Source organism: Microbacterium sp. GW823-FHT02G05 (assembly GCF_058797175.1).
In genome coordinates this window covers 339,194-564,709 of record NZ_JBXAJK010000002.1, presented here as the reverse complement: position 1 = coordinate 564,709, position 225,516 = coordinate 339,194, and the positions used below count along the sequence as shown (strand labels likewise).

At 66.9% G+C, this 225,516-nt stretch carries 215 protein-coding genes, 8 tRNA genes, 1 other RNA gene, 2 pseudogenes and 1 riboswitch (2 of these 227 only partly in view); of the genes and pseudogenes, 157 read left to right on the top strand and 69 right to left on the bottom strand.

The window, feature by feature from the left end; translation table 11 throughout:
* The 3 genes in view from smc to AC1REM_RS12680 are tightly spaced (at most 47 nt apart) and all read left to right on the top strand, a layout consistent with a single transcriptional unit that may run on beyond the window.
* On the top strand, positions 1-254 hold the final stretch of the coding sequence (gene smc, locus AC1REM_RS12690; RefSeq protein ID WP_492514937.1) for a chromosome segregation protein SMC. Its footprint begins 3,277 nt before the window's first position; only the last 254 of its 3,531 coding nucleotides appear in the window; its start codon lies off the left edge, out of view; its stop codon occupies positions 252-254.
* 30 nt (positions 255-284) lie between these two features.
* Positions 285-1,157 (top strand): signal recognition particle-docking protein FtsY, encoded by an 873-nt coding sequence (ftsY, locus tag AC1REM_RS12685; RefSeq protein WP_492514936.1) that lies wholly within the window; start codon positions 285-287, stop codon positions 1,155-1,157.
* A gap of 47 nt (positions 1,158-1,204) precedes the next feature.
* A complete protein-coding gene (locus tag AC1REM_RS12680; RefSeq protein WP_204937482.1) occupies positions 1,205-1,705 on the top strand; it encodes a DUF2004 domain-containing protein in 501 nt (166 codons plus the stop codon).
* Here the strand turns inward: AC1REM_RS12680 and AC1REM_RS12675 are convergent.
* Both AC1REM_RS12675 and AC1REM_RS12670 read right to left on the bottom strand, forming a co-directional pair.
* A complete protein-coding gene (locus tag AC1REM_RS12675) occupies positions 1,702-2,094 on the bottom strand; it encodes a hypothetical protein (protein ID WP_492514935.1) in 393 nt (130 codons plus the stop codon). The genes AC1REM_RS12680 and AC1REM_RS12675 overlap by 4 nt on opposite strands.
* A gap of 66 nt (positions 2,095-2,160) precedes the next feature.
* Complete coding sequence (locus AC1REM_RS12670) at positions 2,161-3,303, bottom strand: calcium:cation antiporter (protein WP_492514934.1); 1,143 nt, start codon at positions 3,301-3,303, stop codon at positions 2,161-2,163.
* A 218-nt stretch (positions 3,304-3,521) separates the two neighbouring features.
* On the opposite strand from AC1REM_RS12670, the gene AC1REM_RS12665 reads away from it, so the two are divergent.
* Entirely contained in the window at positions 3,522-3,986 is a 465-nt protein-coding gene (locus AC1REM_RS12665) for an SRPBCC family protein (RefSeq protein ID WP_492514933.1), read from the top strand.
* A 2-nt stretch (positions 3,987-3,988) separates the two neighbouring features.
* Positions 3,989-4,618 carry a flavodoxin family protein gene (locus AC1REM_RS12660; protein ID WP_492514932.1) on the top strand — a complete coding sequence of 210 codons (630 nt, stop codon included), beginning with the start codon at positions 3,989-3,991 and terminating at the stop codon, positions 4,616-4,618.
* Here the strand turns inward: AC1REM_RS12660 and lipA are convergent.
* Together lipA and lipB are read right to left on the bottom strand one after the other, a co-directional pair.
* The gene (gene lipA, locus AC1REM_RS12655; RefSeq protein WP_492514931.1) at positions 4,606-5,634 is read right to left on the bottom strand and encodes a lipoyl synthase; all 1,029 of its coding nucleotides are present in this window, start codon (positions 5,632-5,634) and stop codon (positions 4,606-4,608) included. The two genes, AC1REM_RS12660 and lipA, sit on opposite strands and share 13 nt — an antisense overlap.
* The gene (gene lipB, locus AC1REM_RS12650) at positions 5,631-6,272 is read right to left on the bottom strand and encodes a lipoyl(octanoyl) transferase LipB (protein ID WP_492514930.1); all 642 of its coding nucleotides are present in this window, start codon (positions 6,270-6,272) and stop codon (positions 5,631-5,633) included. The genes lipA and lipB overlap by 4 nt, the downstream gene beginning before the upstream one ends.
* Before the next feature lie 89 nt (positions 6,273-6,361).
* Between lipB and AC1REM_RS12645 the strand changes: the two genes are divergently transcribed.
* Entirely contained in the window at positions 6,362-6,943 is a 582-nt protein-coding gene (locus tag AC1REM_RS12645; protein ID WP_492514929.1) for a TetR/AcrR family transcriptional regulator, read from the top strand.
* A 43-nt stretch (positions 6,944-6,986) separates the two neighbouring features.
* On the opposite strand, the gene thiC is transcribed toward AC1REM_RS12645, so the two are convergent.
* A complete protein-coding gene (gene thiC, locus AC1REM_RS12640) occupies positions 6,987-8,717 on the bottom strand; it encodes a phosphomethylpyrimidine synthase ThiC (RefSeq protein WP_492514928.1) in 1,731 nt (576 codons plus the stop codon).
* Positions 8,718-8,825: riboswitch (TPP riboswitch) on the bottom strand.
* A 73-nt stretch (positions 8,826-8,898) separates the two neighbouring features.
* On the opposite strand from thiC, the gene ffh reads away from it, so the two are divergent.
* On the top strand, positions 8,899-10,455 hold the full coding sequence (ffh, locus tag AC1REM_RS12635) for a signal recognition particle protein (protein ID WP_492514927.1): 1,557 nt from the start codon (positions 8,899-8,901) through the stop codon (positions 10,453-10,455).
* A 1-nt stretch (position 10,456) separates the two neighbouring features.
* Here the strand turns inward: ffh and AC1REM_RS12630 are convergent, their stop codons facing one another.
* Positions 10,457-11,347: an EamA family transporter gene (locus AC1REM_RS12630; RefSeq protein ID WP_492514926.1), complete on the bottom strand. Its 891-nt coding sequence runs from the start codon at positions 11,345-11,347 to the stop codon at positions 10,457-10,459.
* A 78-nt stretch (positions 11,348-11,425) separates the two neighbouring features.
* On the opposite strand from AC1REM_RS12630, the gene AC1REM_RS12625 reads away from it, so the two are divergent.
* Entirely contained in the window at positions 11,426-12,295 is an 870-nt protein-coding gene (locus tag AC1REM_RS12625; protein ID WP_492514925.1) for a LysR family transcriptional regulator, read from the top strand.
* 3 nt (positions 12,296-12,298) lie between these two features.
* On the opposite strand, the gene glpK is transcribed toward AC1REM_RS12625, so the two are convergent.
* Positions 12,299-13,813 (bottom strand): glycerol kinase GlpK, encoded by a 1,515-nt coding sequence (glpK, locus tag AC1REM_RS12620; protein ID WP_492514924.1) that lies wholly within the window; start codon positions 13,811-13,813, stop codon positions 12,299-12,301.
* A 47-nt stretch (positions 13,814-13,860) separates the two neighbouring features.
* Entirely contained in the window at positions 13,861-15,570 is a 1,710-nt protein-coding gene (locus AC1REM_RS12615; protein ID WP_492514923.1) for a glycerol-3-phosphate dehydrogenase/oxidase, read from the bottom strand.
* Between the two features lie 100 nt (positions 15,571-15,670).
* Here AC1REM_RS12615 and AC1REM_RS12610 point away from each other — a divergent pair, with 100 nt between their 5' ends.
* Positions 15,671-16,645, top strand: coding sequence for a sugar-binding transcriptional regulator (locus AC1REM_RS12610; protein WP_492514922.1), 975 nt, complete (start codon positions 15,671-15,673; stop codon positions 16,643-16,645).
* 1 nt (position 16,646) lies between these two features.
* Here AC1REM_RS12610 and AC1REM_RS12605 read toward each other — a convergent pair whose 3' ends face one another.
* A complete protein-coding gene (locus tag AC1REM_RS12605) occupies positions 16,647-17,786 on the bottom strand; it encodes a glutamate--cysteine ligase (RefSeq protein WP_492514921.1) in 1,140 nt (379 codons plus the stop codon).
* Between the two features lie 221 nt (positions 17,787-18,007).
* Between AC1REM_RS12605 and rpsP the strand changes: the two genes are divergently transcribed.
* From rpsP to trmD, 4 genes are read left to right on the top strand one after another with little or no spacing between them, the layout of a single operon-like run.
* Complete coding sequence (rpsP, locus tag AC1REM_RS12600; protein WP_492514920.1) at positions 18,008-18,436, top strand: 30S ribosomal protein S16; 429 nt, start codon at positions 18,008-18,010, stop codon at positions 18,434-18,436.
* 5 nt (positions 18,437-18,441) lie between these two features.
* Positions 18,442-18,672 (top strand): RNA-binding protein, encoded by a 231-nt coding sequence (locus AC1REM_RS12595; RefSeq protein WP_492514919.1) that lies wholly within the window; start codon positions 18,442-18,444, stop codon positions 18,670-18,672.
* Complete coding sequence (gene rimM / locus AC1REM_RS12590; RefSeq protein WP_492514918.1) at positions 18,672-19,283, top strand: ribosome maturation factor RimM; 612 nt, start codon at positions 18,672-18,674, stop codon at positions 19,281-19,283. The genes AC1REM_RS12595 and rimM overlap by 1 nt, the downstream gene beginning before the upstream one ends.
* 14 nt (positions 19,284-19,297) lie before the next feature.
* Positions 19,298-20,002, top strand: a complete 705-nt coding sequence (gene trmD, locus AC1REM_RS12585) for a tRNA (guanosine(37)-N1)-methyltransferase TrmD (RefSeq protein ID WP_492514917.1) — start codon at positions 19,298-19,300, stop codon at positions 20,000-20,002.
* A 28-nt stretch (positions 20,003-20,030) separates the two neighbouring features.
* Here trmD and map read toward each other — a convergent pair whose 3' ends face one another.
* Complete coding sequence (gene map / locus AC1REM_RS12580; protein ID WP_492514916.1) at positions 20,031-20,813, bottom strand: type I methionyl aminopeptidase; 783 nt, start codon at positions 20,811-20,813, stop codon at positions 20,031-20,033.
* Between the two features lie 103 nt (positions 20,814-20,916).
* Here map and AC1REM_RS12575 point away from each other — a divergent pair, with 103 nt between their 5' ends.
* The 9 genes from AC1REM_RS12575 (at position 20,917) to AC1REM_RS12535 (ending at position 27,978) form a co-directional block, all read left to right on the top strand.
* Entirely contained in the window at positions 20,917-21,468 is a 552-nt protein-coding gene (locus AC1REM_RS12575; protein WP_492514915.1) for an MFS transporter permease, read from the top strand.
* A 176-nt stretch (positions 21,469-21,644) separates the two neighbouring features.
* A complete protein-coding gene (gene rplS / locus AC1REM_RS12570) occupies positions 21,645-21,992 on the top strand; it encodes a 50S ribosomal protein L19 (RefSeq protein WP_204937461.1) in 348 nt (115 codons plus the stop codon).
* Between the two features lie 119 nt (positions 21,993-22,111).
* Positions 22,112-22,852, top strand: a complete 741-nt coding sequence (gene lepB, locus AC1REM_RS12565) for a signal peptidase I (RefSeq protein ID WP_204937460.1) — start codon at positions 22,112-22,114, stop codon at positions 22,850-22,852.
* Entirely contained in the window at positions 22,852-23,511 is a 660-nt protein-coding gene (gene rnhB / locus AC1REM_RS12560) for a ribonuclease HII (RefSeq protein ID WP_492515489.1), read from the top strand. Before lepB ends, rnhB begins: the two co-directional genes overlap by 1 nt.
* A gap of 54 nt (positions 23,512-23,565) precedes the next feature.
* On the top strand, positions 23,566-23,892 hold the full coding sequence (locus AC1REM_RS12555; protein ID WP_204937459.1) for a DUF2469 family protein: 327 nt from the start codon (positions 23,566-23,568) through the stop codon (positions 23,890-23,892).
* A gap of 101 nt (positions 23,893-23,993) precedes the next feature.
* Positions 23,994-24,353: a YraN family protein gene (locus AC1REM_RS12550; protein ID WP_492514914.1), complete on the top strand. Its 360-nt coding sequence runs from the start codon at positions 23,994-23,996 to the stop codon at positions 24,351-24,353.
* Complete coding sequence (locus AC1REM_RS12545) at positions 24,350-25,879, top strand: YifB family Mg chelatase-like AAA ATPase (protein ID WP_492514913.1); 1,530 nt, start codon at positions 24,350-24,352, stop codon at positions 25,877-25,879. The genes AC1REM_RS12550 and AC1REM_RS12545 overlap by 4 nt, the downstream gene beginning before the upstream one ends.
* Positions 25,876-27,054: a DNA-processing protein DprA gene (dprA, locus tag AC1REM_RS12540; protein WP_492514912.1), complete on the top strand. Its 1,179-nt coding sequence runs from the start codon at positions 25,876-25,878 to the stop codon at positions 27,052-27,054. The genes AC1REM_RS12545 and dprA overlap by 4 nt, the downstream gene beginning before the upstream one ends.
* A 21-nt stretch (positions 27,055-27,075) precedes the next feature.
* The gene (locus AC1REM_RS12535; RefSeq protein WP_492514911.1) at positions 27,076-27,978 is read left to right on the top strand and encodes a tyrosine recombinase XerC; all 903 of its coding nucleotides are present in this window, start codon (positions 27,076-27,078) and stop codon (positions 27,976-27,978) included.
* 18 nt (positions 27,979-27,996) lie between these two features.
* Here AC1REM_RS12535 and AC1REM_RS12530 read toward each other — a convergent pair whose 3' ends face one another.
* Positions 27,997-28,545, bottom strand: a complete 549-nt coding sequence (locus AC1REM_RS12530; protein WP_492514910.1) for a murein hydrolase activator EnvC family protein — start codon at positions 28,543-28,545, stop codon at positions 27,997-27,999.
* A gap of 299 nt (positions 28,546-28,844) precedes the next feature.
* Between AC1REM_RS12530 and rpsB the strand changes: the two genes are divergently transcribed.
* From rpsB to AC1REM_RS12485, 9 genes are all read left to right on the top strand, one after another.
* The gene (rpsB, locus tag AC1REM_RS12525) at positions 28,845-29,726 is read left to right on the top strand and encodes a 30S ribosomal protein S2 (protein ID WP_492514909.1); all 882 of its coding nucleotides are present in this window, start codon (positions 28,845-28,847) and stop codon (positions 29,724-29,726) included.
* A gap of 44 nt (positions 29,727-29,770) precedes the next feature.
* A complete protein-coding gene (tsf, locus tag AC1REM_RS12520) occupies positions 29,771-30,598 on the top strand; it encodes a translation elongation factor Ts (protein WP_492514908.1) in 828 nt (275 codons plus the stop codon).
* A 90-nt stretch (positions 30,599-30,688) separates the two neighbouring features.
* The gene (gene pyrH / locus AC1REM_RS12515) at positions 30,689-31,405 is read left to right on the top strand and encodes a UMP kinase (RefSeq protein ID WP_492514907.1); all 717 of its coding nucleotides are present in this window, start codon (positions 30,689-30,691) and stop codon (positions 31,403-31,405) included.
* 75 nt (positions 31,406-31,480) lie between these two features.
* Positions 31,481-32,035, top strand: coding sequence for a ribosome recycling factor (gene frr / locus AC1REM_RS12510; protein WP_492514906.1), 555 nt, complete (start codon positions 31,481-31,483; stop codon positions 32,033-32,035).
* Positions 32,036-32,041: 6 nt separating this feature from the next.
* Positions 32,042-33,016 (top strand): phosphatidate cytidylyltransferase, encoded by a 975-nt coding sequence (locus AC1REM_RS12505; RefSeq protein ID WP_492514905.1) that lies wholly within the window; start codon positions 32,042-32,044, stop codon positions 33,014-33,016.
* A gap of 2 nt (positions 33,017-33,018) precedes the next feature.
* Positions 33,019-33,585, top strand: coding sequence for a DivIVA domain-containing protein (locus tag AC1REM_RS12500; RefSeq protein WP_492514904.1), 567 nt, complete (start codon positions 33,019-33,021; stop codon positions 33,583-33,585).
* 47 nt (positions 33,586-33,632) lie between these two features.
* A complete protein-coding gene (locus AC1REM_RS12495; protein ID WP_492514903.1) occupies positions 33,633-34,313 on the top strand; it encodes an aggregation-promoting factor C-terminal-like domain-containing protein in 681 nt (226 codons plus the stop codon).
* A 12-nt stretch (positions 34,314-34,325) separates the two neighbouring features.
* Positions 34,326-34,613: an Rv1322 family protein gene (locus tag AC1REM_RS12490; RefSeq protein ID WP_492514902.1), complete on the top strand. Its 288-nt coding sequence runs from the start codon at positions 34,326-34,328 to the stop codon at positions 34,611-34,613.
* Positions 34,610-35,329 (top strand): alpha/beta hydrolase, encoded by a 720-nt coding sequence (locus AC1REM_RS12485; RefSeq protein ID WP_492514901.1) that lies wholly within the window; start codon positions 34,610-34,612, stop codon positions 35,327-35,329. The genes AC1REM_RS12490 and AC1REM_RS12485 overlap by 4 nt, the downstream gene beginning before the upstream one ends.
* Here the strand turns inward: AC1REM_RS12485 and AC1REM_RS12480 are convergent.
* Positions 35,326-36,387: an AI-2E family transporter gene (locus AC1REM_RS12480; protein ID WP_492514900.1), complete on the bottom strand. Its 1,062-nt coding sequence runs from the start codon at positions 36,385-36,387 to the stop codon at positions 35,326-35,328. The two genes, AC1REM_RS12485 and AC1REM_RS12480, sit on opposite strands and share 4 nt — an antisense overlap.
* Before the next feature lie 171 nt (positions 36,388-36,558).
* On the opposite strand from AC1REM_RS12480, the gene AC1REM_RS12475 reads away from it, so the two are divergent.
* A complete protein-coding gene (locus AC1REM_RS12475) occupies positions 36,559-38,442 on the top strand; it encodes a DUF8094 domain-containing protein (RefSeq protein ID WP_492514899.1) in 1,884 nt (627 codons plus the stop codon).
* Positions 38,439-39,374 (top strand): tetratricopeptide repeat protein, encoded by a 936-nt coding sequence (locus AC1REM_RS12470; RefSeq protein ID WP_492514898.1) that lies wholly within the window; start codon positions 38,439-38,441, stop codon positions 39,372-39,374. Before AC1REM_RS12475 ends, AC1REM_RS12470 begins: the two co-directional genes overlap by 4 nt.
* A gap of 6 nt (positions 39,375-39,380) precedes the next feature.
* On the opposite strand, the gene glgB is transcribed toward AC1REM_RS12470, so the two are convergent.
* Genes glgB through glgX form a run of 3 tightly spaced genes read right to left on the bottom strand, consistent with a single transcriptional unit; the run spans position 39,381 to position 45,805 of the window.
* Positions 39,381-41,573, bottom strand: a complete 2,193-nt coding sequence (glgB, locus tag AC1REM_RS12465; RefSeq protein WP_492514897.1) for a 1,4-alpha-glucan branching protein GlgB — start codon at positions 41,571-41,573, stop codon at positions 39,381-39,383.
* Entirely contained in the window at positions 41,570-43,651 is a 2,082-nt protein-coding gene (locus tag AC1REM_RS12460; RefSeq protein WP_492514896.1) for an alpha-1,4-glucan--maltose-1-phosphate maltosyltransferase, read from the bottom strand. Before AC1REM_RS12460 ends, glgB begins: the two co-directional genes overlap by 4 nt.
* 51 nt (positions 43,652-43,702) lie before the next feature.
* Positions 43,703-45,805, bottom strand: coding sequence for a glycogen debranching protein GlgX (gene glgX / locus AC1REM_RS12455; RefSeq protein ID WP_492514895.1), 2,103 nt, complete (start codon positions 45,803-45,805; stop codon positions 43,703-43,705).
* A 45-nt stretch (positions 45,806-45,850) separates the two neighbouring features.
* Here glgX and AC1REM_RS12450 point away from each other — a divergent pair, with 45 nt between their 5' ends.
* Both AC1REM_RS12450 and mnmA read left to right on the top strand, forming a co-directional pair.
* On the top strand, positions 45,851-47,026 hold the full coding sequence (locus tag AC1REM_RS12450; RefSeq protein ID WP_492514894.1) for a cysteine desulfurase family protein: 1,176 nt from the start codon (positions 45,851-45,853) through the stop codon (positions 47,024-47,026).
* 10 nt (positions 47,027-47,036) lie between these two features.
* Entirely contained in the window at positions 47,037-48,134 is a 1,098-nt protein-coding gene (gene mnmA, locus AC1REM_RS12445) for a tRNA 2-thiouridine(34) synthase MnmA (RefSeq protein ID WP_492514893.1), read from the top strand.
* Here mnmA and AC1REM_RS12440 read toward each other — a convergent pair.
* Positions 48,101-48,949 (bottom strand): phosphotransferase family protein, encoded by an 849-nt coding sequence (locus tag AC1REM_RS12440; RefSeq protein ID WP_492514892.1) that lies wholly within the window; start codon positions 48,947-48,949, stop codon positions 48,101-48,103. The two genes, mnmA and AC1REM_RS12440, sit on opposite strands and share 34 nt — an antisense overlap.
* Positions 48,950-49,021: 72 nt before the next feature.
* Here AC1REM_RS12440 and ligA point away from each other — a divergent pair, with 72 nt between their 5' ends.
* Positions 49,022-51,340 carry an NAD-dependent DNA ligase LigA gene (gene ligA / locus AC1REM_RS12435; protein ID WP_492514891.1) on the top strand — a complete coding sequence of 773 codons (2,319 nt, stop codon included), beginning with the start codon at positions 49,022-49,024 and terminating at the stop codon, positions 51,338-51,340.
* A gap of 178 nt (positions 51,341-51,518) precedes the next feature.
* Here ligA and AC1REM_RS12430 read toward each other — a convergent pair whose 3' ends face one another.
* Both AC1REM_RS12430 and AC1REM_RS12425 read right to left on the bottom strand, forming a co-directional pair.
* Positions 51,519-53,399, bottom strand: a complete 1,881-nt coding sequence (locus AC1REM_RS12430; RefSeq protein ID WP_492514890.1) for a DEAD/DEAH box helicase — start codon at positions 53,397-53,399, stop codon at positions 51,519-51,521.
* Positions 53,400-53,444: 45 nt separating this feature from the next.
* The gene (locus AC1REM_RS12425; protein ID WP_492514889.1) at positions 53,445-55,148 is read right to left on the bottom strand and encodes a long-chain-fatty-acid--CoA ligase; all 1,704 of its coding nucleotides are present in this window, start codon (positions 55,146-55,148) and stop codon (positions 53,445-53,447) included.
* An 84-nt stretch (positions 55,149-55,232) separates the two neighbouring features.
* Between AC1REM_RS12425 and AC1REM_RS12420 the strand changes: the two genes are divergently transcribed.
* The 9 genes from AC1REM_RS12420 (at position 55,233) to AC1REM_RS12380 (ending at position 62,296) form a co-directional block, all read left to right on the top strand.
* Positions 55,233-55,577 (top strand): ArsR/SmtB family transcription factor, encoded by a 345-nt coding sequence (locus tag AC1REM_RS12420; RefSeq protein ID WP_492514888.1) that lies wholly within the window; start codon positions 55,233-55,235, stop codon positions 55,575-55,577.
* Entirely contained in the window at positions 55,574-56,032 is a 459-nt protein-coding gene (locus tag AC1REM_RS12415; protein WP_492514887.1) for an SRPBCC family protein, read from the top strand. The genes AC1REM_RS12420 and AC1REM_RS12415 overlap by 4 nt, the downstream gene beginning before the upstream one ends.
* The gene (locus AC1REM_RS12410) at positions 56,025-56,609 is read left to right on the top strand and encodes a dihydrofolate reductase family protein (RefSeq protein WP_492514886.1); all 585 of its coding nucleotides are present in this window, start codon (positions 56,025-56,027) and stop codon (positions 56,607-56,609) included. The genes AC1REM_RS12415 and AC1REM_RS12410 overlap by 8 nt, the downstream gene beginning before the upstream one ends.
* 13 nt (positions 56,610-56,622) lie before the next feature.
* Entirely contained in the window at positions 56,623-56,922 is a 300-nt protein-coding gene (gene gatC / locus AC1REM_RS12405; protein WP_492514885.1) for an Asp-tRNA(Asn)/Glu-tRNA(Gln) amidotransferase subunit GatC, read from the top strand.
* On the top strand, positions 56,919-58,436 hold the full coding sequence (gene gatA, locus AC1REM_RS12400; protein ID WP_492514884.1) for an Asp-tRNA(Asn)/Glu-tRNA(Gln) amidotransferase subunit GatA: 1,518 nt from the start codon (positions 56,919-56,921) through the stop codon (positions 58,434-58,436). Before gatC ends, gatA begins: the two co-directional genes overlap by 4 nt.
* On the top strand, positions 58,436-59,950 hold the full coding sequence (gene gatB, locus AC1REM_RS12395) for an Asp-tRNA(Asn)/Glu-tRNA(Gln) amidotransferase subunit GatB (protein ID WP_492514883.1): 1,515 nt from the start codon (positions 58,436-58,438) through the stop codon (positions 59,948-59,950). The genes gatA and gatB overlap by 1 nt, the downstream gene beginning before the upstream one ends.
* Before the next feature lie 137 nt (positions 59,951-60,087).
* A complete protein-coding gene (gene dinB / locus AC1REM_RS12390) occupies positions 60,088-61,341 on the top strand; it encodes a DNA polymerase IV (RefSeq protein WP_492514882.1) in 1,254 nt (417 codons plus the stop codon).
* Between the two features lie 51 nt (positions 61,342-61,392).
* Complete coding sequence (locus AC1REM_RS12385; protein WP_239526503.1) at positions 61,393-61,728, top strand: hypothetical protein; 336 nt, start codon at positions 61,393-61,395, stop codon at positions 61,726-61,728.
* Positions 61,712-62,296 carry a nucleoside/nucleotide kinase family protein gene (locus tag AC1REM_RS12380; protein WP_492514881.1) on the top strand — a complete coding sequence of 195 codons (585 nt, stop codon included), beginning with the start codon at positions 61,712-61,714 and terminating at the stop codon, positions 62,294-62,296. The genes AC1REM_RS12385 and AC1REM_RS12380 overlap by 17 nt, the downstream gene beginning before the upstream one ends.
* Before the next feature lie 3 nt (positions 62,297-62,299).
* On the opposite strand, the gene AC1REM_RS12375 is transcribed toward AC1REM_RS12380, so the two are convergent.
* The 6 genes and pseudogenes from AC1REM_RS12375 to AC1REM_RS12350 form a co-directional block, all read right to left on the bottom strand.
* A complete protein-coding gene (locus AC1REM_RS12375; protein WP_492514880.1) occupies positions 62,300-62,785 on the bottom strand; it encodes a DUF2017 family protein in 486 nt (161 codons plus the stop codon).
* Positions 62,782-63,090 carry an ATP-dependent Clp protease adapter ClpS gene (clpS, locus tag AC1REM_RS12370; protein ID WP_492514879.1) on the bottom strand — a complete coding sequence of 103 codons (309 nt, stop codon included), beginning with the start codon at positions 63,088-63,090 and terminating at the stop codon, positions 62,782-62,784. Before clpS ends, AC1REM_RS12375 begins: the two co-directional genes overlap by 4 nt.
* Complete coding sequence (locus tag AC1REM_RS12365) at positions 63,087-63,461, bottom strand: metallopeptidase family protein (protein WP_492515488.1); 375 nt, start codon at positions 63,459-63,461, stop codon at positions 63,087-63,089. Before AC1REM_RS12365 ends, clpS begins: the two co-directional genes overlap by 4 nt.
* Before the next feature lie 87 nt (positions 63,462-63,548).
* A pseudogene (locus AC1REM_RS12360) lies at positions 63,549-63,947 on the bottom strand (GNAT family N-acetyltransferase); the annotation flags it as partial.
* A 64-nt stretch (positions 63,948-64,011) separates the two neighbouring features.
* Entirely contained in the window at positions 64,012-64,209 is a 198-nt protein-coding gene (locus AC1REM_RS12355) for a DUF6458 family protein (protein WP_492514878.1), read from the bottom strand.
* 166 nt (positions 64,210-64,375) lie between these two features.
* Positions 64,376-64,448: transfer RNA gene (locus tag AC1REM_RS12350), tRNA-Arg, on the bottom strand.
* Positions 64,449-64,505: 57 nt separating this feature from the next.
* Between AC1REM_RS12350 and orn the strand changes: the two genes are divergently transcribed.
* The 3 genes from orn to AC1REM_RS12335 all read left to right on the top strand — a co-directional run bounded on the left by orn (position 64,506) and on the right by AC1REM_RS12335 (position 65,975).
* A complete protein-coding gene (gene orn, locus AC1REM_RS12345) occupies positions 64,506-65,132 on the top strand; it encodes an oligoribonuclease (RefSeq protein ID WP_204937424.1) in 627 nt (208 codons plus the stop codon).
* Positions 65,133-65,168: 36 nt separating this feature from the next.
* Positions 65,169-65,244, top strand: a tRNA-His gene (locus tag AC1REM_RS12340).
* 101 nt (positions 65,245-65,345) lie between these two features.
* Positions 65,346-65,975 carry a LysE family transporter gene (locus tag AC1REM_RS12335; protein ID WP_492514877.1) on the top strand — a complete coding sequence of 210 codons (630 nt, stop codon included), beginning with the start codon at positions 65,346-65,348 and terminating at the stop codon, positions 65,973-65,975.
* 38 nt (positions 65,976-66,013) lie between these two features.
* Here AC1REM_RS12335 and AC1REM_RS12330 read toward each other — a convergent pair whose 3' ends face one another.
* Entirely contained in the window at positions 66,014-66,286 is a 273-nt protein-coding gene (locus tag AC1REM_RS12330) for a hypothetical protein (RefSeq protein ID WP_492514876.1), read from the bottom strand.
* 99 nt (positions 66,287-66,385) lie between these two features.
* Here AC1REM_RS12330 and msrA point away from each other — a divergent pair, with 99 nt between their 5' ends.
* From msrA to AC1REM_RS12305, 5 genes are all read left to right on the top strand, one after another.
* A complete protein-coding gene (msrA, locus tag AC1REM_RS12325) occupies positions 66,386-66,910 on the top strand; it encodes a peptide-methionine (S)-S-oxide reductase MsrA (RefSeq protein WP_492514875.1) in 525 nt (174 codons plus the stop codon).
* Between the two features lie 131 nt (positions 66,911-67,041).
* The gene (locus AC1REM_RS12320) at positions 67,042-67,569 is read left to right on the top strand and encodes a single-stranded DNA-binding protein (RefSeq protein ID WP_492514874.1); all 528 of its coding nucleotides are present in this window, start codon (positions 67,042-67,044) and stop codon (positions 67,567-67,569) included.
* Between the two features lie 32 nt (positions 67,570-67,601).
* Complete coding sequence (locus AC1REM_RS12315; protein ID WP_492514873.1) at positions 67,602-68,123, top strand: DUF6993 domain-containing protein; 522 nt, start codon at positions 67,602-67,604, stop codon at positions 68,121-68,123.
* Between the two features lie 50 nt (positions 68,124-68,173).
* Entirely contained in the window at positions 68,174-69,853 is a 1,680-nt protein-coding gene (ettA, locus tag AC1REM_RS12310) for an energy-dependent translational throttle protein EttA (protein ID WP_492514872.1), read from the top strand.
* Between the two features lie 10 nt (positions 69,854-69,863).
* The gene (locus AC1REM_RS12305) at positions 69,864-70,376 is read left to right on the top strand and encodes an acyl-CoA thioesterase (protein WP_492515487.1); all 513 of its coding nucleotides are present in this window, start codon (positions 69,864-69,866) and stop codon (positions 70,374-70,376) included.
* Between the two features lie 32 nt (positions 70,377-70,408).
* Here AC1REM_RS12305 and AC1REM_RS12300 read toward each other — a convergent pair whose 3' ends face one another.
* On the bottom strand, positions 70,409-71,296 hold the full coding sequence (locus AC1REM_RS12300) for an acyl-CoA thioesterase (protein ID WP_492514871.1): 888 nt from the start codon (positions 71,294-71,296) through the stop codon (positions 70,409-70,411).
* A 49-nt stretch (positions 71,297-71,345) separates the two neighbouring features.
* Between AC1REM_RS12300 and AC1REM_RS12295 the strand changes: the two genes are divergently transcribed.
* Positions 71,346-72,005, top strand: coding sequence for a DUF8185 domain-containing protein (locus tag AC1REM_RS12295; protein WP_492514870.1), 660 nt, complete (start codon positions 71,346-71,348; stop codon positions 72,003-72,005).
* 5 nt (positions 72,006-72,010) lie between these two features.
* Here the strand turns inward: AC1REM_RS12295 and AC1REM_RS12290 are convergent, their stop codons facing one another.
* From AC1REM_RS12290 to pepN, 4 genes are all read right to left on the bottom strand, one after another.
* A complete protein-coding gene (locus AC1REM_RS12290) occupies positions 72,011-73,675 on the bottom strand; it encodes an FAD-binding dehydrogenase (RefSeq protein ID WP_492514869.1) in 1,665 nt (554 codons plus the stop codon).
* Positions 73,672-74,121, bottom strand: a complete 450-nt coding sequence (locus AC1REM_RS12285) for a globin (RefSeq protein WP_492514868.1) — start codon at positions 74,119-74,121, stop codon at positions 73,672-73,674. The genes AC1REM_RS12290 and AC1REM_RS12285 overlap by 4 nt, the downstream gene beginning before the upstream one ends.
* The gene (locus AC1REM_RS12280; RefSeq protein ID WP_492514867.1) at positions 74,118-75,335 is read right to left on the bottom strand and encodes a mechanosensitive ion channel family protein; all 1,218 of its coding nucleotides are present in this window, start codon (positions 75,333-75,335) and stop codon (positions 74,118-74,120) included. Before AC1REM_RS12280 ends, AC1REM_RS12285 begins: the two co-directional genes overlap by 4 nt.
* A gap of 109 nt (positions 75,336-75,444) precedes the next feature.
* Entirely contained in the window at positions 75,445-77,988 is a 2,544-nt protein-coding gene (pepN, locus tag AC1REM_RS12275) for an aminopeptidase N (protein WP_492514866.1), read from the bottom strand.
* Between the two features lie 184 nt (positions 77,989-78,172).
* On the opposite strand from pepN, the gene AC1REM_RS12270 reads away from it, so the two are divergent.
* From AC1REM_RS12270 to AC1REM_RS12240, 7 genes are all read left to right on the top strand, one after another.
* Complete coding sequence (locus AC1REM_RS12270) at positions 78,173-79,369, top strand: ferrochelatase (protein WP_492514865.1); 1,197 nt, start codon at positions 78,173-78,175, stop codon at positions 79,367-79,369.
* Between the two features lie 36 nt (positions 79,370-79,405).
* Entirely contained in the window at positions 79,406-79,894 is a 489-nt protein-coding gene (locus AC1REM_RS12265) for a ribose-5-phosphate isomerase (RefSeq protein WP_204937411.1), read from the top strand.
* Positions 79,894-80,889 (top strand): Fpg/Nei family DNA glycosylase, encoded by a 996-nt coding sequence (locus AC1REM_RS12260; protein WP_204937410.1) that lies wholly within the window; start codon positions 79,894-79,896, stop codon positions 80,887-80,889. The genes AC1REM_RS12265 and AC1REM_RS12260 overlap by 1 nt, the downstream gene beginning before the upstream one ends.
* A 71-nt stretch (positions 80,890-80,960) precedes the next feature.
* A complete protein-coding gene (locus AC1REM_RS12255; RefSeq protein WP_492514864.1) occupies positions 80,961-81,602 on the top strand; it encodes an FMN-binding negative transcriptional regulator in 642 nt (213 codons plus the stop codon).
* A complete protein-coding gene (locus AC1REM_RS12250; RefSeq protein ID WP_492514863.1) occupies positions 81,599-83,143 on the top strand; it encodes an amidohydrolase in 1,545 nt (514 codons plus the stop codon). Before AC1REM_RS12255 ends, AC1REM_RS12250 begins: the two co-directional genes overlap by 4 nt.
* 104 nt (positions 83,144-83,247) lie before the next feature.
* Complete coding sequence (locus AC1REM_RS12245) at positions 83,248-84,639, top strand: sensor histidine kinase (protein ID WP_492514862.1); 1,392 nt, start codon at positions 83,248-83,250, stop codon at positions 84,637-84,639.
* Positions 84,636-85,301, top strand: coding sequence for a response regulator transcription factor (locus tag AC1REM_RS12240; RefSeq protein WP_492514861.1), 666 nt, complete (start codon positions 84,636-84,638; stop codon positions 85,299-85,301). Before AC1REM_RS12245 ends, AC1REM_RS12240 begins: the two co-directional genes overlap by 4 nt.
* Positions 85,302-85,359: 58 nt before the next feature.
* Here AC1REM_RS12240 and AC1REM_RS12235 read toward each other — a convergent pair whose 3' ends face one another.
* A complete protein-coding gene (locus tag AC1REM_RS12235) occupies positions 85,360-85,845 on the bottom strand; it encodes a Dps family protein (protein WP_204937405.1) in 486 nt (161 codons plus the stop codon).
* A 158-nt stretch (positions 85,846-86,003) separates the two neighbouring features.
* Between AC1REM_RS12235 and AC1REM_RS12230 the strand changes: the two genes are divergently transcribed.
* The 3 genes from AC1REM_RS12230 to AC1REM_RS12220 all read left to right on the top strand — a co-directional run bounded on the left by AC1REM_RS12230 (position 86,004) and on the right by AC1REM_RS12220 (position 88,763).
* Positions 86,004-88,118, top strand: coding sequence for an acyltransferase family protein (locus AC1REM_RS12230; protein WP_492514860.1), 2,115 nt, complete (start codon positions 86,004-86,006; stop codon positions 88,116-88,118).
* Positions 88,119-88,139: 21 nt separating this feature from the next.
* Positions 88,140-88,676 carry a gamma carbonic anhydrase family protein gene (locus AC1REM_RS12225; protein ID WP_492514859.1) on the top strand — a complete coding sequence of 179 codons (537 nt, stop codon included), beginning with the start codon at positions 88,140-88,142 and terminating at the stop codon, positions 88,674-88,676.
* A 13-nt stretch (positions 88,677-88,689) separates the two neighbouring features.
* Positions 88,690-88,763, top strand: a tRNA-Ile gene (locus tag AC1REM_RS12220).
* On the opposite strand, the gene AC1REM_RS12215 is transcribed toward AC1REM_RS12220, so the two are convergent.
* The 3 genes from AC1REM_RS12215 to AC1REM_RS12205 form a co-directional block, all read right to left on the bottom strand.
* The gene (locus AC1REM_RS12215; protein ID WP_492514858.1) at positions 88,761-89,231 is read right to left on the bottom strand and encodes a hypothetical protein; all 471 of its coding nucleotides are present in this window, start codon (positions 89,229-89,231) and stop codon (positions 88,761-88,763) included. The genes AC1REM_RS12220 and AC1REM_RS12215 overlap by 3 nt on opposite strands.
* A 188-nt stretch (positions 89,232-89,419) precedes the next feature.
* Positions 89,420-90,667 (bottom strand): alpha/beta fold hydrolase, encoded by a 1,248-nt coding sequence (locus tag AC1REM_RS12210; RefSeq protein ID WP_492514857.1) that lies wholly within the window; start codon positions 90,665-90,667, stop codon positions 89,420-89,422.
* Between the two features lie 29 nt (positions 90,668-90,696).
* Positions 90,697-92,700, bottom strand: coding sequence for a DUF262 domain-containing protein (locus tag AC1REM_RS12205; protein ID WP_492514856.1), 2,004 nt, complete (start codon positions 92,698-92,700; stop codon positions 90,697-90,699).
* A 182-nt stretch (positions 92,701-92,882) separates the two neighbouring features.
* Here AC1REM_RS12205 and AC1REM_RS12200 point away from each other — a divergent pair, with 182 nt between their 5' ends.
* Positions 92,883-93,656: a hypothetical protein gene (locus AC1REM_RS12200; RefSeq protein WP_492515486.1), complete on the top strand. Its 774-nt coding sequence runs from the start codon at positions 92,883-92,885 to the stop codon at positions 93,654-93,656.
* A gap of 226 nt (positions 93,657-93,882) precedes the next feature.
* Positions 93,883-94,401, top strand: a complete 519-nt coding sequence (locus AC1REM_RS12195; protein WP_492514855.1) for a DUF3145 domain-containing protein — start codon at positions 93,883-93,885, stop codon at positions 94,399-94,401.
* A 144-nt stretch (positions 94,402-94,545) separates the two neighbouring features.
* Here the strand turns inward: AC1REM_RS12195 and AC1REM_RS12190 are convergent, their stop codons facing one another.
* The 6 genes from AC1REM_RS12190 to aceE form a co-directional block, all read right to left on the bottom strand.
* Positions 94,546-95,781: a beta-ketoacyl-[acyl-carrier-protein] synthase family protein gene (locus AC1REM_RS12190; protein ID WP_492514854.1), complete on the bottom strand. Its 1,236-nt coding sequence runs from the start codon at positions 95,779-95,781 to the stop codon at positions 94,546-94,548.
* Positions 95,782-95,871: 90 nt separating this feature from the next.
* Positions 95,872-96,120, bottom strand: a complete 249-nt coding sequence (locus AC1REM_RS12185) for an acyl carrier protein (protein ID WP_204937394.1) — start codon at positions 96,118-96,120, stop codon at positions 95,872-95,874.
* A gap of 70 nt (positions 96,121-96,190) precedes the next feature.
* Entirely contained in the window at positions 96,191-97,195 is a 1,005-nt protein-coding gene (locus AC1REM_RS12180; RefSeq protein WP_492514853.1) for a beta-ketoacyl-ACP synthase III, read from the bottom strand.
* Positions 97,195-98,124 carry an ACP S-malonyltransferase gene (locus AC1REM_RS12175; protein WP_492514852.1) on the bottom strand — a complete coding sequence of 310 codons (930 nt, stop codon included), beginning with the start codon at positions 98,122-98,124 and terminating at the stop codon, positions 97,195-97,197. Before AC1REM_RS12175 ends, AC1REM_RS12180 begins: the two co-directional genes overlap by 1 nt.
* A 91-nt stretch (positions 98,125-98,215) precedes the next feature.
* On the bottom strand, positions 98,216-99,439 hold the full coding sequence (locus AC1REM_RS12170) for a PucR family transcriptional regulator (RefSeq protein ID WP_492514851.1): 1,224 nt from the start codon (positions 99,437-99,439) through the stop codon (positions 98,216-98,218).
* Between the two features lie 6 nt (positions 99,440-99,445).
* A complete protein-coding gene (aceE, locus tag AC1REM_RS12165) occupies positions 99,446-102,169 on the bottom strand; it encodes a pyruvate dehydrogenase (acetyl-transferring), homodimeric type (RefSeq protein ID WP_492514850.1) in 2,724 nt (907 codons plus the stop codon).
* 170 nt (positions 102,170-102,339) lie between these two features.
* Between aceE and AC1REM_RS12160 the strand changes: the two genes are divergently transcribed.
* The 4 genes from AC1REM_RS12160 to AC1REM_RS12145 all read left to right on the top strand — a co-directional run bounded on the left by AC1REM_RS12160 (position 102,340) and on the right by AC1REM_RS12145 (position 104,236).
* Positions 102,340-102,412 (top strand) — tRNA-Val (locus AC1REM_RS12160).
* A gap of 35 nt (positions 102,413-102,447) precedes the next feature.
* Positions 102,448-102,948, top strand: a complete 501-nt coding sequence (locus tag AC1REM_RS12155; protein WP_492514849.1) for a hypothetical protein — start codon at positions 102,448-102,450, stop codon at positions 102,946-102,948.
* Between the two features lie 53 nt (positions 102,949-103,001).
* Positions 103,002-103,442, top strand: coding sequence for a GNAT family N-acetyltransferase (locus tag AC1REM_RS12150; RefSeq protein WP_492514848.1), 441 nt, complete (start codon positions 103,002-103,004; stop codon positions 103,440-103,442).
* Between the two features lie 47 nt (positions 103,443-103,489).
* The gene (locus AC1REM_RS12145) at positions 103,490-104,236 is read left to right on the top strand and encodes a thermonuclease family protein (RefSeq protein ID WP_492514847.1); all 747 of its coding nucleotides are present in this window, start codon (positions 103,490-103,492) and stop codon (positions 104,234-104,236) included.
* Here the strand turns inward: AC1REM_RS12145 and AC1REM_RS12140 are convergent, their stop codons facing one another.
* Positions 104,237-106,483 (bottom strand): heavy metal translocating P-type ATPase, encoded by a 2,247-nt coding sequence (locus AC1REM_RS12140; RefSeq protein ID WP_492514846.1) that lies wholly within the window; start codon positions 106,481-106,483, stop codon positions 104,237-104,239.
* A 46-nt stretch (positions 106,484-106,529) separates the two neighbouring features.
* Here AC1REM_RS12140 and AC1REM_RS12135 point away from each other — a divergent pair, with 46 nt between their 5' ends.
* The 4 genes from AC1REM_RS12135 to AC1REM_RS12120 all read left to right on the top strand — a co-directional run bounded on the left by AC1REM_RS12135 (position 106,530) and on the right by AC1REM_RS12120 (position 108,894).
* On the top strand, positions 106,530-106,931 hold the full coding sequence (locus AC1REM_RS12135) for a YchJ family protein (protein WP_492514845.1): 402 nt from the start codon (positions 106,530-106,532) through the stop codon (positions 106,929-106,931).
* Between the two features lie 56 nt (positions 106,932-106,987).
* A complete protein-coding gene (locus tag AC1REM_RS12130) occupies positions 106,988-107,407 on the top strand; it encodes a DUF6153 family protein (protein ID WP_492514844.1) in 420 nt (139 codons plus the stop codon).
* A gap of 84 nt (positions 107,408-107,491) precedes the next feature.
* Positions 107,492-108,094, top strand: a complete 603-nt coding sequence (locus tag AC1REM_RS12125; RefSeq protein WP_492514843.1) for a DUF305 domain-containing protein — start codon at positions 107,492-107,494, stop codon at positions 108,092-108,094.
* Positions 108,095-108,162: 68 nt separating this feature from the next.
* Positions 108,163-108,894: a zinc ribbon domain-containing protein gene (locus AC1REM_RS12120; protein WP_492514842.1), complete on the top strand. Its 732-nt coding sequence runs from the start codon at positions 108,163-108,165 to the stop codon at positions 108,892-108,894.
* 7 nt (positions 108,895-108,901) lie between these two features.
* Here AC1REM_RS12120 and AC1REM_RS12115 read toward each other — a convergent pair whose 3' ends face one another.
* Positions 108,902-109,741: an aldo/keto reductase gene (locus AC1REM_RS12115; RefSeq protein ID WP_492514841.1), complete on the bottom strand. Its 840-nt coding sequence runs from the start codon at positions 109,739-109,741 to the stop codon at positions 108,902-108,904.
* Positions 109,742-109,961: 220 nt separating this feature from the next.
* Here AC1REM_RS12115 and AC1REM_RS12110 point away from each other — a divergent pair, with 220 nt between their 5' ends.
* Together AC1REM_RS12110 and rnpB are read left to right on the top strand one after the other, a co-directional pair.
* On the top strand, positions 109,962-111,677 hold the full coding sequence (locus AC1REM_RS12110; protein WP_492514840.1) for a bifunctional 3'-5' exonuclease/DNA polymerase: 1,716 nt from the start codon (positions 109,962-109,964) through the stop codon (positions 111,675-111,677).
* Positions 111,678-111,691: 14 nt separating this feature from the next.
* Positions 111,692-112,050, top strand: an RNA gene (gene rnpB / locus AC1REM_RS12105) — RNase P RNA component class A.
* Between the two features lie 58 nt (positions 112,051-112,108).
* Here the strand turns inward: rnpB and ppgK are convergent.
* A complete protein-coding gene (ppgK, locus tag AC1REM_RS12100; RefSeq protein ID WP_492514839.1) occupies positions 112,109-112,852 on the bottom strand; it encodes a polyphosphate--glucose phosphotransferase in 744 nt (247 codons plus the stop codon).
* Positions 112,853-112,920: 68 nt separating this feature from the next.
* Here ppgK and AC1REM_RS12095 point away from each other — a divergent pair, with 68 nt between their 5' ends.
* From AC1REM_RS12095 to AC1REM_RS12075, 5 genes are all read left to right on the top strand, one after another.
* Complete coding sequence (locus AC1REM_RS12095) at positions 112,921-113,130, top strand: SPOR domain-containing protein (RefSeq protein ID WP_492514838.1); 210 nt, start codon at positions 112,921-112,923, stop codon at positions 113,128-113,130.
* A gap of 3 nt (positions 113,131-113,133) precedes the next feature.
* Complete coding sequence (locus AC1REM_RS12090; RefSeq protein ID WP_204937377.1) at positions 113,134-114,471, top strand: glutamine synthetase family protein; 1,338 nt, start codon at positions 113,134-113,136, stop codon at positions 114,469-114,471.
* A 10-nt stretch (positions 114,472-114,481) separates the two neighbouring features.
* Positions 114,482-117,457 carry a bifunctional [glutamine synthetase] adenylyltransferase/[glutamine synthetase]-adenylyl-L-tyrosine phosphorylase gene (locus AC1REM_RS12085; RefSeq protein ID WP_492514837.1) on the top strand — a complete coding sequence of 992 codons (2,976 nt, stop codon included), beginning with the start codon at positions 114,482-114,484 and terminating at the stop codon, positions 117,455-117,457.
* Positions 117,458-117,506: 49 nt separating this feature from the next.
* Positions 117,507-118,430 (top strand): diacylglycerol/lipid kinase family protein, encoded by a 924-nt coding sequence (locus tag AC1REM_RS12080; protein WP_492514836.1) that lies wholly within the window; start codon positions 117,507-117,509, stop codon positions 118,428-118,430.
* An 89-nt stretch (positions 118,431-118,519) separates the two neighbouring features.
* Positions 118,520-118,696 carry a hypothetical protein gene (locus tag AC1REM_RS12075; protein WP_271171572.1) on the top strand — a complete coding sequence of 59 codons (177 nt, stop codon included), beginning with the start codon at positions 118,520-118,522 and terminating at the stop codon, positions 118,694-118,696.
* A 71-nt stretch (positions 118,697-118,767) separates the two neighbouring features.
* On the opposite strand, the gene AC1REM_RS12070 is transcribed toward AC1REM_RS12075, so the two are convergent.
* Positions 118,768-119,163, bottom strand: coding sequence for a hypothetical protein (locus AC1REM_RS12070; protein ID WP_492514835.1), 396 nt, complete (start codon positions 119,161-119,163; stop codon positions 118,768-118,770).
* 139 nt (positions 119,164-119,302) lie between these two features.
* On the bottom strand, positions 119,303-120,727 hold the full coding sequence (gene glnA, locus AC1REM_RS12065; protein WP_492514834.1) for a type I glutamate--ammonia ligase: 1,425 nt from the start codon (positions 120,725-120,727) through the stop codon (positions 119,303-119,305).
* A gap of 122 nt (positions 120,728-120,849) precedes the next feature.
* Here glnA and AC1REM_RS12060 point away from each other — a divergent pair, with 122 nt between their 5' ends.
* Positions 120,850-121,278: an RDD family protein gene (locus AC1REM_RS12060; RefSeq protein WP_492514833.1), complete on the top strand. Its 429-nt coding sequence runs from the start codon at positions 120,850-120,852 to the stop codon at positions 121,276-121,278.
* Positions 121,279-121,302: 24 nt separating this feature from the next.
* Here the strand turns inward: AC1REM_RS12060 and AC1REM_RS12055 are convergent, their stop codons facing one another.
* Entirely contained in the window at positions 121,303-121,779 is a 477-nt protein-coding gene (locus AC1REM_RS12055; RefSeq protein WP_492514832.1) for an ATP-dependent zinc protease family protein, read from the bottom strand.
* A 26-nt stretch (positions 121,780-121,805) separates the two neighbouring features.
* On the opposite strand from AC1REM_RS12055, the gene AC1REM_RS12050 reads away from it, so the two are divergent.
* The gene (locus AC1REM_RS12050; protein ID WP_204937370.1) at positions 121,806-122,990 is read left to right on the top strand and encodes a RimK family alpha-L-glutamate ligase; all 1,185 of its coding nucleotides are present in this window, start codon (positions 121,806-121,808) and stop codon (positions 122,988-122,990) included.
* Positions 122,991-123,057: 67 nt separating this feature from the next.
* Here the strand turns inward: AC1REM_RS12050 and AC1REM_RS12045 are convergent, their stop codons facing one another.
* Complete coding sequence (locus AC1REM_RS12045; protein WP_492514831.1) at positions 123,058-123,765, bottom strand: DUF4191 domain-containing protein; 708 nt, start codon at positions 123,763-123,765, stop codon at positions 123,058-123,060.
* Between the two features lie 181 nt (positions 123,766-123,946).
* On the opposite strand from AC1REM_RS12045, the gene AC1REM_RS12040 reads away from it, so the two are divergent.
* Complete coding sequence (locus AC1REM_RS12040; RefSeq protein ID WP_492514830.1) at positions 123,947-125,401, top strand: hypothetical protein; 1,455 nt, start codon at positions 123,947-123,949, stop codon at positions 125,399-125,401.
* A 12-nt stretch (positions 125,402-125,413) separates the two neighbouring features.
* On the opposite strand, the gene sucB is transcribed toward AC1REM_RS12040, so the two are convergent.
* From sucB to AC1REM_RS12025, 3 genes are all read right to left on the bottom strand, one after another.
* Positions 125,414-127,114 (bottom strand): 2-oxoglutarate dehydrogenase, E2 component, dihydrolipoamide succinyltransferase, encoded by a 1,701-nt coding sequence (sucB, locus tag AC1REM_RS12035; RefSeq protein ID WP_492514829.1) that lies wholly within the window; start codon positions 127,112-127,114, stop codon positions 125,414-125,416.
* Positions 127,115-127,188: 74 nt separating this feature from the next.
* Entirely contained in the window at positions 127,189-128,562 is a 1,374-nt protein-coding gene (gene lpdA / locus AC1REM_RS12030) for a dihydrolipoyl dehydrogenase (protein WP_492514828.1), read from the bottom strand.
* A complete protein-coding gene (locus tag AC1REM_RS12025) occupies positions 128,559-130,040 on the bottom strand; it encodes a leucyl aminopeptidase (protein ID WP_492514827.1) in 1,482 nt (493 codons plus the stop codon). The genes lpdA and AC1REM_RS12025 overlap by 4 nt, the downstream gene beginning before the upstream one ends.
* A gap of 118 nt (positions 130,041-130,158) precedes the next feature.
* Between AC1REM_RS12025 and AC1REM_RS12020 the strand changes: the two genes are divergently transcribed.
* The 6 genes from AC1REM_RS12020 to AC1REM_RS11995 all read left to right on the top strand — a co-directional run bounded on the left by AC1REM_RS12020 (position 130,159) and on the right by AC1REM_RS11995 (position 136,435).
* Positions 130,159-131,091, top strand: coding sequence for a proteasome assembly chaperone family protein (locus AC1REM_RS12020; RefSeq protein ID WP_492514826.1), 933 nt, complete (start codon positions 130,159-130,161; stop codon positions 131,089-131,091).
* A gap of 169 nt (positions 131,092-131,260) precedes the next feature.
* The gene (locus AC1REM_RS12015; protein WP_492514825.1) at positions 131,261-132,523 is read left to right on the top strand and encodes an RNA polymerase sigma factor; all 1,263 of its coding nucleotides are present in this window, start codon (positions 131,261-131,263) and stop codon (positions 132,521-132,523) included.
* Positions 132,516-133,841 (top strand): MurT ligase domain-containing protein, encoded by a 1,326-nt coding sequence (locus AC1REM_RS12010; RefSeq protein WP_492514824.1) that lies wholly within the window; start codon positions 132,516-132,518, stop codon positions 133,839-133,841. The genes AC1REM_RS12015 and AC1REM_RS12010 overlap by 8 nt, the downstream gene beginning before the upstream one ends.
* Complete coding sequence (locus tag AC1REM_RS12005) at positions 133,838-134,614, top strand: type 1 glutamine amidotransferase (protein ID WP_492514823.1); 777 nt, start codon at positions 133,838-133,840, stop codon at positions 134,612-134,614. The genes AC1REM_RS12010 and AC1REM_RS12005 overlap by 4 nt, the downstream gene beginning before the upstream one ends.
* A 52-nt stretch (positions 134,615-134,666) precedes the next feature.
* Positions 134,667-135,377, top strand: coding sequence for an alanine racemase C-terminal domain-containing protein (locus tag AC1REM_RS12000; RefSeq protein ID WP_492514822.1), 711 nt, complete (start codon positions 134,667-134,669; stop codon positions 135,375-135,377).
* Positions 135,377-136,435: an alanine racemase gene (locus AC1REM_RS11995; protein WP_492514821.1), complete on the top strand. Its 1,059-nt coding sequence runs from the start codon at positions 135,377-135,379 to the stop codon at positions 136,433-136,435. The genes AC1REM_RS12000 and AC1REM_RS11995 overlap by 1 nt, the downstream gene beginning before the upstream one ends.
* 23 nt (positions 136,436-136,458) lie before the next feature.
* Here the strand turns inward: AC1REM_RS11995 and AC1REM_RS11990 are convergent, their stop codons facing one another.
* On the bottom strand, positions 136,459-136,677 hold the full coding sequence (locus tag AC1REM_RS11990; protein ID WP_204937359.1) for a DUF7455 domain-containing protein: 219 nt from the start codon (positions 136,675-136,677) through the stop codon (positions 136,459-136,461).
* Between the two features lie 178 nt (positions 136,678-136,855).
* Here AC1REM_RS11990 and AC1REM_RS11985 point away from each other — a divergent pair, with 178 nt between their 5' ends.
* Positions 136,856-138,985, top strand: coding sequence for a DNA gyrase/topoisomerase IV subunit B (locus AC1REM_RS11985; RefSeq protein WP_492515485.1), 2,130 nt, complete (start codon positions 136,856-136,858; stop codon positions 138,983-138,985).
* Entirely contained in the window at positions 138,985-139,422 is a 438-nt protein-coding gene (locus AC1REM_RS11980) for a GNAT family N-acetyltransferase (protein ID WP_492514820.1), read from the top strand. Before AC1REM_RS11985 ends, AC1REM_RS11980 begins: the two co-directional genes overlap by 1 nt.
* Positions 139,423-139,445: 23 nt before the next feature.
* Here the strand turns inward: AC1REM_RS11980 and AC1REM_RS11975 are convergent, their stop codons facing one another.
* Positions 139,446-141,890, bottom strand: a complete 2,445-nt coding sequence (locus tag AC1REM_RS11975; RefSeq protein WP_492514819.1) for a DNA gyrase/topoisomerase IV subunit A — start codon at positions 141,888-141,890, stop codon at positions 139,446-139,448.
* 98 nt (positions 141,891-141,988) lie between these two features.
* Here AC1REM_RS11975 and AC1REM_RS11970 point away from each other — a divergent pair, with 98 nt between their 5' ends.
* Positions 141,989-143,116: an alkaline phosphatase family protein gene (locus AC1REM_RS11970; protein ID WP_492514818.1), complete on the top strand. Its 1,128-nt coding sequence runs from the start codon at positions 141,989-141,991 to the stop codon at positions 143,114-143,116.
* A gap of 7 nt (positions 143,117-143,123) precedes the next feature.
* Here the strand turns inward: AC1REM_RS11970 and sepH are convergent, their stop codons facing one another.
* A complete protein-coding gene (gene sepH, locus AC1REM_RS11965) occupies positions 143,124-144,248 on the bottom strand; it encodes a septation protein SepH (RefSeq protein WP_492514817.1) in 1,125 nt (374 codons plus the stop codon).
* Between the two features lie 198 nt (positions 144,249-144,446).
* On the opposite strand from sepH, the gene AC1REM_RS11960 reads away from it, so the two are divergent.
* Entirely contained in the window at positions 144,447-144,740 is a 294-nt protein-coding gene (locus AC1REM_RS11960) for a DUF4193 domain-containing protein (protein WP_204937353.1), read from the top strand.
* A 94-nt stretch (positions 144,741-144,834) separates the two neighbouring features.
* Here the strand turns inward: AC1REM_RS11960 and AC1REM_RS11955 are convergent, their stop codons facing one another.
* Positions 144,835-145,320, bottom strand: coding sequence for a DUF3093 domain-containing protein (locus tag AC1REM_RS11955; protein ID WP_492514816.1), 486 nt, complete (start codon positions 145,318-145,320; stop codon positions 144,835-144,837).
* 13 nt (positions 145,321-145,333) lie between these two features.
* Here AC1REM_RS11955 and dut point away from each other — a divergent pair, with 13 nt between their 5' ends.
* From dut to dxs, 5 genes are all read left to right on the top strand, one after another.
* Positions 145,334-145,807 (top strand): dUTP diphosphatase, encoded by a 474-nt coding sequence (gene dut, locus AC1REM_RS11950; RefSeq protein ID WP_492514815.1) that lies wholly within the window; start codon positions 145,334-145,336, stop codon positions 145,805-145,807.
* 2 nt (positions 145,808-145,809) lie between these two features.
* Entirely contained in the window at positions 145,810-146,391 is a 582-nt protein-coding gene (locus AC1REM_RS11945; protein WP_489969514.1) for a DUF3710 domain-containing protein, read from the top strand.
* Positions 146,388-147,143 carry a DUF3159 domain-containing protein gene (locus AC1REM_RS11940; protein WP_492514814.1) on the top strand — a complete coding sequence of 252 codons (756 nt, stop codon included), beginning with the start codon at positions 146,388-146,390 and terminating at the stop codon, positions 147,141-147,143. Before AC1REM_RS11945 ends, AC1REM_RS11940 begins: the two co-directional genes overlap by 4 nt.
* A 159-nt stretch (positions 147,144-147,302) precedes the next feature.
* The gene (acnA, locus tag AC1REM_RS11935) at positions 147,303-150,140 is read left to right on the top strand and encodes an aconitate hydratase AcnA (RefSeq protein WP_492515484.1); all 2,838 of its coding nucleotides are present in this window, start codon (positions 147,303-147,305) and stop codon (positions 150,138-150,140) included.
* Positions 150,141-150,316: 176 nt separating this feature from the next.
* Positions 150,317-152,257 carry a 1-deoxy-D-xylulose-5-phosphate synthase gene (dxs, locus tag AC1REM_RS11930; protein ID WP_492514813.1) on the top strand — a complete coding sequence of 647 codons (1,941 nt, stop codon included), beginning with the start codon at positions 150,317-150,319 and terminating at the stop codon, positions 152,255-152,257.
* Positions 152,258-152,270: 13 nt separating this feature from the next.
* On the opposite strand, the gene AC1REM_RS11925 is transcribed toward dxs, so the two are convergent.
* Positions 152,271-152,789: a hypothetical protein gene (locus AC1REM_RS11925; protein WP_492514812.1), complete on the bottom strand. Its 519-nt coding sequence runs from the start codon at positions 152,787-152,789 to the stop codon at positions 152,271-152,273.
* A gap of 43 nt (positions 152,790-152,832) precedes the next feature.
* On the opposite strand from AC1REM_RS11925, the gene AC1REM_RS11920 reads away from it, so the two are divergent.
* A complete protein-coding gene (locus AC1REM_RS11920; RefSeq protein ID WP_492514811.1) occupies positions 152,833-153,405 on the top strand; it encodes a 2-phosphosulfolactate phosphatase in 573 nt (190 codons plus the stop codon).
* 15 nt (positions 153,406-153,420) lie between these two features.
* Here the strand turns inward: AC1REM_RS11920 and AC1REM_RS11915 are convergent, their stop codons facing one another.
* Both AC1REM_RS11915 and AC1REM_RS11910 read right to left on the bottom strand, forming a co-directional pair.
* On the bottom strand, positions 153,421-155,028 hold the full coding sequence (locus tag AC1REM_RS11915; protein WP_492514810.1) for a glycerol-3-phosphate dehydrogenase/oxidase: 1,608 nt from the start codon (positions 155,026-155,028) through the stop codon (positions 153,421-153,423).
* The gene (locus AC1REM_RS11910) at positions 154,995-155,594 is read right to left on the bottom strand and encodes a TetR/AcrR family transcriptional regulator (RefSeq protein WP_492514809.1); all 600 of its coding nucleotides are present in this window, start codon (positions 155,592-155,594) and stop codon (positions 154,995-154,997) included. The genes AC1REM_RS11915 and AC1REM_RS11910 overlap by 34 nt, the downstream gene beginning before the upstream one ends.
* Before the next feature lie 20 nt (positions 155,595-155,614).
* Between AC1REM_RS11910 and AC1REM_RS11905 the strand changes: the two genes are divergently transcribed.
* Genes AC1REM_RS11905 through AC1REM_RS11895 form a run of 3 tightly spaced genes read left to right on the top strand, consistent with a single transcriptional unit; the run spans position 155,615 to position 159,786 of the window.
* Positions 155,615-157,255 carry an FAD-binding oxidoreductase gene (locus AC1REM_RS11905; protein ID WP_492514808.1) on the top strand — a complete coding sequence of 547 codons (1,641 nt, stop codon included), beginning with the start codon at positions 155,615-155,617 and terminating at the stop codon, positions 157,253-157,255.
* Between the two features lies 1 nt (position 157,256).
* The gene (locus AC1REM_RS11900) at positions 157,257-158,171 is read left to right on the top strand and encodes a diacylglycerol/lipid kinase family protein (protein ID WP_492514807.1); all 915 of its coding nucleotides are present in this window, start codon (positions 157,257-157,259) and stop codon (positions 158,169-158,171) included.
* Complete coding sequence (locus AC1REM_RS11895; protein ID WP_492514806.1) at positions 158,164-159,786, top strand: GMC oxidoreductase; 1,623 nt, start codon at positions 158,164-158,166, stop codon at positions 159,784-159,786. Before AC1REM_RS11900 ends, AC1REM_RS11895 begins: the two co-directional genes overlap by 8 nt.
* Positions 159,787-159,837: 51 nt before the next feature.
* On the opposite strand, the gene AC1REM_RS11890 is transcribed toward AC1REM_RS11895, so the two are convergent.
* The 4 genes from AC1REM_RS11890 to AC1REM_RS11875 form a co-directional block, all read right to left on the bottom strand.
* Positions 159,838-161,976 carry a 3-hydroxyacyl-CoA dehydrogenase NAD-binding domain-containing protein gene (locus AC1REM_RS11890; RefSeq protein WP_492514805.1) on the bottom strand — a complete coding sequence of 713 codons (2,139 nt, stop codon included), beginning with the start codon at positions 161,974-161,976 and terminating at the stop codon, positions 159,838-159,840.
* A gap of 9 nt (positions 161,977-161,985) precedes the next feature.
* Positions 161,986-163,191, bottom strand: coding sequence for a thiolase family protein (locus tag AC1REM_RS11885; RefSeq protein WP_378788209.1), 1,206 nt, complete (start codon positions 163,189-163,191; stop codon positions 161,986-161,988).
* Between the two features lie 72 nt (positions 163,192-163,263).
* Positions 163,264-164,457, bottom strand: a complete 1,194-nt coding sequence (locus tag AC1REM_RS11880; RefSeq protein WP_492514804.1) for a ribonuclease D — start codon at positions 164,455-164,457, stop codon at positions 163,264-163,266.
* On the bottom strand, positions 164,450-165,031 hold the full coding sequence (locus AC1REM_RS11875; protein WP_492514803.1) for a DUF3000 domain-containing protein: 582 nt from the start codon (positions 165,029-165,031) through the stop codon (positions 164,450-164,452). The genes AC1REM_RS11880 and AC1REM_RS11875 overlap by 8 nt, the downstream gene beginning before the upstream one ends.
* Before the next feature lie 25 nt (positions 165,032-165,056).
* Between AC1REM_RS11875 and AC1REM_RS11870 the strand changes: the two genes are divergently transcribed.
* Positions 165,057-166,244 carry an alpha/beta hydrolase family protein gene (locus AC1REM_RS11870; protein WP_492514802.1) on the top strand — a complete coding sequence of 396 codons (1,188 nt, stop codon included), beginning with the start codon at positions 165,057-165,059 and terminating at the stop codon, positions 166,242-166,244.
* Between the two features lie 19 nt (positions 166,245-166,263).
* Here the strand turns inward: AC1REM_RS11870 and AC1REM_RS11865 are convergent, their stop codons facing one another.
* Positions 166,264-166,716: a SufE family protein gene (locus tag AC1REM_RS11865; RefSeq protein WP_492514801.1), complete on the bottom strand. Its 453-nt coding sequence runs from the start codon at positions 166,714-166,716 to the stop codon at positions 166,264-166,266.
* Positions 166,717-166,735: 19 nt separating this feature from the next.
* Entirely contained in the window at positions 166,736-167,632 is an 897-nt protein-coding gene (locus AC1REM_RS11860) for a sulfurtransferase (protein ID WP_492514800.1), read from the bottom strand.
* Between the two features lie 129 nt (positions 167,633-167,761).
* On the opposite strand from AC1REM_RS11860, the gene zapE reads away from it, so the two are divergent.
* The 5 genes from zapE to AC1REM_RS11835 all read left to right on the top strand — a co-directional run bounded on the left by zapE (position 167,762) and on the right by AC1REM_RS11835 (position 171,595).
* Positions 167,762-168,796, top strand: coding sequence for a cell division protein ZapE (zapE, locus tag AC1REM_RS11855; RefSeq protein WP_492514799.1), 1,035 nt, complete (start codon positions 167,762-167,764; stop codon positions 168,794-168,796).
* A gap of 131 nt (positions 168,797-168,927) precedes the next feature.
* Positions 168,928-170,163, top strand: a complete 1,236-nt coding sequence (locus tag AC1REM_RS11850; protein WP_492514798.1) for an ammonium transporter — start codon at positions 168,928-168,930, stop codon at positions 170,161-170,163.
* Positions 170,164-170,182: 19 nt separating this feature from the next.
* The gene (locus AC1REM_RS11845) at positions 170,183-170,782 is read left to right on the top strand and encodes a type II toxin-antitoxin system PemK/MazF family toxin (RefSeq protein WP_492514797.1); all 600 of its coding nucleotides are present in this window, start codon (positions 170,183-170,185) and stop codon (positions 170,780-170,782) included.
* Positions 170,779-171,252: an ASCH domain-containing protein gene (locus tag AC1REM_RS11840; RefSeq protein WP_492514796.1), complete on the top strand. Its 474-nt coding sequence runs from the start codon at positions 170,779-170,781 to the stop codon at positions 171,250-171,252. The genes AC1REM_RS11845 and AC1REM_RS11840 overlap by 4 nt, the downstream gene beginning before the upstream one ends.
* Positions 171,253-171,364: 112 nt before the next feature.
* Positions 171,365-171,595 (top strand): hypothetical protein, encoded by a 231-nt coding sequence (locus AC1REM_RS11835; protein ID WP_492514795.1) that lies wholly within the window; start codon positions 171,365-171,367, stop codon positions 171,593-171,595.
* Positions 171,596-171,681: 86 nt separating this feature from the next.
* Here AC1REM_RS11835 and AC1REM_RS11830 read toward each other — a convergent pair.
* Positions 171,682-171,754: transfer RNA gene (locus tag AC1REM_RS11830), tRNA-Val, on the bottom strand.
* Positions 171,755-171,905: 151 nt separating this feature from the next.
* Between AC1REM_RS11830 and AC1REM_RS11825 the strand changes: the two genes are divergently transcribed.
* The 3 genes from AC1REM_RS11825 to AC1REM_RS11815 all read left to right on the top strand — a co-directional run bounded on the left by AC1REM_RS11825 (position 171,906) and on the right by AC1REM_RS11815 (position 172,202).
* Positions 171,906-171,978 (top strand) — tRNA-Gly (locus tag AC1REM_RS11825).
* Between the two features lie 54 nt (positions 171,979-172,032).
* A tRNA-Cys gene (locus AC1REM_RS11820) sits at positions 172,033-172,103 on the top strand.
* Positions 172,104-172,130: 27 nt separating this feature from the next.
* Positions 172,131-172,202, top strand: a tRNA-Val gene (locus tag AC1REM_RS11815).
* 148 nt (positions 172,203-172,350) lie between these two features.
* On the opposite strand, the gene AC1REM_RS11810 is transcribed toward AC1REM_RS11815, so the two are convergent.
* A complete protein-coding gene (locus tag AC1REM_RS11810) occupies positions 172,351-172,569 on the bottom strand; it encodes a CGNR zinc finger domain-containing protein (protein WP_492515483.1) in 219 nt (72 codons plus the stop codon).
* A 431-nt stretch (positions 172,570-173,000) separates the two neighbouring features.
* Here AC1REM_RS11810 and AC1REM_RS11805 point away from each other — a divergent pair, with 431 nt between their 5' ends.
* The 4 genes from AC1REM_RS11805 to AC1REM_RS11790 all read left to right on the top strand — a co-directional run bounded on the left by AC1REM_RS11805 (position 173,001) and on the right by AC1REM_RS11790 (position 177,699).
* On the top strand, positions 173,001-174,557 hold the full coding sequence (locus tag AC1REM_RS11805; protein ID WP_492514794.1) for an FAD-dependent monooxygenase: 1,557 nt from the start codon (positions 173,001-173,003) through the stop codon (positions 174,555-174,557).
* Positions 174,558-174,648: 91 nt separating this feature from the next.
* Positions 174,649-175,065 carry an SMI1/KNR4 family protein gene (locus tag AC1REM_RS11800; protein WP_492514793.1) on the top strand — a complete coding sequence of 139 codons (417 nt, stop codon included), beginning with the start codon at positions 174,649-174,651 and terminating at the stop codon, positions 175,063-175,065.
* A gap of 166 nt (positions 175,066-175,231) precedes the next feature.
* Complete coding sequence (gene thrS / locus AC1REM_RS11795; RefSeq protein ID WP_492515482.1) at positions 175,232-177,157, top strand: threonine--tRNA ligase; 1,926 nt, start codon at positions 175,232-175,234, stop codon at positions 177,155-177,157.
* Positions 177,154-177,699 (top strand): HIT family protein, encoded by a 546-nt coding sequence (locus AC1REM_RS11790; protein WP_492514792.1) that lies wholly within the window; start codon positions 177,154-177,156, stop codon positions 177,697-177,699. The genes thrS and AC1REM_RS11790 overlap by 4 nt, the downstream gene beginning before the upstream one ends.
* A gap of 44 nt (positions 177,700-177,743) precedes the next feature.
* Here AC1REM_RS11790 and pdxY read toward each other — a convergent pair whose 3' ends face one another.
* Positions 177,744-178,595, bottom strand: coding sequence for a pyridoxal kinase PdxY (gene pdxY / locus AC1REM_RS11785; protein ID WP_492514791.1), 852 nt, complete (start codon positions 178,593-178,595; stop codon positions 177,744-177,746).
* A gap of 97 nt (positions 178,596-178,692) precedes the next feature.
* Between pdxY and pdxS the strand changes: the two genes are divergently transcribed.
* From pdxS to AC1REM_RS11730, 11 genes are all read left to right on the top strand, one after another.
* On the top strand, positions 178,693-179,583 hold the full coding sequence (gene pdxS / locus AC1REM_RS11780) for a pyridoxal 5'-phosphate synthase lyase subunit PdxS (RefSeq protein ID WP_492514790.1): 891 nt from the start codon (positions 178,693-178,695) through the stop codon (positions 179,581-179,583).
* A complete protein-coding gene (pdxT, locus tag AC1REM_RS11775) occupies positions 179,573-180,166 on the top strand; it encodes a pyridoxal 5'-phosphate synthase glutaminase subunit PdxT (protein ID WP_492514789.1) in 594 nt (197 codons plus the stop codon). Before pdxS ends, pdxT begins: the two co-directional genes overlap by 11 nt.
* A gap of 26 nt (positions 180,167-180,192) precedes the next feature.
* Positions 180,193-181,062 carry a ribonuclease FAU-1 family protein gene (locus AC1REM_RS11770; protein WP_492514788.1) on the top strand — a complete coding sequence of 290 codons (870 nt, stop codon included), beginning with the start codon at positions 180,193-180,195 and terminating at the stop codon, positions 181,060-181,062.
* A 77-nt stretch (positions 181,063-181,139) separates the two neighbouring features.
* Positions 181,140-181,898 carry a YebC/PmpR family DNA-binding transcriptional regulator gene (locus tag AC1REM_RS11765; RefSeq protein ID WP_492514787.1) on the top strand — a complete coding sequence of 253 codons (759 nt, stop codon included), beginning with the start codon at positions 181,140-181,142 and terminating at the stop codon, positions 181,896-181,898.
* A 93-nt stretch (positions 181,899-181,991) separates the two neighbouring features.
* Positions 181,992-182,564 (top strand): crossover junction endodeoxyribonuclease RuvC, encoded by a 573-nt coding sequence (gene ruvC / locus AC1REM_RS11760; RefSeq protein WP_492514786.1) that lies wholly within the window; start codon positions 181,992-181,994, stop codon positions 182,562-182,564.
* Between the two features lie 19 nt (positions 182,565-182,583).
* Entirely contained in the window at positions 182,584-183,198 is a 615-nt protein-coding gene (ruvA, locus tag AC1REM_RS11755; protein WP_492514785.1) for a Holliday junction branch migration protein RuvA, read from the top strand.
* On the top strand, positions 183,191-184,219 hold the full coding sequence (gene ruvB, locus AC1REM_RS11750; RefSeq protein WP_492514784.1) for a Holliday junction branch migration DNA helicase RuvB: 1,029 nt from the start codon (positions 183,191-183,193) through the stop codon (positions 184,217-184,219). Before ruvA ends, ruvB begins: the two co-directional genes overlap by 8 nt.
* A gap of 76 nt (positions 184,220-184,295) precedes the next feature.
* Entirely contained in the window at positions 184,296-184,700 is a 405-nt protein-coding gene (locus AC1REM_RS11745) for a preprotein translocase subunit YajC (protein ID WP_492514783.1), read from the top strand.
* A 37-nt stretch (positions 184,701-184,737) separates the two neighbouring features.
* Complete coding sequence (secD, locus tag AC1REM_RS11740; RefSeq protein WP_492514782.1) at positions 184,738-186,453, top strand: protein translocase subunit SecD; 1,716 nt, start codon at positions 184,738-184,740, stop codon at positions 186,451-186,453.
* On the top strand, positions 186,453-187,442 hold the full coding sequence (gene secF / locus AC1REM_RS11735; protein ID WP_492514781.1) for a protein translocase subunit SecF: 990 nt from the start codon (positions 186,453-186,455) through the stop codon (positions 187,440-187,442). Before secD ends, secF begins: the two co-directional genes overlap by 1 nt.
* 94 nt (positions 187,443-187,536) lie before the next feature.
* Positions 187,537-189,783: a RelA/SpoT family protein gene (locus AC1REM_RS11730; RefSeq protein WP_204937318.1), complete on the top strand. Its 2,247-nt coding sequence runs from the start codon at positions 187,537-187,539 to the stop codon at positions 189,781-189,783.
* Here the strand turns inward: AC1REM_RS11730 and AC1REM_RS11725 are convergent.
* The 3 genes from AC1REM_RS11725 to AC1REM_RS11715 all read right to left on the bottom strand — a co-directional run bounded on the left by AC1REM_RS11725 (position 189,770) and on the right by AC1REM_RS11715 (position 192,183).
* Entirely contained in the window at positions 189,770-190,357 is a 588-nt protein-coding gene (locus AC1REM_RS11725) for a hypothetical protein (RefSeq protein ID WP_492514780.1), read from the bottom strand. The genes AC1REM_RS11730 and AC1REM_RS11725 overlap by 14 nt on opposite strands.
* A gap of 82 nt (positions 190,358-190,439) precedes the next feature.
* Complete coding sequence (locus tag AC1REM_RS11720) at positions 190,440-191,789, bottom strand: DUF349 domain-containing protein (protein WP_492514779.1); 1,350 nt, start codon at positions 191,787-191,789, stop codon at positions 190,440-190,442.
* 94 nt (positions 191,790-191,883) lie between these two features.
* A complete protein-coding gene (locus AC1REM_RS11715; RefSeq protein WP_492514778.1) occupies positions 191,884-192,183 on the bottom strand; it encodes a hypothetical protein in 300 nt (99 codons plus the stop codon).
* Between the two features lie 73 nt (positions 192,184-192,256).
* Between AC1REM_RS11715 and AC1REM_RS11710 the strand changes: the two genes are divergently transcribed.
* From AC1REM_RS11710 to rpe, 30 genes and pseudogenes are all read left to right on the top strand, one after another.
* Complete coding sequence (locus AC1REM_RS11710; RefSeq protein WP_492514777.1) at positions 192,257-193,591, top strand: replication-associated recombination protein A; 1,335 nt, start codon at positions 192,257-192,259, stop codon at positions 193,589-193,591.
* A 198-nt stretch (positions 193,592-193,789) separates the two neighbouring features.
* Positions 193,790-194,419: a 30S ribosomal protein S4 gene (gene rpsD, locus AC1REM_RS11705; protein ID WP_204937314.1), complete on the top strand. Its 630-nt coding sequence runs from the start codon at positions 193,790-193,792 to the stop codon at positions 194,417-194,419.
* 107 nt (positions 194,420-194,526) lie between these two features.
* A complete protein-coding gene (locus AC1REM_RS11700; RefSeq protein ID WP_204937313.1) occupies positions 194,527-194,724 on the top strand; it encodes a hypothetical protein in 198 nt (65 codons plus the stop codon).
* A 64-nt stretch (positions 194,725-194,788) separates the two neighbouring features.
* Complete coding sequence (alaS, locus tag AC1REM_RS11695; protein ID WP_492514776.1) at positions 194,789-197,449, top strand: alanine--tRNA ligase; 2,661 nt, start codon at positions 194,789-194,791, stop codon at positions 197,447-197,449.
* Positions 197,446-197,919: a Holliday junction resolvase RuvX gene (ruvX, locus tag AC1REM_RS11690; protein ID WP_492514775.1), complete on the top strand. Its 474-nt coding sequence runs from the start codon at positions 197,446-197,448 to the stop codon at positions 197,917-197,919. Before alaS ends, ruvX begins: the two co-directional genes overlap by 4 nt.
* 2 nt (positions 197,920-197,921) lie before the next feature.
* Positions 197,922-199,448 carry an endolytic transglycosylase MltG gene (mltG, locus tag AC1REM_RS11685; protein WP_492514774.1) on the top strand — a complete coding sequence of 509 codons (1,527 nt, stop codon included), beginning with the start codon at positions 197,922-197,924 and terminating at the stop codon, positions 199,446-199,448.
* 4 nt (positions 199,449-199,452) lie between these two features.
* On the top strand, positions 199,453-200,298 hold the full coding sequence (locus tag AC1REM_RS11680; RefSeq protein ID WP_492514773.1) for a shikimate dehydrogenase: 846 nt from the start codon (positions 199,453-199,455) through the stop codon (positions 200,296-200,298).
* 4 nt (positions 200,299-200,302) lie between these two features.
* Positions 200,303-201,532, top strand: a complete 1,230-nt coding sequence (aroC, locus tag AC1REM_RS11675; protein ID WP_492514772.1) for a chorismate synthase — start codon at positions 200,303-200,305, stop codon at positions 201,530-201,532.
* A gap of 13 nt (positions 201,533-201,545) precedes the next feature.
* Positions 201,546-202,061 carry a shikimate kinase gene (locus AC1REM_RS11670; protein WP_492514771.1) on the top strand — a complete coding sequence of 172 codons (516 nt, stop codon included), beginning with the start codon at positions 201,546-201,548 and terminating at the stop codon, positions 202,059-202,061.
* Positions 202,058-203,158 (top strand): 3-dehydroquinate synthase, encoded by a 1,101-nt coding sequence (gene aroB, locus AC1REM_RS11665; protein WP_492514770.1) that lies wholly within the window; start codon positions 202,058-202,060, stop codon positions 203,156-203,158. Before AC1REM_RS11670 ends, aroB begins: the two co-directional genes overlap by 4 nt.
* Positions 203,155-203,604, top strand: a pseudogene (locus AC1REM_RS11660) (GNAT family N-acetyltransferase); the annotation flags it as partial. The gene aroB and the pseudogene AC1REM_RS11660, both read left to right, overlap by 4 nt.
* Before the next feature lie 60 nt (positions 203,605-203,664).
* Positions 203,665-204,126, top strand: a complete 462-nt coding sequence (locus AC1REM_RS11655) for a type II 3-dehydroquinate dehydratase (protein WP_492515481.1) — start codon at positions 203,665-203,667, stop codon at positions 204,124-204,126.
* 105 nt (positions 204,127-204,231) lie between these two features.
* Entirely contained in the window at positions 204,232-204,792 is a 561-nt protein-coding gene (efp, locus tag AC1REM_RS11650; protein WP_492514769.1) for an elongation factor P, read from the top strand.
* 3 nt (positions 204,793-204,795) lie between these two features.
* Positions 204,796-205,206: a transcription antitermination factor NusB gene (gene nusB / locus AC1REM_RS11645; protein WP_204939979.1), complete on the top strand. Its 411-nt coding sequence runs from the start codon at positions 204,796-204,798 to the stop codon at positions 205,204-205,206.
* 55 nt (positions 205,207-205,261) lie between these two features.
* Positions 205,262-208,207 (top strand): DEAD/DEAH box helicase, encoded by a 2,946-nt coding sequence (locus tag AC1REM_RS11640; RefSeq protein WP_492514768.1) that lies wholly within the window; start codon positions 205,262-205,264, stop codon positions 208,205-208,207.
* 85 nt (positions 208,208-208,292) lie between these two features.
* On the top strand, positions 208,293-209,870 hold the full coding sequence (locus AC1REM_RS11635) for a Rieske 2Fe-2S domain-containing protein (protein WP_492514767.1): 1,578 nt from the start codon (positions 208,293-208,295) through the stop codon (positions 209,868-209,870).
* Positions 209,871-209,931: 61 nt separating this feature from the next.
* Positions 209,932-210,462: a bifunctional pyr operon transcriptional regulator/uracil phosphoribosyltransferase PyrR gene (gene pyrR / locus AC1REM_RS11630; protein ID WP_492514766.1), complete on the top strand. Its 531-nt coding sequence runs from the start codon at positions 209,932-209,934 to the stop codon at positions 210,460-210,462.
* The gene (locus tag AC1REM_RS11625) at positions 210,459-211,430 is read left to right on the top strand and encodes an aspartate carbamoyltransferase catalytic subunit (protein WP_492514765.1); all 972 of its coding nucleotides are present in this window, start codon (positions 210,459-210,461) and stop codon (positions 211,428-211,430) included. The genes pyrR and AC1REM_RS11625 overlap by 4 nt, the downstream gene beginning before the upstream one ends.
* On the top strand, positions 211,427-212,731 hold the full coding sequence (locus AC1REM_RS11620; RefSeq protein WP_492514764.1) for a dihydroorotase: 1,305 nt from the start codon (positions 211,427-211,429) through the stop codon (positions 212,729-212,731). The genes AC1REM_RS11625 and AC1REM_RS11620 overlap by 4 nt, the downstream gene beginning before the upstream one ends.
* Positions 212,728-213,234, top strand: coding sequence for a PH-like domain-containing protein (locus AC1REM_RS11615; protein ID WP_492514763.1), 507 nt, complete (start codon positions 212,728-212,730; stop codon positions 213,232-213,234). The genes AC1REM_RS11620 and AC1REM_RS11615 overlap by 4 nt, the downstream gene beginning before the upstream one ends.
* The gene (gene carA, locus AC1REM_RS11610; protein ID WP_492514762.1) at positions 213,231-214,403 is read left to right on the top strand and encodes a glutamine-hydrolyzing carbamoyl-phosphate synthase small subunit; all 1,173 of its coding nucleotides are present in this window, start codon (positions 213,231-213,233) and stop codon (positions 214,401-214,403) included. The genes AC1REM_RS11615 and carA overlap by 4 nt, the downstream gene beginning before the upstream one ends.
* On the top strand, positions 214,403-217,690 hold the full coding sequence (carB, locus tag AC1REM_RS11605; RefSeq protein WP_492514761.1) for a carbamoyl-phosphate synthase large subunit: 3,288 nt from the start codon (positions 214,403-214,405) through the stop codon (positions 217,688-217,690). The genes carA and carB overlap by 1 nt, the downstream gene beginning before the upstream one ends.
* A complete protein-coding gene (gene pyrF, locus AC1REM_RS11600; RefSeq protein ID WP_492514760.1) occupies positions 217,687-218,535 on the top strand; it encodes an orotidine-5'-phosphate decarboxylase in 849 nt (282 codons plus the stop codon). Before carB ends, pyrF begins: the two co-directional genes overlap by 4 nt.
* Complete coding sequence (gene gmk, locus AC1REM_RS11595; protein ID WP_492514759.1) at positions 218,528-219,436, top strand: guanylate kinase; 909 nt, start codon at positions 218,528-218,530, stop codon at positions 219,434-219,436. Before pyrF ends, gmk begins: the two co-directional genes overlap by 8 nt.
* 75 nt (positions 219,437-219,511) lie before the next feature.
* A complete protein-coding gene (gene rpoZ, locus AC1REM_RS11590) occupies positions 219,512-219,766 on the top strand; it encodes a DNA-directed RNA polymerase subunit omega (protein ID WP_204939968.1) in 255 nt (84 codons plus the stop codon).
* Positions 219,767-219,859: 93 nt separating this feature from the next.
* Complete coding sequence (gene metK, locus AC1REM_RS11585) at positions 219,860-221,053, top strand: methionine adenosyltransferase (protein WP_492514758.1); 1,194 nt, start codon at positions 219,860-219,862, stop codon at positions 221,051-221,053.
* Between the two features lie 7 nt (positions 221,054-221,060).
* Positions 221,061-223,028 (top strand): primosomal protein N' family DNA-binding protein, encoded by a 1,968-nt coding sequence (locus AC1REM_RS11580; protein ID WP_492515480.1) that lies wholly within the window; start codon positions 221,061-221,063, stop codon positions 223,026-223,028.
* A 53-nt stretch (positions 223,029-223,081) separates the two neighbouring features.
* Entirely contained in the window at positions 223,082-223,999 is a 918-nt protein-coding gene (fmt, locus tag AC1REM_RS11575) for a methionyl-tRNA formyltransferase (RefSeq protein WP_492514757.1), read from the top strand.
* Positions 223,996-225,501 carry an RsmB/NOP family class I SAM-dependent RNA methyltransferase gene (locus tag AC1REM_RS11570; protein ID WP_492514756.1) on the top strand — a complete coding sequence of 502 codons (1,506 nt, stop codon included), beginning with the start codon at positions 223,996-223,998 and terminating at the stop codon, positions 225,499-225,501. The genes fmt and AC1REM_RS11570 overlap by 4 nt, the downstream gene beginning before the upstream one ends.
* An 8-nt stretch (positions 225,502-225,509) precedes the next feature.
* Positions 225,510-225,516, top strand: partial view of a ribulose-phosphate 3-epimerase gene (gene rpe / locus AC1REM_RS11565; protein ID WP_204939964.1) — the 5' end (the start) only. It continues 686 nt past the right edge of the window; the window shows 7 of its 693 coding nt (coding positions 1-7); its start codon is at positions 225,510-225,512; its stop codon lies off the right edge, out of view.

The following is a 225,516-nucleotide window of genomic DNA, read 5'->3' as shown; positions in this document are numbered from 1 at the left end:
TCGTGGCGATCTTCAAGGCCCGACCGAGCCCGTTCTACATCCTCGATGAGGTCGAGGCGGCGCTTGACGACGCGAACCTCGGCCGCCTTCTCACTGTGTTCGAGCAGCTCCGGGAGAGTTCGCAGCTGCTCGTCATCACCCATCAGAAGCGGACGATGGAGATCGCCGACGCGCTCTACGGTGTCTCCATGCGACAGGATGGCGTCTCGGCCGTGGTGGGTCAGCGGGTCGGAGACCGCGCCGCGGTGGGCTGAACGATCGGGCTGACCGCCTAGGCTGGAGCCATGGCGGAGAAGTCTTGGTCCCTCGGTCGCGCGCTGCGCGGCATGTTCGTCAAACCCACGATCGACGAGACGACGTGGGAGGACCTCGAAACCGCGCTGCTGACGGCCGACTTCGGGCCTGACATCACCGAGCGCATCCTCGACGAGCTGCACGAGAAGGTGGAGCGGTACCGCACGACCGATCCCAAGGATCTCCAGCGGATGCTGCGCGAGACCCTCGAAGAGCACTTCGCCAAGTTCGACACGACCCTGAAGCTCACTGAGCGACCCGCCGTCGTGCTCGTCGTCGGCGTCAACGGCGTGGGCAAGACGACGACGATCGGCAAGTTCACCAAGTTCCTGCGCGGATACGGACGGACCGTCGTCGTGGGCGCGGCCGACACATTCCGCGCCGCTGCCGTCGACCAGCTCGCCACCTGGGCAGAGCGCGGCGGCGCCGACATCGTACGACCGCAGCAGCAGGGTCAGGATCCGGCGTCTGTGGCCTTTCAGACGATCGAGTTCGCGCAGCGCAACGGCACGGAGATCGCGATCGTCGACACTGCCGGTCGACTGCACACCAAGGGTGGGCTCATGGATGAGCTCACGAAGATCCGCCGCGTGATCGAGAAGCAGGCGCCGATCAGCGAAGTGCTGCTCGTGTTGGATGCCACGACCGGTCAGAACGGCGTCATGCAGGCGGAGGCCTTTCTCCAGCACGCAGGCGTCACGGGTCTCGTGCTGACGAAGCTCGACGGATCCGCGAAGGGCGGATTCGTCCTCGCTGTGCAGGAACGCACGGGGATCCCGGTCAAGCTCCTCGGCCAGGGGGAGGGCATCGACGATCTCACCGGCTTCACGCCGCACGTTTTCGTGTCGGCGCTCGTTGACTGATTCACGCTGGGCTACCCAGATGCGAGAGAGACTGGTTTCATAGCGGTATGGCAATCGAGCATGACTTCTTCGGACTGCTGTCATCAGGTCCAGACGGATCGATCTTCTGGTCTGAGACGGTGGAGTTCGGCGACCAGGCGGTCACCGTCGACCTGACGGCGCCGGACCAGGACGATGTGTCTCAGGATGCCCTCGACATCGCAGCCGGCCTGATCGCCGGGTTGGAGAACATCGACGCCGTCGCGCGCCGTGCGATGCTCGCCGAGGTCGATGACCGTACGAGCGAGGTCACTGAGTACGTGCTGCAGCAGCAGGAGACGCACGGTGACGAACTCGTCGACCTGTTGGTCGACGTCAGCGGTGACGCGGCCGTCGACATCATCCGCTCGCTCCGCCTCATGAGCATGACGATCCTCGCCGATGAGCATGGCGGATCGGAGCCGTTCGCGGTGCTGGAGTACGCACTGGACGGCGACGAGACCGAAGACGTGCTGCTCGTGAACTTCGGTTCCGACGCGACGGTGCTCTCGGTGATGAGCGCCGACTAGCCGTCCACGCGGCTGTCTTCGAGGGCTTCGATCTTCGCGATCTCGACCTCGGCATCGACAGAGGGGTCCTTCGCCGCGATGCGCGTGATCATCTCGCGCACCGCGCTGTGGATGACGTCCTGCAGGAACTCGCGCGGGTCGTCTGCGGTCGCGAGATCATCCCTGCCGACGTGGATCTGCGCGGTCATGGTGCGTCGGGCCACCGAGACGCGCGGTGCGTGCAGACCCGTCTGCTTGTCGGACGTCGAGATGTCTCCGCCCACGTAGAGCAGGATGTCGAGGTCATAGGGGAGCAGGAGCTCGCCGAGCGGGCGGGTGACCTGCTTCGTAGGAAGGATCACCTCCGCGCGGGGGCCGCCGAAGACCGTACGGAAACTGATCGAACTCACACGTGCCTCGTTTCTGGTCAACTAGCCGGGATCCTAGCGTCACGCTCGGACCCCGGCCAGGTTGCCTCAGGCGAAGACCGTGAGCGCGTAGACGAAGAAGACGGTGAGGTGCGCCGCACCGTGCAGGGCTGTCACGCGCTTGCCGCTGAACGTCGCGAGCGTCAGCAGCAGCGTGACGCCGAGAAGCACGAGGTTCGTGGGGTTCTCGGCGAGCACGACCTGCTGACCGGTGAGGATGCCGATCGTGAGCACCGCAGGGATCGTCAGTCCGACGGTCGAGACGAGAGCGCCGTGGCAGAGGTTGCTCACCCGCTGGGCTTCGCCGGCAAGGGCAGCACGGATCGCCGTCAGCGTCTCGGGGAGGAAGACGATCATGGCGATGAGGATCCCTGAGAGGGCGACGGGCGCCGAGATGCGGTCGAGTCCGTCGTCGAGCAGCACAGCCATGTCATGTGAGAGCAGCACGATCGGGACGACGGTCAGCACGAGGACGATGACGCGTGCCAGCAGCTCGACACGGTGCACAGCGATCACGCGGATCACGGATGGCGGCTCTGCACTTTCGTGCGCGGCAACACGATCCGACCGAGACGAGATCTCCTGGAAGTCGGATTTCTGCGCTCCCATCTGACGAACGAGGAAGAACGCGTAGAGCAGGACGGTCGCGGCGATGATGGGAACCGCCTGACCGATCGTGTAGGCCCCGTTCTCGCCGATGAGTCCGGGAAGGGCGAAGGCGAGCATCGCGAGCACGACGAGCATCGCGAGATAGGTCGAGACGCCCGTGCTGTTGGCTCGCAGGTCGCGGTGGCGCAGCCCGCCGATGAGCAGTGCGACGCCGATCACGAGGTTCAGGATGATCATCGAGACGGCCATGACGGAATCCCGGGCGATCGTGTCGTGCTCGCCCGGGCCGAGCATGACAGCGGAGATGAGGATGACCTCGATGAGCACGATCGACAGCGTCAGGACGAGGGTTCCGTAGGGGTCGCCGAGACGGTGTGCGAGGTGCTCCGCCTCCGTGACGACGCCGAAGGCGCACACCACGATGACGGCGACGATCGCAATGAGCGCGACGACGAGCGCGGGGCCGGGGAGAGGGCCGGCGAGCAGTGGCCCGGCGAGCAGCAGTGCGGCGAAGGCGCCCCAGCCGAGAGCGAGGCGGATGATCACGCCGGGTGTCAGGATGCTCCGAAGAGAGGTGTTCACGAGCGAGTGCCTGTTCTGCGGGGTCGTCCCTGCACGTGGTCCTGACGGCGGGTCGTCCCGCCGAGATCCTTCGGTCGAGTCTACCGCCGGGAGTCTCGGCAGACGCTGTGCACCGCTGGGCGGTCAGGGTAGGTCGGTGCGCATCGATGCGCAACCCCGGTGTGCGCCGTAAGGACCGCGCGTAGCGTCGGTCGCTCGATGAGGAACAGGAGAAGACGATGATCTCGAAGGTGACGGCGACGACGGTGGTCCATGCTCCGCTGCGTGAGGTGTACGACCAGTGGACGCAGTTCGAGGAGTTCCCGACGTTCATGTCGTCGGTTGCGCACATCGAGCAGACGAGTGATGCGAGCACGCACTGGCGTGTGGAGATCGGAGGCGTGGAACACGAGTTCGATGCGGAGATCACGGAGCAGATCCCCGACTCCCGGATTCGCTGGCAGAGCCTGGGAGAAACGAAACACACCGGCGAGGTGGAGTTCGAGGCTGTGCCAGACGGCACGCGCGTCACGTTGACGATGGGTTGGGTCCCGGAGGGGTTCGTCGAGAAGGTCGGTGCGGCCTTGAACGTCGACGAGCGGGCTGCGGAGCGCGACCTGGCGAACTTCAAGGAGCTCATGGAGCGTCGCGGCACCGCGAGCGGCGAATGGCGCGGATCGATCAACGACGCGAAGGAGAAGTGACGATGGAGAATCTGCGCGCGCTGATCCTGAACTGCACGCTCAAACCCTCACCGGCGCCGTCCAGCACTGAGGCGCTCGCTGACGTGGTCGCGACAGAACTCCGCGATCGCGGGTGCGCGGTGGATTCCGTACGCGTGGTGGATCATTCCATCCATCCCGGGGTCGAGCGCGACATGGGCGACGGCGATGCGTGGCCGGAGATCCTGGAGCGCGTGCTGGATTCCCAGATCCTCATCCTTGCGACACCCACCTGGGTAGGTCAGCATTCGAGCGTCGCGCAGCGCGTGATCGAACGGCTGGATGCCGAGCTTTCCGAGACGGATGCCGAGGGTCGACCGTCTCTGTACGACCGGATTGTGATTCCGGTGGTGGTTGGCAACGAGGACGGCGCGCACCACATCGTGGGCATCATCGCCCAGGCGCTCTCCGACGTCGGTTTCGCCGTTCCCGCGCAGGGCGGCGTGTACTGGAACGGCGAGGCGATGTCAGGCACAGACTTCATCGACCTCGACGCGACCCCGGACAAGGTACGCATCGCGTGCGCGGCTGCGGCAGCGAACGCCGCGCATCTTGCCAGGCTCCTTCGTGCGGATCCGTTCCCCGCGACGACGGAGCCAGCTCAGACAGCCTGAGCGAACCCCTGTTCGGCGCCCTCGGCGATGTGGGCGAGGTGGGCCGGGATCTCCCTGCCCTTCGACGCCATCGACTGGGCCCAGAGGCGGCCAGCACGGTAGGAGGAACGCACGAGCGGACCGGCGAGCACGCCGAGGAAGCCGATCCGCTCAGCCTCCTCCTTGAACTCGACGAACTCCGCAGGCTTGACCCATCGCTGGACCGGCAGGTGCCGCGGCGAGGGCCGCAGGTACTGCGTGATCGTGATGATGTCGCATCCGGCATCATGCAGATCGTTCAGTGCCTGCACCACCTCCTCCGGCTCTTCGCCCATGCCGAGGATCAGGTTCGACTTCGTGATGAGCCCCGCGTTGCGCGCCTGAGTGATGACGTCGAGTGAACGCTCGTATCGGAAGGCGGGCCGGATGCGCTTGAACACGCGGGGAACGGTCTCGACGTTGTGCGCGAACACCTCAGGTCGGGCCTCGAAGACGATGTCAAGCAGAGCAGGATCTCCGTTGAAGTCGGTGGCGAGCAGTTCGACACCCGTGTTCGGGTTCTGTGCGTGGATCTGGCGCACGGTCTCGGCATTCAGCCAGGCACCGCCGTCGGGGAGATCGTCGCGCGCGACGCAGGTCACCGTGGCGTACCTCAGGCCCATGCGGGTCACACTCTCGGCCACGCGGCGGGGTTCATCCGTGTCATAGTCTGCGGGCTTGCCGGTGTCGATCTGGCAGAAGTCGCAGCGGCGGGTGCACTGGGAGCCGCCGATGAGGAACGTGGCCTCGCGATCTTCCCAGCACTCGTAGATGTTGGGGCAGCCGGCTTCCTGGCAGACCGTGTGGAGCCCCTCATCCTTGACGAGCGAGTGGAGTGCCGTGTACTCGGGCCCCATTTTCGCCTTCGTGCGAATCCATTCGGGCTTGCGCTCGATCGGCGTCTCCGCGTTGCGGATCTCCAGTCGAAGGAGCTTGCGTCCGTTGGGTGCAGTGGCGGGGGAGGACCCGGATGCCACGGGGGTGCCGCATCCGCTCATGCTGCCACCTCGGTCGCGTAGGCGGTCGCGAAGGCCGACGACACCGCATCTGCGACATCTGCCGGCGAGAGATCTGCGCCGATGATCTCGCTGACCGTCGTGACCCCGGCATCTGTGATGCCGCACGGGATGATCCCGCGGAACCCGGCGAGGGTGTTGTTGCAGTTCAGGGCGAAGCCGTGCATCGTGACACCGCGCTGCACACGCACGCCGATCGCCGCGACCTTGTCTTCAGAGAGCGGTCGACGCACCCACACGCCGCTGCGCCCGTCGACCTGGTAGCCATCGACGCCGAGAGGAGCCAGGACGTCGATGAGGATCCGCTCCAGACGTCGCACGTGCGCGACCACATCGACGGGTTCGGGCAACCGCACGATCGGGTAGCCCACGAGCTGACCTGGGCCATGCCAGGTGATCTTTCCGCCGCGGTCGACGTCGACGACCGGTGTGCCGTCCTGTGGACGCTCGTGCGACTCGGTGCGCTTGCCTGCCGTGTAGACGGCTTCGTGCTCGAGGAGGAGAAGGGTGTCGGGCCGAGTCCCGGCGACAACCTGCGCGTGCACATCTCGCTGCAGGGCCCACCCATCGAGGTACGGCACGAAGTGCGGGGCCAGGCCAGCGGTGACGATGTCGAGCATGCGCGCTCCTTAGGGATGGAATTGTTGAACCGCGTCTAAGAATACATCTACGAGCGCGGGGGTCGACGTAGGCGCAGTACGTTAGCGGTATGACGAACGCACGAACGGGGCGACCCCGCGCCTCCTCACGCGAGACGCTGGCTGAGGCGGCCTGTGAGCTTTTCCTGGAGCAGGGCTACGACGCGACCTCCGTCGCCGACATCACCCAGCGTGCCGGCGTCAGCCGCTCCAGTTTCTTCAACTACTTCGCCAGCAAGAGCGATGTGCTGTGGTCGGGTCTCGATGCCCGCATCGACATCGCGTTGGCCGCTCTGCATGCGTTGGGGGCGGATGCTGACGGTCCGAGTGTCCGCGCCGCACTCGAACCGGTGCTCAAGGACCTCGCCCCTGATCCGCTGACCCTCGCGCTCGGTAACGCGGCCGCCATGGGATTGGACGACGAGCTGCTGCGTGACACCGGCCTGCGCCACGCGCGCATCGCCTCGGCCGTTTCGGCCGCCGCACGCACCTCGGGCATCGGAGAGATTCGCGCCGACATCCTCGGAGCCGCGATCGCCGCGGCCGTCCTCTCCTCCCTGCGGGTCTGGGCAGAGCGCGGGGCCGGGCACGCGTCGCTGGAAGCCCAGTTCGATGAAGCCCTGAGAAGCATTCACGATCTTCCCTGGGGCTGACCCGCGCCGCCGTCCTCTCGGCGCGGATCAGCCATGCAGCGGGCTAGCGCACGACCGGGGTCGGGAGATACACCTGGGCGCCGGTGGCGCGGAACTCACGGCTCTTCTCCTGCATGCCCTCGCGGGCGGCGATCGTCGCCTGATCGGCGGCCGAGCCGAACTCCTTGCGGATGTCCTGGCTGATGCGCATCGAGCAGAACTTCGGCCCGCACATCGAGCAGAAGTGCGCGGTCTTCGCAGGCTCTGCAGGCAGGGTCTCGTCGTGGAACGCCTCCGCGGTGTCCGGGTCGAGAGAGAGCGCGAACTGGTCGCGCCAGCGGAACTCGAAGCGCGCCTTGGAGAGCGCGTCGTCGCGCTCCTGCGCTCCCGGATGTCCCTTCGCGAGGTCTGCGGCATGGGCGGCGATCTTGTACGTGATCACGCCCGTCTTCACATCGTCCTTGTTCGGCAGCCCGAGATGTTCCTTCGGGGTGACATAGCAGAGCATCGCGGTGCCGTAGCGGGCGATCTCCGTCGCGCCGATCGCGGAGGTGATGTGGTCGTAGCCCGGGGCGACATCGGTGACGAGCGGTCCGAGCGTGTAGAAGGGAGCGCCTTTGCAGAGCTCCTGCTGACGCTCGACGTTCTCCCGCACGAGGTGAAACGGCACGTGCCCCGGGCCCTCGACCATGACCTGCACGTCGTACTCCCACGCGCGGGCCGTCAGTTCGGCGAGCGTGTCCAGCTCTGCGAACTGGGCGGCATCGTTCGCGTCCGCGACGGATCCGGGGCGCAGCCCGTCCCCGAGCGAGAAGGCGACGTCGTAGCGCGCGAAGATCTCGCACAGCTCGTCGAAATGCGTGTAGAGGAAGTTCTCCTGGTGATGTGCGAGGCACCATCCGGCCATGATCGAGCCGCCGCGCGAGACGATTCCGGTGACACGATCTGCCGTCAGAGGCACGTAACGCAGCAGGACACCGGCGTGGATCGTCATGTAGTCGACGCCCTGCTCGCACTGCTCGATCACGGTGTCGCGGAAGATCTCCCACGTGAGCTTGTGCGCCTGGCCGTCCACCTTCTCGAGCGCCTGGTAGATCGGCACCGTGCCGATCGGTACGGGGGAGTTGCGGATGATCCACTCGCGTGTCGTGTGGATGTCATCGCCCGTCGAGAGATCCATGACGGTGTCCGCGCCCCACTGGGTCGCCCACTGCAGCTTGTCGACCTCTTCTGCGATCGAACTCGTGACGGCGGAGTTGCCGATGTTCGCATTGATCTTCACGAGGAATGCCTTGCCGATGATCATCGGTTCGGACTCGGGGTGGTTGATGTTGTTCGGCAGGATGGCGCGGCCCGCCGCGATCTCGCCGCGCACGAGTTCGACATCGCAGCCCTCCCGCAGAGCGACGAAGCGCATCTCTGGAGTGATCAGCCCCCGGCGGGCGTAGTGCATCTGGGTGACACGTCTGCCCTCCCGGCCACGCCGCGGTACGGGGCGCTCTCCCTGCCATTCCTCCGACGCACTGCCGCGCCGGACCGCCGCGCGACCGTCGTCGAGCAGCGTGCGCTCGCGACCCGTGTAGGTCTCGGTGTCGCCGCGCTCTTCGATCCACTCGGCCCGGAGCCGCGGCAGACCGACCAGTGGGTCACTTCCGGCGCCCGCGGTGCGGTACACCTGCACGGGAGCGTTGGGGTCACCGCCGGGCGAATCCTCCAGGGCGATCTCCGTCACCGGAACGCGGATGCCGTACTCCACATCCGCGACATAAGACAGAGAACGGGACGCAACAGACATGCTCATATGAGGCTCACTTCCTTCGCCGGCATTACCCGGACAGGTTCGACGGTCGCAGGCCGCGTCAGCCCGATCTCAGCCCATGCGTGGGCCCCCGTGTGGTCACAGGCACGCTAGCACGGCGTCGGGTCGTGGCCGGACTCCGTGACCGGCCGAATGCTCCTCTAGAATCAGAAGCACCATGGCTACCTTTGGCACGCTTTCCGATCGGCTTACCGAGACCTTCCGCAACCTGCGCACGAAGGGCAAGCTCACCCCGGCTGACGTCGACGGCACCGTCCGCGAGATCCGTCGTGCGCTGCTCGACGCTGACGTCGCGCTCGCCGTCGTCAAGGACTTCACCGCGAAGGTGCGCGAGCGCGCGCTCGGCGATGAGGTCAACAAGGCTCTGAACCCGGCCCAGCAGGTCGTGCAGATCGTCAACGAAGAACTCATCTCGATCCTCGGCGGCGAGCAGCGCCGTCTGGAGTTCTCGAAGACTCCGCCGACGGTCATCATGCTCGCCGGTCTCCAGGGATCCGGTAAGACGACGTTCGCTGGAAAGCTCGCGAAGCAGCTCGAGGGCGAGGGGCACACCCCGCTCCTCATCGCCGCTGACCTCCAGCGTCCGAACGCCGTGAACCAGCTGCAGGTCGTTGCGGAGCAGGCGGGCGCTACGATCTATGCGCCCGAGCCCGGCAACGGCATCGGCGATCCCGTCAAGGTCTCCCGTGACGGCGTCGAGCACGCCCGTCGCCACCAGCACGACGTCGTCATCATCGACACCGCCGGTCGCCTCGGTGTCGACGCCGAGCTCATGAAGCAGGCCGCTGACATCCGGGCCGCCGTGCAGCCAGACGAGGTCCTCTTCGTCATCGACGCGATGATCGGTCAGGATGCCGTCAACACGGCGAAGGCCTTCCAGGAGGGCGTCGACTTCACGGGTGTCGTCCTGTCGAAGCTCGACGGCGACGCGCGCGGTGGTGCCGCGCTCTCGGTCGCATCCGTTACCGGCCGCCCGATCATCTTCGCCTCCACCGGTGAAGGCCTCGGCGACCTCGAGCCCTTCCACCCCGACCGCATGGCGAGCCGCATCCTCGACCTCGGTGACATCCTCACCCTCATCGAGCAGGCGCAGAGTGCCTTCGACGAGGCCGAGGCGGAGAAGCTCGCCGAGAAGCTCGCGACCGAGACGTTCACGCTGGAAGACTTCCTTGAGCAGATGCAGCAGCTCAAGAAGATGGGCTCCATGAAGAAGATGCTCGGGATGCTCCCGGGCATGGGGCAGATGAAGCAGCAGCTCGACGACTTCGACGAGCGGGAGATCGACCGCACCGAGGCGATCATCCGCTCGATGACGCCGGGGGAGCGCCGCAACCCCAAGGTTCTCAACGGTTCGCGTCGCCTGCGCATCGCCCGCGGATCGGGCATGACCGTCACCGACGTCAATCAGCTCGTCGCCCGCTTCGAGCAGGCCGCGAAGATGATGAAGACGGTCGCCCGCGGCGGCACCCCCAACATCCCCGGTATGGGCCCGATGCCCGGAATGGGGCGCCCCGGTGCCTCGGCGAAGCGCGGAAAGAAGGGGGCGAAGAGCAAGGGTGCGTCCCGCTCGGGCAATCCCGCGAAGCGCGCTGCGGAGAACTCCGGTATCGCAGCGGCCTCCACGCCAACCGGGTCGGGATTCGGTCTCGGTGGAGCCAAGGTTCCGAGTGAAGCGGATCTCGCCGAGATCCAGAAGCTCTTCGGGAAGAACTGACTCAGGAGTGTGCGGCGACCAGCGCCGCTTGTGCGGATGATCGCCGCACCACGACCGGTCCGGCGACGAGTGCTGCGGCGACGAGTGCCAGCCCCACGCCCTGAATGACGGTGAAGGACTCACCCGCGACGAAGACACCCAGCAGGGTGGCGACGATGGGCGAGAGAAGCACGAGCAGCCCGGGTATGACGACCGGGAGCAGCTGGATGCCGCGGAACCAGAGCGTGTACGAGGCGAATCCGCCGACGGCGGCGAGCCATACGTAGCCGACGACGGCAGGGGTGTCGATCGTCTGCGGCACACCCTCCAAACCCAGCGTCAGCGGGAGCAGAAGCAACCCTCCCGCCGTGAGCTGCCACCCCGCGTAGGCGACAGCACCGACGCGCGGCGGTCGTCCCCACTTCTTCGTGAGGATGATGCCTGCGGCCGTCGCGCCGACGCCCGCGATCGCGGCGACGACGCCGAGCGCGTCAAGGCGCGAGGCCGGACCGAGCACGATGAGGGCGACGCCGGTCGTTCCTGCGGCTGCGGCGATCACCGCGGTGATGCGGGGGCGATCCTGCAGCACGAGCGCTCCCAGTGCCAGAAGAATCAGGGGCTGCACGCCGGCCACGGCCGCCGCGGCGCCGCCCGGGAGCCTCTCCGCTGCGAGAAAGAGCAGGGGGAAGAAGGCTCCGATGTTCAGGATGCCGAGGACTGCGGCCCGAAACCACCACGTGCCCTGTGGCAGTGCGCGGCCGATCGCGAGCGCGATGAGGCCCGCAGGCAGTGCACGGATAAGCGCGGCGAAGAGCGGATGTCCCGCCGGAAGCATCTCCGTGGTCACAAGGTACGTGGTGCCCCAGGTGATCGGGGCGAGCGCGGTGAGAGCGATCGTGGAGGCGCGATTCATATGTTCAGCCTCGCCGTCGATTGGTGATGAGTCCAAAGCATTGTTGTCATCTTTTTCATGAAGAGAGATCATGTATCTGTGGAACTGCAGCAAATGAGATACGTCGTTGAGGTCGCAGAGACGGGGAGCTTCACCCGGGCCGCCGAACGCTGTCACGTCACGCAGTCGGCGCTCAGCCACCAGATCGCGGCACTCGAGCGGACGATCGGCCAACGGCTCTTCGCGCGGACGAGCAGGAGCGTGCGCCTCACGGAGTCAGGGGAGGCATTCGTCTCGTCGGCACGTGTGGCGCTGGCTGCCGTGGAGAAGGCGGTGGAGGATGCGACGGCCGTCGCCGGACGCGTGACGGGAACACTTCGCCTCGGTGTCATCCCGACGGTCGTGGCTGTGGATGTGCCACGGGTGCTCGTGCGTTTCCGTGATGCGCATCCGCACGCCCGCGTGCAGCTCCAGGTGGGCAACAGTGACGAGATCAGCCGCGCTGTGCGGCAGGGTGACCTGGACGTCGGGCTCTTGGGCCTTCGGGAGCACGTGGAGCCCGCAGGTGTCGCCTCGCGGCTATTGCGGCGGGAGCGTCTGGTCGCGGCGCTGCCCTCCGGTCACCCGCTCGCGACTCGCGCACAGCTTGCGCTCTCGGACCTGAGCGATGCGGTGTTCGCCGACTTCCCCGCGGGAACGTCGGGAAGAGCGCAGAGCGATGCCGCCTTCGCCGCCGCCGACCTGCGCCGCGACGTGGCCTTTGAGATGGACAGCGCGCAGCATCTGCTCGGACTGGTCGCTGCGGGTCTCGCCGTCTCCCTCGTCGCAGATGCTGTGGCGGCTAAGGTGCCTGGTGTCGTGACGGTTCCGGTCAGTGACGGCCCTGTGCGGATCGAGTACGTGGTCTGGCCAGAACTCGCAGCGCGCACGGTGACGCGAGCCTTTCTGGCCGTGCTCGACGAGGAATGAGACCTAGCGAACGTCCTCGTCGACCCAGTCCATCGACTTCGTGACGGCCTTGCGCCACAGGCGCAGCTGACGGTCGCGCTCGACAGCATCCATCTGGGGCTCCCAGCGTCGGTCTTCCTGCCAATTGGCGGACAGTTCTTCAAGGTCGCGCCAGAAGCCGACCGCGAGGCCTGCCGCGTACGCCGCGCCGAGCGCCGTCGTCTCCGCGACGACCGGCCGCACGACCGGAACGCCGAGCATGTCGGCCTGGAACTGCATGAGCTCATCGTTCGCGACCATCCCGCCGTCGACCTTCAGCTCGCTCAGATCGACGCCGGCATCCGCGTTGACCGCGTCGAGCACATCGCGGGTCTGGAACGCGACGGCTTCGAGGGAGGCACGCGCGATATGGCTCTTGTTCGCGAAGCGGGTGAGTCCGACGATCGCCCCGCGTGCGTCCGACCGCCAGTACGGCGCGAACAGACCGGAGAAGGCAGGAACGATGTACACGCCGCCGTTGTCTTCCACCTGCCGAGCCAGTTCCTCGACCTCGGGCGCGGTCTGGATGATGCCCAGCTGGTCGCGCAACCACTGGATGAGCGACCCGGTGACGGCGATGGAGCCTTCCAGGGCGTAGTGCGCAGGAGCGTCACCGAGCTTGTAGCCAACCGTCGTCAGCAGCCCGTTCTCGGAGTGAACGATCTCCTCGCCGGTGTTGAAAATCAGGAAGCAGCCGGTGCCGTAGGTGTTCTTGCTCTCGCCCGCCGCGAAGGCGGCCTGACCGAACGTCGCGGCCTGCTGATCGCCGAGGATGCCCGCGATCGGGGTCTCCCGCAGAAGCGAACTGCTCTCGGCGGTGCCGTACACCTCAGAAGACGAGCGGATCTCCGGCATCATGCTGCGCGGGACACCGAAGACGTCGAGGATGTCGTCGCGCCACTCCAGCGTCTTGAGGTCCATGAACATCGTGCGGGACGCGTTGGTGACGTCCGTGACGTGCACGCCGCCGTCGGCGCCGCCGGTGAGGTTCCAGAGCACCCAGCAGTCCGTGGTTCCGAAGAGCAGATCGCCGGCGTCGGCCTTCTCACGTGCGCCGTCGACGTTCTCGAGGATCCAGGTGACCTTCGTCCCAGAGAAGTACGTGGCGAGCGGAAGTCCGACGATCGGGGTGAAGCGCTCGGTTCCGCCGTCCGCGGCCAGCCGATCGACGATCGCCTGGGTTCGGGTGTCCTGCCAGACGATCGCGTTGTACACGGGGACGCCGGTGTGACGGTCCCAGACGACGGTGGTCTCGCGCTGGTTCGTGATGCCGATTCCGGCGATGTCGTGTCTCGTGAGGTGCGCACGTGAGAGCGCCAGGCCGATCACCTCCTGGGTGTTCGCCCAGATCTCCGTCGCGTCATGCTCGACCCAACCGGCCTGCGGCAGGATCTGCTCGTGTTCCTTCTGACCGGTCGCGACGCGCGCGCCCGATCTGTCGAAGATGATCGCGCGGGTCGATGTCGTTCCCTGGTCGATCGCGAGGATGTAGTCGGCCATGAGCGCTCCTTGGTTCACCGTTGAAGAGGCAGAGACGGGGCTGCGTGCTACGCGTGTGCGCGCCCGGCGGCCCGGTACCCGTGCTGGGTCGCAAGCAGGCGCAGCGTGTCCTCGATCTCGTGATCGCGACGCACGGAGTCCCAGCCGAGCACTGGTGCGAGTGCGTCGGCCAGTTCCGTCAGCGACGAAGCGTCCGCATGCCCGGTGAACGCGAGGTTCGTGCGACGGAAGACGACATCGGCGAGCCGCGTCACCATCTCATTGTCGACCATCCAGGCGAGTTCCCGCGTGGACACCACGCCGCCGGCGAGCGGCTCATCGATGTCCTCGGAGACGATGCGCCAGACCTCAGCGGCCCGGGTGCCGTAACGGGCGAGCAGCTGTTCGGCCCGACCACCTGCTCCGGGAAGGTTCGCTGCGATCCAGGTGGCGCGCGCGGATGCGGTGCGCGGGTAGTCCCGTCCGCCGCCGATCGCTCGACCGGCGGTCGATACCGTGCGGGTGCGGCCGATGAGGTCCAGGACGACATCCGAGAGAGACTCGCCGAGTGCGCGGAAGGTCGTCCACTTGCCGCCGACGAGGCTCACGAGCGGTGCTTCGCCGGTCTCGTCGACCTCGATCCGATAGTCACGGGATACGAATCCGGGTGCGGTGTCCTCGTGCCGGGGAAGCGGGCGGATGCCGGAGAAGCGGTAGACGATCTGCTCCCGCGAGACGGGAATCGCGGGGAAGACATGCCGGATGAGTGCGAAGAAGTAGTCGACCTCTTCCTCCGTGCAGATGGCGGGCTCGCGGGGATCCGCATCGATGTCTGTGGTGCCCACCAGCACACGGTTCTTGAGCGGGTAGATCAGCACGATCCGACCGTCGTTGTGCTCGAAGAAGATCTCGCGTCCGCGCGTCGCAGCAAGCAGTTCAGGGTGGTCGAGCACGATGTGCGAGCCCTTCGTGCCGCCCATGAACCGCGTCTGGGCGCCGAGGGCGGCATTGGTGAGGTCTGTCCACGGGCCGGAGGTGTTCACCACGACATCGGCGGTGATCGAGAACGTCTCGCCCGACTCGCGGTCGTGCAGAGTCACCGTGCGTCCGTCGCGGCCCACGGCCTCGACGTAGTTCACCGCGAGGGCGCCGGGGTGCGCAGCGCGTCCGTCCTGGAGAACGTCGAGTGCAAGTCGCTCGGGGTCGTGCATCGACGCGTCATAGTAGGTCGCGGTGTACTTGATCGCCGGGTCGAGCGCCGGCAGCTCGGCGAGCGACTTGCGGCGGCCGAGGAAGCGGTGGCGCGGGACGCTCCCGCCGTCGCGCGAGAAGGTGTCGTAGATCGTCAGGCCGACCTTGATCAGGAATGCGCCGCGCTCCTTGGGTTTGCCGCCGCCGTGTCGGAGGAACCGCAGCGGAGCCGAGAGGATGCCGGAGAACGTGGAGTAGATCGGGATCGTGGTCTGCAGCGGCTTGACGTAGTGCGGTGCGATCTTGAGCAGGCCGTTGCGTTCCTGCACGGACTCCTTCACGAGACGGAACTCACCGTTCTCGAGGTAGCGGATACCGCCGTGGATCATGTGGCTGGATGCTGCGGAGGCCCCCGATGCGAAGTCGTCGCGCTCGACGAGCACCACGTCGACGCCCTGCAGGGCGAGTTCTCGGAACGTGGAGATGCCGTTGATTCCCGCGCCGATCACGAGCACACTCGTGCGACCGGCGTCGCGGATCGCGCGTACCTCGTCGCGCAGGGCAGTGGGTGGGGTAGGGGCAGGCATAGCTCTCTCCTCGGTTGCGTGCGTCTCCAGCCTTCCGACCTCCGGAGATATGCGCAACTCCACTGCACGAATGTGCAAGGATCGCCGAGAGGAGGATGAGATGAATGCGACCGAAGGCCCGCCGAGGGACCAGAAACTGATCGCCGCGCTCACCGCGGCGCAGCTCTACTACCTGCAGGATCGGACGATGGAATCGATCGCCCGTGAGCTCGGCACGTCTCGATCCTCGGTGTCGCGACTGCTCAGCTTCGCGCGCGAGAGCGGCCTGGTCGACATCCGCATCAACTCTCCGGTCGAGCGGGTCGACATGCTGGAGCAGCGTCTGCGCGACCGCTACCGGATCGCCGCGCACGTCGTTCCCATGCCGGAGATCGTGAGCGAGGTGGAGCGGCTGGAGCGCGTGGCGCTGACCGCGGGGCGGCTGGTGTCGCAGTTCATCGACTCGAACATGGTCGTGGGAGTCGCCTGGGGCTCCACTCTGAGCGCCGTCAGTCGCGGGCTCACGCACAAGGAGACACACAACACCACGGTCGTGCAGCTCAACGGCGCGGCTAACCCGCAGACGAGCGGCGTCGAGTATGCCAGTGACATCCTCCAGCGGTTCGGAAGCGCCTTCGGCGCACAGGTCCAGCAGTTTCCTGTGCCTGCCTTCTTCGACGACCCCGCGACGCGAGAGGCGATGTGGCGAGAGCGCAGCACACGGCGTGTGCTGCAGCTGCATTCCCAGATGGACGTGGCGATCTTCGGCCTCGGGTCTCCGGAAGCGGAGGTGCCCAGCCACGTCTACATGGGGGGATATCTAGGCAAGGACGACTACCGCAGTCTTCGGGAGGACCGCGCGATCGGCGATCTTGCCACCGTGTTCTTCCGCGCGGACGGCAGCTGGCGCGGCATCCGCCTGAATGCGCGCGCGACCGGACCGGATCTCGGCCGGCTGCGTCGCGTGCCCCGACGAGTGTGCGTCGTCGCAGGGCTTCCGAAGCTCACGAGCCTGCGGGCGGCGATCGCCGCGGATCTGGTGACTGATGTCGTGCTGGACGAGGGGCTGGCGCGCCGACTGTCGGAGGAAGGCTGAGTCAACCGCCGATCAGTCGGTCCGAGCGGAACTCGTCGATGAGATGCTGCACGACAGCGCGCAGATCGCCCGAGGCGTCCGCCACAGCCAGCTGGCGCGCGTAGCTCGCGCCGTCCTGGAGAATGGTCCGGATCGATGCGAATTCGGCGCCGCACCCCAGATCGTCTGCGATCGGCGCGAGTTCGCCGACGAGAGCGCCGAGGTGCTCGCGGACCGGGCGCTGTGTGCCGTCCGCGGCGATGATGACGGTCGCGTCGAGCCCGTATCGGGCCGCCCGCCACTTGTTCTCACGGTGGAACCAGGGGGGCAGCACCTCGAGCGTGTGACCGTCGTCCAGCTGACGGGACAGGTGCTCGACGAGGACCTGCACGAGGGCGGCGACCGCAGCGAGCTCGTGGAGCGTCGACATCCCGTCGCACGCGCGCACCTCGATCGTGCCCCAGCGGGGTGCCGGACGGATGTCCCAGCGGACTTCCGTGGCGTCGGCCATGACACCCGTCCGCTGCATGTCGTCGAGGTAAGACTCGAAGTCCTCCCAGGTGCGCAGCGGCCAGGGGAGACCAGCCGTCGGCAGCTGCTGGAAGACGAGTGCACGATTCGACGCGTATCCGGTGCGCTCGCCCGCCCAGAACGGGCTCGACGCCGAGAGCGCCTGCAGATGGGGCAGGTAGGTGCTGAGCGCGTTGATCAGCGGGATCACCTTGCGCTTGTCCTCCACGCCGACGTGGACATGGATGCCCCAGATCATCATGTTTCGCCCCCACCACTGGGTGCGCTCGATCAGCGTGTGATAACGCGTCTTGTCGGTCACCCGCTGGTCGTACCACTGCGCGAAGGGGTGGCTCCCCGCAGAGAGCAGGGCGATGCCGGCGGGTTCGGTGGCCGCGCGAACCTCCGCGATCGCCGCGGCGATATCGCCCACCGCCTGGGCGACGGTCTCACCGACCCCGCTGGTCACCTCGATCGTGTTCGTGAGGAGCTCGCCGGTCACGGTATGGCGTGCGTCCGCACTCTGCTCCTCGAGCGCTGTCAGAAGCTGGGGGGCTCGATCGACGAGGTCTCCGGTCATCGGATCGGCGAGCATGATCTCCCACTCGATGCCGACAGTCGAGCGCGCGGATTCTGCGAACGGGATCGTCACGTGCACAGTCTGGCACGCATGGTTGTGCGCGCAGAATGTCTGCGCGGATGCCGGCGCGCGCCGCGTTTCGCGTGACGCCGCCGAACGTGGCAGAATAGAGGGTCGGACGGCATGCTCGACCCTCTATCCAGCATGTCCATCCTCCTCAGAGCTTCCGCCGGGTGTGCACCCCACTCTCCAGGCGATCGGTTCAATACTTCGTTCACACATTCAGGAGAATCGTGGCTGTCAAGATTCGTCTCAAGCGCATGGGCAAGATCCGCGCGCCTTACTACCGCATCGTTGTCGCCGACTCGCGCACCAAGCGCGACGGTCGCGTGATCGAGGAGATCGGCAAGTACCACCCCACCGAGCAGCCCTCGTTCATCGAGGTCGACTCGGAGCGTGCACAGTACTGGCTGTCGGTGGGCGCTCAGCCGACCGAGCAGGTCACCGTTCTGCTCAAGATCACGGGCGACTGGGGCAAGTTCAAGGGTGACAAGGACGCAAAGTCCACCCTGCAGGTCGCAGAGGCCAAGGCAGAGTTCTCGGTTGATGCAGCCAAGAAGTCGGTCATCAAGCCCAAGACTGAGAAGAAGGAAGCCCCGGCTGAGGCCGAGGCTCCGGCCGACGCGGAGGCCGCTGAGGCCCCCGCCGCAGACGCCGAATAATCGTCGTGCTGGCTGCCGCGCTCGAACACGTCGTCAAGGGGATCGTCGATCACCCGGATGACGTTCATGTCACGTCTTCCACGTCGCCTCGCGGCGACCTCCTCGAGGTGCGTGTGCACCCCGATGACCGTGGACGCGTGATCGGGCGCGGCGGCCGCACCGCGAAGGCATTGCGCACGTTGCTGACGGCACTCGCCGACGGCCGTCGCGTGCGCATCGATGTAGCGGACGACTGATGGCCGCGCAGGAACGCGCAGGTGGTAAGAACCAGCTGCGGGTGGGTCGTCTTGTCAAGGCGCATGGGCTCAAGGGCGCCCTCAAGCTCGAGCTGTACACCGATGATCCCGCCGGTCGCTTCGTCCCCGGTGCGGAGTTCACGTTGCAGGTGCCCGAGGCATCTCCGTGGCACGGCAAGACAGTCACGGTCCGCGAGTACCGTGTCATGAACGGCAACCCCGTCGTGTTCCTTGAAGGTATCGACGACCGCAGCGCCTCGGAAGAGCTCGTCAAGGCGATCCTCTGGATCGACCAGGACGACGCCACCGAGCAGGCAGAGGATGACGCCTGGTATGACCACCAGCTCGTCGGTCTCGACGTCGTTCGCGATGATGTCGTCATCGGGCGCGTGGCACGCGTCGATCATTTCCCCGCACAGGATCTGCTGATCGTGCGTGTCGGCGAGAACGAGATCATGGTGCCGTTCGTCACCGCGATCGTTCCGACCGTCGACCTGACGGCCGGCCGCGTGATCGTGACGCCCCCGCCCGGACTCTTCGAAGAGCTGCCCGAGGCGGACGACACCCCCGACGCGAGCGCCGCAGCTGAGGCATCCGGCGACTCCGACTGATCCCAGGAGCCCCGATGCGCATCGACGTCGTCTCAATCTTCCCGTCGTACTTCGACGGACTCGCGCTCTCGCTGCTCGGCAAAGCCCGGGAGTCGGGCATCCTCGACATGCACGTCCACGATCTTCGCGACTGGACGTTCGACCGGCATCGCACGGTCGATGACACCCCCTATGGCGGCGGTGCCGGCATGGTCATGAAGCCCGAGCCGTGGGGGCTAGCGCTCGACCAGCTGGTCTCGACAGAGGCGGCGGATGCTGCCGCGCCGCGACCCACGATCATCTTCCCGTCGCCGGCCGGCGAGGTCTTCACCCAGGCGACGGCGCGCGATCTCTCCACGCGCTCGCATCTCATCTTCGGCTGCGGCCGCTATGAAGGCATCGACGAGCGCGTCTTCGAGTACGCCGGCACGATCGGCGAAGTGCGCCTGATCAGCCTTGGCGACTATGTGCTCAACGGCGGAGAGGTCGCGTCGATGGCGATGATCGAGGCGATCGGACGCCTGGTGCCTGGGGTGGTCGGAAACCCGGAGAGCCTTGTCGAGGAGTCGCATGAAGACGGACTCCTGGAGTACCCGTCGTACACGAAGCCGTCGAGCTGGCGTGAACGCGAGGTGCCGCCGATCCTCCTGAGCGGCAACCATGCCGCGATCGCGAAATGGCGCGCGGAGCAGCAGCTCGAGCGCACGCGGCGACGTCGCCCCGACCTGCTCGCAGACTGACGCGTGCAGGCCGAGGCCGCAGCGCCTTCTACTTGACCCCGAGGAACGAGCGATCCGTCAGGATGATCGGTCCGTCATCGGTGATCGCGATGGTGTGCTCGGAGTGTGAGCCGCGTGATCCGTCGACGCTGCGCAGGGTCCAGCCATCCGGGTCGGTGAACAGCTCGTTGGTCGTCGCAAGCAGCCAGGGCTCGAGCGCGAGGACGAGGCCGGCGCGCAGCGGGAAACCGCGTCCGGCGCGGCCGTCGTTGGCGACGTGCGGGTCGCCGTGCATGGTGCGGCCCACGCCATGTCCGCCGAAGTCGGTGTTGATCGAGTAGCCCTCGCCGTGGGAGACCTCCGCGATGGCCGCCGAGATGTCGCCGATGCGATTTCCGACGGTGGCTGCGGTGATCGCCGCATCCAGAGCGCGCTCGGTCGTGTCGATCAGGCGCAGATCCTCGTCTCGTGGCGTGCCGACGATGAACGACACGGCGGAGTCGGAGACCCAGCCATCGACGGAGACCGCGAAGTCCAGGGTGACGAGGTCACCGTCGCGCAGGGTGTAGTCGTGGGGGAGTCCGTGCAGTACGGCGTCGTTCACGGAGGTGCAGATGACCTTGCCGAAGGGGCTTGCGCCGAAAGAAGGGTGATAGTCGATGTAGCAGGACTCTGCGCCCGCCTTGCGGATCATCTCGTGCGCGCGCCGGTCGATGGAGAGGAGGTTCGTGCCCACCTTGGTCTCGTCGCGCAGGGTGGCCAAGGTCTCGGCCACGAAGCGTCCGGCCGCACGCATCTCTTCGATCTCGGCAGGGGTGCGCAGTTCGATCATCAGGGAAATCCTCTCGTCTGCTCTATTCTCCCTGATGCGCGCTCGAAGGATGCTCACAGCGAACTCCTGCCCGGCGGGAACCTCAGCGTCGTAACATCGCGGTATGTGGTTGCGAAAGGCGTTCTTCCGCTGGCTCTTCCCGGCGGCTGCGGTGCTGCCGCTGTGGCTGTTCATCGGCTGGGGGATCTTCCAGGCCGGTGGCTGGGCATTCGTCTGGGTGCTGCTGATGGCGGTGCCATCGGTGCTCATCGGACAGATCGTGCTGACGCTTCTCGTGCGTGCACGCCCGTCAGTGCGCGCAGAGCGCGCGGTGTCCTGGCTTGACGTGCTCGGGTTCGCAGTGTGGCATGCACTCATCATCGCGGTCGGGTGCTTTCCGCAGGGCTGGTTCGGGTGGGCTTTGGCGGGCGCGATCGTCGTGTTCCTCACCCTGTTCTGGTCTTCGCTCGCGCAGCTGTGGAATGACGCCCGCGGACGAGGAAGCGTCGTCATCACGGAGACCGCCTGGGTGCCTCCGTCCGGATCGCAGTCGCCCTTCGGGCCCGCCGCAGGCGAGCGCCCGGCGCCGACGGGCAACCGCGCGCAGAGTCACGATGTGTACGTGATCACGGAGGTGCGGGAGGACCCGCAGAACCCGTCCCGGCCATCGCCGTAGCCGGAGCAAAGCACCGTTTTGGTGCGGTCTGAGGATTCGTGGCAGAATAGCTGTTTGTGCCGTGATCCGGCTCTGCCTCAGGGGAGCCCGCGGACGCACTTGCGCCGTACAGCACACTCCACGTACCAATCCTTACCCATGCATCCGACCTGTGGCGAGTGCAGAGAGAGACGATCATGCAGATCCTCGACGTCGTTGACGCGGCTTCGCTCCGTTCCGACATTCCCGAGTTCTTCCCCGGCGACACCGTCAAGGTGCACGTGAACATCACCGAAGGTTCGCGTTCGCGTATCCAGGTGTTCCAGGGTGTTGTCATCGGCCGCCAGGGCGATGGCGTTCGCGAGACCTTCACGGTCCGCAAGATCAGCTTCCAGGTGGGCGTGGAGCGTATGTTCCCCGTGCACAGCCCGGTGATCGACCACATCGAGGTCGTCACCCGTGGTGACGTTCGTCGCGCGAAGCTCTACTACCTGCGCAACCTCCGTGGCAAGAAGGCCAAGATCAAGGAGAAGCGCGACCGCTAAGTCGCAGACTCTTCCAGCACCCCGGGACACGATGTCTCGGGGTGCTGTGTTTTCGGGAAGATATGCGAACCTGGGAGGTGTCGTCGTGCGGACGGCAGTTTTCCCCCTGAAGGACGTCGATGACACACGAGAATGCCGCCACCAGGAGCAGACTCCGCCGGAAGGCCTCGCATCGAGGGTGGCTCGTCTTCCTCCGGGACATCCTGGTGATCGTCGTGATCGCCGTGCTGGTGTCGTTCCTGGTCAAGACGTTCGTCGTGCGCAGCTTCTTCATTCCGTCGAGCTCGATGGAGGACACCCTCCTCGTGAAGGATCGCATCCTCGTCGATGAGCTCACCCCTCGATGGACCGGATACGAGCGCGGCGACGTCGTCGTGTTCAAGGATCCGGGCGGATGGCTGCCGCCGGCGCCGCAGGTTCCGCCGCGCCCGCCGCTCGTGGAGGCAGGGGAGTGGCTGCTCGCTCTCGTGGGAATCGCCGCACCGGATTCTCATGACCATCTCGTCAAGCGGGTCATCGGGCTCCCCGGTGATCACGTGGTCTGCTGCAACGCGCTGGGGCAGATCACGGTGAACGGCTCGCCGATCGACGAGTCCGCCTACCTGAAGCTGCCACCCGGCGACACCGCGGCCTCCAACGTCGACTTCGACGTCACCGTGCCGGATGATGCGGTGTGGGTGCTCGGCGACAATCGTGACCGCTCGCAGGACTCCCGGTTCCACCAGGAGCAGCCCACGGAGGGCTTCGTCCCCCTGCCGAACGTCGTCGGACGCGCCTTCATCATCACGTGGCCATTCGAGCGCATCGGCGGCATCGACGGACATCACTCCGTCTTCAACGGCGTGCAGGATCCGGAATGATGGCCGTGGTCAGCCCCACGCTGACGTTGGAACGTCGGCTGCTCCGCGAGTACACGACGATCATCGCACTCGATGAGGTGGGGCGCGGTGCGCTGGCAGGGCCGGTTGCCGTGGGCGCTGCGCTGATGGATGCTGCCGGCGCACGCCGCCGCGTTCCGGAGGGTCTGCGCGACTCGAAGCTCGTCACGGAGAAGCGTCGCCCTGACGTCGCCGCACGTGCTCAGGCGTGGGTGCAGGGCAGCGGCATCGGCTGGTCCTCGGCCGCTGAGATCGATCAGGTCGGCATCATGCGCGCGCTCGGGCTCGCTGCATCGCGTGCGATTCTCGCGGTGAGCGCGTCAGGGGTCGACCTGAGCACGACGCTGATCATCCTCGACGGAAACCACGACTATGTCTCCGCCGTGCACCCCGAACGGCTCACCGTGCGCTCCATTGTCAAGGGCGACCGCGACTGCGCGTCGGTGTCTTCTGCCTCGGTGATCGCGAAGGTCGCCAGGGACACTCTCATGCAGGAACTGCATGCGCAGCATCCGGCGTATCAGTGGGACCGGAACAAGGGTTACGCGAGTCAGGAGCACCGGGATGCGATCCGCGCCGGTGGATTGAGCCCGTACCACCGGGCCTCCTGGGCGATTGCTGACGCCCCGACGCTTTTCTGACCTGCCTGGCGGCGGCCTCCGTTGCCTGCAAAGGTCTTCTAGGATGGAAGAACCATGGATGACGAAGCTTTCGACGACTACGACCGCGAGCTGGAGCTCGCGCTGTACCGCGAGTACCGCGACGTCGTTTCCCAGTTCCAGTACGTGATCGAGACCGAGCGCCGCTTCTACCTCGCGAACGAGGTCAACGTCGTGCGCCGCGACACCGAGCACGACTTCTACTTCGAAGTCGCGATGACGGATGTCTGGGTGTGGGACATCTACCGCGCTGATCGATTCGTGAAGTCGGTGCGTGTGCTGACGTTCAAGGACGTCAACGTCGAGGAGCTCTCGCGCCGCGAGTTCGAGCTCCCGCAGGAGCTGTCGCTCGACGGCGAGTGAACCGCTGACGCGAGTTCTGCACATCCGGGCGTGAACCTGGATTCTCCAGCATTCTCGCCTTCGCCGATTTCTACCGTGCGCCGCCCCGCGAGCGTGGTGGCATGGCACGGAAAGACGACTTGGGTCGCGCAGGAGAAGACCGCGCGGCCTCCTATCTGACGGCGCGGGGCTACCGCATCGTCGAGCGCAACTGGCGGTGCGCGCAGGGCGAGATCGACATCATCGCGACGCGCGATGGTGTCGTGACCTTCATCGAGGTCAAGACACGGACGAGCACCGCCTTCGGTCACCCCTTCGACGCGATCGACGCACGCAAACGGGAACGGATGTGGCGTCTCGCCTACGCCTGGGCAGGGACGAACCCGGGCGGTGGCGCCCGACCATTGCGATTGGGCGTGATCGGGATCATCGGCGCGGACCCTGCACGCGGAACGATCGAGCACCTTGAGGATCTTCGATGACCACGGCCCGCACCTGGGCGGTCGCCTTCTCCGGGATCGCAGGGCACCTCGTCGAAGTCGAAGCCGATCTCTCTAATCAAACGCCGGGATTCTCCCTGGTGGGTCTCGCTGATCGCGCACTGAGCGAGGCGGTGAGTCGCGTCCACAACGCGTGTAAGAACAGCGGGATCGAGCTTCCGCATCGGCGACTCACGGTCAACCTGTCACCTGCGAGTCTGCCCAAGCACGGTTCTGCGTTCGATCTCGCGATCGCGGTCGCCGCGCTGTCGACCGAGGGAGCGATGGATGCGGCCTCCGTCGCTCGCACGGTGCACATCGGCGAGCTGGGCTTGGATGGGCGCCTGCGTCCGGTGTCCGGTGTTCTACCTGCCGTGCGCGCGGCACGGGACGCCGGATTCGGGCGCGTGATCGTGCCGCACGCGAACATGCGCGAAGCCGAGCTGGTCAGTGGGATCGACGTGCGCGGGTACGGATGCCTTGGCGAGGTCGCGGCCTTTCACGGCGCCGAGGTCGACGTCCCGGATGTCGAGCCGATCCGCCTTGCCGAGATGCGCGCTCCTGCGGCGGCGCCACCCGATCTGAGTGAGGTCGTCGGCCAACCTGAGGCGGTGTCGGCGCTGCTGGTCGCGGCAGCCGGCGGTCACAACATGCTGCTGAGCGGCCCGCCGGGGGCCGGTAAGACGATGCTGGCGCGCCGTCTGCCCGGAATCCTGCCGGAGCTCGATGAGGAGGAGGCGCTCGAGGTGGCGGCCGTGCGTTCGCTCGCGGGTGAGCCGATTCAGACGCTGGGACGAGAGGCACCGTTCGTCGCGCCGCACCACGGCGCATCTCTCGCCGCACTCGTCGGCGGCGGCACGCGCCAGGCCCGGCCCGGCGCGATCGTGCGGGCGCACAGGGGGATTCTGTTCCTCGATGAGGCGGCGGAGTTCTCCGGTGTGGCATTGGACGCGCTGCGTCAGCCCCTCGAATCGGGGACGATCGAGATCCACCGAGCGGGTTTCATCGCGGCGTTTCCTGCCCGCTTCCAGTTGATTCTCGCAACCAACCCCTGTCCCTGCGGTCTCTACGGCGTCGCGGGGGAAGAGTGCATCTGTCCGCCGTCCGCGATCCGGCGGTACGCCGCTCGGCTCTCCGGTCCGCTCCGCGACCGCCTCGACATCGAGGTGCACGTGACGCGGGTGACCTCGATCCATGCGCCGGAGCTCGGCCAGGGAGTGGTGAGCACGGCCGAGGCGCAGGATCGTGTCCGGCTCGCCCGCTCCCGAGCGCGTGAACGGTGGGCAGGGACACCCTGGCGCCTGAATGCGGAGATCCCCGGATCCTGGCTCCGTCAGGGGGAGTACCGACTCGACCGTCACACCCGGGCGGCACTGGACCTTGCGCTGCAGCGTGGGTCGCTCACACTGCGTGGATACGACCGCGTTCTGCGACTGGCGTGGACGCTCGCCGACCTTGACGGCGAAACGATGCCGGCGATTGAGCATGTCGGTCGTGCGCTCTTCCTCAAGAAGGGACTCGTTCTGTGACCCCCGCGCCGCAGGCGGTCCTGCACGACGACGATGTTCGTCGTGCAGCAGCCGCGCTGCGCTCCGATCGTCCGCTCGACGACCTCATCGCACGGGTGATCTGGGGCGTCCTCACCGAGCCCGGTGACGGCACCGCGGGAGCACTGGTCGCGCAGTTCGGTCCGCTGGAGGCGTTGCAACTGGCATTCGGCGCGGACGCGGATGTGGAGCACCATCGCGCTTTGCGAGATGGCCGGAAGCGCTGGCTCCCGCGATGGGACACGGCGCTGATCCGCGCGTCCATGGAGGCGGCGTTGCGATGCCGAGCCCAGCTGCTGCTGCCGGGAGACGCCGCATGGCCGGCGGGGCTCGATGACCTTGATGGCCACGCGCCGCACGTGCTGTGGGCGCGGGGGGACGCGGGCGCGCTTGGGCGTGCGCACGGTGCCGTCGCGATCGTCGGCGCGCGTGCGGCGACCGCGTACGGCGAGCATGTCGCTGCCGACTTCGCTGGCGGGCTGACCGATCGCGGCTTCCTCGTCATCTCGGGCGGGGCCTATGGCATCGACGGTGCTGCGCACCGGGCGGTGCTGCGCGCCGGGGGAGAGACCATCGCTTTCCTGGCGGGAGGAGTGGATCGCGCGTATCCCGCCGGGCACGCGCAACTGCTGCAGAGCATCGCAGGTTCGGGTGCTGTCCTCAGCGAGGTTCCCTGTGGCACCGCGCCCACCAAGTGGCGCTTTCTCGCGCGCAACAGGCTGATCGCGGCGGCGGCGCGTGCGACTGTGGTCGTCGAGGCGGGAGCGCGCAGCGGCTCGTTGAATACCGCAGGGCACGCCGCCTCGTTGGGGCGACCGCTAGGCGCGGTGCCAGGATCCATCACGAGTGCGGCCTCGATGGGCTGTCACCGCCTGCTCCGCGAGTACGACGCGCGATGTGTGACCTCGGTCAACGATGTCGTGGAGCTGATGGGACTGTCGCACGGGCTCGGAGAGGCAGCGTCGGTGCCACCGCGCGGACCGCACGACGCGGAGCTTGTGCGTCTCGGCGACGCGCTCAGCGCGCGCGCTCCGCGCGAGCCGCTGGATCTTGCTCGAAGATCGGGGCTCTCGATCGAGCGCGTGGAGGCACTGCTCGGGCTTCTGGCGCTGGAGGGCACGGTGCAGCGTGGCGCGGGCGGGTGGCGGCGGGTGTAGCCGGCACGGCATCCTGGAAGGGTGCGACTCTCGGAAGCATCCGTCCGCTTCACGACCCATCTCGCGCAGGTGCGTCGTCTTTCACCGGCGACCGTGCGCGCGTACCGCTCAGATCTCGCCGACCTGGGCGCGACGATGGGGGATCTTCCGGTCGCGGAGATCGGACTGGAAGAGTTGCGCGACTGGCTCTGGCAGGCCACACAACGAGGAGATGCCCGGGCGACGCTCGCTCGTCGTTCGGCGACCGCGCGTTCCTTCTTCGCCTGGGCGCACGACGAGAAACTGATCGAGGTGGATCCGAGTATCCGACTCGTGTCACCGAAACGTCCGCGCACCCTACCCCGGGTGGCCACCGCCGACGCTCTCGGCGACCTCCTCGCTGAGATGAGGGAAAACGCAGCCCAGGGTGATGCGATCGCACTGCGCGACCACGCGATTCTGGAATTGCTCTACGCCTCGGGTATCCGCGTCTCCGAACTCTGCGGTCTCGACGTCGACGACCTCGATCTCGATCGTTCAACCGCCCGTGTGCTGGGCAAAGGCGGGAAAGAGCGCGTCGTTCCCTTCGGGCGCCCCGCACGGGAGGCCCTCGACGCCTACCTTCGCCGCGGCCGGCCCGCACTGATGGCGCGCACTGCGCGTCCGAGCGCGGCGATCTTCCGCGGTGTGCGCGGAGGCGAACTGGGACCGCGGGCGGTGTATGAGCTGGTCGCGCGCACGCTCGGCCCGCGGATCGGCGCCGAAGCAGTGGGACCGCATGCGCTCCGTCACTCTGCGGCCACGCACCTGCTCGACGGAGGCGCCGACCTGCGAGCCGTGCAGGAGATGCTCGGCCATGCGAGCCTCGGAACGACCCAGATCTACACGCACGTCTCCGCGGAGCGCATCGCCGCCGCCTACAAGCTCGCCCACCCTCGGGCCTGAGGACTTCCCCGCCGAAGCTCAGCACCCTTCCGATCCGCAGGGAAGCAGGATCGCGCGCGGGACGCCACCGAACAACAGCATCGGATTCACATAGACGCCGTCACTGCGCACACCCACGTGCAGCGCACCGGCAGGGGCATGACCGCCGACATCGATCGTCCCCAGTTGCTCGCCTTCGCTGACGACCGTCCCCACGCTCACGGTGCTCAGGATCGGCTCGAACGAGGACACGAGCCCGTTGCCGTGGTCGATCGTGAGCACGGCCCGGTCTACGACGACGCCGCGAAACGCCACGACCCCGTCGGCAGGTGCATGCACCGCGGCATCGGTGCCCGGTGCGATGTCGATGCCGCGGTGTCCGGGCCCGTACGCGTGCGCGGGTGCGCGAAACGGCTCGACGACGACGCGCGCTCCGAGGAGGGGCCAGGACCAGTCGCGGTCGAACTCCTCCGGTATGCGCGGTATTTCGGCAGGGGTGGCGGTCGCGTGCGGGGAGAACGCGAGGGCGATCGCGGTCACCAGAAGCGTGACGGACAGCAGGCGATGGCGCCGGACGAGTGAGGGCATGCAGAGGATGCTCTCGTCCCCGCAGGTGCCCACGGTTCGCATCCGCGCGACTCGTGCGCAACCCCCGTGAATCCCGCGGCTGTGCAGGAAGCGCGTGCGCGGAGAGCGGGCCTCGCACTGATACACTTGTCACCGCATCTCGACTTCGAGGTGACTACGCGTGCCCACAGCGTTTACGTGGCGATCATCTCCCAGCGGTCCCTTTCCAGGGCGGGAGTGCGTCGGGCACCAGGACGAACGATCAACCGATCGACGTGACAACCCTACGGCGCACCGCGCCACAGACAAGGAGAACGACCATGGCCGTCGTTACCATCCGCCAGCTGCTCGACAGCGGCGTTCACTTCGGACACCAGACCCGTCGCTGGAACCCGAAGGGCAAGCGCTTCATCCTCACCGAGCGCAGCGGAATCCACATCATCGACCTGCAGCAGTCGCTCGGCTACATCGACAAGGCGTACGACTTCGTCAAGGAGACCGTCGCCCACGGTGGCACGATCCTCTTCGTCGGCACCAAGAAGCAGGCGCAGGAAGTTCTCGCAGAGCAGGCGACGCGCGTCGGACAGCCCTACGTCAACCAGCGCTGGCTCGGCGGCCTCCTCACCAACTTCTCGACGGTCTCCAAGCGTCTCGCACGCATGAAGGAGCTCGAAGAGCTGAACTTCGACGACCCCGCGTCGTCGCCGTTCACCAAGAAGGAGCTGCTGCTCAAGAAGCGCGAGCTCGACAAGCTGCACAAGTCGCTCGGCGGTATCCGCAACCTCACGAAGACCCCTTCGGCTCTGTGGGTCGTCGACGCCAAGCGTGAGCACCTTGCAATCGACGAGGCCAAGAAGCTCGGCATCCCCGTCATCGGCATCCTCGACACGAACGCCGACCCGGACGACTTCCAGTACCCGATCCCCGGCAACGACGACGCGATCCGCTCGGTCTCGCTGCTGACGCGCATCATCGCTGACGCTGCCGCTGAGGGTCTTCAGGAGAAGCACAACCCGGCTGGCGACGCTGAGCCGCTCGCGGAGTGGGAAGCAGAACTGCTTCAGGCATCGACCGAGGCTCCGGCCGAGGCCGCTGAGGCTCCGGCCGAGGCCGCTGAGGCTCCGGCCGAGGCCGCTGAGGCTCCCGCCGAGGCTGCGGAGGCACCGGCCGCTGAGGCCGAGGTCGCAGCGGACGCCAAGTAATCCCACCCACACGCACAACGAAACGAAGCAAGGAGCCACCACACATGGCCAACTTCAACATCGCCGACATCAAGGCTCTGCGTGAGCAGCTCGGCACGGGAATGGTTGACACCAAGAACGCTCTCGAAGAGGCGGAAGGCGACCTCCAGAAGGCTGTCGAGATCCTGCGCCTCAAGGGTGCGAAGGGCAACGCCAAGCGCGCTGACCGTTCCACCAGCGAGGGCCTGATTGCTGCTCGTGAGCAGGATGGCGCTGTGACGATCATCGAGCTCGCCTGCGAGACCGACTTCGTCGCGAAGAACGAGCGCTTCGGTGCGCTCGCAGACAAGGTCGCCGACGCTGTCGCCGCTGCCAAGGCCGATTCGGCCGAGGCCGCTCTGGCCGCTCCCGCGGGCGAGCAGACCGTCGCGCAGCTCATCTCCGAAGAGGCCGCCATCATCGGCGAGAAGGTGGAGCTGCGTCGCGTGCGCACCGTCACCGGTGACAACCTCTCGGTGTACCTGCACCGCACCAGCAAGGACCTGCCGCCGCAGATCGGTGTCGTCGTCGCTTACTCGGGTGATGACGCCGAGACCGCTCGCAGCATCGCGCAGCACATCTCGTTCGCGAACCCCACCTACCTCAGCCGCGAGGATGTCCCCGCAGCAGAGATCGAGAAGGAGCGCGAGATCGTCACCGAGATCTCTCGCAACGAGGGCAAGCCGGAAGCGGCTCTCCCGAAGATCGTCGAGGGTCGTGTCGCAGCGTTCGTCAAGCAGGTCTCGCTCCTCGAGCAGGACTACGCCAAGGACAACAAGCTCTCTGTCGCCCAGGTCGCGAAGGACGCCGGTATCACCGTGACAGACTTCGCGCGCTTCAAGGTCGGCGCGTAGCTCACACGAAGGGGTTCGGATCTTTCTGATCCGAACCCCTTCTTCGTGCGCACAGCACGGTATTTTTATTGCGACGAGAGGAACACAACCATGACGAAGACCACAGAGCGGCGCCGCGTCGTCCTCAAGCTCTCCGGTGAGGCTTTCGGCGGTGGACAGCTGGGTGTGAACCCCGACATCGTCAGCCAGATCGCCCGCGAGATCGCGGCAGCCACCGACCAGGTCGAGATTGCCGTCGTCGTGGGTGGTGGCAACTTCTTCCGCGGTGCTGAGCTCAGCCAGCGTGGCATGGACCGCGGTCGTGCGGACTACATGGGCATGCTGGGCACCGTCATGAACGCTCTCGCACTGCAGGACTTCCTCGAGCAGGCGGGTGCAGAGCCTCGCGTGCAGTCGGCGATCGCCATGACGCAGGTCGCAGAGCCCTACATCCCGCTGCGCGCGGAGCGCCACATGGAGAAGGGCCGTGTCGTGATCTTCGGTGCGGGAGCGGGGCTGCCGTACTTCTCGACCGACACGGTCGCCGCACAGCGTGCGCTGGAGATCAGCGCGCACGAGGTGCTCGTCGCCAAGAACGGCGTCGACGCCATCTACACGGCAGATCCGAACAAGGATGCCTCTGCCACGCGCATCGACACCGTGACCTACCGTGAAGCGCTGCAGAGTGGTCTCAAGGTCGTCGACTCGACGGCGTTCAGCCTCTGCATGGACAACGGCATGAACATGCGTGTGTTCGGCATGGAGCCCGCCGGCAACATCACGCGCGCGCTGCTGGGGGAGCCGATCGGCACCCTCGTCACCGCCTGAGCGACGCGCTCGCACACCGGGGCGACAGGGTCGCCCGACTAGACTATTCAGAACATCCTGACGATAGGAGTCACCGTGATCGCGGACGTCCTTGCAGACACCACCGCTCGTATGAACCGCGCAGTCGAGGCGGCGAAGGAAGACTTCGCCACCGTGCGCACAGGGCGCGCGAACCCCCAGCTTTTCCAGAAGGTCCTCGTCGACTACTACGGCACCCCGACGCCGATTGGTCAGCTGGCTTCGCTGGCCAACCAGGAGGCGCGCACGCTCATCATCACGCCGTACGACAAGTCGGCGCTGAAGGCCGTCGAGCAGGCGATCCGCGACATGCCGAACCTGGGCGCGAACCCGACCAACGACGGCAATCTCATCCGCGTCACGATGCCCGAGCTGACGGCCGACCGTCGCAAGGAGTACGTCAAGCTCGTGAAGTCGAAGGGCGAGGACGCGAAGGTTCACGTCCGTGGCATCCGCCGCAAGGTAAAGGACGAGCTGGACGCCCTCAAGAGCGAGCTCGGTGAAGACGAGATCGCGCGTGGCGAGAAGGAGCTCGACGCTCTGACCCGTCAGCACGTCGATCTCATCGACGAGGCGCTGAAGCGCAAAGAGGCAGAACTCCTCGAGGTGTGACGGTACATGTCCACGCACCCCGATGACGAGGCGCCCCGCGAAGACGCACTGCATGCGCAGTGGCGCGCTGCGCGGGACGAGATCGGCACGCACGTGTCTCATGCGCGCGATCAGCTGGATCAGGCCAATGAGCGGATCAAGGCCCGAACGGGTCGCGATCTGATCCTCGCGACCCTGATCGGTCTGCTCATCGGCGGACTTCTGCTGGTGTCGTTGATCTTCGTGAAGTGGGCGTTCCTGTTCTTCGCGGTGGCCGGATCGCAGCTCGCGATCTTCGAGCTGTCGCGAGCACTGCGCGCGGGCGGGCGTCGCATCGATGTCGTCCCGCAGCAGATCGCCGGCGCGCTCCTCGTCTTCGCGGCGTATTTCGCGGAGCTGTGGCTGACCTGGGTCACGCTGTTCTTCGCAATCGCCCTCGTGATCATCTGGCGTCTGCTGGCGCAGATGATCGCGCGTGACGGCCGTACCTATGGCGATGTGCTCACCGATGCGCTCGTCAGCGGGTTCGTGCAGGTCTATGTTCCTTTCCTCGCCGGCATCACGCTCATCCTGCTGCGGCAGGATGGCGGCGAATGGTGGGTGCTCTCGTTCATCGTCGTGGTCGTCGTGGCTGACACAGGGGCCTATGCGTCCGGCCTGCTCTTCGGCAAGCATCCGATGGCTCCGAAGATCAGCCCGAAGAAGACCTGGGAAGGCTTCGCCGGTGCGGTGCTCTTCTCGCTTCTGGCCGGTGTGCTGCTGGCGATGTTCCTGCTGGGCTTGCCGTGGTGGGCGGGGCTCGTCTTCGGGGCGGTGCTCGTCGGCACCGCGACGCTCGGTGATCTCGGCGAGTCGATGCTCAAGCGCGACCTCGGAATCAAGGACATGAGTTCCTGGCTTCCTGGCCACGGCGGATTCCTGGACCGACTCGACAGCATTCTGCCCTCCGCCGTTGCGGCGCTCACTCTGTACGCTGTCCTTTCTCCTCTGGCGGTATCGTGACCATGACTGACTCGAACAGCCGTGCGGCTTCCGTGCCCTTTCCTGTGACGGAGGGGCGGGAGAAGGGCTACCAGCGCGCAGCGGTGGACGTTTTCCTTCGTCGCGCGAAGTCCAGCTTCGACGGCGAGGGTGCCCCGCTCAATTCCGCCGGGGTGCGACAGGCGTCTTTCCCCCTGGTGAGGGGCGGCTATCGCATCTCCGACGTGGACGCGGCCCTCGCGCGCGTCGAGGACGCCTTCGCGCAGCGGGAGCGGGCTGCGGCCGTTGCCCGGGCCGGTGCCGGGATTTGGGTGGATCGCGCCCGCGGTGAGGCGCAGCTGATCCTGGATCACCTCGCCCGACCGAAGAAGAAGCGCTTCGCCCGCTCGGGCCCGCTGACCTTCGGGTACCGGATCGACGAAGTCGATCATGTGGCGGAGAAGATCGTTCGCTTCTTGCGTGATGGGCAGACACTCACGGTGGAGCAAGTGCGTTCGACGGCATTCCGCATGCAGCGCGGCGGCTATCGTGAAGAGCAGGTCGATGCCCTGCTTGATGCCACGATCGACGTGCTTCTGGCCGTTCGATGACGATTCCCATGGAGGATTCAGATTCGCGTGGGTAAGCTGGGCACACTGTGACTCCCGATAACGATCAGATCACGCGCGCGTCGACGGCGCTCACTCGATCCACCTCGAGTGCGTCGGCGAACTCTTCGTCGACGACAGGCTGGACGCGCCGCCGCGGCGTCGCGAGCGTTCTCGCCGGACTCGCCGTTGTCGGTTTCGCTGTAGCAGTGATCGCGCCGACCGGTCTCGCATTGTCGTCGCCGCCTTCAGCAGAGGCTGCGCAGTCGCTGTACGCGCTGGCTGCTGACGAGGTGGAAGACATCTCGATCACCATCGAGGGCTCGGACGCTGTCGCAGTACAGCGCGATCTCTTCGAGGTCTACGTGACGCCGACACCGACGCCTGAGCCCGTTCCGGCGTCTCAGCCTGACTCAGGTGGTGGCGGAGGCGGACCGGTCTACTACACCGGCGGTGGAGCGCCTGCCGAGTGGATGGCCGCCGCTGGCATCGACTCGGGCAACTGGGGCTACGTCGACTACATCGTCAGCAAAGAAAGCGGCTGGGACCCCAACGCCACCAACAGCAGCTCTGGGGCGTGTGGTCTTGTCCAAGCGTTGCCGTGCAGCAAGGTCCCGGGCAATGGTTACGATCCGATCGACAATCTGCGCTGGGCCAACGGCTACGCGACGGGTCGGTACGGTAGCTGGGCTGCAGCGTACGACTTCTGGATCAGCAACCACTGGTGGTAATGGTTTCCTGCAATGCCTCGCTCTCATCGTCGACGCCCGGAGCGTTCTTCCTCTGACGATTCGCTCGACCGCCTGATTGCGGGGTGGAAGCGCACGGAGGTGCGTCAGGGGCGTGAGTGGTTCGTGCAGCCGGTGTCTGCCGCGCAGGCACAGAAATCCTACGTCTGCCCCGGTTGCGCGATCAGCGTGGCGGTCGGCGTCGCACATCTTGTCGCCTGGCGCGCCGACGGTGTCCTCGGCGATGCAGCAGATCTCTCGGCCCGACGCCACTGGCACACCCACTGCTGGCGAACGTCATGACAATCGCGATCCGCGGTCCGCTCGAACTGCCCGCGCAGCGCGAGGACATCACGCTGCGGACTGCCGATGGGTTGACGCTCGTCGGAGAGCTCGCCCTGCCTCAGGACGCCGTGCCGACAGCGACATTGGTGACGTTGCACCCGCTCCCGACCGCGGGCGGGTTCATGGACTCGCACATCATCCGCAAGGCGGCCGCTCGGCTGCCCGCGCTGGCCGACCTCGCCGTGCTGCGCTTCAACACCCGGGGGACGTCATCTCCTCGCGGAACGAGTGGTGGGACCTTCGACGGCGGTGCCGCGGAGCGCCATGACGTGGCTGCGGCGATGGCATTCGTCGCGGAGCGTGAGCTGCCGCGCCCCTGGCTCGTCGGATGGTCGTTCGGCACCGAGCTCGCGCTCAAGTACGGACGCGAGCATGCGATCGAGGGGATCATCCTGCTCTCCCCGCCATTGCACCGCGCCAGCGCCGAGGAAGTCGGAGCGTGGCGTGACGATCCACGGCATGTCGTGATCCTCGTACCGGAACTGGACGACTATCTGCGTCCCGAGGAGGCGGCCGAGCGTTTCGCGTCGATTCCGCATGCGACGCTGATCGCCGTCGAGGGCGGGCGGCACCTGTGGGTGGGGGAGTCGCAGACGCGTCGCGTGATGACGGAGATCGTGGCCGCGGTGAACGCCGCCGCTCTGCCGCTTCCGACGGAGTGGCCTCCGGCCTAGCGGTCGTTCATCCGGGGAATCAGCACCTGTCGGTAGATGATCAGGATGCTGGCGGCCACAGGGATGGCAATGAGCGCCCCGAGCAGGCCGAGCAGCGAACCACCCGCGAGTGCGGCGATCACGACCACGGCTCCCGGAACAGACACGGCACGGTTCATCACGCGCGGCGAGATGACGTACGCCTCGATCTGCATGTAGATCAGGTAGTAGATTCCCGCGGCGAGGGCGGTGGCGGGGGAGCCGAGCCCGGGAAGCAGGCAGAGCAGAACGATGATCGTCGAACCGGTCAGTGTGCCGACCAGCGGGATGAGGGAGAAGAAGAACGCGACGACAGCGAGCACCGCGGGGAACGGAGCCTGAATGATCGACAGGAAGATCGCGCTCAGCACGCCGTTGATCACGCCCATCGTCACCTGGCCCATGACGTAATAGCCGACGGAGGCCGTGATCTGCTCGGAGAGGTCGATGAATCGCGCCCGCTTGGACGCCGGGACCAGCTGGTAGACGGCCGCCTTGAGGGAAGGCGTGGACGCGGTGAAGTAGATCGTGAGAATCAGGATGATGAACGCGCCCATCAGGCCGGCGATCACCGCGCCACCTGCGCTCAGCACGCCCTGACCGACGGTCTCGCTGATGTCGGCGAGATTCGTCGCGAGCCAGTCCTGCACGAACGCCATCACTTCGTCGACGCGAAGGTTCGGGAAGACGTCCTTCAGCCAGGCGGCGAGGTCTTCTTCGAACGTGCCCTTCTCGATGATCTTGGTGATCTGGTCCACGAGCTGGGAGATCTGGTCCACGAGGATGGGGACGATCATGAACATGATCCCCGCGAACCCCGCGAGCACGGCGAGGATCGTGACGAGCACCGCAGCCCAGCGGGGGAGCTTGCGCCGTTCAAGGAAAGAGACGAGCGGGTCGAGGCCAAGGCTCAGAAACAGCGCCGTGCCGACATAGAGAAGCACGGTCGAGAGCGTCTGCACGCTGCCGATGAGCATGATCCCGAGGCCCACGCCGAGAGTCGCCACCAGCGCGGTGCGGAACGGGTTGTGGAACTTCATGGTTCTCCTCGACGAGTGATGTCCAGCCAGCGTAGAGCCGTCGGCGACCGTGTGACGCCACGGATCGCCGGAACAGTGCAACCGTATGGGTATTACACAGGTCGTTTCGATAGTCTGAAATGTCGAGTGATATCCGATTTTGACGTCTGGGAATCACGGAGGAGTTGATTCGTGCGTTTTGTGTGGGCCGTTGTGGCCTTCGTGCTGGCCACGCTGCTGATTGGAGCGGGCATCGCGCAGCGAACCGTTTTCCTCGGCCCGAAGGCAGAGCAGACAGAGTTGAGCGTCACTGAACCCCAGCGCTACACGCTGATCGACGGTGATGTGCTGCGCTCCCATCCCGGTGAGCAGACCGTGATCGCCCGGGGGTCAGGAACCGTGTTCCTCGCCCAGGCGCGCACTGCCGATCTCGAAGCCTGGCTCGCGGATGCCGAGTACAACCGCGTCTCCATCGACGAGGGCGGAACGATCTCCAGCACGGTGATCCCCGCGTCGATCCTTCCGGTGGAAGAGGACCCTGCCGCAGAGGAACCCGCCGACGCGGCGGCGACCGATGACGCTGCGGAAGAGCAGGGTCGCAACCCCGCAGGATCAGACCTCTGGTTGACGGAGTTCAGCGACGAGGGCTCGCTCATCGAGCGGATGCAGATTCCCGAGGGCGTCTCAGTGCTGCTCGCGAGTGATGGCACGGAGGACGCTCCGAGCGACGTGATCCTGTCGTGGCCGCTGGAGAACCGGACGCCCTTCGCCGGCCCGCTCATGGTCGCGGGTGGCATCATCATGGCCGCGGGCCTCGTTCTCTACGTCCTCGCGATCCGCCATTCCCGCCGTGGGCGTGGACCACGCCGCAAGGGGCCGCCGCCCCTGCCCCCGACGGAGCCGATCGACGTCGCGCGCGACAATGCTGAGCTGGAAGAGGGCACGTCGACGACGACTGGCGAGGGCCGGACCGACACCGGCGCCAAGACCCAGCAGAACCGGGCGCGACTCCCGCGTCGCCGGGCTCTGCTCGCCGTGCCGGTGTTCGCCGTCACCACCGCGATGTTGGCCGGATGCACCCCGGATGCGTGGCCTCAGCAGGCGTCTTCGCCGTCGCCATCGCCGACCGCGACGGTCGTCACGCCGGAGGACCAGCAGGCTCCGGTGATGACAGAAGCGCAGGCGGCACGCGTGCTCGAGAACCTCTCCGCCACAGTCGCAGAGGCAGACGAGACTCTCAATGCCGAGTTGGCCGCGACGCGATTGACAGGCTCCGCGCTGGCCGAACGTCAGACCGACTACCTCGTGCGCGCTTCTGTGCCCGAGTACGTCGCCCCCTCGGCCATCCCCTCGGACAAGATCCGGATCCTGGTGCCGCAGGCCTTCGACGGCTGGCCCCGCACGACACTCATGCTCGCCGAGGCAGGCAGCGACGAGACGGTGCCGCCGGTCATTCTCACGATGACACAGGACGACCCGTGGTCGAACTACAAGATCACCTATCTCGCAGAGATGCAGGCCTCCGCGGAGCTGCCCGATCTTCCGCCGGCGTGGCTCGGTGCCAAGCTGACACCGCCGGACTCGCCATTCCTCGTCGTCGCGCCTGATGCGCTTGCGGAGGCATTCGCGAGCGTCGTGGACGAGAACGAGGCCAGCCCCGCTTACGAACTCTTCGACAAGGGCGTCCACGACTTCGCGACGACGATTCGCGACAGCCGAGCCGCCATCGTGCAGGCACTCGCCGATGCGAACGCCGCCACGACATCTGCGATGTCGTTCGACCTCTCGCCGACCGGTGATGTGCCGATGGCGCTGGCGAGTATCGACAGTGGTGCGATCGTCGCGGTCTCTCTGAAGGACTCGCAGTCGATCGTCCCCACGCAGGAGGGCGTGGACATCCGCGTGGGCAACAACGAGCCGGCGAAGGCGCTCACGGGTGTCGAATCGTCGTCCAAGGGCTTTGTGACCACCTATGGCATGCAGCTCTTCTTCTCGGTGCCTGCGCAGGGTTCCAGCGCGCAGGTGCAGCTTCTTGCGGTGTCGCAGGAGCTTCTGTCTGTGGAGGTAATCCCGTGAGTGAGATCTCGCCCGCCGCTCTGCGAGGCGCCGTCGACCTTTCATCGCTGCGTAACCGTCCTGCGCCGTCTTCGGCGCCGATCTCTGCGCCCGATGGCGAAGCGACACTCCCGCTTGTCTTCGATGTCACGGATACCACGTTCGGACAGGTTCTCGAGCTGTCCCGTCGTGTGCCTGTCGTCGTCGATCTGTGGGCCGAGTGGTGTGGTCCGTGCAAGCAGCTCAGCCCGATCATCGAGAAGGTGGTCAACGAGCTCGCCGGCCGCGTGCTGCTGGCGAAGGTCGACGTCGACGCGAACCCGCAGCTGGCGCAGAGCTTCCGGGCGCAGTCGATCCCCATGGTTGTCGGACTGGTCGCCGGTCAGCCCGTTCCGCTGTTCACCGGAGCGGTACCTGAAGAGCAGGTTCGCCAGGTCTTCGGACAGCTTCTCGAGCTCGCCGCGCAGCACGGCGTGTCTGGCACCGTTCCGGTTGCGGCGGGAGAGCAGGAGGCGTCTGCGGAGCCTGAAGAGGCTCCGATGCCGCCGCTGCATGCGGCCGCGTTCGCGGCGATCGAGGCCGGCGACTATGCCGCTGCGATCACCGCGTACGAGCAGGCCCTCGCGGAGAACCCCCGCGACGAAGACGCACGGGCGGGTCTCGGCCAGGTTCGTCTGCTGCACCGCACGCAGGGGCTCGATCTCGGTGCCGTGCGCGCCGCAGCCGCCGCCGCACCTCAGGATGTCGATGCGCAGTTCGCTGTGGCCGACATGGACATCGCAGGCGGCCACGTCGGTGACGCCTTCGGCCGTCTTCTCGACCTCTTCGCCGCGGCATCCGCTGACGACCGCACGCGCGTCCGCGAGCGCCTCGTCGAACTGTTCGGATTGATCGGCGAGGCAGACCCGCGTGTGGGCCAGGCCCGTCAGCGCCTCACGTCGCTTCTGTTCTGACCCTTCTCACGACCGCGTCGGCGAAGGCACGTGCGGATCGCGCTGGTAGCGCAGCCACAGCGTGGACAGCGGCGGCAGGGTGAGCGTGGCTCGCGCTGCGCCGTTGTCTTCTTCGTGCGCATACACGTAGCCGAGATTTCCTTTCCCCGAGCCGCCGTACTCGACGGCATCGGTGTTGAGGACTTCGCGCCATGTGCCCGACAGGGGCAGATCGAGGGCGAAGCCCGTGTGTGCGACGCCGGCGAAATTGCTGACGACGACGACTTTGCCGCCGTGCGCGTCGCGCCGGCTGAATGCGATCACGCTGGCATCCCAGGTGGGGCCGCCGAGTCGTGAGAAGCAGTTGCCGTCGTTGTCGCGCTCCCAGAGCGGCGCGTGTGCGCGGTAGGAGCGGTTGAGTTCGCCCACGAAGCTCTGCAGCTGCGCGTGTGCGGGCTGGTCGAGCAGCCACCAGTCGAGGCTCCGGCTTTCGGCCCACTCGGAGAGCTGTCCGAACTCCTGCCCCATGAACAGCAGCTTCTTTCCTGGATGCCCCCACATGTACGCGAGGAAGGCACGGAGGTTCGCTCGTTTCGCCGCCGCATCCCCGGGCATCTTGCTGAGCAGGCTGCCCTTGCCGTGCACGACCTCGTCATGGCTGATCGGGAGAACGTAGTTCTCACCGAAGGCGTACACGAAGGAGAAGGTCATCTCGCCTTGGTGATGGCCGCGGTAAAGCGGGTCTCGCGCGATGTACTCCAGCGAGTCGTTCATCCAGCCCATGTTCCATTTGAAGCCGAATCCGAGACCTGCTCGGTCCGTGGGTGAGGTGACACCGGGAAAGCTCGTCGACTCCTCGGCGATCATCAGGATCCCCGGGTGCTTGCGGTAGGCGGTCGCGTTGACCTCCTGCAGGAAGTGGATCGCCTCCAGGTTCTCGCGTCCGCCGTGCACATTCGGGGTCCACTCGCCGTCTCTCCTCGAGTAGTCGAGGTACAGCATCGATGCGACAGCGTCGACCCTGAGCCCGTCGACGTGGAACTGCTCCAGCCAGTAGAGCGCGTTGGCGACGAGGAAGTTGCGCACTTCTGCGCGCCCGTAGTCGAAGATCAGCGTGCCCCAGTCCTGGTGCTCACCGCGCTTCGGATCAGGGTGCTCGTAGAGCGGTTCGCCGTCGAAACGGGCGAGGGCGAACGCATCGCGGGGGAAGTGCCCGGGCACCCAGTCGAGGATGACGCCGATGCCGGCCTGGTGCATCCGGTCGATGAGATAGCGCAGGTCGTCGGGGTCACCGAAGCGTCGGGTCGGCGCGTAGTAGCCCGACACCTGGTAGCCCCATGAGCCGCCGAAGGGATGTTCCGCGACGGGCATGAACTCGACATGTGTGAAGCCGGTCGTGGTGACGTGCTCGATCAGTGCATCGGCGAGGTCGCGATAGCCGAGCCCCGGACGCCAGGACCCCAGGTGCACCTCGTAGATCGACAGCGGCTGTCCTACGGCATGCGTGGCCGCTCGGCGGGTCATCCAGGCGCCATCCCGCCACAGATGCTCGGACCGCGTCACGACGGATGCGGTGGCCGGAGGCGTCTCCGCGAGCTGTGCCAGCGGATCCGCCTTGAGAATCCACTCACCCGCGCGGGTGCGGATCTCGTACTTGTAGCGCGCTCCCACCTCGACGCCCGGAACGAAGAGCTCCCAGACGCCACTGGCCCCCATCGACCGCATCGGGTGCAGTTCGCCGTTCCAATCGTTGTGATCGCCGACGACGCGCACCACCTGGGCGTTCGGCGCCCACACCGCGAAGGCGGTGCCGGCGTCGCCGTCGATGACGCGCGGGTGCGCACCCAGCACCTCCCAGAGTCGTTCGTGACGGCCTTCGACGATGAGGTGCAGATCGAGTTCCCCGATCGTCGGCGCATGCCGGTACGGGTCGCCCGCGCGCCACTCCGCACCGTCCGCGTAGTGGGTGAGGACTTCGTAGCGCCCGGCGGCGCCGGTCAGGAGACCCTCCCAGACGCCGCCTTCGATGTGATCGAGATGCACCGTGACGCCGGAGTCGAGGAGGGCGGTCACGGATTCCGCGAGCGGACGTCGCACGCGGATGACGGTGCCGGGTCGACCAACGGCGTCGAGGTGAGGGTGCGCGCCGAGCAGCGCGTGCGGATCGTGATGAGTGCCCGCGGCGACGGATTCGAAGACGGAGGACTCCATGCTGATCATGATCTCTGCTCCCTTACTCGCAGAATGTGTGCCGGTTCGGCAAAGGCGTCGAGCCGGACGTAGTTGTGGTCGCTCCACTGCCAGACAGCGCCGGTGAGCAGGTCTTCGACCTCAAAGGGGTCACCGGGTTCCACACCCCACAGGCGGGTGTCGAGGTGCACGGTCGTCTGCCGCACGGAATGAGGATCGACATTCACGACGACGATGATGGTGTCATCCTGGCCTGTGCCGGTGAACGCGGCGTCGAGGTGCTTCGAGTACACCAGCACCGCGTCGTCGTCGCTCCAATGGAACGCGAGGTCGCGCAGCTGCCGCAGCGCAGGGTGCGCGCGGCGGATCTCGTTGAGTCTCTGCAGGAGCGGGGCCAGCGAGCCACCGCTTCGCTCTGCGGCGGCCCAGTCGCGGAGCTTGTACTCGTACTTCTCGTTGTCGATGTTCTCTTCCGACCCGGAGCGCGCGATGTTCTCGACCAGCTCGTATCCGGCATACACACCGTAGAGCGGCGCAGCTGTCGCGGCGATCACCGCACGGATCCGGTACGCGGCGCGTCCGCCGAACTGCAGATACTCGGTGAGGATGTCGGGGGTGTTCACGAAGAGATTCGGACGCAGGTAATCGGCGGTGTCGGAGACCAGGGAGGTGAGGAACTCTTCCAGTTCGGTCTTCGTGTTGCGCCAGGTGAAGTAGGTGTAACTCTGCTGGAAGCCCACGGCGGCGAGAGCACGCAGGGGAGCGGGGCGGGTGAACGCCTCCGCCAGGAAGACGATGTCCGGGTGCTGGGCCGTCACCGTGGCGATGAGCCATTCCCAGAACTGCAGCGGCTTGGTGTGCGGGTTGTCGACGCGGAAGATCCGCACGCCCTGTGCGATCCAGTGCTCGACGATGCGCAGCACCTCAGCGGCAAGGCCTTCGGGGTCGTTGTCGAAGTTCAGCGGGTAGATGTCCTGGTACTTCTTCGGCGGATTCTCCGCATAGGCGATAGTGCCGTCGGGGAGCGTCGTGAACCACTCCGGGTGCGCGGCGACCCAGGGATGATCGGGCGAGGCCTGAAGTGCGAGGTCGAGCGCGATCTCGAGTCCGAGGTCGTTCGCTGTGCGCAGGAAAGCACGGAAGTCGTCGAGCGTGCCGAGGTCGGGGTGCACGGCGTCGTGGCCGCCTTCGGCCGCACCGATCGCCCAGGGCGAGCCGGGATCTCCGGGAACAGTGGTGAGCGTGTTGTTCGGACCCTTGCGATGCGTGCGTCCGATCGGGTGGATCGGCGGCAGGTAGAGCACATCGAAGCCCATCTTCGCGACAGCGGGGAGGCGAGCGGCTGCGGTCTGGAAGGTGCCGCTGGCGATCGTGCCGTCTGCGCGAAGCCGTGCGCCTTCGGAGCGAGGGAAGAACTCGTACCAGGCGCCGACACCTGCGCGCTCCCGTTCGACCCGCAACTGATGCCAGGCGCCCGCCGATTCGAGAGATGAGAGCGGACGCTGCGAGAACACGGACGCGAGAGCCGGATCGTTGGCGACCGCGAGGATGGTGTCTGCGCTGGCATCCGCGTTCGCAAGCACCGCCGCGTACTTCTTGATCCGCGAGCGCTCAGCGGCGGGACGCGTGCGCTCCGTGACCGCGCGGGTGAGGAGCTCGCCGCCCTGCATCCGCGTGAGATCGACATCCACGCCGGCAGCGAGCTTGACCTGCGTCGTATGGGCCCAGGTCGCGAACTCGTCGGCAAAGCTCTCGAAGCGGAACGACCAGGTGCCGGTGGCGTCGAGCGCGATGAGCGCCTCCCAGCGATCCGTCCCATCGGCGAGCGGCCGCAGACGGTGCAGGCTCTCGTGACCTCCGGCATCGCGCAGCCGCACGTGCACGCCGATGAGGTCATGCCCTTCGCGGAATGCGACGACCCGGAACGGCACCACTTCGCCGGCGAAGGCCTTCGGCGCGAAGCCGCCGGGGGCCGAAGGGCGTGCGTCACTCAGGGGGATGCGAGGCGTTCGCAGGGGAGAATCAGCGGAGCCAGCGGCCCGCAGGGGGATCTCTGCAGGGCTCCGAAGAGTCGCTGCAGCGGGACGAGAAGCGGTGCGTACGGCCACACCCTGAACCTACCGCTCCGGGGCGCTCCGCGGGGAGTGAAAACGGAGTGTTCACTCCACCCGGAACAGGCGCATGGACGTTCCCGGCACAGCGATCACGTCGCCGGGTGCATGCACGCTCTCGACAGCACCGGGACGCTCGTCCGCGCTGGACCACAGCGAGACATAACGGGTCGCATCAGAGGTCGTCGGCAGCGTCACATCGATCGCGCTCTCGACGCCGTGCACGATCAGAAGCACGCGGTTCGGATTCTCGCCGGTGTCTTCGACCGCCAGGTACTGGAGCGTGCGGTGCGAGGCATCCGTCCACTGTTCGATCGACATGGTCGTGCCGGACTGATCGAACCAGGACATCTCGCTCGCACCGGGCGTCTCCTCACCCAGCCGTGCGTACCGCGCAGGACGCAGAGCGGGATTCTCTCGCCGCAGTCGCGTGAGGGTCGCGACGTGCGCGCGCAGGCACTCCTGCCACTCCTCGTGTTCCCAGGAGAGCCAGGTCAGCGGCGAATCGTGGCAGTAGGCGTTGTTGTTGCCCTGCTGCGTGCGTCCCGTCTCGTCGCCCGCGGTGATCATGGGCACACCTGCGGATAGCAGGAGCGTCCCCATCAGGTTGCGCATCGCCTTGCGTCGCGTCGCCTCGATCACGGGGTCCTGCGTCGGGCCTTCAGCGCCGTGATTGAAGGCGCGGTTCATCTCGGCACCGTCGCGATTCTCCTCACCGTTGGCCTCGTTGTGCTTGACGTTGTATGAGACGAGATCCCGGAGCGTGAAGCCGTCGTGTGCGGTGACGAAGTTCACGCTCGCGAGCGGGCCGCGCTCAGTCGAGAAGGTGTTCGACGACCCGGCAAGGCGGGTCGCGAAGCCTCCGATGCCGACGGGGGCGGTGGACGCGCGACGCGCGTAGTCGATGTCGCTCAGCCAGAAATTGCGCACGCGGTCTCGATAGCGATCGTTCCACTCGTGCCAGCCCTGGCCGAAGTTGCCGGTCTGCCAGCCACCGGTTCCGACGTCCCAGGGCTCCGCGATCAGCTTGGACTCCGCGAGCACTGGGTCAGTGCGGATGGCCTGGAGCAGCGGATGCGACGCCGTGAATGTGTGGGTTGCATCCCGGCCGAGTGCCGAGGCGAGATCGAACCGGAAGCCGTCGACCTGTAGATCCTCTGCCCAGTAACGCAGCGAATCCAGGATGAGGCGCGCCGCGGCATCCGTCGAGGTGTTCATGGTGTTGCCGCACGCTGTTGTGTCCACGTACTCGCCGTCCGGGTGCTGGCGGTAATAGCGAGCGTTGTCTATGCCGCGCAGGCTCGTGCGCGGACCGTTCGGACCGCCCTCGGAGGTGTGGTTGTAGACGACGTCGAGGATGACTTCGATACCGGCTTCGTGGAGGAGCTTCACCATCCCCTTGAACTCGCGCAGCACCGCATCCGGACCCGACCGCCGTGCTTCGGTTGTCGCATAGGCGGCATGCGGGGTGAAGAAGTTCAGGGTGTTGTAACCCCAGTAGTTCTGGAAGCCCCGTTGCTGCAACCACGGTTCGGAGACGAACGCGTGCACAGGCAGCAATTCCACGGCGGTGATGCCGAGAGACGAGAAGTGCTCGATCATTGCCGGATGCGCGAGACCCGCGTAGGTGCCATGCAGGGCCGGCGGAACCCCGGGATGCCGCTTCGTCATGCCTTTGACATGCCCCTCGTAGATCACCGTGTCGGCGAAGGACGTGCGCGGCTTCTGCGCGCCATCCCAGTCGAAGGCGCCATCGACGACAACCGAACGCCAGTCGTCCTGCCCGCTTGCACGGACGAGCCCGCGCGCGTACGGGTCGATGAGGTTCGTGTGCGGTCGGAACGAGTTGCCGCCGCCCTGCGCACCCGTCACCCGGATCGCATACCTGCTTCCGGTCTGGAGCTGCGGAGAGCGCACCTCCCAGACCCCCTCGCCCACCTGCTCGAATCGCAGCTCCGCGATCGCCCAGTCCACGTCCGCTCCGTCGAAGAGCACGAGGTCGAGACCTGTGGCGTTGCTGGACCACACCCGCAGCGTGCCGACACCGTCGACGACGCGCACCCCCAGGTCATCGAACGCCGAGCTGCACAGCGAGCACAGAGCCTCTCGGCGTGCGTCGTCGGGAACCGTCGCGGGGGCATGGGGGCACATGGACGACAGCATAAACGTCGGGGGAGTCGCCGTAACATCGAAAGGGTGACCATCTACCTCGACCACGCGGCGACGACACCGCTCCGACCCCGGGCTGCAACGGCCTGGCTGGAGGCGCAGACTATCGTCGGGAACGCCTCGTCGACGCACGGTGCGGGGCAGGCCGTGCGCCGTCTGCTGGAAGAGTCTCGCGAGCGCATCGCCGCCGTGCTCGACTGCGAGCCGATCGAAGTCGTCTTCACCTCGGGGGGAACCGAGGCGATCAACCTTGCTCTCACGGGGCTTTGGCGACAGCGCGCAGAGGGTCAGGACGCGATCGTGCTGCCGGAGGGTGAGCATCACGCCACACTCGACACCGTGGCAGCGCTCGCCGCGACGGGAGCTCAGGTGCGCTCCGTTCCGCTGGATGCCGAGGGGCGCATCCGTGGCGATCTGTTCGCCGATGCCCTGCCCGGTGCGGCCTTCGCAACGGCGCTGCTCGCGAACAACGAGGTCGGCACCGTCAACGATGGGCGCGGGCTCAGTCGATCGGCCGCCGAGAACGATGTGCCTTTTCACCTGGACGCCGTCGCCGCTTTCGGACACCTGCCGGTGTCGTTCCGGGAGCTGCGCGCTGCAGCGCCAGCGGGCGCGGGCCTCGTGGCGCTGAGCGTCGCCGGACACAAGGTCGGCGCCCCGGTCGGGACGGGCGCGCTCGTCGTCGCGCGCAGCGCACGGCTCGCGCCGCTCCTGCACGGCGGGGGACAACAGCGCGGGCTGCGCCCAGGAACTCAGGATGTCGCGGGTGCCGCAGCCTTCGCCGTAGCCGCAGAAGAGGCCGAGGCCGAGCGTGAACGTGAGGCCGCCCGACTCACTGCCCTGCGAATCGCGTTGGCCGATGGCATCCGAGCGCGCATTCCTCAGGTCGAACTGCTGGGAGATCCGGAGCACCGGATCCCGGGCAACCTGCACCTCCTCTTTCCCGGCGCCGTGAGCGAGAGCCTGCTCTTTCTGCTCGATCAGTCGGGGATCTCGGCATCCGCCGGCTCCGCCTGTCAGGCGGGTGTGGCAGAGCCATCGCACGTCGTGCAGGCACTGGGGCGGTCGGAAGCGGATGCCCGCAGCGTCGTGCGCTTCACACTGGGGTACACGTCGACCGCGGACGATATCGACCGTGTGCTCGCCGTGATCGCGGATGCCTATGCCCGCGCATCCGGGTCCCGCACGGGTTCACGCTCGTAGACTGGTATCCATGCGAATTCTGGCGGCGATGAGTGGAGGCGTGGACTCCGCCGTGGCGACGGCACGTGCGGTCGAGGCGGGGCACGAGGTCGTCGGCGTGCACCTCGCGCTCTCGCGAGCGGGCGGCACGCTGCGCACCGGCAGCCGTGGCTGCTGCACGATCGAAGATGCGATGGATGCTCGTCGCGCGGCCGATCTGCTCGGCATTCCGTTCTACGTCTGGGACTTCTCGGAGCGTTTCCGCGACGACGTCATCGAGGACTTCATCTCCGAGTACAAGGCCGGTCGCACGCCGAACCCCTGCCTGCGCTGCAACGAGAAGATCAAGTTCGCCGCACTCCTGGAGCGGGCGATCGAGCTCGGTTTCGATGCCGTCTGCACCGGCCACTACGCCACCCTCGTGAACGGCGAGGGCGGCCTCGAGCTGCACCGCGCCTCCGACGCAGCGAAGGACCAGTCCTACGTGCTGGGCGTCCTCAACGCAGAGCAGCTCGCGCACACCTACTTCCCGCTCGGTGACACGCCCTCCAAGGCGCTTGTGCGCGCGGAGGCGGAGGCGCGCGGTCTGAGCGTCGCGCAGAAACCCGACAGCCACGACATCTGCTTCATCCCCGACGGCGACACCCGCGGGTGGCTGGCGGAGAAAGTCGGCGCGGAGCAGGGCGAGATCGTGGATCGCACGGGCGCGGTCGTGGGCACACACGAGGGCGCGCACGCGTTCACAGTGGGGCAGCGCCGCGGACTCAAGCTCGGCATCCCGGCGGATGACGGCAAGCCCCGCTTCGTGCTCGAGGTGCGTCCCGTGTCGAACACCGTCGTCGTCGGGCCCAAGGAGGCTCTGGCGATCGCGGAGATCTCGGGGGAGAGGTTCTCCTGGGCGGGGCCTGCGCCGACCGAGGGCGAGTTCCGCTGTCATGTACAGATCCGCGCGCATGCCGAGCCTGTTCCCGCGGTCGCCTATGTGACGGCTGCAGGAGTCCGGGTTGTTCCGGATGCGCCGCTGGACGGGGTGGCTCCCGGACAGTCGGCGGTGATCTACGTCGGCACGCGTGTGCTGGGGCAGTTCACGATCGATCACACGGTCTCGGCGGTACCCGCCGGCGTCTGAGCCGGTTCGTCGGCGAGCATCCGCAGCACGCGTTCGGCCTGCGCTTCGGTTGCACCTGGGGGATTTCGCAGGAAGCCGCCGTTGCCAGGCAGCAGCATGAGGAGCCAGAAGATCGCCCAATGGCACCGCCAATGAGGGAGGCGCTCTCTGTCGTCCTCGGTGAGACCGACAGCGTCGACCAGGGCATCCGCGTCGTAGACATCGCGACCTGCGAGGTGCTCGACATGGTCGGCGAGCTCGAAGGCGGGTTCGGACAGGCCGCCGTCTTCGAAGTCCACGAGACGACAGGCGCTGCCGTCCCAAAGCACATTCGCGGGGTTGAGGTCTGCGATGCCGAGCACGGTCAGCTGGGCGGGGACGCGGGGCGTGTCTGCCAGCCACTGTCGGGAGGCGCGCAGCGCACGCTCGACCAGTTGCGGGTCCTGGCATCCCTTGAGGTCGCCGGCGCGGCTGGCCCACTCGCGCAGCTCAGCCCCGAGTGAGGAGGGGCCGAGGCGGCGTTCTCCGAGGCCGAGCGCCTGCGCGGCAGACAGGGGCGCGCTGTACAGTCGTCGCAGTGCGCGCCCCAGGCTTGTCGTCTGCGCGCCGTTCAGGGGTGTGGCCCCCAGGGGTTCGCCGGCGAGTCGCTCCATGACGATCACGGGTGCGTCATCGGCCGTCTCGCGACGCAGAGGGCGGGGCGCGAGGCCCGGCGCGTGCTCCGCGAGAACCGCCAGACAGGCCCACTCACGGTCGGGTTCCCGATCCGACCACGTGCGGTATCTCTTGCGCGCCTCGGTCGCAGTGAACGTCAGCTCGTGGGTGTGGGTCGTCACGATGCCACTGTAAGCGCCGGACCGCACCCGCGGCGCCCTGGCGATGTCGGAGCCCGCTCGTAGACTTGCAGAGTGCCGGACTACATCTCACTGGAAGACGCCCGTGTCGAGGCCGACGAGCTGACGACTCGCATCCTCGAGGCAAAGGACGCGTACTACGGGCGCGATACGTCCGTCGTCGATGACGCCACCTATGACGGGTGGATGCACCGGCTCGAAGAGCTCGAGCGCCTCCACCCTGAGTTGCAGGGTCAGGACTCGCCCACGCAGATGGTGGGCGCGGCACAGGCTACGGGACTCGACACGATCGAGCACGCAGAGCGGATGCTGAGCCTCGACAACGTCTTCTCGCTCGACGAGCTGCGTGACTGGGCCGTCAAGACGCGGGCAGCGGCGGGGCGCGACGTCGCCTGGCTGACCGAGTTGAAGATCGACGGCCTCGCGATCAACCTCCGCTACGAGAACGGTGTGCTGACCTCCGCGGCGACCCGCGGCGATGGGCGTGTGGGCGAGATCGTCACCGAGAACGCGCTGCGCCTGCCCGAGATCCCGCAGCGACTCGCTGGCACAGGACACCCCGAGATCGTCGAGGTGCGCGGTGAGGTGTTCATCCCGGTCGCCGCCTTCGAGCGGCTCAACGCAGCGCAGGCCGAGTTCCGTGAGCGCGCCTACGCCGACGCCCTGCACCGCTGGGAGGCGCGCACTGGCAGCAAGCAGCCCTTCGACGAAGAGAAGGCACGAGCAGCAGCCGCGAGGCGTTTCCCTTCGTTCGCGAACCCGCGCAACGCGGCCAGCGGCGGGCTGCGCCAGCAGCTCGACAAGAAAGACGGCCTCGAGCTCGAAGCGGGACTGCTGCGTGTCGCCTCTCTCGCGCTCTACGTGCACGGCATCGGCGCGTGGCCGAATCCTCCGGTCGCCGCGCAGAGTGAGGTCTATGACCTTCTGGTCGACTGGGGGCTTCCAGCCAGCCCGCACACCAAGGTCTGCCACACGATCGACGAGGTGGCCGACTTCGTCGCCTACTTCGGCGAGCACCGCCATGACATCGAGCACGAGTTGGACGGCATCGTCGTCAAGGTCGATGAGCTCGCGCTGCACGACGAGCTCGGAATGACGAGTCGCGCACCGCGCTGGGCGATCGCATACAAGTATCCGCCCGAAGAGGTGCAGACCACGCTGCTCGACATCGTCGTCTCCGTGGGGCGCACCGGACGCGCGACACCGTTCGCCGTGATGGCACCCGCGCACGTCGCAGGGAGCGTCGTCCGTCAGGCCACGCTCCACAACAAAGACGTGGTGAAAGCCAAGGGGGTGTTGATCGGTGACACGGTGGTGCTGCGGAAGGCCGGGGATGTCATTCCCGAGGTCCTCGGCCCTGTCGTCGAGAAGCGCGACGGCACCGAGCGCGAGTTCGTGATGCCGACCGAGTGCCCGGAGTGCGGCGCGACGCTGCGTCCCATGAAGGAAGGCGACATCGATCTGCGCTGCCCGAACGCGCGCTCGTGCCCGGCACAGGTGCGCGGGCGCGTCGAGCACATCGGATCACGCGGAGCGCTCGATGTCGAGGCGCTCGGAGAGGTCACAGCCGCGGCGTTGACGCAGCCGACGTCACCCGCTGTGCCGCCGCTTGAGACGGAAGCAGGGCTCTTCGGACTGACCCTGGAGCAGCTTGTGCCGATCGAGCTCTTCGTGCGGGACGCGGAGACGGGGCTTCCGAAGCAGGACGATGACGGGATCGTCAAGACCCGTGCGCCCTTCCGGCGCAACCCGACCTCCGCCGAGAAGAAGTCGGGGCTCGAAGGCCCGCAGCCGTCGTCTCAGGCGATCACACTGCTGGCTGAGCTCGAGAAGGCGAAGACCAAGGAGCTCTGGCGTCTGCTGGTCTCGTTGAACATCCGGCACGTGGGCCCGGTCGCCGCCCGTGCACTCGCCCAGTGGTTCGGCTCCCTGGACGCGATCAGGGCCGCATCACGGGATGAGCTTGCCGCCGTCGAGGGCGTGGGCGGGATCATCGCCGATTCGCTCCTCGACTGGTTTGAGGTCGACTGGCACCAGGAGATCATCCAGAAGTGGGCGGATGCCGGCGTGCAGTGGGCCACGCCCGGTCATCCGGGGCCTGGTGCTGCGACCGCCGAAGGCGGTGTGCTCGACGGCCTCACCGTCGTCGCGACAGGCTCGCTCGACGGCTACACCCGCGAGGGTGCGCAGGAAGCGATCATCAAGGCCGGCGGCAAGGCGGCATCCAGTGTCTCGAAGAAGACCGATTTCGTCGCGGCTGGTCCCGGAGCGGGATCGAAGCTCGCAAAGGCTGAAGAGCTGGGGGTCCGGATCCTCGACGCCGCCCAGTTCCACGTACTCGTCACCGAGGGGCCCGACGCGCTGGATGCCTGAGCGACTGACCGTCATCCTCACCACGCTTCAGATCGATACGTCGCGGCCGGTCGACATCGGGCGACTCGCTACGCAGGTGAGACAGACGGTGGATTCCGACGCTCGAACGTGAACGAATGAGGGCCGCACCGGATCGGCGCAGCCCTCATTCCTTGTCCGCGTGGGGACGGGGGAGTCGTCAGTACTTGTGGCGCGGCTTGCGTGCCGGGCGGTCGTCGCCGCCTTCCCGGGCGGGACGGTCGTAGCGCGGGCGTTCACGACGGTCGCCGTATCGGTCGCCGCCGCGATCTCCGCTGCGTTCGCCGTACCGGTCACCGCCGCCCTCGCGGCCGCCGCTGCGGCGTGCGCCGGGTCCGCGATCGGGCTTGATCTCGATGAGTCGACCCGAGATGCGCGTGTCGCGCAGCTTGTCGAGTACGGCAGGATCCATGTTGGTCGGAAGCTCCACCACGGAGAAGTCCGGGCGGATGTTGATCGCTCCGAAGTCGTCACGACCCAGGCCGCCCTCGTTCGCGAGTGCCCCGACGATCTGGCGCGGCTCGACGCGGTGACGACGACCAACCTCGATGCGGTACGCGGTGTAGTCGCCGCGGCCGCGACGCTCGGTGCGCGGTTCACGCGTTCCGCGGTCACCGCGGTCGTTGCGTTCACGAGGCGGTCGGTTGTCGAACTCGACTGCGCGCGCAAGCGGGTCGTCCGACGGGTCGAGGAGCAGCGGCTTGTCACCCTGCGAGACGACTGCGAGTGCCGCGGCCACGTCGGCCTCGGGCACGTCGTGGTTGCGCACGTAGTGGGCGATGACGTCGCGGAACTTCTCGATGCGTGCCGTCTCACTGAGCGCCGTGGTGATCGCGTCGTCGAAGCGCGCGAGGCGGGTCGTGTTGACGTCTTCGGTGCTCGGCAGCTGCATCTGTGTCGGCTGCTGGCGTGTGGCCTTCTCGATGTGCTTCAGAAGGTAGCGCTCGCGCGGGGTGATGAAGCTGATCGCGTCACCCGTGCGCCCGGCGCGACCCGTGCGGCCGATGCGGTGCACGTACGACTCAGTGTCGGTGGGGATGTCGAAGTTCACGACGTGGCTGATGCGCTCGACGTCGAGGCCGCGAGCGGCGACGTCGGTTGCGACGAGGATGTCGAGCTTGCCGTCTTTGAGCTGGTTGACGCTGCGTTCGCGCTGGACCTGCGGGACGTCGCCGTTGATGGCGGCGGCGGAGTAGCCGCGGGCGCGCAGCTTTTCGGCGAGCGTCTCGGTCTCGTTCTTGGTGCGAACGAAGACGATCATGCCGTCGAAGTTCTCGACCTCAAGGATGCGGGTGAGCGCATCGACCTTCTGCGCGTACGACACCACGAGGTAGCGCTGGGTGATGTTGGTGTTGGTCGCGGTCTTCGACTTGATCGTGATCTCTTCCGGGTCGCGCAGGTACTGCTGCGCGAGACGGCGGATCTGCGGCGGCATCGTCGCGGAGAACAGAGCGACCTGCTTCTCGACGGGCGTCTGGGCGAGGATCTGCTCGACGTCTTCCGCGAAGCCCATCTTGAGCATCTCGTCGGCCTCGTCGAGCACGAGGTACTTGAGCTCGGACAGGTCGAGGGTGCCCTTGGCGAGGTGGTCCATGATGCGTCCGGGCGTACCGACGATCACGTGCACGCCGCGGCGGAGAGCCGACAGTTGGACACCGTATCCCTGGCCGCCGTAGACGGGCAGCAGATGCACACCGCGCATGTGGGTCGCGTAGGCCTCGAAGGCCTCCGACACCTGGAGGGCGAGCTCACGTGTGGGGGCGAGAACGAGGGCCTGCGGGGTCTTCTGCGAGACGTCGAGACGCTCGAGAACGGGCAGCGCGAAGGCTGCGGTCTTGCCGGTTCCGGTCTGCGCCATGCCCACGACATCGCGGCCGGACAGAAGCGTCGGGATGGTCGCCGCCTGGATGGGCGATGGCGTCTCGTAGCCGAGATCGCGAATGGCCTTGAGGACAGACCCGGTGATGCCGAGCTCCTCGAATCCGGGGGTCACGGGGGTCACCGAGGGGTCTTCGGTCTGTACTGCATCTTCAGGGGTCACTTCCCAAGGGTAGCGCCCCGAAGGCCCTCTCTGCTGTCCGTGCGGTCAGGAACCGGTCGTGAGGGCGAGTAGGCGCTCGCGAACCTGCCGACGCAGCACCTTCCCGATGAGGGATTTGGGCAGTTCATCGACGACGAAGAGACGGCGCGGAACCTTGTAGGGCGTCAGGATGCCACGGGCGAACTCGCGGATCGCCTCGACGTCCACGTCTGTGCCGGATTCGACGACGATCGCGGCGACGACCTCCTCGCCGGAATGCTCGCTCGGCAGGCCGACGACTGCGGCATCGATCACCTGAGGGTGCTGGCGCAGTGCGTTCTCGACCTCGGTCGGAGCGACGTTGAAGCCGCCCGTGATGATGAGCTCCTTGATGCGATCCACGATCCGCACGAATCCGGCGTCGTCGATCGTGACGATGTCGCCGGTGCGATACCAGCCGTCCACGAAGACCGCTTCGGTCTCCTCCGGCTTGCCGTAGTAGCCGGAGAACACCTGCGGGCCACGCACGATGAGTTCGCCCGCAGATCCCGGTTCGACATCGACCGTCGGGCTCTCCGGATCGACGACCCGGCATTCCGTGCCGGGCAGCGGGAGACCGACGGTTCCCGGCACGCGGTTGTCGGCGACCGGGTTGGCCATGAGCACGGGGGAGCACTCGCTGAGTCCGTAGCCCTCGACGAGGAAACCTCCGGAGGCCTTCTCGAACGGGACGACGAGTTCGTGCGGCAGCGCCATCGCGCCTGAGATGGCGACCTCGGTGCCCGCGAGCGACACTCCCTTCTCCTTCGCTGCGGCGAGCAGGCGATCGGCGATCGGCGGCACGAGCGGCAGGAAGGTGGCGGGATGCTTCTTCATGACGGCAAGCACCAGATCAGGGTCGAACTTCGGGAACAGCACCAGACGGGCGCCCATCGACATTGCGAAGGTGAGGCACAGGGTCAGCCCGTAGGCGTGGAACATCGGGAGCACGGCGTAGACGACGCATCCGTTTCCCCGCGTGATCGAGGGAACCCAGGCCTGCGACTGCGCCGCGTTCGCCAGCAGGTTGCGGTGCGTGAGTGACGCGCCCTTGGGCGTTCCTGTGGTGCCGGAGGTGTACTGGATGATCGCGAGGTCGTCTGTCTGCGGACGCGGATGCGACGCGGGCAGCGGTTCAGCGGACAGCAGCGTCTCCCACGCTGTCGCGCCACGTACGGCGGTCGTCAGCGCCGCGCGGGACTCGCGGGCCTTCGCGATCGGCAGTCGCAGCGCCAGGCGTGTGGCGAACGGCATGGCTCGGGTGACGTCGACAGAGATGAGGTTGCGCACCGCGAGATCCTCGGGGAACTCCTGCACGGTCTCGACGACCTTGCTCCACACGATCGCGTGCGTCGCCCCGTGGTCTTCGAACTGCTTGCGCAGCTCGCGCGGGGTGTAGAGCGGGTTGTGCTCGACGACGACGGCGCCCAGGCGGAGGACGGCGTAGAACGCGATGATGTGCTGCGGACAGTTGGGCAGCACGATCGCGACGGGGTCGCCGGCGCGCACACCGCGATCGCGAAGACCGGCCGCCGCGCGGTCGATAGCCTCCTGCATCTCCCGGTAGCTCGTCGTCCGACCGAAGAACTCCAATGCCGGCGCATCCGGATAGTCGCGAACCGAGGCATCGACGATGTCGATCAGTGAGCCGGTCACCTCGGCGAGATCCGAGGGCACACCCGCCGCGTAGCTGGCGATCCAGGGGCGAGGCGGGTCGTACGTCGTCGTCATGCTCCCAGCCTATTCCGGGAGGGCTCTTGACTTGTGCATCGTCGCATCGTTTAGTTAAGCAAATGCTTAAGTAAGGAGTTGAGGATGCCGGTCGCCACAGATGCGCTGTCGCTCGTGTTCCAGGCCTTGGCCGACCCGACGAGACGGGGCATGCTCGAACACCTGAGTCGTGGGGATGCCACCGTCGGAGAGCTCGGCGCCCCCTTCGCGATGAGCGCCTCCGCTGTCTCGCAGCACCTGCGGGTGCTGGAGCGCGCGAATCTGGTGCGTCGCCGTCCTCGCGCTCAGTGGCGTGTGTGCACCCTGCGCCCGGAGGCACTGGATGCAGTCGCGGCCTGGGTCGCGGAGAACCGACGCCTCTGGGAAGAGAGCTTCGAGCACCTCGACGCCATGCTTGCGGAGTTCGACGCACAGGACGGTGTGCGATGAGCGCTCTCGACCCGCGCAGGGAGCTCACGATCACCCGGACGTTCCTGGTCGGTCGCGCGCTTGTGTGGCGTGCCTGGACCGACCCGGAGATGCTTGCACGCTGGATCCACCCCCACGAGGTGATTGTGAAGGCGGGAAGCGTGAGTGTCGATCCTCGGGTGGGCGGCTTCTTCCGCTTCACGATGGTCGATGCGGAGGGCACCGAGTACCCCACGGAAGGCACATACCTCGAGCTTCGTGAACCCGAGTTGCTACGCAGCACATGGGGTGGCCCGTCGAGGCCTGTCGCCGAGCTGGAGGTGTCCCTGCAGGAACGGAGCGCGCGAGAGACCGAGATGACGTTTCGGTTGCGAGGACACCCCGACGACACCCACAGAGTCGACAGCGTCTGGACGGGATGGCGCGAAGCGGTGGAAGAGCTGACCGCAGAACTGGAGGACGCTGAGCATGGGTGAGATCACTGTCGAGCAGATCGTCTCGGCCGATGGCTACGTCTCTGACCGTGACGGCGGAATCGAATTCTTCGAGGACGTCGACTTCGGAGACCAGAGCCGAACGGACACAGAGCAGATGCATTGGCTCGAAGACGTCGATGCGATTCTCTTCGGACGTCGCACCTACGAGATGTTCGCGGGCTACTGGCCGCACGCCGACCCCGGCGTGGACGCGGTGGCCACCCCGATCGCTCGTATCCCTAAATTCGTGCTCACGAACACGCTGCAACACGCACCGTGGGGTGACGGGGAGATCGACATCCTTCGCGGCACGGCTCGTGACGCGGCGCGTACGGTCATGTCACAGTATCGATCCATCGCGGTGTGGGGGAGTCTCGCACTGACCGATGCACTGTTCGATGACGGACTCGTGAGCACGCTGCGTCTGCGTGTCGTCCCCGTGCTGCTGGGGTCCGGTCGAGCGCTCGCACCCGCATCCATGCGGCGTCGGCGTCTGCGGCTTCAGACGAGTGCGGCACACGAGGCAGGAGTACTCACGCAGGAGTACGAGGTGCTCAAGGAGGAGCACGCGCGCTGAGTAGACTGGGGCGGTGTCTGAAATCACCCCTGAACTCGTGCGTCATCTCGGCGTGCTCGCGCGTATCCAGCTCGACGACGCGGAGGTGACCCAGCTCACCGGGCAGCTCGACGCGATCGTCGACAACATCGCCAAGGTGTCTGAGGTCGCGACCGCTGACGTCGTTGCGACGAGCCACCCGATCCCCATGCAGAACGTCTTCCGCCCCGATGTGGTCGGCCAGCCGCTGACCCCGCAGCAGGCGCTGCAGAATGCGCCGGACTCGGCTGACGGACGCTTCCGCGTGACCGCGATTCTGGGAGAAGAGCAGTGAGCGACATCATCCGCTGGTCAGCCGCAGAGCTGGCCGAGAAGCTTTCCGCCGGCGAGGTCTCGAGTGTCGAGGCCACACAGGCGCACCTCGACCGCATCGCCGCCGTCGAGCCCCAGGTCAACGCCTTCCTGCACGTGCACGAGGGTGCGCTCGCGGCTGCTGCCGATGTCGATCGTCGTCGGGCCTCGGGCGAAGAGCTCGGCCCGGTCGCCGGCGTCCCGATCGCGATCAAGGACGTGCTCGTCACGACCGATCAGCCCTCGACCAGCGGCTCGAAGATCCTTGAGGGATACATGTCGCCGTTCGATGCGACCGTCGTCGCCCGTGCGCGTGCTGCCGGCCTCGTGCCGCTCGGCAAGACGAACATGGATGAGTTCGCGATGGGATCGTCCACCGAGTTCTCGGCCTACGGCCCCACGCACAACCCCTGGGACCTCGACCGCATCCCGGGCGGCTCGGGTGGAGGATCGGCCGCGGCCGTCGCCGCGTTCGAGGCGCCCCTCGCGCTCGGCTCCGACACGGGCGGATCGATCCGCCAGCCCGCGCACGTGACCGGCACCGTGGGCGTCAAGCCCACCTACGGCGGTGTCAGCCGCTACGGCTCGATCGCGCTCGCCTCCAGCCTCGACCAGGTCGGTCCCGTCACCCGCACGGTGCTCGACGCCGGTCTGCTGCACGACATCATCGGTGGCCACGACCCCAAGGACTCCACGTCGATCCCGGACGCGTGGCCGTCGTTCGCCGCCGCCGCCCGCGAGGGCGCGCGGGGCGACGTGCTCAAGGGACTCAAGGTCGGCGTCATCCGCGAACTGCCCGACTCGGGTTTCCAGCCCGGTGTGGCCGCATCGTTCCGTGATGCGCTCGCGAAGATGGAGGCGCAGGGCGCAGAGATCGTCGAGATCTCAGCTCCGAACTTCGAGTACGGGGTCGCCGCCTACTACCTGATCCTTCCGGCTGAGGCATCCAGCAACCTGGCGAAGTTCGACTCGGTGCGCTTCGGCCTCCGCGTCACGCCCGACGGCAACCCGACCGTGGAAGACGTCATGTCGGCGACGCGCGACGCGGGCTTCGGTCCCGAGGTCAAGCGCCGCATCATCCTCGGCACCTACGCACTGTCGGCAGGCTACTACGACGCCTACTACGGCAGCGCCCAGAAGGTGCGCACGCTCATCCAGCAGGACTTCGCGAACGCCTTCGCGCAGGTGGACGTCATCGCGACACCGACGGCGCCGACCACGGCCTTCCGGCTGGGTGAGCGTCTCGACGACCCGCTGCAGATGTACCTCAACGATGTCACGACGATCCCCGCGAACCTCGCGGGCGTCCCCGGCATCTCGATCCCGTCGGGTCTCGCATCCGATGACGGTCTGCCCGTCGGCATCCAGTTCCTGGCACCCGCCCGGGAAGATGCACGCCTCTACCGCGTCGGCGCTGCTCTGGAAACGGTGCTCGAAGACGCCTGGGGCGGACCACTGCTGAACCGTGCCCCCGAACTCCTGGGAGGAAAGCGCTGATGGCCGCCGTCAAGCTGATGGACTACGACAAGGCCCTTGAGCTGTTCGAGCCCGTGCTCGGCTTCGAGGTGCATGTCGAGCTCAACACCGAGACCAAGATGTTCTCGGATGCTCCCAACCCGGCCAACGAGAAATACCACGCGGCCGAGCCGAACACGCTGATCGCGCCGGTCGACATGGGCCTGCCCGGTTCGCTGCCCGTCGTCAATGAGACGGCCGTGCGTTCGTCGATCAGCCTCGGCCTCGCACTGGGCTGCGAGATCGCCGAGTCGAGCCGTTTCGCGCGCAAGAACTACTTCTACCCGGATCTCGGCAAGAACTATCAGATCTCTCAGTACGACGAGCCGATCGCCTTCGAGGGGTCCGTCGAGGTGGAGCTCGAGGACGGCACGCTCGTGACCATCCCCGTCGAGCGTGCGCACATGGAAGAAGACGCGGGCAAGCTCACACACATGGGTGGGGCCACCGGTCGCATCCAGGGGGCGGAGTACTCGCTCGTCGACTACAACCGTGCCGGTGTGCCGCTCGTCGAGATCGTGACGAAGGTCATCTTCGGCGCCGAGAAACGCGCGCCCGAGTACGCAAAGGCTTACGTTGCCGCGATCCGTGACATCGTGCGCGGCCTCGGCATCTCGGAGGCTCGTCTGGAGCGCGGCAACCTGCGCTGCGACGCGAACGTGTCCCTGCGCCGCCGCGGCGAAGAGAAGCTCGGCACCCGCACTGAGACGAAGAACGTCAACTCGATGCGCTCGGTCGAGCGCGCCGTGCGCTACGAGATCCAGCGTCAGGCGCAGATCCTCGCCGACGGCGGAACGATCACGCAGGAGACCCGTCACTGGCACGAAGACACGGGCACGACCTCGCCGGGTCGCCCGAAGTCGGATGCCGATGACTACCGCTACTTCCCGGAGCCCGACCTGCTGCCCGTGCAGCCGTCGCGTGAGCTGGTCGAAGAGCTGCGAGCGGCTCTGCCTGAGCAGCCGATCGCGCGTCGCCGCCGGCTGAAGGCGGACTGGGGATTCACCGATCTCGAGTTCCAGGATGTCCGCAACGGCGGTCTGCTCGACGAAGTAGAGGCGACCATCGCCGCGGGCACCACTCCGGCCGCCGCACGCAAGTGGTGGACGGGTGAGATCACCCGTCTCGCCAATGCACAGGAGAAGGCTGCAGCTGACCTGATCAGCCCAGCGAACGTCGCCGCTCTGCAGGGCCTCGTTGACGCGGGAATGCTGACCGACAAGCTCGCTCGCCAGGTGCTCGAAGGCGTCATCGCCGGTGAAGGCACTCCGCAGGAGGTCGTCGACGCCCGCGGTCTCGCGGTCGTCTCTGACGATGGTGCGCTGATCGCGGCGATCGATGAGGCGCTCGCAAGCCAGCCTGACGTGCTCGCCAAGATCAAGGACGGAAAGGTGCAGGCCGCAGGTGCCGTCATCGGCGCCGTCATGAAGGCGATGAAGGGCCAGGCGGACGCCGCGCGCGTCCGTGAGCTGGTTCTGGAGCGTGCCGCGCAGTAAGAGCTGTTCCATTCGAGACCCCGTTCTCCTGCTCGTATCCGGAGCCGCTGATGTCGGCAGCTCCGCGTTTGGCGGTGGAACGGGGTCTCTGCGCATGAGGGCGGCACAATGTCGGTGGGGCCGACGAGAATGGATGCATGGGACGCGGTGACGGCAGTGGGCGCATCGTCTCGCCTCCGGGAGCGGACGATACCGACACAGGAATTCTCCACGTCGACATGGATGCGTTCTATGCGGCAGTGGAGGTGCTTGACGATCCTTCTTTGCGCGGACTGCCTCTGATCATCGGCGCTCCAGACGGGCGATCGGTCGTGTCGAGCGCGTCGTATGAGGCGCGCCGGTTCGGGGTTCGGGCGGCGATGCCGGTCGGGCAGGCCCTGCGTCTGTGTCCGAACGCGAAGATCGTGCCGCCGAACTTTCCGCGCTACCAAGAGATCTCTGCGCGCGTCATGGAGATTTTCGAGTCCATCACCCCGCTCGTCGAGCCACTCTCGATCGACGAGGCGTTCCTCGATGTACGGGGCGTGCGCCGGCTCTGGGGCTCGCCGGGCGAGGTTGCTCAGCTGATCCGCCGACGGGTGCAGGGCGAGGTCGGGATCACGTGCAGCGTCGGAGTCGCCAGCACGAAGCACGTCGCGAAGATGGCCTCGACGCTCTCCAAGCCCGACGGGCTGCTCATCATCCCGGGGGCCGCGACACAGCGCTTCCTCGATACGCGCCCGGTGCGTGCGATGTGGGGCGTCGGGCCCAAGGCCGCCGAAACGCTCGAGTCCCGGGGCATTCGCACGATCGCTGATGTCCGCATGACCGCTCCGGATGTGCTCGAGCGTGCGGTGGGCGCTGCATCTGCGGTGCGACTGCAGGCTCTTGCCCGAGGAGAAGACGCGCGTGCGGTGGAGACGACCCGTGTCGAGAAGAGCATCGGGCACGAAGAGACCTTCGAGCACGACGTGGACGACAGAGAGTTCCTGCGTTCGGAACTGCTGCGGCTCGCCGACCGCGTCGCGACGCGCCTGCGGCGGGCGGGCTGGGAGGCGGGCGCTGTCGCGGTCAAGGTGCGCTTCGCGGATTTCACCACGGTGACGCGCTCACAGACGCTCAGTGAGCCCACCTCTGTGGGGCAGCGCATGGGAGAGATCGCCCAGGGACTTCTTGAGCATGTGGATCGCCGTGACCCGGTGCGGCTCATCGGCGTGCGAGCGGAACGACTCCGCGAGTCCGGTGGAGTCAGCGCGCTCTGGGACGACGACGCCGAATGGCGGCGTATCGAGGGCGCACTCGACGATGCGCGCGCTCGCTTCGGTGCACGCATGATCACCCGCGCACGGCACGTCGGAACGGGGGAGGGGCGTGGCGCCCCGCAGCATCCGAAAGCGCACGGCCTCGACTGATCCCGGCGTCTCGTCGTAGCGGCGAGGCGCACCGTGGGTTAGCGTGGGGTCATGCCTCATATTGCACTCGAGCTTGGCAAGAATGCCGCAGCCTTCGGCGTGAAGAGCGCCTACGCCGAGACCCAGGAGGTGGATGGTGCGGCATTCGCGCCCGTCGCCTTGACGGTCTCCGGCTTCGGTGGCGGCAGCGGTGAAGGCCCGGACGGCACCGGCAGCGGTGAAGGCGCGGGTGGATACGGCGTCGCGATTCCGCTGGGCGTCTACGTCCGTCGCGAAGAGGGTCTGCGCTTCGAGCCGAACTTCGTCTCGCTGCTGGCGGTCGCTGTGCCGTTTGTGTGGGTCACTGGGCGTGCGCTCGCGCGCATCATCCGTGCACTCAAGAAGTAGTCCAGACCCGGTTCGGGAGGCGATCGAGCTCGGTGTCGCGCGTCTTCGGGCGGCCGTCGAGGAGGTCTCAGCCTCCAACGCCGTCGTCGTGATCGATGGGCGCAGTGGCGCCGGCAAGACGACGATCGCGCGGCTTCTGTCCGAATCGTGGCCGCTGCTCGCCCCCGCGCAGACGATCGCCCTGGATTCGATCTATCCGGGCTGGGACGGTCTCGAAGAGGGGGCGGAGCGTGCGCGCGAGCTCATCCTGCATCCACACGGACGTGGTCTGCACAGCACGTGGCAGCGGTTCGACTGGGTGGCCGGTGAGTACGCGGAGAGCCACGCGGTCGATCCGAATCGCGGACTGATCGTCGAGGGCAGCGGCATCCTCACGCCTCGTTCGGCGCGGCTCGCGGATGTGCGGGTGTGGGTGGATTCTCCGGATGCTGCGCGTCGCACGCGCGCGCTCACTCGTGACGGCGACACGTATCGTCCGCACTGGGAGCGCTGGGCGCGTCAGGAAGAGCGCCACATCCGCCGCGACGACCCGCGCGGCCTCGCGACGATCGTCATCGACGTGCCGTAGGGCTCAGATTCCCGCTTCCTCCGCGGCATCAAGCAGCGTCTCCAGGCGGTATCCCAGCCAGTCGTAAACTCCGAAGCGCGGATCGTCGGGGTCGTGATCGGTGTCGTTCTCGATCCCGAGGCGTTCGGCGATCACCAGCCTCAACGCGGTGAGCGTGCGCATCCACGAATCCAGCCCTGCAGCGTCGATCTCCAAATCCACCGGGACCAGCTCATGGCCCTCTTCAAGGGGATCGGTGACGGCCGCGGACAGCGAGGCACGCACCGCGTGCGCATCCGTCTTTCGACGCCCGCGCAGATCGTCGCTCGTGAGTGCTGCGAACGCATCGGATGCGGCGATGTCGTCCGGGTAGAGGGCTGGCGTCAGCCTCTGCACGCCGGGGTCAGCAAGGGCATCTGGATCGTCGAGTAGATCAGTGAACTGATCGAGGAGGTCGATCAGGTTGCGCGCCTCGATGTGTGCGATCGGGAGCATCAGCGTGCCGCTCATTGCCCGGCCTTTCGGACGGTGGCCCAGAGCCCGAAATCGTGCATGGCCTGTGCGTGCGCCTCCATGGGCTCGCGTGGACCGGTCGCGACGACAGCGTGTCCGTCGTTGTGCACCGAGAGCATGAGGCGTGTCGCATGTTCTCGCGAGTAGCCGAAGTACGTGCGGAACACGCGTACGACGTAGCTCATGAGGTTGACGGGGTCGTCCCAGACGACGAGCTCCCACGGATGGTCAGGGGCGGCCCGCAGATCGAGATCCTCCTCGACATCCGGGACGACCGTGGGCATGGAGGCCAGGGGCGTCATGCCCACCCCATCTCGTGCAGCTGTTCGTCGTCGATGCCGAAGTAGTGCGCGATCTCGTGCACGAGCGTCGTGTGGATCTCGTCGCGCAGCTCCTCTTCCGTCGCACACTGGGCGAGGTGCGGCTCGCGGTACAGCACGATGCGATCGGGCAGCTCGCCCATGCCGTAGCCGCCGCGCTCGGTGAGGGCGAGACCATCGTAGAGGCCGAGAAGATCGAGAGAGCCGTCTTCGGGGCGATCTTCGACGACGAAGACCACATTCTCCAGATCCGCGACCATCTCGTCGGGGAGTCTGTCCAGTTCCTCGACGACCATCGCTTCGAAGGCATCGGCGTCGATATCGAGCGCGGGGGGAGCGAGGTCGATACGCATCGTGATGCGCGGCCCGAGATCACTGAGTCCGTGACGGCGTTCCTCGTCGATGAGCGCCTGGAAGAATTCGCCCGGTGGCGTGGCGCAGCCGACGAAGCCGTGACGCTCGTAGAACGGCGCATTCCATGGCACATCCTGATATGTGCGCAGGGTCATGTGCGCGAAGCCTCGTCGTGCTGCTTCGTCGACGGCGGCGTGGAGGAGCGCTGCGCCGTGTCCGCGTCGCTCGTTGTGTGGATGGACGGAGAGCTGCTCCAGGTGCGCGATCTCTTCCGCCGTGATGACGTGCACGAAGCCGACGGCGGGCCCATTCGGCTCTTCTGAGCTGACGAGAAGAAAACCGGGATGGGCGGCACGCTCAGCTCCGGAAGCCGCGCCCCATCCGACGTCGCCGAAGAGCGCGTGGAAGCGCTGGTCCGCAGCACGCTCGATTTCAGCGAGATGAGCAAGATCCCGCGCGGACGCCGGCCGAAGGTGGGTAGCCATATCTTCGATGCTACCCAGCGCAGAGGTGCACTCGACCGCCGTCCGCGCAGAGCGTCGCGGGTGTTTACTCGATGATGTCTGGCGGCGTGTTCGTGGTGCGGCGACGCGTGTACAGCACCAGCGAGATGAGGAAGATGATGAATCCGGCGCCCATCAGCAGGTAGCCGACGAGGTCGAGGTTGATCCAGTCCACTTCGACGTTGAGCGCGAAGGCGAGGATGGCTCCGAGGACGAAGAGGACGATTCCCGATCCGATTCCCATGTGCTGCTCCTTTTCCCAGGCGGCCATGCGGATCGTCGATCCGCACATGTTGAACGGCCTGTCATCTGAGCATGGCTTTGATTGGACCCCGAAAACAGGGGGTTCCGTTGCGCGTCATATCGCGGTATGTGAGAGGGATGGTGCTCGAGCGAGCATTTGAGTGAAGCGCCCCCGGCAGGATTCGAACCTGCGACCAAGAGATTAGAAGGCTCCTGCTCTATCCCCTGAGCTACGGAGGCGGGCGCTTCTACGGTAGCGGATCCGGGCGATGTCGGCGTGCTGAGTAGGATTGCGGAATGATCTCCTCGGCAGAAAACGACCGCCTCGTCTGGATCGACTGCGAGATGACGGGACTCGATCTCAGCGTCGATGAACTCGTCGAGATCGCCGTCGTCGTCACAGATTTCGAACTGCGGCCCCTCGACCCGGGCTTCCAGATCGTGATCAAGGCGAGCGAAACAGCCCTTGGGCAGATGAATGACTTCGTCACCGAGATGCACCGCACCTCTGGCCTGCTCGACGAGATTCCTGGCGGGGTGAGCCTGGCCGAGGCGCAGGAGCAGGTGCTCGCGTACATCCGCCGATTCGTGCCGCAGGAGCGCAAGGCCCCGCTCGCCGGCAACACGATCGGCACAGACCGGATGTTCCTGGCGAAGTACATGCCCGACATCGATCAGTGGCTGCACTACCGCAACGTCGACGTGTCGAGCATCAAAGAGCTCTCGCGTCGCTGGTACCCGCGCGTCTTCTTCCAGGCACCCGCAAAGGATGGCGGACACCGGGCGCTGGCCGACATTCTCGAGTCGATCCGTGAGCTACAGTACTACCGTCGCGCGGTCTTCGTGCCTGAGCCGGGGCCCACGTCCGATGACGCGAAGCAGCTGTCGCAGACCGTTGTGTCAGAGTTCGCCTCAAACGTGTAATAGACTCTTGTTGTTGCCCGCTGAGGTGGGCACATGGTGGGTATAGCTCAGCTGGTAGAGCGCTGGCTTGTGGTGCCGGATGTCGCGGGTTCGAGTCCCGTTACTCACCCCACCTACGAAGGGCTCGAGCGTCATGCTCGGGCCCTTCGGCGTTCCTGTGCCCGGTCCGCCTGGTCGTGCGTCGCGGCGTATTCGCGCGAATACACTGAACGGATGACCTGGACGACATGGCTGTCGCTGCTTGCAGCATGCCTGGTGATCAGCTTCACGCCGGGGGCGGGCGCGATCAACACGATGTCGAACTCTCTGAATGAGGGATGGCGTCGATCGATCTGGGGCGTGATCGGCCAGCAGCTCGCCCTGATCGTGCACGTCATCATCGTCGCCGCCGGCGTTGGACTGCTCGTTGCGAAGTCACCAGTGCTCTTCGAGACGATTCGCTATCTCGGTGCCGCCTACCTCGTGTACCTGGGGGTGCGGATGCTGCTGAGCAAACCGTCGGCCGTCGTGTTGGACGGTGATCAGCTCGTCCGGGATCCGGAGGGGGCCTGGTCGATGCTGCGTCGTGGCCTCTGGGTCAACCTGCTCAACCCCAAGGCCATCGTCTTCTTCCTGGCCTTCGTGCCTCAGTTCGTGCGACTCGACCAGCCACAGCTCCCGCAGTACGTCATCCTCATCGTGACCGTGATGATCGTGGACATCATCGTGATGTGGGGGTTCTTCGCGGCCGCGGCGCGCCCATTCCGGCGCCTGACAGCGACGGTGCGTGGGCAGCGAGTGTTGAACAGCGTCTTCGGTGTTCTCTTCATCGGCGTCGCCGTCCTGCTGCTGTTCGTGCACTGACACGTTCGTGCACTGACACAGCGAGGCGTGCCGCCGGACTAGCCGCGCAGCGCACTCACAGCGTCATCGGGTGACCAGAACTCGCCGATCGAGCGGAAGGTTCCGGTGGCGAGATGCAGGCGCTCGGCGCGGTAGCGCACCCCGAGCGGGTGCCAGAGTGTGCGGAGATGCCCGATGATGCGATCGTGGGCGTCGTGCACGCGCCAAAGGTTCTCGGCAGCGCGAACGAGATGCTCTCTCGGAGAGCGCAGTGCGGGAGTGAGCGTCAGCGCGTCGCTGGGACTGTGAAGGGTGGCGTCTGTGCGGATCATCGGATTCTCCTTTCACGCCGAGGCTAAGCGGGGCCTCGGACATTCGCCCTCGGGGGCGGAAACCGGCGTAGCGTGGAGATACCGAGAGAAGGGGAACTGATGGAGACCTACGTACTGGCGGGCGGATGCTTCTGGTGTCTGGATGCTGCCTATCGGCCGCTGCGCGGGGTGGAGTCCGTGGTCTCGGGCTACATCGGCGGGTCCACCGAGAACCCCAGCTATGAGGCGGTGTGCACCGGAACCACCGGTCATGCAGAGGCCGTCGCGGTGACGTTCGATCCTGACGTCATCCCCGGGGACGTCATTCTGGACGCCTTCTTCACGATGCACGATCCCCGCCAGCTGAACCGCCAGGGCAACGACATCGGCACGCAGTACCGCAGCGCGATGTTCCCCAAGGATGCCGAACAGGAGGCTGTCTTCGCCGCGGCCCGTGCGCGGGCCGCGGATGTCTGGGACGGTGAACCTGTCACGACGATGGAGCCGCTCACCGCCTTCTACCCGGCCGAGGAGTACCACCAGGATTTCTTCGCGAAGAACCCCACGCAGGGGTACTGCCTCGCCGTTGCGGTCCCGAAGGTCAACAAGGTGCGCGCGCGTTTCGCTGAGTACCTCGAGGTCTGAACCTCCGTCGTCTTCTCCACGGACGCCGCGCCCGCCGTGTCGTCCACGGATGCTGCGGACGGGGGAGAAGCGTGTGGTGCGGGGCATCACGCTGAGTGTCATCGGAATACCGACAGACACAGGAGCACAGCATGAACGACCTTTTGACGATCGTGGGGAACATCGCCTCCGATCCGCAGCACACGATCACTCCCAGCGGCGTGAGCATCCTCAACTTCCGGCTGGCCAGCAATCATCGACGTTTCGACAACAAGACGGGGCAGTGGGTCGAGACCGACCCCAACTGGTACAGCGTCTCGGCGTTCCGACGCCTCGCCGACAACGGCAAGTTGTCGCTGGCACGGGGCGACAGCGTGATCGTCAGCGGCAAGCTGCGCGTTCGCGATTGGGAGAACAACGGCAAGCGCGGCATGAGCGTCGACCTTGAGGCCGACACGATCGGCCCCGACCTGCGTTTCGGCACGGTGCGCTATGCGCGCTCGCGGAGCGAGCGCCCTGCCGACGGCCAGAACGAGAATGACGAGACGTCTGACAGTGCCGCCCATACTGACGAGGACGGATGGGCGGTGCCGGCATCGGACGACAATGTGCCGCTTGCTCTCGGCGCGACGCAGGACGCAGCGGGAGGCGAGCGCGAGCCGGCCGAGGTGCCCTTCTGAGACGGACGGGCGTCGACGCCTAGACTCGTGGCGTGATCCGAAACTCCACGATGCGTCGTCGACGCCCACTGTCCTCGGTCGCTGTCGCTGCGGCGCTGATGGGAACGCTGGTCCTGGCGGGATGCACATCGACAGAGGCGCCTTCGACCGCGCCTCCGTCCGCCAGCGTCGCTCCGGAAGCATCACCGTCACCGAGCGCGTCCGAGGTTCCCGCGGCACCTGCCCTGCAGCCGGAGGGCACGGCCGCTGAGAATCTGCCGTTCTTCACGGCCGTCGTGCAACAGGTGTGGACGGGACCAGAGCCGGTGTCCAGCCGCGCGTACGTCGATGCGCTCACTGCGGCAGGATTCGCCCGAGATGCGATGCAGGTCACGCCCGACACATCGACGGTCGGCAACCCTGCGGAGAGCCTGCAGTTCTCCGTGCGCTGGGGAGAGAAGGAGTGTCTCGTGGGTCAGGTCGGCCCTTCCACAGGAGAGCCGGTCACGACCGTGATGAGTCAGCTTGCAGAAGGTCGATGCCTTGTGGGAGAGACCCTGCCTATCGACTGGTAGCAGGACAGGTAGGCTGGAGAGTCGGTTCGCCAACAGAAGGAGCGTTTTCGGTGGCAGAGTACATCTACTCGATGGTGCGTGCGCGTAAGGCGGTGGGCGAGAAGCTCATCCTCGATGACGTGACGATGGCATTCCTGCCCGGAGCGAAGATCGGTATGGTCGGCCCCAACGGTGCCGGTAAATCCACGATCCTCAAGATCATGGCGGGTCTTGACACGCCGTCCAACGGTGAGGCCAAGCTCACCCCCGGTTTCAGTGTCGGCATCCTGATGCAGGAGCCCGAGCTCGACGAGAGGAAAACAGTCCTGGAGAACATCCAGGACGGCATCGCCATCAAGGCGAAGCTCGACCGTTTCAATGAGATCTCGGCGCAGATGGCTGACCCGGATGCTGACTTCGACGCTCTGCTCGCCGAGATGGGCACGCTGCAGGAAGAGATCGACGCTGCAGACGGATGGGACCTCGACTCCCAGCTCGAGCAGGCGATGGACGCGCTGCGCACGCCGCCCGGAGACGCCGCGATCGCGCCGCTCTCGGGTGGTGAGAAGCGCCGTGTCGCGCTGGCGAAGCTCCTGCTGCAGAAGCCCGATCTGCTGCTCCTCGACGAGCCCACGAACCACCTCGACGCCGAGAGCGTGCTCTGGCTCGAACAGCACCTCAAGTCGTACAAGGGCGCCGTCATCGCGATCACCCACGACCGGTACTTCCTCGACAACGTCGCGGAGTGGATCGCCGAGGTCGACCGCGGTCGCCTCATCGGCTACGAGGGCAACTACTCGACCTACCTGGAGAAGAAGGCCGAGCGCCTCGACATCCAGGGCAAGAAGGACGCCAAGCTCGCCAAGCGCCTCAAGGACGAACTCGAATGGGTGCGCTCCAGTGCCAAGGGTCGCCAGACCAAGTCGAAAGCACGTCTTGCTCGCTACGAGGAGATGGCGGCCGAGGCGGATCGCACCCGGAAGCTCGACTTCGAAGAGATTCAGATTCCGCCGGGGCCGCGCCTCGGAAGCGTCGTCATCGAGGCCAAGAACCTCAAGAAGGGCTTCGACGGACGCTCGCTCATCGACGGCCTGAGCTTCAGCCTTCCGCCGAACGGCATCGTCGGCGTCATCGGCCCGAACGGTGTGGGAAAGACCACGCTCTTCAAGTCGATCGTCGGCCTTGAGCCCCTCGACGGCGGCGACCTCAAGATCGGTGAAACGGTCAAGATCAGCTACGTCGACCAGTCGCGTGCGAACATCGACCCGAACAAGACGCTGTGGGAGGTCGTGTCCGACGGACTCGACATCATGATGGTCGGCAAGGTCGAGGTGCCCTCGCGCGCCTACGTCTCGAAGTTCGGCTTCAAGGGTCCTGACCAGCAGAAGAAGGCCGGCGTCTTGTCCGGTGGTGAGCGCAACCGTCTCAACCTGGCGTTGACGCTGAAGGAGGGCGGCAACCTGCTGCTCCTCGACGAGCCGACCAACGACCTCGACGTCGAGACCCTCAGCTCGCTCGAGAACGCGCTGCTCGAGTTCCCCGGCTGCGCAGTGGTCATCACCCACGACCGCTGGTTCCTCGACCGCATCGCGACGCACATCCTCGCCTACGAAGGCACCGACGAGAAGCCCGACCAGTGGTACTGGTTCGAGGGCAACTTCGAGGCCTACGAGGAGAACAAGATCGCACGTCTCGGTCCCGAGGCAGCTCGCCCGCACCGCACCGCACACCGCAAGCTGACTCGTGACTGACCAGATCGACATCACGGCGGCCCCGGCATCTCACGATGCCGGGGCCGCCGTTCCCGTCCGCCTGCACATCCCGATCCAGTTGCGCTGGGGCGACCTGGACGCGTTCAACCACGTCAACAACACCTCGATGCTGAAGCTGCTCGAAGAGGCACGCGTCCGTGCCTTCTGGAGCCCCGCAGAGGGCGAGGAAGCACCGACCACGGCCGTGCTCGCATCAGGGCTCGACGAAGGCGTGCTCACGCTGATCGCTCGGCAGGAGATCGAGTACCTCGCTCCGGTGCCGTATCAGCGGCATCCACTCGAAGTGCAGATGTGGTTCGGAAAACTCGGCGGATCCAGCGTCGAGGTCTGCTACGAAGTCTGGAATGCGCCGGCACTGGCCGAACGCATCCTCTACGCGCGTTCCACCGCCATCATCGTGCTCGTCGACGCCAGGACCGGCCGCCCCACGCGTCTCACACCGGAGATGCGTGACGTCTGGACGCCCTACCTCGGCGACCCCATCGTCTACGCGCACCGCTGACCCGGAGGGCCCACGGTCGCGTTCGGGTGTGATCAGGACGATTCGGGAACGCGGATCATGATCTCCTGTGCCACAGAAGCGACGAGCGCGCCGTCACGGGAGTAGATCCGGCCCTTGGCGAGACCGCGGCCGCCCCGCGCGCTGGGCGACTCCTGCACGTACAGCAGCCACTCATCCACGCGCGCAGGGCGGTGCCACCACATCGCATGGTCCAGGCTTGCGACCTTCAAGCCGGGAAGGTTCCAGAAGACCCCGTGTGCGCGCAGGATCGATTCCTGGATCGTCATGTCGCTGAGATACGCCAGAGCGGCCCTGTGCACCCGTGGATCGTCGGGCAGCGGGGCGCGCATCCGCATCCAGACGCTCTGGCGGGGAGCGCGATCCTCCGCGGCTTCGAGGAACATCGGAGGGTCAACGTGACGCACATCCGCCGGTCGGTCGCGCAGCAGGCGGATCGCTGAGGGGTGCGCGCCTTCGACGAGCTGCTCGTCCGGCAGCAGAGAATCAGGATCCGGGATGCCCTCCGGCATCGGCTCGGCGTGCTCGACACCCGGATCCTCGTCCTGGAACGACGCGATCATCGAGAAGATCGGCACACCGTTCTGATACGCCTGCGAACGGCGAGTGGAGAACGAGCGTCCGTCGTGGATGCGGTCGACGGCGATCGTAAGACCCTGTGAGGCATCGCCCGGGCGCAGGAAGTAGCCGTGCATCGAGTGCACGGCGCGCTCCTCGGGGAGGGTCCGCTCCGCGGCGATGAGCGTCTGTGCGAGCACCTGTCCGCCGTAAACGCGTCCGGTCGGCATCGGGTGCGAGACGCCGGTGAAGATGTCTTCCGTCGTGCGGGCCTGGCCGGCGTCGAGGTCGAGGACAGCCAGCAGTTGATCGACGGATGCCTGCGCCGCGGTCGCTTCGCTCATTTCGCTCCTTCTGCGACCGTGCTGCCGCCTCCTTGGTAGTTTAGAACGCGTGCCCTTGCCTCTCGTGCTCGCCGATTCTGACACTGCCCGCGACGTTCTGACCTTCGTCGGACGCGCCACGCATGCCACCGACGAGGGCGTGCGGCTGCAGGGCGCGCAGGGCGTGCTGGCGCTCACCGCCGCGGCCCTGGCACCGAACGGACTCTTCGACGCGACGCCCACGATTCTGGCGATGCGCATAGTGCACGCCGATCCCGAACTCGAGTGCGACATCGTCGTCGACAGTCTGACGGCTGCCGACGACGACAGAATGCTGACGCTCCCCGAGATGGGGCTGTCGCCCGCGTGGGCCGGCGTCTCGCCGCCGCGCGGTGGCTGGTCGTACCAGGGAGGAATCGCCGCGGCCACGCTGGCCGAACGTGCCCAATGGGGGATCTCCGCTGTGGCGCGCGGCGCCGGAACAGGGTCGGGGGAAGAAGCGGTGCGGGCGCTCCGTGCCGCGATCTGGGGCGAGCCCGACGAGGATCTCCGGGGCCTTCCGCGCGGTGTGGCCTTCGCCGCGCATGTGTTCGGCTTCATCTCCGGCGAAGAGGAGGCGCGTGTGTCGACATCCGGGCGATGGACGCGAGTGAGCCTCTCCCGCGGCCACGTGCTGTCTCGCGGGCCGGCCGCAATGGGCCTGACGGCCGTCCGCGACACTGGCACCTGACGGACTCAGCGCGCGGCGGCGCGGCCTGCCTGTCGGCCGGAGAAGAGACATCCGCCGAGGAACGTGCCCTCGAGCGCTCGGTAGCCGTGCACGCCGCCACCGCCGAAGCCGCTGGCCTCGCCGGCAGCGAAGAGCCCGGGGATCACCGCACCCGATGAGTCCAGTGCCCGGCCGTCGAGGTCTGTCTCGATGCCGCCGAGCGACTTGCGGGTGAGCACGTGCAGTTTCACCGCGATCAGCGGACCCGCCGAGGGATCTTGCAGACGGTGGGGAGAGGCCGTGCGGATGAGCTTGTCTCCGCGATAGTTGCGCATCGAGCGGAGCATCCCGATCTGGGCGTCCTTCGTGAAGTCGTTCTCGATCTCGCGGTCGCGGGCGAGGACCTCGCGTCGCACGCGTTCGATGTCGAGCAGCTCGCCGCCGGGTGCCTGCTGCATGCGGGTGAGGAGGGCTTCGAGGTCGTCTTCGACGAGAAAGTCCTCTCCCTCGTCGAGGAATGCCTGCACGGGGCCGGTCGGGCCCTTGGCAAGCCGCGACTTGACGAGAAGCCCGAGATCCTTGCCGGTGAGGTCGGGGTTCTGTTCGCTGCCGGAGAGCGCGAACTCCTTCTCGACGATCTGCCGCGAAGTGACGAACCAGGAATGGTCATGGCCGGTCTGTCGGAGATGCGCGAGCGTGCCGAGCGTGTCGAAACCGGGGAAGAGCGGCACGGGAAGTCGGCTGCCCGTCGCGTCGAACCAGAGTGACGAGGGCCCAGGAAGAATGCGGATGCCGTGTGACGGCCACACGGGGTTCCAGTTGGTGATGCCTTCGACGTAGTGCCACATGCGGTCACCGTTGATGAGGTGTGCACCCGCCGCCGCGCTCACGGCCTGCATCGAGCCATCCACATAGGCGGGCACTCCCGTCAGCATGTGTGCGGGCGCGGTGCCCAGCCGGGCGGGCCATGCCGCACGGACGAGCTCATGGTTGCCTCCGATGCCGCCCGAGGAGATGACCGTCGCGCCGGCGTCGACAGTGAATGCGCCGACGACCTGTCTGGAGGAGGGCTCGCCGCGGCCCGTCGCGCTGCTTTCGAGGATGTCTCCGGATGCTCCGGTGACGGCCCCGTCGGTCGTGGTCAGCGCGGTCACGCGGTGTCGAGCGAGGATCGTGAGTCGGCCGTCGCGTTCGCCCTGTTCGGCGGCGCCGATGAACGGCGCCAGGATGCCGGGCCCGGTACCCCAGGTGATGTGGAAGCGCGGTACCGAGTTGCCCGGGCCGATCGCGCCGTATCCGCCGCGTTCCGCCCAGCCGACAACCGGGAAGAATCCGACGCCGCGCTCGCGCAGCCAGGCGCGCTTCTCGCCGGAGGCGAACTGCAGGTACGCCTCCGCCCAGCGCTTCGGCCAGGCATCTTCGGCACGGTCGAATCCGGCGTTGCCGAACCAGTCCTCACGGGCGAGCTCGAGAGAGTCGCGGATGCCCATGCGACGCTGTTCGGGGGAATCGATGAAGAACAGTCCGCCGAACGACCACCATGCCTGGCCGCCGAAATCGGTGCGCGTCTCCTGATCGACGATGACGACCCGTCGGCCGGCAGCGAGAGCTTCGCCGGCGGCGACCAACCCCGCCAACCCCCAGCCGATCACGAGAACGTCGGTCGTGTGGGTGGTGGGGGTGAGCGTCATGGGGTCTCCGTTGATTCCTGACGTGCGCGGGCTTCCAGGGTGGTGCGGCCGTCGGAGGCCGGTCCGATTCCCGTGGGTTCGAGTGTATTCACCATGGCATGAGCAGCGCGCTCGAGGTAGTCCCAGAACGTCGCGTCATGCATGGGCGAGAGCTTCGCCTCGTCCAGGGCGGTGCGCATGTGACGAAGCCAGCGATCACGCGCGTCGGGGTTGACGTGGAAGGGCATGTGCCGCATCCGCAGACGCGGGTGTCCACGTCGCTCGCTGTAGGTGCCGGGTCCGCCCCAGTACTGCACGAGGAACAGGGTGAAGCGCTCGGCCGCGGGCCCGAGGTCTTCCTCCGGGTACATCGGGCGAAGAACCTCATCAAGGGCGACCTCGCGGTAGAACACGTCGACGATCTTCTCGAAGGTGTCGTAGCCGCCGACCTCGTCGTAGAACGTCAACTCTGCTCCTCGGGTTTCGTGCGTGGGGTGCGCGGTTTCGCGCTCTTCGGAGACTTCTCGGGCGATGTCTCGATGGGTTTGGTCAGCGCCGGGGTGATGTCGCCGCCGCGGGGCTTCGGCTGGGAGGCGGGCGTGGGGTTGGACTCGGCGGGGGCCGCAGCAGGTGTCGACTTGCGGCGCCAGATGCCGCGCTCGGGGGTGGGGGAGACGCCCGTGACTGCGGTCGGACGGGTGTGCGGCGGATTCGCACCTCGGACGCGCCGTGCGCCTTCCTGACCGGTGAGCTCGACGGAGTTCAAGCTCGGGACCGCGATGCCCATGTCTGTGACGGCGGCGCGCAGGCGCATCCGCAGCTCGCGGGCGACGTCATCCTTCGCGTTTGCGCGCGTCTTCATCACGACGCGAATCACGAGTGCATCGCCGGTGACGGACTCCAGGCCCCAGATCTCCGGCTTCTCGATGATGCGGGTGCGCCACTTGGAGTCCTTCGCGAGTCCCTGTGCCGCAGCGAGAAGTGCTGCTTCGACCTCGGCGACGTCCGATTCCGGCGGGACACCGAGGTCGACGATCGCCCGCGCCCACCCCTGGGACATGTTGCCGATGCGGGTGACCTCGCCGTTGCGTACGTACCAGAGCGTGCCGTTCACGTCACGGACCTGCGTGATGCGGACGCTCACGTACTCGACGACGCCGGAGGCAAGGCCGAGATCGACGACGTCGCCGATGCCGATCTGATCCTCGGCGACGATGAACATACCGTTCAGCACGTCTTTCACGATGTTCTGCGCACCGAAGCCGAGGCCGGCGCCGACGGCGGCTGTCAGAAGAGTGAGCGAGCCCAACAGCGTGTTGTCGATGATGTTGACGACGAGCACGAGCGCGACGACCACGAGCGTGACGTTGACGATGTTCTGCAGGATCGTACCGAGCGTGCGGGTGCGTTGGACGAGACGCATGTCGGCGAGCGGCGAGCGCTCGAAGGCGACGGTGTCAGTGACCTGCGCCTTGTTCTTCGCGCTGTCGACGATGCGGTGCACGACTCGTCGGATCACGACGCGGAGCACATACGACAGGATGATGCACGAGACGATGACGACGGCGACCCAGAGCGCACGCCACCCGATATCTGCGAGTGCCACGAAGAACGGCGCCCACTCGTCGACAGGCGCCGTCGGATCGACGGGGACAGGCTCTTCGGTCGCGGTGATGTTCATCGCTTCCGATCCTATCGAGGCGCTTCTGGGGAACGGCGGGGGAGAAACATGAGAAAACGCTGGGCCGCACGGGTTGATCCGTACGGCCCAGCGTGTTCGTCAGAGGGCGTCAGTCGGCGTCGCGCGCCTGTACGGCGAGCGAGCGCTCGACGTCGGCGAGGTTCTCGTTGACGAGGCGGCGCAGCGCGGGAGCCGCGTCCTGGTTCGCTGCCAGCCACGCACGGGTCGCGTCGCGAAGCTCGATGTTCGCGAGCGACTTCGGGTAGAGGCCCACGATCAGGTACTGCGCGATCTGGTACGTGCGGGTGTTCCAGATCGGAAGCAGCATGTCGAAGTAGGCGGGCACGAACTCGTCGAGCACGCCGACGCTGGAGGGGTGCACGAAGCCGAGCGCCGCCGCGCGGACGATCGTGTTCGGTGCGTCGTCCTTCTCGATGAGCGACGCCCAGGCGAGGCGCTTCGCCTCTGCCGTCGGCAGCGACGCACGCGCCTGCGCGGCGAACTCGCCGCCCTTCGCGGTGTTGTCGGCGGCGAGGGCCACGTCGATCGTCGCCGCATCCGTGGCGCCGATCGTGGCGAGACCGGCCAGCAGCTGCCAGGACAGATCCGTGTCGATTTCGAGACCGGGCAGGGTCGTCTCACCGGAGCGCAGTGCCCCCACGGTGGCCGCGTGCTCCGGAGTCACAAGGGCGTTCGCGAACGCAGTGACGAACTGCAGCTGGCTGTCGCTTCCGGCCTCTGCGCCTTCTGCGAGCGCCCACAGGCCATCTGCGATCTTCTCGCGGGCTACCGTGCGGGACTCGGGCGTCACGTACTGATTGGCCGCGAGCTGCAGCTGCAGCAGGGTGGTGCGCACGGTCGTCGACTCGGTCTCGCGGCCGATGTTGCCGAGAACGAGATCGATGTAGTCCGAAGCTGCGCTCTCGGCATCGCGCGTCTGATCCCAGGCGGCGCCCCAGACGAGCGAACGAGCGAGCGGGTCGCTGATGTCGGCGAGGTGCGCGATCGCGGTGGCGAGCGAACGGTCGTCGAGGCGGATCTTCGCGTAGGCGAGGTCGTTGTCGTTGAGCAGGACGAGATCGGGACGTGCGAGGCCGTGCAGCTCGGAGACCTCGGTGAGGTCGCCGTCGACGTCGATCTCGACGTAGTGCGTGCGGGTGAGCTCGCCCTCGATGAGGTTGTAGAAGCCGATGCCCAGGCGGTGCGGCCGGATCGTCGGGTAGTCCGCCGGAGCGGTCTGCGTGATCGCGAAACGCGAGATCGAGCCATCCGCAGCCTCGGTGATGAAGGGAGAGAGCGTGTTCACGCCCGCCGTCTCGAGCCACTTCTTCGACCAGGTCGACAGGTCTCGGCCGCTGGTCTTCTCGAGTTCCGCCATCAGGTCGGAGACCTCGGTGTTGCCCCAGGCGTGCTTCTTGAAGTACTCGGAGACACCCGAGAAGAACTCCTCGATGCCGACCCAGGCAGCGAGCTGCTTGAGGACGGAGCCGCCCTTGGCGTAGGTGATGCCGTCGAAGTTCACCTGCACGTCTTCGAGATCGTTGATCTCGGCGACGATCGGGTGCGTCGAGGGGAGCTGGTCCTGGCGGTACGCCCAGGTCTTCTCCATGGCGTTGAAGGTCGTCCACGCTTCGGTCCACTCGGTGGCCTCGGCGGTTGCGATGGTGGACGCCCACTCGGCGAAGGACTCGTTGAGCCAGAGGTCGTTCCACCACTTCATGGTGACGAGGTCGCCGAACCACATATGGGCGAGCTCGTGCAGGATCGTGACGACGCGGCGTTCCTTGACAGCGTCGGTGACCTTGCTGCGGAAGACATAGGTCTCGGTGAAGGTGACCGCGCCGGCGTTCTCCATCGCGCCCGCGTTGAACTCAGGCACGAACATCTGGTCGTACTTCGCGAACGGGTACGGCACACCGAACTTCGATTCGAAGTACGCGAAGCCCTCGCGGGTCTTGTCGAAGATGTAGTCGGCGTCGATGTGCTGCCACAGGCTCTTGCGGCCGTAGACCCCGAGGGGCACGATCTGGCCGGAGGCGCTGGTGAGCTCGGAGAAGGTGGCCTCGTACGGACCGGCGACGATCGCCGTGATGTAGGAGGAGATACGCGGCGTCGCGGCGAAGCCCCAGGTCGATGCGCCGTCGTGGACGATCGGCTCGGGGGTGGGGGAGTTGGAGATGACCTTCCACGCCGACGGCGCGGTGACGGTGAACTGGAACGTCGCCTTGAGGTCGGGCTGCTCGAAGACGGCGAAGACACGACGCGAGTCGGGCACCTCGAACTGCGAGTAGAGGTAGACCTCGCCGTCGACGGGGTCGACGAATCGATGCAGACCTTCACCGGTGTTGGTGTAGAGGCAGTCGGCGTCGACGATGAGGGTGTTCTCTTCGGCAAGGCCGGTGAGGGCGATGCGCGAGTCGGCGAAGGCCGTCGACGGATCGATGGACTCGCCGTTCAGGGTGATCTCGCGGACTTCGCCGGCGATCAGGTCGATGAAGGTCGACGCGCCGGGTGTCGCCGTGAAGCGGACGACGCTGCGGGATCCGAAGACCTCCGCTCCCTTTGTGACGTCGAGGGCGATCTCGTACGACTGCGTGTCGATGATCGCGCGGCGCTCCTGCGCTTCGATGCGGGTGAGGTTCTCTCCAGGCACTGCTCAGACTCCCAGGGGTGAGGGGTGTTGCGGTGAAGTTTCGCGCTGCTGGCGGCGGTTCGCAACCAGGTAAGCCTACGCCAGAGCCTCGCAGGTGCCGTCGGCGAGCGATTTGAGAGCTCACCGCGGCGCGCGTGCGGCGCGCGTTCGGCTGAGTGAAAGGAACGGATGCGACGATCAAGGCGTGACTGATCGTGATGCTGCGCACTCTGCCGCTGATGTTCTCTATGGTTCCGAGGCCGCCCGCTCTGCTGAGGGGTACGTCCAGATCCCCGTCGCCTACGACGGGATCATCCTGGCCGGCTTCGGTGGGCCGGAAGGACAGGACGATGTGATCCCCTTCCTGCGCAACGTGACGCGCGGACGTGGGATTCCGGACGAGCGGCTGGAAGAGGTCGCCCATCACTACCGTCACTTCGGCGGGGTGAGTCCGATCAACGCACAGAACCGTGAGCTGAAGCTTGCTCTGGAAACGGCGCTGCAGGCGCGGGGCATCGACCTTCCCGTGTACTGGGGCAACCGCAACTGGGCACCGTACCTTGCCGAAGTCGTGAGGGAGGCTGCGGATGCCGGCGACACGACGCTCCTCGCATTCGCGACGAGCGCATACAGCTCCTTCTCCAGCTGCCGTCAGTACCGGGAGGATCTCGCGGGCGTGCTTGAGGAGACGGGGCTCGCGGGTACCGTGACGATCGACAAGATCCGTCCGTTCTACGACCACCCGGGCTTTGTCGACGCATTCGTGCAGGGTGTGCGCGCATCGATCGAGGGATTCCTCGAGGCAGGCATCGCGCCGGCCGACATCGAGATCCTGTTCTCGACGCACAGCATTCCGACGACCGATGCCGAGCGTTCTGGTCCCCGCGACATCGACTGGGGCGAGGGAGGCGCCTACGCGGCGCAGCACGAGGCGGTCGCGGCGTGGACGATGGCGCAGGTGCGCGATCTGATCCCCGCGGCAGCGGATGCGTCGTGGGAGCTTGTCTACCAGTCTCGCTCCGGCCCCCCGTCGCAGCCGTGGTTGGAGCCGGACGTCTGCGACGTCATCGCGGAGCTCCCTGCCCGTGGCCGCCGCGCGGTGGCTGTCGTGCCTGTCGGATTCATGAGCGACCACATGGAGGTGCTCTGGGATCTCGACACAGAGGCGGCGGAGGCGGCATCCGGGGCGGGGCTTCTTTTTGCGCGTACGCCGACGCCCGGGGTCTCGTCCGCGTTTGTCGCCGGGATCGTGGACCTCATCGAGGAGCGTCTCGAAGGTCGCCCGGTCGCCGAGCGCGAGCGCGTGACGACGCTGACGCCGAGCTTCGACATCTGCCGGCCCGGATGCTGCGAGAACGTTCGCGCCGGATTCAAGCCGGCGGTCGCAGGCATCGCGCCCTGAGTGGTCTGGCGCGTGCGCGATCGTAGGATGAGAGGCATGCGCATCCACATCGCCACCGATCATGCGGGCCTCGAGTTCTCGACCCAGCTGCAGCACCACCTGGCCTCTGCGGGCCACGAGGTCATCGACCACGGGCCCATCGAGTACGACGCTCTCGACGATTACCCGGCGTTCTGCATCCGCGCCGCACAGGCCGTTGTCGCCGACCAGGCGGCGGGTGTCGAGGCGCTCGGGGTCGTCTTCGGAGGCTCCGGGAACGGTGAGCAGATCGCCGCGAACAAGGTCGAGGGCATTCGCGCGGCCCTCGTGTGGAGCCTCGCGACCGCCGAACTCGCCCGTGAGCACAACGATGCGAACGTGATCGCGATCGGTGCGCGCCAGCACTCCTTCGACGAGGTGGCCTCCTTCATCGACACCTTCGTCGCGACGCCCTTCCCAGGGGATGAGCGCCACGTACGACGAATCGGCCAGATCGCCGCGTTCGAGCGCGACGGCTCGCTGGTTCCCGACCCGCGAGCGTCGTAGTGCCCGAGGGCCATTCCGTCCACCGCATCGCCCGACAGTTCGCGCGCAACTTCGTCGGAAAGCCCGTGCAGGCATCGAGCCCGCAGGGCCGATTCGCCGAGGGCGCCGCTGTGCTCAACGAGCGGACGGTCGAGCAGGTGCAGGCCGTGGGCAAGCAGATGTTTCTCGAGGTGGAGGGCGATGTCTGGTTGCGCGTGCACCTCGGCCTCTACGGCGCCTGGGACTTCTCGGGAGAGATCCTCGTGGATCCCACGATCGCTGCCGCGAACGGCCGCATGGGACAGACCAACCAGCGTGGCACCATCGTCGACGACGAGATCCTGGATGACGCCGGCGAGAACTCGCTCGCGTCGATCGGAGCGCCCCGGAAGACACGCGTGCACGTGCGCATGTCTGAGCAGACCACAGGCTTGCAGGATGACGACACCTGGCCGCCGCCTGTGGTCGGCCAGGTGCGACTGCGGCTGTTGACCGACATCACCTGCGCAGACCTGCGCGGACCTACCGCATGCGTGCTGCAGACGCCGGAGGAGATGCTCGCCAGCGTCGCGAAGCTCGGACCGGATCCGCTCGTGGGTGACCCCGCCGAGGGGGAGGAGCGTTTCGTTCGCGCTGTCGCCAAGAAGGGCACCCCGATCGCGCTGCTGCTGATGGATCAGGCGGTCGTGAGCGGAATCGGCAACGTCTACCGCGCGGAGATGCTGTTCCGCGCGCGACTCAACCCGCATATGCCGGGCAAGGCAGTACCGCAGTCTGTCGTGCGCGAGATGTGGCGTGACTGGGTTCGTCTGCTCTCGATCGGCGTGGAGACCGGTCAGATGATGACCATGGACGATCTGAACCCGGACGAGTATCGGGCGGCCATGGCCCACCGTGACGACCGGCACTGGGTCTACCACCGTGCTGGGCTGCCCTGCCGCGTGTGCGGCACAGAGATCGCGCTGGAGGAGATCGGCGCACGCAAGCTCTACTGGTGCCCCTCCTGCCAGGCGTGACCCGATCTCTGCCGCACAGATCGTTGTCGTTCGTCGGCTCCGTCGTCGCAGCGCCGCTCTAATCTGGACGTATGCGCCAGAACCCGAGCTTCGCGATGACCGACCTCACCGAGCTGCGCCGAATCATCGCGCAGCATCCGTGGGCGACCCTCGTCGGCACGACGGCGGATGGTCTCCAGGCCTCGCACTACGCTGTCCTCCTCGACCCGGAGCGTGAAGACCTGACCGTCGTCGGGCATGTGGGGAGGCCGGACGACCTGATCCTCGGGTTGGGCGAAGGGGAGCTGCTGGTCATGTTCCAGGGTCCGCACGGGTACATCTCGCCCGGGTGGTACGGAGACGTCGCGGCGGTGCCCACGTGGAACTATGTCTCGGTGCATCTCAGCGGACGGCCGGAGATCCTGAGCCCCGAGGAGAACCTTCGGGTGCTGGAGGACCTGGTCTCCCACTTCGAAGCAGGGCAGGAGAACCCCCGGGGCATGTGGCAGGCACCGAACGACGAGGCCTTCATCACGAGGCTGGCTGCGGGCACGGTCGGGTTCCGCCTGACCCCGGAGCGCGTGGTCGCGAAGCGCAAGCTCAGTCAGAACAAGTCCGACGAGATCATCGAGACCGTGATCTTCGAACTCAGCAAGGACGGGTCCCAGGCGAAAGCAGAGCTCGCGGCGGAGATGCGGCGGGCACACGACCAGCGTCGGGCGGCGCAGGCGTGAGCGCAGCGTCTCTGCTCCGGGGTGTGCGCGTCGCCGGTGCAGATCGGCACCTGCTGCCGTTCGGTGACGAGCCCGTCGATGTGCTGCTCTCCGGAGGACGCTCCGTCGATATCGCCCCGCACGGGACATTCGATGGATGGCGCGCGCGGCACGCGACGCTCGACGCCGGCGAGGTGATCGATGGCCGCGGCGCCTGGGTGCTTCCTGGACTATGGGACCACCATGTGCACATGGTGCAGTGGGCGCTGGCTGCGGAGCGCATGCCGCTGAGGGATGTCTCATCCGCCGTCGACGCAGCGCAGAGGATGTCCCAGACGCCCGTGCAGGCGGATGGGCGTCGTGTCGGCAGTGGGTATCGAGATGTGCTGTGGGCGGATGCTCCGGCGCTCACGCTGCTGGATGCCGCGACGAACGATGTGCCGACCTACCTGATCAACGCGGATGTGCACAGCGTGTGGCTCAACAGTGCGGCTCTGCGACGCGAGGGATTCTCCGAAGCGGATGCGCCGGACGGTGTGCTGCGTGAGGCAGACGCCTTTGAGATCTCCCGGCGGTTGAATGCAGCCGACCCGGCTGTGGCAGACCAGGCGGTCTCGCAGGCCGCCCAGCGCGCGGCGGCGCGCGGCGTCGTGGGCCTCGTGGACTTCGACATGGCGTGGAACGCGGATGCCTGGGCACGTCGCACCGCTGCGGGGTTCGACACGCAACACGTGGAGTTCGCGGTGTATCCGGCGGACCTGGAGCGGGCCGTGCAGCTCGGCTTCCGGTCGGATGATCTGCTCGAGGGTGACAGCACCGGACTCGTCCGCGTGGGCGCGCTCAAGGTCATCAGCGACGGCTCACTGGGTACGCGCACGGCAGCCTGCTTCCACGGGTACAGCGACGATCCACACAACCACGGCGTCGTCACGGTACCTCCGGAGGAACTGCACACCCTGCTGCTGCGCGCCACGGCAGCGGGCATCCGCGTCGCCGTCCACGCGATCGGCGACCGCGCACTCTCGAACGCACTCGACGCCTTCAGCGCCACGGGCGCTCAGGGCACCATCGAGCATGCCCAACTCGTTCGCCATGCCGATCTGCGGCGTATGGGAAGCCTTGGCATCACCGCGAGCGTGCAGCCGCAGCATGCGATCGATGATCGCGACGCCGCGGATCGTCTGTGGGCGACGCAGGAGGCGATCGGCTATCCGCTCGGGAGCCTGCGCGCAGCCGGGATCGACGTGCAGTTCGGGTCGGATGCTCCGGTGTCGCCGCTCGATCCGTGGCACGCGATCGCCGCCGCCGTTCATCGCACCGGTGATGACCGCGCGCCGTGGCATCCGGAGGAGCGCCTCGACATCGAGACCGCACTGCGAGCGAGCGGGCATCGAGGAACGGCCGGAAACGGCGGAGTGCGTCTGGGCGGCGCGGCCGACCTTGTGCTCGTCGACATCGACCCGGCGCGCGCCACTCGAGACGAGCTGCGGACGATGCCGGTGCGCACGACGCTTCTGGCGGGGCGCATCACGCATCACGCCGCGCGCACATACGGGGGATAACCCCCGAACGTATTCGGAAGCCTCCGCCCTGGCTCGTGCGAGGCCGCTCGGCGATTCTGGAGAGAGAATCGCCGAGGTTCGGCGTTCTGCGAGAGGATTCATCAGTGAGTGCAGTTCAGACCCGCCCCGACACCACGACGCCTCCGAGGCGCGCCAGGTACGGATACGCTCGTGCCTGGCAGGATGTTCCGGGCACCACGCTCTACCTGATGATCGTCGCTCTCCCTGTAGCGCTGACAGGGCTGGTCGCGACCATCACCCTCTTTCTGGTGGGCGTCGGATCGATCGTGCTCATCATCGGGCTGCCCCTCATCGCGGTCGCGCTGTACGTGGCACGCGGTTTCGCGATCAGCGACCGCGCGCTCCTTCGGATGACAGGTCTTCCGACGTTCGCGGAGCCCGAATGGCGACGAGAGCCCCGAGCCTCCACCTTCTTCGCTCGTGTCCTGCAGCCGATGCGCAACGGACACTACTGGTCGGCGCTGGTGCACGCGGTACTCGTCCGTCCCGTCACGGCGCTCATCGGGTTCGCGATTGCTGCTCCCTGGGTGGTGCTCAGCATCGGCGGGCCCACCTATTGGTTCTGGGGCCGCTTCCTTCCGGAGAGCGATGACGAATCGCGCCTGATCTGGGTGCCGTGGGTGTATGCGCGACTCGGCATGGACGTCGATGTGACCCGTGACCTGCATCTGTGGACGTCGCTCATCTATCTCGTGGTCGGCGTGATCTTCGCGCTCACGCTGCCGCTGGTCCTGCGTGGTCTTGCACACCTCCAGCGGGCAACCGCCGTCGCCATGCTGGGGCGGTGGGCATCCGATGATCTCGGAGCTCAGGTCGCGGAGCTCGACGCCTCGCGCGGTGCGGCGCTGCAGGCAGAGGACACGGCCCTTCGCCGCCTGGAGCGCGACATCCATGATGGGCCGCAGCAGCGCCTTGTCAGGCTGCAGATGGACCTCGCCGCGATCGAACGACGAGCCGCCGCAGGTGATGCGGAGGCTGTGACCCGGCTGGCCGCGGAGTCGCGGGTGCACGCGCGCTCTGCGCTCGACGAGTTGCGCGCCCTCGCCGGGGGCATGGCCCCGCCCCTCCTGCAGGACCGCGGCCTGGTGCCTGCCCTGGAAGCGCTCGCACAGACATCGCCCGTACCTGTCACCACCCAGATCGATCCGACGCTGACCGATCGCGCGACGCCGGAGGTCGCTCGAAACCTGTACTTCGTCGTGGCCGAGCTCCTGACGAACGTCGCGAAGCACGCGGGGGCGACGACCGTCGCGCTGAGCGCCGTCGAGGAGAAGGGCGAGGTGCACGTGACGGTGCAGGATGACGGCCGCGGTGGAGCACGCATCGAGAACGGCCACGGGCTGCAGGGCATCGCCCAGCGTGTGCAGGGAATGCGCGGCGTGATGAGCATCGCGAGTCCGGAAGGCGGCACGACATCGGTGGAGCTGCGCATCCCGCTCACCGAGGCGTCGGTCCGCTCTAGTGTGGAGACGTGACCTCCCCGCCTCGTCCGCTGCGCGTCGCCCTCTTCGAAGATTCGCTGCTGCTCCGCGAGGGGCTCATCCGGCTTCTCGACGAGGCGGGACTCACGAGTGCGGGAGCATACGGTGACGCGGTCGATATCGTCGCGCGCGTGCGTGAGAACGCGGCGGATGTCGTCATCGTGGATGTGCGGATGCCGCCGACCTTCCGCGACGAGGGCGTTCGCGCGGCGCTGGAGGTGCGCGCTGCGCTTCCGCATGTCGGAGTCCTCGTCCTCAGCCAGTATGTGGAGGGCGTCTATGCACGCGAGCTCCTCGGCGCAGGGGAGGGAGGGGTGGGGTACCTGCTCAAAGATCGTGTCGCGTCGCTCGACGAGCTGACTGACGCGGTGCAGCGCATCTCTGCAGGCGGCACAGTGCTGGATCCGCTCGTCGTGCAGCAGCTCGTGCTCGCCGGGCCCGACCCGGTGGCGATGCTCACTCCCCGTGAGCGCGATGTGCTCGCCGCGATGGCAGAGGGTCGCAGCAACGGATCGATCGCACAGGCGCTCTTCATCGGCGTCGGCGCAGTGGAGAAGAACATCAGCTCCATCTTCACGAAGCTCGGCCTGGAGGATTCCGGCAACGACCATCGCCGGGTTCGCGCCGTGCTCGCATACCTGCAGCGCACTGCGTAGTGCAGACAGCGAAGCGGCCCTCCCCGCAGGGGGAGGGCCGCTTCGCTGTCTGCGCGGATCAGGCGGCGATGTGCGACACGAGGAACCAGCGGTCCTTCTCGAGTCCGCGCATGATCTCGATCGCGACGTCCTGGCTCGTAAGGTCGATCTCGTCAAGACCCTCGATGGCGGCCTTGACGTCGACGAGGATTGCGTCGATGTCGGCGATCACGTTGCTCACGAGCTCATCCGACTTCGTGAAACCCGCGGGCACGCTCGTTGCGGCGGTCTTCTCTGCGACGGTTGCGAGGCGGGCGTCGATCGGAAGGCCGAGGGCGACGATACGCTCCGCAGCGGAGTCAGCGAATGCCCCGGCGTTGGCGACGATCTGGTCGAACAGCTCGTGCACACCGACGAAGTTCGCGCCGCGGACGTGCCAGTGCGCCTGCTTGCCGTTGACGGTAAGCGCCTGGAGGCCGAGGACGACAGGAGACAGGAACTGTGCGGCCGCGGCTGCCACCGTCGGGTCGCTGGCCGTGGTGGGGGTGGTCTGTGCCTTGCTCATGAGTTCTCCTTTGCTGCAGCCCATTGTGGTCAGGTACAACGCTACTCAGCTGGATTTATTGCGCAAGCAAGCTGAGGCAACGCTAAACGGGCACACTGCGCGGGCGGAAACGGGTGTGGTGCATCAACGCACACAGCTGCAGGCAGTAGCGTCGAAGGGTGCATTCTTCCCCCCAGACTGGCGTGAGCGCCGCGGATACTCGGCGCTCTCGCTCCTCGACGGCCCCCGATGCCTCGCGCTTCATCCCGCACGTGCAGGGACTGCGCGCGATCGCCGTGCTCTTCGTGGTGATCTACCACTTCTGGCCTGGTCGCCTCAGCGGAGGATACGTCGGTGTCGACATCTTCTTTGTGATCTCCGGATTCCTGATCACGGCGCACCTGATGCGCGAACTGACGACAACCGGCCGTGTGAACCTCGGACAGTTCTGGGCACGACGTGCGCGTCGTCTGCTGCCGGCTTCGCTGCTCGTGCTGATGGTGTGTGCGATTGCGGTGTCCACGCCGTACCTGATGCCCACATCCTTCCTGCCTGGCGAGCTGAAGGAGATCATCGCCTCGACGTTCTACGTCGAGAACTGGTTCCTTGCGTTCAACTCCGCGGACTACCTCGCCAACGCGGGCAACCCCACGACCGTCCAGCACTACTGGTCCCTTTCGCTGGAAGAGCAGTTCTACGTGATCTGGCCGCTCATGATGCTGTTGGCCGCCTGGATCGCGGTGAAGTGGTTCCGTGGTGCGCGCCTCAAGGCGGTCATCATCGCGATCGCGATCGTGACGGTCGCGTCCTTCGTGTTCAACGTGATCTACACGATCACCAACCCCGCACCGGCGTACTTCGTGACGTTCGGCCGCATGTGGCAGTTCGGAGTCGGAGCGATCCTTGCGCTCGTGCCGGCGCTCCGCGTGCGCAATGCCTGGATGAGTTTCCTGCTCGGCTGGGGCGGTATCCTCGCCCTGCTTTACACAGCGTTCGCCTTCGACGCGCGCACGCCGTTCCCCGGCTACATGGCCGCGATACCCACGCTCGGCGCCGCGGCGATCATCGCCGCCTCGAACACCGAACGCTGGTGGTACCCGACCCGTCTCCTCGCCGTCGCACCGATGCGCTTCACGGGAGACATCTCGTACAGCCTGTACCTGTGGCACTGGCCGCTGATCGTGATCGCACCGACGGTGCCCTTCTGGGGTCTCACGATCTACCACCGCGTCGCCCTGCTGGCCATCTGCTTCCTTCTTGCCTGGCTCACCAAGCGCTTCGTGGAAGACCCGGCGCGCTCGTGGAAGGTGCTCACGAGCCGCCGCCCCCGTGTCACCCTCTTCGCCTCTCTCGCCGCCATGGTTCTCGTCGCGGGTGTCGCTGGCGCCGGATGGGCCGCGAATGCACCGACCTACCAGCAGGGCATCGCGGCGATCCAGAAGGTGCAGGAGAACCCGCCTGCCTGCTTCGGCGCAGCATCCGTTCTGGACCCCTCGTGTGCGGGGACGACCAGCGACGAGATTCTCCCGTCGCCGAACTTCGCGAACGTCGACAGCCCGGCGCGTACGGATTGCTTCGTCCAGCTCAACGATGCGACGCCAGTGGGATGTGAGTTCGGTTCGAAGGACGCGGATGCTCCTCATATCGCCCTCGTCGGCGACAGCCACGCGTTCCAGCTGATCGACAGTTTCGCCGCCATCGCGGAGCGCGAGGGATGGCGCCTCACGACCTACTTCAAGGGCGCCTGCCCATGGAACACGACCTCGCTGTCGACCGGCGGCGCATTCGGCGTAGCCTGTGACGACTGGCGTGAGGCGGTCGGCGAGAAGCTTGCCGCCGACGACTTCGATGCCGTGTTCACCGCAGCGATCTCGAACACGCCCTTCGATTCCGCCGGGTACGCCTCTGAGCACGATGCCGCTGTCGCGGGCTACCGCGAAGCGTGGAGCACGATGACGAGCCGCGGTGTTCCCGTGATCACCGTCGTCGACAACCCCGTCTGGGAGACCGACCCGAACAAGTGTCTGCGCACCCGCGATGCCGCAAGCTGCGCCGGCGACCGCTCCGAAGTCCTCGTCGAGAAGGATCCGCTGCGTGCCGCCGCGGCAGCGACCGAGGGTGTGACGCTGCTTGACTTCACGGACGTGTTCTGCGACGGCTCCTCCTGCTCGCCCGTGGTCGGAGGCGCGAACGTGTACCGCGATCAGGATCACCTGACGGTGACCTTCGTGCGCACGCTCGAACCGCAGTACACCGAAGCGCTGCGCCGAGCCATCGACGACGGCGTGCCGTAACACCGACGGAAGGACAGCACGATGACCGTGGACCCGCAGGCCAGCGTTCTCGCGCTGCCGACCAGAACGCCGGCGCTGCACGAAAGCGTCTTCCTCGCCGCTGGCGCGCGCGTGATCGGCGCGGTCACGATGGGGGAAGGCAGCAGCGTCTGGTACAACGCGGTCGTGCGAGGAGACTCGGACACGATCACGATCGGTGCCGGGTCGAACGTGCAAGACAACGTGTCCATCCACGTCGACCGCGGTCACCCCGTCGTGATCGGAGATGACGTGTCGATCGGTCACAACGCCGTCGTGCACGGTTGCACGGTCGGCGACGGCTCGCTGATCGGCATGGGTGCCGTTGTTCTTTCCGGCGCCGTGGTGGGCGCGGGGTGTCTGATCGCAGGCGGAGCACTCGTCATGGCGGGAGCTGTCATCCCCGATGGCTCACTCGTTGCCGGAATTCCGGGCAAGGTGCGCCGAGAGCTGACGGCCGAGGAACGACGGGGACTTCTCGAAAACGCCCAGATCTATCGTGGGCACGTCGCCGCGCACGAGCAGGCGCTGCCACTGTAGGCTCGGTGCGTACGGGGCGGTGGCCAAGCTGGTGAAGGCAGTGGGCTCATAACCCAACGATCGCGGGTTCAAGTCCCGCCCGCCCTACTTGCTCGGACGAGGAGCTTCCGACCTCTTTGACGTCGAGAGCGCGACCGGTACCCACAGCAGGGTGATTGTGCCGATCGCGGAACCTACGAGTAGGGGGCCGAGCGCCGCGAGAAGGTAGTCACCTGAGCCTGCGGTGGAGTTCTCCAGCTTGCCGGTGAGGCTCGAGAACAGCAGCAGCGTTGCGCACACCGCGGGAACCAGTGCGAGGGCAGCGAACAACGTCGCTGTGCCGCGATGAGATCCCTTGAGGAGCTTTGGGATCACCATCGCGCACCCCACGGCGCTGGCAAGCGCCAGGAGCCCGATGAAGAGGGCGACGGGAACGACCAGGAGACCCATCCCGTCCGCTGTCAGCGACACGTAGATCGCTGCGGCGGTGATGCCCAACGCGCCGAAGCTCACGATGCCCAGCAGAACGGATGCGGTGGTCACGTAGCCGGGCGTGCGGTGGGCATGATTCGCCATTTCGTCCCCTCCCAGAGTCAGGAGTCCCAGTATTGCCTGAGCTGGATACCTGTCGCCACAGTGCTTTCACCACGGCGCGCACACCCCTTCACGAACCCTGCCGGGAGTCGGAGGATCCCGCCACGGTTCGGTGGTGGAGAGTGGCGCGAGGTCACGCGACGCCACCGGGCAGAAAGAAGGCTGTCAGATCAGCGCACTCGTCGCCCGTGGGCGAGATCGATCAGGTGCTCGAGCACGGGGCCCGACCGCAGGCCGTTGTGCTCGTGCTCGCTGGTGATGTAGAGCTTCACATCGGGCAGGAGCGCAGCGGTCTCCATCGAGAACTCGTAGGGCACGTAGACATCGTTCACGTAGACGGCGGCGGCTCCGCGCGCGCCGGACGCCTCGATCGCGTCGCGGTCGTACATGCGCGGCCAGACGAACTCTGCGAGCTCGAGAGCGACGTCACGCCACGGCTGGAACGCCGGCACCGTCTCAGTCCACTCCTGTCGGATGTGCTCACCCGTGAACAGCGTGGGGTCGGCGGCGAAGTCGGCCGGCTCGGTGCGCTCCGCAGCCCAGCGCGTGGCGTGGCCGTCCGCATAGCTGGACTCGTGGAAGGCGAAGTACAGCGGGTTGCGACCGTCGTACGGCATCGCTGTCTGCAGGTCGTACCGGAACGCAATCGAGCGGGGATCGAGCTCAAGCAGCGACCAGAGCGTCTGCCACCCATCGTTCGTGCCGAGCGCAGAACCTGCGGATCGGAGGCGAGACACCGACACGACTTCGCCGTCCGGCAGCACGATCTTGCCGGCGGCCGCGAGATCGACGAGTCGGCGCATGGCGTCGCGGTGCTCCGGGAACCGGCGGTAGTACTTCTCGGACGCGGTGCGCATCTTGGCGTAGCAGAGCGCGTAGACGTCGTCGGGCTGACGTCCGATCCCGCTCAAGCCACCCGTGATGAACACATTGTCGAGCGACACCGCATCCGTGGACAGGTACGACAGTGTCGTGAAGCCGCCGAAGGACTGCCCCAGCACGTTCCAGGTATCGGCGCCGAGGTGGGCGCGGAACGCCTCGCAGTCCCGCACGATCGCGTCGGCGCGCAGATGCGTCAGGTACTCGGCGGCCGCGGCGCTGCCCTGCTGCAGCAGATCGTCACCGACCGGCGTGGATCGGCCGGTTCCGCGCTGGTCGAGCAGCACGACACGGTAGTGTGCGAGCGCTGCATCCAGCCACATCGGACTCGAGGGGGAGTGGAACGGCCTCGGGGCCTCGTGCCCGGGACCGCCCTGCAGGAACACCAGATAGGGGAGGTTCTCGCCGCCCTCACGCGTCACGACCGCAGCGAACACGTCGATCGTGCGGGTATCGGATGCACCTGCCCAGACGAGCGGAAGTGTGAGCGTGTGCTCCTCGACGGTCAGATCCTGCATTCGGCGCACCACGGTCGTCATACTCCGAGCCTACGCCGACGGATCGGAGGTCACATCACGTCGCCGATGTAGGAGTACTTCACGAAGACCTCCGCGGCGATCCCTGATGCCTCCAGCACGCCCTGCACGGCGGCCATCATGTACTGCGAATCCCAACCCATGTAGAGGAAATGCGACTCGTCGAGCTGGTCCCAATGACCGTTCCAGGCCTTGGCCTCGTAGATAGGCCCGCCGCGCTGTTCGCTGTAGGCAAGCACGGCTGCACGATTGTCCGCCCAGCCGCGCTTGAAGACCCGATTGAACAGGTACTTCACGTCGGGGACTTCCCAGTGCTCGCCGCGGTACTCGATGTAGTCGAACTCTCGCTCCCACCCGGCAGGCCAGCCGCGGTGGCGACGCGCGTCGAGGATGGGTGTCAGGCCGTCGTCATCGATCACGGTGACCGCCGGACGCTTCCAGATCTCGATGAACCGATCGGTGAGCCGTGCGGTGCGTGCTGCGATCGCTGCGGTGTCCCAGGATGCCTCGTGCTGGAGCATCCGCGTGTCCTCGACGCGGCTGCGCGCATAGGCCTGTGCTTTCGCGGGGAACGATTCACCGAACACGCGTTCCGTGAGGCTCTGCTCCAGCAGAGTGAGATTGCCGAGCGTGACCGCGAGCGCGCGGTGACTGTTCTGCTCGTCCTCACTGAGCTCGCCCCATGGCCGTACGCCGTCTCCCGACCAGGAGTCCGACGGTGCCGTCGGCACGATGTGCTCGACGTCGAAGGCGCTCGGCTCCGACACGCCTTCCAGACGACCGAGGACGTAGGCCGCGTGCGGCACCTCGGTGTACTTCAGAGCGACACGAATGCGCTCGTCGGACGGCGTGATCCGGGCGATCGCCTGCACGAGCTCTTCTTCGCCTACTGCCCGTGCACGGCAGAGTCGAGCGATCAGGCGGTCTGTCGGAACGCCCACGATCGTCCGGCGCAGCAGGAGCGATTGCAGGTGCTCCAGAGTGCGGTTCAGCTGCCCTTTGCTGAGCATCCCGGTCTCGTAGTCACGATAGGCACTCATCACGAGGGGGGAGGAGGCTCGGCCGAATGTGCTCACGAACGCGAGCTGTTGGGCGACCTCGGGATCCGGAGCGGTGGACGGGTCGAGCAGGATCGAGTACACCCGGGCGTAGTCGCGCCACAGGCTCGCGTGCACGCGAAGCGTCTCGACATCGCTGCCGGGGAAACTCTGTCGGAACGCGCTGTACACGCCGTGCTCGCCGACCGAGGTCACCTCGCGGCCCGTCGTCATGATGAGGAAGTGGCGCCAGAATGCGCCGATCGACTCACCCGTGCTGCGTTCGATCGGGAGCCAGTAGTCGTGCTCGATCTCGCGCTGTTCGGCGTGCGACAGGCCCATCAGTACGTAGTTGTGGATGAGTTCGTGGTCACGCAGCGGCTCACCTGTCGAGTTCAGGCTCTCGAAGATCTGCTGTGCGTTCGCCGCCGCGCCCAGCGTGATCGAGACATGCTCGAGCTTCTGCAGTCCGGCCCAGATGCGGGGCGCCTCGTCGGCGTGGACCTGGCTGCGGAAGAAGGCGTAGTTGTCATCGAATCGGGATTCGCGATCGACGGTGCTGTCGACCCGGTCGAGCACGACCGACTCGAACATGTCAGCCCAGGCCTCGTGAGGGCGCAGCTTCGTGCGGTCCGGGTCATCCTGACGGACCAGCACACGTTCCAGCTCTGCGGCCATCGTCGGGTCTGTCTCCCGCACGGAGTGATGCAGAGCCGCGACGAGCAGCATGAGCGTGGTGATGCGCTGCTGTCCATCGATCAGGATCAGATCCTCCGGAGCATCCGCGTCATCATGCGCGGAGAGAATCGAGCCGATGAAGTGGCGGTGATCCTCGGGGGACGCGGCGACGGTGCGGATGTCGGAGAGAAGCTGCTCGCACCCGCCGATGTCCCAGCGATACTGACGCTGGTAGACCGGGACGACGATCGTCGTCTGCGGTGCGGACAACCACTCGATCGTGTTGACGGCGACGGCCTCGACGTTAGTGGCTGTGCTCATGCTCCTGCTTCGCCCTCCCGACGGCTGTGGAGTCCGCGCCGAAATCGTGCGCGACGCCTCTCAAAGTCTATTCGGTTATTCACGGCGAACCTCTGGGGTCGCCTCAGCGGCGGCTGTTAGCCTTACCTAAGAAGGGCCTGTTAAAACGTGCTGGCCCCTTATGAAAGGACATGACCTCAATCATGGGATACATCAAGTCCGCAGCCCTCGAGGACAAGGGATTCGTCGTTCTCGACAGCTACAACCAGGAGCTCGACCCCAAGGAATGGCTCGACATCGAGTATGTCGACTGGAAGTCCTCGGGTGACACGCGTTTCTCGCCGCTGGCCTCCGCCAAGGGTGAGATCGAGTGCAACGGCTTCTGGAACCACGTGCCTCCGCGCACCGACAAGGACGGCGTCTGGATCGACTCGCAGGTCGAGAAGGCTCCCATCCTCACGCGTCGCGCACAGGAGCCGGGTGCGAACGTCGGCCGCTGCCGCGTCATCGAGCTGCAGCCCACTCCGTACGGTGAGTGCCTGTACAACCTTCACCAGGACGACAACAACCGCCTGAACCCGGATGGCACGGGATGGGTCGTTCGCGGCTTCTTCAACCTCACCGATGACAAGGACAGCTACTTCGTCCTGCGTGAGAACCGCACCGACCCGAGCGTTGAATACCGCATCGCACTTCCGGCGGGGGCTCAGCTCATCGTCGACACGCAGCGTCTGTGGCACGCCGCGACCCACAACGGCACCGAGCCGCGCTACTGCCTGATCACCTCGTGGGAGTCGGGCCCCGAGCTCGATGCCTACATCGAGAAGTACAACGGCACGCAGGATGTCCCGAACTACGAGGTCGCCCAGGAGATCCTGGACGCCGGCTACGAGGAGCAGGCGCGTCGCGACGCTGCCCGCGCCGCGTACTACGCCGCAAAGGGCCAGCAGGCGAAGCTCGCCATGAGCGAGGCCTGAGACTCGGCTTCTCTTCAAACGGCCCCGGCGCGTGTCGCGTCGGGGCCGTTTGCTCTCTGAGCGAATGCTGCGCCTCGTCGCTCCGCGGAAGGAGCTGCCCGCGTCCGCAAAAGTTACACCCTTGTGATTTCGTCGATCCTGGGTGACAATAGGCGCATAACCGGATAGCTCGCCACTTCGTGGTTCAGGTCGTAGGGGAAGACGCACCTGAAGAAACGGAGAGATTATGGCGACGGAAACAACGCGCCACGCACAGGCGCGAGGAGTGGTGTACATCCACTCCGCACCTCGTGTGCTCTGCCCGCATCTGGAGTGGGCGGTTGGGCGCGCCATTGGACGCGCGGTCAACTTCGACTGGTCACCCCAGCCGGTTCTCGACGGTGCCCAGCGCGCGGAGTTCTACTGGGACGGTCCGGTTGGCACCGGAGCGGTTCTCGCCACGGCGATTCGGGGCTGGGAGCATCTGCGCTTCGAGGTCACCGAAGACCCGACGCCCCGCAGCGACGGTGGCCGCTGGCTGCACACACCGGACCTCGGAATCCACTACGCGCAGACGGATGCGGCGGGCAACATCGTCATCGGCGAGGATCGAATTCGCTACGCGATGGAGATCGCCGCGGGCGACGCCATCGAACTGCAGCGCGAACTCGGTGTCGCGCTGGGATCCGCCTGGGACGACGAGCTGGAGCCGTTCCGCCATGCCAGCGATGATGCGCGCGTCGTCTGGCTGCACAAGGTCGGGTGATCCACAGACTTGGGTCGGTGAGGCGTGACTACCGATGGCCGGTGAAGACCCCCGGCCGACGGGAAAGCGAATCACTGCCCCACAGCACGAAGGCCCCGTGCCGAGAGATTCTCGGGACGGGGCCTTCGCTGTGGTTCTGAGTTGTCAGGCGCTCGCGAAAGCGACGACGGCGTTGTGTCCGCCGAAGCCGAAGGAGTTGCTGATCGCGAGCTGGTCGCCGCTGCCGAGCTGCTGACCGGTACCCGACAGGCGGAACGGGACAGCCGGGTCGGGTGTGGTCATGTTGATCGTCGGCGGAGCGACGCGGTCGCGGAGCGCCAGCAGCGTGAAGATGCCCTCGAGTGCTCCGGTACCACCGAGCAGGTGACCCGTGGAAGCCTTGGTCGCCGAGACGGGAATCTCATCGAGGCGGTCACCGAACACGCGCTTGAGGGCGACGTACTCGTTGGGGTCTCCCACCGGAGTCGAGGTCGCGTGCGCGTTGATATGCGTGACCTCGTCGGCCGAGCGTCCGGCCATCTGCAGCGCCATCTCCACGGCACGGGCCGCGCCCGCACCCTCGGGGTCGTTGCCCGTGATGTGGTACGAGTCAGCCGTGACGCCACCACCGACCACGTAGCCGTAGATCTTGGCGCCGCGAGCCTTTGCGTGCTCTTCGGTCTCGAGGATCATGACGGCCGCGCCCTCGCCCATGACGAAGCCGTCACGGTCGATCGCACCGGGACGCGAGGCGGTCGCCGGGTCGTCGTTGCGACGCGAGAGCGCCTGCGCGGAGGCGAAGGAGGCCATGGTGATCGGGTGGATCGCAGACTCGGCGCCACCGGCGATCACGACGTCTGCGAGTCCTTCCTGCAGGTGCTTGTAGGCGCTGAGAACCGATTCGGTGCTCGAAGCGCAGGCGCTGACGACGGTCTGCGCGTATGCGCGGGCGCCGAAGATCAGCGAGAGGTTGCCGGCTGCCGCGTTGGGCATCAGCATCGGCACGGTCAGCGGCATGACGCGACGCGGGCCGCGCTCACGCAGGGTGTCCCAGGCATCCAGGAGCGTCCAGAGGCCGCCGATCCCGGTGGCGAAGTCGATGCCGAGGCGTTCGGGGGCGACCTCGGGAGAGCCCGCGTCTTCCCAGGCCTCACGGGCGGCGATGACGGCGAACTGCGCGGAGGGGTCGAGACGCTTGGCCTCGTGACGGGGCAGCACCTCTTCGGGGCGCACCATCGCCTCGGCGGCGAAGGTGACGGGAAGGTCGTACTTCTCCACCCAGTCGTGCTCGAGGGTGCGTCCGCCGGACATACCTGCGAGCAGGTTGCTCCAGTTGTCGGGAGCGGTGCCGCCGATGGCGGACGATGCGCCGATACCGGTGACGACGATGCGCTTGGTCATTGCAGATGATCCTTGTCGAGATCGGGAGAGGGTGGCTGAGGGCGAGGATGCCACGTCCCGCGGGTGCGGGCGTGGCATCCTTCGGAAGGATTACTCCTGGCCGGCGACGATGAAGTTGACGGCGTCCGCGACGGTCTTCAGGTTCTTGACCTCGTCGTCGGGGATGGTGACGCCGAACTTCTCCTCGGCGTTGACGACGATCGTCATCATCGAGATCGAGTCGATGTCGAGGTCATCGGTGAACGACTTCTCGAGGGCGACCTCGGATGCGTCGATGCCGGTCTCATCGGTGACGAGCTCTGCGAGGCCAGCAAGGACCTCATCGTTGGTGAAAGCCATGGCTTTTCCTCTTTCTTACGGGGGTGTGTTGTCGGAACAGTGAAACAGTCTAGGGAACGATCGCGCGCACTCAGGGGAGCACGACGACTTGTGCAGCGAACACGAGTCCTGCGCCGAAGCCGATCTGCAGGGCGAGACCGCCGCTGAGTTCCGGGTGCTCCTGCATCAGGCGGTGGCTGGCCAGGGGAATCGATGCGGCCGAGGTGTTACCGGTCGTCTCGATGTCGCGAGCGACGACCGTCGTCTCCGGGAGGCCGAGCTGCTTGGCGAACTCGTCGATGATGCGCATGTTCGCCTGGTGGGGGATGAAGGCGGCGAGGTCGGATGCCTCGATGCCGGCCTTGTCGAGCGCTTCGCGCGCGACCTTCGCCATTTCCCACACGGCCCAGCGGAAGACGGTGGGTCCTTCCTGGCGCAGGGTCGGCCATTCGGACTTGCCGTCGCGAAAATCGGTGAGGGTGGCGTTCATGCCGACAGCATCGGACTTGGAGCCGTCCGACCCCCAGACAGCGGGCGCGATGCCGGGAGTCTCGCTCGGCCCGATGAGGGCGGCGCCTGCACCGTCGCCGAGGAGGAACGAGATGCTGCGATCCGTTGGATCCACGATGTCGGAGAGCTTCTCCGCGCCGATGACGAGCGCGTAGCGGGCCGCGCCCGCGCGGATCAGAGCGTCAGCCTGTGCGACCGCGTAGGCGTAGCCCGCGCAGGCCGCGTTCATGTCGTAGGCCGCCGCAGGGTTCGCGCCGACGCGGTCGGCGACGATCGCCGAGACCGACGGCGTCTGCTTGGGGTTGCTGATCGTCGCGACGATCACCAGGTCGACCTCGGACGGGTCGACGCCCGCGGTGGCGATCGCCTCGGCACCGGCCGCGCTGGCCAGATCGATCGCGTCGGTCTCCGCGACCGCGCGGGTGCGGGTGATGATTCCGGTGCGCTGGCGGATCCACTCGTCGCTCGAGTCGATCGGGCCGACGAGGTCGTCGTTGGGGACGGCGATCTCACCGCGCGCGGCGCCGTACGCGTAGATGCGCGTGTAAGCGGGCCCCTGGAGCTGGGTGAGCGTGGGCTGAGACATCAGGATTCCGTTCCGGCGTTGAGCAGTTCGAGAGCGGCGGGAAGATCTTCGGGGGTCTTCACCGCGACCGAGGGAACGCCACGCAGTGCGCGCTTGGCGAGTCCGACGAGAGCGCCCGCGGGCGCGAGTTCGACGATACCCGTGACGCCGGCCTCCGCGAAGGACGCCATGCAACGATCCCAGCGCACAGGGGAGGCGATCTGACGAACGATGAGCTGCAGAGCCTCCGTGCCGGCGGTGACGGTGGAACCATCGCTGTTGGTCCAGAGCGGGAGCGCGGGGTATGTGATCTCCGCCGCGGGGATCTCGTCGACGACGGCCTGGAGTACGGGCTGCGCAGACGCCATGTAGCGCGTGTGGAACGCGCCGGCGACCTGGAGGGGGACGACGCGCACTCCGCGTGGCGGCTCGGCAGCAAGCGCGGCGAGCTTGTCGAGCGCACCAGCGGCCACGATCTGTCCGCCGCCGTTGTAGTTCGCGGGTGTCAGATCGAGCGACTCCAGCAACGAGACCACGTCTGCTTCGACACCGCCGAGAACGGCGCTCATTCCGGTCTGCTCGCGCGAGGCGGCATCGGCCATGGCGCGGCCGCGAACGCCGACGATGCGCAGCGCGCTCTCGTCGGACACGACGCCGGTGGCGGCAAGAGCGGCGAGCTCGCCGACAGAGTGCCCTGCGACGCCGCCCGCGTGTGCGGTGGCGGCGCCGAGAGCGTGCCAAGTCAGAAGGCTGGCGGCGACGATCAGCGGTTGCGCGATCTGAGTGTCACGGATCGTGTCTGCATCCGACACTGTGCCGTGCTGCACGAGGTCGACCTGCGCGGCGTCCGAGTATGCGGTGAGTCGCTCGGCCGCTCCTTCGAGCTCGAGCCAGGGTGCGAGAAAACCGGGAGTCTGTGAGCCCTGTCCAGGGCATACGACGACAATCACCCGTCTAGTCTGCCAACGAATCGGCACGGAGGGTGGCATAACCCTCACAAGAATCTCGAAATCCGTTGTGGGTGTCGAACAGTGTGCCCGCTCAGCGGGGGCGTCGGTTCATCGGACGGCGACGCACGGGCTCTGCCGCTCCGATGGAACCGAGCACGAGCGCGGTCTGCAGGATGAACGCCTCGCGCGGTCCGGTGGCGTCCCAGCCGATGACCTCGCTCACGCGCTTGAGCCGGTACCGCACGGTGTTCGGATGGACGAACAGCTCGCGGGCCGTCGCCTCAAGAGAGCGGCCGTTGTCGAGGTAGCTCCACAGCGTCGAGATCAAGTCTGTCGAATGCGCCTGCAGCGGGCGGTAGATGCGTTCGATGAGCGTCTGCTTTGCGAGCGGGTCGCCGGCGATCGCGCGCTCGGGGAGCAGATCGTCCGCCTCGACCGGACGCGGTGCGCTGCGCCAGGAACGCGCCACGGCGAAGCCGGCCAGCGCGGCGCGAGCGCTCTGGCTCGCGTCGACGAGTGCGGCGACAGCCGGACCCAGCACGACGTAGCCAGGACCGAACGAGGGCTCGAGGGCCTGTGCGATCTCGGTGAAGGAGAGCTCGTCGTCGATGTCTTCCTCGGGGCGGCCGGCCAGGCGTGCGCGTCCGACGACGAGGACGAGACGGGAGCCCTGCACACCGACGAGGACGTCGACGGCGAGCTTTCGCGCGGTGCGACGGACGAGATCGATGTCGAACTGCGGGGGAGTCGTGCCGACGATGACGCAGACCTCACCGTGGCCGTGCCAGCCGAGCGCTGCGATGCGACTGGGAAGCTCCTCGTCGGCTTCGCCCGTGAGGATCGAGTCCACCACGAGCGCTTCGAGACGGGCGTCCCAGAGACCGCGGGCCTCGGCGGCGCGCGCATAGACGTCTGCGGCGGCGAAGGCGACATCCCGCGAATAGAGCAGGATGGCCTCGCGCACGTGCTCGCCACGGCCGGCAACGCGCTCTTCCGTGACCTCGACGGTCACGCGGATGAGCTGGAGAGTCTGCTGCAGGCTGACGCTGCGCAGCAGTTCACGGGGTGCCGCGGCGAAGATGTCCGCGGCGATCCACGGCGTGGAGGTGGGGTCGTCGAACCATTGGATGAACGACGTGATGCCCGCCTGCGCGACGAGGCCGACGGCCGATCGTCGCGCAGGCGGCATCTCCGCGTACCACGGCAGCGAATCCTCCAGGCGCTGGAGCGTTGCTGTGGCGAGATCACCGGAGATGCGGCGCAACCAGGTGAGGGTCGCCGCCTTGTCCGGAGACGCGGATGTGGTGTCAGTCACGAATGCTTAGCTCTCGCCGCCCGCGTTGCCGCTGGTGCCGGAGTTCACATCGTGGAGGCGGTACTTCTCGATCGCCTGCGCGGCCAGGGCGCGGTCGACCTTGCCCTCCTTCGCAAGGGCCTGCAGCGTGCGCACCACGATCGACGGACCGTCGATCTTGAAGTAGCGACGGGCAGCGGCACGCGTGTCGGAGAATCCGAAGCCGTCGGCACCGAGGGTGACGAACTGCTGGGGAACCCACGGGCGGATCTGGTCCTGCACGGCGTGCATGAAATCGCTCACGGCGACGACCGGACCCTCTGCGCCCTGCAGCTTGTCGGTGAGGTACGCGGTGCGCGGCTCGGCCTCGGGGTGCAGGAAGTTGTGCTCGTCGGCGGCGAGGCCGTCGCGGCGCAGTTCGGTCCACGAGGTGACCGACCAGACATCCGCCGTGACACCCCAGTCCTTCTGCAGGAGCTCCTGTGCCTCGAACGCCCAGGGGAGTCCGACGCCGGAAGCGAAGAGCTGGGCGCGCGGCCCGGTGCCTTCGCCGGTCGAGACCTTGTGGATACCGCGGATGATGCCGTCGACGTCGACATTCTCCGGCTCAGCAGGCATCACCATCGGCTCGTTGTAGACCGTGATGTAGTACATGACGTTCGGGTCTTCGTGCTTCCCGCCGTACATGCGCTCCAGGCCCGAGCGCACGATGTGTGCGATCTCGTAGCCGTAGGCCGGGTCGTACGACACCGTCGCCGGGTTCGTTGCCGCGAGCAGATGCGAGTGGCCGTCGGCGTGCTGCAGGCCCTCACCGGTCAGCGTCGTGCGTCCTGCGGTGGCGCCGACGATGAAGCCGCGTGCCATCTGGTCGCCGGCCGCCCACTGGGCGTCGCCCGTGCGCTGGAACCCGAACATCGAGTAGAAGACGTAGATCGGGATGAGCGGCTCGCCGTGCGTCGCGTAGGACGTGCCGGCCGCGGTGAAGGCGGCAAGCGCACCCGCCTCGTTGATCCCGACGTGCACGATCTGACCCTGCGGGCTCTCCTTGTACGCCAGGAGCAGCTCGCGGTCGACCGACGTGTAGTGCTGGCCGTTCGGGTTGTAGATCTTCGCGGTCGGGAAGTACGCGTCCATGCCGAACGTGCGCGCCTCGTCCGGGATGATCGGGACGATGCGATGGCCGAAGTCCTTCGTGCGAAGGAGGTCCTTCAGGAGGCGGACGAAGGCCATCGTGGTGGCGATCTCCTGCGTGCCGGAGCCCTTCTTCGGGAGGGCGTACGCCGCGTCATCCGGAAGCGTGAGGCCCACGTGCGTGGAGCGACGCTCCGGCAGGAATCCGCCGAGGCTCTTGCGACGCTCGAGCATGTACTGGATCGTCTCGTCCTGCGCGCCCGGGTTGTAGTACGGGGGCAGGTACGGGTTCTCTTCGAGCTGAGCATCCGTGATCGGGATGTGCATGGCGTCACGGAACGTCTTCAGGTTCTCGAGCGTCATCTTCTTCATCTGGTGGGTCGCGTTGCGACCCTCGAAGGACGGGCCCAGGCCGTAGCCCTTGACCGTCTTCGCGAGGATGACGGTCGGCTGACCCTTGTGCTCGACAGCCGCCTTGAATGCGGCGTAGACCTTGCGGTAGTCGTGGCCACCGCGGCGCAGGCCCCAGATCTGCTCGTCGGTGTAGTCCTTGACGAGTGCTGCGGCACGCTCGTCGCGGCCGAAGAAGTGCTCGCGCACGTAGGCGCCCGACTCCGCCTTGTAGGTCTGGTAGTCACCGTCAGGGGTGTTGTTCATCAGGTTGAGCAGCGCGCCATCGGTGTCGAGGGCGAGCAGCTCGTCCCATTCGCGGCCCCAGACGACCTTGATGACGTTCCAGCCGGCGCCGCGGAAGTACGACTCCAGCTCCTGAACGATCTTGCCGTTTCCGCGGACCGGGCCGTCGAGGCGCTGCAGGTTGCAGTTCACGACGAACGTGAGGTTGTCGAGGCCCTCGTTGGCGGCGACCTGAAGCTGGCCGCGGCTCTCGATCTCGTCCATCTCGCCGTCACCGAGGAAGGCCCAGACGTTCGACGCCGAGGTGTCCTTGATGCCACGGTTCTCGAGGTACTTGTTGGACATCGCCTGGTAGATCGCGTTGATCGGGCCGAGACCCATCGACACGGTCGGGAACTGCCAGTAGTCCTGCATCAGACGCGGGTGCGGGTACGAGGGGATGCCGAAGGCGTTCGACTTCTCCTGGCGGAAGCCGTCGAGGTGCTTCTCGTCGAGGCGTCCTTCGAGGAAGGACCGGGCGTAGATGCCGGGGGAGGCGTGACCCTGGATGAAGATCTGGTCGCCGCCGCCGGGGTTGTCTGCGCCGCGGAAGAAGTGGTTGAAGCCCACCTCATAGAGGGAGGCTGAAGAGGCGTACGTCGAGATGTGACCGCCGACGCCGATACCGGGGCGCTGCGCACGGTGAACCGTGACCGCAGCATTCCAGCGGATCCAGGAGCGGTAGCGACGCTCGATCTCCTCATCGCCGGGGAACTCCGGCTCGTTCTCCGACGCGATCGTGTTGATGTAGTCCGTGGTGGGAACCATCGGCACGCCCAGGTGCAGCTCCTTGGAGCGCTTGAGCAGGCTCAGCATGATCTCGCGGCCGCGGCCGTGTCCCTTCGCATCGACGAGTTCGTCGAGCGACTGCTGCCATTCGGTGGTCTCTTCGGGGTCGCTGTCGAGCGGACCTTGCGAGTACGGATCCTGGTCGTGAACAGTCACGTGGAGCCTTTCGTCATGCTGGCAGGTCATGCCAAGGAAACGGGAAGCGACGCGGGGAGCCTTGTCGACTCTGCACAACGCGTGCTGTCGACAGCCTAGCGTCCCTCTGCGCGGAGGTCGCGTGCATCACGCAAAGAGGGCGGGGTGAGACCGCTACACTGAAGACACCAGGGCCTTTAGCTCAGCTGGTAGAGCGCCACGTTTACACCGTGGATGTCATCGGTTCGATCCCGGTAGGGCCCACTTCCCCAGCATCCTTCCTCGCTAGCATGAGTCTGATGTCGATCGAATCTCCGTCCGCTCCGCAGGCGCGACGTCGGCGAGCGCGATGGCTGATCGCGTGTGCCGTGGCCGCCGTGGTCGTCGTCGGTGCGCTGCTCGTTCCTGTGCTGCGGCTCGACCTCGCAACGAACGTGACGATCGCGCTGAGCTATGTCGGAGATGACGGGCGAACGTACTCGTGCACGTACGACTACCGCACACCACACCGCCTCCCCATGCCCGCATCCACCGCTGAGAGCATGAACGAACGAGACTGGTCTCGTACGGGGCAGCTCATCTACGAGTGGGCGAAGCAGCACCCGGCCGACGCCTGGACGACGCAGGACGAACTGCCCCCGGACCACCCCCGCTCGACGCGCGCGGATGCGTCGTGGGGCCTGGCGATGGATCGATTCGTCCGCTTTCCGCCGTGGACGGTCGACACGGGGAATGGTCCTGAGTACGAGCTGTGGTGGACGGCGCGCGCAGGGAGCACCTGCGCCGACGGCCTGCGGTGATGGCTCTCGTCATACGTTCAACGGATGTCGGCGGGCAGCCATAGACTCGCCGGATGCTGCGCATTGCTCCGATCGGTCCCGATGATCGTGCCGACTGGCTGACGCTCTGGGAGGGGTATCTCACCTTCTACGAAGCGACCCTCCCGCCGGTGCAGACGGCCCTGACCTTTGACCGTCTGGTCGCTGATGACGCCATCCACGGTGCGATCGCCCGCGCCGAGGACGGCTCGGCACTGGGCATCGTGCACTGGCTCACGCACCCCGCGACGTGGTCGGCAGGGGAGTACTGCTATCTCGAAGACCTGTATGTCGCGCCCGGCGCGCGCGGCACGGGTGCCGGGCGCGCGCTGATCGGACACGTCACCGACTGGGCCAGAGACGCGGGCTGCGCAAAGGTCTACTGGCTGACGCAGAACACGAACGCGACCGCGCGGGGGCTCTACGACCGGGTCGCGTCCGATACCGGCTTCGTGCACTACCAGATCGCGTTGTGACGCGGCGGCGCGGGAGGAAGATCCGCCCGCTTCATATTCTCGGCGGTGTGCTGGCGATCGGCCTCATCGGCTACGTCGTCATCGTGACTGGTGCGCCATCACTGCTGGACCGGGGGCAGGCTGTCGTCTCAGAACGGCCGGAACCTCAGACCGAGGTGGCATCGGAGCGCGTATCGGCGACGTTTGTGTCCGTGATCGATGGCGACACGATCGAGACAAGCGTGGGCACGGTGCGCCTGATCGGCATCGATACGCCCGAACGCGGTGAGTGCGGCTACGGCGAGGCATCCGCGCAGATCGGGATGGCGGTGACACCGGGTGCTCCGCTCACCCTCACCCGTCCTGAGGGGCAGAACGACCGTGATCGCTACGACCGCCTCCTTCGCTACGTCGCGACCGAAGCCGGTGCCGACTTGGGGCTGGTCCAACTGCAGGCGGGGCACGCGGTTGCACGATTCGACTCTCGTGACGGCTATCCGACGCATCCGAACGAGGCGACCTACCAGGCATCGCAGATTGCGATTCGGGATGCCACGGGCGTCGTGGTGCCGCTCGGGTGCCAGGTTCAGGCGCAGCCTCCGGCCGAGGCTCAGGGGCCGATCGCTGGAGCCGCTGCCGACGAGGGCTGGTGGTACCAGTACACCTCGTGCGGCCGCCTCAAGAAGAACGCCGCGGGCCACCCCGTCGGTCCGTTCAGCCGTGATGATCCCGCGCAGACTGCGATCTACGAGTGGTTCGCATTCGGCACAGGAAACAAGGGCGACGGCGACGGCGACGGGATGGCCTGCGAGTAGTCAGCGCACCTCTTCGCTGATGCGCTCCGGACGCAGGTCCATCCGGCGCAGCAGCTGCGCGTTCAGGGCGACCACGATCGTCGACAGCGACATCAACACTGCGCCGACCGACATCGGGAGGATGAACCCGATCGGTGCCAGGACGCCCGCGGCGAGCGGTACGGCGAGCAGGTTGTATCCCGCCGCCCACCAGAGGTTCTGCGTCATCTTGCGATAGCTCGCGTGCGACAGGTCGATCGCGGAGACCACCGAACGAGGATCGTCGCTGGCGAGGATGACACCCGCAGACGCGATCGCGACGTCCGTTCCTGCGCCGATCGCAATGCCGACGTCGGCACGTGCAAGGGCTGGGGCGTCGTTCACGCCGTCGCCGACCATCGCGACGATACGTCCTTCGTCGATGAGTTCGCCGACCTTCTGCGACTTGTCCTCGGGCCGGACTCCCGCGAAGAAGCGCCTGATGCCGAGCTCTGCAGCGACGGACGCGGCAACAGCCTCGGCGTCGCCGGTGATCATGACGACCTCGACCCCGCGCTTGTGCAGTGCTGCAACGGCATCACGGGACGACTGGCGGATCTCATCCGCGAGTCGCAGGGCACCCGCAACGGTGCCGTCGACCAGCACGTGCAGAATGATCGAGCCCGTCGTGCGCCATTCATCCGCGATCGGATGCTCCTGCGCACCTTCGTTCGCGAGCATCTTCGGTCCGCCGACATGCACGACCTTGCCGTCGACGACGGCGCGGACGCCCTCGGCGGGGTTCGAGGTGAAGCCGCTGGAAGAGCCGAGCGTCAGCGAACGATCCGCCGCGGCCTGCACGATCGCGCGGGCCAGCGGGTGCTCGGAATCATGTTCGGCGCTGGCGGCAAGGCGCAGCACTTCGTCTTCCGTGAAGCCATCGGTCGTGGCGATCTCGGTGACGGCGGGGGCACCTTCCGTGAGCGTGCCGGTCTTGTCGAACAGCACCGTGTCGACGCTGCGCATGCGCTCCAGCGCCAGGCGATCCTTGACCAGGATGCCGCCGCGCGCAGCGCGCTCCGTGGCGATCGACACCACCAGAGGGATCGCCAGGCCCAGCGCGTGCGGGCAGGCGATCACGAGAACAGTGATCGTGCGAACGACGGCGGCATCCGGCATCCCGATCGCCGTCCAGATGATCGCCGTGATGACGCCCGCGATCAGTGCGAACCAGAAGAGCCAACCGGCGGCACGGTCGGCGATGCGCTGAGCACGCGAACTCGAGAGCTGCGCCTCCGAGACGAGACGACTGATCCCAGCCAGCGCAGTGTCCTCGCCGACGGCAGTGACTCGGGCCCGTACGCCGGAGTCGGTGGCGACGGTACCCGCGACGAGCGTGTCGCCGACACTGCGGGTCACCGTACGCGACTCGCCTGTGATCATCGACTCGTCCATGCTGGCCGTGCCTTCGGTGATGACGGCATCCGCGGGCACGCGCCCGCCCGGACGGATCAGCACGACGTCGTCCACTCGCAGCTCTGCCGGTGCGACTTTCTCGACCCCGTCGCCGACGACGCGCTCCGCCTCGTCCGGCAGGAGCGCCGCCAGCGAGTCGAGCGCAGACGTCGTGTCGGCGAGTGAGCGCATCTCGATCCAGTGCCCAAGCAGCATGATGACGACGAGGAGCGCGAGTTCCCACCAGAAGTCGAGCTCGTGATGCAGAATGCCGAGCGTCGCGCCCCACGAGGCGATGAACGCCACGGTGATCGCGAGGGCGATCAGCAGCATCATTCCCGGTTTGCGTGCGCGGAGTTCCTGCACGGCCCCGGTCAGGAAGGGGCGCCCTCCCCACAGGTAGATGACGGTGCCCAGAATCGGAGGAATCCAGGCCACGACCGGGTTGTCTGGCACGGAGTATCCGACCAGCATCGCGAACATGGGGGAGAAGGCGACGACGGGCACGGCGAGCGCGAGCATCACCCAGAACAGGCGACGGAACTGCCCGACGTGATCGCCGTGTCCGCCGTGTCCGCCGTGCGACGCATGATCGCCATGGCCGCCAGCGGATTCATCCGTCGCGTGGCCCGGATGCGCGGAGTGGTCCGCGTGTGCCGAGTGGTTCGCATGCGCGTCGTGCTCGCCGAGCGCGCTGTGTGCCTGGTGAGTTCCGTGGCTTTCGGGGGCGCCGTGCTCCGAATGCATGTCGTGGCTGGTGTGCTCCCCGTGTGCCGCGTGAGCGTGCTGCCCAGCGGGTACGGTGGGTGCATCATCCTTCGTTGAGTCATCCATGATGACAGCAACCATATACCCCATAGGGGTATTCCGAAAGGCCCTCATGTCGACTCGCCCCGCTCAGGAGAGCTGCCCGTGCGGACGCGGTGACGCGTACTCGGCGTGTTGCGGGTCCTTTCTCGACGGCGGAACCGCACCGACGGCCGAGTCGCTCATGCGCTCGCGCTACACGGCGTTCTCACGCGGTCATGTCGCGCACCTGCTTCGCACTTGGCACCCGTCTACTCGTCCCGCGCATCTGGAACTCGACCCTGACACGACCTGGGTGCGTCTCGCGATCGTGGACACGGTCGCCGGGGGTCCCTTCGACCGCGAGGGCGTCGTCGAGTTCGTGGCGATGTATGACGAGGCGGGGCAGCGTCATCGTCTGCGCGAGCGCAGCAGGTTCGTGCGCGAGGGACGGGACTGGTTCTACGTCGACGGGGTTCACAGCGAGGATCTGTGAATTGCCGCCACCACCTACCCGGGTGGGGTATTCTCGCTCGCGGAGTGTGAACGACCATGGCATTGGCGAGAGACCTGACACCGCGACGCGGACGACGTGCGTGGATTCTGCTGGTGTTCGCCGTTCCCCTGCTGATCGCCGGACTCCTGGGCATGCATACGATGACCGCGCCACCGGACGACACGATGTCGCATCGGGATGCCCCGGCGCACATGACGGCCGATTCCGCGCTGTCTCCCGTGGGGGAATCGGATGCGCCGCCACCGCTGACGGACGCCCCGGCACCCCACCACGGTGACGCGGTCATGATGACCTGCGTCCTTGCGCTTGCCCTGCTCGTTCTGCTCCGGGCGCGGACCACGCCGACACTCCTCACGATCGCGGCGCCGATTCAGTCTCCAGGTATGGAGCTGTTCGCCACCCAGCGGCACCCTGTCGCGCCGAGTCTCACGGAACTCTCGATACTGCGGACCTGAGAAGCATCCGCCCGGTTGTCCTGATCGGGCAGACGCACCGTCCTCCGGGACGTTTCTCACACGACTGCAGAAAGAAGAACGACGATGTCCATGATCGACCGCAAAAATGACCGCCTCGCCCTGCTCGCGGCGCTGCCACTGACTCTCGCGCTGGGACTCAGTGGCTGCGCGAACACAGGAACAATGCCCGGGATGGACCACGACAGTGAATCGTCATCGGTCTCGCCGGCACCGATCAGCGCCGCGGACCAGATGTTCGTGACGATGATGATCCCGCACCACGAGCAGGCGATCGAGATGAGCGACGTGATCCTCGCGAAAGAGGGGGTCGAGGAGCGGGTCCGCCTGCTCGCCGAGGAGATCAAAGCCGCACAGGGTCCCGAGATCGAGCGCATGAACGCATGGCTCACGGAGTGGGGTGTGGGCTCTGACGGACACGCGGGCATGGACCACGGCGACGGAATGATGTCCGCCGAGGACATGGCCGATCTCGAGGCGGCACGCGGGACGGACGCGGCGCGCCTGTTCCTCGAGCAGATGATCGTGCACCATGAGGGCGCCGTCGAGATGGCGCAGGTCGCCGTCGAGAACGGTGAAGATCCGGACGTCCGCGCCCTCGCGCAGGAGGTCATCGACGCGCAGCAGATCGAGATCGCCACGATGCGTGAACTCCTGACCCAGCTGTAGAGCCTCGGGCGGATGCTGCGACGCGCCTGTTCACGGCGCGTCGCAGCATCCTGGCGTAAGTTTGAATCGTGAAAGCGAACCCGGAACACCAGCGCGTCCTCCTCGACGTCGCCGACATCGATCGACGCACCGCCCAGGCCGAGCACGCGCGCTCCCACCCGCCGCAGGCGGCCCGGGTGAGTGAGCTCATGGCGATCCGCCAGGAGCAGCTCCGGGAGCTGACCTTCGCCACCGGCGTCCGCGACGACGCCAAGACCGAACTGGGGCGCATCGAGTCCGATGTGAAGGTCGTCGAGCAGCGCCGGGAGCGAGACGCGGGCCGTCTGGCTGCGGCAACGAACCCCAAGGACGCCGTCGCCCTGGAGCACGAGCTTGCCAGCCTCGCGCGGCGTCAGAGCGAGCTGGAAGATGCCGAGCTCGAGGTCATGGCCCGCGTCGAAGACGCCGAGGCCGCTGTCGCCGCGCAGCAGGCACTGATCGATGTGACGACCGCCGAGGGCGCGCAGCTGTCCACCGAGGCGAAGGCGCACATCGCCGCCGCGGAGAAGGAGCACGGTGAACTCGCCCGCGATCGCGCTGCTCTCACGGCAGAGCTCCCGCCGGCCCTGCTCAGCGACTACGAGCGCCGTGCGACACGCACCGCCGGTGCAGCACTGCTGCGCGCAGGTATGTGCGAGGGATGCCGCATCGTGCTCTCGGGCATCGACCTGAACCGCATCCGTCAGCAGGCGGCCGACGACATCGTCTCCTGCCCCGAGTGCAACGCGATCCTCGTCCGCACAGAGGAGTCCGGACTCTAGACGCGGATCACAGCTCTTCGTGTGTGGCGGGATCCGCGTCGAACAGGCGTCCGTCCGCGCGTCCGAGAGCCGTGATCGCCGCGATCTCGTCGTCGCTCAGCCGCACCTCGGCGGCGGCGAGATTCGCACTCTGGCGCGCGGGATCCGCCGACTTCGGGATCGCGACAACGCCCCGTGAACTGTGCCAGGCGAGTACAGCCTGCGCGGGAGTGAGTCCATGCGCGGCGGCGATGTCTTGGATCACAGGCTCATCGAGCACTTCGTGCGCGCGCCCGAGGGGGCTCCACGCCTCCGTGATGATTCCCCGTTCCCTGTGGTGGGCGAGGGCGTCCTCCTGGGGGAAGTACGGGTGAATCTCGAGCTGATTCACGACCGGGCGAACGCCCGTCGCATCTTCGATCCGCTCCAGGTGCTCCGGCAGGAAGTTCGATACGCCCAGTTGGCGCACCTGCCCGTTGTCGCGGGATTCGATCAACGCGGCCCAGGCCTCGACATAGTGGTCGATCCGCGGATTGGGCCAGTGAATGAGGACGAGATCGATCGCATCGAGACCCAGGCGGAGCCGGCTCTCCTCGATGGACACGAGGGCTCGCGCGCGCTCATGGTGGCGTCCGGCGAGCTTGGTCGTCACGACGATTTCGCCGCGGTCGACGGCGGCGCCGGCGATACCCCACCCGACGGCGCCTTCGTTCTCGTAGTTGAACGCCGTGTCGATGAGCCGGTAGCCCGACTCGATTCCGGCGCGCACAGCATCCGCGCCGGCCTCGCCGCGCAACTGGTACGTGCCGAGCCCCTGCGACGGCAGGGTGAAGCCGTTGTGGGCGGTGAAGGGGGAGCGCTCAGACATGGGATCTCCTCTCGAGACGCTCTAGCGGTGGCTCCCACGCTAACCCGGGGATATGACGAAAGTGTGACGAAGGGATGACACAGCGACACAGAGTGACATGCGCGCCTCCCGCCACAACTCCGTGCGATGCGCTGAACGTCGGTGGTGAGGCATATGTTCGACCTATGCCTTTCTGCCGTGCCCCGTGGGGTGCCCGCCTCGGCCCCTGTGGGGTGCGGCGATGACCTCAGATGCGCCGCCGGGCACCGCGTCGATCGTACTCGCGCCCAGTGTCGACGGCTCCTGGCAGGCCGCGTATCTGAATTCGGATGACGATGTGCTCGGGCAGGAATCCATCGCGGATGCGGCGCTGACGCGCTGGGTCCGCGCGCGGGAAGAGTCGTCGCCGCGCTGGATCGTACGCACGCTTCATGACGTGTACCCGCGAGTGCTGGAGGATGGCGTCCGGCTGCGCCGCGCGTGGGATCTGCTGCTGTGTCACGCGATCCTGCGCGATACAGGCTCTCTGTCGTCGCCGGTGCCTCCGTCGTCCCGGTGGATCCGCGAGGAGCCGACGATGCAGCCCGATGTGCCCGCGCTGTTCTCCTTCGTCGATGACAGCACCGACAGCGGTCCTGACCTGGCGGAGATGCTCGCGGAGCGACGGCGGCAGCAGGAGGCGCTGCGCGCGGCGCCCGACGGTCGTCTGGCGTTGCTGTGTGCGGCGGAGTCCACGGGTTCTCTGATTGCAGAAGAGATGACGGCCGCGGGGCTGCCCTGGGATCGCGCCGCACATGAGCAGATCCTCGTCGAGATGCTCGGCGAACGCACGATGGGTGACACGCGCCCGCGACGGATGGCGGCCCTGGCCGCGCAGATTCGCACGGACCTCGACGATCCGACCCTCAACCCCGACAGCCCGCCACGGCTGCTGCGCGCTCTGCATCGGGCGGGGATTCTCGTCGAGTCGACGTCCCGCTGGGAGCTGGGCGAGCACGAACATCCGGCGATTGCACCCCTCATCGCCTACAAGAAGATGTCGCGCCTACTCACCGCGAACGGCTGGACGTGGCTGGCGGAGTGGGTTCGCGACGGGCGCTTCCGCCCGATCTACCTCACCGGCGGTGTCGTGACGGGGCGTTGGGCCTCCGCGGGCGGGGGCGCGCTGCAGATTCCCCGTGTGCTGCGACCGGCCGTCCGTGCGGATCCGGGATGGACGCTCATTGTGGCCGACGTCGCCCAGCTCGAGCCACGGGTGCTGGCCGCGATGTCGCGCGACACGGCGATGGCCGCGGCCGGGCAGGGGTCCGATCTCTACGAGGGCATCGTCCGCTCCGGCGTCGTGCAGACCCGTGACGAGGCGAAGTATGCGGTGCTCGGAGCCATGTACGGAGCGACGACCGGTGACAGCGGACGCCTTGCACCGCGGCTGCGCACCGTGTTTCCTCGTGCGATGGCTCACGTCGACGACGCAGCGCGCACAGGGGAGCGCGGCGGTGTCGTCAGCACCCTCCTCGGTCGCAGCACCCCTCGACCGGATGCGGAGTGGCGAGAGAGTCAGTCCGTCGCGAGCGATCCGAACGCAGGTGGCGCCGAGGAGAGACGTGCGAATAGCCGTGCCCGTGATCGCGGACGCTTCACGCGCAACTTCGTCGTCCAGGGCACTGCTGCCGAATGGGCGCTGCTCTGGTTGGCGGAGATCCGCCACCGCCTCGCAGCGCTGCCGATCGCGGACGTTCCTGCCGAGGCATCCGGCCCCTACTTCCGGGACCACGCGCACCTCGCCTTCTTCCTGCATGACGAGATCATCGTGCACGCACCCAAGACGCAGGCTGAGGACGCGGCGCGGGCCGTGCGCGATGCGGCGGATGCGGCCACACGACGCCTCTTTCCCGGTTTCGAGATCGATATCCCGCTCGACCTTCGCATCGCGGAATCCGCGGCCAAGGGGCCGTAGACTGGACAGGCGAATGGGTCGGCCGGACGGTCGCGTGGCGGGCAACCGCACCGAGGAACGTCCGGGCTCCACAGGGCAGGGCGGTGGGTAACACCCACCCGGAGAAATCCGCGAGACAGTGCCACAGAGAGAAGACCGCCGGGCTCGTCCCGGTAAGGGTGAAAGGGTGGGGTAAGAGCCCACCAGGGGGCATGGTGACATGCCCCGCTAGGTAAACCTCGTCCGGAGCAAGGTCAGACAGAGGATGATGACGCGGCTCGCCGAGTCCTCGGGTAGACCGCTAGAGCGGCACGGCAACGTGTCGCCGAGAGAGATGGCCGTCGAAGGGGCGTGAACCCCGGAACAGAACCCGGCGTACAGGCCGGCCCATTCGCCCTCTACGAAGAAACGGCCTGCTCGATGGATCGAGCAGGCCGTTGACGTATGAGTTCTCAGTCCCCGGCGAGGGATGCCGCGCCGATGATGCCGGACGAGTTGCGGTGCACGGCGGCGACGATCGGCGTGTTCAGCTTCAGCAGGGGCAGGAAGTTCTCGGGATGCTTCGAGACTCCGCCGCCGACGACGAAGAGGTCGGGGCTGAACAGGAACTCGACGTGCTTGTAGAACACCTGGAGCCGCTCGGACCATTCCGTCCAGCTGAGGTTCTCGCGGTCCATGGCGGAGTACGCGGCGACCTTCTCGATCGCACGGCCCTCGTAGTCCAGGTGGCCGAGCTCGGTGTTGGGCAGCAGGACGCCGTCGTAGAGGAAAGCTGAGCCGATACCGGTGCCGAGAGTCGTGAGAATCGTGAGGCCTCGTGCGCCACGAGCGGCGCCGTGGCGCACCTCGGCGACACCAGCTGCATCCGCATCGTTGACGAAGTGGATGCTGCGGCCCAGACCGTTCTCGAAGAAGCGCTCGGCCTCGAAGCCGATCCAGTCCTTCGAAACGTTGGCTGCCGACAGCGTCTTGCCGTACTTCACGATCGCCGGGAAGGCGACGCCGAGGGGCAGGTCCGAGTCGCTCACACCGAGTTCGGTGAGCACGGTCTTCACCGCCACGAGCACGTCAGCGGGCGATGCGCCCTCAGGGGTGGGGACGCGCACACGCTCGGAATCGAGAATGCCGCGGTCGAGATCGACGATGCCCGCCTTGATGCCGGTTCCGCCAATGTCTACGCCGATCGCTTTTGCCATGTTCCCAGCCTACCGAGCGTCGGATCACGCAATAGGATCGTGTCAACACGCGAGGAAGGAGTCACACCGTGTCAGACGACAAGCAGTACTGGTACAACCTGACCACCGGCGAGGTCGAGTTCGGCCTGGAATCGCCCGCGGTCGATCGCGCAGGACCCTTCGCCACGGCGGAAGAGGCAGCGCGCGCCCCCGAGGTCATCCGGGAGCGCTCGCGTGCCTGGGCCGAAGACGAAGCACAGTCCGACAACTGGGGCTCTACCGAAAGCGACAAGGCCTGATACATGGATAAGCAGCGCGACTTCGTCCTTCGGACGATCGAAGAACGCGGCGTCAAGTTCGTACGTCTCTGGTTCACCGACGTCATCGGCACACTCAAGTCCGTCGCGATCGCGCCGGCTGAGGTCGAGGGCGCGTTTGCGGAGGGCATCGGGTTCGATGGCTCGGCGATCCAGGGCATGACGCGCTCGTTCGAATCGGACCTGCTCGCGCAGCCGGATCCCACGACCTTCCAGACGCTCCCGTGGCGTGGTGAGATCGATCCGACCGGGCGCATGTTCTGCGACCTGACGACGCCCGACGGGCAGCCGGCGGTCGCTGACCCTCGCCACGTCCTCAAGCGCACACTCGCGAAGGCGGCGGATGCAGGCTTCACGTTCTACACCCACCCGGAGATCGAGTTCTACCTCCTGAAGTCGTCCCAGTACGGTCCGGATGGTCCCGTCCCGGTCGATTCGGCGGGGTACTTCGACAACGTGCCCGGCGGCACGGCGCATGACTTCCGCCGCCGTTCCGTGCGGATGCTGGAAGATCTGGGCATCTCGGTCGAGTACAGCCATCACGAGGGCGGCCCCGGCCAGAACGAGATCGACCTGCGCTATGCCGACGCGCTGACGACGGCCGACAACATCATGACGTTCCGCACCGTGATCAAAGAGGTCGCGATCGAGCAGGGTGTCTATGCCACGTTCATGCCCAAGCCTCTGAGCGATCACCCGGGCAGCGGCATGCACACGCACATGTCGCTGTTCGAGGGTGACGTCAACGCGTTCTACGAAGAGGGCGCAAAGTACCAGCTGTCCAAGACAGGCCGCTCGTTCATCGCGGGGCTGCTGCGTCACGCGAATGAAATCGCCGCCGTGACGAACCAGTTCGTCAACTCGTACAAGCGCCTCTGGGGCGGCGACGAGGCACCGAGCTTCGTCACGTGGGGGCACAACAACCGCTCCGCACTCGTGCGTGTCCCGATGTACAAGCCGAACAAGGGGCAGTCGACGCGCGTCGAGTACCGCGCTCTGGATTCCGCAGCCAACCCCTACCTCGCGTATGCGCTGATGCTTGCCGCCGGCCTCAAGGGCATCGAAGAGGGCTATGAGCTTCCGCCCGAGGCGGAAGACAATGTGTGGTCATTGAGCGATGCAGAACGCCGTGCCCTCGGCTATGCCGCGCTGCCCGCGAGCCTGGATCATGCTCTGGAGTTCATGGAGGGCTCGGAGCTCGTGGCAGAGACGCTGGGGGAGCAGGTGTTCAACTACGTCCTGCTGAACAAGCGTCGTGAGTGGGAGGCGTACCGCGGTCAGGTCACGCCGTTCGAACTGAAGAGCAACCTCGAGTTGCTCTGAGCGGAGGAGCATGGCCCGGCCCGACGGATCGGTCTCGCTGTCGGCGCTTGCGCGCCTCGGATTCGCGGAGCTGAGTGCCGCATCGTCCGCATTGGACGAGTTGTCGACGCTGCTGGACATTCCGCGCGCGACGCTGCTTGAGGGCGCGGATGCGGCAGACCCGGATGCTGCGGTGCGATCCATGCTTCATGTGGCGCGTCGCGATGCGGCGCCCCTGCAGGCGCTCTGGCAGCACGAGAGCGCGTGGCACACGGTCTGGCGTGTGTTCGGTGCCTCCACGGGACTCGCGGACTTCTTCGTGCGGCACCCCGCGGAGCTGACGGTTCTCGCTGACCCCGGTGACGCACTGCCTGGGCCGGAGGAGCTGCGCCGCCGTCTTCTCGACGCGGTCGGCGCTGTCGACGGTCGTGCGCGTTCCGGCGACGAGCATGAGGTCGAGTCCCTGCGCATCGCCTACCGGCGGAGTCTGGCGCAGATCGCGGCGATCGACCTGCTGCATCCCGCGCCGGCCGACTTCATCCGCGAGGTGTCGGCGGCACTCGCAGACATCGCGGGGGCCGCGGTCGAAGCCGCACTCGCCGTCGCGCGTGCGCGTGTCTCCGAGACCGTCGCCGCAGACAGGGTCGCGCACGCCCAATTGGCCGTGATCGGCATGGGCAAGGCCGGTGCGCGCGAGCTCAACTACGTCAGCGATGTCGATGTCATCTTCGTGGGAGGCAGCACCGACGAGAGCCTGCTCGACGAGGCGTCCGCTGTCGATATCGCCACGAAGCTCGCGCGAGAGACCATGCGCGTGCTCTCGGGCTTCGAGATCGAGCCGCCGCTCTGGGAGGTCGACGCGGCGCTGCGTCCGGAAGGCAAGCAGGGGGCGCTGGTGCGCTCGCTCAGTTCGCACGTCGCATACTACGACCGCTGGGCGAAGAGCTGGGAGTTCCAGGCTCTGCTCAAAGCCCGACCGCTCGCCGGCGACGAAGAACTGGGGGCGGAGTACATCCGCCAGGTGCAGTCGAAGGTGTGGACGAGCGCGGCGCGTCAGGACTTCGTCGACAGTGTGCAGCGCATGCGCGAGCGCGTCACGGAGCACATCGACCCGGAGGATGCGCCATACCAGATCAAACTCGGCTCCGGCGGAATCCGCGATATCGAGTTCACGGTGCAGCTGCTGCAGCTGGTCCACGGCCTGACGGATGAGACGCTGCGCACGAGGGGCACCCTGGAGAGCCTGGAGGCGCTCGTCGCGGGCGGGTACATCGGCCGCGCCGAAGCGAGCGCGTTCGCCGAGGACTATTGCCGACTGCGACTCATGGAGCACCGTCTGCAGCTGCGCGAGCTCAGCCGCACGCATCTCATGCCGCGCACCGACGCAGGGCTGCGCGTCCTCGCCCGGGCGACGGGCCTGGCCGAATCCGGCTCCGCGATCTGGGACCGTTGGGAGTCGATCCGCCGTGAAGTGCGCGACATCCACACCCGACTCTTCTACCGCCCGCTGCTGAGCGCGGTTGCCGGGCTGCCCGAGGAGGAACGCACCCTCTCGACCGAGCAGGCACATGATCGTCTCGCGGCCATCGGCTTCCGCGACCCTGCAGGCGCACTGCGCCACATCGGCGCCCTCACGAGCGGACTGAGTCGCAAGGCCACGATCCAGCGGCACCTCATGCCGGTCATGGTGCGATGGTTCGCCGACGGGAGCGACCCGGATTACGGACTGATCGCGTTCCGACGAATCAGCGAGCGACTCGGGGACACCCCGTGGTTCCTGCGAATGCTGCGCGACTCCGCCGGTGCAGCCGAGAGCCTGACACGGTTGCTGTCGACCTCGCGCTTCGTCGGCGAACTCATGGAGTGGACGCCCGAGTCTGTCGCCTGGCTCGACAGTCCCGAGTTGCTGCGTCCGCGCAGCCGTGCAGCGCTCGATGAGGAGGCTCGGGCGATCCAGACGCGCCACAGTGTGCTGAAGGACGCCGTGCGCTCTGTACGGGCCCTGCGACGACGGGAACTGCTGCGTACGGCCATGGGCGCAGTGCTGGACGTGCTGACCGTCGAGGAGGTCGCGACAGCACTGAGCGACATCACGCAGGCGACAATCCAGTCGGCGCTCCGAGCCGTGTACCGTGACGTCGTCGCTCCTGAAGACGACAGCCTCGATTTCGCGATCATCGCGATGGGGCGTTTCGGCGGCGCCGAACTCGGATTCGGCTCCGACGCCGACATCCTCTTCGTGTACGAGCCCAACGACGTCGAATCCGAGCGCGCGAGCCAACTCGCCGCACAGATCGTCGCAGGCCTGCGTGAGCACCTGACCGACCACCGCGTGCCGCTGGAACTCGACGCCGACCTGCGACCCGAGGGGCGCAATGGCCCGATCGTGCGCACTTTCGACGCGTACGCCGAGTACTACCGGCGCTGGTCCCTGTCGTGGGAAGCGCAGGCGCTGCTGCGTGCGCGTGGGATCGCGGGGAGCAACACCCTCATCGGACGATTCATGACCCTCGCCGACAGTGTGCGCTATCCCGCCGAGGTCGAGCAGACGGGACTTCGCGAGATCAAGCGGATCAAAGCGCGTGTCGAGGGGGAGCGGCTGCCGCAGGGTGCTGATCCGAAGCGTCACCTGAAGCTCGGTCCTGGCACTCTGAGCGACGTGGAGTGGCTCGTGCAGATCATCCAGCTGGAGCACGCGCACCGCATTCCTGGTCTGCGTACGACGTCCACGTTGGATGCGCTGCACGTCGCGACCGTGCATGGTGTCATACCGGAAGCGCAGTCCGCGATGCTCCGCGACGCCTGGCTGCTCTCGAGCAGACTGCGCTCGGCGATCACTCTGCTCACCGGGCAGACCAGTGACATCCTCCCGGCGGATCGCCGTCAGCTGGATGCGATCGCCAGGATTCTGGGCTATCCGGACCGTTCGGCGACGACGCTCGAAGAGGAGTACTTCCGTGTGACCCGACGTGCGCGGCGCGCCTTCGAAGCCCTGTTCTACGGATAGCGCGGCCGTTCCGCTGGACTTCCGGGATCGCTCCGGTAAGGCTGGGAGCATGACGACGATGGGCGTGATCTGGAATCCGACGAAAGTCGATGAGGCGGAACTGCGTACGGCGATCGAGAGCGTCCATGCGGTCGACGACGTGCGCTGGTGGGAGACGTCCGAGGACGACCCCGGTCGCGGCATGGCAGAGGAAGCCGTACACGCCGGCTGCGCCGTCGTCTACGCCGCCGGTGGTGACGGCACGGTGCGCGCCGTCGCGGAGGCGCTGGTCGACACGGATGCGGCACTCGCGATCATCCCGCGGGGCACCGGCAACCTGCTCGCACGGAACCTCGGCGTGCCCCTTGGCGATGTGCGCGCCGCGGTCGAGCACGCTGCGGCGGCAGAAGGACGCACCATCGACATGGGAGAGGTGCGCATCATCGAGGGGGAGGACGACGGCGTCCATGGATTCCTCGTGATGGTCGGTCTGGGGCTCGACGCGCAGATGCTCGCCGCGACCGATGACGATCTGAAGGCGAAGGCGGGCTGGCTCGCCTATGTGCAGGCCCTCGGACAGGCGGCGGCAGCGACAGAGCTCGTCGGAGCCCAGATCGCCCTGGACGACGAGGAGCCTCAGGACATCTCTGTGCACACTCTGCTGATCGGAAACTGCGGGATGATCCAGGGCGGCATCACTCTGCTTCCGGATGCGGTTCCCGACGACGGCCTCATCGACGTGCTCGTGATCAGCGCGGATGGCGTCCGCGGGTGGCTCGACACGGCGAAATCGCTGCTCTGGGACAACGGGCTCAAGCGAATGCTGGGCGGTGCCGATGAGGCGGTCAGCACCGAGTTCACCAGCCACGCAACGGTCACGCGGGTGCGGGTCGAACTGGACGAGCCCCAGCAGTTCGAGATCGACGGTGAGGAAGTCGGTGCGGTGCGCGTCTTCGAGGTCGGAGTACGCGCGGGATCCCTTCGCGTGCGCTGACCAGGGGCGCTCACGACGCGTCGCGATTCATGGGATTATGAGAGAAGCCTAAGGAGGGTCCCGCGATGATCGGTAGCTTCATCTTGTTCATGGTTCTGTTTCTGGGTGGGTTCTGGTGCATGGGCATCGCTCACGAACTCCCGCAGGGACAGGCTCTCGTCTTCTGCGCCGGCCTGGCGCTTGTGAGCATCGCTCTCGCCTGGGTCATGCGCACCGCCGGCGGTGCCACCCGCCGCAACGCAAAGGACGGCTACGGCGCTTCCTGAGCAGCGAACCATCACAGACAAGCCCGCCCCGCGTTTCGCGGGGCGGGCTTGTCTCGTGGTGACGGGGCGGGTCAGTCCGCCACGAGCCGCCGGACCAGCGCACGACACGCCATCAGAGTGACGACCAGGAGCGTGACCGACCAGAAACCTCCGAGATGAACGTTGTCGCCGAGCACGGCGTCCGTGAGCCAGAGGATGAGCGCCTTGCTCAGCGCGCTCAGCGCGACCAGCGACGCACTGGCGACGAGGCGCCCGCGTGTGGTGTCAGCACCCTTGATGCGTTCGACGATGCGCACCTTCGCCCACACGATGCCTTCCAACGCCAGTTTGAGGAGAATCGCGGTCAGCAGGGAGATGACGAACGACTCGCTGATGACATCGGGGAAGAGCTGAACGAACAGGGAGAGCACAACGAGGTACACCAGGATGTCGACAAGGTCGACGGCGCGGATCCGCAGGCTCTTCACGAGGCCAGCGTAGACGTGAGGTCAGGGGTACGGCCACGACCTCGCACAGGAGTGCAGCCAGAAGGGCCCGTCTCAGCAGCGAGACGGGCCCTTCTGTGTGTGGTCGGCGACAGGCTGTGCCCGCCGCTGACTCACAGGATCAGACCCCGTAGTAGAGCTCGTACTCGTACGGGTGGGGACGCTGCGCCATCGGCAGGATCTCCTTGGTGTACTTGTAGTCGATCCAGGTCTCGATGAGTTCCTTGGTGAACACGCCGCCTTCGAGGAGGAAGTCGTGGTCTTCACGGAGAGCTTCAAGCGAGTCCAGCAGGGAGTTCGGAACCTGCGGGATGTTCTTGGCCTCCTCCGGGGGAAGCTCGTAGAGGTCCTTGTCGATCGGCTCCATCGGCTCGATGCGGTTGCGGATGCCGTCGAGACCGGCCATCAGCTGCGCGGCGAAGCAGAGGTACGGGTTGGACGCAGCATCCGGAACACGGAACTCGATGCGCTTCGCCTTCGGGTTCGAGCCCGTCAGCGGGATGCGGATCGCAGCCGAGCGGTTGCCTGCCGAGTACGCGAGGTTGACGGGAGCCTCGAAGTGCTTCACCAGGCGGTGGTAGCTGTTCAGCGAGGGGTTCGTGAACGCGAGCACGGCGTGTGCGTGCTTCAGCAGACCGCCGATGTACCAGCGAGCGGTGTCGCTGAGCTGCGCGTACCCGTTCTCGTCATAGAAGAGCGGCTTGCCGTCGGCCCACAGCGACTGGTGCGTGTGCATGCCCGAGCCGTTGTCGCCGAAGAGCGGCTTCGGCATGAACGTCGCCGTCTTGCCCCACTCCTCAGCGGTGTTCTTGACGATGTACTTGAACTTCAGCACGTCGTCGGCCGCGCGAACCATCGTGTCGAAGCGGTAGTTGATCTCGGCCTGGCCGGCGGTGCCCACCTCGTGGTGTGAACGCTCGACCTGCAGGCCGACACCCTCGAGCTTGAGGCAGATGTCATCGCGCAGGTCCGACTGCTTGTCGACGGGAGCGACCGGGAAGTATCCGCCCTTGAAGGGGGTCTTGTTGCCGAGGTTGCCGCCCTCTTCCTTGCGGCCGGAGTTCCATGCTGCCTCGTCGGAGTCGACCGAGTAGAAGCTCTTGCCCGCCGACACCTCGTAGCGGACGTCGTCGAAGATGTAGAACTCCGCCTCGGGAGCGAAGAAGGCGGTGTCGGCGATGCCGGTGGAGGCGAGGTACTTCTCTGCCTTCTTGGCGACCTGGCGCGGGTCCTTCGAGTAGGTCTCGCCCGTGCGCGGGTTGAAGATGTCGAAGACCATCACGAGGGTCTTCGCTTCGCGGAACGGGTCGAGGTAGGCCGTGCTCACGTCAGGGATGAGCTGCAGGTCGGATTCGTTGATGCTCGCGAAACCGCGGATGGAGGAGCCGTCGAACAGCTGCCCCTCAGCGAAGAAGGTCTCATCGACGGTCGAGGCCGGGATGTTGAAGTGCTGCTGCACACCGGGCAGGTCGGTGAAACGGATGTCGAGGAACTTGACGTCGTTCTCGCGGATATACGCGAGCACTTCAGATGAATCGCTGAACATGCATGAACTCCTGATTTGCGGGGGCGACCATTCGGTCCTTGAGCAGAGTATGGGCGGGCGATTGCCCGGAGGTGTCTGCTGTGTTTCCAGCTTGTTACATCCCCTCGCCTAGGCTGGGAGACATGCCCGAATCTGTCAGTACATTCCCCGGTGAGCGCCTCGGATTCCCGAAGACCGGCCCAGGGAGCATCGCACGACCCGGCCGTCGCATCGGAGCGCTCGCGATCGACTACTTCGCGGCGACGCTGATCGCGACCGCCTTCTTCGGGTACAACCAGTTCGCGCTGCCGACCGAGGCTGGCGCCTCGCTCTGGTCGCCGCTCATCGTCTTCGCCGTGCTGCAGATCCTGTTCATCCCGACCGTCGGCGGAAGCCCGGGGCATCGCATCCTCGGCATGCGTCTCGTGATGCTCGGCGGCGGCTGGGTCGGGCTGTGGCGGCCGATCGTACGCACGGCGCTGATCGTCATTGTCATTCCGGCCGTCATCTGGGATGCGGACCAGCGCGGACTGCACGACAAGGCCGTGGGAACGGTGCTCATCCGCGCCTGAGCGCGGGGGTGCCGGCGACGAGGCTCAGCGACCGCGATTGCGGCGGCGGAGTGTCTTGGGCGGACGCTCTCCGAAGTAGGACTTCGCCGGGTTCACGATGAATCCGCGGCGCAGGGCTTCGCGGCCGATCAGCATCCGGAAACCCATCGAGCTGCGATTGGTCAGCGTCACCTCAGCCGTGACCCGCTCGCCGGCGAGCACGACATCGAGAAGGACGAACAGACGCTTCTGCGTGTGACCGGAGGAACTGCGCACCTCGCGACGGTCGAAGATCGGGCGCTCGACCGTGATGTGCTCGGATGCTGCATGCTGCCAGGGCTGCACATCGAAACGCACCCACGGCACGCCGTCGCGTTCGAATTCGACGATGTTGTGCGCATGCAATGAAGAACTGCGCGCGCCGGTGTCGATCTTGGCTTTCACCCACCGAATATCCGCATCGGGCAGGCTGACCCACTCACGCCACCCCACAAGGGTGCTTGAATGAGATGTCTGATCCATACGCACCATCTTGGCAGGAAATCACCGTGAAGCTCGCCGTCCTCTCCCGCGCCCCGCAGGCGTACTCCACCCAGCGTCTCCGTGCTGCAGCGCTGCAGCGAGGTCATCAGGTGAAGGTTCTCAACACTCTGCGTTTCGCGATCGACCTGACCGCAGATGAACCGGATCTGCACTATCGAGGACGCCAGCTCAGCGACTACGACGCGATCCTGCCGCGTATCGGCAACTCGATCACCTACTTCGGCACCGCCGTGGTGCGCCAGTTCGAGCAGATGGACGTGTACACGCCCAACACTGCCAACGGAATCTCCAGCGCTCGCGACAAGCTGCGCGCGAACCAGATCCTCTCGCGTCACAACATCGCGATGCCAGCGACCGCATTCGTGCGCAATCGGGCCGACGTGCGCCCCGCCATCGAGCGCGTCGGCGGAGCCCCGGTCGTCATCAAGCTGCTTGAGGGCACGCAGGGCATCGGCGTGATCCTCGCACCGCAGGTCAAAGTGGCCGAGGCGATCATCGAGACGCTGCACTCGACGAAGCAGAACGTGCTGATCCAGAAGTTCATTCAGGAGAGTCGCGGACGCGACATCCGTGCCCTGGTCGTGGGTGATCGCGTCGTCGCCGCGATGCGCCGCGTGGCCAACGGCGACGAGTTCCGATCCAACGTGCACCGTGGAGGCACGGTTGAGCCAGTGACCCTGGATCCCGAGTATGAGCAGGCTGCCGTGCGTTCCGCGCAGATCATGGGCCTGCGCGTCGCCGGCGTCGACATGCTCGAAGGCGACGACGGACCGCTGGTGATGGAGGTCAACTCCTCGCCTGGACTCCAGGGCATCGAGACGGCGACGAAGCTCGACGTCGCAGGCGCGATCATCGACTACATCGCGAACCAGGTCGCCTTCCCCGAGATCGACGTGCGTCAGCGCCTCACCGTCTCGACGGGTTACGGCGTCGCCGAGCTGCTCGTGCACGGCGGTGCGGATCTCGTCGGCAAGACGCTGGGGGAGTCGGGGCTCTGGGAGCGCGACATCACCGTCCTCACGCTGCACCGCGGCGTGACCGTCATCCCGAACCCTCGCAAGCACGTCGTGCTCGAGGCGGAAGACCGTCTGCTGTGCTTCGGAAAGCTCGATGAGATGCGTTCCATGATCCCGGAGCGTCGCCGTCGCCGCGCGAAGGTGCGACGTCTGCCGAAAGAGCCGCTCTCCTGACGGGAGACAATGAGGAAGGCCCTGTCCGTGTGGACAGGGCCTTCCTCATTACGTGTGTGGCGTGCGGTCAGCGCGGACGCTGTGCGCGAGCCTTGAGCGGGTCGATGCCCTTCGGGATCGGCAGCGAAGACAGCGACTGCGACACCGACTCGAGGCGCTTGATGACAGCCGCCATGGTCGGCTTGTTGATCGCCTTGGGAAGCTTCTTGATGGTCTTGGACAGCTGGGCGATCTCGACCTCGTCTTCGCCGTGGCCGACATAGAAGACGTTGACGGGAACGCCCTGCGCGACGCGCTGCGCCTTGGTCTTCTCATCGTTGATGAGACGTGTGAGGCGACCGCGTGCACCCTCTCCGACGATGACGATGCCACCGCGGCCGACGGCACGGAAGACGGCATCCTGCGTCTTGGGGTTCACGCCGACAGGCATGTCAGGAGCCTGCCAGTGGCGGCCGAGGCTCGTCGTGAGGACGTGACCGGTGGCGCCGGGCATGCCGTCGATCTTCTTGTACATCGCCTTAGTCGACAGGCGCGTCATCAGGAAGAGCGCGGCGAGGATGCCGAGCATGAGGCCGGTGATGCCCCACAGCGTCACGCCCCACCAGGTGACCGGCTGGATCAGGTAGCCGATGACGAGGCCGATGCCGATGCCGAACAGCAGCACCGCGATCTGCGCCCACGGAAGCCACGGGTACTCTTCGCGGGTGAACCGGAACAGGGAGGAGATCTGCGAGAAGAAGCCAGGACGCTTCTCAGGCGCGGGTGCTTTTGCCATGACGTCAAGACTACCGAGTCTGCGCCCGCCTGCTGTGCCGGATCCCGCCGGTGACGGAAGGCTGTCAGCGAACACGGAGCCGGAGATCCGGGATTTCTGCACAGGAGCATGTGCTTTGACGCTGTCCACCGAGCACGTAGATGCGTGCTGTGGTGATGCGTGGAGACGCTGAACTGACTGCATGACCGACCTCGATCACGACGCCGTACCGCTCATCGCCGGTGCGCACCGCCTGATCCGCGCGCTTGCGCCCGGCGAGGGACCATACGCGGGGGATCTGGTCTCCTCGGGCGAAGACATCTGTGTGCGCGCGGATGCCGCGCCGCGGAGGGGATGGGAGGGGTGGAGGTTCTCCGGAGCAGAGCACGTCGCTGGCCCGCTCGACCTGGTGCGACGCGCAGACGGTCAAGACATGCTCCTGCCCTGGTGCACGGAGCGGGCGACGGTCTTCCTCGGACGCCGCCGTGCCGCCGGTGAATCGATCGACCTGGGGGAGGTCAGCACGCTGGTCGCAAGCGTGCTGCGCGGGATGGACGAGCTGGGGGAGAAGCTCGATTCTGTGCGCGGCGACTGGTGGCTGACGAGTGCAGGGCGACCGGTCTTCGTACTCGGGGACGGAGACACTGCCCTGGTGGCCAGCGTGCGTGTGCTCACTGTCGTGCGCGAGACGCAGCTCGACCGCACTGCGACACGGCTGCTCGAGAGGTTGGGTGAAGCGCTGGCCGATGCACGGCGCGTCCTTCCCGCGAGGGACCGTTGGGAAGGTGAGCTCTTCGAGCTCGCTGCGCCACGTGCGCTCCGAACGACGGTCTATGCCCCGGCAGCGGCTCGCTCCGTGCGCACCGTGTTCGGAGACGAGCGGCAGTCCGGCGCGGAGTTCCGTCGTGGGAGTCTCGTGGATGCGGTCGCATCATCAGAGGACGACGAGATGGATGCCCGCTTCATCACTCGCTGGAAGCGGCGCCTGACGCGGGTGGGAGAATCTCTGCGGGAACGAGGGGAACGTCGTGCTGCTGTTGGGACAGCGGCCGCGCGGGGACCCGCAGGTGAGAATCGGGATGCGTGGGGGACGCGCACTCCCGAGAAGGCAGCGCCGCTCGTCGCGCCCCGATGGCGAAAACCCGCCGTCGTCGGTCGCGCGACGGCGGTCCTGCTGATCGCGGGCGGCGTGCTCTGGCCATCAGCGGAGCTGAATGATGCCACCGCCGTGACGCATTCGGATGTCGCGGCGACATCGGGGCCGACATTCGGGCAGGCGGATGAGTCGGAGCGTGCAGCACCGGCGGAGGCAGCGGCAGAGGCATCGAACACGGCGTCCCCGTCTGCGCAGACCGATGCGCTGGCAGCGCTCACCGCGCTCCTCGCCCGGGCACAGGGCTGCGCGGAGGGCGGCGATCTGTCCGAACCGTCCTGCGCCGAGGTCTGGGCCGTCCCGTCATCCGAGAGTGCCTCCGCGTTGCGCGCACGCCCGGACAGCGGCGCACTCACGCTCGTGGAGGACTACGGAGATCTCGCCGCGCTACGGTGGGATCCTGACGCCGCCGATGGGGCATCCCAGATGATCGTGATGATCCGGACAGACGAGAAATGGCGGATCCGGGACGTCTACGACGTCGCGGACCCGCCATCTCAATGAGAGCTGGTGCGGTTACGCTCCGAGCTGCGATGCGAAGTCTGCGGCCTCCAGGCGAGCCTTGATGGCTCCGAGGAAGCGCGCAGCGTCAGCGCCGTCGATCGTACGGTGGTCGTACGACAGCGCGAGGTAGACGTACGAGCGGATCGAGATCGCCGGGTTGCCGTCCACGGTCACCACGCCGGGGCGCTTGACGACCGTGCCGGTGCCGAGGATGGCCGACTGCGGCAGGAACACCACGGGGGTGTCGAACAGCGCGCCACGCGAGCCGGTGTTGGTCAGCGTGAACGTGCCACCCGCCAGCTCGTCCGGCTTGAGCTTGTTCTGACGCGTGCGGTTCGCCAGGTCAGCGATCTCGTGAGCGATCTCGGCGATGTTCTTGCTCGCCGCGTCGCGCAGCACCGGCGTGAGCAGGCCACGCTCCGTGTCGACCGCGATCGAGAGGTTCTCGGTCGCCGGGTAGACGATCTGGTCACCCTCGACGGTCGAGTTGATGATCGGGAACGCCTGCAGCGCCTCGGCCGCAGCCAGGGCGAAGAACGGCAGGAACGACAGCTTGTCACCCGTCTTCTCCAGGAACGATGCCTTCGTCGCATCGCGGAAGTCCGCGAGCTTCGTGACATCGACCTCGACGACGGTCGTCAGCTGTGCGGTCTGCTGCATCGATGCGACGGCGCGCTCAGCAAGCACCTTGCGCAGGCGCGACATCGGCTGAGTCGTGCCGCGCAGCGGCGAGACCTCGAGCGGCGCGGGAGCGGCGGCAGCAGCAGGAGCGGCAGCGGCGGGTGCGCTCTTCGCGGCGTTCAGGACATCTTCCTTGCGGATGCGTCCGCCGACCCCGGTGCCCTTGACCGTGCTCAGGTCGACCCCCTGCTGTGCGGCCAGACGGCGCACGAGAGGCGTGACGTACAGGCTGGTGTCGTCTGCTTCCGCGGCGGCAGGTGCTGGCGCGGAAGTCGGTGCTGCGGGAGCAGGCGCGGCGGGTGCAGGTGCGGCAGGTGCAGCCGGTGCGGCAGCGGGTGCTGCGGGTGCGGGTGCAGGTGCTGCGGGAGCAGGTTCCGCCGGAGCCTCAGCCGGAGCGGAAGCAGCCGGAGCTGCGCCGCTGCCCACACGGGCGAGGACCGCGCCGACGTTGATCGTCTCGTCTTCGGCGGCCAGGATCTCCTGGAGCACACCGGCGACGGGCGAAGGGATCTCGGTGTCGACCTTGTCGGTCGAGATCTCCAGAAGCGCCTCGTCGACCTCGATCGTGTCGCCGACCTGCTTCAGCCAGCGGGTGACGGTGCCCTCGGTGACGCTTTCGCCGAGCTCCGGCAGCACGATGTCCGTGCTGTCACCGGATGCGGCGGGAGCAGCGGGAGCTTCCGCGGCGGGTGCAGGTGCCGCTTCGGCGGCAGGGGCGGATGCAGGCTCGGCAGCGGGCGCGGGAGCGGCAGGAGCCGCAGCCTCGGGCGCCGCGGCGGGAGCGGCAGCGCCGCTTCCGTCACCGATTCGCGCAAGCAGGGCGCCGACCTCAACGGTCTCGTCCTCGGCGACAAGGATTTCCTCGATCACACCGGTAACCGGCGAGGGGATCTCCGTGTCGACCTTGTCGGTTGAGATCTCGAGCAGGCCTTCGTCTGCCTGCACCGTCTCACCGACCTGCTTGAGCCAACGGGTGACCGTACCCTCGGTGACGCTCTCGCCGAGAGCGGGGAGGACCACGGATGTGCTCATGACAGAGTCTCCTTCAAGAAGTTCGTGACGCATTCAGTGTAGTGACCTCAGCGCCGTTATTGGTTTCGTGCGACTCAGAGTGCGTGCAGGGGTTTGCCGGCGAGAGCGAGGAACGCCTCGCCCAGTGCCTCACTCTGAGTGGGGTGTGCGTGGATAAGGGGAGCGATGTCTTCGGGGTGCGCTTCCCAGGCGACGGCGAGCTGTCCCTCGGTGATGAGCTCTCCGACGCGGTCGCCCAGAAGGTGGACTCCGATGACGGGGCCATCCTTGAGGCGGACGACCTTCACAAGACCGCCGGTGCCGATGATCTCGCTCTTGCCGTTGCCTGCGAGGTTGTACTCGTAGGCGACGACAGCCTCGGAGCCGTGCTCCGCGACGGCGCCGGCTTCGGTGAATCCGACCGAGGCGACTTCCGGGCTGCAGTAGGTGACCTTCGGAATCTGCGCCTCGGGGACGATCGCGGGGGAGAGCCCCGCGATGCGCTCTGCCACGGCGATTCCCTGGAGGAAGCCGCGATGTGCGAGCTGGAGTCCCGGAACGATGTCACCGACGGCCCAGACGTGCGGCACGGAGGTGCGCAGTTCGGGGTCGGTCACGACGAATCCGCGTTCCATCGTGATTCCGGCCTCTTCGAAGCCGAGCTCGGCGGTGGCGGGTCCGCGTCCGACAGCGACGAGCAGGTAGTCGGCGGAGAGTTCCGTGCCGTTCTCCAGCGTCACCGTGACCGCAGAGTCCGTCTGCGTAGCACTCTGGAAGCGAATGCCGAGGGACTGCGTGATGCCGCGTCGTCGGAATGCGCGCTCCAAGCCCTTACTGAGCGCGATGTCCTCGTTCGGCACGAGGTGGTCGAGAGCCTCGATGATGGTGACCTCGGCTCCGAAAGCGCGCCAGACGCTCGCGAACTCGACGCCGATCACACCGCCGCCGAGGATCAGGACGCGCTGCGGGATCTCGTCCAGCGTGAGCGCCTGCTCGCTCGTGAGGATGCGTCCGCCGATCTCGAGGCCCGGGAGGCTGCGGCTGTACGACCCTGTCGCGAGCACCACATCGGTGCCCGTGTACAGGTCGTCGCCGACGCGCACAGTGCGCTCACCCTCGAGGCGTCCTTCGCCTGCGACGACGGTGATTCCGCGTGCCTTGACGAGTCCCTCGAGCCCCTTGAACTTCTTGGCGACGATGCCCTCGCGGTACGCGCGCACGCCGGCAGGGTCGATGCCTTCAAGCGAGGCGCTGATGCCGACGGATGCTGCGCCTCGGACGTTCTCTGCGACCTCGGCCGCATGCAGCAGGGCTTTCGTGGGTATGCATCCGCGGTGCAGGCAGGTGCCTCCGACCTTGTCCTTCTCGATGAGAGCGACGGACTTGCCGAGCTCTGCAGCGCGGAGGGCCGCGGCGTAACCGCCGCTGCCGCCGCCGAGGATCACGAGGTCGAAGGTGTGCGCGGTCATGCGTCGCTCCCTGCGGCGCGGGCCTCCGCGAGGGCGACCAGCGTGCGGACCATCGAGCCGGTCGGTCCCTTCTCGGTGTAGCCGTAGGGGCTTCCCTTGTGCTCGGAGGAGCCGGCGATGTCGAGGTGCACCCACGGAATGCGCGGAGCATCGGCATCATCGGACGTGCGTCCGACGAAGCGACGAAGGAAGAGCGCGGCGAAGGATGCTCCGGCCGCCGGGTCTCCGACCTTGACGTTGGCGAGGTCAGCCAGCGGGGACTTGAGCTCCTCTTCCATGTGGTCGGGCATCGGCATGGCCCAGGCGAGCTCGCCGACGCCGTGCGCGGCATCGAGGATCTCCCGCACGCTGTCGTCGTCACCGAAGACACCCGTGTGGCGCATGCCGAGGGCGACGATGATCGCACCGGTCAACGTCGCGACATCCACGATCAGGTCCGGCTTCTCGCGGCTTGCGGCGGCGAGGCCGTCGGCGAGGACCAGACGACCTTCGGCGTCGGTGTTCAGAACCTCGACGGTCTTGCCGTCGAGCATCCGGAGCACGTCTCCGGGGCGCGTCGCGCTGCCGGAGGGCATGTTCTCTGCGATGCACATCCACGCGCTGACGCGCACGGGAAGGCGCAGCGTCGCGATCGCACGGAGCGCGGCGAGCACACTCGCGGCACCGGCCATGTCGAACTTCATGCCGACCATGCTGGCGGCGGGCTTGAGCCAGAGGCCGCCGGTGTCGAAGGTGATGCCCTTCCCGACGAGCGCGATATGCGAGGTGGCGCCTGCGGGGGAATAGTCCACGCGCACCATGCGCGGGGGACGCACCGAGCCGCGACCGACACCGAGGATGCCTCCATAGCCCTGCGCCTCGAGTTCGTCCTCATCGAGAACCTCGATCGTCACGTCGTCGAGACCCGCGACGGCCTCGACGGCGCGATCGGCGAGATCGGCCGGCCCGAGCCATCCGGCGGGCGTGTTGATCAGATCCTTGGTCAGCGCGACCGCGTCGGCGACAGCCGCAGCGCGGGTGAGCACGTCGTCGGCCACATCGGCGAAGAGCACGACGGTCTCGGCGCGCTTCTTCTCTTCCGAGGTGCGGTAGTCGTCGAAACGGTATCCGCCCAGGAGCGCGCCTTCAGCCGCGGCATCCGCGAACGGGGCGAGATCATCGACGAGCAGCACACCCAGACGGCTGAAGCCCGTGAACGAACGCACCGCGGCGCCCACAGCCTCGCGCACGCTCTGTGCGTCGGGCGAGGATCCCGCGCCGACCACGGCGAACGGCAACTCCGTGACATCCGGCGCGGGTACGCGCACGAATGCAGAAGCAGCACCGGTGAAGCCGATCCCGCTGAGCGAGGCAGCGAGCTGGTCGAAAGGTGCGAGGGCGGACGAGGAACCTGAGAGATCGGAGACGACGAGGACGACTGCATCCACGTTCGCATCCGCAAGAGCGCCTTGTGAGAGCTCAAGGGTAGGGAGCGTCATGCCTCCATCTTAGGTTCGTGGGTCGCTCGGATGGCTCGCCGCGCGGTGCGGTGCGGCGTCGTGTTCGCTCTCAGCGGTCAGGGGCCGCAGGGCCTGCTGGTGCTCGTAGCATGGGCGTATGCCTTACTCCGGTGACCTTTTCGAACGCGTGGCGAATGCTCCGGTCGTGCCGTCCGGCCTGCCGCTGATCGTGTTGCTTACGGGCTTCACGGATGCCGGCTCCGCCGTTTCCGGCCTCATCGATCACCTGCACGAGACGGCATCTCCGCGCCCCGTCGTCGTGTTCGAGAACGACGTTCTCCTCGACTACCGCGCGCGTCGACCGGTCATCTCCTTCGAGCACGACCACCTCACCGATTTCCGTCCGGCCCGGCTGGAGCTCTCGCTGATGGCGGATGCGCTGGGCCAGCCCTTCCTCCTCCTCTCGGGCTACGAACCCGACTTCGCCTGGAACGCATTCACGGAGGCGGTTCTCGAGCTCGCGGACGAATATGAGGTCGCATCCATGTCGTGGGTGCACGCGATCGCGATGCCGGTGCCGCACACGCGGCCCGTGGGGACGACCGTCAGCGGAAATCGTGCAGAGCTCGTCGCGGCGCATTCCGTGTGGCGTCCGCGCACGCAGGTTCCGGCGACCGCGGGCCACCTGCTCGAGTACCGGTTCGCGCAGCAGGGCATGCGCGTCGTCGGGTTCGTCCTGCTGATTCCGCACTACCTGGCCGACACCGAGTATCCGGCGGCCGTGCTCGCGGCAGGTGACCGCCTGATGAAGGCGACGGGGCTCGTGCTCAACATGGACGAGGTGCAGAGCCAGGAGCCGGACTTCCTGGCACGCGTCGCCGAACAGGTGGAAGCCAGCGACGAGCTGCGTCAGATGGTGGAGAACCTCGAACAGCGCCATGACTCCTACATGTCGGGGCTCACGAGCGAGACCTCCGCGCCCCGCTTCGACGAGGGATCGCTGCCGAGCGCCGACGAGCTGGCGGCAGAACTCGAGCGCTACCTGGCCTCGCGTCCGTCCTCTGACGATGACAAGTTCGGCCGCGGCTGAGAATCTTTCCCCGATTCTCTCGTCGAGTGCGCCGAGGGCCAGAGCGTATGTCATACTGGAGGCCTGACCCGTTGTCAATCAGTTCGTCGTCCCGGCGTACTGACTTGACAAGGGTCTTACTAGTGTCCGAAATGGAACGGGCTTGCGCAGCCCCCATGAAAGGCGAGACGTGACTACTGCCACGAAGAAGACCACCCGGACGAAGAAGGCCGCAGACGCGGACACTGTCGACGTCGTCGACGAGACCGCTGAGGCCGCCGCGCCCGCGGCGAAGAAGAAGACCACGGCTGCTGCCGCGAAGAAGGCGCCGGCCAAGGCCGCCGCGCCCAAGAAGGCCACGCGGAAGAAGAAGGACGACGACGAGGTCCACGAGGATGCTCCGGCCGAAGACGTCGTAGAAGACGACGAAGAAGAGGGTGCGAAGCCCGCTTTCACCGAGCCGCTGCCCACGGGCGCGATCGTCATCTCGTCGAACGACGACGAAGACGTGCCGGTCTACTCGACCCAGATCACGGGCGCGACGGCCGACCCGGTCAAGGACTACCTGAAGCAGATCGGTAAGGTCGCGCTGCTGAACGCGGCCGAAGAGGTCGAGCTCGCCATGCGCATCGAGGCAGGTCTCTTCGCAGAAGAGAAGCTGTCGACGATGTCGGATGCTGAGAAGAACAGCCAGCTGGGTCTCGACCTGCAGTGGGTCGCCCGTGACGGACAGCGCGCCAAGAGCCACCTGCTGGGTGCGAACCTCCGCCTCGTCGTGTCCCTCGCGAAGCGCTACACGGGTCGCGGAATGCAGTTCCTCGACCTGATCCAGGAGGGAAACCTCGGCCTCATCCGTGCCGTCGAGAAGTTCGACTACACCAAGGGCTTCAAGTTCTCGACCTACGCCACCTGGTGGATCCGTCAGGCGATCACCCGCGCGATGGCCGACCAGGCGCGCACGATCCGCATTCCCGTGCACATGGTCGAGGTCATCAACAAGCTCGCCCGCGTCCAGCGTCAGATGCTGCAGGACCTCGGTCGCGAACCCACTCCGGAAGAGCTCTCGCGTGAGCTCGACATGACTCCGGAGAAGGTCGTCGAGGTGCAGAAGTACGGTCGCGAGCCCATCTCGCTGCACACGCCTCTCGGTGAAGACGGCGACAGCGAGTTCGGTGACCTCATCGAAGACACCGAGGCGGTCGTCCCGGCCGACGCGGTGGGGTTCACGATGCTGCAGCGCCAGCTCGAGCAGCTGCTGGACTCGCTCTCCGAACGCGAGGCGGGCGTGATCCGCATGCGCTTCGGCCTGGGCGACGGCCAGCCGAAGACGCTCGACCAGATCGGTGACACGTTCGGTGTGACGCGTGAGCGCATCCGCCAGATCGAGTCGAAGACGATGGCGAAGCTGCGCCACCCGAGCCGTTCGCAGTCGCTGCGGGACTACCTTGAGTGATCCGGGTCGTACCCCCCGAGCACGGCAGGCGGGCATCCGCTATGTCTTCCCGGTGCTCGCGGGCAAGCTCGCCCGTTTCGCGACGCGTCTGCGTGGCGGCGGCTCGGCGTTCCCGGGCTATCTGACGAACAAGCTCTCGCCGACGCTGTTGCCGACCCTCGCGGGTCAGTTTCCGCGCGGTGTGGTGTTCGTGCTGGGCTCGAACGGCAAGACCACGACGACCCATATGGTCAGCGAGGTTCTGCGCTCGCATGGTCTGACCGTGTTCACGAACCCCACGGGGGCGAATCTGCCGCAGGGCGTCACCAGCGCTCTGCTCGCGGATGCGACGATCACCGGCCGCGTCCGCGCCGATGTTGCCGTGCTGGAGGTCGACGAAGGCTACGCGGCAGATCTCGCCGATCTGCTGTCGCCGTCGGTGATCCTCTCGCTGAATGTCCAGGTCGACCAGTTGTATCGGTTCTACGAGACCGAGCGCGTCGCCGACATGATGCTGGATGCTTCGACCCGTGCGAGCGAGCATGTCGTGATCAACCGCGACGATCCGTACCTCAGCAAGATCGACGTCTCCGCGATGCGCGGAGAGGTGTCGTTCTTCGGGGTAGGTGCGGACATCGTCGCGGCATCCGCCCACGGCCTCGCCAACGCGAGTGACACGCGCAGCGGTGACGCAGGTGCGATCGCTCACTCGGCGTTCGCCGAGGTCACCGAGGTGAACGGCCGCGAGATCACCGTGGATGTCGCAGGAACGCCGGTCGCACTGACACTTCCCGCCAAGGGCCTGCACTATGCCGCGGATGCGGCGGCCGCATTGACGGTCGCGGCGCGCGTCATGGGCGCTGATTTCGATGCACAGGCATCTGCGCGCGGTTTCGCGCAGATGGCCCCGGCATACGGGCGCGGCGAGGTGATCCCGCTGCGTCACGATCCTGCCGGCGAGCAGGTCGAGTTCGTGATGTTCAAGAACGCGCCCAGCCTGCAGATGAATCTCGACGCGCAGGATGCTGCTCCCGAGCGTCTCTTGATGGCCATCGACGAGGGCACGCCCGACGTGTCGTGGCTGTACGACGTCGATCTCGATGTCCTCGACCACGTCGATGTCGTCACCGGTGAGAAGGCGTACCAGCTCGCGCTGCGGCTGGAGCATGCCGGTGTGCCGATCGGACTGGTCGAACCCGACATGGAAGAGGCTGTCGCGCACATGCAATCCCTGCCGGAGACGGGCGCGGGTCGCCAGACCTGGTTCGTCAACTACGAGCTCATGATGATCGGGCGTAAGATCCTCGGTCACGGTGATCAGGAGGTCGCGCGCCGATGAGTGCCGTGCTGCAGATCGTTCAGCTGTATCCGGCGGAGCTGGGTGTCACGGGCGACCGTGGCAACGTGCGTGCTCTCGAGGTGCGTGCGGAACGCGCAGGGCTCGCGGTGCAGACGACGCGTGTCGGAATCGGCCAACCGCTTCCTGCCGACGCGGACATCATCGTGATCGGCAATGGTCCGCTGTCCGCAATGCGCGGTGTGCACGCCGACCTGCAGGCACGGCGCGCCGACCTCGCTGCGGCAATCGCCGAAGGCGTCGTCGTCCTCGCCGTCGGTGCGGGTGCGGAGCTTCTCTCGATGGGCGTTGAGCTTCTCGACGGCCAGACGGTTGAGGGGATGAGCGTGCTGCCGTTCCGCGTGGAGCGCACGCGTGATCGTCGTGTGGGGTATGTCATCGCGACGACTCCCCATGGCCGGCTGATCGGCTTCGAGGACCACGCGTCCACGTGGGTGCTCGCCCCGGAGGCGCAGGTCTACGGCGAGGTCACCGCGGGGATCGGCAGCTTCGTTCTCGACTCGAGCCGAGAGGGTGCGCCGCGCCGCGGCGAGACGATCCGCCACGAGAACGCCTTCGCGACGAATGTGCAGGGGCCCGTGCTTCCGCTGAACCCGCAGCTGTCCGATGAGCTGCTGCGTGCGGCTGCCGCACGCCGCGGCCTGGTCTACGAGACCGCAGCGGGGCATGCCGTCCTCGATGAGCTCGCCGCAGGGGCGCGCAGCGCGATCGAGGGGCGCATCGATGTGGAGAAGTTCACCTACATGAAGGTCTGACCCGCGATCGGGTCTCGAAGTGCGCGGAACGCCGCCGGTTAGGCTGGATGCTGTGAGCGAGCTTTCCCAGAGTGCCGTGCCGCGCGCGGTCATCAGCCGCACATCGTTGGCGAGCGCCGCAGCGAAGGCGGTCGCCAACGCATCCGGTGGGGGGATTGCCGATCTTCGTCGGGATGCGTGGGGGCACGGTCTGATCATGGTCGCGCAGGCGCTGCGCGCCGCCGGTGCGGCTGGTGCGCTCGTCGACTCGGATGCGGAGGTGGCTCTGCTGCGCGAGTACGGCCTGCACGCCGCGACGACGGGGGAGCCAGATCTCGACCCGCATCTGCTCTACGGCCTGCCGGATGCACAGGGCGTGCTTCGTGCGGACCCGGTGATGCGCATGACCGGACGCGTGCTGTCCACCAAACCGATCGCTGCAGGTGGCGGCGTTTCCTACGGCTACACACATCGGGCCTCCGCGAACTCCACCCTGGCGCTCGTCGTCGGCGGATACGCGCAGGGGATCGTGCGTGCGCTGGGCAATCACGCCCACGTCGACATCCACGGAGTGCGCATGCCGATCGTCGGGCGCATCGCGATGGACGTGTGCGTTGTGGATGTCGGCGATACGGAGGTCGCGCCGGGGGATGTGGCGACGTACTTCGGCGGATGGGGAAGCACGCGCACCGAGCTCGCGCTCTGGAGCGAGATCGCCGGCCTCACGGTCGCAGAACTCGTGAGCGTCGTCGGCCAGAAGTGCGTGCGCGAGGAGGAAGCCTGATGCCCCCTTCGATTGTTCCGCGTTCTTCGCAGCTCATCGCCAACCTCGATGCGCTGCGCGCGCACACGGCGCCGGCGGAACTCATGCTCGTCGTGAAGGACGATGCGTACGGGCTCGGCGCGCACTGGGCCGCGGAGACGGCCGTGCACGCGGGCGTGCGCTGGATCGGCACCTACGACGTGGGCACCGCGCTCGCGCTTCGTGAGGAGCTCGGCCCGGAGACGCGTCTGTTCGCCTGGGCGACCTCGGCGGATGACGAGGTCGCCGAGGCGATCCGCGCCGACATTGACCTGGGCGTGGGGTCCATGGACTATCTCGAGCGCGTGATCGCCGCCGCCGAGCGGCTCGGTCGCAGCGTCCGCGTGCATCTCAAAGTCGACACGGGGCTGCATCGCAACGGCATCGCCCCTGCAGCGTGGGCAGAAGCCGTCTGTCGTACGCTCGGGGCGGAGCGTACAGGCAGCGTCCGCCTCGTCGGCGTCTGGAGCCACCTCGCGGAGGCCAGCGACGCCGAGGACGACGCCGCGCAGGCGCTGTTCCACATCGCCGTCCGGGAAGCCGAGGAGCTCGGCGCGCGTCTCGAGCACACGCACCTCACCGCGTCTGCGGCGACGTGGGAGCGCCCCGAGCTGCGTGGCTCTCTCGTCCGGGTCGGCGCGTTCTGCTACGGCGTGCGCTCGGCGGACGGGCCGGAGATCGCCGAGCTCGCACCCGTGGCGTCTCTGACCGCACCCGTCGTCGCGATCGACGGTGATGAGGTGACGGTCAGAATCGGGAGCCTTGACGGCCTTCCGAGCAGCCTGAGCGGCCGGGTGACGGTCGGTACCCCCGCCGGTGCGCGCGCGCTGCTCTCAATAGGGCTGGCTTCGACGCGTATCGCGTCCTGGGCGGGGGCAGCAGTCGGTGACGAGGTCGTGCTCTTCGGACCGGGACGCATGGGTGAGTCCTCGCCGACGACGCTCGCCGAGACGATCGGCACGGTGGGTGAGGAGATCCTGACTCGTCTCGCTCCCGGAATACAGCGACGCGCGACCGACGAAATCGTCGATCGCGCGTAGCGGTGTCGGTGGGGCGTCGCGCCTCAGACGGCCTCGGAGAGCCGGGCGGTCTCGTCGTGCCACGAGGTGGCGACGCTGCGAAGCTTCTCTTCGTACTTGCGACCGTGGTGGGCGCAGAAGAGCAGCTCGCTGCCATTGACGACCGCGGCGATGTACGCCTGCGCTCCGCAGGAATCGCAACGGTCCATGGCCGTGAGGCGGTGCTCAACGGCCGGTACTTCTCGTTCAGTCGTCGCGTTCATTTCATTGCCTCCTCGGGTATCGGATCGCTGTGGAACCGTGCTCAATACAACCACGCCTGGCTGGGAGTCATGCCCGCAAGACGGCGTGTTTCGCTCACCGCGTACCGCGGTCGGGCCAGGCCCCACACCCTGGGGAGTGTCGGCGGTGCGATGGACGCTCACGGCGATACGATGGGGAATTGTGACGTCCGAGTATTCCGCCCATCATCTGCAGGTTCTCGAGGGCTTGGAAGCCGTCCGCAAGCGTCCCGGCATGTACATCGGGTCGAACGGCTCGCCGGGGCTGATGCACTGCCTGTGGGAGATCATCGACAACTCCGTCGACGAGGCTGTCGCCGGCAACGGCACGCGCATCGACATCGTGCTGCATGATGACGGCAGCGTCGAGGTGCGCGACCGTGGTCGCGGTGTGCCCGTCGACGTCGAGCCGCGGACGGGACTGACGGGCGTCGAGGTCGTCTACACGAAGCTGCACGCCGGCGGAAAGTTCGGCGGCGGCTCCTACGCCGCCTCGGGCGGTCTGCACGGTGTCGGCGCCTCCGTCGTCAACGCGCTCTCAGAACGCCTCGACGTCGAGGTCGACCGAGGGGGCAAGACGTACGCGATGTCGTTCCACCGCGGTGAGCCCGGCATCTTCGCCGATGACGGCGCTCCGCGTCCAGACGCACCGTTCACGCCGTTCGAGGAGCGCAGCGAGCTGCGCGTGATCGGCAAGGCCGCGAAGGGTGTCACCGGCACCCGTGTGCGCTACTGGGCCGACCGTCAGATCTTCACGAAGGATGCTGCCTTCCAGCTGCCTGAACTGGAGACGCGCGCCCGTCAGACGGCCTTCCTCGTGCCCGGGCTGGAGCTCGTGGTCCGCGACGAGAGAGGTGCAGCCAGCGGCGCGGCGGGTGCCGAGGGCGACGCAACGTCGGATGTCGCCTCCGCCGCCGAGACCTCCTACCTGTACGAGGGTGGCATCAGCGAGTTCGTCGAGTACCTCGCGTCCGACGCCCCCGTCACCGACACCTGGCGGCTGCAGGGCGAAGGGCATTTCACGGAGACCGTGCCTGTGCTCCAGGCCGATGGCTCGATGCGGGCGACCGAGGTCGAGCGCACCTGCGCCGTCGACATCGCGATGCGCTGGGGAACCGGATACGAGACCACGACGCGGTCGTTCGTGAACATCATCTCGACGCCCAAGGGCGGCACGCACCAGCAGGGCTTCGAGCAGGAGCTGCTCAAGACCATGCGCGCCCAGGTGGAGCAGAACGCCCGCCGTCTGAAAGTCGGCAACGACAAGCTCGAGAAGGATGACGTCCTCGCCGGGCTCACGGCGGTGCTGACCGTCACGGTTCCCGAACCGCAGTTCGAGGGTCAGACGAAAGAAGTCCTGGGCACACCGGCCGTGCGTGCGATCGTCGCGAAGGTTGTTCGCACTGAACTCGCCGAGCGATTCACCTCGACCAAGCGTGACGACAAGAGCCAGGCGACGCAGCTGCTCGACAAGATCGTCTCCGAGATGAAGGCGCGTGTCTCTGCACGCGCACACAAAGAGACCCAGCGCCGTAAGAACGCACTCGAGTCCTCGACGTTGCCGACCAAGCTCGTCGATTGCCGTACCAATGACGTCGAACGCAGCGAACTGTTCATCGTCGAGGGCGACTCGGCCCTCGGCACCGCGAAGAACGCGCGCAACAGCGAGTACCAGGCGCTTCTGCCGATCCGAGGCAAGATCCTCAACGTGCAGAAGGCATCGGTCAGTGACATGCTCTCGAACGCCGAGTGCGCCTCGATCATCCAGGTGATCGGCGCGGGGTCCGGGCGTTCCTTCGACATCAGCGCCGCCCGCTACGGCAAGGTGATCCTGATGAGTGATGCCGACGTCGACGGCGCGCACATCCGCACCCTGCTGCTGACTCTCTTCTTCCGCTACATGCGCCCCCTGATCGAAGAAGGACGCGTGTTCGCCGCGGTGCCGCCGCTGCATCGCGTGATCGTCATCAACCCCGGGTCCAAGCCGAACGAGACGATCTACACGTACAGCGAGCAGGAGATGCACGCCCTGCTGGCGAAGCTCCGCAAGGCCGGCAAGCGGTGGCACGAGCCCCTGCAGCGTTACAAGGGCCTCGGTGAGATGGACGCCGAGCAGCTGGCCACGACGACGATGGACAAGTCGGGCCGTCTTCTTCGCCGCGTGCGCATGGAGGACGCGGAAGCCGCAGGTCGCGTGTTCGAACTCCTCATGGGCAACGAGGTCGCACCGCGCCGCGAGTTCATCGTCGACTCGTCCGACAGGCTGTCACGCGAGTCGATCGACGCCTGATGCTCGTCGACTCCGCGCCTCTGCTGCGCGAGGCAGTGCCGGACGACGTGCACGCCGTCGTCGCGCTCAAACGCGAGGTGCTGCGCGCTGACCTGGACCGACTCGGCATCTGGGATGAAGAGCGCTCGCGCGAGCGTGTGGAGCACTACTTCGCGCCCGAGCGCACGCGGATGATCGTTCTCGACGACCGCGTCGTCGGCACCGTCAGCGTTCGTCCCGCAGCAGATGGCACATGGTTGGAGATGTTCTACCTGCGCGCCGATGTACAAGGCCAGGGCATCGGAACCCAGGTGCTGCAGACACTGCTCGCGGAGACGCCCGGTATCTGGCGGCTGCAGGTTCTCTGCGGTTCGCCCGCGCGCTCACTCTACGAACGCCACGGTTTCGTCACTGTCGAGGACGACGGGATCGACGTGTGGATGGTGCGCACCGGCTGAGCCTGCGCGCACCATCTGCACGTTCAGACGATCGTGCGTCCGATGGATCCGATCACCGCGTCGAGCGCCTGACCGGAGGCGTCGCGCTTGGCTCCCGACTCGGGAAGCGTGCGTGCGGCGCCATCGTTGCCGACCGCGAGGGCAGGGGACTGCCCGACCCAGGCGAGGCGCAGACCCGTTTCGCCCTTGAGGAGGGCGTGGGCGCGGACGCCGCCGGTGGCGCGTCCCTTGCCCGGGAACTCTGCGAACTCGGAGACCTTCGCGCGTCCGGCATCCGCGCCCAGCAGCACATCGTCGGCACCCGAGATCGTGACGACTACGGCCTGATCGGCGTCCGTCACGACGGAGAAGGTGATGACCTCGGCCTGCGCTCCGAGCTTGACACCCGCCATGCCGCCGGCGGGTGCGCCCTGCGGACGGACAGCGGATGCCGCGAAGTGCAGGAGTTGCGCGTCCGAGGTGACGAAGACGAGCTCCGCATCGTCCGGAGCGGATCCAGCGCCGACGACGACATCGCCGGGCTTCATCCCGATGATCTCGAGCTCGGCCTTGTTGCTCGGAAGCGTCGACGGCACGATGCGCTTGACGATGCCGGTGCGTGTACCGAGAGCGAGGGGAGTCTCGTCGTCGAAGCGCATCAGCGCGACGATGCGCTCGCTCTTGTCGAGCAGCCCGATGTAGTCACGCAACGCGACGCCGGCGGCGAGATGCACCGACGCGGGCGGCACGGAGGGCAGATCGACAGGGGAGAAGCGCAGTACACGGCCCGCGGAGGTGACGGCACCGATCTCGCTGCGCGTCGTGGTCTCGAGCGTCGAGACCACGGCGTCGTGCTTGCTGCGCCGACCTGCCGCAGTGAGCTCCTGGCCATCGGCGAGATCAACGCGCACCGCACGACCCGTCGTAGAGAGCACGACGACCGTCGGGGTGTCGGCGATCTGCAGATCGACGGCGCCCTTCGTCGCGCGCGGCTTCGGAGGCGCAGCGTTCAGCAGAAGCGTACGGCGGGGAGTCCCGTAGGCCTCCGCCGCGGCGTCGAGTTCGGTGGCGACCTGTGCGCGCAGCAGCGCGTCGCTGCCGAGGAGCTCCTTGAGAGCGGCGATCTCGGCCTGCAGCTTGTCGCGTTCCGCCTCGAGCTCGATGCGGGAGAACTTCGTCAAGCGACGCAGACGCAGTTCGAGAATGTACTCGGCCTGCACCTCACTGAGCTCGAAGACCTCACGCAACCGGGTGCGGGCCTGCTCCGAATCGTCGGAGGAGCGAATGAGCTGGATGACCTCATCGATGTCGAGGATCGCGAGCAGGAGTCCTTCGACGAGGTGCAGCCGCTCTTCGCGTCGCGCCAGACGGTAGCTGCTGCGGCGTGTGATGACCTCGAGACGGTGCTTGATGTAGACCGCGAGCAGATCGCGCAGTCCGAGCGTGCGCGGCTGTCCTTCGACGAGCGCGACGTTGTTGATGCTGAAGGAGTCCTCCAGCGGCGTGAGCCGGTAGAGCTGCTCGAGGACGGCATTGGCATCGAAGCCCGTCTTGATGCCGATCTGAATGCGAAGTCCGTGGTGACGGTCGGTCAGATCGGTGACATCGCTGATGCCCTGCAGCTTCTTCGCCTGCACCGCGTCGCGGATCTTCTCGATCAGACGCTCGGGGCCGACGTTGTACGGCAGCTCGGTGACGACGATGCCGGTGCGGCGCGGACCGAGCGGTTCGACAGAGACCTTGCCGCGCACCTTGAGCGCCCCGCGTCCGTTGGCGTACGCATCCTTGACGCCGTCGAGACCCATCAGGATGCCGCCGGAGGGGAAGTCCGGGCCGGGCACGAACTCCATGAGCTCTTCCGTCGTGGCATCCGGATTCTCGAGCAGATGAATGGCGGCGGCGACGACCTCGATGAGGTTGTGCGGTGCCATGTTGGTCGCCATGCCGACGGCGATTCCGCTGGCACCGTTGACGAGGAGGTTCGGGAAGGCGGCGGGCAGCACAGCAGGCTGCTGGAACTGACCGTCGTAGTTGGGGATGAAGTCGACGACGTCTTCGTCGAGGCTCTCGGTCAGCGCGAGAGCGGAGGCGGCGAGGCGCGCCTCGGTATAGCGGGAGGCGGCCGGGCCGTCATCGAGTGAACCGAAGTTTCCGTGTCCGTCGACGAGGGGTACACGCAGCGCGAAGTCCTGCGACAGGCGTACAAGTGCGTCGTAGATCGCGGAGTCGCCGTGCGGGTGCAGCTTTCCCATGACCTCGCCGACGACGCGGGCGCTCTTCACGTGGCCTCTGTCGGGGCGCAGACCCATCTCCGCCATCTGGAACAGGATGCGACGCTGCACCGGCTTGAGCCCGTCACGAGCATCGGGCAGCGCCCGCGAGTAGATGACCGAGTAGGCGTACTCGAGGAACGAGCCCTGCATCTCGGTCGACAGGTCGATGTCTTGAATGCGCTCGTCAACCGGTTCGGGTGCGGGGGTGCGGGGCATGTGCTTCCTGCTCGCCAGAGTTCGGATGGGCGGGCCGTGCGGAGGGGATGCCTCGACGCCAGGCTCTGAGCCGCCTCACGTGTGCGAAACTGGCTCAGATGTCTCTCATGCTACCGGCCGAGGCGCCCTCTGCCCGGCAAATCTCCGGGGTGGCGGCTGACCTGCGCGGTGCGATCGCCGGTCTGCCCAGCGCTCTGCCACGCGTGCGTTCGACGGTTCTCATCGTCGTCGATGGATTGGGAATGCTGCAGTTGCGCGCCCATGCCGGTCATGCGCGACGCCTCACGGCCGGCATGGGGAAGAAGGACGTCGCGTACTCCGTCTTCCCTTCGACGACCGCCTCCGCCCTCACGACGCTGCTCACCGGGGTCGAGCCCGGTGAGCACGGGCTCGTCGGCTATCGCGTGCTGGACCGCGAGAGGGACCGCCTCGTCAACATGCTCAGCGGCTGGGAGAGCGACAAGCTCGATGCACGCGTCTGGCAGCCGGTTCCGACCGTATTCGAGACAGCGGCAGAGGCCGGGCATCCGGTGTTCGCCGTGGGGCTGCCGGTCTACGCCACCACGGGATTCACCCAGGCCACGCTCCGGGGCGCGACCTTCTTCGGGCAGTGGAACGCACGCGACCGCGTCGCCCAGGCCTACCAACTCGCTGCCGAGCACGAGGGTGCGCTCGTCTACTGCTATCTGCCGGAGGTCGACAAAGCCGGACACAAGCACGGCGTCGACTCCACCGAGTGGCTGCACGCACTGGAAGACCTCGACTCGGCCTTCGCCCAGGCGGTGCCGCCCGGCGTGGGCGTGCTCGTCACCGCCGACCACGGGATGATCGACGTGCCGCGGCACCGCCATCTCATCATCGACGAGGGCGATCGGATGCTCGACGGCGTGCGGCACTTCGGGGGAGAGCCCCGCATGCTGCACGTCTACCTGGAGCCGGATGCGTCCGTTGCGACGGTGCGCGATATCTGGCGTGCGGGCACGGAGAAGATCGCCGACGTGCTGACGGGTGACGAGGCCGTCGCTGCGGGCCTGTTCGGGGCGGCGCTTGCGCCGGGAGTGCGAGAGCGGATCGGCGATCTCGTGATCCCCGCACGCGGCATCTGGGCACTCTATGACGGCACCGCGGAGGATCAGCGAGCGCAGACCATGGTCGGACAGCACGGCTCTCTCACTCCCGAAGAGCGTCAGGTTCCGTACCTGCGCTTCGGGGCGTTCGCGCAGTAGCTTCTCGTCAGTCGTCGGTGCGTGCGCCGAAGACGATCTCGTCCCACGACGGCATCTCGGTTCGGCGCTTGCGACGTGCCGAACCTTCTGCTTCCGAGGGTGCCGGTGCGGATGCCCCAGCCGGCGCGGGCTTCTTGTGCTCGAACGGGCGAACCGGGCGATGGGTGGGTTCGGCCGCAACCTCGACGTCGTCGTGTGCCTCGGCATCGTTCTCCGACGGCGCGGACCCGAAACCGTCGAAGAGCGCGATCGGGCTGTTTCCCTCGCTCGGCGTCGGAGTCTCTTCGATCGTGGGTGCGGCTTCGCGCTGACCGCGACGGCGGCGCAGCGCCTCGAGGAGATCGGCGGTCTCCGCATTCGTCGCGGCCGCGGCGGGGGCCCGGTTCGTCGCAGCCTCCTGCACGGAGGGAGCCGAGCGTGGCGCGGGTCGCTCCTCGACCTCGGGTTCAGCGGGGGGAGCGGCGACCAGGCGCGGGCCGAAGGCTCCGGAGTCGAAACGCGTGTCGTCCTTGTACGGCGATGCCGGCCGGTCCTTGTCGAGCGCACGGAGTCGGGGGATCAGGCCCTCGGGCAGTGCGCCCTGGCGGGAGAGCTGCGTCGCATCCTGATTCAGGGGGGCGAGCGCGCTCCGGCGCGGGTCGAAGCTCCATCGGGCGTCGTGGTCGACGTCGTTCGCGGTGAACTCGAGCTTGATGATCCAGCCGGACTGCTCTTTCCAGCTCGCCCAGCGCTCACCCGTTGCGACGAGGTCGGCGAGCTTGGCGCGGATGGCTACGCCGAACGTCGGCTGCGCATCGGGCTCGACCTCGCTGCCGATCAGCACCGGCACAGCCAAGGCCTGATCGACGATGTGCTCGCGCTCCGCGAGGACCGGACCTTCGAAGCGGGTGACGTCTTCCAGGCGCACACCGAGGAGCTCGGAGACCTCCGCCGCAGACAGGCCGGCACGGATGTGCGTCTGGATCTCACGCGGGCTCGCGGCGAGCGCGGGCGCCGCCGGAGTGCGCGGAGCAGATGCGCGGCGGAACTCAGCGCGCAGGACGTCGTCGATGGGGAGCGCGAAGCGCGCACCAGACTCCGTCGCGAGCACGAGAAGGTTGTCCTCTGTGCCGACGATTGTGACGTGTTCCATGCGATGCCCCTCTGGATGGGTGTTCACATATGGTGTCATGACGGGTGCGCGACAGCCGGGAATACTCTGGGCGCGCCGCGAGTTTCTCCGGGTGCGGCAGAAGGCATTTGCGAAACGCTTCCGGTTCATGCAAACTGTCGCCGCCGATACCCACAGGCACTACCCGCCACTCGCACGATGAAAGTGGAGATTTTCCGCATGGCAACCGATTACGACGCACCCCGCAAGAGCGAAGACGACAGTGAGTCGATCGAGGCACTCAAGGAGCGCGTCCCCGACAAGCTGTCGGGATCCGTCGACGTCGAAGACTCTGACAACCCCTCCGGTTTCGAGCTTCCCGGCGCTGACCTTTCCGACCTGGAACTCGATGTCGTCGTGCTGCCCCCGCAGGACGACGAGTTCACCTGCATGAGCTGCTTCCTCGTGAAGCACCGCTCGCAGCTCGACCACGAAGAGGCATCCGGCGCGATCTGCAAGGAATGCGCAGCCTGACCTCATACGCATAACGCGCCTTGATCCCGTCGCATGAGCGATGGAGCAAGGCGCGTTTCGCGTTCTCGGAGGCAGGCCGAGCGCGGGTGGCGAATTAAGGGACCGGAGTCGTCGCGTTCTCGCGTGCGAGACGGATCGCGGCGGCGAGCCGGTCCGGCGTGCGGGTGGAGATCGTCCACGAGGGCGCCGGATCGTCGGGATCGGTGATCGGGACGACGAGCACACCGTTGATTCCGCCCCGGATCAGGTGCCACCCGCGGGCGGGCAGCTTCGGGCCGCGTGCGGCGCGTGCGTCTTCACCCGTGAAGGCTTCGGGTTCGCCGAGCCACTGTGCATCGATGCGCGCACGGCCGGCATAGAGCATCCGCCCTTCCACCCGTACCTGCGGGGACAGCAGGATGAGCAGGCCCAAGATCGCGGCAGTGCCCAACGCGCCCAGGATCAGAGCCAGCGTCGAGTTCAGTGGGGTGAACGTCAGGGCGATCATCGGGCCGCCGACGGCGGCGGCAAGGAACACCCAAAGACTGGGTGCGAGGCGCTCTCGATAGATCGGGCGCGTGTCGGGGGCGGCGTTCTGCATTAGCCTCTTTCTCGTGACCGAAATCGTCGATGTTCCTATTATCGCGCCCGTCGTGCCCGCGTATGCCCACGAGGGTGACGCCGGAGCCGACCTCGTCGCCGCCGAAGCCCTCGTGCTTCAGCCCGGTGAGCGCGCTCTCGTCGGAACCGGCGTGCGCATCCAACTCCCGCTCGGCTACGCCGCATTCGTCGTACCGCGCAGCGGTCTTGCGACGAAACACGGCATCACGATCGTCAACTCGCCCGGCACCGTCGACGCCGGCTACCGCGGCGAGATCAAGGTGACCCTGCTCAACACCGACCTGCGCGAACCTTATGAGATCGCTGTCGGCGATAGGATCGCCCAGCTCATCGTCATGCCGGTCACCCGCGCACGTTTCCTTCCGGTCGACTCGCTCGACGACAGCGACCGGGGTGCCGGCGGATTCGGTTCCACCGGCTATCAGCACCAGAGCACAGCCGCAGTCGCGGCGGATGCGGAGAGATGAGCATGACTGACGATCTGACTTCGGGCGGCCTGGCCGATCGCGCCACCGCAGGGCCCTTCGACGAGGCCGAGGCCAATCCGGTCCGTCCCTACATCGACCTCGGTGGCATCAAGATCCTTCCGCGCGAGGGGCTGAACCTGCGTCTCGAGGTCGAGGAGCAGACCAAGCGCATCGTCGCGGTGAGCCTGGACTACGCGGACTCCTCGCTGCAGGTGCAGCCGTTCGCGGCACCGCGCTCCACAGGGCTGTGGGAGGAGACACGGGCGCAGATCCGTGAGCAGGTCACGCAGCAGGGCGGTCGCGTCGAGGAGCGTGAGGGGCCCCTCGGGCCGGAGCTCCTGGCCGAGGTGCCCACGGTCGCCGGCGCTGACGGCTCCGCCACGCGTCTGGCGCGCTTCATCGGCGTCGACGGGCCACGGTGGTTCCTGCGCGGCGTGATCGGGGGAGCAGCAGCATCCGACCTCGACGCCGCCGCACAGGTCGAAGACCTGTTCCGGTCGATCGTGGTCGTCCGCGGTGGCACTCCGATGCCGCCGCGCGACCTGATCCCGCTGCGAATGCCCGCGACGCCCGGCTCGGCGTGAGCACCGCGTCCCACGAACCGGCGCGCGAGCCGGACGAGACCACGCAGGACGCGCCCTCGACGAGTGCCGTGCTGGGAGCTGCGCTCGGCAGCGCTGCGCAGCGTCTCGGCATCGACCCGGCGGCGCAGGAGAGCACGGGGCACGTCGTCTGGAAGGCCATGGGCGGATGGCGCGGCGTGCTGGAGTCGGTGCTTCCCAGCCTGGCTTTCGTCGTGCTCTACACGATCGTCCCAGAGCCGCTGTGGCTCTCGCTCGGCGTCTCGGTAGGCATCGCCGCGCTCTTCTCGCTCGTGCGCATCCTGCAGAAGTCTCCGCCCTCCGCCGCCCTCGGCGGCCTGGTCGCCGCGGGCGGCGCTGCCGCTCTCGCGCTGTGGACCGGACGCGGGCAGGAGACGTTCGTCCCTGGCTTCTTCACGAACTCGATCTACGGTGCCGCGCTCCTGATCTCCGCCCTCGTCGGCTGGTCGCTCATCGGGCTCGCGGTGGGCTTCCTGATGCAGGAGGGCACCGCGTGGCGCGCGGATCGTCGCAAGCGGCGGGCGTTCTTCTGGCTCACGATCGCCTGGGCATCGCTGTTCTTCCTGCGCCTCGGTGTTCAGCTTCCCCTGTACTTCGCCGGACATGTGACGACGCTCGGAACTCTGAAGATCGCCATGGGCCTTCCGCTGTTCGCGCCCATGGTCGCGGTGACCTGGCTCGTCGTGCGTGCACTTTATCCACGCCACGCCCCGGCGCAGGAGTCTTCGTCCTGACAGCGTGCTAGATTTATCTTGACATCAAGATAAATTGACGCCTTTTGCTCTTCGCTGGGTCAGCGCACACTGGTTAGGTACGCCTTGCTAGCCGTCGCTCGCCATGGCGAGCAATATTGAGGGCGTCGAGCGCCGCCATCAGACCCAGAAGGAGACGGAATCGTGTCCACGGTGAACAGCTTTGGTGCCAAGAGCACCCTGAAGGTCGGCAGTACCGACTACGAGATCTTCCGTTTGGACGCGGTGGAGGGCTACGACAAGCTGCCCTTCAGCCTCAAGGTCCTGCTGGAGAACCTTCTCCGCACCGAAGACGGTGCGAACGTGACGAAGGCCCAGATCGAGGCCCTCGGTTCCTGGGATGCTGCGGCAGAGCCCGACACCGAGATCCAGTTCACGCCCGCCCGTGTGGTCATGCAGGACTTCACCGGTGTGCCCTGCATCGTCGACCTCGCCACGATGCGCGAGGCGGTGACCGCTCTCGGCGGCGACCCGAAGCGCATCAACCCGCTCTCGCCCGCTGAGATGGTCATCGACCACTCGGTCATCGCCGACCTCTTCGGCACCGAGAACGCTCTCGAACGCAACGTCGAGATCGAGTACGAGCGCAACGGTGAGCGCTACCAGTTCCTGCGCTGGGGCCAGACGGCGTTCGACGACTTCAAGGTCGTGCCCCCGGGAACGGGAATCGTGCACCAGGTCAACATCGAGCACCTGGCGAAGGTCATCTATGACCGCACCAACGGCGGCGTTCTGCAGGCTTACCCCGACACCTGCGTCGGCACGGACTCGCACACGACCATGGTCAACGGCCTGGGTGTGCTCGGCTGGGGCGTCGGCGGTATCGAGGCAGAGGCAGCCATGCTCGGCCAGCCCGTCTCGATGCTCATCCCGCGCGTCGTCGGCTTCAAGCTGACGGGCGAGATCCCGGCAGGCGTCACCGCGACCGACGTCGTCCTGACGATCACCGACATGCTGCGTCAGCACGGTGTGGTCGGCAAGTTCGTCGAGTTCTACGGCGCCGGTGTCGGCTCCGTGCCGCTCGCGAACCGCGCCACGATCGGCAACATGAGCCCCGAGTTCGGCTCGACGGCCGCGATGTTCCCCATCGACGACGTCACCCTCGACTACCTGCGCCTCACGGGCCGCAGCGAGGAGGCCGTCGCGCTCGTCGAGGCCTACGCCAAGACGCAGTCGCTCTGGCACGACCCGTCGAAGGAAGCCGTGTACAGCGAGTACATGGAGCTCGACCTCGGCACCGTCGTTCCCTCGATCGCCGGTCCGAAGCGTCCGCAGGACCGCATCCTCCTCTCCGACGCCAAGTCGCAGTTCGAGAAGGACATCCTGAACTACGCTGAGCCGTCGACCACCGACGACATCGTCGACCTCGAGTCGAAGCACTCCTTCCCGGCATCCGACCCCGGTTCGGTTCCTGGCGAGGAAGAGCCGACGACGCGTCCCGTGCACATCAACAGCGGCGCGCCGGCCTCGGCCTCCAAGCCGGTCCACGTGCACACGCCTGCCGGTGTCGACTACACGCTCGACCACGGCGCGGTCACGCTCGCAGCCATCACCTCCTGCACCAACACCTCGAACCCGTCGGTCATGATCGCCGCCGGTCTGGTGGCACGGAAGGCACTGGAGAAGGGCTTGAAGCAGAAGCCGTGGGTCAAGACCACGCTCGGCCCCGGCTCGAAGGTCGTCACGGACTACTACGAGAAGTCCGGTCTCGACAAGGACCTCGAGGGCCTCGGCTTCTACACGGTCGGCTACGGCTGCACGATCTGCATCGGCAACTCGGGACCGCTGATCGAAGAGGTCTCGGCCGCGATCAACGAGAACGACCTCGCCGTGACGGCAGTCCTCTCGGGTAACCGCAACTTCGAGGGTCGCATCAGCCCCGACGTGAAGATGAACTACCTGGCGAGCCCGCCGCTGGTCATCGCCTACGCGCTTGCCGGCTCGATGAACTTCGATTTCGAGGCCGACGCGCTGGGCAAGGACCACGACGGCAACGACGTCTTCCTGAAGGACATCTGGCCTGCGCCGGAAGAGGTGCAGGCGATCGTCGACTCCTCGATCTCGCGCGAGCAGTTCATCAAGCAGTACGCCACCGTCTTTGACGGTGACGACCGCTGGCGCAACCTGCCGACGCCGACCGGTCCGATCTTCGAATGGGACGCGGATTCGACCTACGTGCGCAAGGCGCCGTACTTCGACGGCATGACCATGGAGCTCACCCCGGTCTCCGACATCACGGGTGCACGCGTCATGGCGGCACTGGGCGATTCGGTCACGACCGACCACATCAGCCCTGCCGGAAACATCAAGGCGGGCACCCCGGCGGCGCAGTACCTCACCGAGCACGGTGTCGGACAGCGCGACTTCAACTCCTACGGCTCGCGTCGTGGAAACCACGAGGTCATGATCCGCGGCACGTTCGCGAACATCCGTCTCAAGAACGAGCTCGTCCGTGCGGTCAACGACGGCCAGGTCGTCGAGGGTGGCTTCACCCGCGACTTCACGAAGCCCGAGGGCCCGCAGTCGTACATCTACGACGCCTGCCAGAACTACCAGGCCGAGGGCACCCCGCTCGTCGTCTTCGGTGGCAAGGAGTACGGCTCCGGCTCGTCGCGTGACTGGGCAGCCAAGGGCACGAGCCTCCTGGGCGTCAAGGCTGTCATCACCGAGAGCTTCGAGCGTATTCACCGCTCGAACCTGATCGGCATGGGTGTCGTCCCGCTGCAGTTCCCCGCAGGCGAGAGCTGGGCATCGCTCGGCCTCGACGGCACCGAGATCATCTCGATCGAGGGCCTGACGCAGCTGAACGAGGGCATCACGCCGAAGACGGTCCGGGTCACCGCTGTTCCGAGCGAGCACTCGCCGGCCGGCAAGCAGCCCATCGAGTTCGACGCCGTGGTTCGCATCGACACCCCCGGTGAGGCGGACTACTACCGCAACGGCGGCATCCTGCAGTACGTGCTGCGCTCGCTCGTCTGAGTCGCGTACAACACGCATGAGGAAGGCCCGGATGCTTCGGCATCTGGGCCTTCCGGCGTATCGTGCGGCTCGATGCCACGCGGGTGCTGCTCGGGGAGCTCTCGGCTCTGCGCGGTAGACTTTAAGTTCGATCACGCACCCGCGTGACGCGATCGCCGAGTCGAAGAGGAGCGTCGATGCCGATTCTGCCGAGCATCACCGGACCGCGAGATCTCGACCGTCTGACTCCACAGCAGCTCACGCAGCTCGCAGAGGAGATCCGCGGATTCCTCGTCGAGAACGTTGCGCGCACGGGAGGGCACCTCGGCCCCAATCTGGGTGTGGTCGAGCTCACGATCGCCCTGCATCGTACGTTCTCGTCGCCGGACGATCCGATCATCTTCGACACCGGACACCAGTCGTACGTGCACAAGATGCTGACCGGTCGACAGGACTTCTCCGCACTGCGTTCGCGGGGCGGCCTCGCCGGCTACCCGCAGCGCTCCGAGAGCGCCCACGATGTCGTGGAGTCCTCGCACGCCTCGAGCTCGCTGAGCTGGGCGGATGGCATCTCTCGTGCGTTCACAGCGACCGGCCGCGCAGATCGACATGTCGTCGCGGTCGTCGGCGATGGCGCCCTCACCGGGGGGATGACCTGGGAAGCGCTCAACAACATCACCGACGACAACGACCGCAACCTCGTGATCGTCGTCAATGACAACGGACGCTCCTACGCTCCGACGATCGGCGGGATGTCCCGCTATCTGAACCGGGTGCGCACCGCAGGCGCCTACAAGGACCTGCACCGCAAGTCCGACCGTCTCTTCCGCGCGTTCGGGCCCTTCGGGCGTGCTGTCTTCCGCGGGGTGCGCGGCGGCACCCATGGGTTCCTGTCGCGCTTCACGAACAACGCGGCGCTGTACTCGAACCTCGACATCAAGTATCTCGGTCCCGTCGATGGACATGACCTTCCTGCGCTGCTGGAGACCCTCGCTCTCGCGAAGTCGTACGGGGCGCCCGTGATCGTCCACGTCATCACCGAGAAGGGGCGCGGCTACCAGCCGGCGCTCGACGATGAGGCAGACCAGTTCCACGCGGTGGGACGAATCGACCCGAAGACCGGCGGTGCGCTGTCCTCCGACACGCGAGGCTGGACTGACGTCTTCGCCGATGCGCTCGTCGACGTGGGGGCACGCGATCCGAAGGTCATCGCAATGACCGCTGCGATGCTGCGTCCCACCGGGCTCGCACCGTTCGCGGAGCGATTCCCGGATCGTGTCTACGATGTCGGCATCGCCGAGCAGCACGCCGTGGCCTCCGCTGCAGGCCTCGCCTACGGCGGCCTGCACCCCGTCGTCGCGATGTACGCGACGTTCATGGGTCGCTCGTTCGACCAGGTTCTGATGGACGTCGGTCTGCACAGGGCCGGGGTGACCTTCGTGCTCGACCGCGCGGGCGTGACGGGTCCGGACGGCCCGAGTCATCACGGCATCTGGGATCTCTCGATGCTGCAGATCGTGCCGAGCATCCGCATCGCTGCGCCGCGCGATGCGGCACGTCTGGCGGAGACGCTCGACGAGGCCGTCGCGGTGGATGATGCGCCGACCGTGATCCGGTTCCCGAAGGGGGCGGTGAGCGCGGAGATCCCCGCCATCGAACGGCTGAGCGACGGTGTCGATGTGCTGTCGCGCGGCGAGGGCGAAGACGTGCTGCTGGTCGGCATCGGCCCGTTCGCGAGCCTCGCCCTGGATGTTGCTGCGCGACTGCGAGCGCAGGGCATCGGTGCCACGGTCATCGACCCGCGCTGGGTGATTCCGGTACAGCCGTCCCTTGTGGAACTGGCTGCGCATCATCGCCTCGTGATCACGCTGGAGGACGGCATCCGGGTGGGAGGCATCGGCACCCGAGTGCGCCAAGTGCTCCGTGAGGCGGGCGTCGACACGGCCGTGGACGAGCTCGGTCTTCCCGATGCCTACATCGACCACGCGAGCCGCGAGGAGATCTTGGAGGACGCGGGACTCACCGCGTCGAAGATCGCGCATGACGTCGTCGCCCAGGTGCTCGGGACCCGCATCCCGATCGCACGCCCCGCAGGCGAGACGGGTGCGATCGACCTGCCGCTGCACGAGCGCCATTGAGGCGAAGGCTGCGCTAGAGCGGCGCGAACTCCGCTTCCCGCCGCGACTGACGGACGGTCCACCCCCAACCGGCGACGACGGCGATGGCTGAGCCGACTGCAATCACTGCGAGGTACGGCGACGTCAGAGCGCTGCTGATCGGCGTGCCGAAGAAGGCGAGATACGCGGCCGTGAGCGCAACAGCCCATACCGCGCCGTAGACGGCGAAGACAGCGAGGTGGACCCAGACTCGCCGCACGCCTGCGAGGGAGGCTCCGATCAGCCAGGCCAGCGGCGCTCCCGCGAGCGACGCGACGGTGATCGCCAAGGCGCCGAGGGGGAGGCCGTACATCAGGGAGACGATGATCATGGAGAGCGGAGGACCCCACGGTGGCCCGGAATTCGCGACCGCCACGTACACCAGCGCGCCGGTGAGCAGAATCATCGCGCTGCCCCATGCCGCGCGGACTCCGCGCCAGAACTCGCGCCGACTGAACGCCATCGGCCGTTCCTCAGTGCGGATACCGACCGGGCTCTCCGTCCGCAGGATCATGGGCTCACGCTATCGCAGGCGCACAAGTGCATAGACTCGTGGAGTGAACAGCCGCCCCATGGATCAATCGACCTATCAGGTTCGTTTCGACTGGGGCAGTGCGGGTATTCGTCGCCTTGCATCGACGGACATCGTTGTGCTGGTGGATGTGCTCGAAACGCAGCCGGATGCGGATGCTGCGGCGCTGCGGGCCCTCGCCGAGGAGAGCCCCGCTCTCGTGTGCGAAGGCTCGCTCCGAAACGCGAGCGCGGTCGCGGAAGCAATTCTGCAGGAACAGGTGCGGCGCGATCGCCGCACGAGCGTGTCCCTCATCGCGGTGGGGGACAGCGACGACGCCGGTCCCCGCTTCGCGGTCGAGGATTCGCTCGCGGCCGGTGCCATCATCGAGGCGCTCATCGCTCGGGGGATCGACCATGCCTCGCCCGAGGCGATGGTCGCGGCGGAGGCGTTTCGCGGTCTGCGAGGCGCACTGCGGCATCTGATCAGCGCGAGCGGTTCCGCGCGGGCGCTGCGCGCCGCCTCGACGAACTCGGTGGCCGCGGAGACGATGATCGCTGCGGCGCGCGATCACGACGCCGATCAGCACGTCCGCTGGAGCTCCCACCACGCTCGCTGACGGGCCGAGCGCCGCTCAGCCCCACGTCGCCAGCGCCTCGCCTACGAGCGTGGACACCGTGTCCTCGGCACGCCACCGGTCCTCCGGGACGAGCCCGATGCGAGTTCGTCGGTCGAGCACATCATCGGCATCGAGCGCACCCTCCTGCGACACCGCGAAGTCGATCTCCGCTCGGGTGACATCGAGGCCGTCGGCGATCACGTCGGTCGGCCGTGCGCAGGACGCGGTGTCGAACACCGCCGCAGCCTCGGCGCCGAAGCGCGCGACGAGTGAGGGAGGGAGGCCTGTCGCCGTGCTCTGGCTCGCCTTGATCGGCGAGCCGGGGGCGCCGACGAGGGGGAGTCGAGGCGTCACACAGGGAATCGCCTGAAGGCCGTGCTCAACGCACGCGCGATCGACGGCGTCCTGCGCCATGGCCCGATACGTCGTGAGCTTCCCGCCGAGGATCGCGATGACACCGTCGTCGCCCACGCGGGTGAGGTGGCGGCGGGACACATCGGCGCTGGAACCGGACGCCGCGGATTCCGCAGTCTCCACGAGAGGCCGGAGTCCGGCGAAGGCTCCGCGCACATCGGTGCGGTCGAGGGGGGACTCGAGCACCGAGGAAAGTGTGGTGAGGAGGAAGTCGATCTCCGCCTCGGTGGGCACCGCCACATCGGGGACGGGGCCTGGGGCATCCTCGTCGGTGAGCCCGACGATCACCCGTCCGAGCTGCTGTGGCAGTGCGAAGACAAATCGACTGATGGATCCGGGATGCGGGACCATGAGTGCGGCGGCAGGCGAGCCCAGGCGCGCGGCGTCGAGCACGATGTGGGTGCCGCGGCTCGGCCGGACGCGGATGTCATCGTCGAGTGTTCCGGCCCAGACTCCGGTCGCATTGATGACAGCCCGTGCGCGAAGGTGCAGCGTCTCGCCGGTGAGCCTGTCTTCGACGGTCGCGCCGTCGCCGGCGATGCGGGTCGCGCGCACCCGCGTGAGAATGCGCGCTCCGAAGGCGGCGGCCGTGCGCGCGATCGCGACCACGAGCCGCGCATCGTCCACGAGCTGTCCATCATGGGAGACGACGCCGCCGCGCAGGCCGTCCGCGTTGAGGGCCGGTGCGAGCTCATACGCACGCTGCGCGCTGATCAGGCGCGGCGGGGCCAAGCTCGCGGCGCGGGTGCCCGCCAGCATCCGCAGTCCATCGCCGAGTCCCATGCCGAGGGTACCGAAGAAGCGCTGACGTCCGCTCACCGCGGGCGTGAACGGCAGCACCTGGGGGAGTGATCGGATCAGGTGCGGGGCGATCGTCGTCAGCAGCAGGTGTCGTTCGCGCGCACTTTCCCGTGCGGTGGCGATGTCGCCGGTAGCGAGGTATCGGAGGCCCCCGTGGACGAGCTTCGAGCTCCACCGACTCGTGCCGTGCGCGAGATCGTGCGCTTCGACGAGGGTGACGCGCAGCCCGCGGGAGGCGGCGTCGAGGGCAACGCCTGCCCCGGTCACGCCACCTCCGATCACGAGCACATCGAGCGGATGCGCCGAGGTGCCGAGCTCGTCGAGTTCACGCGTGCGCCGTGCGGCGTTGAGCGCGGCCGAGTGGGATGCGATGGTCAGGGGCGCAGATGTCCGTCGAGGGCGTGCCATAGTTCTGTTCTCCAGTTCGCCTCGTCGATGAGGGAAGCCACGGTGTTGTGCGACAGGATCGCCGACTGTGCGATGAGCAGCAGCATGACGGCGATCTGGTCCGGAGCTCCGGCGCGGACACTGCCATTCCGCTGCGCCTGCGCGATCGCATCCGAGAGCCACCGCAGGATCGCTCGCTGGCTCGCGCCGATGCGGTGGAGGGTGTAGCGGGTGAAGACCTCGGGGTGCGATTCGAGGAGGGCGCCATACAGCTCGTCGGCGCGGAAGAGCTCGGAGAAGCGCAGCACGTCATCGACGATCGACGCACGTGTCGTGGCGAGCGCATCGAACTTCTCGAGAATGCGCAGCGCCGCGCGCAACAGCACGGCGCGAGTGATCTCGTCCGCGCCGGGCCAGCGACGGTAGATCGTGGGGCGGCTGACCTCTGCGCCGCGCGCGATGTCGGCGACTGTCACCGCGTTCACGCCGCGGGTGCGGATCAGCTGGGCTGCCGCATCGAGAATGCGATGCTCGGTGGCGTCCCAGTCGGTTTCCGTTCCCGACGAGGATGCGTGACGTTTTTCCATGATGTGTCACACTGTAACGCATGAACGATGTGCATCCCGCAACGCAGCGAGACGGTGTCACCCCGATGCGGTGGAACGGCTGGGGCGATCCCGCCAAGGCGAAGGAGCTTCCCTTCGCGGTTCGCGCGCTTCTTCCTGTGCTGCTCGGACGGGTGCCCAAGCCCCCCACGCCGGTGGAGCTCGCCGACGTGCGCATCGCGGACTCTGCCCTCACCGACGCCGATCTTGGGGCATTCCGTGGCGCTCTCAGCGCCGATCGCGTGCGTACCGATGCCGAGAGTCGTCTTCGTCACGCGGGTGGCCGATCGACGCCGGATCTGCTGCGTCGTCGGCGTGGAGAGCAGGCGGTACCGGATGCGGTGCTCCTGCCCACCACCCACGACGAGGTCGCTGCTTGTCTGGCGGTGGCCGTTGATCGCGACCTTGCCGTCATCCCCTTCGCCGGGGGCACGAGTGTGGTGGGCGCACTCGATCCGGAGCGAGGAACCCACCGGGCCGTCCTCAGCCTCGATCTCACGCGCCTCAGCGGGCTCGTGCGCCTCGACCCGGTCGCCGGCGAGGCCGTGCTGCGAGCCGGGACCACCGGCCCCGAGGCGGAGCGTCTGCTCGCCGAGCACGGCTTCGAACTGGGCCACTACCCGCAGAGCTTCCGCTACGCAACGATCGGCGGGTTCGCTGCATCTCGCTCCTCGGGGCAGAATTCCGCGGGCTTCGGTCGCTTCGAGAACATGGTCGTGGGTCTTCGCGTCGTCACGCCGACAGGGGACATCGAGCTGGGACGCTCCCCGGGAACAGCAGCCGGTCCGGACCTCATGCGGCTGTTCCTGGGCTCCGAGGGAATCTTCGGCGTCATCACCGAGGTGCGTCTGCGCGTCCATCCGCTTCCGGAGCAGCGTCTGTTCGAATCCTGGACGTTTCCGAGCTTCGAGTCCGGCACAGAGGGACTGCGCCTCGTCACCCAGGAGGGCGGTGGCGCGACCGTGCTTCGTCTCTCGGATGAGGCTGAGACGAGTGTGAGCCTCGCCCAGATCGGCAAGATCGGCAAGGCGATGGCGAAGGGGGCCAGCGCGATCACGGTCTACGAGGGAGCGAACATCGCGGAGCGCCGTGCGCGGGTCTCCGCTCTGCTGAGGTCGGCGGGCGGCACCAGCACGGGGGAGAGCGCGGCAGAAGAGTGGCTGGAGGGGCGCTTCGACGGTCCGTATCTGCGCGACTCGCTGCTCGACGCGGGCGTCTTCTGCGAGACCTTGGAGACCGCGACGACGTGGTCCAACCTGCACGCGCTGCGGGATGCCGTGACCAGCGCGCTCAAGGACGGCTTCACGGACGCCGGTGCGAAGAGCTTCATCATGTGCCATGTCTCGCACGTGTATCCGACGGGGGCGTCGCTGTACTTCACGATTCTCGCGGGTGTCCGCGGCGACCAGCTCGCTGTCTGGGAGGACGTCAAGAGCCGCGTCAACGACGCGATCATCGCCACAGATGGCACGATCAGCCATCATCATGCGGTGGGCCGCGACCACGCGCCGTGGCTGGCCGAAGAGATCGGCGAGACGGGCGTGCGGATCATCGCCGCCGTGAAGCGTGAGCTCGATCCGACCGGTATCCTCAACCCGGGCGCGGTCATCGCAGACCCGTGCGCGAGCACGAGAGGCTCCTGATATGTCCGGCCACATCGCGGTGGTCTCCAACCCGTACGCCGGTCGCGGCCGTGGCGGCACGGCGGCTGAGGTCGCTCTGGCGCATCTGCGCGCGCTCGGGGCGGAGGTGCGCGCCTACGAGGGCTCTTCCGCCGATGACACACTTCGGCTGACATCCGAAGCGCTGGCGGAGCATCCGGCGGCTCTCGTCATCGTCGGCGGCGACGGCACCGTGACCGGAGCGCTCGACGTGCTCTGCGCGTCCGATGTCCCGCTCGTCCTCGTCCCCGCGGGCACCGGCAACGACCTGGCGCGAGCGCTCGGACTGCCTCGCGATGATCCTGCGGCCGCGGTGGAGCTCGCGCTGCACGGCGTCGCCCGCCCCATGGACATCGGCGAGGTTCACAGTGGCGGACGTTCCACGCTGTTCCTGACGGTCGCCGCCCTCGGATTCGACGCGAAGGTGAGCGATCGCACAAATCGACTGCGCTGGCCGAAGGGCGCGCTTCGCTACTACCTCGCGCTGTTGATCGAGGTGGCGCGCCTGCGTCCGACGGCATTTCGCATCTCGTTCGACGGGGCAGACGTCGTAGAAATGCCCGGGACTCTCGTCGCCGTCGGCAACACCGCCAGCTATGGCGGGGGCATGCCGGTCTGCGCAGGGGCGCGTCCCGATGACGGCTGGATGGATGCTGTGCACGTCGCGCCTCTCGGGCGACTGCGCCTCATTCGCCTGTTCCCGCTCCTGCTGACAGGCACTCATCTGACGCGTCCCGAGGTCGTGCACCGGCAGGTGCATGAAATCGAGGTTTCGGCGCCGGACCTCGTGGTCTATGCCGACGGCGAGCGCGTGGGGGCGGTGTCCTGTCGGATAACGCAGCGCCCGAGGGCCCTTCGTGTCATGGTTCCCGCGTCGGACGGAGCGCAGCATGGCTGAGTTCGATGAAGACGTCATCGTGATCGGCTCGGGGTTCGGCGGCTCGGTCACCGCGCTGCGCGCCGCCGAGAAGGGCTACCGTGTTCGTGTCCTCGAAGCAGGACGCCGATACGAAGACGAAGACTTCGCGAAGACCTCATGGAACCTGCGCCGCTACCTCTGGGCGCCCGCCTTCGGATGCTTCGGGATCCAGCGGATCCACCGGCTCCCTCATGTGATGATCCTGGCGGGTGCGGGCGTCGGGGGCGGCTCCCTGAACTATGCCAACACGCTGTATCAGCCGGGAGCAGAGTTCTTCCGCGATCCGCAGTGGAAGGCCATCGCCGACTGGGACACAGAACTCGCCCCGCACTACGCCGAGGCGAAAAGGATGCTCGGCGTCGTCGAGCACTACCCGCATTTCGGCCCGGTCGAACGCATCATGCAGGGAGCCGCGGAGGATCTCGGTGTCGGAAGCACCTTCCGTCGAGCACCCGTCGGCGTCTATTTCGGTACGCCGGGGGAACGCGTTGCAGACCCCTTCTTCGAAGGTCAGGGTCCGGCGCGCACCGGATGCACGCTGTGCGGCAACTGCATGGTCGGCTGCCGTGTGGGAGCGAAGAACACGCTCGTCAAGAACTACCTCGCCCTCGCCGAGCGACGAGGCGTCGTCGTCGAGGCGCTGCGCACGGTCACCGAGGTGCGGGAGCGGCCAGGAGGCGGCTATGTCGTCACGTCAGAGCGCAGCGGCGCCTGGATGGGGCGAGACCGCCGCACGACGACCGCCGCGCAGGTGGTCTTCGCCGCTGGCACCTGGGGGACCCAGCAGCTGCTGCACCGCATGAAGCAGAGCGGCACGCTGCCGCGCATCTCCGACCGCATCGGCAGCCTGACCCGCACGAACTCGGAAGCGCTTGACGGCGCCGTCGCGGTGGCGGTGCCCGAGTCGCTGGGTCTGGCGAGCGGCGTCGCGATCACGACTTCATTCCATGTCGATGAGCGCACGCACGTCGAGAACGTCCGCTACGGGCCCGGCTCCAACCTCATGGGCGCGCTGGCGACGATCATGGTTCCCGGAGACATCTCCCTCGCCCGCAGGCTGGGCCTGCTGATCCGGCGGATGCTGCGCGCCCCGCTGCGCCAGGCGAAGCTCGGTTCTCTTCGGCGGTGGAGTGAGCGCGGCATCATCGCGCTCGTCATGCAGACAGCGGACAACTCGCTCACCCTCTCGTTGAAGAAGCGCTTCGGCCGGCACGTTCTGACGAGCGCCCAGGGACATGGCGCGCCGAATCCGAGCTCGCTCCCCGAAGCCCATCGCGCCGCCACGGCGATCGCGGCCCGCATGGCAGACGAGGGCGGTGTACCTGCCGAGGCCCGCGGTTCGTGGCCAGAGGTCTTCGGAATCCCGCTGACGGCCCACTTCCTCGGCGGGGCGGTGATCTCAGCGACGCCCGAGGACGGCGTCATCGACTCCTACCATCGCGTGTGGGGGCATCCGGGACTCTTCGTCATCGACGGCGCCGCGGTACCCGCGAACCCCGGAGTCAATCCCTCGCTGACAATCACCGCTCTCGCAGAACGCGCGCTGTCGTACTGGCCGCGCGTGGGCGAACCGGACACGCGTCCCGGACAGTGACGAAGGCGGGGTCGCATCCGCTGATGCGACCCCGCCTTCTCCTGCCCTGACTCAGCGCGCTTCCACGCCCCGGATCATCGGGGTGTGGAACGATCCGCCGAAGGCGCGCTCAGACGCCCCCTCTCGGTCGAGATAAGGCGATGCCCCACCGTCGATGAACGGCCAGCCGGCGCCGAGGATCAGACAGAGATCGATGTCCTCGACCTCGGGCACGACATGCTCATCGAGCATGACCTTGATCTCCTGGGCCAGCCCGTCCTGCACGCGGCGCAGAATCGTCGCCTCGTCCACCGGCGTGGACTCCGTCTCGAGGATCTTCTGCGCGGCCTTCGTCCAGCCGGTCACGCGTCCGCCCTTGTCCTTCTCGATCACGGCCTCCAGCTCAGCGAGACGGTGGAAGTTCGCGTTCGCGTAGAACCGATCCGGGAAGGCGCGAACCATGGTGTCCTGCACGTGAGCGGCGACCTTCCATCCGACCAGGTCGATCAGCTGGAAGGGGCCCATCGGGAGGCCGAGCGGCGCGAACGCCTTCTCGACCGTCGTGATCGGGGTGCCTTCGTAGACGGCGCGTGCCGCCTCGCCCATCACCTTGGCGAGCAGGCGGTTCACTACGAAGCCCGGGGCATCCGCCGTGAGCACCGCATTCTTGCCGAGGCCCTTCGCGACCACGAACGCCGTCGACAGGCTCTGCTGGTTGGTGACCGGGGTCTTCACGATCTCGATCAGCGGCATGACCGCGACCGGGTTGAAGAAGTGGAAGCCCACGAGACGCTCGGGATTCGTCAGCGCCGAACCGATCTCTTCGACCGACAGCGAGGAGGTGTTCGTCGCGAGGATGGCGTCCGGCGCGATGTGCTGCTCGATCTCACGGAAGACGGCCTGCTTGACGCCGACCTCCTCGAAGACGGCCTCGATCACGAAGTCGCAGTCCGCGTACTCGCTCTTGTCGACGGTGCCGCGAACGAGCCCGCGCAGTTTGCTGGCGGTGTCGGCATCGAGGCGGCCCTTCGCCTCGAGCTTGCCGATCTCCTCGTGGATGTACGCCACGCCCTTGTCGACGCGCGCCTGGTCGAGGTCTGTGATCAACACGGGAACCTGCAGCTTGCGCACGAACAGCAGCGCGAACTGGCTGGCCATCAGGCCCGCTCCGATGATGCCGACCTTGGTGACCTTCCGTGCAAGGTCCTTGTCGGGTGCGCCGACAGGACGTTTCGCGCGCTTCTGCACGAGATCGAATGCGTACATCGACGCGGCAAACTGGTCGCCGACCACGAGGTCAGCCAGCGCTTCGTCTTCGCGAGCGAAGCCCTCTGCCTTGGTGCCGCTCTTCGCCTTGTCGAGCAGGTCGAGGGCGAGGTAGGGCGAGCGGGGGACGGTGCCGATCTTCGACTCGAGCATGCCGCGAGCCATCTTGATCGCGATAGGCCACTTAGTCAGGCGCTCGATCTTGCCCGGCTCGTTCTTGCGCTCGACCTTCTTGCCGCCGAGGACCGCATCCGCCCACGCCAGGGAGTTCTCGAGGTAGTTCGCTGCGGGGAAGATCGCGTCCATGATGCCCAGATCGAACGCCTGCTGCGGCTTGAGCATGCGGTTCTGCTTGAGCGGATTGGAGATCACGACCTCGAGGGCATTCTCGATGCCGATGAGGTTCGGCAGGAGGTAGGCGCCACCCCAGCCGGGGATGATTCCGAGGAACACCTCGGGCAACGCGATCGCCGCTGCCGAGGCATCCACCGTCCGATAGGTCGAGTTCAGTGCGATCTCGAGGCCACCGCCGAGTGCGAGTCCGTTCACAAAGGCGAACGACGGAACACCCAGGTCCCCGAGCTTGCCGAGCACCTTGTGCCCGAGCTGCGCGATGAGCCGCGCGTTGTCCCGCGAGCCCACCTTGGAGATGTCGGAGAGGTCCGCTCCGGCGGCGAGGATGTACTGCTTGCCCGTGATTGCCACAGCCTGGATCTCACCCGCTGCCGCTCGCGCCTTCAACCCATCCAGCGTCTCTCCGAGCTCGGTCAGAGCCGCAGGGCCCAAGGTGTTCGGACGCGTGTGGTCGCGACCATTGTCGAGGGTGATGAGAGCGAGTGTCTTGCCCGATGCGAGGCGGATGTCACGCGTCGGCGAGTGCGTGATGACTTCGCCCTCCGTGAGTGCCTGAATGGGGGAGAAGTCGATCGCGTCGTAGTTGGTCATGTCGGTGGCCTACTTCTTCTTCTTGCCGTCGTAGTGAGGGTTCTCCCAGATGACGCTGCCGCCCTGGCCGAGTCCGACGCACATCGCGGTCAGGCCGTAGCGCACGTCGGGACGCTCCGCGAACTGAGCCGCGAGCTGGATCATCAGGCGCACGCCGGATGCGGCGAGGGGGTGGCCGAGCGCGATCGCACCGCCCCAGGCGTTCACGCGCGGGTCGTCATCGGCGATGCCGAAGTGATCGAGCAGCGAGATCACCTGGATCGCGAACGCCTCGTTGAGCTCGAACAGGCCGATGTCGGAGATGTCGAGTCCGGCCTTCTTCAGCGCCTTCTCGGTCGACGGGATCGGGCCGATGCCCATGATCTCCGGCTGCACCCCGGCGAAGGCAAACGACACCATGCGCATCTTGGGTGCGAGGCCGAACTCCTTCACTGCGCCGCCACCGGCGAGCAGCGACATCGTCGCGCCGTCGGTCAGCGGCGAGGAGGTGCCGGCGGTGACACGACCGTGCGGGCGGAAAGGCGTCTTCAGCGCCGCGAGGTCTTCCATGGTCGTCTGCGGGCGACGACCCTCGTCTTCGGTCGCGAGGCCCCAGGCGCCATCCGCGCCCTTGATTGCGACGGGCACGAGGTCGGGCTGGATCTTGCCAGCGTCGTAGGCGGCCTGCACCTTGTGCTGGCTCAGCATGCCGAAGCGGTCCGAACGCTCCTTGGTGAGGTGCGGGAAACGGTCGAAGATGCGCTCGGCCGTGACACCCATGTTGAGGGCGCCCGGGTCGACCATCTTCTCCGCGACGAAGCGCGGGTTGGGGTCGGCGTTGCCTCCGATCGGGTGGTGGCCCATGTGCTCCACACCGCCGGCGATGGCGAAGTCGTACATGCCGACACCAATAGATGCGCCCATCGTGGTGACGCTCGTCATGGCACCCGCGCACATGCGCTCCACGGCAAGGCCGGGCACGGTGTTGGGAAGCCCGGCGAGGATCGCCACCGAACGACCCAGCGTGAGTCCCTGGTCTCCGGTCTGCGAGGTCGCGGCGATCGCCACGTCGTCGATCCGGTCCGCGGGGACGGAGGAGTTGCGCTCCATCAGCCCGATCGTCGCCTTGACCGCCAGGTCATCGGCGCGGGTGTTCCAGTACATGCCTTTTTCGCCGGCGCGTCCAAACGGGGTACGCACGCCATCGACGAAGTAGACGTCCGAGATCTCGGCCACTTTGCCTCCAGGTATCAGGTTGAGACCAGCCTAGGAGGGGCGATGGGGTGAGAGGAATCGCTTGGATCGAACCTACGAAGCGTCGGCGGACGCCTCTTCGCTGGATTGAACAGCTTCCACAAAAGACGCGGCGATTGTCTGTGCAGTCTGCTCAATCTGCCAGCGACGCGCACCGAGGTCAGCCAGCGCGGCGCCGATGGCCTCTGGCGTCGTGCCCGGGGGGTTCCAGGCGACGCGGCGCAGCATCTCCGGCGTCAACAGGTTCTCCGTAGGCATGTGGAGATCATCGGCGATCTTCTCCACCGCGGGGCGGGCGAGCTTCAGCCGTGCATCCGCCTCAGGGTTGCGGTCGGCCCATGCGCGGGGAGGCGGAAGGGCGTCGCTGGGAACGCGTTCACGCGGCAGATCCTCTGTCGCGCGCCCGCGCTCGAACGCAGCCCACCAGCGATCGAGCTGGGTTCTACTCGCGCGCCCCGTGAACGCGCTCACCGCCGCGAGTGCGTTCTTCGACGTCGGCTGGGCGAGGATCGCGGCGACCATCGAGCGATCCGGCACAAGACGCCCGGGCGAGACGTCGATCTCCTGCGCATACGCCTCGCGGGCGTTCCACAGCTCTCGCGCCACCGCAAGGTTACGGGCGCCGCGCACCTGGTGCAGTCCGCCCATGCGCCGCCAGGGCTCTTCCCGCGCGGGCTTGGGCAGGCGCACGCGTGTGGCTTCGAACTCCTCTGCAGCGAACCGGGTCTTGCCCTGCTCCTCCAGTTCTGCGACCAGCGCATCACGCACGTCGATGAGGTGCAGGACGTCGAGCGCCGCGTACTCGAGCCACGGCTCGGGCAGCGGACGGGTCGACCAGTCCGCCGCCGAGTGCTCCTTGGCGAGCGTGATGCCGAGGGTGCGTTCGACGACTGCGCTCAGACCGACACGTTCGAATCCGAGCAGGCGAGCGGCGAGTTCCGTATCGAAGATCTCCGTGGGGACGAGATCCAGTTCACGAAGCGATGGAAGATCTTGACTGGCCGCGTGAAACACCCATTCGATCCCGTCGAGTGCATCCCGCAGGGGGGAGATATCGTCGATCGCGATCGGATCGAAGAGGAACACACCCGATCCGCGCCGGAACACCTGAATGAGATAGGCGCGCTGTGAATAGCGGAAGCCGGATGCTCGTTCGACATCCACCGCGGCGGGTCCATCGCCATCAGCGAGGGCGGCACACGCCGCAAGGAAAGCACCGAGGGTGTCAATTACCTCGTAGTCAGTCACGCGAAGTTCTCCTGGCGCCGAACACGGCGATGTTCTCGGAACCGGGCGGGAGGCCTGCCAGCATCCCGACCAGTTCGACCCACGCTTCCACGTGGGGGGTGAGCGATCCGGCGGGTGACCAGGACGCTCTCAGTTCAATCTGTGCTCCATCGCCCTCGGATGCAAGTCCTCCAAAGCCTTTGGAGAGAGTTTTCGTCGAGGTGCCCGACGGGGAGTGGTACTCGGCTTCGCGCGAGTCGAGGGCGTCGACGAGCCACGACCAGGCGACGTCGGACAGCAGGGGATCGGTGCCGATCTCGGGCTCGAGCGGCGCCTGGGCGAAGCAGACGATGCGCCATGCGCCGCCCCACGCCGACGGCTCGTGCGGATCGTGCAGCAGAATGAAGCGGCCGGTGCCGTAGATGGAATCGCCGTCCTCATCGGGTCGGACGTCGGCGGCGAGCGCGATGGCCTCCGGTGCAAGCCCTTGGGGGGCCGGGATCTCGCGCACCACGATGTCGTTGCGGAACGTCAGTCCGCGCAGGTGGGCAGCCGCGCGCGCGAACGCGCCGTCAGCCCCGGGTTCATCACTCACAGCGACAGGCTAGAGTCGGGAAGCGATGAAGAGTCTCAGGCACGCCGCGACATTGTTGGGCGTTGCAGCAATCGGGGCCGCGGCTGTCGCCGCCGTGGCCGGGGCAGCGGTGATCCTGCAGATCGCCCGGCGTGTCGTCACACCTGCGGTCCGCGTGGCGGATACGGAGGTGCTCGCCGTCGATACGGGCGCCCAGACCATCGAACTCACGCGAACACCCGACACGGAACTGCCCGGCCAGTACGGTCTGCAGACGATCGGAACCCCGGGGTACGTGAAGCTCGGAGCGGTGCTCAGCACCACCGACGACCGGGTGCGGCGGAAGCTCCTCACGCAGATCGCGCCGGGAGCGCAGCTCGATCGTCAGGCGGTCTTCAGCGGCTGGTACTACTCGTCGCCGGCAGAGCTCCACATCGACTACGAGTCGGTGCTGATCGGAACGCCCGCAGGCCCCGCCCCGGCGTGGTTCTTCCCTGCGAAGGCCGATGCCGCAGCCTCGACGACCTGGGTGATTCAGGTGCATGGGCGCGGAACGACGCGCAGCGAGACGCTCCGCGCGGTGCCGGTGTTCCACGCGGCGGGCATGCCCGTCCTCGTCGTGTCCTATCGCAATGATGGCGACGCTCCGCGCACACGCGGTGGCGCCTATGCGCTGGGCGCCGCGGAGTGGCAGGACGTGGATGCTGCGCTGACGTACGCGCTTCGCCACGGTGCGGAGAAGGTCGTCCTGATGGGATGGTCGATGGGCGGAGCGATCGCACTGCAGACGGTTGTGTCGACGTCCAATCGTGCGGCGATCGTCGGTGTTGTTCTGGAGTCGCCCGTTGTCGAGTGGCGCAGCGTGCTGCGCTTTCAGGCACAGATCTCCGGAATGCGCGATCCGCTCCCGCGGCTCGCCATGGACGCGCTCAGCACGCCGTGGTCTGCCCGTCTGAGTGGCGCCGAGCAGGCGATTCCGTTCGACACGCTCGACATGGTCGCCCGGGCAGACGAACTCACCGAGCCGATCCTGATCCTGCATAGCGACGACGACGGTTTCGTGCCGTCGGACGGATCGCACGCCCTTGCCGCCGCACGACCCGACCTGGTGACCCTGTCGGTGTTCACCGGAGCCCGCCACACGAAGCTGTGGAACTACGACCAGACTCGCTGGGTCGCGGCGATCACCGACTGGCTGACGGCGCAGGGCATCATCGGGGCGAGCGCGCGCTGACTGGTGTCAGCGCAGCCGGCTAGCGCTGCGGCGGGAGCATCCCGAGGCGCTCGCGCACCTGGCGCTTCGTGCGCATGAGCATCCCTGTCATGCCGCCGATGCGCAACGCGGACACGAGCTTTGTGAGGCCGATCGTGTGCGGGTAGTCATCCGGGATCGCCAGGACCTCTTCGGGGGTGAGGCCTGTGATTCCCTGGGCGAGAATGCTCGCGAAACCACGGGTTGTCGGAGACTCGAGCGGTGCCGTCGCGTGCATGGCGACGACACCGTCCGTGACGGTCACGTGGATGTAGACGGGGGACTGGCACTCGGCGACGCGTTCGTACATCTCGGGGTGCGCGGCGATCTCGGCGGGCACGTCGGGAAGCTCGTCCGCGAACTCCAGCAGCAGGAGCAGGCGATCGGCTTCCGGAGTGTCCAGGAAGTCGTCGCGGAACTCGGCGAGGGCGTCGGGGAGGTGCGTGTCAGTCATCCCCGCCATTCTCCCACGCTCAGAGGGAGCCGGGCTCGGTTCCGGTCGCGATCGGCACGCGCACGGCGCTGCCCCATTCGGTCCAGGAACCGTCGTAGTTGCGGACGTTGGTGAAGCCGAGCAGGTGGTTCAGCGCGAACCAGGAGTGCGCGGAACGCTCACCGATACGGCAGTAGGCGATGACATCGTCGCCCGGCTTCAGGCCAGCACCGTCCAGGTAGATCGCCTCGAGCTCTGCGCGGGTCTTGTAGCCGCCATCCTCTGCGACGGCACGTGCCCACGGCACGCTCTGCGCCGTCGGGATGTGGCCGCCGCGCAGCGCTCCCTCTTCGGGGTACGCGGGCATGTGCGTGCGCTCACCGGTGTACTCCTCAGGAGAGCGCACGTCGATGAGGGGGCCGTTGCCGATGAAAGCGAGGACGTCGTCCTTGTAGGCGCGCAGCCGGGAGTCGTCACGCTCGACGATCGGGTACTCGGTCGCAGGACGCTCGGTGGCCTCACGCGTCAGCTCACGGCCCTCGGCGATCCAGCGGTCACGACCGCCGTCCAGCAGGCGGACGTCTTCGTGGCCGAAGAGCGAGAACACCCAGAGGGCGTATGCAGCCCACCAGTTGTTCTTGTCGCCGTAGATCACGATCGTGTCGTCGCGCGAGATGCCCTTGCGGGAGAGGAGCTCGGCAAAACCCTTGCCGTCGACGTAGTCGCGCACGACGGGGTCGTTGAGGTCGGTGTGCCAGTCGATCTTCACCGCGCCGGGGATGTGCCCGACCTCATAGAGCAGCACGTCTTCGTCGGACTCGACGACGACGAGACCGGGCTCGTTCAGCCGCGATGCCAGCCACTCGGTCGAGACGAGCCGACCTGGCTCCGCGTAGTCGGCGAACTTGGGGTCGGACGTGTCGAATTCGATGGCCACGGGTGTGCTCCTCAAGGGGGTGGGGATGAGTGCGTGAGAGGACGGCGTAGTGTTGAGCCGTCACATTCGACGATAGATCGCTGCGCGTGCCTGCGCATCCATTCAGTAAGACTTCGACACAGGACTCGCATGACCGACTCGACGGCCCACGCCGGCACTGTCCACCTTATCGACCGCCAGCCCCAGGTGACCGGTGCCGAGATGCTTGCGAGCCTGGTTCCGCCGCCGCAGTTCGACAACGCGACCTTCGAGACGTACCGCGCCGATGACGCCTACCCCTCGCAGGAGGAGACGAAGCAGATCCTGCAGCGATTCTCCGGCCAGAGCGCACCGACGAAGCGTGCCGGTCTCTTCAGCCGCGCGAAGAAGGAGGCGCCCCAGAAGCCTGGTGTCTACCTGGACGGCGGCTTCGGTGTCGGCAAGACGCACCTGCTCGCGTCGATCTACCACGCGATGCCGGCGCGACGAAAGTACTTCGGCTCGTTCATCGAGTACACGGCGCTCGTCGGCGCACTCGGCTACAAGAACACCGTTGACCTGCTGCGCGGCTCCGATCTGCTCTGCATCGACGAGTTCGAGCTCGACGATCCCGGCGACACGATGGTGATGACGCGCCTGCTCGGCGAGCTCGTGAACTCGGGAACGCGCCTTGCGGCGACCTCGAACACGCCTCCGAACGCGCTGGGCGAGGGGCGGTTCGCGGCACAGGACTTCCTGCGCGAGATCCACGCGATGTCCGACAGCTTCGAAACGCACCGCATCGATGGCGTGGACTTCCGCCAGCGCTCGCTCGATGGTCTCGCGAAGGTGCACACCCCCGATGAGTACGCAGCCGCGATCGCACAGCTTTCGGGGGAGAAGACGGTGTCGGATGACTCCTTCGACGATGTCGTGCGGCATCTGGCGCGAGTGCACCCCTCGCGCTATCTGCGTCTGATCGACGGCGTGGAGGTGCTGGGCCTCCGCGACGTGCACCAGCTCACCGACCAGTCCGAAGCGCTGCGCTTCGTCGCCTTCGTCGATCGCGCCTACGACGAGCAGCTGCCCATCGTGGCATCCGGAATCCCGCTCCACGAGGTGTTCGCCGACGAGATGCTCGGCGGCGGGTACAGGAAGAAGTACCTTCGGGCGATCTCGCGCCTGGTCGCCCTCACACACTCCTGAACGTCGAGGCGCCCCGTGTAATCAGATGGTTACGCGGGGCGCTTCCGCGTAACCGCCCCGAAACACGCGAAGCGACTTCTCGAAACGCAGCATCCGCACACTGAACTTCCTAAGGGAAGTGAGGTGGGCACATGGATGCTCCGGGAAACATTTCGTGGGCCGTCACAGCGACGGCGCTCGTGCTGCTGATGACGCCGGGTGTGGCGTTCTTCTATGGAGGACTGGTCAAGGCGAAGAGCGTCATCAGCATGATGATGATGAGCTTCGGCGCGATCGGCCTCGTCGCCGTGCTGTGGATCCTCTACGGCTCCTCGATGAGCGTGGTGACGGCTCCGGATCAGTTCGCGGGCAACCCGTTCGCAGACTTCGGACTCTCGGGTCTCGCGGCTTCACCGGACGCCAACGTCGGACTCATCTCCATCGCCTACGGCGCGACATTCGCGATCATCACGGTGGCGCTCATCTCCGGCTCGATCGCGGACCGCGCGAAGTTCGGGTCGTGGATGATCTTCGCCGGAGTCTTCGCGACGGTCGGCTACTTCCCGATCGCCGCCTGGGTGTGGGGTGGCGGATGGATCATGAACCTCGGTGATCTGCTGTTCGGCCCGGATTCGGGCGTGCACGTGATCGACTACGCCGGCGGCACGGCCGTGCACATCAACGCAGGTGCGGCGGCGCTGGCTCTGGCGCTCGTGCTCGGAAAGCGCATCGGCTTCGAGAAGGGCATTCTCAAGCCTCACAACGTGCCCCTGACTCTCTTGGGTGCCGCACTGCTGTGGTTCGGTTGGTTCGGCTTCAACGCAGGCGCGGAGTGGCTGTCGGAAGACATGGGTGGTGTCGGTCTCATCGCGATCAACACGCTCGGTGCGACCGCGGCGGCCATCCTCGGCTGGATCGTGATCGAGCGGGTCCGCGGCGGCAAGCCCACGTCTGTCGGTGCAGCATCGGGCGCGGTCGCCGGTCTCGTCGCGATCACGCCGGCGTGCGCGAACCTGACGCCCGGGTGGGCGCTCGTCCTCGGTCTCGCGTCGGGTGCACTGTGCGCATTGGCGGTCGAGCTGAAGTTCCGACTCGGTTTCGATGACTCGCTGGACGTCGTGGGCATCCACCTCGTCGGCGGACTTCTCGGCACCGTCTACCTTGGGTTCTTCGCGACGGAGGTCGGTCTGTTCACGGGCGGAGACTGGCGCCTGCTGGTCGTGCAGCTCCTCGCATCGGGCGGCGTACTGCTCTACTCCTTCGCTGTCGCCTGGGTCATCGGCACCGTGATCGAGAAGACGATCGGATTCCGCATCGAAAACGCCGACGAGATCGCCGGTGTGGACGTGGTCGTGCACGGCGAGGAGGGCTACGCGCTGACCACCTGAGCGCGGATAGGGTGTCGATGTGAGTTCCAAAAGCACCGTGTCGCAGCTCATCGAACTCCTCACGAGTCTGCTGACACCGAAACGCACATCGTCGAACGGCTCCGGTCAGCGTCGCCCGCGAGCCACCCTCCGCCCACAGAGCGCCTCGCGCTCCACGCCGTCTCGGTTACCTGATTCCGAGCAGCGGGAGCCGGGGCGCTCTGCGGCTACGGAGACCGTGCGTGTGTCGGCCGACCGCGTCAGCGACGTCGTGATCGGCTATGCGCCGAATCGTGACGGTGCACCGGATGCCGGTGAAGTCGTATGGACCTGGGTGCCCTATGAGGAGAACGACGGACGGGGCAAGGATCGCCCGGTGCTCGTGATCGGACGCCAGTCCGCCGACCGTGTCTACGCGGTGCGGATGACGAGCAAGGCGCATGAGCGCGATCGCGACTATCTGTCGATCGGTGCCGGTGCCTGGGATTCGCAGGGACGAGAGTCCTGGGTGGACATCGAGCAGCTGTACAGCGTGCATGAGCGAGGATTGCGCCGCGAGGCGGCGGTACTCGACGCGAAGCGCTACGGTCGTGTGGCGCAGGCGCTGGTGCAGCGCTACGGATGGAGGGTCTCGAAATGACCGTGACGGGTGACGCAGGAGTTATCGCGGAGTTCTGGAATCGGGCGCGCGGCGCGTTGGACGATGCGCCGGACGAGGTTCCCGAGGCGTGGGCTTTCGGCGCGACCGTCGCGCACGCCGATGAGCTTCTGGCGCTCGTGCGCGATGGCATCAAGACGGGCACTGCATCGTCGATCTGGGACTACGAGGACACCGGCGATCCCCTGCCTGAGGTGGGGGAGTACAGCATCATCCTGGACGGCGAAGGCGCTCCTCAGGTGATCATCCGCACCACCGTGCTTGACGTCGTGCCGTTCGACGAAGTCGGCGAGGAGCACGCGCGCTCGGAGGGCGAAGATGATCGCACGCTCGCATCGTGGCGCCGAATCCATGAGTGGTACTGGACGAACCACTCCGAGAGCCCCCGGGGTTTCGCCCCGGACATGCCCGTGCTCTGCGAGCGGTTTGAGCTGGTGTTCCCTCGGGCGTAGTTTCCCGGCGACGTCGTTTGCTGTGCGCTTAGCGTCCCGCGACTGCAGAGTCAACGGACTGGTACAAGCATTCGATGCCGGGTTCACTGGGGCACGATCGAAGGAGGATCACATGTCGGACCCAGCAGACCAGCAGCCCGCGGATCAGGCCCCCGAAGAGGAACTGCATGCCGAGGGCGAGCCTGCGCCCTCGGCAGAGGACCTCGAAGAGCCGAGCACAGAGAAGGAGCCCGCGGAGGCTCCACGTGCGCCGAAGCCGGACGATCCCGAGCCGAGCCACCAGGCGGTCGGCATCGGAGTGACGGATGCGCCGTTCGGCGAGGAAGAGGCGGACGCGCAGTAGCCTGCGCCGCGCCGGACATGGGGGATCGGCGACCGGAGGAACGAAGAAGCCCGGTCAGGCTCACACCTGACCGGGCTTCTCTTCTGTGGGCGATACCGGACTCGAACCGATGACCTCTTCCGTGTGAAGGAAGCGCGCTACCAACTGCGCCAATCGCCCATGACCGCGAGCGGTCGAAGACCAACACTACCTGATGCGGAGGGGTGGTTTATGCCAGAAAAGAAGACACGCGCGAGATTCGCGTTCGGTTTGGCGTGATCCAGATCTTGGGCTAATGTTTATCAAGTGCCCGGCGCGCCGGACACAAAACGCGGATGTAGCGCAGTTGGTAGCGCACAACCTTGCCAAGGTTGGGGTCGCGAGTTCGAGTCTCGTCATCCGCTCAAGTGCAGGAGGTCTTCTTCGGAAGATCTGCGGCACGTGGGGTCAATCCACACGGTGGCGTGGCCGAGCGGCTAGGCACCGGCCTGCAAAGCCGTTTACACGGGTTCGAATCCCGTCGCCACCTCACGGTAGAACTTAATAGCCCACTTGGGCGCGATTGGCGCAGCGGTAGCGCGCTTCCCTGACACGGAAGAGGTCACTGGTTCGATCCCAGTATCGCGCACAGACAAACCCCCGAGAAATCGGGGGTTTTCTTGTTTTCGGCATTGAGCTCCGTGTGCGCGTCCCGCCGATGTCGAGAGCGTCGACGCCGGCAGTTCCGAAGTCGGATGGGCGCCGGTCGGCAACGTCGAGTGAATCGGGCTGGAATGCTACTCGCTCGATGTCCTTCCTTCATCTCCAGATGTAGAGCCCGAGACGGACTTGATCTGCTGAGATCGAGTGCTCTCGCGGTACGCCGACACGCGTGCCCGCGTCGCGCACCGGGTGCCACAGTATTGTTGTGGCGCCCGGCGCCCGGCATCTATGAAGGCGCGGGTGCAGTCGGGTGCTGCGCAGACTCCCCAGGCCGCTCGACCACGCTCCGTCATCCACAATCCCAGCCCGAATGCCGCTGTCGCCGTGAACCAGGACGCGGGTGATGATGGCGCAACCGCGGGGCGGAGGACCCATCGTCCGTCGTCGAGCTGTTGCAGCGTCGTCGGGGCTGGCACTTTGGCGAGGAGGGCATTGATCGCGGTGCTCGCCCGTGTGTCGTCTGGCGCCGCGAATACGGTGCGCACGCTCTCGACCGCCTGTATGAAGGTGGTCCGATCGAAGGTGGACAGAGCGACGTGCGGGCCGTGGTGCCTCCGCACCACGCGCTGCAGGTCGTCCCCAGTGTGCGGCGGTTCGTTGAGCACGTCGATGACGAAGTGAAGGCCGAGTGGACGTTGCGCCGCCTCAAGCGATGGGGAGTGCGTTGGCATCTTTCGAGTGTAACGGTAATATGTCCTTTTAAAGTTACCGAAAGGATGGTCAGATGACGAAGACCACGGCTTCACTCATCGATGTCGCCGTTGTCGGTGCAGGACCCGTCGGTCTCACCCTGTCGAATCTGCTCTCCAGACACAGCGTGTCCCACGTCGTGTTCGAGGCGCACCCGGGGCTTTCCCTTCATCCGAAAGCGCGGGGAATCTCGGCGCGGACGATGGAGATCTTCCGCAGCCTCGGTCTCGAACCCGAGATCCGCGCCGCGGGCCTTCCCCCCGATCACGTGCGGTTCTATCGCGGCCGTGATCTCGTGGACCCCGACTTTGTCCGTACCGGTCCGTCGCCTGACAGGAGTGCAACCGGCAACAGTCCGTCCCCAGGCCTCATCTGCTCCCAGGATTCTCTTGAGCCGATCCTGCTCGATCATGCGAGGCGCGCGGGCGGGGACGTCCGCTTCGGCGTTCGGGTCGTCGGTCTGGACCCCGAGCCGGACGCGGTCGGCCTGCGACTCGTTACGCGCGCCGGGGAGGCGCTGAGTCCGGTTCGCGCCCGCTTCGTTGTTGGTTGTGACGGCGGCGAGAGCACGGTCCGCATGCGGAGCGGCATCGGCATGACCGGAGAAGTCGGTCTGGGTCACTATCTGTCCGTGCGTTTTCGTGCACCCCTCGGCGCGGTTGTCGCGGACCGAGCGAGTGCCTCGTACTTCCTCACGGGAGAAGGGCGAGGCGGTTTCCTCGCGATCGACAACGATACGAGATGGATCTACCAGTATCCGGTGGAGCCTTCCTTGACCGACGTGGATGCGCTGCGCTCGGACGTGCCGGCGCTCATCAAGTTGATACGCACGGCTGCTGGCCTTCCTGAGTTGGATGCAGCGATCGAGGACACGATGCTCTGGCGGATGGACGCGCGGCAGGCGGACACCTACCGCCGTGACCGCATCCTTCTAGCCGGTGATGCCGCCCACCTCACGCCGCCGACCGGCGGTCATGGAATGAACGTGGGCATCGGCGACGTTGACACGCTCGCCTGGCAGCTCGCTGCCGTCGTGCGTGGCGAAGCGGAGGAGTCGCTTCTTGATGCATACACCGAGGAGCGGAGGCCAGTGGGGGAGCGTGTCATCGAAATCTCGAGACAGAACAGTCGTACGAACTACGCGATGGATGATGAGCTGCTCCTGAACACGAACTACGGTGAGGGTGAGGCGCTGCGATCCGCACCGCACGAGCCTTCCGCCGCTCCGGGGCGCCGGCTGCCGCACGTGTCCTTGACCGGTCCGGATGGCGTCACCTCCACGCTTGATCTGATCGAGGGGCGCTTCACCGTGCTGACAACCGAAGAGGATCGGGAGTGGCACCGTGTGACGGGGGCCATGGTCGCCGAGTACCCGCGGCTCCACCACGAGGCCGTCATTGCCGTGGGGCGCAGCGAGCTCAATACGGGCGCCTGGTGCGCTGCAACCCAGCTCAAGAGCGGCGAGGCCCTTCTCGTCCGACCCGACGGGCACGTCGCGAGCCGCCTCCCTCTTCGGGGTAGGGCACGGGCCCTGCGCACGGCTCTCGCGGGTGCGCATCACGTCGAAGCTGACCGCGGCAGCTCGGCGTGACTGCTGTCGACACAGCCCCAGAAGACGATCCTGCGCCATTCACAATCCGCGTCGGCGACCCTGGGAAACCGGGACTGGCTAGCATGGCGGCATGCCCCTCTCCGCCGAACTCGTCGATCGGATCGATCGGATGCGGTTGATCTACGGTTCGGGTCGACCGATCCCCGAGGACGAGGCGCGCGCCGTGTTCGCAGCCGTCGGTGTCATCCCCGACGAGGACTACCTCGAGTTCATCGCACGGTGGGGCGGATGCTTCGCGGGGATCGCCGTTCATGCGTGGGATCAGAGCTCGCTGCTGGGCACGACCACCTGTCTGGAACTCACCGCCTCGGCGAGGGAAGCCTATGGCGCTCTCATCGATGGGGTGGTGTTCGCCGACGACGGCGCGGGGAACCCGATCTGGGTGTCGCCTGGCGGCCCTGTGCAGCTGGTGGATCATGATCGAGCGGGCGCCGTCACCGTCCTGTCGGAGAGCTTCCGCGCCCTGCTGGACGAGAACGCCGACTGACGCCGTGGAAGGGTGGGATCCGGGGCGTGATCCCGCGGCTTGTCCGTTCGGCGTGAACGCCGCGGGCGAGTAGCCTAGAGGCGACCCTAGATGGAGTGTTCCTGTGCCTGAAAACGCCCAGCCGAAAGACGGCTTCGCCCTGTTCTCTGACCGTTCTGTTGTCGCGATGCGCGTCAACGGCGAGTTGAAAGACCTCGCCGCCACGGTCACAGACGCCGATGAGGTCGAAGCGGTCACGATCGACAGCGAGGACGGACTGTCGATTCTCCGTCACTCGGCAGCCCACGTGCTCGCGCAGGCGGTGCAGCGCATCAACCCACAGGCCAACCTCGGGATCGGCCCGCCCATCACCGACGGCTTCTACTACGACTTCGGCGTCGACACCCCGTTCACGCCCGAAGACATCAAGGCGATCACGAAAGAGATGCAGCGCATCGTTCGTGAGGGCCAGCGCTTCGTGCGCCGCGTCGTCACCGACGATGAGGCGCGCGTAGAGCTCGCCGACGAGCCCTTCAAGCTCGAGCTCATCGGGCTCAAGGGCGGCAAGGAAGCCGCCGAGGGTGCGAGCGTGGAGGTCGGCGAGGGCGAGCTCACGATCTACGACAACACCACGAAGGATGGCGAGGTCGTCTGGAAGGACCTGTGCCGCGGACCCCACCTTCCGAACACGCGCATGATCGGCAACGGCTGGGACCTCACCCGCATTGCTGCCGCCTACTGGCGCGGCAGTGAGAAGAACCCGCAGCTGCAGCGCATCTACGGCACCGCGTGGCCGACCAAAGACGAGCTGCGCGCCTACCAAGTGCGCCTCGAGGAAGCAGCCAAGCGTGACCACCGTCGCCTCGGCAAGGAACTCGACCTGTTCTCGTTCCCGGATGAGATCGGATCGGGCCTGTCGGTCTGGCATCCCAAGGGCGGAATCATCCGCGGTGAGATGGAGCAGCACGCTCGTCGACGCCACATCGAAGGCGGATACACCTACGTCTACACGCCGCACATCGCGAAGGACGACCTGTTCCTCACTTCGAACCACCTCGTCACGTACAAGGAGGGCATGTACCCGCCCATCCAGATGGACGAGGAGCGCGACGACGAGGGCAACATCACGAAGCAGGGCCAGGACTACTACCTGAAGCCCATGAACTGCCCGATGCACATCCTCATCTACAAGGAGCGTGCACGCAGTTACCGCGATCTTCCGCTGCGCTTCGCGGAGAACGGCACGGTCTACCGGAACGAGCTCTCCGGTGCGCTGCACGGCCTCACGCGTGTGCGCGGCTTCACCCAGGACGACTCGCACCTGTTTGTGACGCCGGATCAGCTGGAGGCCGAGGCGTCGAAGGTGCTCGAGTTCATCATCTCGATGCTCCGTGACTTCGGGCTCGAGGACTTCGAGCTCGAACTCTCGATGCGTGACGACGAGAAGTCGAAGTGGATCGGCTCCGACGAGTTCTGGGAGGAGTCCACCGAGGCGCTCCGCTCGGTCGCCAAGTCCAGCGGGCTCAAGCTCACCGAAGTGCCTGGTGAGGCCGCCTTCTACGGTCCGAAGATCGACCTTAAGACCACGGATGCGATCGGTCGCACCTGGCAGCTGTCGACCGTGCAGGTCGACCCGAACCTCCCGGAGCGTTTCGGTCTGGAGTTCACCGACAAGGACGGACAGAAGAAGCGTCCGATCATGATCCACCGGGCGCTGTTCGGCTCGATCGAGCGCTTCTTCGCGATCCTGCTCGAGCACTACGCCGGTGACTTCCCGCTCTGGCTCGCGCCGGTCCAGGTCATGGGCATCCCGGTCGCCGACACGTTCGCGGACTACCTGGACGACGCCGTCGCCGCGCTCCGCGCCGCAGGCGTGCGTGCCGAGGTCGACCACTCGGATGAGCGGATGCAGAAGAAGATCCGCAACCACACGACCGGCAAGGTGCCGCTGATCCTCATTGCAGGCGAGCAGGACCGCGCGGCGGGTACGGTCTCATTCCGCTTCCGTGACGGCACGCAGGAGAACGGCGTTCCGCTTGCGGATGCTGTCGAGCGGGTGCGTCGCGCGATCGCGGAACACACCCTCGTGCAGACGGCGGAAGACCTGGCGTGATCCCGCCGTCGGCAGAAGACGCCTCCCACCTGGCGGGAGTCCCAGACGAGTTCCAGCGTCTGTGGACTCCCCATCGGATGGCGTACATTCAGGCGGGGCCAGAGCCCTTGCGGGAGACCTGTCCCTTCTGCGCCGCGCCCGAGCACGATGATGCGGAGACGCTGATCGTCGCTCGCGGAAAGACGGCCTACGTCCTGCTGAATCTGTTTCCGTACAACTCCGGACACCTGCTGGTCTGCCCGTACCGACACATCGCGACGTACGATCAGGCCACGGCAGAAGAAGTGGCGGAGATCGGCGAGCTGACGCAGATCGGGATGCGTGTGCTGCGTGAGGTGTCGCGGTGCGACGGCTTCAACTTGGGCATGAACCAGGGAGCTGTCGCTGGCGCGGGCGTCGACGCTCACCTGCACCAGCACATCGTGCCGCGATGGTCGTCGGATGCGAACTTCTTCCCGATCATCGCGCGGACGAAAGCCCTGCCGCAGCTGCTGGGTGATGTGCGGCACACGATCGCTGCGGCGTGGCCAGCCGCCGAATGACGTGAGAACGCCTGGGCACCTTTGAGGGAGCCCGGGCGTTCTGCTCAGCGCACCTGGCGAACGTCGAACTGTTCGCGCGGGTGGGCGTAGAACTCCTGTGCCTCAACGAGCTGCAGTTCGCGCTCTCCGGAATCGAGCGTGAGCTGGAGCAGGTCGAAGACGCTCGACACGGTCTTGCGCAGCGCCTCGGCGATGCTGCCGCTGCGGACGTATTGCGCCGTGAAGAGCGCCGCGGTGACATCGCCGGATCCGTTGGCCTTCATGGGAAGCCGCGGCGTCTGCACGATCCACGCGCCGCTGTCGTCGACGGCGAGCATCTCGATCGTCCCCTCTTCACGGTCGGGACGCTCGACGCTGGTGACGAGCACGACCTTCGGGCCCATGGTACGTGCGAGGTCGACGGATGCGAGCGTGGACTCGAGGGTGTCGGGCGAGGTGTCGGTCAGGAAGCCGAGCTCGAACTGGTTGGGCGTGATGATGTCGGCGACGGGCACGACGCGATCACGCAGCAGAACAGGGATCGCCGGAGCCACGAAGCATCCGGATTTCGCATTCCCCATCACCGGATCGCAGGCATAGAGCGCATCAGGGTTCGCGGCCTTGATGCGCGCGACGGCGTCGATGATGACATCCGCGATGCCCTCGCCGCCCTGGTAGCCGGAGAGGATCGCATCGATCTGCGGGAAGACCTCTCGCTCTTCGATGCCGGTGATGACTTCGCGCACGTCGTCGGGGGAGATGAGCGGACCCCGCCAGGCGCCATAGCCGGTGTGGTTCGAGAAGTTCACCGTGTACACCGGCAGCACGTCGACGCCGATGCGCTGCATGGGGAACACGGCGGCGGAGTTTCCGACGTGTCCGTAGGCGACGGCGGACTGGATCGAGAGGATCTTCATGCTGCAATCCTGACATCCGCGCAGAGCTGCTGATGCGCATTTCACGGTATGTCGCAGACGGATCAAAGAAGAATCCAGACAAGCTATGCTTCGTCCTATGACAGAAACAGCTACCGGTACCGGCCGCGTCAAGCGCGGGCTTGCAGAGATGCTCAAGGGCGGCGTCATCATGGACGTCGTCAACGCCGAGCAGGCGAAGATCGCAGAGGATGCCGGCGCCGTCGCCGTCATGGCACTGGAGCGCGTCCCGGCCGATATCCGTGCCGAGGGTGGCGTTTCCCGCATGAGCGACCCCGACATGATCGACAGCATCATCGATGCCGTATCGATCCCGGTGATGGCGAAGGCGCGCATCGGCCACTTCGTCGAGGCGCAGGTGCTGCAGGAGCTCGGCGTCGACTACATCGATGAGTCCGAGGTGCTCTCGCCGGCGGATTACGTCAACCACATCGACAAGTTCGGTTTCACCGTGCCGTTCGTCTGCGGCGCGACCAACCTCGGCGAGGCGCTGCGTCGTATCAACGAGGGTGCGGCGATGATCCGCTCGAAGGGCGAGGCCGGAACCGGCGACGTCTCCGAGGCCACCAAGCACATCCGCAAGATCCGCTCCGAGATCAACGTGCTGCGCTCCATGACCAAGGACGAGCTCTTCGTCGCGGCGAAGGAGCTTCAGGCGCCCTATGAGCTCGTCGCAGAAGTCGCCGAGACCGGAAAGCTCCCTGTCGTGCTGTTCGTCGCCGGCGGTGTGGCGACTCCCGCGGATGCCGCGATGATGATGCAGCTCGGCGCTGACGGCGTGTTCGTGGGATCGGGCATCTTCAAGTCCGGCAACCCGGCCGCCCGTGCTGCTGCCGTGGTCAAGGCCACGACCTTCTTCGACGACGCCAAGGTCATCGCCGAGGTCTCCCGCGGACTCGGCGAAGCGATGGTCGGCATCAACGTCTCTGACCTGCCGGCACCGCACCGTCTCGCCGAGCGTGGCTGGTAAGCCACGCGTCGGAGTGCTCGCGCTGCAGGGCGACGTGCGCGAGCACGCCGCCCTGCTCGAGGGTCTTGGCGCCGAGGTCGCCCTTGTGCGTCGGCCCCCCGAGCTCGCCGCAGTTGGCGGGTTGGTGATCCCGGGCGGCGAGTCCACGACGATCGACAAGCTGTCGCGGATCTTCGGCATGCAGCATCCGATCCGCGAAGCGATCGCCGACGGGATGCCGATGCTGGGCACCTGCGCCGGGCTCATCATGCTCGCCGACCGCGTCGTCGACGCGATCAAAGGACAGGAGTCCTTCGGCGGACTCGATGTGACCGTACGCCGAAACGCGTTCGGACGGCAGACGGAATCGTTCGAAGCGGAGTTGGTCGTCCCCGAGCTGGGGGAGGCGCCGGTGCGTGCCGCCTTCATCCGAGGACCTGTGGTCGAGTCCGTCGGCACTGACGCCAGGTCACTTGCCGCGCTGCCGGACGGCCGTGTGGTCGCGGTCGAGCAAGGGCACATCCTGGGGCTCAGCTTCCATCCGGAGATCACAGGGGAGACGCGCTTCCACGCGCGCTTCCTCTCCCAGGTCGCGGAGGCCTGAACATCCGCACGCGATAGGGTGCCGGGATGCGCTTGCCTCTCGGATCCACCAGTCTCAGTGCGAGCGGCGGCGTCGTCACTCTCGTCGGGAGGACGGACAGTGAATGGACTCCGGTCGGTCGTCGAGGCGCCGGCCTGTCTGCGTCGCTCGCCACGCTCGCGCCGCAGCGCCATGACGGCGCACACCGCACAGAAGATCTCGCTGAGGCTGTGCCTTCGGATGCTCCGGACGCACCGAGGTTCGCCGAAGGGCAGACCATCCTGTGGCGGTACGGCCGCTTCGTGGAGACGGCTCGCGTCGTCCGCGATGACGATAAGGCGCTGATCGTCTGGATTCCGAGTGGTTCGGCTCGCCTCGAGGCGGTTCCAGCCGACGGTCGTCGTTCGCGCGACGTGCCGCTGGATGAACGATTCCAGGTGCCATGGGCGGTTCGCGAGTCGACGTGGACCGGACCGGGAGTGGTGCGCGTCGCGCCGACGGGCGCACCGTGGTCGGTGTGGTTCTTTCGCGCCGCGGATGGCACACCCAGCGGCGCTTACGTGAACCTCGAGCTGCCGCACTGGCGCTCACGCGATGCCGTGTTCTCCCGTGATCTCGTGCTGGACCTCTGGATCGACGCAGAGCACACCGGCAGTGAGGACGTCTGGCTCAAGGACGCGGACGAGTTGGCGGCCTCGGTGGAGCAGGGCAGATTCACCCACGCGGAAGCTGACGCGGTCCGCGCTCTCGCCGATCATGCTGCAGATGCCTTCATCAGCGGCGCTCGATGGCCGCTGGACGGCGAATGGGATCGCTGGACCCCCGATGCCGACATGGATGAGCCGCTTCGGTTGCCCTCGACCGCCTCTGTCCAGGCCGCGCGGGCGCGTCGTGGTCGGGGTCTCATGGAGCACTGACAGTGACGGAAAGCGTTTTGTTAGACTGAACGACGCCCTGGGCGCTGCCTCGGGGCTGATCACACGAGCGGAGACATATGTCCGGGCATTCCAAGTGGGCGACGACCAAGCACAAGAAGGCGATCATCGATTCGCGCCGTGCCAAGTCGTGGGCAAAGCTCATCAAGAACATCGAGGTCGCTGCGAAGCTCGGCGGACCCGATCAGGCAGGCAACCCGACCCTCTTCGATGCGGTCTTCAAGGCGAAGAAGATGTCGGTCCCCAAGGACAACATCGACCGGGCCGTCAAGCGCGGCGCCGGCATCGGCGGCGAGGCCGTGGAGTACGCCTCGATCATGTACGAAGGCTACGGTCCCAACGGCGTCGCTCTGATGATCGAGTGTCTGACCGACAACAAGAACCGTGCTGCGGCGGAGGTGCGCACGGCGCTCAGCCGCAACGGTGGCACGCTCGCCGACCCGGGGTCGGTCGCGTACAACTTCAGCCGTAAGGGCGTCATCGTCGTCGGTGCGGAAGGCACGACGGAAGACGACGTCATGATGGCTGCGCTCGAAGCCGGCGCCGAGGAGATCGAGCCGCACGGCGAGGGCTATGCCGTCATCACCGAGGCGACCGATCTCGTCGCGGTGCGCACGGCTCTGCAGGACGCCGGCATCGACTACGAGTCGGCTGACGTCGAGTTCGTTCCGAACCTCAAGGTCGAGGTCGACGCCGCGACCGCGCGCAAGATCTTCCGTCTGATCGATGCGCTCGAAGACAGCGACGACGTGCAGAACGTCTTCAGCAACTTCGACCTCACCCCCGAGGTGCAGGCCGAGCTCGAGAACGACGAGTAGAACCATCACGACGGCGCGCCCGTCGCCGCGTCGGAAGACGGGCGGCGGGCGCGCCGTCGCGTTCGGGGCCGAAGCGGTGCGTAGCCTGGGGGAGTGACAGCACGAAGCATCCGCGTCCTCGGCATCGACCCGGGCCTCACCCGTTGCGGTGTGGGCGTCGTCGACGTCGACGGAGCGCGTCGAGCGACGCTCGTGCATGTGGGAGTCATCCGTACGCCAGTCGACGCGCCGATCGGCGAACGTCTCGCCGGAGTAGCCGCGGGACTGCGTGCGATCGTCAGCGAGCATGAGCCGCACGCGGTCGCGGTGGAGCGGGTGTTCGCGCAGCAGAATCTGCAGACCGTCATGGGCACGGCGCAGGCGAGTGGTGTTGCGCTGCTCGTGGCAGCCGAGGCGGGGCTGCCTGCGGCGACCCATACCCCCAGTGAGGTGAAAGCCGCGGTCACGGGCTACGGCAGCGCAGACAAGCGACAGGTGCAGGCGATGATCGCGCGGATCCTCCGGCTTGATTCTCCGCCCCAACCTGCGGATGCCGCGGATGCACTGGCCATCGCCATCTGTCATGCGTGGCGCCGCGGCGCCGCATCCGCGACCGCCGACGCACTCACGCCGGCGCAAAGGGCCTGGGCCGATGCCGAGCGTGTCGCTCGAACATATATACGATGATTTCCCATAGGGTGAGAGCATGATCTCCTCCCTTCGTGGCGTCGTGCTTTCCACGGGTGCCGATTCGGTGATCGTCGAAGTCGGAGGCGTGGGCTTCTCGGTCGCGGTTCCCGGAGATGTCGCCCACACGGCGCACGTCGGCGAGACGATTCTGCTGCACACGTCGCTGATCGTCCGCGAAGATGCGCTCTCGCTGTACGGCTTCGCCGACACGGCTGAGCTCGAGGTGTTCGGGCACCTGATCGGCGTGACCGGCGTAGGGCCGAAATCGGCGCTCGGCGTGCTCTCGCACCTGTCGGTCGACCAGATCGCTACGGCTGTGGCTGCGGATGACGACGCGCCGTTCCGTCGCGTGTCGGGAATCGGGCCGAAGACCGCCAAGCTCATCGTGCTGCAACTCGCGGGCAAGTTGAAGCCGCCTGCCGCCGCCGCGCCGGCGCAGACGGCGACGACGGCGATCACGGAGCAGCTGGTCGCCGCTCTGGTCGGTCTCGGGTGGTCCGAGAAGGTGGCAGCGGAGGCTGCGGAGCAGAGCGCCGCCGACGCGAGTGAGACGGAGCGGCAGTCCGTCGCGCTGCTGCTGCGGCGCACACTCTCCACCCTTGGGCCCGGACAGGGAAGTGCCCGTGCCTGAGTTTCACGACGCCGGTGAGGTCGCCGATGAGGCGGAGCTGGCGATCGAGGGGGCGCTGCGCCCGCACAGCCTCGACGAGTTCGTCGGCCAGCAGAAGGTGCGCGGCCAGCTGAAGCTGCTGTTGGATGCTGCGCGCATCCAGGGACGTCCGGCTGATCACATCCTGCTGTCGGGCCCTCCCGGGCTCGGCAAGACGACACTCGCGATGATCGTGGCTCACGAGAGCGAAAGGCCGCTGCGCCTCTCCAGCGGTCCGGCGATTCAGCATGCGGGCGATCTGGCGGCGCTGCTGTCGAGCCTCACGCCGGGCGAAGTCCTCTTCATCGACGAGATCCACCGGATGGCGCGCTCTGCAGAAGAGATGCTCTATCTCGCGATGGAAGACTTCCGCATCGACATCATGGTCGGCAAGGGAGCCGGCGCGACCAGCATCCCCCTGGAGCTGGCGCCTTTCACCCTCGTCGGGGCGACCACCCGATCGGGTCTGCTGCCCAACCCGCTTCGTGATCGGTTCGGATTCACGGCGCACCTCGAGTACTACGAAGCCGAAGAGCTGGAGCGCGTCGTCGCCCGCTCGGCGCTGGTACTGGGCGTGCAGGTCCCGTCGATCGCACGCGATGAGATCGCCCGCCGCTCGCGGGGGACACCCCGCATCGCGAACCGCCTGCTGCGGCGGGTCCGGGACTACGCGCTCGTTCATGGCGAAGGATCCGCAGCCTCCGCGGGGGACGTGCACGCTGCGCTCGACCTGTATGACGTCGACCGTATCGGCCTGGATCGTCTCGACCGTGCCGTCCTGGAAGCGCTGGTGCGCAAGTTCCGCGGTGGTCCAGTCGGCCTCTCCACGCTTGCTGTGGCGGTCGGCGAAGAACCCGAGACCGTCGAGAGCGTCGTCGAGCCCTATCTCGTCCGGATCGGCTTCATGGGACGCACTCCGCGTGGCCGTATCGCCATGCCGGAGGCATACCAGCATCTCGGTCTTCCACAGGCGACGGGTTCGCCATTGTTCGATGACCTATAATCGCTAAAGATTTCCCCCATCACATGCGGTTGCCATCGACGGTGCGCGCGTGTTCCCTGAAAGGCACCTTCTCCACATGGATTTCGCGACGTTCTTCGCTCAGTACGGCCTCTTCCTCATCCTGGCGGTGCTCCTGGTCTTCATGATCCTGAACACCCGCAAGCGCACGGCGAAGATGAAGCTCGAGCAGGAGCAGAAGCAGCGTGACACCGTTCCCGGCGCGCGCGTGCTGCTGCAGGGCGGGCTCTACGGCACAATCGTCGAGTTCGACAGCGAAGACCTCGACAAGCCGGCGCGTGTCGAGATCGCGCCCGGAACGGTCATCGACGTGCACTCGCAGGCGATCCTGCGCATCGTCGACACCTCGGCCGTCGCAGACGAGCCCGCGCCGCTGGATGACCAGCCTGTCCTGGACGAGCCCCGCGTCGAGTCCGCGGAAGAGACGCGGGCACGTCTCGAGCGCGACGACGACCAGAAGTAACGCGCATTTTCCTTCGCTGACAGAAAGCTGATCTTTCGTGGCTTCATCTTCTCCGACTCGTCACGCCTGGCGGGTCCTTCTCAGCCTGCTCGTCGTGACGGGCGTGCTGTTCGGCATCAACGCCCTCGGCGTCTACGGTTTCGGCAAGAGCTCATGGACTCCCGAACTGGCACTCGACCTGCAGGGCGGCACCCAGATCATTTTGGCCGCCAACACGGAGGACGGTGCCGACCCGTCGCAGGAGCAGATGGAGCAGGCCGCGGCGATCATCCGTCAGCGTGTGGACGCCTCCGGTGTCGGTGAAGCCGACATCACCACCGAGGGTGGGCGCAATATCGTCGTCCAGATCCCGGGCGCGGCAGATGAAGAGACGCGAAACCGCATCGAGGCGAGCGCCAAGCTCGAACTCCGTGCCGTGATCGCCACGACGCAGGCGGCCACGTCCTTCGTCGGCGAAGACGGCAATGAGACTCCGTTCCCGAGCCCGGATCCGACGCTGCAGTCCACGCCGTCGCCCGAGCCGACCGACGGCAGCGACATCGCCTGGGCGACCCCGCTGGTGCAGGCGGAGTTCCTGGCCTTCGACTGCGCGAACCCTCAGAAGGATCCCGCGAACGCACCGGCCGGTGAGCCGCTGATCGCGTGTGATCCCCTCAACGGCGCGAAGTACCTGCTCGGCCCGGTCGAACTCGACGGCGGCTCGATCACGGACGCGACGAGCGGTCGCGAGCAGACCAGCGGCCGCTGGGTCGTGAACATCACGTTCGATCAGCACGGCACCGAGGTCTTCGGCGGCGTGAGCCAGCGCCTCTTCGGGCTCGAGTCCCCGCGTGACCAGTTCGCCTTCGTGCTCGACGGATCCGTCATCTCGGCGCCGCAGATGCAGGGCGTCATCCTCAACGGCAAGCCCAGCATCAGCGGCACCTTCGACCAGGAGACGTCGAAGACGCTGGCAGACCAGCTCAAGTACGGTGCCCTGCCGCTCAGCTTCGAGGTCGTCAGCTCCGACACGATCTCTGCGACGCTCGGCTCGCAGCAGCTGCAGATCGGTCTGCTGACAGGACTCATCGGTCTCGCGCTCGTCGCGATCTACTCACTCTTCAGCTATCGGGCGCTTGGCTTCGTGATCATCGCCTCCATCGGCGTGATGGCGGTGCTGACGTACATCATCATCTGCATCCTCGCGTGGCGCATGGGCTTCCGCCTTTCGCTCGCCGGCGTTGCCGGTCTCATCGTCTCGATCGGATTCACGGCCGACTCGTTCATCGTGTACTTCGAGCGAATAAGAGACGAGCTGCGTGATGGCAAGTCGATCACCGGCGCCGTCGAAGACGGATGGGCCCGCGCCAAGCGCACGATCTACATCTCGAAGTCGATCAACGTGCTCGCCGCCGTCGTGCTGTACATCCTCGCGGACGCGACAGTGAAGGGCTTCGCCTTCACGCTGGGTCTCACGACGCTGATCGACGTGTTCATCTTCGTCATCTTCACGCACCCGGTCATGCAGTTGCTTGCTCGCACCCGCTTCTTCGGCCAGGGGCACCCGCTCTCGGGCATGGACCCGGCCGCTCTGGGCGCCGTCTACACGGAGCGCACCAAGTTCCGCGTCGTCGAGCCCGGGTCGATGGGCAAGGCCGCGCGAACGGCGCGATCACGGAACGAGGCCGAGCGGCGTCAGACCATCGCGGAACGCAAACGAGCGGTCGCCACGAGCGACAGCTCCGGCAGCAACGGAAACGAGGGGAACGCCTGATGCGCTCCATGAACGAGTTCGGAAACGACCTCTACACCGGCAAGACGTCGTTCCCGTTCGTCGCCCGCCGTCGCCTGTGGTTCATCATCGCGATCGTGCTCGTCGTCGGCGCAGCGCTGGTGCCGCTGTTCCGACCGATCCAACTGTCGATCGAATTCACCGGCGGTTCGCAGTTCACTGTGGAAGCCCCGGCATCGACCGATCAGGCGCTGGCCACGGAGGCTGTGCGCTCTGTCGTCCCGGGCGCGACCACCAAGGTGACGACCGTCGGCGGCCGCGACATCCGTGTGCAGGCCGATCAGATGACCGACGCGGACACGCGTGCGGTGGCTACGGCCCTGGCGGATGCCTACAAGGTCGAGCCCGAGGCCGTGACGACCTCATTCATCGGCCCGAGCTGGGGCGAGAACGTCACACGTCAGTCGCTGTGGGGCCTCGCGATCTTCCTCGCGCTGACCTTCCTGATCCTTGCCATCTACTTCCGCACGTGGAAGATGTCGGCAGCCGCGATCATCGGTCTGCTCGATGTGCTCATCATCACGGTGGGCATCTACTCGCTCGCCGGCTTCGAGATCTCCCCGGCGGCGGTCATCGGCTTCCTGACGATCCTGGCGTACTCCCTGTATGACACCACGGTCGTGTTCGACAAGATCCGGGAGAACACGACAGAGGACGGTGAACGCAGTGGCCGTCTCTTCGGAGACTCGGTCAACCTCGCGGTGAACCAGACGCTGGTGCGCTCGATCAACACCTCGATCGTGGCGGCCCTCCCGGTCGGTGCCATTCTGTTCATCGGTGCAATCTGGCTGGGCGCCGAGACGCTGACAGACATCTCGCTGTCGATCTTCGTCGGAATCATCGTGGCGACATACTCGACGTTGTTCGTCGCGGCCCCGCTCTACTCGCTCTTCCGCGAGAAGGAGCCGGAGATCATGGAGCGCGACGCTCGGGTTCGTGCCGCGCGTGAGCGCGCCGCCGTCGGCGAGTAATCAGAGAGCAGGAGACGACGTCAGGCGTGAGTGGTTCGGAACGTTGCGCACTCTCATCCGCGCGTAGGATGGGAACTCTCGGGGAGGTGGAACGATGACCGAAGCGGGAGCAGCTCAGGGCTCTAGCCTGCGTCGTCTCGTGCCGCGCATCTTCTCGCGCGCGCCCCGGATCAACGACCTCGACAACCTGATCCGCACGGCCCGTACCAACCACCCCCGTGGTGATCTTGCGATCATCGAGCAGGCGTACAAGGTCGCGTCGGAGAAGCACGCGGGGCAGAAGCGCCAGAGCGGTGAGCCGTACATCACTCATCCGCTCGCCGTCGCGCAGATCCTCGCGGAGATGGGCCTCGGACCTCGAGCGATCGCCGCCGCTCTGCTGCACGACACCGTCGAAGACACAGGATATCCGCTCACTGACCTCGCGGCGACCTTCGGCGACGAAGTGGCGATGCTCGTCGACGGCGTCACCAAGCTCGACAAGGTCAAGTACGGCGAGAGCGCGCAGGCCGAGACGGTCCGCAAGATGATCGTCGCGATGTCCAAAGACATCCGGGTGCTCCTGATCAAGCTCGCCGATCGCCTCCACAATGCCCGCACCTGGGGTTTCGTGCCCCCGGAGAAAGCGGCGAAGAAGGCCACCGAGACTCTTGAGATCTATGCTCCGCTGGCGCACCGCCTCGGAATCCAGGCCATCAAGTCTGAGCTCGAAGATCTCTCCTTCGCTGTTCTGCACCCGAAGATCTACGCCGAGATCGACAGCCTGATCCGTCAGCGCACTCCACAGCGTGAGAAGTACATCCAGGAGGTCGTCGCCGCCGTCGAGTCCGACCTTCGTGACCTTCGTGTCCGCGGCAAGGTCGGCGGTCGACCGAAGCAGATGTACTCGGTCTACCAGAAGATGGTCATCCGGGGACGCGAGTTCGACGACATCTACGACCTGGTCGGCATCCGGGTGCTCGTCGGGACGGTCCGCGACTGCTACGCCGTGCTCGGCGCGATCCATGCACGATGGACACCCCTGCCGGGTCGATTCAAGGACTACATCGCAACGCCCAAGTTCAACCTCTACCAGTCGTTGCACACCACCGTGATCGGGCCGGGTGGGCGCACGGTCGAGATTCAGATCCGCACTCACGAGATGCACCAGCAGGCCGAGTTCGGTGTCGCCGCTCACTGGATGTACAAGGAGCGGATGGCGGGCGACCCGAAGGGTTCCCAGCGCGTCAGCGACACCGACATGGCGTGGCTCGCGCACATCTCGGACTGGCAGGCAGAGACGGCCGACCCGGGGGAGTTCCTCGATTCCCTGCGCTTCGAGATCGGCGCGAAGGAGGTCTACGTCTTCACGCCGAAGGGCCGTGTCATCGGTCTCCCCTCGGGCGCGACGACGGTCGACTTCGCCTACGCCGTGCACACCGAGATCGGTCACCGCACGATGGGCGCCAAGGTCAACGGCCGCCTGGTGCCGCTCGAGACGACGCTCAAGAGCGGTGATGTCGTCGAGGTCTTCACCTCGAAGAATCCTGATGCGGGCCCCAGCCAGGACTGGCTGAGCTTCGTCAAGAGCACCCGTGCACGCAACAAGATTCGCGGCTGGTTCACGAAGGAGCGTCGCGAAGAGGCCATCGAGCAGGGCAAGGAAGCGATCGCTCGTGCGATGCGTCGCCAGAACCTACCGCTGCAGCGCCTGATGAGCCAGGATTCCTTCACGGAAGTGGCGCACCAGATGCGCTACGAAGATGTCTCGGCGCTCTACGCCGCCGTCGGCGAAGGGCACGTCTCGACGCAGTCGGTTCTCGAGAAGGTCACGGCCCTCGTCGCCGACAACGACACGAACACCGGGGCGATCGATATCCCGATCGGCCGCGCGCGTGCTCCTCGAGAGGGAGACAGCGGCGTGCTCGTCCGCGGTGCGGCAGACATCCTGGTGAAGCTCGCCAAGTGCTGCACGCCCGTGCCCGGCGACGAGATCGTCGGTTTCGTCACACGCGGCAGCGGCGTCTCCGTGCACCGTACGGATTGCCCGAATGTGAAGGCTCTGGGAGCCGATGCAGAACGCCTCGTGGAGGTCTCGTGGGCCCCCACGACGCGCAGTGTCTTCCTGGTGCAGATCCAGGTCGAGGCACTCGACCGTGCTGGTCTTCTCTCTGACGTCACGCGTGTCCTCAGCGAGCATCACGTCAACATCCTCTCGGCGACCGTGTCGACGACGAACGATCGTCTCGCCCTGAGTCGCTTCGTCTTCGAGATGGGTGACACCGTGCACCTGGATCGCGTGCTCAATGCGGTGCGCCGCATCGACGCCGTGTATGACGTGTACCGCGTCACTTCCTCCTGAGCGGAGAGACGGAAGCGCGCACCCGTTCTTCGCTGAGCTGCGCGAGGAGATCCGTCGCCATGCGGTAGCCAGGCTGTCCCTTCAGACGCGGAAGGCGCGGAAGGGCGTCGTCGAGAGAATCCGGACGAAGACGTGCGAGGCGGCGAGCCCAGATCACGCACACTGTATCCCGCCGTGCCCACCGGGCAAGGTCCCAGAGGGTTCGCCCGGAAGTCGAGACGAGGACGCCGCCGATGAGCAGCTGATCTCCATCCGGGAGCAGAGTGTCATGCAGCGTCGCGCGGGGCGTCGGGGTGAGGCGGCCCCGGCGGGGGATTGCGCGCTGAAGATGATGATGGTTCGGCGGTTGATCGCCCGCGCCGAGAATCCACGCGGCGCTCGGCCCCACGAACGCCAGACCGGCGTGTCCGTGTCGGTGCATGCTGATGCCGTGCGCGCGCGTGACTGCGCTTTCGACGAGGTCGGTGGGTGTGTACGCGTCGCCGAGCTCGATCACGTCGCCGTCGAGACGGGCGGCGCTGAGCTCCGCCTGCGAGAGACGTTCACCGGGGATGAGAAGAAAGGCGGGATGCACCCGACCAGTCTGCGGGAACAACACAGGGGAGGCACGTGTGGGTGCCTCCCCTGTGGAAAGAGTCTGCCGAAGCGGCGGGTGGCTAGCCCTCGAGTGCCGAGAGCCAGGCGCGACGGGCCTCAAGTGCCTCTGTCGCCTCCTTGAGAGCCCTCGCATTGCCGGACTTCTCGGCGGCGTCCCGTTCCGCCTCAAGCTTGGCGATCGCATCGATGAGCTGGCTGCTCATCGCGCCGGCACGTGCTTTGGTCTCGGGGTTGTTACGCTTCCAGTCGACATCTTCACGTGCCTTCAGAGCCTGCTCGATCACGCGCAGCTTGTCATCCAGCGCGCGCTCCTTGTCGCGCGGGAAGATACGCCCGACCTCATCCCACTGGCGCTGGATGCGCGTGAGCAGGGCACGGGCCTTTGCGATGTTCGCCTCATCGGCCACGGCCTTGGCCTCCTCGAGGAGCGCTGTGCGCTCTTCGATGCGGGGCGCGGATTCGGCTTCTTCAGCGGCGGACTGCTCTGCACGTGCGGCGTAGAGGGCGTCGCCGGCGGCCTTGAACTTCGCCCACAGGGCGTCGTCGGCCTTGCGACCGGCACGACCCGCAGCCTTCCACTCATCGAGCAGTGTGCGGTACGCCGGGATGCCGTCGAGACCACGCGGGGCCAGAGCCTCGGCGCGCTCGACCAGACGTGCCTTGCGGTCGCGGGCGACCTTGTGGTTCTCGTCAAGCTCGGCATAGAAAGCGCGGCGGTGACGATCGACGGTCGAGCGAGCATCGCGGAAACGCTTCCAGAGCTGCTGGGCCACGCCCTTGGGCAGGTGCGGGCCGGACTGCTGGTGCGCCTGCCAGGACTCGAAGAGCTCGGTCATCTCGACCGTGACCTTCTTCCACTGCACAGACGAGAGGTCCTGTGCGGCGATCGCCTCGGCGCGCTCGACGAGTGACGTCCGGTGCGCGATGGCCTCGTCCAGCGCGGCCTTCGCCTGCTGTGACTCGAGGCGAGTGGCTTCAGCCAGCGAGGCGACGAGGGTGTCGAGACGCTCGCGCAGTTCTGCGAGGTTGCCGACGGCGGCAGCATCGGTCACCTCGGTGAGGAGGTGACGCGCCTGCTTCGTCAGATCGGATGCCGATGCACCGCCGGCCTGGTGCCGCTGCTCGAGCGTGTGAACCTTGAAGGCGATGTCATCGAACTTGCGCACGAAGTAGGCGAGAGCCTCGGCGGGCGTTCCGTCGGGGTACTGCCCGACGATGCGCCAGTCTTCGCCCTCGCGGACCGAGACGGTGCCTTCGTCGTCAACGCGGCCCCACTCGGCCGAGTCGGCGGATGCGACCGGCGACGCGGGTGCGGCCGCCGGGGCGGTGGGCGCCGGGGGAGTGGGACGTGGCATGCGCGGGGGCGCGGGGACCGGGGTGGGCGTATTCGTGGGCTCGTTGGCAGACACGGTGAACTCCTTGCGCGACTGTGCCGCGGGAGGCGGAAAGGACAGTCTTCAGCCTAGTACGCCGCTCGGAGAATGGTGGGCCGCCTTGTCGCGCCTACGGTGCAGGCGTCGGTGTGGGGGTCTCGACGGCGGGTGCTTCCGGCGTCGGCTCGACCGTGGAGGTCGGCGAAGGACTCGGCGCGGGTGCCGGCGCTGTCACCTGTGCGTGCACGGCCTGACTCACGAAAGCGGCCGCGACGATCACCCCGCCCACGATGCCCACGATGACGTTGTCGCGCACGCGACGACGGATGCGCGAGGCGTGCCACTCCGTGCGCGCGGCGTGCAGTCGGGCGCGTTCCTGAGCTTCGCGAACGCTGCGGTCGCGGGCTTTCGAAGGGCGTCGTGCAGACATGTCATCTCCTGAGGGACGGGGCAGGTGCGAGCCTACCGCGAGCGATGTCGGCGGGGCGCATTAGCCTGGGACGGTGACCTCTCCCGCGCCCCTGCTCTCGGCTCAGACGCCGTTGGCCGTGCGCATGCGCCCGACATCCCTGGCAGAAGTGGCGGGCCAGCAGCATCTGCTTCGTCCCGGTTCGCCGATCGTGACGCTTGCCGATCCCGCGGCGGCGGCACCCGGCACGGTGTCGATGATCCTCTGGGGGCCACCGGGAACCGGCAAGACGACCCTCGCCCAGGCCATCGCCCGGTCATCGGGACGACGTTTCGTCGAGCTCTCCGCGATCACTGCGGGCGTGAAGGATGTGCGTGAGGTCATGCAGCAGGCGCTGAACCAGCGCGATCTGTACGGCCAGAGCACGATCCTGTTCCTCGACGAGATCCATCGCTTCACGAAGGCGCAGCAGGATGCGCTTCTGCCCGGTGTCGAGAACGGCTGGGTGATCCTGATCGCGGCGACCACCGAGAATCCCTCGTTCTCGGTCATCTCGCCGCTCCTCTCGCGGTCGCTGTTGCTCACCCTGCAGCCGCTGACTGACGACGACATCGGCGTGCTGATCGATCGAGCGGTGGCGGATGCGCGCGGCTTGAACGATCAGATCGAGGTGGACGACTCCGCCCGTGCTGCGCTGATCCGCCTCGCGTCCGGTGACGGTCGACGTGCGCTGACGGGCCTGGAGGCGGCGGCATCGGTGGCGGCGTCACCTGAGCGTGTCGTGGACGGGGAGAAGCCGCGCATCACAGATGATGACGTCGCGCAGGCTGTCGACCGCGCCCTGCTGCGCTACGACCGGCAGGGGGATGAGCACTACGACGTGGTGAGCGCGTTCATCAAGTCGATCCGCGGCTCCGATGTCGACGCCGCCCTGCACTATCTCGCTCGGATGATCGAGGCAGGAGAAGATCCGCGGTTCATCGCGCGGCGGCTCGTGATCTCGGCCGCTGAGGATGTAGGCCTCGCGGATCCGCAGGCGCTGGGGATCGCGGTCGCGGCGGCCGACGCCGTGGCCTTCATCGGAATGCCGGAAGGGCGTATCCCGCTTGCCGAGGCGACGATCTACCTGGCGACGACCGCCAAGTCGAACGCCGCCTACATCGGCATCGACGCTGCCATCGCCGATATCCGCGCCGGCGGCTTCGGCCGGGTGCCTGTGCATCTGCGCGATGCGCACTATCCGGGAGCGAAGCGCCTCGGGCACGGCAAGGGCTATCGCTACCCGCACGACGCGGACGCTGGGATCGTCGCCCAGCAGTACCTTCCTGACGAGCTGCGCGGACGCACCTACTACGCACCGAAGCAGCTCGGCGCAGAGCGTGATGTGCATGCGCGGCTGGAGCGGATCCGTCGCATCCTGGGCTCCTGATCCCACGTCGCACACCGCGCGCGTGCGGCGCGCGAGCGGCCTGGTAGGATTGATGCGGCTCGAAACCGTGTTTTCGGGCATCCCTCTTTTCCTGCACCACTTCTCGACGTGCCCCGGCGTGCGCATCGAGCAGGCGGAATCGAGGCGATACGTCCGCGAGCCGTGAAAGACACGGCCGCGTAATCGGAAGGAAGCTTCGTGGTTACGAAGTCCCAGGACCGCCGCAAGGTCCGCCTGTCCCGTGCCCTCGGCATCCCGCTGACGCCCAAGGCAGCCCGCTACCTCGAGAAGCGTCCCTACGCTCCGGGCGAGCACGGCCGCACCAAGCGCAAGGCAGACAGCGACTACGCTGTCCGTCTGCGTGAGAAGCAGCGTCTGCGCGAGCAGTACGGCATCCGCGAGAAGCAGCTGCGCATCGCGTTCAACGAGGCTCGTCGCAAGGACGGCCTGACCGGTGAGAACCTGGTCGAGCTCCTTGAGATGCGTCTGGACGCACTTGTGCTGCGTGCCGGCTTCGCCCGCACCACCGCACAGGCTCGCCAGCTCGTCGTGCACCGTCACATCCTCGTCGACGGACAGCTCGTCGACCGCCCGTCCTTCCGCGTGAAGCCGGGTCAGCTCATTCACGTGAAGCCGAAGAGCGAAGGCACCGAGCCGTTCCAGGTTGCCGCCGCTGGTGGCCACGCTGAGGTTCTGCCGCCCGTTCCCGGCTACCTCGAGGTTGAGCTCGACAAGCTCCAGGCGCGTCTCGTGCGTCGCCCGAAGCGTGCCGAGGTTCCCGTGACCTGTGAAGTGCAGCTCGTCGTCGAGTACTACGCAGCGCGCTAAGCACTCGTATTCTCAGCAGAAGGCGTCGGGGCGACCCGACGCCTTCTGTCGTTTCCGCATACGATGGATGACACCGTGAGAATGCGGTTCCTAGGCAAGGTGGCGATATGAAGAACGTGGTGTGGTTCCTGATCGGCGTGATCGGTGGCTTCGTGGCTGCGCACTTCATGAACAAGGATCCGCGCGGTCACGACCTCCTGGCCGAGGTCGATTCCCGGATCACTGAATTCACGGGCATCCTCGGAGATGCCTACCGTCAGCAAGAGGCGCGGCTCACCCAGCCCCTCGACGACGACCGCAACTGACTTTCATCCGCTTCCCGCACCCCGCGGGGTGCATCGTTCTGACAGAAGGACACGTTTTACTCCCATGAAGACCGCGGAGATCGCTCAGCGCTACCTCAACTACTTCGAGCAGAACGATCACACGATCGTTCCCTCGGCGTCGCTGGTGAGCGATGACCCGACCGTCATGTTCACGATCGCGGGCATGGTCCCGTTCGTGCCATACCTGACGGGTGTGGTGCCGGCGCCGTTCCCGCGGGCCGCCGACGTGCAGAAGTGCATCCGCACGAACGACATCGAAGAGGTCGGCAAGACCGCGCGCCACGGCACGTTCTTCCAGATGCTCGGCAACTGGTCGTTCGGTGACTACTTCAAAGAGGGCGCCATCACCTATGCCTGGGACCTGCTGACGAAGTCCGAGGCCGACGGCGGTCTCGGATTCGCCGAGCGTGACATCTGGGTCACGGTCTACGAGACGGATGACGAGGCTGCCGCGCTGTGGCAGAAGATCGCCGGTCTTCCTGCGGAGCGCATCCAGCGCATGGGCAAAGAAGACAACTACTGGCACACCGGTCAGCCGGGCCCGGGCGGACCCTGCTCCGAGATCTACATCGACCGTGGTCCTGCCTATGGTAAGGATGGCGGTCCGATCGTCGACGACAACCGCTTCACCGAGATCTGGAACCTCGTCTTCATGCAGGATCTGCTGAGTGACGTGCGCTCGAAGGTGGACTTCGACATCGCAGGCTTCCTGCCGAACAAGAACATCGACACGGGCATGGGCCTGGAGCGCGTCGCGATGTTCAAGCAGGGTGTCGAGAACATGTACGAGACCGATCAGGTGCGTCCCGTGCTCGACCGCGCCGAGGAGATCTCGGGCCGCACCTACGGTGCTTCGCATGAAGACGATGTGCGCTTCCGCGTCATCGCCGACCACGTGCGCTCCTCGCTCATGCTGCTCTCCGACGGTGTTCGTCCCTCCAACGAGGGTCGCGGTTACATCCTGCGACGACTGATGCGCCGCACCGTGCGCTCCATGCGCCTGCTGGGCGTGGATGCTCCGACCTTCCCCGAGCTGTTCAGTGCATCCCGCGACGCCATGAAGTCGGCGTACCCGGTGATCGAGCAGGACTGGGACCAGATCGCGACAGCGGCCAACGCCGAAGAGGCCACGTTCCTTCGCACTCTGGCACAGGGTTCGACGATTCTCGACCTCGCGGTCGAGGACACCAAGAAGCAGGGTTCGACGGCTCTTGCCGGTTCCGAGGCGTTCCTGCTGCACGACACCTACGGGTTCCCGATCGACCTCACGCTCGAGATCGCCGAGGAAGCCGGCCTCAGCGTCGACCGCGACGCCTTCGACTCGCTCATGCAGGAGCAGCGTTCGCGCGCCAAGGCGGATGCCAAGAGCCGCAAGCGCCAGCTGGCGGATGTCTCGGTCTACGGTGACCTGCGCGCACTCGGCGAGACGCAGTTCCTCGGGTATGACGATCTCGAGACCGAGTCCCGCGTGCTGGGACTGCTCGTCGACGGCCAGGCCGCGACGAGCGCGAGCGAGGGTCAGGTCGTCGAGATCGTTCTCGCCGAGACGACGCTGTATGCGGAGTCCGGTGGTCAGGTGGCCGACAAGGGAACGATCGTCGGGCCCGGCTTCGTGCTCGATGTGCTGGATGTGCAGCGAACGGTTCCGGGGCTCATCAGCCACACGGTGGAGGTCCGTCAGGGACGCGTCGCCGTCGGCGACACGGCCACGACCGTCGTGGATGCCGCGAACCGCCGTGCCGCGCGTCAGGCGCACTCGGCGACCCACCTCGTGCACGCGGCCCTTCGCGACACGCTCGGCAAGACGGCGACGCAATCGGGCTCGCTGAACCGGGCAGGATACCTGCGCTTCGACTTCTCGTGGGGCCAGGCGCTCTCCGCCGAGACCCGCACGGAGATCGAGGAGATCGCGAATCGCGCCGTGCAGGAGTCGCTCGAGGTCACGACGCGCGTCATGTCGCTCGATGAGGCCAAGGAAGCCGGTGCGATGGCACTGTTCGGCGAGAAGTACGGCTCCGTCGTGCGCATGGTCGACATCGGCGGCCCCTGGTCGCGTGAGCTGTGTGCGGGAACGCACGTCAGCACGAGCGCGGAGATCGGTCTCATCAACCTCGTCGGCGAAGCATCCGTCGGCGCATCCAACCGTCGTATCGAAGCCCTTGTCGGTCAGGACGCCTTCCGGGAACTGGCTGCCGAGCGCGCGATCGTGTCGCAGCTGACCTCGTCGCTGAAGACGCCGCGTGAGCAGCTTCCCGACCGCATCGCCGAGCTCGCCGCGCAGCTCAAGGCCGCGGAGAAGCGCATCGCCCAGTTCGAAGCCAAGGAACGCGCCGGACAGGTTCCGGCGCTTGCGGAGACCGCCACGCGTGTCGGCTCCCACCAGTTCGTGGGGCAGTCGGTCGGCGAGGTCGGTTCGGCTGATGACGTGCGTGAGCTCGCTCTGGCCGTGCGCGAGCGTTTGGGATCGGACGCTGCTGTCGTGGCTGTCGCAGGTGTTGCGGCCGGGCGGCCGATGGTCGTCATCGCGACGAATGATGCGGCAAGAGCGGCCGGTGCCAAGGCGGGCGCTCTCGCGAAGATCGCCGCGGGCGTTCTCGGCGGCGGCGGCGGCGGACGAGACGATGTCGCACAGGGCGGCGGGGCAGATGCCTCGGCCCTGCCGGCCGCGTTCTCGGCCATCGAAGCGGAGCTGCGTCGCGCGTGAGTGACTTCCGGCGCGGAGTGCGTCTCGGCATCGACGTCGGGAAGGCGCGCGTCGGCGTCGCACGGTGCGATCCCGATGGGATGCTCGCGGTACCGGTCGAGACGGTGCCGCGGGACGAGCAGTCCATCGCGCGCCTGGTGACGCTGGCAGACGAGTACGAGCCGATGGAGTTCGTGGTCGGACTGCCGATCAACATGCGGGGAGAAGACACCGAATCGACCGCTGATGCGCGACGCTTCGCGCGCGAACTCAGCCGAGCCTCAGGTCTACCGGTCATTCTGGTGGACGAGCGATTGAGTACGGTGACGGCGCACGCTGCATTACGTTCGTCGGGTCGCACTCAGCGGGGCTCCCGTGGCATTGTGGATCAGGTCGCCGCGGTGGTGCTGCTGCAGCACGCGATCGACACCGAGAAACGCACCGGCAACCCGGCCGGTCCCGAGGTTTCGCTCGACGAGGAGTCCGCCTGAACATGCCCGACCGTTCTGCCGCGCCGTCTGACGACAGCAAAGACCCGATCGCTGATCTTTTTGAGAACCTGCCCGATCCGGTCACGCAGCAGGCGAAGAATGCGCTTCCCGATGATTCATCGGCGGCAGCAGTTCGGGCTGCTTCGGAAGGGCGCGACACCGAGGACGCACCCGTTCCCGGATCCCGTCGGGCAGCGCGAGAGGCGGCGGCACGCGACACCGGCGCGCAGGAGATCGTGGCTCCGACTCCGTCCAGCCCGAACCCGGATGATGTCGACGCCTCGCCTATGAGCACTCCCGAGGCGGTCGCTTGGCCGCTGGCCCCGGAGCCGGGTCCTTCGGCTTCGAGTGATGCGGCGACGCCGGCGCCCTCCGGCGCGACGCTCGACGATCTCTTCCATCACGAAGGCGCCGCGCCGGCGAGCACGGCGACGCGTCGTCGTTCGCGCAAGAAGGGCTGTCTGATCGCGCTGATCATCCTGCTCGTGCTGCTCGGGGGCGCCGCCGCTGGTGGCGTCGCGGTGTGGAACGTCTATGGCGATCGCATCAGCGAGGTCATGGGCTGGGGCGAGCCCAAAGACTACGAGGAGGGCATCGCGACGGGGGAGACCCTCGTCACGATCTCCAGCGGCGACACCGGCAGCGAGGTCTCCGCGGCCCTGCATCGCGCAGGCGTGACGAAGACCTCGGACGTCTTCTACGACATGCTCGTGAAGGAGAACATCGCGAAGACGTTCTACCCGGGCGTGTATCGGCTGCAGACGAAGATGACCGCTGCGGCGGCCCTGGCTGCGCTCGATGATCCCGCGAACAAGCTGGAGAACTCCGCGCTCATCCGGGAGGGGCTCTCGATCGCGGCCATCCTCCCGATCCTCTCCGAGAGCCTGGACATCCCGATGGCGGATCTCGAAGCAGCTGTCGCAGATCCGACCGTCTACGGCGTGGCCGCGCCGACACTCGAAGGCTGGCTGTTCCCGGCCCTGTACGACACCTTCGAAGCCGGTACGCCGGCGACGGAGGTCATCGCAGCGATGGTCGAGCGCACACGAGAATCACTGGCAGCAGCGGGTGTGCCTGCCGGTGAAGAGCAGCGCATCCTCACAATCGCCTCGATCATCCAGCGCGAAGCGCGGTACGAAGAGGACTTCTACAAGGTCTCCCGAGTGATCCAGAATCGCCTCGGTCCCGACAACGCCGAGACGGGCGGCCGCCTCGAGATGGACTCGACCGTGCAGTACGGCTACGGTCAGCTGCACCAGGGGGAAGCGAGCACGTCGGAGGAGGCGCGCAACGACGACAACGGCTGGAATACGTACATGTATCCTGGACTTCCCGTGGGGCCGATCGCGAGCGCGGGCGACCTCGCCATCGACGCGGCGATGCACCCGGTCGACGGGCCCTGGTTCTACTTCGTGACCGTCAACATGGACACAGGCGAGACGATCTTCACGAACACCTACGATGAGCACCTCGTGTACGTCGAGCAGATGCAGCAGTGGTGTTCCGAGAACCCCGATTCCGGATGCTGACGCCGTGACCGACGTGGCCCGGGAGCCGTCGACGCGCCTGGCAGTCTGGGGCGACCCCGTTGCGCACAGCCGTTCCCCTCAGCTGCACAGCGCCGCGTATCGCGCTCTCGGTCTGGACTGGTCGTACACGCGTCGTCAGGTGGCGGCGAAGGCGTTCTCTGCGGCGATCGCCGAATTGGACGCTTCCTGGCGAGGCCTCTCGCTGACGATGCCGCTGAAGGAGGAAGCGTTCCGCTGGGCCCACACGCGTGACCGTGCCGCGACGCTCACGGGTGCTGTCAATACCCTGCTGGTGAGTGGTCCGCTGCGCGGACACGGCTTCAACACGGACATCGCCGGACTCGTTGCGGCGTTGCGGGAAGGCGGTCTGCGGGAGATTCCGCGGGCGCGCATCCTGGGCGCGGGTGCCACCGCGGCATCCGCCATCCTTGCCCTTGCCGAACTCGGTGCGACGCGGATCGATGTCGTCGCGCGACGCCCCGAGGCAGTGGCGCCGCTGCGCGCACTCGGCGAGGAGATCGGGGTCGCGGTCGACGGATCCGCTTTCGACGCGTCACATTCGACGGTCGATGTGACGATCGCGACACTGCCCAGTGGTATTCGTCTGGAGCCTGGGATCTCGCGTGCGCTCGGCGATGCGGGCGGTGCACTGTTCGACGTGGCGTACGCGCCGTGGCCCTCGGCACTTGCGGAGCAGTGGACAGACGCGCCGCGTCTCTCCGGCATCGGAATGCTTCTGCATCAGGCGGTCGCGCAGGTGCGCATTTTCCTGCACGGAGACCCCCTCGCGGTGCTGGATGACGAAGAAGCCGTCGTGGCCGAAATGCGCGCGGCCGTCATGGGAGACTAGAGGCATGCTCCGCGTGCTCACGGCCGGCGAATCGCACGGTCCCGAACTCATTGCCGTCATGGAAGGACTCCCTGCGGGGGTCCCGCTGTCCTCGGAGGCGATTCAGGCCGACCTGGCCCGGCGCAAGCTCGGCGACGGCCGCGGATCGCGGATGAAGTTCGAGGCTGATGCCCTCACGATCTCCGGCGGCGTCCGCCATGGTCGCAGTCTGGGCAGTCCGATCGCACTGCGCATCGGCAACACCGAATGGCCGAAGTGGATCGAGGTCATGAACCCCGAGCCGGTCGGGCTGACCGATCGCTCGCGCGGTCGCAGCGCACCTCTGACGCGCCCGCGTCCCGGTCACGCCGACCTCGTGGGTATGCAGAAGTACGGCTTCGACGAGGCTCGCCCCATTCTCGAGCGTGCGAGCGCCCGCGAGACCGCGGCCCGCGTCGCCCTCGGCGCACTGGCTCGCGCTTTCCTCGGCGAGCTCGGCATTCGACTGGTCAGCCACACGCTCTCGATCGGGCCGGTGCGCGTTCCGGACGGTTCTCCGCTTCCCGGCCCCGACGACGTCGCAACGCTCGACGCCGATCCGCTGCGCTGCTTCGACCCCGCGACCTCCACGCTGATGGTCGAAGAGGTGGCCTCGGCCCGCAAGGACGGCGACACTCTCGGCGGCATCGTCGAGGTTCTCGCCTATGGCCTCCCGCCCGGACTCGGATCGCATGTGCACTGGGACCGTCGACTCGACGCACGTCTTGCCTACGCGCTCATGAGCATCCAGGCGATCAAGGGCGTCGAGGTCGGCGACGGCTTCGAGACCACGCGCCGCCGTGGATCGGCTGCGCACGATGAGCTCTTCGTCGCCGAGAACGGCATCACTCGCGGGTCTGACCGTGCCGGCGGAACCGAGGGCGGCATGTCGACAGGTACCGTGCTGCGTGTCCGCGCCGGCATGAAGCCCATCGCAACCGTTCCCCACGCTCTGCGCACGATCGATGTCACCTCCGGCGAGGCGGCATCCGCGCACCACCAGCGCTCCGACGTCTGTGCGGTTCCCGCTGCCGGTGTCGTGGCCGAGGCGATGGTGGCGATCGAGCTGGCCAACTCGGTGCTCGAGAAGTTCGGGGGAGACAGCGTCGCAGAGACTCGTCGTAACTTCGATGCCTACCTCGCGGCGATCCCGGCCGAGCTGCGCACGGCATCCGCGTCGGACGAGGCGCTGATCCTGCACGATGAGCTTGCCTGATCCTGCTGCGTCGATGCCATCCACCGCGGGTGACGTGCTTGTTCTCGTGGGGCCGATGGGCGCCGGGAAGACCAGCGTCGGTCGTCGTGTCGCGAAGGCGCTCGGTCTGCGCTTCGTCGACACCGACAAGGTGATCGCGGCTGCTCACGGAGCAATCCCCGAGATCTTCGCGACACACGGTGAGGCGCAGTTCCGGGCGTGGGAGGCAGAGGCTGTCGCCGCGGCGATCACGCGAGGCGGCGTCGTGTCGCTCGGCGGTGGCGCCGTCGTGACCCCTGCGACACGGGAACTGCTGCGCGCGGTGCCCGTCGCGCACTTGACCGTCAGTGCAGAAGCGGTCGCCGCCCGCATCGCAGACACCACACGGCCGCTCCTGGCCGGAGACGACCCCGTCGCCGCATGGTCGCGCATCGCCGATGCGCGACGCGACTGGTACGACGAGGTGGCCGATGAGACTTTCGACACATCCCGCACGCCGATGCAGCGCGTTGCGGAGCAGGTCGTGAACTGGATGAGAGGACGCGAATGAGCGAGCAGACATCGACCTTCACGGTGACGACGGCGGGCGCTGACCCCTACGAGATCGTCGTCGGACGCAGCATCCTGGACCGCGTCTCCGGGGCACTCGACCCCGCTGTGCGCAAAGTCCTCGTCGTGCACCCGCCGACACTTGCCGACCGTGCCGCCGAACTGCGTGATCGACTCGTCTCGGATACGAGCAACGGTCCTCGCGAGGTCTTGCTGGCAGAGATCCCGGATGCCGAATCCGGCAAGCGCATCGAGGTCGCGGCTTTCTGCTGGCAGATCATGGGGCAGTCCGACTTCACGCGCACCGACGCGGTGATCGGCTACGGCGGCGGCGCCGTGACCGATGTCGCCGGCTTCGTCGCGGCGACGTGGCTGCGGGGCATCCAGGTCGTGCAGGTGCCGACCACGGTGCTCGGACTCGTCGATGCAGCGATCGGTGGCAAGACCGGCCTCAACACGAACGAGGGCAAGAATCTCGTCGGTGCCTTCTGGGCCCCGCGGGCCGTCATCGGTGATCTCGACGAGTTCGGGAGCCTCAGCGCGAACGAGGCGACGGCGGGCTATGCCGAGGTCGTGAAAGCGGGCTTCATCTGGGCGCCGGAGATTCTGGACCTCATCGAGGCGGACCCCGCACGCGCCGTGGACACGACAACGCAGGAGTTCCGTCGCACGATCGAACTCGCGATCGACATGAAGGCGCAGGTCGTGTCAAATGACTTCCGTGAGGCGGGGCAGCGCGAGATCCTCAACTACGGTCACACGCTGGGACATGCGATCGAGCACGCGGAGCGCTACCGCTGGCGCCACGGTGCAGCGATCTCGATCGGCATGATGTTCGCCGCAGAGCTCTCGCGCCTCGCGGGCCGGCTTCCGGATGCGGCGGTGCAGCGTCACCGCGACGTACTCGAGTCGCTGGGGCTGCCGACGAGCTATCGCAGCGGCGCCTGGGCGACGCTCCTGTCGACGATGCAGCGCGACAAGAAGAGCCGCGGCGGCATGCTGCGTTTCATCGTCCTCGATGACATCGCGAAGCCGACCGTTCTGCAGGCTCCGGATGAGTCGCTGCTGTTCGCCGCCTATCAGGAGGTCGGTGCATGAGCACCGTGGTGCGCCGGGTTCGGGCTGACGAATGGTTCGCCGTGCGCGCCCTGCGCCTGGAGGCCCTGCGCGATCCTGCAGCAGATGTGGCGTTTCTCGAGACGTGGGAGAACGCCTCGCTCCAGCCCGACGAGTTCTGGCAGGAGCGCGCCAGCAACTCGGCGTCGGGAGATGCCGTCGCGCAGTTCATCGCGGAGGATGCCGAAGGCTGGGTCGGCTCGGTGACGGTCCTGCGTGCCGCCGCCGGAAGCACCGATTACCACGGCGATGTTCTCGCGGAATCACGCAGCAACGTTGTGGGTGTGTACGTCCGAGCCTCTCACCGCGGTGACGGGCTCATCGATCAGCTGTTGGATGCCGCCGCCTCCTGGTCGGCGAGCCACGGCGACACCCGCCTGCACCTGGGCGTCCACGTCGACAACGCGCGCGCTCAGCGCGCATATCAGCGCTCTGGTTTCCTGCCGACGGGCGTCACGATGACGACATCCATCGGCGACGAGATCGAGATGGCACGGGAGCTGACGGATGGCCCGGGGCGCCGGATCCTGCTGGTCAACGGTCCGAACCTGAACCTGCTCGGCACGCGAGAGCCAGAGGTCTACGGCACCGCGACGCTCGCCGATGTCGAGCGCCTCGTGGCCGCGGAGGCCGCATCTCTCGGTTACGCGGTGCGTGCCGTGCAGAGCAACCACGAGGGCGTGCTGATCGACGCGATTCACGCCGCTCGTGCGGACTGCGCAGCTGTGGTGATCAATCCAGGTGGCCTCACGCACACCTCGGTGGTCCTGCGTGATGCGCTGACCGGGATCGCTCTGCCGTTCGCCGAGGTGCACATCTCCGACGTCTACGCGCGGGAGGAGTTCCGACACCATTCGTACCTGACCGATGTCGCTGCTGTGCACGTCGTCGGACAGGGGATCGACGGCTACGCGCAGGCCGTGCGGCAGCTGGCAGCACTCATCCCGTAGAATTGACCGTCGGGCTCCGATCCTGACGCTTCGGTGCGGCCGCGTTGCGCGGTGGCATCCGCCGATCGGCCCACCCATACTTCGACACGAAACGGATTCACGCGCATGGCATCGACCGCAGACATCAAGAACGGCGTCGTCCTCAGCATCGACGGACAGCTCTGGAGCGTCATCGAGTTCCAGCACGTCAAGCCGGGCAAGGGTGGCGCGTTCGTGCGCACCAAGCTCAAGAACGTCGTGTCGGGTAAGACCGTCGACCGCACCTACAACGCGGGCACGAAGATCGAGATCGAGAACGTCGACCGTCGCGACTTCACCTACCTGTACACCGACGGCGACAGCTTCGTGTTCATGGACATGGACGACTACGACCAGCTGACCGTGGGCGCCGCGACCGTGGGCGACGCGAAGAACTTCCTGCTCGAGAACCAGCAGGTCACGATCGCGCTCAACAAGGGCAACCCGCTCTACATCGACCTTCCGGCATCCGTGATCCTCGAGGTCACCTACACCGAGCCGGGCCTTCAGGGCGACCGCTCGTCTGCAGGCACCAAGCCCGCGACGGTCGAGACCGGCTACGAGATCCAGGTTCCGCTCTTCGTCGAAGCGGGCACGAAGGTCAAGGTCGACACTCGCACGGGTGACTACCTCGGTCGCGAGAAGTAAGGCGTGAGCGCCCGGACGAAGGCGCGCAAGCGCGCTCTTGACATTCTTTTCTCCTCGGATGTGCGCGGCGATGCGCTGACGACAACGCTCGCCGCCGAGGCGAAGCGCGCGGCGGGCGAGCCTGCCCGTGAGGCTTCCTGGGGCTACGCCCGCGAGATCGTCGACGGCATCGTCGACCACGGCGAAGAGATCGATGAGCAGATCACGACGCACAGTCGCGACTGGAAGATCGAGCGGATGCCCGCCGTCGACCGTGCTCTGCTGCGCATCGGTGTGTGGGAGATCCTGCACAACCCCGAGGTGCCGACGGCCGTTGCGATCGATGAGGCCGTCGAGCTCGCCAAGGAGTTCTCGACGGATGATTCCGGCGCGTTCGTGCACGGCGTGCTTGCGCGCGTCGCTCGCGCGAACTGACGTCCTCCGCGTCGGCTGACGCGAATGTCGGTGGTGTGGAGGAGGATCGTTCGCGATGTCGACGACTCCTGACTCCGCAGCATCCGCGCCTCTTTCCTGGCGTGCCCTGACACCGTCCACACGCGCATCGACCACGCCCTTGGCGCTCGGGATCGAGTTGCGCCGTCGCGATGCGTCGCGCCATCACTGGTCGGCTCCGCGCGCCACGTCGGCGACCGTGCGCGACCTTGCGCGAGATCCCGGGGAACTGCTGCTCGCCGTTCGTCCGCTGCGGCAGAGCCAGACCACGGGGGCGTGGGTGCAGGCGGATGCGTCGTGGGATGCCGTGCGGCGTCCGAACACGCAGTTCGACCCGGCCCAGTCGCGCTGGTTCGGCGATCTGCTGAGCCTCGCTCGCGACTCGCTGTTGTCGGGGCTCTCCGGAGACTGGCTGGCGCTGGATCCGGTCGAGTCGCGCCTGCTGTGGCCGCACCTGCGGGATGCAGCTTCACACGGAGTGACCTTCGTGTCCACACAACGAGACATCGCGCTGGTGTTCGCGGGCCACGTCGAGGTCACCGCTGTCGCCGATCGGGACCCCCGGAACCTGCTGAGCCTGCGCGCCGAAGCGGCGTTCGACGGTGAACGAGCGGGTGGACGCTTCCTGCGTACGGTCGGCCACACGGGTGTCTACGCGTATGACGTGCAGGGCGCGACGGCGACGCTCTATCTGGGGGAGTTCATGCTGCCCGAGGCGCTGCACCGCCTGATCGGGGCGGTGGCCGTCCACGTGCCCGAGGCAGAGGAAGCAGACTTCGTGCGCGAGCTCTCGCCGGGTCTGCGACGCGCCGGAGTCCTCCGCGCAGGGCTCGGCGTGACATTCCCGGATCTGCCCGTGCCCACGGCCGCTCTGGCCGTGCGGTTCCTGCCCGGCGACCGCGTGACGTATGCCTGGCAGTGGCGGTACGACGGATACGGTCGATTCCCCTTCACCGCCAGCGACGATCCTGTGCGCGACGGGGCGGCCGAGACCGACGCGCGGCCGGAGATCGAAGCGGCGTGGGCGGACGTGGCAGGCACCGCTTTCATCGAAACCGACTCCCTTCACGACGTGGATGCCGCGGAGTTCGTGGCCCACATCGCTCCCGCGTTGGAGGATCGGGGCGTCGATGTGTCGTACCACGGGGAGCGCCGCAGCTATCACGAGCTGGCCGGTGCCCCGGAGATCCGCATCACCACGGTGGAGAGCACGGACCCCGACTGGTTCGACCTCGGCGTGATCGTGACGATCGAGGGGCGGACGATCCCGTTCCGACCGCTCTTCACTGCTCTGAGCAAGGGCCAGAAGAAGATGAAGCTCTCGGACGGAGGGTACTTCTCGCTGGCGCACCCCGCATTGCAACGGCTGAAAGACCTCATCGACGAGTGCACGGAGCTTGCCGAATGGGAGACCGGACCGCGAATATCCCGGTACCAGGTCGCGCTCTGGGACGATTTCGAAGACCTCGCCGATGAGGCAGAGCCGGCCATTTCCTGGCGGGCAACGTCGGAGGGACTCCGCGACGCGCAGGCGGTGCCTGCTGTCGCGGTTCCGCAGGGATTGCGCGCAACGCTGCGGCCGTACCAACAGCTCGGCCTGGACTGGCTCGCTTTTCTCTGGGCGCACAGACTCGGCGGGATCCTGGCCGACGACATGGGCCTCGGCAAGACCGTGCAGATCCTCGCCCTGCTTCAGCACGCGCGGGAGTCGGGCGAGCGGCGTCCGTTCCTCATCGTCGCTCCGACGTCGGTGACGGATACCTGGGTGCGTGAAGCGCGTCGCTTCGTCCCCGGCCTTCGTCTGGGCGTCGTGGCGCGGCGACCGCGCTCGGCGGCGACGATCGCCCGACTGGCCGCGCAGCACGACGTGCTCGTGACCTCCTACACGGTGCTGCGCCTCGGCGAAGACGCCTTCGCCGAGAGGGAGTGGGCGGGCCTGATCCTCGATGAGGCCCACGCGGTCAAGAATGCGGCGACGCTGCAGCACCTCGCGGCAGCGCGCATCCGCGCAGATGTGACGTTCGCGGTGACCGGAACCCCGATGGAGAACAGCCTCACGGATCTGTGGGCCCTCCTGTCGCTGGTGGCACCAGGGCTGTTCGCCTCCGCACAGCGTTTCCGCCGCGAATACGTCCAGCCGATCGAACGTGGCAAGGTCGCCGAGAACGCCGAGAACGGTGCCCATCGCGCACATCAGCTGGAGCGATTGCGTCGTCGCATCCGACCTCTGGTTCTCCGACGCACGAAGGACGAGGTCGCTCCCGACCTTCCTCCCAAGCAGGAACAGGTGCTGCGGGTCGACCTCAGTCCTGCACACCGCGCGCTGTACGACGTCGTGCTGCAGCGCGAGCGTCAGAAGATCCTGGGCCTGCTCCGCGATCTCGATCGGAATCGCTTCATCGTGTTCCGATCGCTCACGCTTCTGCGCATGCTGAGCCTGTCACCGGGGCTCATCGACGAGACCGATGGGCGGATCGGATCCCGCAAGATCGACGTCCTTCTGGAGCGCCTCGCGGAGATGCAGGCCGAGGGGCACCGCGCGCTCGTTTTCAGCCAGTTCACGTCGTATCTGGCGCTCGTCGCACGCCGACTCGAGAAGGAGGGAATCCCATACGCCTATCTCGACGGAGCGACACGGCAGCGTCCCGCGGTCATCGAAGGCTTCCGCGCGGGTGAGCAGCCGGTGTTCCTGATCAGCCTGAAGGCCGGTGGGGTGGGGCTCACGCTGACCGAAGCGGACTATGTCTTCCTGCTCGATCCGTGGTGGAACCCCGCGGCCGAGGCGCAGGCCATCGACCGCACGCATCGCATCGGGCAGGACAACAACGTCCTCGTGTACCGCCTGATCGCCACCGACACGATCGAAGAGAAGGTGCTCGCGCTGCAACAGCGAAAGGCGCGCCTGATCACCGCCGTCATGGATGACGAGAATCTGTTCGCGCAGACGCTGACCGCCGACGACATCCGCGGGCTGCTGGACTAGGGCGAGGGCATTCTCACGGCTCGTCGCAGGAGAGCCACAGCGGGCCGCAGGTAGACTCGTGGACGCTCAATCAGGAGGAGAAGCAATGCGGATCACGGCGCTCGGCCACGCGGGGATGTTCATCGAGACCCGAGGCGGAACCATTCTCTGCGACCCCGTTCTCGGTCCCTCCTTCTTCGGGTCATGGTTCCCCTTCCCCGACAACCGCGGTCTCGATTGGGAGCGCTTCGGCAAGGCGGACTTCCTCTACATCTCGCACCGCCACCGTGACCACTTCGATCCCGCACTGCTGGAGCGCTACGTGTCGAAGGATATCGAGGTGCTGCTTCCGGAGTACCCCGTCGACGACCTCGAGCAGGACATCCGCGCGCTCGGCTACAACAACATCACCTACGCACCCGCCGGCGAGGTGATCGAGCGCGGCGAGCTCAAGATCATGGTGACGCCCCTGCGGGCGCCCAGTGACGGCCCCATCGGCGACTCGTCACTGAGCGTCGACGACGGTACGGGGTCGATGCTGAACCAGAACGACTCGCACCCGCTCGATCTGGAGGCGCTGCTCGATTTCGGCACGCCCGACGCCTACTTCACGCAGACCTCTGGCGCGATCTGGTGGCCGATGGTCTACGACCTGCCGCTGGACGCGAAGCAGAATTTCGCGCGACTCAAGCGCGACGCGCAGAACAAGCGTGCGATGTTCTACATCGAGAAGGTCGGCGCCCCGCACGTGTTCCCGATGGCCGGTCCACCGATGTTCCTGCGTGACGACCTGTTCGACTTCAACGGCTTCGGCAAGAACGGCGAGTCGATCTTCACCGATTCGAAGCAGTTCCTCGAGCACATGGAACAGCAGGCGCCCGGTCAGTACCAAGGGCACCTGTTCGTACCGGGAACGGTCGTCGACATCACCGACGGTGAGGTCACGACCTCGCAGTCGCTGTACACGGACGACGAGATCGCCCACATGTTCGACAACAAGTGGGACTACCTCGAGTCGCAGCGCGCCACGCGCCAGCAGGAGATCCAGGACGAGATCGCCACACGGGCCGAGGTCATCCCGCCGGCAGAGATGCTCGCGGCGATCAAGGCGTGGTGGGAGCCGCTGCTGAAGAAGTCGCGCACGATCCGCCTCGGTGTCGGCGGCAACGTGCGCTTCCGTATCGGCGACCTCGACATGGTCGTGGATTTCCCGCGCGCCAAGGTGCGCGAGTACGACGGTGAAGAGTGCATCTACTGGTACACGATCCCCGCCGACCTCGTCTCGACGAACATCCGCGACCACGAGATCGACTGGTCGAACTCGATCTTCCTCTCGATGCAGTTCTCGGTCGGTCGCAGCGGCAAGTTCAACGAGTTCCTGACGACTTTCCTCAAGTGCCTCTCGGTGGATCGTATCGAGTACGTCGAGAACTGGTACTCGGAGCAGACGGACCAGACCGAAGACGCGGAGATCGGAGACTGGGTCGTGCAGCGTCGGTGCCCGCACCTGCGCGCTGACCTCACGAAGACCGGCAAGGTCGATGAGGACGGCATTCTCACGTGCAGCATGCACGACTGGAAGTGGGACCTGAAGACGGGCAAGTGCCTCTCGACCACGGGCCACGCGATTCGAGCGACGAAGATCGACGAGGTGACGGCCGCGGCGATGCGTCTCGGCGTATAGCTAGAATGGGGTCATCACCACCTTTAACACCGTCCTGAGAGGCGGAGAAGGGAAGTGGCCATTGTCTGCACGCATCGTGCTGCAAGAAGCCGATATCGCGCGCGCCCTGACGCGCATCGCCCACGAGATCCTCGAATTCAATCGCGGCGCGAGCGACCTGATCCTGCTGGGCATTCCGACCCGCGGCGTCGCTCTTGCGAATCGCCTCGCGGGGGTCATCGGCTCCATCGCTCAGACGGAGGTTCCGGTCGGCGCCCTCGACGTCACGCTCTTCCGTGACGATCTCGCGAAGCATCCGACGCGCTCTCCGCAGCCGACCGACATCCCGGCGGGAGGCATCGACGGCAAGACCGTGGTGCTGGTCGACGACGTGCTCTTCTCCGGGCGCAGCATCCGCGCGGCGCTCGACGCGCTGCAGTCGATCGGACGTCCGTCCGTCGTGCGGCTTGCGATCCTCGTCGATCGCGGTCACCGCGAACTGCCCATCCGGCCCGATTTCATCGGCAAGAACATCCCGTCCTCTCGGCAGGAGCGCGTCAACGTGCGCCTCACCGAGAACGACGGCATCGACGAGGTGGCGATCGAAGGATGAGACACCTCCTCGACACTCAGACGCTCGCACGCGCCGAGGCGCTGCGCATCCTCGACGTCGCCGAGGACATGGCCGACACGCAGTCGCGCGAGATCAAGAAGCTTCCGACGCTGCGCGGGAAGACCGTCGTCAACCTCTTCTTCGAGGACTCGACACGGACCCGCATCTCCTTCGAAGCGGCCGCGAAGCGACTGTCCGCAGACGTCATCAACTTCGCCGCAAAGGGGTCGAGCGTCTCAAAGGGCGAGAGCCTCAAGGACACGGCGCAGACGCTCGAGGCGATGGGAGCGGATGCTGTCGTCATCCGGCACCCCGCCTCCGGCGCGCCCCGCACGCTGGCGACCAGCGGGTGGATCACTGCGGGTGTCGTCAACGCCGGCGACGGCACGCACGAGCATCCGACGCAGGCTCTTCTCGACGCCTTCACGATCCGCAAGCGCCGCTTCGGCACCGACAGTCGTGGTCGTGACCTCACAGGCATCCGCATCGTGATCGTGGGTGATGTGCTGCACTCACGGGTGGCGCGCTCCAACGTATGGCTCCTCGCGGCGCTCGGCGCCCACGTCACGCTCGTGACGCCTCCGACCCTCATTCCGCAGGATGTCTCGAACTGGCCCGTCCGTGTTCTGTACGACCTCGACGAGGCGCTGGCGGAGGACCCGGACGCGGTCATGATGCTGCGGATCCAGCTAGAGCGAATGCACGCGGCGTTTTTCCCGAGTGAGCGGGAGTATTCTCGCCGCTGGGGTCTCGACCCGGTACGACTTGCACGGCTCACGGGCGATAGCATTGTGTTGCACCCGGGGCCGATGAACCGGGGTCTGGAGATCTCCGCCGAAGCGGCAGATTCCCCCCGCTCCACGGTGCTCGAACAGGTCACGAACGGTGTTTCCGTGCGCATGGCCGTGCTGTACCTGCTGCTGGCAGGAGAACGAAACGAAGACGAGATGGGAAGCCCGAACGCATGACTGAGACACTCGTCTTCCGCGGAGCGCAGCTCCTCGGCACGCAGAGCGCCGACATCCTCGTGCGCGACGGTGTCATCGCCGAGATCGGATCGGGCGTCTCCGCCGCTGGCGCACGCGTGATCGATGCGGAAGGCCTCGTCGCTCTGCCCGGCCTGGTCGACCTGCACACGCACCTGCGCGAGCCCGGCTACGAGGCATCCGAGACGATCCTCTCCGGCACCCGCGCCGCCGCGGCCGGCGGTTTCACCGCCGTGTTCGCCATGCCGAACACCTCACCCGTCGCCGACTCGGCCGGCGTCGTCGAGCAGGAGCTCGCGCTGGGTGAGGCGGCCGGATACGCCACCGTCCAGCCGATCGGCGCGGTTACGGTGGGTCAGAAGGGCGAGCGTCTCGCCGAGCTCGGCGCCATGGCGACCTCACGTGCGAACGTCCGCGTCTTCAGCGACGACGGGTTCTGCGTCTGGGACTCGCTGATCATGCGCCGTGCCCTCGAGTATGTGAAGTCCTTCGGGGGAGTGATCGCCCAGCACGCCCAGGACCCGCGCCTGACCGAGGGCGCGCAGATGAACGAGGGCGCCGTCTCGGCCGAACTCGGCCTCGCCGGTTGGCCGGCCGTGGCCGAGGAGTCGATCATCGCCCGCGATGTGCTCCTCGCCGAGCATGTCGGCTCTCGCTTGCACGTCTGCCACCTCTCCACCGCCGGTTCCGTCGACCTGATCCGCTGGGCCAAGAAGCGGGGCATCGCGGTCACCGCCGAGGTGACGCCGCACCACCTGCTGCTGACGGACGAGCTGGCCCGCGATTACGATGCGCGATTCAAGGTCAACCCGCCGCTTCGTCGCGAAGAAGACGTGCTCGCCGTCCGTGAGGGCCTCGCTGACGGCACGATCGACATCGTCGCGACCGATCATGCCCCGCACCCCAGCGAGAGCAAGTCCTGTGAATGGCAGGCCGCGGCGAACGGCATGGTCGGGCTCGAGAGCGCACTGCGGGTCGTGCATCAGTCGATGGTCGAGACCGGCCTCCTGGGCTGGTCGGATGTGGCTCGCATCATGAGTGCAGCCCCTGCTCGCATCGGATCGCTGGCCGGACACGGCACCCCGCTTGAAATCGGTCAGCCCGCAGAGTTCACGCTCTACGACGCGAGCGTGCGCGGCACGTTCACGAAGGATGACCTTCGAGGCCGCAGCGTGAACTCGCCGTACCTCGGTCGTGATCTGCCGGGACGCGTGGAGTGGACCGTGCACCGCGGGTACGCCACGCTCGCGAACGGCGCCGTCGTCGAGGAGCTTGCACGATGAGTTACGAAGCCGCCGTCGCCGTCATGATCGGCGCCGCTGTGTTGGTTCTCGGTGCGATGCTCTTCGCATGGCGACGACGTCTGCGCCGCGATTCCGGGTTGCACGCACCGCTCGGTGTGCCCGAGCATGCGGATGTCCTCACCCGGCACGAGGTGCTCTATGTCGCGACCACCCGGCACGACGAGCCACTCGAGCGCCTCACCATCCGGCCACTGGCGTACCGCGCGCGCGGCGAAGCCGTCATCACCGATCGGGGCCTCGCCCTGAGCCTGGACGGCTCGCCCACCGTGTTCCTCGCATCCAACCGCCTCGTCGCGGTAGATCGCGCCACCGTCGCGATCGACCGGGTCGTCGAGCCCGGCGGACTGGTGCGCGTCGTCTGGCAGGTGGACGACTCCACCCGCGTCGACAGTTACTTGCGGGTCGTCTCCGGCGACCCGACCCACGTGATCACTGAACTCCAGCGCCTGTGCGCTGCACCCGAGACGGGAGCGTCCTCATGACCGCCACCACTACTACGGCCTCGCGCCTTCCGGATCCTGCTGTCCTGGTCCTCGAAGACGGCAGCCGCTTCCGCGGTCACGCATACGGCGCCCGAGGCACGACGATCGGAGAGGTCGTCTTCGCCACCGGCATGACCGGCTACCAGGAGACGATCACCGATCCGTCCTACGCCGGGCAGATCGTCCTGCAGACGGCACCGCACATCGGCAACACAGGCGTCAACGAGGAAGACAACGAGTCTCGTCGCATCTGGGTCGAGGGGTACATCGTGCGCGACCCCTCGCGCATCGTGTCGAACTGGCGCGCCACCGACTCACTCGAGAACGTGCTGCAGCGCGACAACATCGTCGGCATCAGCGGCATCGACACGCGTGCGGTCACCCGCCGTCTGCGCTCGGTCGGAAGCCTCCGTGGCGCGATCTTCTCGGGAGACGCCGCAGGCATCGACGCCGATGAGCAGCTGCGCATCGTGACGGAAGCTCCGCTCATGTCGGGCCAGAACCTGTCCGCACAGGTCTCCGTGGAGGTCCCGACCCTCACGCCCGCCGTCGGCGAGCGCATCGGCAACCTCGCAGTGATCGACCTCGGAGTCAAGCAGGCTACGGTGAACAACCTCGCGGCGCGCGGCTTCGACGTGCACGTGCTGCCGCAGACCTCGACGTTCGCCGAGATCCAGGCCGTCGAACCGGTCGCGGTGTTCTACTCGAACGGCCCCGGTGACCCCTCTGCCTCCGAGCGCCACGTCGCGCTGCTGCGCGAGGTCCTCGACGCGAACCTGCCGTTCTTCGGCATCTGCTTCGGAAACCAGCTGCTCGGTCGCGCCCTCGGGCTCGGCACCTACAAGCTGCCGTTCGGCCACCGCGGCATCAACCAGCCGGTGCTGGACCGCGCGACCGGACGCGTCGAGATCACGGCTCACAACCACGGCTTCGCCGTGGAGGCTCCGCTGGAGGGCACCTTCGACAGCCCGAACGGCTACGGCAAGGTCGAGGTCAGCCACATCGGCCTGAACGACAACGTCGTCGAGGGGCTTCGCGCTCTCGACATCCCCGCGTTCTCGGTGCAGTACCACCCGGAGGCTGCCTCGGGTCCCCGCGACGCCAACTATCTTTTCGACCGTTTCCGCGATCTCGTCGTCGCGCACATCTCCCAGAAGGACGCGAAGTAATGCCCAAGCGCGACGATATCAAGTCTGTTCTCGTCATCGGCTCCGGCCCGATCGTCATCGGTCAGGCCGTCGAGTTCGACTACTCCGGCACCCAGGCGTGTCGCGTTCTTCGCGAGGAGGGCGTGCGCGTCATCCTGGTGAACTCGAACCCCGCGACCATCATGACCGACCCGGACTTCGCCGACGCGACCTACGTCGAGCCGATCACCCCTGAGGTCATCGAGACGATCATCGCCAAGGAGAAGCCCGACGCGATCCTGCCGACCCTCGGTGGGCAGACGGCGCTCAACGCCGCGATGGCACTGCACGAGCGCGGCATCCTCGACAAGTACGACGTCGAGCTCATCGGCGCGCGCGTCGATGCGATCAAGAAGGGTGAAGACCGCCAGATCTTCAAGGAGCTCGTCCTCGAGGCCGGCGCAGACGTGGCGGCCTCGGTCATCGCGCACTCCATGGACGATCTGCTCGCAGGCGCCGAGAAGCTCGGCTACCCGCTCGTCGTCCGCCCCAGCTTCACGATGGGCGGCCTGGGCTCCGGCTTCGCCTACAACGAAGAGGACCTGCGTCGTATCGGCGGTGCGGGCCTACACGACTCTCCGACGAACGAGGTGCTCCTGGAGGAGTCGATCCTCGGTTGGAAGGAGTACGAGCTCGAGCTCATGCGCGACACGGCCGACAACACGGTCGTCGTCTGCTCCATCGAGAACGTCGACCCGGTCGGCGTGCACACGGGTGACTCCATCACGGTCGCACCCGCGCTGACGCTGACGGACCGCGAGTTCCAGAAGCTCCGTGACATCGGCATCGACATCATCCGCGCCGTCGGCGTGGACACCGGTGGCTGCAACATCCAGTTCGCGATCAACCCCGAAGACGGCCGCATCATCGTCATCGAGATGAACCCGCGCGTCTCGCGCTCAAGCGCGCTGGCATCGAAGGCGACGGGTTTCCCGATCGCGAAGCTCGCCGCCAAGCTGGCGCTCGGCTACCGTCTGGACGAGGTCACGAACGACATCACGGGCGTGACGCCGGCGAGCTTCGAGCCGACGCTCGACTACATCGTCGTCAAGGTGCCGCGCTTCGCCTTCGAGAAGTTCCCGGCGGCTGACGCGACGCTGACGACAACCATGAAGTCGGTCGGTGAGGCGATGGCCATCGGCCGCAACTACACGACCGCGCTGCAGAAGGCGTTGCGATCGCTGGAGAAGCGCGGTTCGAGCTTCCACTGGGGGCCGGAGGACCGCTCCGTCGAAGAGCTGCTCGAGATCTCGAAGACGCCGACCGACGGTCGCATCGTGACGCTGCAGCAGGCGCTGCGCAAGGGCGCGACGATCGAGCAGGCCTTCGAGGCGACCGCGATCGATCCTTGGTTCCTCGACCAGATGATCCTGATCAACGAGGTTGCCGACATCATCGCCTCGGCGGAAGAGCTGGATGCTGCGACGCTGCGCCACGCGAAGGAGCACGGCTTCTCGGACGTGCAGATCGCCGAGCTGCGCGGCCTCGACGAGACCGAGGTACGTGAGGTGCGCCGTGCACTCGCTGTGCGCCCCGTCTACAAGACGGTCGACACCTGCGCTGGAGAGTTCCCGGCCCTGACGCCGTACCACTACTCGAGCTACGACAGCGAGACCGAGGTCGAACCCTCGGACCGCAAGAAGGTCGTCATCATCGGCTCAGGCCCGAACCGCATCGGTCAGGGTGTCGAGTTCGACTACTCCTGCGTGCACGCCTCGTTCGCCCTGTCGGATGCCGGCTACGAGACCGTCATGGTCAACTGCAACCCGGAGACGGTGTCGACCGACTACGACACCTCCGACCGCCTGTACTTCGAGCCCCTGACGCTGGAGGACGTGCTGGAGGTGCTCGACGCGGAAGCAGCGAGCGGTGAGATCCTCGGTGTCGTCTGCCAGCTCGGGGGCCAGACGCCGCTGGGCCTGGCGAAGGGCATCGAGGCCGCCGGCTACACGATCCTCGGCACGAGCCCGGAGGCGATCGATCTCGCCGAGGAGCGCGAGCTCTTCTCGCGTCTGCTCGATGACGCCGGCCTCGTCGCGCCGCGCAACGGCACGGCGATCGATGTCGAAGGTGCTGTCGCCATCGCGGAGGAGATCGGCTACCCCGTGCTCGTCCGCCCGTCGTTCGTCCTCGGCGGACGCGGCATGGAGATCGTCTACAGCACTGAGTCGCTGCGCGACTACTTCGTGCGCACGGCGGGTGAGGTCGTGATCGAAGAGGGCAAGCCGCTTCTGGTCGACCGCTTCCTCGACGACGCGATCGAGCTGGATGTCGACGCTCTGTACGACGGCCAGGAGCTGTACATCGGCGGCGTCATGGAGCATCTCGAAGAGGCGGGCATCCACTCCGGCGACTCGAGTTGTACGCTGCCTCCCGTCTCGCTCGGCCGCTCGGACGTGGATCGGGTGCGCACGGCGACGCTGGCGATCGCTGAGGGCGTGGGCGTCCGCGGTCTGCTGAACGTGCAGTTCGCGATCAGCGCGGGCGTGCTCTACGTGATCGAGGCGAACCCGCGCGCGAGCCGCACGGTGCCTTTCGTGTCCAAGGCCCTCGGTATCCCGATGGCGAAGGCCGCGAGCCGCATCATGGTCGGTGCGACGATCGCCGAGCTGCGCGCCGAGGGACTGCTTCCCGAGGTCGATGGCTCGCGGGTCCCGCTGGGATCTCCGGTCGCCGTGAAGGAGGCTGTGCTTCCCTTCAAGCGCTTCCGCACCGCAGACGGCAAGACGGTCGATTCCGTGCTCGGCCCGGAGATGCGCTCGACCGGTGAGGTCATGGGCATCGACAAGGATTTCCCGACGGCGTTCGCGAAGAGCCAGGCTGCCGCCTACGGCGGCATGCCGACGTCGGGCACCGTGTTCATCTCGGTTGCCGATGCGGACAAGCGCGCGGTCATCCTGCCTGCGCACCGCCTGCAGCAGCTCGGGTTCACGATCGTTGCGACCGAGGGCACGGCCGAGATCCTCTCGCGTAACGGCATCGAGGTGACGGTCGTCGAGAAGTACAGCGCGACGCAGGAGTCGGGTGCGCAGAACATCGTCGACCTCATCAACGACGGTCAGATCGACATCATCGTGAACACCCCGAGCGGTGGCGCGACGCGCGCTGACGGCTACGAGATTCGCGCCGCGGCGGTCGCCGCCGACAAGGCTCTCTTCACGACGATGGCTGTTCTGGGCGCTGCAGTGAGCGGCATGGATGCGGCCGATCAGGGCTTCGCCGTGCGCAGCCTGCAGGAGTACGCGGCCGACCGACTGGCCCGCCTGTGATTCAGCGCTTCGGGGAGCGGGTGCGTGCGGCGATCTCGTCGTACGGCCCGCTCTGCGTGGGGATCGACCCGCATGCGCACCTGCTGAGCGAGTGGGGACTGGATGCCTCGGCATCCGGCGTCCGCGAGTTCGGCCTGCGCGTCGTAGAGGCTGCCGGAGGGCGTGCCGGGATCGTCAAGCCGCAGGTGTCGTTCTTCGAGCGCTTCGGCTCGACGGGCATCGCCGCGCTGGAGGATGTCCTCGCTGCTGCCCGCGCCGCGGGTCTCGTCGTGATTGCGGATGCGAAGCGCGGCGACATCGGCTCGACCATGGACGCATACGCGGAGGCTTGGCTCACGCCCGGGAGCCCGCTGGAGGCGGACGCGCTGACCGTGAACCCGTATCTGGGCGTCGGAGCGCTGGACGGCGCGCTGCGCCTCGCGGACGAGCACGGCAAGGGGCTCTTCGTCCTCGCGGCGACGAGCAATCCTGAGGCGCTGCCCGTGCAGACGGCGCAGACGCGCGAGGGTGAGACGGTGGCCGGTGCCATCATCTCCGCGGTCTCCGCCTACAACGCGGCGGTGACGCCCGCAGGGGAGTGGGCATCTCACGGGTTCGTGATCGGTGCGACGGTTGACCGTTCTGTGCTCGGAGTGCCGGAGACGCTGAGCCCCGTCGCTCCGATCCTGGCACCGGGCTTCGGGTTCCAGGGCGCGCAGATCGCCGACCGTGATGTGCTGTTCGGCGCGCTGGCCCCCGCCGTCATCGCGAGTGAGAGCCGGAGTGTCCTGTCCGCGGGTCCTTCGGGACTCGCCGCGGCGATCGATGAGCGTCGAGCTCTCCTCGGAGGTGCACAGGATGGCTGAGTCCGTTCCCCCGCAGGACGTCGACCGGGTCGCGGCCGCGCGCCGTGCCGTTGAGCGTCGACGGGCGCGTGCCTCGATCAAACGTGACCTCGCGATGCGTGTCGTGTCCGGCCAGGAGGTGCTGCGCCGCGCGGCGGAAGATCCGACCTCGGCTGCGGCAACGCTCCGCGTGCCCGACTTCCTGACCGCGCTTCCCGCGATCGGTGCGGGCAAACGTGATCGCATCCTCGAGGCCCTGCAGATCTCGCCGGTCAAGCGTCTCGGCGGGCTGGGAGTCCGCCAGCGAACGGTGCTCCGCGAATGGCTGGACGAGCGCTTCCCGCAGTCCGAGCCGCGTGCAGGCCGCAGCCGCCTTCTCGTCCTGGCGGGCCCGACCGCCGTCGGCAAGGGCACCGTGGCGACGCACATCCGTGAGACGCACCCCGAGATCCACCTTTCGGTGTCGGCGACGACGCGTGCTCCGCGTCCCGGAGAGATCGACGGTGTGCACTACTTCTTCGTCGACGAGGATCGGTTCGATCAGATGATCGCCGACGACGAACTGCTCGAGTACGCGACGGTGCACAACCGGTTCCGCTATGGCACTCCGCGCGCGCCGATCGAGCAGGCGCTGGCGGAGGGGAAGACGGTGCTGCTCGAGATCGATCTGCAGGGTGCGCGTCAGGTGCGCGCCGCGGATGCCTCGGCGACATTGGTCTTCCTGCTGCCGCCGTCGTGGGATGAGCTCGTACAACGTCTCGTGGGCCGCGGCACCGAGGACGAGGCCGAGAGGGCTCGTCGCCTGCGCACCGCGAAGGTCGAACTGGCGGCGCAGAACGAGTTCGATTACCGCATTGTGAACCAGGACGTCGCCACAGCGGCGCGCGAGGTCGTAGAATTGTCTGAGGCTGCGGCGCGTTAGCGCCATCAGGTGTGCCTGCGCACACCGTTCGCCTGAATCTTTTGCGACGACGTGTCGCCGAATTAGGAGGTCCACATGGCCGGTAGCAACCAGGGCATCATCGATCCGCCGATCGACAACCTGCTCGATCGTGTCAGCTCGAAGTACGAGCTCGTGATCTTCGCGTCCAAGCGTGCGCGTCAGATCAACGACTACTACTCCGACCTTCACGAGGGCAACCTCTTCGACAACGTGGGTCCGCTGGTCGACTCGTCGGTCGAAGACAAGCCGCTCACGATCGCGCTGCACGAGATCAACGAGGACAAGCTCCGCATCCGTCACGCGGAGTAAGCACGTCACTTCCGGAGCCGTCGCCGTCCATCAGGATGTCGGCGGCTCCGTGCACACTGGGAACACCCCCGACCGCATACCGTTGGAGCACCGATGAGCGCCCTGCGCCTTTTCACGTCAGAATCCGTCACCGAAGGGCACCCCGACAAGATCTGCGACCAGATCTCGGACAGCATCCTCGACGGGCTGATCGCACAGGACATCGGCTCCCGTGTCGCCGTCGAGACGCTGGTGACGACGGGTCTCGTGCACGTCGCCGGCGAGATCCGCACGGAGGCGTACGTCGACATCCCGACGATTGTGCGCAGCGTCGTCAACGACATCGGCTACACATCCAGCGAGATGGGCTTCGACGGCTCCTCCTGCGGTGTGAGCGTGTCGGTGGGGGAGCAGTCCGGTGATATCGCCCATGGCGTCGACAATGCGCACGAGTCCCGCGAAGGCGGCTCCGCAGATCCGCGCGACGCACTCGGTGCGGGAGACCAGGGCATCATGTTCGGTTTCGCGACGACCGAGACGCCCCAGCTCATGCCGATGGCCGCGTGGACGGCCCATCGGCTCGCCGAGCGTCTGACGGAGGTGCGACGCGAGGGCATCCTCCCGTTCCTGCGCCCGGACGGCAAGACGCAGGTCACGCTGGGCTACGAGGGCTTCACGCCCAAGACCGTCGACACGGTCGTGCTCTCGACCCAGCACCACCCGGATGTCTCGCAGGACGAGCTGCGTGCGCTCGTGCGCCAGCACGTCATCGAACCGGTTCTGGCCGACACCGGACTGGCGCTGGACGATGTGACCTTCCACATCAACCCGGCGGGCCCGTTCGTGACGGGTGGCCCGAAGGGTGATGCCGGCCTCACGGGCCGCAAGATCATCATTGACACCTATGGCGGGGCCTCGCGTCACGGTGGCGGCGCTTTCAGCGGAAAGGACCCGTCGAAGGTCGACCGATCCGGTGCCTACGCCATGCGCTGGGTCGCCAAGAACGCGGTGGCGGCGGGACTCGCTGAGCGCCTTGAGGTGCAGGTCGCGTATGCGATCGGTGTGGCACGTCCGGTGGGTCTCTACGTCGAGAGCTTCGGCACCGGCGCGGTGTCCGACGACGTGATCACCAGGGCGATCGAGAGCGTGTTCGATCTGCGTCCGCAGGCGATCATCGAAGAGCTCGACCTGCTGCGTCCGATCTACGCCGAGACGGCTGCCTACGGGCACTTCGGCCGGGAGCTCCCCACCTTCACGTGGGAGAACACCAACCGTGCGGAGGAGCTTCGCCGCGCCGCAGGGCTCTGACGGTGAGCTGCCCGTGACGCGCTCCATCGTTCGGGTGCTGCTCGACTCGCCGCTGCCGCAGCTCGATCGTCTCTTCGACTATGCCGTTCCGGCGGAGTACGTCGAGGACGCGCAACAGGGCGTGCGCGTGCGCGTGCCGCTGCGCTCGGCTGGCAGGATGATCGACGCGTACGTCGTCGAGGTCGATACCGAGGAGGACGACAGCCGCGCGCTGTCGGAGATCGACACGGTGGTCTCTGCAGCTCCTGTCCTTCCGTCGTCGCTCGCATCCCTCGCGCGCCGCGTCGCCGACCGATCTGCCGGCCGTGCATCCGACGTCTTGAGGCTTGTGATCCCGAAGCGTCAGGTGCGAGTGGAGAAGGCTTGGCTCGCCGCGGGATCCCTGCAGGCGAGCGCGCCCGTCGCGGTCGCACCGGAGGCGCAGGGTCGTGCGGTCACGGTGCTGGGGGAGTACGAGGGGCTGACGGACGCGCTTCGCGCACGAGCCCGCCTCGCGGTCGAGGCGATCCCGCGCGTGAACGAGGCCGGCGACCCGGCGTGGGCGGAGCTCTTGGCGGCGGCGGCGAACGCGACGCTGAGCGATGGTGCCTCCGCGATCCTCGTCGTTCCGGACTATCGCGACATCGAGCGCGTCATGGCAGCGCTCTCGGGCCTGGTGCCGGAGGAAGCGATCGTGCGACTGGATGCGAAGCAGTCAGGACCGCTGCGGTATCGCGCCTTCCTGCGCACGCTCGAGGATGCGCCGTGCATCGTCGTCGGCAATCGTTCGGCCGTCTACGCGCCGGTCACCGCTGGACTCGTCGCGCTCTGGGACGACGGTGACAACCTGCTGGCCGAGCCGCTCGCGCCCTATGTGCATCCGCGTGACGTGGCTCTGCTCCGTCAGGAGCGGGAGGGCTCGGCTCTCATGTTCGCCGGCCACACGCGCACTACGGACGTCGAGCGGCTCACCGCGACGGGATGGGTGCAGCCGATCACCGCAGCGCGGCGTGTGCTTCCTCGGGTGATCCTGGACCCGCCACAGGAGATCGATCAACGCGGCCAACGGCTGCCTTCGCGTGCGTTTCTCGCGGCGCGTGAGGCGACAGCAGAAGGACCCGTTCTCGTGCAGGTCGCGCGGCCCGGATTCGCACCGACCCTGGTGTGCGGTCAATGTCGCGTTCCGGCACGATGCCGCGCGTGCGGCGGTCCGCTAGGAGCGCGTCATCGTGGTGCGGCACCGGTCTGCGGCTGGTGCGCACGCACGGCGCATGCGTGGACGTGCACATCCTGTGGGTCGGACAAAGTGCGTCTGGCCGCATCCGGCACCGAGCGCACCGCCGACGAACTGGGGCGCGCGTTCCCCGGCGTGCGCGTGATCGTCGCCGACGGCAACCATCCTGTCGAGAGCGTCGCGGATCGCCCATCACTCGTGGTCGCGACGCGCGGCGCCGAGCCTCCGGCCGTCGGCGGCTATCGCGCGGTCGTGCTGTTGGATGGTGCGCGGATGCTGCAGGCCCCTGAGCTGCGCATCGGCGAGTCGTGTCTGCGCTGGTGGTCGAACGCCGCGGCTCTGGCCGCACCGGGCGCGCCGATCCATCTCGTCGGTGTGGACGGGCCGGTGGCGAAGGCCCTCGCGACCTGGAACCACGGTGCCTACGCGCGCAGCGAGCTGGCAGCCCGCGCCCCGTTGCACATGCCGCCGACGGCCCGCGTCGCGCAGATCGACGGGACGGCGGCGGGAGTCCAACGCGCGCTGGAAGCAATCGCTGAGGTGGGTCTGCCTGCCGATGCGGTGCTCGGCCCGATTCCCCGCGAGGACGAGCCCGAGCTGCAGCGCGCACTCGTGCGCTTCGACTACGCGGCCGGAACGAGGGTGGTCGCGGCGCTGCGGGCCGCCGTGATCGCCGAGGCCACAGGGCGCCGTCGGGGTCGCGGCCGCACGAGCCGGACTACGCTTTCCGTGAGGCTCGACATCACCGAACCCGATCTCTGAGCACGGGCCGTTCCCCGCTCGCTCTCACGCACTCCCCGAACAAAGGATCTTCGATGCGTCTCGTCTTCGCCGGCACTCCGGCAGTGGCCGTGCCGACGCTGCGTCTGCTGGCGGCGCAGCATGAGGTGGTCGCGGTGGTCACGCGCCCGGATGCGCCGTTGGGGCGCAAGCGCGTGCTGACGCCCTCGCCGGTGGCTGCTGTCGCTGACGAGCTGGGCCTCCCGGTCATCAAGGCGGCGCGCCTGGATGACGAGGTCACGCAGGAGATCTCGGCTCTCGCGCCGGAGCTCGGCGTCATCGTCGCGTACGGCGGTCTCGTCCGCGAACCGCTGCTGCAGACGCCGACGCACGGATGGATCAACCTGCACTTCTCGCTGCTGCCGGAGTGGCGTGGTGCCGCGCCGGTGCAGCGTGCGCTGATGGCGGGCGACCGCGAACTCGGAGCGAGCGTCTTTCAGCTCGTTGCGGCCCTGGACGCGGGTGATGTCTTCGCGCGCCGCACGTTCGAGATTCCCGTCGATGCTACGGCGGATGCGTCGCTCGCCGCCCTTGCCGAGTCCGGTGCTGGTCTGACGGCCGAAGTGATCGCGGCTATTGCGGACGGGACGGCCGTGGCGGTGCCGCAGGTCGGCGACGCGACGTACGCGGCGAAGCTCTCTCACGCGGATGGGCTCCTGGACTGGGGGCTTTCGGCGGAGGAGATCTTCGCTCGCTACCGCGGAGTCACAAGTGAGCCCGGGGCGCATACGACCGTCGGCGAACAGGCCGTGAAGGTCTTGGAGATGTCCCGTCCCGACGCGGCCGAGGTGTCGCTGGCGCCCGGTGAGCTGCGTGGAACAAAGAGGGGTGTGCTCGTCGGCACGGCGACGACGCCGCTGCTCGTCGTGCGCGTGCAGCCCGCGGGCAAGGGCGCGATGATGGCAGCCGACTGGTTGCGCGGGCTCAAGGCGGATGCGAGGTTCGGAGCATGAGTGAGGCGCGCAAGGCACAGGAGAGCGGCTCGGATCGCTCCCGTCGTTCCCCGGAGCGAGGAACGCGCGGCGGCCCCGGCGGATCGCGCAGCGGGCAGAGTCGATCATCGTCGTCGCGCATCCAGCCCGCACGCCGCATCGCGTTCGACGTGCTGCGCGCCGTCGCGACCGACGACGCGTACGCCAATCTCGTCCTGCCTGCCTTGCTGCGGGAGGCCGGGCTCTCGCCCGCGGATGCTGCGCTCGCGACCGAGCTCACCTACGGCACACTTCGTCGACAGGGAACCTATGACGCCGTGATCGCCATCGCCGCCGGCCGCTCCGTCGACCAGATCGATCCGGCGGTTCTGGACGCGCTGCGCCTGGGCGCGCACCAGCTGCTGAGCACACGTGTAGCGGCGCACGCGGCCGTCAACGAATCGGTGTCCCTCGTCTCCGAGGTCGCGGGCCGGGGAGCATCCGGATTCGCCAATGCCATCCTGCGCCGGATCACAGAGCGCGACGAGGCCGAGTGGCTGGACGTCATCCAGGCGTCGGCCCGTTCGGACGACGAACGGCTCGGACTGCGCACGGCGCACCCGGTCTGGGTCATTCGCGCACTGCGCCGAGCGCTGGCCGCGGAGGGTCGCGAGGAGGAGCTCGATGCGCTGCTCGAGGCCGACAATGCCGCCCCGGAGGTGACGCTCGTCGCTCTTCCCGGGCTGGCGGAGCTCGATGAGCGGGATGCCTTCGCCGAGACGCCGCGTCCCTATGCGGCGACCGCGTACGGTCTGCGCGGCGGTGATCCGCGCGCCATCGTCGAGGAGCACGGCGGTCGCGTCCGTGTGCAGGATGAGGGCTCGCAGCTCGTCGCGCTCGCGCTCGTCGGTGCCGCTGCCGTGCGCAAGGGCGAACGCTGGCTCGACCTCTGTGCCGGCCCCGGAGGCAAGACCGCACTCCTCGCTGCCGAGGCGCTGCAGCACGGTGCCTCGCTCGATGCGAACGAGCTGGTGCCGACGCGCGCCCGACTCGTGCGATCGGCGCTGCGTCCCGTGCCGCTGGAGGTCACCGTGACAGAGGCGGACGGGCGCGAGCTCGCGGCGTCCCGGCCCGGCGTGTACGACCGCATTCTCATCGATGCTCCCTGCACGGGCCTCGGCGCGCTGCGCCGACGTCCGGAGGCACGCTGGCGCAAATCTCCGGCAGACGTGGCGGAGCTCGTCGGACTGCAGGAAGAACTGCTCGCGAACGCTCTCGACGCGCTCGCGCCCGGCGGGATCGCCGCCTACGTCACGTGCTCGCCGCACCTCGCCGAGACCGCAGGGGTGGTCGAGACCGTGCTGCGCTGGCGATCCGACATCGAAGAGCTCGATGCGCGTGCGGCCATCGTCGACGTCGCGAAATCACCGATCGATCTCGCCGCACCCATCGACGGATCCGGGCACGCGCAGCTCTGGCCGCACCGTCACGGCACCGACGCGATGTTCCTCGCACTCCTGCGCAAGACGGGGGAGACCGCATAATGGGCCACATGTCGC

Excerpts from the sequence above, each read along its gene's own strand:
- ftsY (WP_492514936.1), top strand. The coding sequence starts at position 285 with ATGGCGGAGAAGTCTTGGTCCCTCGGTCGCGCGCTGCGCGGCATGTTC.
- AC1REM_RS12680 (WP_204937482.1), top strand. The coding sequence starts at position 1,205 with ATGGCAATCGAGCATGACTTCTTCGGACTGCTGTCATCAGGTCCAGAC.
- AC1REM_RS12665 (WP_492514933.1), top strand. The coding sequence starts at position 3,522 with ATGATCTCGAAGGTGACGGCGACGACGGTGGTCCATGCTCCGCTGCGT.
- AC1REM_RS12660 (WP_492514932.1), top strand. The coding sequence starts at position 3,989 with ATGGAGAATCTGCGCGCGCTGATCCTGAACTGCACGCTCAAACCCTCA.
- lipA (WP_492514931.1), bottom strand. The coding sequence starts at position 5,634 with ATGAGCGGATGCGGCACCCCCGTGGCATCCGGGTCCTCCCCCGCCACT.
- lipB (WP_492514930.1), bottom strand. The coding sequence starts at position 6,272 with ATGCTCGACATCGTCACCGCTGGCCTGGCCCCGCACTTCGTGCCGTAC.
- AC1REM_RS12645 (WP_492514929.1), top strand. The coding sequence starts at position 6,362 with ATGACGAACGCACGAACGGGGCGACCCCGCGCCTCCTCACGCGAGACG.
- thiC (WP_492514928.1), bottom strand. The coding sequence starts at position 8,717 with ATGTCTGTTGCGTCCCGTTCTCTGTCTTATGTCGCGGATGTGGAGTAC.
- ffh (WP_492514927.1), top strand. The coding sequence starts at position 8,899 with ATGGCTACCTTTGGCACGCTTTCCGATCGGCTTACCGAGACCTTCCGC.
- AC1REM_RS12630 (WP_492514926.1), bottom strand. The coding sequence starts at position 11,347 with ATGAATCGCGCCTCCACGATCGCTCTCACCGCGCTCGCCCCGATCACC.
- glpK (WP_492514924.1), bottom strand. The coding sequence starts at position 13,813 with ATGGCCGACTACATCCTCGCGATCGACCAGGGAACGACATCGACCCGC.
- AC1REM_RS12615 (WP_492514923.1), bottom strand. The coding sequence starts at position 15,570 with ATGCCTGCCCCTACCCCACCCACTGCCCTGCGCGACGAGGTACGCGCG.
- AC1REM_RS12610 (WP_492514922.1), top strand. The coding sequence starts at position 15,671 with ATGAATGCGACCGAAGGCCCGCCGAGGGACCAGAAACTGATCGCCGCG.
- rimM (WP_492514918.1), top strand. The coding sequence starts at position 18,672 with ATGGCCGCGCAGGAACGCGCAGGTGGTAAGAACCAGCTGCGGGTGGGT.
- trmD (WP_492514917.1), top strand. The coding sequence starts at position 19,298 with ATGCGCATCGACGTCGTCTCAATCTTCCCGTCGTACTTCGACGGACTC.
- map (WP_492514916.1), bottom strand. The coding sequence starts at position 20,813 with ATGATCGAACTGCGCACCCCTGCCGAGATCGAAGAGATGCGTGCGGCC.
- AC1REM_RS12575 (WP_492514915.1), top strand. The coding sequence starts at position 20,917 with ATGTGGTTGCGAAAGGCGTTCTTCCGCTGGCTCTTCCCGGCGGCTGCG.
- rplS (WP_204937461.1), top strand. The coding sequence starts at position 21,645 with ATGCAGATCCTCGACGTCGTTGACGCGGCTTCGCTCCGTTCCGACATT.
- lepB (WP_204937460.1), top strand. The coding sequence starts at position 22,112 with ATGACACACGAGAATGCCGCCACCAGGAGCAGACTCCGCCGGAAGGCC.
- rnhB (WP_492515489.1), top strand. The coding sequence starts at position 22,852 with ATGGCCGTGGTCAGCCCCACGCTGACGTTGGAACGTCGGCTGCTCCGC.
- AC1REM_RS12555 (WP_204937459.1), top strand. The coding sequence starts at position 23,566 with ATGGATGACGAAGCTTTCGACGACTACGACCGCGAGCTGGAGCTCGCG.
- AC1REM_RS12550 (WP_492514914.1), top strand. The coding sequence starts at position 23,994 with ATGGCACGGAAAGACGACTTGGGTCGCGCAGGAGAAGACCGCGCGGCC.
- AC1REM_RS12545 (WP_492514913.1), top strand. The coding sequence starts at position 24,350 with ATGACCACGGCCCGCACCTGGGCGGTCGCCTTCTCCGGGATCGCAGGG.
- AC1REM_RS12530 (WP_492514910.1), bottom strand. The coding sequence starts at position 28,545 with ATGCCCTCACTCGTCCGGCGCCATCGCCTGCTGTCCGTCACGCTTCTG.
- rpsB (WP_492514909.1), top strand. The coding sequence starts at position 28,845 with ATGGCCGTCGTTACCATCCGCCAGCTGCTCGACAGCGGCGTTCACTTC.
- tsf (WP_492514908.1), top strand. The coding sequence starts at position 29,771 with ATGGCCAACTTCAACATCGCCGACATCAAGGCTCTGCGTGAGCAGCTC.
- pyrH (WP_492514907.1), top strand. The coding sequence starts at position 30,689 with ATGACGAAGACCACAGAGCGGCGCCGCGTCGTCCTCAAGCTCTCCGGT.
- AC1REM_RS12505 (WP_492514905.1), top strand. The coding sequence starts at position 32,042 with ATGTCCACGCACCCCGATGACGAGGCGCCCCGCGAAGACGCACTGCAT.
- AC1REM_RS12500 (WP_492514904.1), top strand. The coding sequence starts at position 33,019 with ATGACTGACTCGAACAGCCGTGCGGCTTCCGTGCCCTTTCCTGTGACG.
- AC1REM_RS12490 (WP_492514902.1), top strand. The coding sequence starts at position 34,326 with ATGCCTCGCTCTCATCGTCGACGCCCGGAGCGTTCTTCCTCTGACGAT.
- AC1REM_RS12485 (WP_492514901.1), top strand. The coding sequence starts at position 34,610 with ATGACAATCGCGATCCGCGGTCCGCTCGAACTGCCCGCGCAGCGCGAG.
- AC1REM_RS12480 (WP_492514900.1), bottom strand. The coding sequence starts at position 36,387 with ATGAAGTTCCACAACCCGTTCCGCACCGCGCTGGTGGCGACTCTCGGC.
- glgB (WP_492514897.1), bottom strand. The coding sequence starts at position 41,573 with ATGATCAGCATGGAGTCCTCCGTCTTCGAATCCGTCGCCGCGGGCACT.
- glgX (WP_492514895.1), bottom strand. The coding sequence starts at position 45,805 with ATGTGCCCCCATGCCCCCGCGACGGTTCCCGACGACGCACGCCGAGAG.
- mnmA (WP_492514893.1), top strand. The coding sequence starts at position 47,037 with ATGCGAATTCTGGCGGCGATGAGTGGAGGCGTGGACTCCGCCGTGGCG.
- AC1REM_RS12425 (WP_492514889.1), bottom strand. The coding sequence starts at position 55,148 with ATGACGACGACGTACGACCCGCCTCGCCCCTGGATCGCCAGCTACGCG.
- AC1REM_RS12420 (WP_492514888.1), top strand. The coding sequence starts at position 55,233 with ATGCCGGTCGCCACAGATGCGCTGTCGCTCGTGTTCCAGGCCTTGGCC.
- AC1REM_RS12415 (WP_492514887.1), top strand. The coding sequence starts at position 55,574 with ATGAGCGCTCTCGACCCGCGCAGGGAGCTCACGATCACCCGGACGTTC.
- AC1REM_RS12410 (WP_492514886.1), top strand. The coding sequence starts at position 56,025 with ATGGGTGAGATCACTGTCGAGCAGATCGTCTCGGCCGATGGCTACGTC.
- gatB (WP_492514883.1), top strand. The coding sequence starts at position 58,436 with ATGGCCGCCGTCAAGCTGATGGACTACGACAAGGCCCTTGAGCTGTTC.
- dinB (WP_492514882.1), top strand. The coding sequence starts at position 60,088 with ATGGGACGCGGTGACGGCAGTGGGCGCATCGTCTCGCCTCCGGGAGCG.
- AC1REM_RS12385 (WP_239526503.1), top strand. The coding sequence starts at position 61,393 with ATGCCTCATATTGCACTCGAGCTTGGCAAGAATGCCGCAGCCTTCGGC.
- AC1REM_RS12375 (WP_492514880.1), bottom strand. The coding sequence starts at position 62,785 with ATGAGCGGCACGCTGATGCTCCCGATCGCACACATCGAGGCGCGCAAC.
- clpS (WP_492514879.1), bottom strand. The coding sequence starts at position 63,090 with ATGACGCCCCTGGCCTCCATGCCCACGGTCGTCCCGGATGTCGAGGAG.
- AC1REM_RS12365 (WP_492515488.1), bottom strand. The coding sequence starts at position 63,461 with ATGCGTATCGACCTCGCTCCCCCCGCGCTCGATATCGACGCCGATGCC.
- AC1REM_RS12355 (WP_492514878.1), bottom strand. The coding sequence starts at position 64,209 with ATGGGAATCGGATCGGGAATCGTCCTCTTCGTCCTCGGAGCCATCCTC.
- orn (WP_204937424.1), top strand. The coding sequence starts at position 64,506 with ATGATCTCCTCGGCAGAAAACGACCGCCTCGTCTGGATCGACTGCGAG.
- AC1REM_RS12335 (WP_492514877.1), top strand. The coding sequence starts at position 65,346 with ATGACCTGGACGACATGGCTGTCGCTGCTTGCAGCATGCCTGGTGATC.
- AC1REM_RS12330 (WP_492514876.1), bottom strand. The coding sequence starts at position 66,286 with ATGATCCGCACAGACGCCACCCTTCACAGTCCCAGCGACGCGCTGACG.
- msrA (WP_492514875.1), top strand. The coding sequence starts at position 66,386 with ATGGAGACCTACGTACTGGCGGGCGGATGCTTCTGGTGTCTGGATGCT.
- AC1REM_RS12320 (WP_492514874.1), top strand. The coding sequence starts at position 67,042 with ATGAACGACCTTTTGACGATCGTGGGGAACATCGCCTCCGATCCGCAG.
- AC1REM_RS12300 (WP_492514871.1), bottom strand. The coding sequence starts at position 71,296 with ATGAGCGAAGCGACCGCGGCGCAGGCATCCGTCGATCAACTGCTGGCT.
- AC1REM_RS12290 (WP_492514869.1), bottom strand. The coding sequence starts at position 73,675 with ATGACGCTCACCCCCACCACCCACACGACCGACGTTCTCGTGATCGGC.
- AC1REM_RS12280 (WP_492514867.1), bottom strand. The coding sequence starts at position 75,335 with ATGAACATCACCGCGACCGAAGAGCCTGTCCCCGTCGATCCGACGGCG.
- AC1REM_RS12265 (WP_204937411.1), top strand. The coding sequence starts at position 79,406 with ATGCGCATCCACATCGCCACCGATCATGCGGGCCTCGAGTTCTCGACC.
- AC1REM_RS12255 (WP_492514864.1), top strand. The coding sequence starts at position 80,961 with ATGCGCCAGAACCCGAGCTTCGCGATGACCGACCTCACCGAGCTGCGC.
- AC1REM_RS12235 (WP_204937405.1), bottom strand. The coding sequence starts at position 85,845 with ATGAGCAAGGCACAGACCACCCCCACCACGGCCAGCGACCCGACGGTG.
- AC1REM_RS12225 (WP_492514859.1), top strand. The coding sequence starts at position 88,140 with ATGACCGTGGACCCGCAGGCCAGCGTTCTCGCGCTGCCGACCAGAACG.
- AC1REM_RS12215 (WP_492514858.1), bottom strand. The coding sequence starts at position 89,231 with ATGGCGAATCATGCCCACCGCACGCCCGGCTACGTGACCACCGCATCC.
- AC1REM_RS12210 (WP_492514857.1), bottom strand. The coding sequence starts at position 90,667 with ATGACGACCGTGGTGCGCCGAATGCAGGATCTGACCGTCGAGGAGCAC.
- AC1REM_RS12205 (WP_492514856.1), bottom strand. The coding sequence starts at position 92,700 with ATGAGCACAGCCACTAACGTCGAGGCCGTCGCCGTCAACACGATCGAG.
- AC1REM_RS12200 (WP_492515486.1), top strand. The coding sequence starts at position 92,883 with ATGGGATACATCAAGTCCGCAGCCCTCGAGGACAAGGGATTCGTCGTT.
- AC1REM_RS12195 (WP_492514855.1), top strand. The coding sequence starts at position 93,883 with ATGGCGACGGAAACAACGCGCCACGCACAGGCGCGAGGAGTGGTGTAC.
- AC1REM_RS12190 (WP_492514854.1), bottom strand. The coding sequence starts at position 95,781 with ATGACCAAGCGCATCGTCGTCACCGGTATCGGCGCATCGTCCGCCATC.
- AC1REM_RS12185 (WP_204937394.1), bottom strand. The coding sequence starts at position 96,120 with ATGGCTTTCACCAACGATGAGGTCCTTGCTGGCCTCGCAGAGCTCGTC.
- AC1REM_RS12180 (WP_492514853.1), bottom strand. The coding sequence starts at position 97,195 with ATGTCTCAGCCCACGCTCACCCAGCTCCAGGGGCCCGCTTACACGCGC.
- AC1REM_RS12155 (WP_492514849.1), top strand. The coding sequence starts at position 102,448 with ATGTCGATCGAATCTCCGTCCGCTCCGCAGGCGCGACGTCGGCGAGCG.
- AC1REM_RS12150 (WP_492514848.1), top strand. The coding sequence starts at position 103,002 with ATGCTGCGCATTGCTCCGATCGGTCCCGATGATCGTGCCGACTGGCTG.
- AC1REM_RS12140 (WP_492514846.1), bottom strand. The coding sequence starts at position 106,483 with ATGGATGACTCAACGAAGGATGATGCACCCACCGTACCCGCTGGGCAG.
- AC1REM_RS12135 (WP_492514845.1), top strand. The coding sequence starts at position 106,530 with ATGTCGACTCGCCCCGCTCAGGAGAGCTGCCCGTGCGGACGCGGTGAC.
- AC1REM_RS12130 (WP_492514844.1), top strand. The coding sequence starts at position 106,988 with ATGGCATTGGCGAGAGACCTGACACCGCGACGCGGACGACGTGCGTGG.
- AC1REM_RS12125 (WP_492514843.1), top strand. The coding sequence starts at position 107,492 with ATGTCCATGATCGACCGCAAAAATGACCGCCTCGCCCTGCTCGCGGCG.
- AC1REM_RS12115 (WP_492514841.1), bottom strand. The coding sequence starts at position 109,741 with ATGTCTGAGCGCTCCCCCTTCACCGCCCACAACGGCTTCACCCTGCCG.
- AC1REM_RS12110 (WP_492514840.1), top strand. The coding sequence starts at position 109,962 with ATGACCTCAGATGCGCCGCCGGGCACCGCGTCGATCGTACTCGCGCCC.
- ppgK (WP_492514839.1), bottom strand. The coding sequence starts at position 112,852 with ATGGCAAAAGCGATCGGCGTAGACATTGGCGGAACCGGCATCAAGGCG.
- AC1REM_RS12090 (WP_204937377.1), top strand. The coding sequence starts at position 113,134 with ATGGATAAGCAGCGCGACTTCGTCCTTCGGACGATCGAAGAACGCGGC.
- AC1REM_RS12085 (WP_492514837.1), top strand. The coding sequence starts at position 114,482 with ATGGCCCGGCCCGACGGATCGGTCTCGCTGTCGGCGCTTGCGCGCCTC.
- AC1REM_RS12080 (WP_492514836.1), top strand. The coding sequence starts at position 117,507 with ATGACGACGATGGGCGTGATCTGGAATCCGACGAAAGTCGATGAGGCG.
- AC1REM_RS12075 (WP_271171572.1), top strand. The coding sequence starts at position 118,520 with ATGGTTCTGTTTCTGGGTGGGTTCTGGTGCATGGGCATCGCTCACGAA.
- glnA (WP_492514834.1), bottom strand. The coding sequence starts at position 120,727 with ATGTTCAGCGATTCATCTGAAGTGCTCGCGTATATCCGCGAGAACGAC.
- AC1REM_RS12060 (WP_492514833.1), top strand. The coding sequence starts at position 120,850 with ATGCCCGAATCTGTCAGTACATTCCCCGGTGAGCGCCTCGGATTCCCG.
- AC1REM_RS12055 (WP_492514832.1), bottom strand. The coding sequence starts at position 121,779 with ATGGATCAGACATCTCATTCAAGCACCCTTGTGGGGTGGCGTGAGTGG.
- AC1REM_RS12045 (WP_492514831.1), bottom strand. The coding sequence starts at position 123,765 with ATGGCAAAAGCACCCGCGCCTGAGAAGCGTCCTGGCTTCTTCTCGCAG.
- AC1REM_RS12040 (WP_492514830.1), top strand. The coding sequence starts at position 123,947 with ATGACCGACCTCGATCACGACGCCGTACCGCTCATCGCCGGTGCGCAC.
- sucB (WP_492514829.1), bottom strand. The coding sequence starts at position 127,114 with ATGAGCACATCCGTGGTCCTCCCCGCTCTCGGCGAGAGCGTCACCGAG.
- lpdA (WP_492514828.1), bottom strand. The coding sequence starts at position 128,562 with ATGACCGCGCACACCTTCGACCTCGTGATCCTCGGCGGCGGCAGCGGC.
- AC1REM_RS12025 (WP_492514827.1), bottom strand. The coding sequence starts at position 130,040 with ATGACGCTCCCTACCCTTGAGCTCTCACAAGGCGCTCTTGCGGATGCG.
- AC1REM_RS12020 (WP_492514826.1), top strand. The coding sequence starts at position 130,159 with ATGCCTTACTCCGGTGACCTTTTCGAACGCGTGGCGAATGCTCCGGTC.
- AC1REM_RS12005 (WP_492514823.1), top strand. The coding sequence starts at position 133,838 with ATGAGTGCCGTGCTGCAGATCGTTCAGCTGTATCCGGCGGAGCTGGGT.
- AC1REM_RS11995 (WP_492514821.1), top strand. The coding sequence starts at position 135,377 with ATGCCCCCTTCGATTGTTCCGCGTTCTTCGCAGCTCATCGCCAACCTC.
- AC1REM_RS11990 (WP_204937359.1), bottom strand. The coding sequence starts at position 136,677 with ATGAACGCGACGACTGAACGAGAAGTACCGGCCGTTGAGCACCGCCTC.
- AC1REM_RS11980 (WP_492514820.1), top strand. The coding sequence starts at position 138,985 with ATGCTCGTCGACTCCGCGCCTCTGCTGCGCGAGGCAGTGCCGGACGAC.
- AC1REM_RS11975 (WP_492514819.1), bottom strand. The coding sequence starts at position 141,890 with ATGCCCCGCACCCCCGCACCCGAACCGGTTGACGAGCGCATTCAAGAC.
- AC1REM_RS11970 (WP_492514818.1), top strand. The coding sequence starts at position 141,989 with ATGTCTCTCATGCTACCGGCCGAGGCGCCCTCTGCCCGGCAAATCTCC.
- sepH (WP_492514817.1), bottom strand. The coding sequence starts at position 144,248 with ATGGAACACGTCACAATCGTCGGCACAGAGGACAACCTTCTCGTGCTC.
- AC1REM_RS11960 (WP_204937353.1), top strand. The coding sequence starts at position 144,447 with ATGGCAACCGATTACGACGCACCCCGCAAGAGCGAAGACGACAGTGAG.
- AC1REM_RS11955 (WP_492514816.1), bottom strand. The coding sequence starts at position 145,320 with ATGCAGAACGCCGCCCCCGACACGCGCCCGATCTATCGAGAGCGCCTC.
- AC1REM_RS11945 (WP_489969514.1), top strand. The coding sequence starts at position 145,810 with ATGACTGACGATCTGACTTCGGGCGGCCTGGCCGATCGCGCCACCGCA.
- dxs (WP_492514813.1), top strand. The coding sequence starts at position 150,317 with ATGCCGATTCTGCCGAGCATCACCGGACCGCGAGATCTCGACCGTCTG.
- AC1REM_RS11925 (WP_492514812.1), bottom strand. The coding sequence starts at position 152,789 with ATGATCCTGCGGACGGAGAGCCCGGTCGGTATCCGCACTGAGGAACGG.
- AC1REM_RS11915 (WP_492514810.1), bottom strand. The coding sequence starts at position 155,028 with ATGGCACGCCCTCGACGGACATCTGCGCCCCTGACCATCGCATCCCAC.
- AC1REM_RS11910 (WP_492514809.1), bottom strand. The coding sequence starts at position 155,594 with ATGGAAAAACGTCACGCATCCTCGTCGGGAACGGAAACCGACTGGGAC.
- AC1REM_RS11905 (WP_492514808.1), top strand. The coding sequence starts at position 155,615 with ATGAACGATGTGCATCCCGCAACGCAGCGAGACGGTGTCACCCCGATG.
- AC1REM_RS11900 (WP_492514807.1), top strand. The coding sequence starts at position 157,257 with ATGTCCGGCCACATCGCGGTGGTCTCCAACCCGTACGCCGGTCGCGGC.
- AC1REM_RS11895 (WP_492514806.1), top strand. The coding sequence starts at position 158,164 with ATGGCTGAGTTCGATGAAGACGTCATCGTGATCGGCTCGGGGTTCGGC.
- AC1REM_RS11890 (WP_492514805.1), bottom strand. The coding sequence starts at position 161,976 with ATGACCAACTACGACGCGATCGACTTCTCCCCCATTCAGGCACTCACG.
- AC1REM_RS11870 (WP_492514802.1), top strand. The coding sequence starts at position 165,057 with ATGAAGAGTCTCAGGCACGCCGCGACATTGTTGGGCGTTGCAGCAATC.
- AC1REM_RS11865 (WP_492514801.1), bottom strand. The coding sequence starts at position 166,716 with ATGACTGACACGCACCTCCCCGACGCCCTCGCCGAGTTCCGCGACGAC.
- zapE (WP_492514799.1), top strand. The coding sequence starts at position 167,762 with ATGACCGACTCGACGGCCCACGCCGGCACTGTCCACCTTATCGACCGC.
- AC1REM_RS11850 (WP_492514798.1), top strand. The coding sequence starts at position 168,928 with ATGGATGCTCCGGGAAACATTTCGTGGGCCGTCACAGCGACGGCGCTC.
- AC1REM_RS11840 (WP_492514796.1), top strand. The coding sequence starts at position 170,779 with ATGACCGTGACGGGTGACGCAGGAGTTATCGCGGAGTTCTGGAATCGG.
- AC1REM_RS11835 (WP_492514795.1), top strand. The coding sequence starts at position 171,365 with ATGTCGGACCCAGCAGACCAGCAGCCCGCGGATCAGGCCCCCGAAGAG.
- AC1REM_RS11810 (WP_492515483.1), bottom strand. The coding sequence starts at position 172,569 with ATGACGGAGCGTGGTCGAGCGGCCTGGGGAGTCTGCGCAGCACCCGAC.
- AC1REM_RS11805 (WP_492514794.1), top strand. The coding sequence starts at position 173,001 with ATGACGAAGACCACGGCTTCACTCATCGATGTCGCCGTTGTCGGTGCA.
- AC1REM_RS11800 (WP_492514793.1), top strand. The coding sequence starts at position 174,649 with ATGCCCCTCTCCGCCGAACTCGTCGATCGGATCGATCGGATGCGGTTG.
- thrS (WP_492515482.1), top strand. The coding sequence starts at position 175,232 with ATGCGCGTCAACGGCGAGTTGAAAGACCTCGCCGCCACGGTCACAGAC.
- pdxY (WP_492514791.1), bottom strand. The coding sequence starts at position 178,595 with ATGAAGATCCTCTCGATCCAGTCCGCCGTCGCCTACGGACACGTCGGA.
- pdxS (WP_492514790.1), top strand. The coding sequence starts at position 178,693 with ATGACAGAAACAGCTACCGGTACCGGCCGCGTCAAGCGCGGGCTTGCA.
- AC1REM_RS11770 (WP_492514788.1), top strand. The coding sequence starts at position 180,193 with ATGCGCTTGCCTCTCGGATCCACCAGTCTCAGTGCGAGCGGCGGCGTC.
- AC1REM_RS11765 (WP_492514787.1), top strand. The coding sequence starts at position 181,140 with ATGTCCGGGCATTCCAAGTGGGCGACGACCAAGCACAAGAAGGCGATC.
- ruvA (WP_492514785.1), top strand. The coding sequence starts at position 182,584 with ATGATCTCCTCCCTTCGTGGCGTCGTGCTTTCCACGGGTGCCGATTCG.
- AC1REM_RS11745 (WP_492514783.1), top strand. The coding sequence starts at position 184,296 with ATGGATTTCGCGACGTTCTTCGCTCAGTACGGCCTCTTCCTCATCCTG.
- secF (WP_492514781.1), top strand. The coding sequence starts at position 186,453 with ATGCGCTCCATGAACGAGTTCGGAAACGACCTCTACACCGGCAAGACG.
- AC1REM_RS11730 (WP_204937318.1), top strand. The coding sequence starts at position 187,537 with ATGACCGAAGCGGGAGCAGCTCAGGGCTCTAGCCTGCGTCGTCTCGTG.
- AC1REM_RS11715 (WP_492514778.1), bottom strand. The coding sequence starts at position 192,183 with ATGTCTGCACGACGCCCTTCGAAAGCCCGCGACCGCAGCGTTCGCGAA.
- AC1REM_RS11700 (WP_204937313.1), top strand. The coding sequence starts at position 194,527 with ATGAAGAACGTGGTGTGGTTCCTGATCGGCGTGATCGGTGGCTTCGTG.
- alaS (WP_492514776.1), top strand. The coding sequence starts at position 194,789 with ATGAAGACCGCGGAGATCGCTCAGCGCTACCTCAACTACTTCGAGCAG.
- mltG (WP_492514774.1), top strand. The coding sequence starts at position 197,922 with ATGCCCGACCGTTCTGCCGCGCCGTCTGACGACAGCAAAGACCCGATC.
- aroC (WP_492514772.1), top strand. The coding sequence starts at position 200,303 with ATGCTCCGCGTGCTCACGGCCGGCGAATCGCACGGTCCCGAACTCATT.
- AC1REM_RS11670 (WP_492514771.1), top strand. The coding sequence starts at position 201,546 with ATGCCATCCACCGCGGGTGACGTGCTTGTTCTCGTGGGGCCGATGGGC.
- aroB (WP_492514770.1), top strand. The coding sequence starts at position 202,058 with ATGAGCGAGCAGACATCGACCTTCACGGTGACGACGGCGGGCGCTGAC.
- AC1REM_RS11655 (WP_492515481.1), top strand. The coding sequence starts at position 203,665 with ATGGCACGGGAGCTGACGGATGGCCCGGGGCGCCGGATCCTGCTGGTC.
- efp (WP_492514769.1), top strand. The coding sequence starts at position 204,232 with ATGGCATCGACCGCAGACATCAAGAACGGCGTCGTCCTCAGCATCGAC.
- AC1REM_RS11640 (WP_492514768.1), top strand. The coding sequence starts at position 205,262 with ATGTCGACGACTCCTGACTCCGCAGCATCCGCGCCTCTTTCCTGGCGT.
- AC1REM_RS11635 (WP_492514767.1), top strand. The coding sequence starts at position 208,293 with ATGCGGATCACGGCGCTCGGCCACGCGGGGATGTTCATCGAGACCCGA.
- AC1REM_RS11625 (WP_492514765.1), top strand. The coding sequence starts at position 210,459 with ATGAGACACCTCCTCGACACTCAGACGCTCGCACGCGCCGAGGCGCTG.
- AC1REM_RS11620 (WP_492514764.1), top strand. The coding sequence starts at position 211,427 with ATGACTGAGACACTCGTCTTCCGCGGAGCGCAGCTCCTCGGCACGCAG.
- AC1REM_RS11615 (WP_492514763.1), top strand. The coding sequence starts at position 212,728 with ATGAGTTACGAAGCCGCCGTCGCCGTCATGATCGGCGCCGCTGTGTTG.
- carA (WP_492514762.1), top strand. The coding sequence starts at position 213,231 with ATGACCGCCACCACTACTACGGCCTCGCGCCTTCCGGATCCTGCTGTC.
- carB (WP_492514761.1), top strand. The coding sequence starts at position 214,403 with ATGCCCAAGCGCGACGATATCAAGTCTGTTCTCGTCATCGGCTCCGGC.
- gmk (WP_492514759.1), top strand. The coding sequence starts at position 218,528 with ATGGCTGAGTCCGTTCCCCCGCAGGACGTCGACCGGGTCGCGGCCGCG.
- rpoZ (WP_204939968.1), top strand. The coding sequence starts at position 219,512 with ATGGCCGGTAGCAACCAGGGCATCATCGATCCGCCGATCGACAACCTG.
- metK (WP_492514758.1), top strand. The coding sequence starts at position 219,860 with ATGAGCGCCCTGCGCCTTTTCACGTCAGAATCCGTCACCGAAGGGCAC.
- fmt (WP_492514757.1), top strand. The coding sequence starts at position 223,082 with ATGCGTCTCGTCTTCGCCGGCACTCCGGCAGTGGCCGTGCCGACGCTG.
- AC1REM_RS11570 (WP_492514756.1), top strand. The coding sequence starts at position 223,996 with ATGAGTGAGGCGCGCAAGGCACAGGAGAGCGGCTCGGATCGCTCCCGT.